Origin of the sequence: Undibacterium sp. Jales W-56 (genome assembly GCF_025548535.1) — a bacterium.
Taxonomy (GTDB): domain Bacteria; phylum Pseudomonadota; class Gammaproteobacteria; order Burkholderiales; family Burkholderiaceae_D; genus Undibacterium.
On record NZ_JAJLQW010000006.1, the window covers coordinates 112,158 to 317,989 of the forward strand.

186 protein-coding genes, 1 tRNA gene and 1 pseudogene (1 of these 188 only partly in view) are annotated in these 205,832 nt (G+C 54.1%); 94 read left to right on the plus strand and 94 right to left on the minus strand.

Annotated features, from left to right (window positions below; genetic code table 11):
• Positions 1–193, plus strand: partial view of a hypothetical protein gene (locus LPB67_RS16035; protein WP_262838297.1) — the 3' portion only. 95 nt of this gene lie to the left of the window's left edge; the window shows 193 of its 288 coding nt (coding positions 96–288); the start codon falls outside the window, past its left edge; the stop codon is at positions 191–193.
• A gap of 100 nt (positions 194–293) precedes the next feature.
• Positions 294–908 (plus strand): SIS domain-containing protein, encoded by a 615-nt coding sequence (locus LPB67_RS16040; RefSeq protein ID WP_262838298.1) that lies wholly within the window; start codon positions 294–296, stop codon positions 906–908.
• Positions 909–1,663: 755 nt separating this feature from the next.
• Here the strand turns inward: LPB67_RS16040 and flgB are convergent.
• The 15 genes from flgB to LPB67_RS16115 form a co-directional block, all read right to left on the minus strand.
• On the minus strand, positions 1,664–2,068 hold the full coding sequence (flgB, locus tag LPB67_RS16045) for a flagellar basal body rod protein FlgB (protein WP_262838299.1): 405 nt from the start codon (positions 2,066–2,068) through the stop codon (positions 1,664–1,666).
• Between the two features lie 874 nt (positions 2,069–2,942).
• On the minus strand, positions 2,943–3,752 hold the full coding sequence (gene istB / locus LPB67_RS16050; protein ID WP_262838300.1) for an IS21-like element helper ATPase IstB: 810 nt from the start codon (positions 3,750–3,752) through the stop codon (positions 2,943–2,945).
• Positions 3,745–5,256 (minus strand): IS21 family transposase, encoded by a 1,512-nt coding sequence (istA, locus tag LPB67_RS16055; RefSeq protein WP_262838474.1) that lies wholly within the window; start codon positions 5,254–5,256, stop codon positions 3,745–3,747. Before istA ends, istB begins: the two co-directional genes overlap by 8 nt.
• A gap of 70 nt (positions 5,257–5,326) precedes the next feature.
• Positions 5,327–6,007: a DUF1345 domain-containing protein gene (locus LPB67_RS16060; RefSeq protein ID WP_262838301.1), complete on the minus strand. Its 681-nt coding sequence runs from the start codon at positions 6,005–6,007 to the stop codon at positions 5,327–5,329.
• A 92-nt stretch (positions 6,008–6,099) separates the two neighbouring features.
• Positions 6,100–7,539, minus strand: coding sequence for a dihydrolipoyl dehydrogenase (lpdA, locus tag LPB67_RS16065; RefSeq protein WP_262838302.1), 1,440 nt, complete (start codon positions 7,537–7,539; stop codon positions 6,100–6,102).
• Positions 7,540–7,644: 105 nt separating this feature from the next.
• Complete coding sequence (locus LPB67_RS16070; protein ID WP_262838303.1) at positions 7,645–7,899, minus strand: hypothetical protein; 255 nt, start codon at positions 7,897–7,899, stop codon at positions 7,645–7,647.
• Between the two features lie 40 nt (positions 7,900–7,939).
• Positions 7,940–9,253: an NRAMP family divalent metal transporter gene (locus tag LPB67_RS16075; protein WP_262838304.1), complete on the minus strand. Its 1,314-nt coding sequence runs from the start codon at positions 9,251–9,253 to the stop codon at positions 7,940–7,942.
• Positions 9,254–9,279: 26 nt separating this feature from the next.
• Positions 9,280–9,975 (minus strand): ZIP family metal transporter, encoded by a 696-nt coding sequence (locus tag LPB67_RS16080; protein WP_262838305.1) that lies wholly within the window; start codon positions 9,973–9,975, stop codon positions 9,280–9,282.
• Positions 9,976–9,995: 20 nt separating this feature from the next.
• Positions 9,996–12,716: a heavy metal translocating P-type ATPase gene (locus LPB67_RS16085; protein WP_262838306.1), complete on the minus strand. Its 2,721-nt coding sequence runs from the start codon at positions 12,714–12,716 to the stop codon at positions 9,996–9,998.
• A 156-nt stretch (positions 12,717–12,872) separates the two neighbouring features.
• Positions 12,873–13,244 (minus strand): hypothetical protein, encoded by a 372-nt coding sequence (locus LPB67_RS16090; protein WP_262838307.1) that lies wholly within the window; start codon positions 13,242–13,244, stop codon positions 12,873–12,875.
• On the minus strand, positions 13,234–13,698 hold the full coding sequence (locus LPB67_RS16095) for an MgtC/SapB family protein (protein ID WP_262838308.1): 465 nt from the start codon (positions 13,696–13,698) through the stop codon (positions 13,234–13,236). The genes LPB67_RS16090 and LPB67_RS16095 overlap by 11 nt, the downstream gene beginning before the upstream one ends.
• Before the next feature lie 10 nt (positions 13,699–13,708).
• A complete protein-coding gene (locus tag LPB67_RS16100) occupies positions 13,709–14,038 on the minus strand; it encodes a P-II family nitrogen regulator (protein ID WP_262838309.1) in 330 nt (109 codons plus the stop codon).
• A gap of 49 nt (positions 14,039–14,087) precedes the next feature.
• Complete coding sequence (locus LPB67_RS16105) at positions 14,088–17,180, minus strand: efflux RND transporter permease subunit (RefSeq protein ID WP_262838310.1); 3,093 nt, start codon at positions 17,178–17,180, stop codon at positions 14,088–14,090.
• Positions 17,181–17,191: 11 nt separating this feature from the next.
• Positions 17,192–18,379, minus strand: coding sequence for an efflux RND transporter periplasmic adaptor subunit (locus LPB67_RS16110; protein ID WP_262838311.1), 1,188 nt, complete (start codon positions 18,377–18,379; stop codon positions 17,192–17,194).
• A 53-nt stretch (positions 18,380–18,432) separates the two neighbouring features.
• Positions 18,433–19,758, minus strand: a complete 1,326-nt coding sequence (locus tag LPB67_RS16115) for a TolC family protein (RefSeq protein ID WP_262838312.1) — start codon at positions 19,756–19,758, stop codon at positions 18,433–18,435.
• 244 nt (positions 19,759–20,002) lie between these two features.
• Here LPB67_RS16115 and LPB67_RS16120 point away from each other — a divergent pair, with 244 nt between their 5' ends.
• On the plus strand, positions 20,003–20,173 hold the full coding sequence (locus LPB67_RS16120; RefSeq protein WP_262838313.1) for a hypothetical protein: 171 nt from the start codon (positions 20,003–20,005) through the stop codon (positions 20,171–20,173).
• A 708-nt stretch (positions 20,174–20,881) separates the two neighbouring features.
• Here the strand turns inward: LPB67_RS16120 and LPB67_RS19205 are convergent.
• Both LPB67_RS19205 and LPB67_RS16130 read right to left on the minus strand, forming a co-directional pair.
• Positions 20,882–21,292, minus strand: a complete 411-nt coding sequence (locus LPB67_RS19205; RefSeq protein WP_410482752.1) for an HAD family hydrolase — start codon at positions 21,290–21,292, stop codon at positions 20,882–20,884.
• Positions 21,293–21,403: 111 nt separating this feature from the next.
• On the minus strand, positions 21,404–21,784 hold the full coding sequence (locus LPB67_RS16130; protein ID WP_262838315.1) for a DUF305 domain-containing protein: 381 nt from the start codon (positions 21,782–21,784) through the stop codon (positions 21,404–21,406).
• 156 nt (positions 21,785–21,940) lie between these two features.
• On the opposite strand from LPB67_RS16130, the gene LPB67_RS16135 reads away from it, so the two are divergent.
• Entirely contained in the window at positions 21,941–22,399 is a 459-nt protein-coding gene (locus LPB67_RS16135; RefSeq protein ID WP_262838316.1) for a transposase, read from the plus strand.
• Between the two features lie 66 nt (positions 22,400–22,465).
• Here LPB67_RS16135 and LPB67_RS16140 read toward each other — a convergent pair whose 3' ends face one another.
• The 9 genes from LPB67_RS16140 to LPB67_RS16180 all read right to left on the minus strand — a co-directional run bounded on the left by LPB67_RS16140 (position 22,466) and on the right by LPB67_RS16180 (position 33,660).
• The gene (locus LPB67_RS16140; RefSeq protein ID WP_262838317.1) at positions 22,466–24,877 is read right to left on the minus strand and encodes a heavy metal translocating P-type ATPase; all 2,412 of its coding nucleotides are present in this window, start codon (positions 24,875–24,877) and stop codon (positions 22,466–22,468) included.
• 84 nt (positions 24,878–24,961) lie between these two features.
• Positions 24,962–26,257, minus strand: coding sequence for a sodium/calcium exchanger protein (locus LPB67_RS16145; RefSeq protein ID WP_262838318.1), 1,296 nt, complete (start codon positions 26,255–26,257; stop codon positions 24,962–24,964).
• Positions 26,254–26,724 carry a DUF6328 family protein gene (locus tag LPB67_RS16150; RefSeq protein ID WP_262838319.1) on the minus strand — a complete coding sequence of 157 codons (471 nt, stop codon included), beginning with the start codon at positions 26,722–26,724 and terminating at the stop codon, positions 26,254–26,256. Before LPB67_RS16150 ends, LPB67_RS16145 begins: the two co-directional genes overlap by 4 nt.
• Before the next feature lie 46 nt (positions 26,725–26,770).
• Positions 26,771–27,130 carry a hypothetical protein gene (locus LPB67_RS16155; protein ID WP_262838320.1) on the minus strand — a complete coding sequence of 120 codons (360 nt, stop codon included), beginning with the start codon at positions 27,128–27,130 and terminating at the stop codon, positions 26,771–26,773.
• A gap of 41 nt (positions 27,131–27,171) precedes the next feature.
• Positions 27,172–27,501 (minus strand): P-II family nitrogen regulator, encoded by a 330-nt coding sequence (locus LPB67_RS16160; protein WP_262838321.1) that lies wholly within the window; start codon positions 27,499–27,501, stop codon positions 27,172–27,174.
• 13 nt (positions 27,502–27,514) lie between these two features.
• A complete protein-coding gene (locus LPB67_RS16165; protein WP_262838322.1) occupies positions 27,515–27,877 on the minus strand; it encodes a hypothetical protein in 363 nt (120 codons plus the stop codon).
• Between the two features lie 86 nt (positions 27,878–27,963).
• Positions 27,964–31,071 carry an efflux RND transporter permease subunit gene (locus LPB67_RS16170; RefSeq protein WP_262838323.1) on the minus strand — a complete coding sequence of 1,036 codons (3,108 nt, stop codon included), beginning with the start codon at positions 31,069–31,071 and terminating at the stop codon, positions 27,964–27,966.
• A 10-nt stretch (positions 31,072–31,081) separates the two neighbouring features.
• Positions 31,082–32,296, minus strand: coding sequence for an efflux RND transporter periplasmic adaptor subunit (locus LPB67_RS16175; protein WP_262838324.1), 1,215 nt, complete (start codon positions 32,294–32,296; stop codon positions 31,082–31,084).
• Positions 32,297–32,346: 50 nt separating this feature from the next.
• On the minus strand, positions 32,347–33,660 hold the full coding sequence (locus LPB67_RS16180) for a TolC family protein (RefSeq protein WP_262838325.1): 1,314 nt from the start codon (positions 33,658–33,660) through the stop codon (positions 32,347–32,349).
• Positions 33,661–34,206: 546 nt separating this feature from the next.
• Between LPB67_RS16180 and LPB67_RS16185 the strand changes: the two genes are divergently transcribed.
• Positions 34,207–36,129 (plus strand): cytochrome c/FTR1 family iron permease, encoded by a 1,923-nt coding sequence (locus tag LPB67_RS16185; protein WP_262838326.1) that lies wholly within the window; start codon positions 34,207–34,209, stop codon positions 36,127–36,129.
• A 211-nt stretch (positions 36,130–36,340) separates the two neighbouring features.
• Here LPB67_RS16185 and LPB67_RS16190 read toward each other — a convergent pair whose 3' ends face one another.
• The gene (locus LPB67_RS16190; RefSeq protein WP_262838327.1) at positions 36,341–37,156 is read right to left on the minus strand and encodes a transporter; all 816 of its coding nucleotides are present in this window, start codon (positions 37,154–37,156) and stop codon (positions 36,341–36,343) included.
• Between the two features lie 219 nt (positions 37,157–37,375).
• Between LPB67_RS16190 and LPB67_RS16195 the strand changes: the two genes are divergently transcribed.
• On the plus strand, positions 37,376–37,684 hold the full coding sequence (locus LPB67_RS16195; RefSeq protein ID WP_262838328.1) for a hypothetical protein: 309 nt from the start codon (positions 37,376–37,378) through the stop codon (positions 37,682–37,684).
• 206 nt (positions 37,685–37,890) lie between these two features.
• Here LPB67_RS16195 and LPB67_RS16200 read toward each other — a convergent pair whose 3' ends face one another.
• The 4 genes from LPB67_RS16200 to LPB67_RS16215 all read right to left on the minus strand — a co-directional run bounded on the left by LPB67_RS16200 (position 37,891) and on the right by LPB67_RS16215 (position 41,824).
• Positions 37,891–39,120: a DUF1173 domain-containing protein gene (locus LPB67_RS16200; RefSeq protein ID WP_262838329.1), complete on the minus strand. Its 1,230-nt coding sequence runs from the start codon at positions 39,118–39,120 to the stop codon at positions 37,891–37,893.
• 8 nt (positions 39,121–39,128) lie between these two features.
• Positions 39,129–40,064, minus strand: a complete 936-nt coding sequence (locus tag LPB67_RS16205) for a site-specific integrase (RefSeq protein WP_262838330.1) — start codon at positions 40,062–40,064, stop codon at positions 39,129–39,131.
• A 109-nt stretch (positions 40,065–40,173) separates the two neighbouring features.
• A complete protein-coding gene (locus tag LPB67_RS16210) occupies positions 40,174–40,422 on the minus strand; it encodes a helix-turn-helix transcriptional regulator (RefSeq protein ID WP_262838331.1) in 249 nt (82 codons plus the stop codon).
• 496 nt (positions 40,423–40,918) lie between these two features.
• Positions 40,919–41,824, minus strand: coding sequence for a site-specific integrase (locus LPB67_RS16215; RefSeq protein WP_262838332.1), 906 nt, complete (start codon positions 41,822–41,824; stop codon positions 40,919–40,921).
• A 90-nt stretch (positions 41,825–41,914) separates the two neighbouring features.
• Here LPB67_RS16215 and LPB67_RS16220 point away from each other — a divergent pair, with 90 nt between their 5' ends.
• Positions 41,915–42,127, plus strand: coding sequence for a hypothetical protein (locus LPB67_RS16220; RefSeq protein ID WP_262838333.1), 213 nt, complete (start codon positions 41,915–41,917; stop codon positions 42,125–42,127).
• Between the two features lie 274 nt (positions 42,128–42,401).
• On the plus strand, positions 42,402–42,647 hold the full coding sequence (locus LPB67_RS16225) for a helix-turn-helix domain-containing protein (protein ID WP_262838334.1): 246 nt from the start codon (positions 42,402–42,404) through the stop codon (positions 42,645–42,647).
• A gap of 104 nt (positions 42,648–42,751) precedes the next feature.
• Here the strand turns inward: LPB67_RS16225 and LPB67_RS16230 are convergent, their stop codons facing one another.
• Together LPB67_RS16230 and LPB67_RS16235 are read right to left on the minus strand one after the other, a co-directional pair.
• On the minus strand, positions 42,752–43,129 hold the full coding sequence (locus LPB67_RS16230; protein ID WP_262838336.1) for a hypothetical protein: 378 nt from the start codon (positions 43,127–43,129) through the stop codon (positions 42,752–42,754).
• A 10-nt stretch (positions 43,130–43,139) separates the two neighbouring features.
• A complete protein-coding gene (locus LPB67_RS16235) occupies positions 43,140–43,808 on the minus strand; it encodes a DUF1845 domain-containing protein (protein WP_262838337.1) in 669 nt (222 codons plus the stop codon).
• Positions 43,809–44,266: 458 nt separating this feature from the next.
• Between LPB67_RS16235 and LPB67_RS16240 the strand changes: the two genes are divergently transcribed.
• From LPB67_RS16240 to LPB67_RS16260, 5 genes are all read left to right on the plus strand, one after another.
• Complete coding sequence (locus tag LPB67_RS16240; RefSeq protein ID WP_262838338.1) at positions 44,267–44,830, plus strand: hypothetical protein; 564 nt, start codon at positions 44,267–44,269, stop codon at positions 44,828–44,830.
• A gap of 96 nt (positions 44,831–44,926) precedes the next feature.
• A complete protein-coding gene (locus LPB67_RS16245) occupies positions 44,927–45,238 on the plus strand; it encodes a hypothetical protein (RefSeq protein ID WP_262838339.1) in 312 nt (103 codons plus the stop codon).
• Between the two features lie 74 nt (positions 45,239–45,312).
• Positions 45,313–46,938, plus strand: a complete 1,626-nt coding sequence (locus LPB67_RS16250) for an ATP-binding protein (protein ID WP_262838340.1) — start codon at positions 45,313–45,315, stop codon at positions 46,936–46,938.
• Positions 46,938–47,954, plus strand: coding sequence for a toprim domain-containing protein (locus LPB67_RS16255; RefSeq protein WP_262838341.1), 1,017 nt, complete (start codon positions 46,938–46,940; stop codon positions 47,952–47,954). Before LPB67_RS16250 ends, LPB67_RS16255 begins: the two co-directional genes overlap by 1 nt.
• 280 nt (positions 47,955–48,234) lie before the next feature.
• Positions 48,235–49,299: a DUF945 domain-containing protein gene (locus tag LPB67_RS16260; RefSeq protein ID WP_262838342.1), complete on the plus strand. Its 1,065-nt coding sequence runs from the start codon at positions 48,235–48,237 to the stop codon at positions 49,297–49,299.
• A gap of 87 nt (positions 49,300–49,386) precedes the next feature.
• On the opposite strand, the gene LPB67_RS16265 is transcribed toward LPB67_RS16260, so the two are convergent.
• The 4 genes from LPB67_RS16265 to LPB67_RS16280 all read right to left on the minus strand — a co-directional run bounded on the left by LPB67_RS16265 (position 49,387) and on the right by LPB67_RS16280 (position 51,936).
• Positions 49,387–50,658: a type II toxin-antitoxin system HipA family toxin gene (locus LPB67_RS16265; protein WP_262838343.1), complete on the minus strand. Its 1,272-nt coding sequence runs from the start codon at positions 50,656–50,658 to the stop codon at positions 49,387–49,389.
• Positions 50,636–51,013, minus strand: a complete 378-nt coding sequence (locus tag LPB67_RS16270) for a helix-turn-helix domain-containing protein (RefSeq protein WP_262838344.1) — start codon at positions 51,011–51,013, stop codon at positions 50,636–50,638. The genes LPB67_RS16265 and LPB67_RS16270 overlap by 23 nt, the downstream gene beginning before the upstream one ends.
• Before the next feature lie 249 nt (positions 51,014–51,262).
• A complete protein-coding gene (locus tag LPB67_RS16275) occupies positions 51,263–51,562 on the minus strand; it encodes a helix-turn-helix transcriptional regulator (protein WP_262838475.1) in 300 nt (99 codons plus the stop codon).
• Positions 51,559–51,936 (minus strand): hypothetical protein, encoded by a 378-nt coding sequence (locus tag LPB67_RS16280; RefSeq protein WP_262838345.1) that lies wholly within the window; start codon positions 51,934–51,936, stop codon positions 51,559–51,561. The genes LPB67_RS16275 and LPB67_RS16280 overlap by 4 nt, the downstream gene beginning before the upstream one ends.
• 343 nt (positions 51,937–52,279) lie before the next feature.
• Between LPB67_RS16280 and LPB67_RS16285 the strand changes: the two genes are divergently transcribed.
• The 28 genes from LPB67_RS16285 (at position 52,280) to LPB67_RS16420 (ending at position 79,007) form a co-directional block, all read left to right on the plus strand.
• Entirely contained in the window at positions 52,280–52,612 is a 333-nt protein-coding gene (locus LPB67_RS16285; protein ID WP_262838346.1) for a hypothetical protein, read from the plus strand.
• A gap of 12 nt (positions 52,613–52,624) precedes the next feature.
• Complete coding sequence (locus LPB67_RS16290; RefSeq protein ID WP_262838347.1) at positions 52,625–53,242, plus strand: flagellar transcriptional regulator FlhC; 618 nt, start codon at positions 52,625–52,627, stop codon at positions 53,240–53,242.
• 99 nt (positions 53,243–53,341) lie between these two features.
• On the plus strand, positions 53,342–55,186 hold the full coding sequence (mobH, locus tag LPB67_RS16295; RefSeq protein WP_262838348.1) for a MobH family relaxase: 1,845 nt from the start codon (positions 53,342–53,344) through the stop codon (positions 55,184–55,186).
• A gap of 1 nt (position 55,187) precedes the next feature.
• On the plus strand, positions 55,188–57,074 hold the full coding sequence (gene traD, locus LPB67_RS16300) for a conjugative transfer system coupling protein TraD (protein ID WP_262838349.1): 1,887 nt from the start codon (positions 55,188–55,190) through the stop codon (positions 57,072–57,074).
• A gap of 9 nt (positions 57,075–57,083) precedes the next feature.
• The gene (locus LPB67_RS16305; RefSeq protein WP_262838350.1) at positions 57,084–57,710 is read left to right on the plus strand and encodes a DUF4400 domain-containing protein; all 627 of its coding nucleotides are present in this window, start codon (positions 57,084–57,086) and stop codon (positions 57,708–57,710) included.
• A gap of 318 nt (positions 57,711–58,028) precedes the next feature.
• A complete protein-coding gene (locus LPB67_RS16310) occupies positions 58,029–58,361 on the plus strand; it encodes an integration host factor subunit alpha (protein ID WP_262838476.1) in 333 nt (110 codons plus the stop codon).
• A gap of 242 nt (positions 58,362–58,603) precedes the next feature.
• Positions 58,604–59,104 (plus strand): hypothetical protein, encoded by a 501-nt coding sequence (locus LPB67_RS16315; protein WP_262838351.1) that lies wholly within the window; start codon positions 58,604–58,606, stop codon positions 59,102–59,104.
• Between the two features lie 166 nt (positions 59,105–59,270).
• Positions 59,271–59,819: a lytic transglycosylase domain-containing protein gene (locus tag LPB67_RS16320; protein ID WP_316685253.1), complete on the plus strand. Its 549-nt coding sequence runs from the start codon at positions 59,271–59,273 to the stop codon at positions 59,817–59,819.
• Positions 59,819–60,532, plus strand: coding sequence for an OmpA family protein (locus LPB67_RS16325; RefSeq protein WP_262838352.1), 714 nt, complete (start codon positions 59,819–59,821; stop codon positions 60,530–60,532). The genes LPB67_RS16320 and LPB67_RS16325 overlap by 1 nt, the downstream gene beginning before the upstream one ends.
• 63 nt (positions 60,533–60,595) lie before the next feature.
• Positions 60,596–60,964: a hypothetical protein gene (locus LPB67_RS16330; protein WP_262838353.1), complete on the plus strand. Its 369-nt coding sequence runs from the start codon at positions 60,596–60,598 to the stop codon at positions 60,962–60,964.
• A gap of 31 nt (positions 60,965–60,995) precedes the next feature.
• A complete protein-coding gene (traL, locus tag LPB67_RS16335) occupies positions 60,996–61,295 on the plus strand; it encodes a type IV conjugative transfer system protein TraL (protein WP_262838354.1) in 300 nt (99 codons plus the stop codon).
• A gap of 18 nt (positions 61,296–61,313) precedes the next feature.
• Positions 61,314–61,874: a type IV conjugative transfer system protein TraE gene (gene traE, locus LPB67_RS16340; RefSeq protein ID WP_262838355.1), complete on the plus strand. Its 561-nt coding sequence runs from the start codon at positions 61,314–61,316 to the stop codon at positions 61,872–61,874.
• Positions 61,867–62,685 (plus strand): type-F conjugative transfer system secretin TraK, encoded by an 819-nt coding sequence (locus tag LPB67_RS16345; protein ID WP_262838356.1) that lies wholly within the window; start codon positions 61,867–61,869, stop codon positions 62,683–62,685. Before traE ends, LPB67_RS16345 begins: the two co-directional genes overlap by 8 nt.
• Before the next feature lie 2 nt (positions 62,686–62,687).
• Positions 62,688–64,079 carry a TraB/VirB10 family protein gene (locus LPB67_RS16350; RefSeq protein ID WP_262838357.1) on the plus strand — a complete coding sequence of 464 codons (1,392 nt, stop codon included), beginning with the start codon at positions 62,688–62,690 and terminating at the stop codon, positions 64,077–64,079.
• On the plus strand, positions 64,066–64,941 hold the full coding sequence (locus tag LPB67_RS16355) for a DsbC family protein (protein ID WP_262838358.1): 876 nt from the start codon (positions 64,066–64,068) through the stop codon (positions 64,939–64,941). The genes LPB67_RS16350 and LPB67_RS16355 overlap by 14 nt, the downstream gene beginning before the upstream one ends.
• Positions 64,938–65,621, plus strand: a complete 684-nt coding sequence (locus LPB67_RS16360) for a TraV family lipoprotein (protein ID WP_262838359.1) — start codon at positions 64,938–64,940, stop codon at positions 65,619–65,621. The genes LPB67_RS16355 and LPB67_RS16360 overlap by 4 nt, the downstream gene beginning before the upstream one ends.
• Before the next feature lie 22 nt (positions 65,622–65,643).
• Positions 65,644–68,205, plus strand: coding sequence for a type IV secretion system protein TraC (traC, locus tag LPB67_RS16365; protein WP_262838360.1), 2,562 nt, complete (start codon positions 65,644–65,646; stop codon positions 68,203–68,205).
• A 5-nt stretch (positions 68,206–68,210) separates the two neighbouring features.
• Positions 68,211–68,582 carry a hypothetical protein gene (locus LPB67_RS16370; RefSeq protein ID WP_262838361.1) on the plus strand — a complete coding sequence of 124 codons (372 nt, stop codon included), beginning with the start codon at positions 68,211–68,213 and terminating at the stop codon, positions 68,580–68,582.
• Entirely contained in the window at positions 68,579–69,184 is a 606-nt protein-coding gene (gene traF / locus LPB67_RS16375) for a conjugative transfer signal peptidase TraF (protein ID WP_262838362.1), read from the plus strand. Before LPB67_RS16370 ends, traF (LPB67_RS16375) begins: the two co-directional genes overlap by 4 nt.
• An 11-nt stretch (positions 69,185–69,195) precedes the next feature.
• Positions 69,196–69,558 (plus strand): hypothetical protein, encoded by a 363-nt coding sequence (locus tag LPB67_RS16380; protein WP_262838363.1) that lies wholly within the window; start codon positions 69,196–69,198, stop codon positions 69,556–69,558.
• A gap of 2 nt (positions 69,559–69,560) precedes the next feature.
• On the plus strand, positions 69,561–70,235 hold the full coding sequence (traW, locus tag LPB67_RS16385) for a type-F conjugative transfer system protein TraW (protein WP_262838364.1): 675 nt from the start codon (positions 69,561–69,563) through the stop codon (positions 70,233–70,235).
• Positions 70,232–71,254 carry a conjugal transfer pilus assembly protein TraU gene (gene traU, locus LPB67_RS16390; protein WP_262838365.1) on the plus strand — a complete coding sequence of 341 codons (1,023 nt, stop codon included), beginning with the start codon at positions 70,232–70,234 and terminating at the stop codon, positions 71,252–71,254. Before traW ends, traU begins: the two co-directional genes overlap by 4 nt.
• Positions 71,241–72,074 (plus strand): type-F conjugative transfer system pilin assembly protein TrbC, encoded by an 834-nt coding sequence (gene trbC, locus LPB67_RS16395; RefSeq protein ID WP_262838366.1) that lies wholly within the window; start codon positions 71,241–71,243, stop codon positions 72,072–72,074. Before traU ends, trbC begins: the two co-directional genes overlap by 14 nt.
• Positions 72,071–73,396, plus strand: coding sequence for a conjugal transfer protein TraN (gene traN, locus LPB67_RS16400; protein ID WP_262838367.1), 1,326 nt, complete (start codon positions 72,071–72,073; stop codon positions 73,394–73,396). Before trbC ends, traN begins: the two co-directional genes overlap by 4 nt.
• Entirely contained in the window at positions 73,393–73,782 is a 390-nt protein-coding gene (locus LPB67_RS16405; RefSeq protein ID WP_262838368.1) for a hypothetical protein, read from the plus strand. The genes traN and LPB67_RS16405 overlap by 4 nt, the downstream gene beginning before the upstream one ends.
• A 25-nt stretch (positions 73,783–73,807) precedes the next feature.
• On the plus strand, positions 73,808–74,698 hold the full coding sequence (gene traF, locus LPB67_RS16410; RefSeq protein ID WP_262838369.1) for a conjugal transfer protein TraF: 891 nt from the start codon (positions 73,808–73,810) through the stop codon (positions 74,696–74,698).
• A 10-nt stretch (positions 74,699–74,708) separates the two neighbouring features.
• The gene (locus tag LPB67_RS16415) at positions 74,709–76,160 is read left to right on the plus strand and encodes a conjugal transfer protein TraH (RefSeq protein ID WP_262838370.1); all 1,452 of its coding nucleotides are present in this window, start codon (positions 74,709–74,711) and stop codon (positions 76,158–76,160) included.
• A gap of 60 nt (positions 76,161–76,220) precedes the next feature.
• Complete coding sequence (locus tag LPB67_RS16420) at positions 76,221–79,007, plus strand: conjugal transfer protein TraG N-terminal domain-containing protein (protein ID WP_262838371.1); 2,787 nt, start codon at positions 76,221–76,223, stop codon at positions 79,005–79,007.
• Positions 79,008–79,036: 29 nt separating this feature from the next.
• Here the strand turns inward: LPB67_RS16420 and LPB67_RS16425 are convergent, their stop codons facing one another.
• The 6 genes from LPB67_RS16425 to LPB67_RS16450 all read right to left on the minus strand — a co-directional run bounded on the left by LPB67_RS16425 (position 79,037) and on the right by LPB67_RS16450 (position 87,941).
• Positions 79,037–79,360: a hypothetical protein gene (locus tag LPB67_RS16425; RefSeq protein ID WP_262838372.1), complete on the minus strand. Its 324-nt coding sequence runs from the start codon at positions 79,358–79,360 to the stop codon at positions 79,037–79,039.
• A gap of 451 nt (positions 79,361–79,811) precedes the next feature.
• Complete coding sequence (locus LPB67_RS16430) at positions 79,812–82,916, minus strand: HsdR family type I site-specific deoxyribonuclease (RefSeq protein ID WP_262838373.1); 3,105 nt, start codon at positions 82,914–82,916, stop codon at positions 79,812–79,814.
• On the minus strand, positions 82,909–84,078 hold the full coding sequence (locus LPB67_RS16435; protein WP_262838374.1) for an anticodon nuclease: 1,170 nt from the start codon (positions 84,076–84,078) through the stop codon (positions 82,909–82,911). Before LPB67_RS16435 ends, LPB67_RS16430 begins: the two co-directional genes overlap by 8 nt.
• A 1-nt stretch (position 84,079) precedes the next feature.
• Entirely contained in the window at positions 84,080–85,330 is a 1,251-nt protein-coding gene (locus tag LPB67_RS16440) for a restriction endonuclease subunit S (RefSeq protein WP_262838375.1), read from the minus strand.
• Positions 85,327–86,883 (minus strand): type I restriction-modification system subunit M, encoded by a 1,557-nt coding sequence (locus LPB67_RS16445; RefSeq protein WP_262838376.1) that lies wholly within the window; start codon positions 86,881–86,883, stop codon positions 85,327–85,329. Before LPB67_RS16445 ends, LPB67_RS16440 begins: the two co-directional genes overlap by 4 nt.
• Positions 86,884–87,053: 170 nt before the next feature.
• Entirely contained in the window at positions 87,054–87,941 is an 888-nt protein-coding gene (locus LPB67_RS16450; RefSeq protein WP_262838377.1) for a WYL domain-containing protein, read from the minus strand.
• A 154-nt stretch (positions 87,942–88,095) separates the two neighbouring features.
• Here LPB67_RS16450 and LPB67_RS16455 point away from each other — a divergent pair, with 154 nt between their 5' ends.
• From LPB67_RS16455 to LPB67_RS19210, 3 genes are read left to right on the plus strand one after another with little or no spacing between them, the layout of a single operon-like run.
• Positions 88,096–88,380, plus strand: coding sequence for a multiubiquitin domain-containing protein (locus LPB67_RS16455; protein WP_262838378.1), 285 nt, complete (start codon positions 88,096–88,098; stop codon positions 88,378–88,380).
• Positions 88,355–89,551 (plus strand): ThiF family adenylyltransferase, encoded by a 1,197-nt coding sequence (locus tag LPB67_RS16460; RefSeq protein ID WP_262838379.1) that lies wholly within the window; start codon positions 88,355–88,357, stop codon positions 89,549–89,551. The genes LPB67_RS16455 and LPB67_RS16460 overlap by 26 nt, the downstream gene beginning before the upstream one ends.
• A gap of 35 nt (positions 89,552–89,586) precedes the next feature.
• A complete protein-coding gene (locus tag LPB67_RS19210) occupies positions 89,587–89,982 on the plus strand; it encodes a DUF6527 family protein (protein WP_410482757.1) in 396 nt (131 codons plus the stop codon).
• Positions 89,983–90,394: 412 nt separating this feature from the next.
• On the opposite strand, the gene LPB67_RS16465 is transcribed toward LPB67_RS19210, so the two are convergent.
• The 10 genes from LPB67_RS16465 to LPB67_RS16510 all read right to left on the minus strand — a co-directional run bounded on the left by LPB67_RS16465 (position 90,395) and on the right by LPB67_RS16510 (position 103,146).
• Entirely contained in the window at positions 90,395–93,238 is a 2,844-nt protein-coding gene (locus tag LPB67_RS16465) for an AAA family ATPase (protein WP_262838380.1), read from the minus strand.
• A gap of 219 nt (positions 93,239–93,457) precedes the next feature.
• Positions 93,458–94,651 (minus strand): tyrosine-type recombinase/integrase, encoded by a 1,194-nt coding sequence (locus LPB67_RS16470; protein WP_262838381.1) that lies wholly within the window; start codon positions 94,649–94,651, stop codon positions 93,458–93,460.
• A gap of 193 nt (positions 94,652–94,844) precedes the next feature.
• Positions 94,845–94,934 (minus strand) — tRNA-Ser (locus LPB67_RS16475).
• Positions 94,935–95,042: 108 nt separating this feature from the next.
• Complete coding sequence (locus LPB67_RS16480; RefSeq protein WP_262838382.1) at positions 95,043–97,058, minus strand: putative bifunctional diguanylate cyclase/phosphodiesterase; 2,016 nt, start codon at positions 97,056–97,058, stop codon at positions 95,043–95,045.
• A complete protein-coding gene (locus tag LPB67_RS16485; RefSeq protein WP_262838383.1) occupies positions 97,059–98,270 on the minus strand; it encodes an EAL and HDOD domain-containing protein in 1,212 nt (403 codons plus the stop codon).
• Positions 98,271–98,417: 147 nt separating this feature from the next.
• Complete coding sequence (gene hemW / locus LPB67_RS16490; protein ID WP_262838384.1) at positions 98,418–99,677, minus strand: radical SAM family heme chaperone HemW; 1,260 nt, start codon at positions 99,675–99,677, stop codon at positions 98,418–98,420.
• Between the two features lie 51 nt (positions 99,678–99,728).
• Positions 99,729–100,340, minus strand: a complete 612-nt coding sequence (gene rdgB, locus LPB67_RS16495; RefSeq protein WP_262838385.1) for an RdgB/HAM1 family non-canonical purine NTP pyrophosphatase — start codon at positions 100,338–100,340, stop codon at positions 99,729–99,731.
• Positions 100,337–101,074, minus strand: coding sequence for a ribonuclease PH (gene rph / locus LPB67_RS16500; RefSeq protein ID WP_316685254.1), 738 nt, complete (start codon positions 101,072–101,074; stop codon positions 100,337–100,339). Before rph ends, rdgB begins: the two co-directional genes overlap by 4 nt.
• A 13-nt stretch (positions 101,075–101,087) precedes the next feature.
• Complete coding sequence (locus LPB67_RS16505) at positions 101,088–102,023, minus strand: PP2C family protein-serine/threonine phosphatase (protein ID WP_262838386.1); 936 nt, start codon at positions 102,021–102,023, stop codon at positions 101,088–101,090.
• Between the two features lie 109 nt (positions 102,024–102,132).
• Positions 102,133–103,146, minus strand: coding sequence for a serine/threonine protein kinase (locus LPB67_RS16510; RefSeq protein WP_262838387.1), 1,014 nt, complete (start codon positions 103,144–103,146; stop codon positions 102,133–102,135).
• Positions 103,147–103,363: 217 nt separating this feature from the next.
• Between LPB67_RS16510 and LPB67_RS16515 the strand changes: the two genes are divergently transcribed.
• The 4 genes from LPB67_RS16515 (at position 103,364) to LPB67_RS16530 (ending at position 107,582) form a co-directional block, all read left to right on the plus strand.
• Positions 103,364–104,260: a YicC/YloC family endoribonuclease gene (locus tag LPB67_RS16515; protein ID WP_262838479.1), complete on the plus strand. Its 897-nt coding sequence runs from the start codon at positions 103,364–103,366 to the stop codon at positions 104,258–104,260.
• 112 nt (positions 104,261–104,372) lie between these two features.
• On the plus strand, positions 104,373–105,014 hold the full coding sequence (gmk, locus tag LPB67_RS16520; protein WP_262838388.1) for a guanylate kinase: 642 nt from the start codon (positions 104,373–104,375) through the stop codon (positions 105,012–105,014).
• A gap of 14 nt (positions 105,015–105,028) precedes the next feature.
• Positions 105,029–105,232 (plus strand): DNA-directed RNA polymerase subunit omega, encoded by a 204-nt coding sequence (gene rpoZ / locus LPB67_RS16525; RefSeq protein WP_262838389.1) that lies wholly within the window; start codon positions 105,029–105,031, stop codon positions 105,230–105,232.
• Between the two features lie 43 nt (positions 105,233–105,275).
• On the plus strand, positions 105,276–107,582 hold the full coding sequence (locus tag LPB67_RS16530) for a RelA/SpoT family protein (RefSeq protein ID WP_262838390.1): 2,307 nt from the start codon (positions 105,276–105,278) through the stop codon (positions 107,580–107,582).
• A gap of 31 nt (positions 107,583–107,613) precedes the next feature.
• On the opposite strand, the gene greB is transcribed toward LPB67_RS16530, so the two are convergent.
• Entirely contained in the window at positions 107,614–108,162 is a 549-nt protein-coding gene (gene greB / locus LPB67_RS16535; protein WP_262838391.1) for a transcription elongation factor GreB, read from the minus strand.
• Between the two features lie 153 nt (positions 108,163–108,315).
• Here greB and LPB67_RS16540 point away from each other — a divergent pair, with 153 nt between their 5' ends.
• The 10 genes from LPB67_RS16540 (at position 108,316) to LPB67_RS16585 (ending at position 118,479) form a co-directional block, all read left to right on the plus strand.
• On the plus strand, positions 108,316–108,963 hold the full coding sequence (locus LPB67_RS16540) for a response regulator transcription factor (RefSeq protein ID WP_262838392.1): 648 nt from the start codon (positions 108,316–108,318) through the stop codon (positions 108,961–108,963).
• A gap of 88 nt (positions 108,964–109,051) precedes the next feature.
• Entirely contained in the window at positions 109,052–110,716 is a 1,665-nt protein-coding gene (locus LPB67_RS16545; protein WP_262838393.1) for a GGDEF domain-containing protein, read from the plus strand.
• 616 nt (positions 110,717–111,332) lie between these two features.
• Positions 111,333–112,766, plus strand: a complete 1,434-nt coding sequence (locus tag LPB67_RS16550; protein WP_262838394.1) for a flagellin — start codon at positions 111,333–111,335, stop codon at positions 112,764–112,766.
• 93 nt (positions 112,767–112,859) lie between these two features.
• Positions 112,860–113,231, plus strand: a complete 372-nt coding sequence (locus LPB67_RS16555; protein ID WP_262838395.1) for a flagellar protein FlaG — start codon at positions 112,860–112,862, stop codon at positions 113,229–113,231.
• Between the two features lie 118 nt (positions 113,232–113,349).
• On the plus strand, positions 113,350–115,356 hold the full coding sequence (gene fliD, locus LPB67_RS16560; protein ID WP_262838396.1) for a flagellar filament capping protein FliD: 2,007 nt from the start codon (positions 113,350–113,352) through the stop codon (positions 115,354–115,356).
• 47 nt (positions 115,357–115,403) lie between these two features.
• The gene (fliS, locus tag LPB67_RS16565) at positions 115,404–115,874 is read left to right on the plus strand and encodes a flagellar export chaperone FliS (RefSeq protein WP_262838397.1); all 471 of its coding nucleotides are present in this window, start codon (positions 115,404–115,406) and stop codon (positions 115,872–115,874) included.
• A gap of 3 nt (positions 115,875–115,877) precedes the next feature.
• Positions 115,878–116,207, plus strand: coding sequence for a flagellar protein FliT (locus LPB67_RS16570; RefSeq protein WP_262838398.1), 330 nt, complete (start codon positions 115,878–115,880; stop codon positions 116,205–116,207).
• A gap of 17 nt (positions 116,208–116,224) precedes the next feature.
• Positions 116,225–117,391: a flagellar hook-length control protein FliK gene (locus LPB67_RS16575; RefSeq protein WP_262838399.1), complete on the plus strand. Its 1,167-nt coding sequence runs from the start codon at positions 116,225–116,227 to the stop codon at positions 117,389–117,391.
• Positions 117,378–117,683: an EscU/YscU/HrcU family type III secretion system export apparatus switch protein gene (locus LPB67_RS16580; protein WP_262838400.1), complete on the plus strand. Its 306-nt coding sequence runs from the start codon at positions 117,378–117,380 to the stop codon at positions 117,681–117,683. Before LPB67_RS16575 ends, LPB67_RS16580 begins: the two co-directional genes overlap by 14 nt.
• Before the next feature lie 34 nt (positions 117,684–117,717).
• The gene (locus tag LPB67_RS16585; protein WP_262838401.1) at positions 117,718–118,479 is read left to right on the plus strand and encodes a flagellar brake protein; all 762 of its coding nucleotides are present in this window, start codon (positions 117,718–117,720) and stop codon (positions 118,477–118,479) included.
• An 11-nt stretch (positions 118,480–118,490) separates the two neighbouring features.
• Here the strand turns inward: LPB67_RS16585 and fliE are convergent, their stop codons facing one another.
• A complete protein-coding gene (gene fliE / locus LPB67_RS16590; RefSeq protein WP_262838402.1) occupies positions 118,491–118,841 on the minus strand; it encodes a flagellar hook-basal body complex protein FliE in 351 nt (116 codons plus the stop codon).
• Positions 118,842–119,047: 206 nt separating this feature from the next.
• Between fliE and fliF the strand changes: the two genes are divergently transcribed.
• The 14 genes from fliF (at position 119,048) to LPB67_RS16660 (ending at position 132,169) form a co-directional block, all read left to right on the plus strand.
• Positions 119,048–120,760: a flagellar basal-body MS-ring/collar protein FliF gene (fliF, locus tag LPB67_RS16595; RefSeq protein WP_262838403.1), complete on the plus strand. Its 1,713-nt coding sequence runs from the start codon at positions 119,048–119,050 to the stop codon at positions 120,758–120,760.
• Positions 120,753–121,748 carry a flagellar motor switch protein FliG gene (fliG, locus tag LPB67_RS16600; protein WP_262838404.1) on the plus strand — a complete coding sequence of 332 codons (996 nt, stop codon included), beginning with the start codon at positions 120,753–120,755 and terminating at the stop codon, positions 121,746–121,748. Before fliF ends, fliG begins: the two co-directional genes overlap by 8 nt.
• Positions 121,741–122,412 carry a flagellar assembly protein FliH gene (locus LPB67_RS16605; RefSeq protein ID WP_262838405.1) on the plus strand — a complete coding sequence of 224 codons (672 nt, stop codon included), beginning with the start codon at positions 121,741–121,743 and terminating at the stop codon, positions 122,410–122,412. The genes fliG and LPB67_RS16605 overlap by 8 nt, the downstream gene beginning before the upstream one ends.
• A 90-nt stretch (positions 122,413–122,502) precedes the next feature.
• Positions 122,503–123,816 carry a flagellar protein export ATPase FliI gene (gene fliI, locus LPB67_RS16610; protein WP_410482758.1) on the plus strand — a complete coding sequence of 438 codons (1,314 nt, stop codon included), beginning with the start codon at positions 122,503–122,505 and terminating at the stop codon, positions 123,814–123,816.
• A gap of 33 nt (positions 123,817–123,849) precedes the next feature.
• The gene (fliJ, locus tag LPB67_RS16615; RefSeq protein ID WP_262838407.1) at positions 123,850–124,290 is read left to right on the plus strand and encodes a flagellar export protein FliJ; all 441 of its coding nucleotides are present in this window, start codon (positions 123,850–123,852) and stop codon (positions 124,288–124,290) included.
• 102 nt (positions 124,291–124,392) lie between these two features.
• On the plus strand, positions 124,393–125,802 hold the full coding sequence (locus LPB67_RS16620; protein ID WP_262838408.1) for a flagellar hook-length control protein FliK: 1,410 nt from the start codon (positions 124,393–124,395) through the stop codon (positions 125,800–125,802).
• Positions 125,803–126,212: 410 nt separating this feature from the next.
• Positions 126,213–126,722 (plus strand): flagellar basal body-associated protein FliL, encoded by a 510-nt coding sequence (gene fliL, locus LPB67_RS16625; RefSeq protein ID WP_262838409.1) that lies wholly within the window; start codon positions 126,213–126,215, stop codon positions 126,720–126,722.
• A gap of 27 nt (positions 126,723–126,749) precedes the next feature.
• A complete protein-coding gene (fliM, locus tag LPB67_RS16630) occupies positions 126,750–127,766 on the plus strand; it encodes a flagellar motor switch protein FliM (RefSeq protein WP_262838410.1) in 1,017 nt (338 codons plus the stop codon).
• On the plus strand, positions 127,756–128,196 hold the full coding sequence (gene fliN, locus LPB67_RS16635; protein ID WP_262838411.1) for a flagellar motor switch protein FliN: 441 nt from the start codon (positions 127,756–127,758) through the stop codon (positions 128,194–128,196). Before fliM ends, fliN begins: the two co-directional genes overlap by 11 nt.
• Positions 128,196–128,648, plus strand: a complete 453-nt coding sequence (gene fliO, locus LPB67_RS16640; RefSeq protein WP_262838412.1) for a flagellar biosynthetic protein FliO — start codon at positions 128,196–128,198, stop codon at positions 128,646–128,648. Before fliN ends, fliO begins: the two co-directional genes overlap by 1 nt.
• A 71-nt stretch (positions 128,649–128,719) precedes the next feature.
• Positions 128,720–129,454: a flagellar type III secretion system pore protein FliP gene (gene fliP, locus LPB67_RS16645; protein ID WP_410482759.1), complete on the plus strand. Its 735-nt coding sequence runs from the start codon at positions 128,720–128,722 to the stop codon at positions 129,452–129,454.
• A 42-nt stretch (positions 129,455–129,496) separates the two neighbouring features.
• Positions 129,497–129,766 (plus strand): flagellar biosynthesis protein FliQ, encoded by a 270-nt coding sequence (gene fliQ, locus LPB67_RS16650; RefSeq protein ID WP_262838413.1) that lies wholly within the window; start codon positions 129,497–129,499, stop codon positions 129,764–129,766.
• Between the two features lie 33 nt (positions 129,767–129,799).
• The gene (fliR, locus tag LPB67_RS16655) at positions 129,800–130,591 is read left to right on the plus strand and encodes a flagellar biosynthetic protein FliR (protein ID WP_262838414.1); all 792 of its coding nucleotides are present in this window, start codon (positions 129,800–129,802) and stop codon (positions 130,589–130,591) included.
• A 12-nt stretch (positions 130,592–130,603) separates the two neighbouring features.
• Positions 130,604–132,169 carry an NAD(P)H-hydrate dehydratase gene (locus LPB67_RS16660; protein ID WP_262838415.1) on the plus strand — a complete coding sequence of 522 codons (1,566 nt, stop codon included), beginning with the start codon at positions 130,604–130,606 and terminating at the stop codon, positions 132,167–132,169.
• A 309-nt stretch (positions 132,170–132,478) separates the two neighbouring features.
• Here LPB67_RS16660 and LPB67_RS16665 read toward each other — a convergent pair whose 3' ends face one another.
• Positions 132,479–133,216, minus strand: a complete 738-nt coding sequence (locus LPB67_RS16665; RefSeq protein WP_262838416.1) for an ABC transporter ATP-binding protein — start codon at positions 133,214–133,216, stop codon at positions 132,479–132,481.
• Here LPB67_RS16665 and LPB67_RS16670 point away from each other — a divergent pair.
• Together LPB67_RS16670 and mnmH are read left to right on the plus strand one after the other, a co-directional pair.
• Complete coding sequence (locus LPB67_RS16670; RefSeq protein ID WP_410482753.1) at positions 133,215–133,907, plus strand: arylesterase; 693 nt, start codon at positions 133,215–133,217, stop codon at positions 133,905–133,907. The genes LPB67_RS16665 and LPB67_RS16670 overlap by 2 nt on opposite strands.
• A gap of 4 nt (positions 133,908–133,911) precedes the next feature.
• Positions 133,912–134,973 (plus strand): tRNA 2-selenouridine(34) synthase MnmH, encoded by a 1,062-nt coding sequence (mnmH, locus tag LPB67_RS16675; protein ID WP_262838417.1) that lies wholly within the window; start codon positions 133,912–133,914, stop codon positions 134,971–134,973.
• 656 nt (positions 134,974–135,629) lie between these two features.
• On the opposite strand, the gene LPB67_RS16680 is transcribed toward mnmH, so the two are convergent.
• The 4 genes from LPB67_RS16680 to LPB67_RS16695 all read right to left on the minus strand — a co-directional run bounded on the left by LPB67_RS16680 (position 135,630) and on the right by LPB67_RS16695 (position 138,764).
• Entirely contained in the window at positions 135,630–136,604 is a 975-nt protein-coding gene (locus tag LPB67_RS16680; protein WP_410482754.1) for a S49 family peptidase, read from the minus strand.
• 12 nt (positions 136,605–136,616) lie between these two features.
• Complete coding sequence (locus LPB67_RS16685) at positions 136,617–136,982, minus strand: Rieske (2Fe-2S) protein (RefSeq protein ID WP_262838419.1); 366 nt, start codon at positions 136,980–136,982, stop codon at positions 136,617–136,619.
• An 11-nt stretch (positions 136,983–136,993) separates the two neighbouring features.
• The gene (locus LPB67_RS16690) at positions 136,994–137,653 is read right to left on the minus strand and encodes an HAD-IIIA family hydrolase (protein ID WP_262838420.1); all 660 of its coding nucleotides are present in this window, start codon (positions 137,651–137,653) and stop codon (positions 136,994–136,996) included.
• A 91-nt stretch (positions 137,654–137,744) separates the two neighbouring features.
• Complete coding sequence (locus tag LPB67_RS16695; RefSeq protein WP_262838421.1) at positions 137,745–138,764, minus strand: RluA family pseudouridine synthase; 1,020 nt, start codon at positions 138,762–138,764, stop codon at positions 137,745–137,747.
• Between the two features lie 670 nt (positions 138,765–139,434).
• On the opposite strand from LPB67_RS16695, the gene LPB67_RS16700 reads away from it, so the two are divergent.
• The 10 genes from LPB67_RS16700 to LPB67_RS16745 all read left to right on the plus strand — a co-directional run bounded on the left by LPB67_RS16700 (position 139,435) and on the right by LPB67_RS16745 (position 151,669).
• Positions 139,435–142,374, plus strand: a complete 2,940-nt coding sequence (locus tag LPB67_RS16700) for an Rne/Rng family ribonuclease (RefSeq protein WP_262838422.1) — start codon at positions 139,435–139,437, stop codon at positions 142,372–142,374.
• 194 nt (positions 142,375–142,568) lie between these two features.
• On the plus strand, positions 142,569–143,696 hold the full coding sequence (moaA, locus tag LPB67_RS16705; RefSeq protein WP_316685255.1) for a GTP 3',8-cyclase MoaA: 1,128 nt from the start codon (positions 142,569–142,571) through the stop codon (positions 143,694–143,696).
• Positions 143,697–143,814: 118 nt separating this feature from the next.
• The gene (gene mobA / locus LPB67_RS16710) at positions 143,815–144,426 is read left to right on the plus strand and encodes a molybdenum cofactor guanylyltransferase MobA (protein WP_262838423.1); all 612 of its coding nucleotides are present in this window, start codon (positions 143,815–143,817) and stop codon (positions 144,424–144,426) included.
• An 8-nt stretch (positions 144,427–144,434) separates the two neighbouring features.
• Positions 144,435–145,733: a gephyrin-like molybdotransferase Glp gene (glp, locus tag LPB67_RS16715; RefSeq protein ID WP_262838424.1), complete on the plus strand. Its 1,299-nt coding sequence runs from the start codon at positions 144,435–144,437 to the stop codon at positions 145,731–145,733.
• A gap of 155 nt (positions 145,734–145,888) precedes the next feature.
• A complete protein-coding gene (locus LPB67_RS16720; RefSeq protein WP_262838425.1) occupies positions 145,889–146,734 on the plus strand; it encodes a peptidylprolyl isomerase in 846 nt (281 codons plus the stop codon).
• A gap of 99 nt (positions 146,735–146,833) precedes the next feature.
• Positions 146,834–147,166, plus strand: a complete 333-nt coding sequence (locus LPB67_RS16725) for a ComEA family DNA-binding protein (protein WP_262838426.1) — start codon at positions 146,834–146,836, stop codon at positions 147,164–147,166.
• A gap of 216 nt (positions 147,167–147,382) precedes the next feature.
• Positions 147,383–148,642: a hypothetical protein gene (locus tag LPB67_RS16730; protein WP_262838427.1), complete on the plus strand. Its 1,260-nt coding sequence runs from the start codon at positions 147,383–147,385 to the stop codon at positions 148,640–148,642.
• Positions 148,643–148,651: 9 nt separating this feature from the next.
• The gene (locus LPB67_RS16735) at positions 148,652–149,092 is read left to right on the plus strand and encodes a substrate-binding domain-containing protein (protein WP_262838428.1); all 441 of its coding nucleotides are present in this window, start codon (positions 148,652–148,654) and stop codon (positions 149,090–149,092) included.
• Between the two features lie 26 nt (positions 149,093–149,118).
• Positions 149,119–150,732 carry a sensor domain-containing diguanylate cyclase gene (locus LPB67_RS16740; RefSeq protein ID WP_262838429.1) on the plus strand — a complete coding sequence of 538 codons (1,614 nt, stop codon included), beginning with the start codon at positions 149,119–149,121 and terminating at the stop codon, positions 150,730–150,732.
• Between the two features lie 277 nt (positions 150,733–151,009).
• A complete protein-coding gene (locus tag LPB67_RS16745; protein ID WP_262838430.1) occupies positions 151,010–151,669 on the plus strand; it encodes a hypothetical protein in 660 nt (219 codons plus the stop codon).
• Positions 151,670–151,699: 30 nt separating this feature from the next.
• Here the strand turns inward: LPB67_RS16745 and LPB67_RS16750 are convergent, their stop codons facing one another.
• The 6 genes from LPB67_RS16750 to LPB67_RS16775 all read right to left on the minus strand — a co-directional run bounded on the left by LPB67_RS16750 (position 151,700) and on the right by LPB67_RS16775 (position 159,542).
• Entirely contained in the window at positions 151,700–152,299 is a 600-nt protein-coding gene (locus LPB67_RS16750) for a DUF924 family protein (RefSeq protein ID WP_262838431.1), read from the minus strand.
• Positions 152,300–152,444: 145 nt separating this feature from the next.
• Positions 152,445–153,947 carry a DNA recombination protein RmuC gene (gene rmuC / locus LPB67_RS16755; RefSeq protein WP_262838432.1) on the minus strand — a complete coding sequence of 501 codons (1,503 nt, stop codon included), beginning with the start codon at positions 153,945–153,947 and terminating at the stop codon, positions 152,445–152,447.
• A 135-nt stretch (positions 153,948–154,082) separates the two neighbouring features.
• Positions 154,083–154,502, minus strand: a complete 420-nt coding sequence (locus LPB67_RS16760; protein WP_262838433.1) for a group II truncated hemoglobin — start codon at positions 154,500–154,502, stop codon at positions 154,083–154,085.
• 95 nt (positions 154,503–154,597) lie between these two features.
• Complete coding sequence (locus LPB67_RS16765; RefSeq protein ID WP_262838434.1) at positions 154,598–157,123, minus strand: ABC transporter permease; 2,526 nt, start codon at positions 157,121–157,123, stop codon at positions 154,598–154,600.
• 155 nt (positions 157,124–157,278) lie between these two features.
• Positions 157,279–158,520: a cystathionine gamma-synthase family protein gene (locus LPB67_RS16770; RefSeq protein WP_262838435.1), complete on the minus strand. Its 1,242-nt coding sequence runs from the start codon at positions 158,518–158,520 to the stop codon at positions 157,279–157,281.
• A 140-nt stretch (positions 158,521–158,660) separates the two neighbouring features.
• A complete protein-coding gene (locus LPB67_RS16775) occupies positions 158,661–159,542 on the minus strand; it encodes an alpha/beta fold hydrolase (RefSeq protein WP_262838436.1) in 882 nt (293 codons plus the stop codon).
• A 126-nt stretch (positions 159,543–159,668) separates the two neighbouring features.
• On the opposite strand from LPB67_RS16775, the gene LPB67_RS16780 reads away from it, so the two are divergent.
• Positions 159,669–161,357 (plus strand): acyl-CoA synthetase, encoded by a 1,689-nt coding sequence (locus LPB67_RS16780; protein WP_262838437.1) that lies wholly within the window; start codon positions 159,669–159,671, stop codon positions 161,355–161,357.
• Positions 161,358–161,528: 171 nt separating this feature from the next.
• On the opposite strand, the gene LPB67_RS16785 is transcribed toward LPB67_RS16780, so the two are convergent.
• The 3 genes from LPB67_RS16785 to LPB67_RS16795 form a co-directional block, all read right to left on the minus strand.
• Complete coding sequence (locus tag LPB67_RS16785; RefSeq protein ID WP_262838438.1) at positions 161,529–161,876, minus strand: GFA family protein; 348 nt, start codon at positions 161,874–161,876, stop codon at positions 161,529–161,531.
• 214 nt (positions 161,877–162,090) lie between these two features.
• Positions 162,091–163,050, minus strand: coding sequence for a flagella assembly protein FlgT middle domain-containing protein (locus LPB67_RS16790; RefSeq protein ID WP_262838439.1), 960 nt, complete (start codon positions 163,048–163,050; stop codon positions 162,091–162,093).
• Between the two features lie 39 nt (positions 163,051–163,089).
• Positions 163,090–163,950, minus strand: coding sequence for a ferritin-like domain-containing protein (locus tag LPB67_RS16795; protein WP_262838440.1), 861 nt, complete (start codon positions 163,948–163,950; stop codon positions 163,090–163,092).
• A gap of 69 nt (positions 163,951–164,019) precedes the next feature.
• Here LPB67_RS16795 and LPB67_RS16800 point away from each other — a divergent pair, with 69 nt between their 5' ends.
• Both LPB67_RS16800 and hslO read left to right on the plus strand, forming a co-directional pair.
• Complete coding sequence (locus LPB67_RS16800) at positions 164,020–164,544, plus strand: gamma carbonic anhydrase family protein (protein ID WP_262838441.1); 525 nt, start codon at positions 164,020–164,022, stop codon at positions 164,542–164,544.
• A 63-nt stretch (positions 164,545–164,607) separates the two neighbouring features.
• On the plus strand, positions 164,608–165,534 hold the full coding sequence (gene hslO / locus LPB67_RS16805) for an Hsp33 family molecular chaperone HslO (RefSeq protein WP_262838442.1): 927 nt from the start codon (positions 164,608–164,610) through the stop codon (positions 165,532–165,534).
• Between the two features lie 51 nt (positions 165,535–165,585).
• Here the strand turns inward: hslO and ftsB are convergent, their stop codons facing one another.
• The 9 genes from ftsB to metE form a co-directional block, all read right to left on the minus strand.
• Positions 165,586–165,921 carry a cell division protein FtsB gene (gene ftsB / locus LPB67_RS16810; RefSeq protein WP_262838443.1) on the minus strand — a complete coding sequence of 112 codons (336 nt, stop codon included), beginning with the start codon at positions 165,919–165,921 and terminating at the stop codon, positions 165,586–165,588.
• 70 nt (positions 165,922–165,991) lie between these two features.
• Entirely contained in the window at positions 165,992–167,275 is a 1,284-nt protein-coding gene (eno, locus tag LPB67_RS16815; RefSeq protein ID WP_262838444.1) for a phosphopyruvate hydratase, read from the minus strand.
• Positions 167,276–167,542: 267 nt separating this feature from the next.
• Positions 167,543–168,397, minus strand: a complete 855-nt coding sequence (kdsA, locus tag LPB67_RS16820) for a 3-deoxy-8-phosphooctulonate synthase (protein ID WP_262838445.1) — start codon at positions 168,395–168,397, stop codon at positions 167,543–167,545.
• Between the two features lie 10 nt (positions 168,398–168,407).
• Positions 168,408–170,057, minus strand: a complete 1,650-nt coding sequence (locus LPB67_RS16825; protein ID WP_262838446.1) for a CTP synthase — start codon at positions 170,055–170,057, stop codon at positions 168,408–168,410.
• Positions 170,058–170,194: 137 nt separating this feature from the next.
• Complete coding sequence (locus tag LPB67_RS16830) at positions 170,195–171,094, minus strand: lipid A deacylase LpxR family protein (RefSeq protein WP_262838447.1); 900 nt, start codon at positions 171,092–171,094, stop codon at positions 170,195–170,197.
• A gap of 55 nt (positions 171,095–171,149) precedes the next feature.
• A complete protein-coding gene (locus tag LPB67_RS16835; protein WP_262838448.1) occupies positions 171,150–171,968 on the minus strand; it encodes an alpha/beta fold hydrolase in 819 nt (272 codons plus the stop codon).
• Positions 171,969–171,995: 27 nt separating this feature from the next.
• Positions 171,996–174,530, minus strand: coding sequence for a DNA internalization-related competence protein ComEC/Rec2 (locus LPB67_RS16840; protein WP_262838449.1), 2,535 nt, complete (start codon positions 174,528–174,530; stop codon positions 171,996–171,998).
• 3 nt (positions 174,531–174,533) lie between these two features.
• Positions 174,534–175,340, minus strand: a complete 807-nt coding sequence (locus LPB67_RS16845; protein ID WP_262838450.1) for a TatD family hydrolase — start codon at positions 175,338–175,340, stop codon at positions 174,534–174,536.
• A gap of 204 nt (positions 175,341–175,544) precedes the next feature.
• Positions 175,545–177,842: a 5-methyltetrahydropteroyltriglutamate--homocysteine S-methyltransferase gene (gene metE, locus LPB67_RS16850; RefSeq protein ID WP_262838451.1), complete on the minus strand. Its 2,298-nt coding sequence runs from the start codon at positions 177,840–177,842 to the stop codon at positions 175,545–175,547.
• Positions 177,843–177,953: 111 nt separating this feature from the next.
• Between metE and LPB67_RS16855 the strand changes: the two genes are divergently transcribed.
• A complete protein-coding gene (locus LPB67_RS16855; RefSeq protein ID WP_262838452.1) occupies positions 177,954–178,874 on the plus strand; it encodes a LysR family transcriptional regulator in 921 nt (306 codons plus the stop codon).
• A gap of 19 nt (positions 178,875–178,893) precedes the next feature.
• Here LPB67_RS16855 and rraA read toward each other — a convergent pair whose 3' ends face one another.
• Both rraA and LPB67_RS16865 read right to left on the minus strand, forming a co-directional pair.
• A complete protein-coding gene (rraA, locus tag LPB67_RS16860) occupies positions 178,894–179,388 on the minus strand; it encodes a ribonuclease E activity regulator RraA (RefSeq protein WP_262838453.1) in 495 nt (164 codons plus the stop codon).
• Positions 179,389–179,618: 230 nt separating this feature from the next.
• Positions 179,619–180,848 (minus strand): MFS transporter, encoded by a 1,230-nt coding sequence (locus LPB67_RS16865; protein ID WP_262838454.1) that lies wholly within the window; start codon positions 180,846–180,848, stop codon positions 179,619–179,621.
• Positions 180,849–181,131: 283 nt separating this feature from the next.
• Between LPB67_RS16865 and LPB67_RS16870 the strand changes: the two genes are divergently transcribed.
• Positions 181,132–181,917 (plus strand): AraC family transcriptional regulator, encoded by a 786-nt coding sequence (locus LPB67_RS16870; protein ID WP_262838455.1) that lies wholly within the window; start codon positions 181,132–181,134, stop codon positions 181,915–181,917.
• A 55-nt stretch (positions 181,918–181,972) separates the two neighbouring features.
• Here LPB67_RS16870 and LPB67_RS16875 read toward each other — a convergent pair whose 3' ends face one another.
• The 4 genes from LPB67_RS16875 to LPB67_RS16890 form a co-directional block, all read right to left on the minus strand.
• Entirely contained in the window at positions 181,973–182,266 is a 294-nt protein-coding gene (locus LPB67_RS16875; RefSeq protein ID WP_262838456.1) for a GYD domain-containing protein, read from the minus strand.
• Between the two features lie 489 nt (positions 182,267–182,755).
• A complete protein-coding gene (locus LPB67_RS16880; RefSeq protein ID WP_410482755.1) occupies positions 182,756–183,286 on the minus strand; it encodes a hypothetical protein in 531 nt (176 codons plus the stop codon).
• A gap of 4 nt (positions 183,287–183,290) precedes the next feature.
• Positions 183,291–184,454, minus strand: coding sequence for an MGDG synthase family glycosyltransferase (locus LPB67_RS16885; protein ID WP_262838457.1), 1,164 nt, complete (start codon positions 184,452–184,454; stop codon positions 183,291–183,293).
• A gap of 427 nt (positions 184,455–184,881) precedes the next feature.
• Complete coding sequence (locus LPB67_RS16890; RefSeq protein WP_262838458.1) at positions 184,882–185,544, minus strand: glutathione S-transferase; 663 nt, start codon at positions 185,542–185,544, stop codon at positions 184,882–184,884.
• Positions 185,545–185,672: 128 nt separating this feature from the next.
• Between LPB67_RS16890 and LPB67_RS16895 the strand changes: the two genes are divergently transcribed.
• The gene (locus LPB67_RS16895; RefSeq protein WP_262838459.1) at positions 185,673–186,245 is read left to right on the plus strand and encodes a hypothetical protein; all 573 of its coding nucleotides are present in this window, start codon (positions 185,673–185,675) and stop codon (positions 186,243–186,245) included.
• Positions 186,246–186,294: 49 nt separating this feature from the next.
• On the opposite strand, the gene ubiD is transcribed toward LPB67_RS16895, so the two are convergent.
• A complete protein-coding gene (gene ubiD / locus LPB67_RS16900; RefSeq protein WP_262838460.1) occupies positions 186,295–187,779 on the minus strand; it encodes a 4-hydroxy-3-polyprenylbenzoate decarboxylase in 1,485 nt (494 codons plus the stop codon).
• A 493-nt stretch (positions 187,780–188,272) separates the two neighbouring features.
• On the opposite strand from ubiD, the gene LPB67_RS16905 reads away from it, so the two are divergent.
• Entirely contained in the window at positions 188,273–189,211 is a 939-nt protein-coding gene (locus LPB67_RS16905; RefSeq protein ID WP_410482756.1) for a transglycosylase SLT domain-containing protein, read from the plus strand.
• Positions 189,212–189,284: 73 nt separating this feature from the next.
• Here LPB67_RS16905 and LPB67_RS16910 read toward each other — a convergent pair whose 3' ends face one another.
• Positions 189,285–190,193: a LysR substrate-binding domain-containing protein gene (locus LPB67_RS16910; RefSeq protein WP_262838461.1), complete on the minus strand. Its 909-nt coding sequence runs from the start codon at positions 190,191–190,193 to the stop codon at positions 189,285–189,287.
• A 603-nt stretch (positions 190,194–190,796) separates the two neighbouring features.
• On the opposite strand from LPB67_RS16910, the gene LPB67_RS16915 reads away from it, so the two are divergent.
• Positions 190,797–191,183 (plus strand): DUF3224 domain-containing protein, encoded by a 387-nt coding sequence (locus tag LPB67_RS16915; RefSeq protein WP_262838462.1) that lies wholly within the window; start codon positions 190,797–190,799, stop codon positions 191,181–191,183.
• Between the two features lie 25 nt (positions 191,184–191,208).
• On the opposite strand, the gene LPB67_RS16920 is transcribed toward LPB67_RS16915, so the two are convergent.
• From LPB67_RS16920 to ribBA, 4 genes are all read right to left on the minus strand, one after another.
• Positions 191,209–192,381 carry a pyridoxal phosphate-dependent aminotransferase gene (locus LPB67_RS16920; RefSeq protein WP_262838463.1) on the minus strand — a complete coding sequence of 391 codons (1,173 nt, stop codon included), beginning with the start codon at positions 192,379–192,381 and terminating at the stop codon, positions 191,209–191,211.
• Between the two features lie 170 nt (positions 192,382–192,551).
• A complete protein-coding gene (gene nusB, locus LPB67_RS16925) occupies positions 192,552–193,016 on the minus strand; it encodes a transcription antitermination factor NusB (RefSeq protein WP_262838464.1) in 465 nt (154 codons plus the stop codon).
• Between the two features lie 29 nt (positions 193,017–193,045).
• On the minus strand, positions 193,046–193,543 hold the full coding sequence (gene ribH / locus LPB67_RS16930) for a 6,7-dimethyl-8-ribityllumazine synthase (RefSeq protein WP_262838465.1): 498 nt from the start codon (positions 193,541–193,543) through the stop codon (positions 193,046–193,048).
• Positions 193,544–193,660: 117 nt separating this feature from the next.
• Complete coding sequence (gene ribBA, locus LPB67_RS16935) at positions 193,661–194,767, minus strand: bifunctional 3,4-dihydroxy-2-butanone-4-phosphate synthase/GTP cyclohydrolase II (RefSeq protein WP_262838466.1); 1,107 nt, start codon at positions 194,765–194,767, stop codon at positions 193,661–193,663.
• A 458-nt stretch (positions 194,768–195,225) separates the two neighbouring features.
• Between ribBA and LPB67_RS16940 the strand changes: the two genes are divergently transcribed.
• Positions 195,226–195,954, plus strand: a complete 729-nt coding sequence (locus LPB67_RS16940) for an energy transducer TonB (RefSeq protein WP_262838467.1) — start codon at positions 195,226–195,228, stop codon at positions 195,952–195,954.
• A 200-nt stretch (positions 195,955–196,154) separates the two neighbouring features.
• Here the strand turns inward: LPB67_RS16940 and LPB67_RS16945 are convergent, their stop codons facing one another.
• Positions 196,155–199,442: an amidohydrolase family protein gene (locus LPB67_RS16945; RefSeq protein ID WP_262838468.1), complete on the minus strand. Its 3,288-nt coding sequence runs from the start codon at positions 199,440–199,442 to the stop codon at positions 196,155–196,157.
• Positions 199,443–199,932: 490 nt separating this feature from the next.
• Here LPB67_RS16945 and LPB67_RS19215 point away from each other — a divergent pair.
• A pseudogene (locus LPB67_RS19215) lies at positions 199,933–201,771 on the plus strand (AMP-dependent synthetase/ligase).
• Positions 201,772–201,916: 145 nt separating this feature from the next.
• On the opposite strand, the gene LPB67_RS16955 reads toward LPB67_RS19215, so the two are convergent.
• The 3 genes from LPB67_RS16955 to LPB67_RS16965 form a co-directional block, all read right to left on the minus strand.
• The gene (locus LPB67_RS16955; protein ID WP_262838469.1) at positions 201,917–203,032 is read right to left on the minus strand and encodes a glycerophosphodiester phosphodiesterase; all 1,116 of its coding nucleotides are present in this window, start codon (positions 203,030–203,032) and stop codon (positions 201,917–201,919) included.
• A gap of 12 nt (positions 203,033–203,044) precedes the next feature.
• The gene (locus LPB67_RS16960; RefSeq protein ID WP_262838470.1) at positions 203,045–205,390 is read right to left on the minus strand and encodes a TonB-dependent receptor; all 2,346 of its coding nucleotides are present in this window, start codon (positions 205,388–205,390) and stop codon (positions 203,045–203,047) included.
• A 217-nt stretch (positions 205,391–205,607) separates the two neighbouring features.
• The coding region (locus tag LPB67_RS16965; protein WP_262838471.1) for a hypothetical protein at positions 205,608–205,832 on the minus strand (225 nt) is incomplete at its 5' end.

Consider the following 205,832-nt stretch of genomic DNA (forward strand, 5'->3'; position numbering starts at 1 on the left):
GCCCGGTACGGAGACTGCCGGACCGCCAGCGAAACACAATTCCGTCGAAGCGGCCGATCGCGCAGGCGGGCACGATGTGGAATCGAATGCCGATGTAAGCCAAGGCGGCAACGTCGAGACCGGATCGTCGGCGCCCCGTGACTCGTTGGAATCCCTGCCAGCCGGCGGTAGCGGTGATGTCGAACGCATGTAGCTGATTTCACTAGGCCTGCGCGTGCCGAAACTGGGGACGCTCGGGCCAATTGAATGTGCCGACTACAATCCATGAAATGCTTCGAGGAGAAACGTTCGTAATGATCGAACATATCAAAGCCAGCTTGACCGAGGCGCAAGCGACGCTCGACGCTTTCCTCAACGATCCGCAATCCCTGCAAGCGGTCGCCCGGGCAGCGCAGTTGCTCATCACGGCCTTCGAAAATTCGGGTCGCGCCTACTCTTGCGGCAACGGAGGGTCCATGTGCGATGCAATGCACTTCGCTGAGGAGTTCACGGGGCGCTTCAGGCTCGACCGCCCCGGCATGGCAGCTGTCGCGATCAGTGATCCGAGCTATATGTCGTGCGTCGCTAACGATTATGGCTACGACCAGATTTTCTCGCGCTTTATCGAAGCGCACGGCCGCCCTGGCGACGTCCTGCTGGCGATCAGCACCAGTGGCAAAAGCCCCTCCGTCCTCAACGCCGCGCGGGCGGCCAGCGCGATCGGCATGCATGTGATCGGGCTGACCGGCCGGCCGGGCAGCGACTTGGTGGCGCTAAGCGAGGTGTGCATCGATGCGCCGGCTGGCCGCTTCGCGGACCGCGTTCAGGAAATGCATATCAAGATCATCCATATTATGATCGAACTCGTCGAACGGGTGCTCAGCCCAAAAAACTACACAACTGAGGCAACAATCACAGCTGTTGACTAGCAAACCACGTGTTATGCCCGACATATTTTTGCGTGAACAGGACGATGAATCCGAGAACCGGTATGGCCGACTTATATGAGAAGTGGCTTTCGCTGAACGATGACATCGGCGGGTAACGAAAAGCTCATATAACCGTTCCTCACGTGTATGCAAAGTCCGCATGACATAAACCACCGGAATCGATCTCATAACGCAGCTCATAGCGGCCGACGAGTAGCGTGCGACCTCGGGTCGGATTCCTCCAGTCGCTCGCCGATGACTCGATAATGCGCGCCGCAGCGGGTCCGTTCGCGCTTGCCTGGAATTCATGCAGGCGCACCACAGCGGGACAATTCCTTGCTGGTCCACTGCAACGGCATCAGCGCACCACCGGCGCGGCAGCGAGTCGTCCGTACCGAGGCTATCGGCCCAAGCCTGCACCGCCTGATGATCGATAGCGCGGCCGGCATCCACGTCAGCCATCGCCTCGCGGGTCACACGGCTGCGCTTCTCCTCCTGACCGACCCAGCGCTAAGCGCCAGTTTGAAAACCCAGCCGTGTGAGCGTTCAAGGCAACCAGCCAACCGGTCGACGTTACTGACCAACTCTACTCTGTAGCGATTGAACCTGCTCCATGAAGCCACGCTTATCGTTATCGCAATAAAGCGCCGGCGGTCATCTTCCGCCTTTTCCACTTGCTCCACGAAAACCTGTTGCCATCGGCGATTTGATGCGGCAAGGATGGCAGGCGGGCATCGAGGGACGATGGAATTAGTTTAATATGGTAGCGACTTGAAAAGTTCACTTATCTCTTTGTATTCACCAGAAACTTTTTGCACTGCGATCTCGTACCGAATTGCCGTGTCCGCAAACGCGGCGCGTTCCACGTCCATGTCAACAGTGTTGTTATCTGCACTCGGCTGGGCGGGGACCCGGTACATTACCGGAAAGAAGTCATTCTGAAGTGCTAATCGAGACTGCTGGCCACTTCTTAAGGGGGCTTCCGGCTGCGCCATTGCTTGATCCAACGCTGCCTTGAAGTCAATGTCGCGCGCCTTGTAATGTGGCGTGTCCGCATTGGCGATGTTCGACGCAATCAGCTCGAGCTTTTTCGCATAAATGCTAAGGGATTTCTCCCAGAATACGTCACTGTCCGCTACTTTTCCCCTGACGATTTCCATGATGTACCCGCAATTTGCCAGGATCCCATGCTAGCGCAATATCAACTGTAATAAAGTACAGAAAAGAGGGGCGTTTACCTTTCATTTATTCATTTAAAAGCAATTCGGTATCGGATGCCGCCCCTGCAAAATACTCCCAAAATTAGACGTGCCGCTCGCGCGCATGCTTTGCGCAGGCTGCAGCGCAGTTCTCGCACGCAGTCTTACATGCCGCACAGTGCGCATGTTTGTCTGCGTGAACGGCGCATGCCTGTGCACACATTGTGCAAATGTGGGCGCAGAGCGCGCAAAAATCGCCATGATGCTCTGATCCTCTTGCCAACGCATTCATGGTAGCAGTGCAAATGTCCGCGCAATCGAGATTGATCAGTGCACAATTCGCACCACCACCCTCCCGAATATCCGCAGCCGCGCAGGCTTGAGATGCATGGATTGCTTCTTCGCAGGCTTCAATGCAGGCTTGAAGATTTTTGTCGTGCGTGCTCGTATTTTGACTTTGCATAGAGGTCTCCCATAGAGTTTCTGTTATGCCAAGTTGATATGGCAGCGTTGATAATAGTCCCTATGGTTCAAATTGCGCGCAGCATTGGTTGTTCCTCGAATGCAAGGAATCGATGCGTAACCACGCGTAACTTTGAATCAGGGCGAGGGAGGGGAAGCCCTGCGCTGCTCCAAGTTCGGCAACCTCACTCGCCAGGACAGGTTTGGGGTCAGGATGTTGGCGCTGGTGGAAATTTGACCCACCCTGCTGATTGAAATTTGACCCAGGGCGGGGTGCCGCGTTGTGATGCTGCGGCTGTGGATAAGTGTACCAAATAAACAGGGGCAATCAGCGGAGGGCGAAGCCCGCAGCGGATTGCCCTTCTTCCCGGGTTCAGAACGGTTCCGGTTCCGATGCCGTCCCAGCCTTGCCGGCCTTGCTCTTCTGTTCTCGTGCCTTGATTTTTCCTTTGGCGACCATACTGCTGTGTTGGAATCGGTAGGAGTCGTTTCCAGTCTCCACGATATGGCAGTGGTGCGTCAGGCGGTCGAGCAGCGCCGTCGTCATCTTGGCATCGCCGAACACGGCCGACCATTCGGCGAAGCTCAGGTTGGTGGTGATGGCAACGCTGGTATGCTCGTAGAGCTTTGATAGCAGGTGGAACAGCAATGCGCCGCCGGTCTGGCTGAACGGCAGATAGCCGAGCTCGTCAAGGATGACCAGGTCCATGCGCATGAGCGATAGCGCGAGCCTGCCAGCCTTGCCTTCGCGTTTTTCCCGTTCCAGCAAGTTGACCAGATCGACCGTCGAGTAGAAGCGCACGCGCTTGCCCATGGCAGCGATACCGGCCACCGCTATGGCGGTAGCCAGGTGCGTCTTGCCCGTCCCTGGCCCACCAATGAGGACGACATTTTGCGCCGTCTCCGTAAACCCGAGCGTGGCCAGTTGTCGTACCAGTGCATGGTCGACCTTCGAGGCCTCGAAGTCGAAGCCGGCCAGGTCGCGATGTACAGGGAATTTTGCGGCGTTCATCTGGTGGCTCACCGAGCGCATGGCGCGATCGGTATGCTCGGCCCGCAACAGGTGCTCGATGAGCCACCTCGAAGAGGCAATTGCGCTCTCACCCTGCGCCTCCAGATCGGTCCACGCGCTGACCATGCCGTGCAAGCGCAGCTCCTTGAGTTCACTAGTGATGTCACGCATGGCCGACCTCCACAGCGTTGTCATCTGCTTTGCGCAGGGTGTCGTAGCGGCTCGTATTTGCGACCGGCGCCTCCTTTAATTCCAGACTGGTTTCAACCCGCTCCGGCGCCGGTGCTGCGGTCAGCCGGGCAAGCACGTTCTCGACATGCTCGGCACTGAGTACGCCGGACTCGATCACCAGCTCCACCGCGACCAGCACGGCGGACAGGCCCGCAATGGGCACCACGGCCAGTACCCGCGCCATGACGCGGTCACCGCCAGCATGGCGCATCAGTCCCTGCCGCAGTCGCTGCAAGGGTGGGGGCAGATCGGTGAACGGGGCACCATTGCGCAGTGCACCCGGCTTGCGCTGGACTAAGGGGATGTAGTGCTGCCAGTCGTAGCAAACCTTATTGCGATCAACGATACGGTCATGGGCAGCGACGAGCATGTCGCCGGCGGCCACACTGACGCGCGTCGGATACAAGCGCGTGCTGACCATCTGCCCAGCCAGCTCGCATGGCACGGAGTAGCGGTTGCGCTGCACGGTGACGAGACAGGTGGACGACACGCGTGCGATCTTCTCGACGTAGCCGTCAAAGGGCGTCGGCATGGGCATCAACTGCATCTGCTCCTGCTCCAGCATGTCTGCCACGGTCAGCGTGTCGTATTCCGGATGGCGCAGCTCGGACCACAGTGCGCGGCAACGCTCACCAAGCCAGGCATTGAGGTCGGCGAAGCAAGCAAATTGGCGGCTCTGAGCTTCGATCCAGATCCGGCGACGGCTGTCCTGCACGTTCTTCTCGACCACGCCTTTCTCCCAGCCCGACGCCACGTTGCAGAAGTCCGGATCGAACAGGTAATGTGCGCACATGACCGTGAAACGTGCATTGACGATGCGGCCCTTGCCCTTCTTGACCTTGTCCACCGCGGTTTTCATGTTGTCGTAGATGCCTCGACGCGGCACCCCGCCCAGGGCTGCAAAGGAGCGCGTGTGGGCGTCGAACAGCATTTCATGGCCCTGGCTCGGGTAGGCCACCAGCCAGAAAGCGCGGCTGGCGCACAGCTTCATGTGCGATACCTGCATCCGTCGATAGATACCGCCAACGACCAGGCCTTCCTCGCTCCAGTCGAACTGGAAAGCTTCGCCGTGCTCGAAGCTGAGCGGCACAAAGGCATGTGGGTTCTTTCCCTCCGCCCCGCGCCAGGCGCGGATGAAAGCGGTCACCTGGCAATAGGCGCCGTCGTATCCGCTAGCTTTGATCTGGGCGAACAAGGCCTTGGCGGTGCGGCGGTTCTGTTTGATCCGGTGGGAGTCGGCCCTGAGTGCCAGTTCCAGGGCCGCGTGAAAGGCTGTCAGCTTGCCCGGTCCCGGTTCACGTCGATATGCCGGCGCTGCCACTTCCTCGGCAGTGCGCAGCCACTTTCTTATCGCGTTGCGCGACAGGCCAGTGCGCTTCGCAATTTCATGCAGCGACAGTTTGTCGCGCAGGTACAGCCTTCGAATCTTTCCAAGCATTTCCATGGTGATCATCCTTTTTGTCTCCCGCCTAAAAATTAGGCAGGACAAGTAGAACACCTGGGTCAATTCTGGATCAGCAGAACGCCTCTAGCTGGGTCAATTTTCGGTCAGCGTCAACACCAACGATTGCTGCATTAAAAACATAGGCCAATATTGATTGCGCGACTACGGTTTTACGGACTGCGGTCGACATGATATTAACGTCCGACGTCTGCGCCGTAGTAGCAATGGTCACCGAGAAATACAAAAAATCCCAATACCCGGGCGTGGAGATTTCGTCTGGAAAAGCAATCGGCTTTTCCTCGCCCTTGCTGCGATAAAATAGGTGCGCATAATGAAAGCTGTACATCACGTCGATGAGCAGCCAAGACCCGACCACCGTTGCCCCTGTTAAAATATAATGAAGAAGCCGTTGAGTTCCGCCATCATTTTTTGCCAATCCAGGTTCAACGATCAATGCTGCCAGACTAAGTGTCGCCCCCAAGGACATGATTGCCAGGGCAAAGATGGCATTTGGGTCTTCCTGGGCGGCCAGTCGGGAAATTTTCGCGGCATCTGCCTCTCTCAGGAGCAAGTTGATCATTAAGCCGAGATAGAGCCAGACGGTAGCGTTCCATCCGGACAATATTTTCAAGACGAGTCCTGACGACGTCGGCAGTACAACACCCAGAACCATCCCGACGATCAACGCGCCCATCAGACGCGGGTGAGAATGGATCAATCGCAGCCGCTTTTGCAAAGAATTTAATGCCATCTGTATGATCTCTCGCCTTTAAGCATTTCCGACTGAGTGAAGCCATTGCAAAATTATGGCGAACCCGGCCGCGAACTGGGTTTGTTGCGCGATCAAATGTTCAGGGCGCGCTTGTCCACGTCAAGAGCTGCTTCCCGCACAGCTTCGTACAACGTTGGATGCGCGTGGCAGATTCGTGCGATGTCTTCCGCCGATGCATGAAATTCCAAGGCCATGACAGCCTCCCCAATCATCTCGGAAGCCGCGGAATTGACGATATGGACGCCTAACACCGTGTCTGACGAAGCATCGGCGAGCACCTTGACGAACCCTTCGGTTTCGCCCTGTCCGAGCGCCCGGCCGTTAGCGGAAAAGGGGAATTGCCCAGACTTAAAAGCCTTTCCTTCGCGTCTGAGTTCTTGTTCCGTCTTCCCGACCCAGGCCGCTTCCGGGCTGGTGTAAATTACCGAGGGGATAAGCTCGTAGTTCAGATGTCCGGACTGCCCTGCTATGATCTCGCTAACCATAACCCCCTCCTCACTCGCCTTGTGCGCAAGCATTGGTCCTCGTATAACGTCACCAATTGCATAAATGTTGGGTATCGCTGTAGCGCAGCGTTCGTCGACAGGAATATATCCGCGTTCGTCCACTTGCAGACCGACGGCGTCCAGGTTGAGCCCATCAGTAAATGGTACACGGCCGATGGCTACAATGACCTTGTCGACCGCCTGGTGGACCGAAGCTCCGGCCCGGTCCCGGTAACTCACCGTCGCTCCCTCTGCCGTACGTTTGATCTCGTCAATTGAAATGCCCAAGTCGAACTTCAAGCCTAGGCTGCTCATCGCCCTAAACATTTCCTTGGCAACGGCCTCATCGGCGCCAGGAAGAAAATCCGTCATCGCATCGATCAACGTCACCTCTGATCCCAGCCGGCGCCATACAGAGCCAAGTTCGAGGCCGATCACGCCGGCACCGACGATACAGAGCCGCTGCGGTATTGCGGTGAAGTCCAGGGCACCGGCGTTGTCGCAGATAACCTCGTTGTCGATCAGGACGCCGGGCAGCTGACGCGGTCTCGACCCGCTTGCGATAACAATATTTTTGGCATAAATGCGACCCGTCGCGCTGCCGCCCGACAATTCCAAGGCATATTGTTCGCCCTGCTTGCCAGTTAACTTTGCGCGGGATTTAAGAAAATCGACTTTATTTTTTTTAAATAAATATTCTATTCCCTTGGTCATCTTCGTGACGACGGCGTTCTTTCGCTCCACCATTTTGCGAAGATCGACCGTTGCCTCGCTTGTCACGATGCCATGCTCCGCACTACGACGCACGATCTGGTCATAAAAGTGACTGGAAGTGAGCAAAGCTTTAGAAGGGATGCAGCCGACATTCAAGCACGTCCCCCCTGGCCGAGGTTCCCCTCGCGGATCGGCATACGGGTTAGCTTCTATACACGCTACCGACAGGCCGAGCTGGCCCGCACGTATGGCCGCAATGTATCCGCCAGAGCCAGCCCCAATGATCGCAACGTCATACATCTTGTCCGCCATTCAACGCTCCATAAGTTGATATCAATTGATCTTGTCTTCGATGCCCGGCGCTATGAGTCCCCAAGCGCGCTAGGAACGGAAAGGGCATTCCTTTGGTAATCCAGATTACGTCAAACGGGGCCAGAGAGCGAGTGACCATAGCAGCTTCGTTGCACCAAGCAGATCTATTTTCGTGCCGCTGGAAAACTTTGCTGGTCCGCCATTGCGCGCGGTTACGAAAAACCCTATGACAAGCCAAGCAACAACACCAGGCCAGAACTGAAAACCAACGACAGTGCCCATATAAATTGAAAAAATGCAGAGTAAATTGAGAATGGCAAAGATAGCCAAAACACGATAGATATATTCTTTTTTTAGCATAAATACCCTTCCAAAGTTCTATATGAGGTGAGCAAATTCGTCATGCCTTACCGTACGTCAAGAACATCGCCACGACAGCGACGCTCATCACAATCGTGCAAGCCCAGCCCAAAATCTTGAGCTTCTGGCCGATGGTGAATCGCCCCATCACTTTTGCATTTGACGCTAACAACATCATCACGGCCATGATAGGAACAGAGATCACTCCGTTAATCACAGCACTCCAGTAGAGCGCTTTGATCGGATTAATCGGGGCAAAACAGAGCGCGATGCCAAGCAAGGTCGAAGCCGATATCACGCCATAGAATCCCTTTGCAGATTCTGGCGGGTACTCGAGACTATTCTTCCACCGTAGGGCACCAGATAGCGCGTACGCTGCTGATCCTGCCAGTACAGGCACCGCGAGAAGCCCTGTTCCAATAATGCCTGCGCTAAATAACGCGAACGCAAAATTACCCGCAATTGGTCGCAGCGCCGCTGCTGCTTGAGCAGACGTCTCTATATTGGTCAGCCCGTGTTCGTTGAGCGTCACGGCCGTAGTCAGCATGATGAAAAAGGCTACCAAATTTGAGAACCCCATTCCGATCAGTGTGTCTATTTTGATCCTGCGAAAACTTGGCGAGGCCTTCGAACCATCCTCGATCAGGGCCAGATCATTGGGGTTCGCTCGCAGCTCCTCGACTTCTTGGGACGCCTGCCAGAAAAAAAGATAGGGACTTATAGTTGTGCCAAAAACTGCCACTATTGTAGTGATATAAGCAGGTGAGAAAGAGAAATGCGGCAGTACCGTACTTGTTGCGACATTACCCCACGAAACCTTGACTGCAAACACTGTCGCTACATAGGCTAACAGTGCTAACGTGAGCCACTTAAGAACTTTGACATAGCGTTGATACGGAACGAAAACCTGCAGCAGCAATGACAATAGGCCGAAGCCTAAGGCATATATGTGAACGCGACCGCCAAAGAGCAGCTTGAGCGCGTCTCCCATTGCGGCAAGATCTGCTGCAATATTGATTGTGTTGGCGATCAACAGCAATCCTACTATCGCGTAGACCAACCATGCAGAGTAATGGCGCCGAATATTGGTCGCGAGCCCTCGGCCGGTAACGCGACCTATCTTTGCGCTGACCATTTGAATGGCAACCATCAGCGGATACGTGAAGAACAATGTCCACAATGTATTGAAGCCAAACTGTGCCCCAGCTTGTGAATACGTTGCGATTCCGCTTGGGTCGTCATCAGCTGCGCCAGTAATTAACCCTGGTCCCAATTTGCTCACCCACGACCCTTCACCCTGGCTTTCTGCGGACTCAGACTCGATGGCAACTACCTTTCTTTCAGAAGACTGCATATGTGGCCTTAATATGATTCGAAAAATCAAATCATCATATCGATGGTGAATAAGACGATGAAGCCAACGAAAAACATCGCAGTCTGGATGGGAGTCTCCGGCTCCTCGTGAGCTTCGACGAGCAGTTCCTCCGTAACCAGATAAAGGAGCGCGGCCACGCCGAACGCGAGCATTCCGTCAACATAGGCTGGCTTCACATGACTGAGCACCATAGCCCCACTTGCCGCCCCGAGGCATAGCCCCGCAGCGAGGGACGCGCACGCAAGCCCGATACTCCGCTTGCTGCGACCGAGGGCCCCGAGCGACGTCGCGCACGATACACCCAAGAAGAAAACTTCCAACACCAGTGCGATAGTCAGCAGCAGTCCCTGCTTTTCGCCTGCTGAGAAAGACAATCCAATGAGCACTCCGTCCAAGACGATATCGACTCCCATGGCCGCCATAAGGCTACTCGTGCTTCTCCCGGACTCAGTCAACGCTTTTTGATCGCCCATCCACTTTACGGCGAGCATCAGGGCGACTCCGGCGGAAAAACCGATAACCGTTACAAGTGGCATCTTCCGGTGGACGAGGTCCGGTAAAAGCTCGGTGGCCAGGACGCAAAAAATCACGCCGGCGGCGAAATGCTGGACAGCGCTTCGTACCGCAGAACTCGGTGTGCGTATAAATGTCACTCCCGCGCCAAGCAAGACAGCAACGGCTGGAAACGCAGCAAAAGTCATGATACTCGTCAGTGACGTTGTCATGTTTTTGACTCGACATCACTTTTGTGGGAGCGAGCGGAATCCGCCCGGTCGGAGTTAGCAACAGCCACCGGCAACTCCGGTGCTGTATCCTGAAAAGCCAAAAGGCGTAAGGCATTAACTACTACTAGAATCGTGGATCCTTCATGGAACAAAACTGCGGTGCCGATATTAAGACCAAAGATCGTCGCAGGTATAAGCACCGCGACGACGCCAAGACTCACCCATAAGTTCTGTTTAATGATTCGAGTGGTTTGCCGCGATAAGCCCACTACAAACGGCAGCTGTCCGAGATCATCACCCATCAGTGCCACATCCGCTGCCTCAAGTGCCACATCCGAGCCGGCCGCGCCCATTGCTATGCCTACAGTGGCGTTTGCCATCGCTGGCGCATCATTGACGCCATCGCCCACCATCGCTACCTTGCCATGTTGCTCACGCAGCTGTTTGATTGCATCGACCTTTTGCTCAGGCATCAGATCTCCCCGAGCTTCGGTAAGACCAACGGTACGAGCGACAGCATCAGCTACTTGTTGATTGTCTCCGGAGATCATAATAAGGCGCTCTATCCCGAGAGCGCGCAGCCGGGCCATAACTGACGCGGCTATTTCACGCGGCGTATCCATGACTCCAATGGTTCCCAGGAACTGCTCACCTTTGCGTACGATCATCGTCGTGCGGCCATCCTTAACCAACTGCTCATTCGCCTTGTTTATCGAAACGGGCATTGCGCCAGCGTTAAGTTCAGTAAAAAAAATGGGTTTCGCGATATATACTGTTTCTCCGTCGATTTTCGCTTGGACCCCTCGCCCGGTAATGCTTTTGACCTCCGTCGCGGTAGGAACTTGTACCTGCTCGCCGAGCTTGGCTTTTGCACCTTCGACCAGGGCGGACGCGAGAGGGTGGTCGCTGTTTGTCTCCACCGCCAGCACTACAGCCAAGAGCTGCTCTTCGCTAATCCCATCCTCCGGGAGAACATCTGTCAATTTTGGCCGGCCCTCGGTCAGTGTTCCCGTCTTGTCGAATGCTATCGAAGTCAATGTCCCCAAATTTTCAAGCGGTCCGCCACCCTTGATCAAAACACCTCCACGCCCTGCACGTGCCACGCCGGACAAAACTGCGCTCGGAACAGAAATCGCCAGCGCGCATGGGCTCGCGGCGACTAACACTGCCATTGCGCGGTAGAAGCTGTCTGCGAAGGGCTCGTCGATAACAAGAAAGGCAAGCATCAGGATGCCAACGAGTGCGAGCACTACCGGCACAAAAATTCGTTCGAATTTGTCAGTAAACTGCTGAGTGGGCGATCGCTGCGCTTCTGCGTCAGCAACCATTTGAACAACACGTGCCATTGTCGACTGCGTTGCCAGGCGGGCGACCATAACTTCCACAGCGCCCGAACCGTTGATGGTTCCGGCGAAGACTCGGCTATTGGCACTAACGCGATCAAAGGCGGCGATTGCTTTTGCACCATCGTCTACGGGTTGTTTGTCGACAGGAACGCTTTCGCCGGTCACGGGAGCTTGGTTCACGCTGGTGTTTCCCTTGACCACCACCCCATCAGCGGCTAGGCGTTCGTTCGGCTTAACAATGATGATATCGCCGGGCTTCAAGGTCTCAACGCGTACTTCTTTGCTAGCTTCCCCCTGCTTAAGCAAAGCGGTGTCCGGAGCAAGCTCAGCCAGTGCTTCAATCGCCCGACGCGCGCGGCCCATAGCAAAATGTTCCAGCGAGTGTCCAAGACTAAACAAGAACAGAAGTAGGCCGCCTTCGGCCCACTTACCTAACGCGGCCGCTCCAATTGCCGCAACGAGCATTAACGTGTCTATTTCGAATCGACGGGCCAGAATATTTTCCAAGGCTTCTTTGGAAGTAAAATACCCACCAAAAAGGTATGCACCACAGAAAAGTGCGGTGGGCATCCAGTCTGGCCCGGCTTCTGCGCGACCCACAAGCCATCCCGCTAAGACAAAGGCACCTGCAAGAAAAGCGAAAATTAATTCTGATTTTTCGCCAAAAATTCCGCCATGGTCATGCCCCGCGTGTCCCTCAGACTTCGGATCATGCTCGTGTCGGTGCTCCGTATTGTCACCGTGGTCATGCTCGTGTTTGTGCTCGTGATCTGCATTGTGCGGCCGTACGGCGGAGTCAGAGGAATCCTCTTGACCGGCCTCGTGTTTGTCGTATTCGCCGCCCCCCTCGCTCAGCGAACCATGACCGCAGGGCGATGGCTCGCGGGAACTGGCTTCGGGCTCATAGATACGCACATCTTCAGCTGTAAATTTCCCGCCAAGAGCGTTGATCTGTTTTGAGAGGTCAAGTTGAGAGAGCACTGCTCGCTCGTACTCAACGCGTATGGCGCCAGAGGGTGAAACATCCGCCTCCAGAACCCCTTGAATGCTACGCAAACGGTTAGCAAACAACCTGGCGCTTCGCGCATGCAATGGGATGGTTATGCGTGTGGAAAAGTGACCGTATTTTTGTGTAAGCTCTGCACCCAACGAAGTGACCAACTCCTTCACGCGCGAAACGGCAATCAGCGCAGGTTGATAATGTAGACACAGAACCGGCGCTTGTGACTCGGTTTCCTTTAAGTGAACGCGGTCGATTCCCGAGCGGCCCGACAATGCCTGAACCAACCGCTGTACACAGCGGTCTTTGGGATCAGCAATTTCCGGAAAGATGAGCGGTAATTCAAGACTTATTGTCTCTGATTGTTTCATGTTTTCCCCTGGGAATAAGCTGCCATTGTCGGTCCTGCTATAGGCACTGTCTGTACTGTACCGTACGGAATTACTGTGGACGAAGATTCGCCCCGAAATTGGCTCGCGACCTTATACAAACAAAAATGCTACCGCAGAGCAATTCCGGTAGTAGCACTAGTCGCCTGAGCGCTCTTGTTCTTTGGACCTGCTGGGCCATAGCATCAGCAAAAGAGCGCCAATCAAAGCGATAGAAAGACCGACCCAGTCAATGAGCGTTAAGACCAGGTTTTTGTCGAAGAACCCCCAGATCACTACCGTTACCAGGCACAAAAAACTGTAGGTGCCGTAGAGGGCGCTGTCTCTGCGACGATGCAGGTTAAGAAGACACCAAAATACAAAAAATCCCAGCGCAACCACGCCCCAGAGCCAAGGGCTGTGTGTACGCGTCAGACATATGAACACTAATGAGATTGACACCAGCTCAGTGATGATCGTAATAAAAACGAGCAAAGCCGCTCTCAACGTAATTTTTTGCTTATTCTGCATTGGCGCCTTCTTCCCGCTCAGCCTTCCGCAAAGCACGCCGACGGGTAAAATTACGCCAACCAGGTATATGTTGCATCACCAATACGCCATATACCAACAACGTAGTTATAAGCGCAAGGATATACATCCCGTAGGCTGTCGCCATACCAATGGAGGCTGTGGCCCACAACGTTGCCGCCGTCGTCAACCCTTCAATTCGCCCCTTATACTGCAGAATGACGCCTGCGCATAAGAAACCAATCCCTGTGACTATTTGCGCGGCGATGCGGCCTGCATCACCGCCGGCAACATGCAACGAGACCAAGGAAAATGCACAAGCCCCGATTGAGATCGCTATGCACGTCCGAACGCCGGCGTCGCTTCCCTGTCGCTCCCTGTCCAGACCGATAACAGCGCCCAGAACCGCCGCCATCAGCATACGCAAAGAGAGGATCAACTCGAACTGCCAGTCCATAACCGAGGCGTCAGAGCATTTGCGTGGCGGTTTCGATGCTGGTCGTAAAAATCCACCCCTTCGATGGTTGCCCCGCTTTCTTGATCAGCTCGACCAATTGAGGGGCTAGGTCGTCCTCACAGATCAGCTCAAGCTTTGCCTCTGCTACCACTGGCTCGGCAAGATCAACCGAATAACGCTGCTGTGACGGTTCTGCCACGGTATAGAGCCGCTGCACTGTGGACACGGTCACGTTGTAGCAGCCTTTACCATTGTTGAGGTCGCAGAGCCCCGAATTTCTTAGTGCTTCCGTGATCGAACTAATTCGATGAGGGTGAATAAACGCTTTGACTTGCTTCATTTTGAACTCCTCGATATATGCGCTGCCCGGTCGGGCAGCGCAGGCCACACTATGCAGTCTTCAATGCCTTACGTTCTCTGCGGTTTTCAACCCACTCATAGAGGAGGGGAAGCAGTAGCAGGGTTAGAGCAGTCGATGTGAACAATCCTCCTACGACGACAGTGGCGAGCGGTCGTTGTGTTTCCGCACCAACGCCGCTCGACAACAGCATTGGTACCAAGCCGAAAATGGCGATCGAGGCGGTCATCAGGACTGGCCGCAGGCGCAGCGCAGCCCCTTGTCGAACCGCTTCACGCACGCTTAACCCCCGTTCTCGCTGTTCATTCAAGAACATAACAAGGACAATCCCGTTGAGCATTGCCACACCAAATACTGCAATAAAGCCAATCGCGGATGGCACTGAAAGATACTGTCCGGTGACGAACAGGCCCACAACTCCGCCAATAGTGGCGAAGGGAACGTTGGCAATAATGAGCGTCGCATACGTTACGGAATTGAAGGCCGTGTAAAGCAGGATGAAGATCAAACCGATCGTCAACGGTACGATCACGGCCAGCTTTGCCATCGCGCGCTGCTGATTCTCGAACGCGCCGCCCCACTCAATAACATACCCTTCCGGAAGTTTTACCTGCGCTCTAATTTTTGCCTCAGCTTCTTTCACGAAGCTATCGACGTCACGACCCTGGACATCCATTTGAATTACAGCGTAGCGCTGCAATTGCTCGCGCCGAATGAAAGAATAGCCTTCATCCAGTTCGACCTTGGCGACGTTTGACAACGGAACCAGAGCTCCGTTCTGCGTGCGGATCGGAATATTATTAATACTCTCTACACTGTTGCGGAACTCGGGGGCCAGCCACACCTGAATCTCGAAACGCTTCGTCCCCTCAATCAGTGTGGAAACGCTCTTTCCACCGATTCCGGCCTGGATAACTTCCAGAATTTCGTCAGCATTGATTCCATATCGAGCTGCAGCATCGCGGTTGACCTGGATGACCATCTGCGGCTTTCCCTTATTCGCCTCCAGTGACAGGTCTGCTACCCCTGGCACTTTGTCGAGAACCCCCTTCATCTGCCCCGACAATCGATCTAACGTATTCAAGTCTTCACCGTAGATCTTCAGCGCCAAAGTTGCACGTACGCCCGATATGAGTTCCTCGATCCGGCTTTGAATAGGCTGTGTTGATGCAATAACCGCGGTGGGCACCACTTTCTCGAGTTTCGCCTGCATTTCCTTGGCAAGCTCAGGAACCTCCACTTTTTTCGGCCACTCCTTCTGCGGTTTGAATTCGACAAGCAGTTCCATGTAGTTCACGTCCGCTGTTTCTCCTCTCTCGGCGCGACCGATCATCGCAACAGAGGATTTGGTTTGTGGGAATTGCTTCAGCACCCCTTCAAGCTGTTGCGAAATGCGGATTGACTCCTCCAGCGACGTGGAAGGTATGCTAGTGACGCGAAACAGAATTCCACCTTCCTGCAGCGATGGCATAAATTCTTTCCCCAAAAACGGGATCAGGGCAAGGGAGGCAACCAGAGTGACGACGGCCCCGATGACAACTTTTTTCTTGCTATCGAGTGCCCAGTCGAGCAAAGGCAAATATAACTTCTTGGCCCAACGCACGACGAAGGTATCCTTCTCCTCTTTGGCCTTCAGGATCAGGGCCGACAACACCGGAACCAATGTCATGGTGAGCACAAGCGAGCCAATCATGGCAAACGTAATGGTAAGAGCCATCGGTTTGAACATTTTCCCTTCCAGACCCGTCAGGGAAAACAACGGGAGGAAAACGACGATGATGATCAGAATTGCGAATGCCACCGGATTCATGACTTCTCGCGCGGCCTCCAAAATGATGTGTGTCTTGTTCATCGGCTTACCGACGTTATGCGCGAGCAATCGGAACCCGTTTTCAACCATCACGACAGCACCGTCGACCATCATGCCGATTCCAACTGCCAATCCTGCGAGCGACATCAAGTTGGCGGAGAGCCCCCATTGCTGCATCAAAATAAAACTAATCAGCATTGCGAGTGGCAAGGCGACAATTACGACGACTGCCGAGCGGATCTCGCCGAGAAACAGGAAAAGAATGATGGCGACAAGTATCGACCCCTCAACCAAAGCACTTTCAGCGGTCTTGACAGCCTTGTCGACCAGTTCGGTGCGATCATAGATCGGCACCAATGAAACCCCCTTGGGCAATGCATCTTGCGCTAGCTTGAGCTTCTGTTTTACTGCTTCGACGACGCCTTTGGCATTTTCCCCGATGCGCTGCAGCGCCATTCCCATCACTACTTCTTTACCGTCTTTTGTCACCGCGCCGGAACGCAAGGACGGACCTTCTTTGATCTCCGCGACGTCCTTCACATAAACAGGAGTCCCCTCGCGGGTCGCCAAAACCACATTGCCGATATCTTTAACGTTCGCCACCAGACCCAGTCCGCGGACCAAATATTGCTCTTGGCCGATATTCATGTACTGGCCACCCACCTGGCGATTATTTGCAGTTAATGTCTCCATGACCGTTTTAAGGCTCAGGCCATATTTGATCAACTGATTCGGGTTAATCAAAACTTGATACTGTTTTTCGTCGCCGCCCCATGAGCTAACGTCATCGACGCCTGGTGCAGTTCGCAGTTTCAGGCGAACGTTCCAGTCCTGTAGCGTTCGCAGATCCATAGTCGACATTTTCTTGTCAGCTGATTCCACCGTGTACCAAAACACCTGACCTAAACCGGAACTGTTGGGGCCCATAACCGGCTCTCCGTAGCCCTGCGGGATCCTCTCCTTGGCTTCCAAGAGCTTTTCGCCAACCAGTCGACGCGCGAAATAGATGTCGACGTCATCTTTGAAATTGACGCTGACATATGAAAGGCCGAACAGCGACACAGAACGGATTGCCTCGACACCAGCCAGTCCCGCCATCGAACTCTCGATCGGCGTCGTCAGCAGTTTCTCTACATCCTCGGCGGCCAAACCGGCCGACTCCGTATAGATGTTGACTTGCACGGGGGTGACGTCCGGGAACGCATCGACGGGCAGTTCGTTCCATGCACGGACACCGAGCAAGATGACAATCAGGAAGGCGACAATAACCAGGACCTTGTAGCGTAACGAGAAGTCCACAATATGATTGAGCATGTTTGTTCCCCTCAATCCGCACTAATTTGCGATTTCAACATCTTGGCCTTAAGGGCATATGCCCCCACACTGACGATGGTTTCACCCGCACGGACCCCTCCCTTGATGATCACTTGGCCGTGGATTTTCTCTCCGACTTGCACGGCGCGCGAGGCAAAGCCGTGCCCATCTTGCACAAACGCGGTGGGCTGACCTTGGATCAGCACAACGGCATCTTCCGGCATCATCAATTCCTTGACGGCGCCAGTCGTTTGAATCGCGGCACTTGCAAACATCCCCAATTTCAACTTCCCGTCAACATTCGGCACTTCCACTCTCGCGCCGACCGTTCGCGTTTCCTTGTCCATCACGCTGCTGATATACGTGACCTTGCCGCGGAAGGATTGCCCGGGGTACGCATTGACGGTGACGGTGGCGGGGACACCGACTTTGACCTTATCAATATCTTTCTCAAAAAGATTCGTTTCGATCCACACGTTTGATAAGTCTGCAATGGCAAAAAGGTGTTTGTCGGGCTGAGCGAGTTCGCCGAGGACTGCTTTTTTCTCGACCACGGTGCCTGCAAACGGCGCGGCTACAGCAAATACTGATGGGTCACCAGATTTTCCAGACAGGCCCAGCGCGTGCCGACGTTCTGTCGCAGCCCGCAGCACGGCCCGTGCTTTGGCCAAGTCAGCTTGCGCCCTCAGCGCATCCTTCTGCGGAATGATCTGGTCAGCACGCAGTTTTTCTGCACGTTCCGCAGCTGCGCTGGCGACTGTCATCTCTGTCACGGCTTGGGCATAGGTCGATTGAGCTTCGCCCGCTTCAATACTGTCGATAAGTGCCAATGGTTGCCCAGCCTTGACGCTGTCACCGAGGCTTGCCATCACTTTTGCAACTTTACCGGAAACCCGGGGAGCAATGCTCGCAAAGCGATCCTGATTAGCACCAATCGTCGCTGTTACGGTAATTTCCGCGCGCAATTCTGTGGATTGAAGTACAGATGTCTTGATGCCGGCAGCGGCGATCTCCTCTGCAGACAGTTTCAGCTCTCCTTCATCTGAAGCTTTGCCGACCGCGTCCGCGCTGGCAGCGCCAACAATTGCCGGTTTCTGCTTGTCGGCCGCTGGTGCTATGTTCTCAGACTTGCCGCAGCCGTACAGTGCGATCATGGTCAGGATTCCAGCGACAATTAACCGCAGGTTTGTAGGTTTCATAGGGAATAGTTCCGTTGATATAGTTGTTCTTGAATAGAGCGGCGCCGGAGACATCAGTGTGCTCCAACCGCACCGGCTTTACCGGCGATGCGCATGAGACCGATTTGGGTCTGGCGCAGCTCTGATTGGGCATCGATCAGATCGCGTCGCCCTTCGAGAAGTTGGCGATTGACCAGCAACAGCTGAACCAGGCTAATTTCGCCAGCTTGAAGTGATTTCGACGACAGACGCTGATTTTCTTCAAGGGCAGGCAGGACTGCACTCTGCAGAGCCTGGACGCGTTCTCTCAAACTCTGCAATTTCTGCCATTGGGCATAGACGTTGCCTTCGCTGTCCCGTAAGGCCGCTTCACGTTCGATACGTACTTGCGCCAACTCGGTAGCTGCACGCCCAATGTTCCCGGCATTGCGCTTAAAAAGCGGCAGTGGGACAGACAAGGTTACCGAGGTAAGGCGCTCTCGCCCGGCTAATGCTCCTTCTCGCCCTGTTGAGATGCCCACAGTGATGTCCGGATAGCGAGATGCTCTCTCGAGCGCGAGGCGACTCCTTGCGGCGTCTTCGCGATTGCGAAGGGCTGAAAATAATGGACGCTCGCGCATGTTGGTTTGAAAGTTGGCTAAGTCCACGTTGTACCCGGGAGCGATCAAATCGCCAACCGCCCGCGGCAACACTTCTGGTGACAGTTGGATCGTGGTTGCAAGATCCGAGCGCGCAGCGATTAACTGCTCGCCCAGAAGTCCGATCTGATTTTTTGCACGGACCGCTTCGACTTTAGCCAGGTTACCGTCAAGCCTGCTATCCTCCCCGGCCGCAACCCGTTTACCAATAGACGCGGCCGTATCCTCGATAATTTTCAGCGAAACCGTCTCTGTAGCTATTCGCTCTTGCAGCGCAAGCACTTGAACGAATCGCTGCTCAACTTCATACCTGATGGCGATGCGTATTTCAGCAATAGTGGCTTGCAGCGCGGCCAGTTCCTTGTCAGCCGCTTGGCGTCTGTAGCCTTGTTGCCCAGCGATCTCAAATGTTTGCTCCAGACCCGCATTCCATTCGCGACGAGTCTCGACTGCTCCTGCGGCGCCGCTGACGTCGCGACGAATGCGCTCACTGCTGAGCTTTGGGTTGTTCCAGAGGATTGCGTGGGCATCCGCAACCTCCCCCCGAACGCTTGACTCTCTTGCGACTTCCCGACGCAAGTCGGGGTTGTTGGTTTCGGCAAGATGCCACGCTTGCTCAAGCGTTAGCGGCCGCGCAGAGTTGTCTGTGCTCACTTCCGCAGACGATGGCACGATCGTAGGAGACGATGCCGTGCCGGCCAGTGCGTAAGTGTGTGATGTCAGAAGGGCAACAGTGCCCAAAGTTAGTAGATGCTTGTACATCGAAATTACTCCAAAAATTCCGGAATCAATTCGACGGGACGCGTCCACGAACGCCTACACGCTCGTGAACGGTAAAAATTTTAAATGTCGTCCCGTCGGCCTAGGCGACGGGTTTACGGTCAGGCCGCCTGGGGGCCTCGGGAACGTGGGAAGTGAAAAGCGTCGCAATGGGGTGTGAGTAGAACCGGGCGATCAGTACCGGAGAGGCCACAAATTCGCTTGTGAAGAGCGCTGGCGCAGAACCATGGCAAGAATTGCAGTCGAGATGGACAGTGCCAAACGAGGTCTTCTTGTCGGTCGACTCACTTTTGCCCTGATGGCGGTGGGCGTGATGACCAAAATGGTTCGAGCCCGTTCCTTTTTCATGCATGCAGTAAGCACCCGCAGCAGCCCAAGCGGACTGAAACGCGAGTAACACGAGCAAGAGGATGAGGAACAATTTTTTCACTGTTAAATGATAGCATAGATGAAATTAGAATGTCGCCCCATACGGACTGCGGGAGGCGACGCGTGTGCGCTCTTGGAAACCCGAATTAGGGGTAGCATGCGATCTTGACGTGCGTCAGCGATAAATGTGTGATAGTTCATAAGGGGCAAAAAAAATTTATGCAATCTCACACCGAAGAGGTACATGACGAGCTTAACGCAATGGTTTTATACACGTCTCTCGGTTCGTCTCTCGTCATATTATTCATCGGGTGGCTTTGGTACCGAGATCGCAAGAATAAAAAGCGCCCCCCACCGGACCGAAAGACCCACTCTCGGCGAAAAAAGAAAGTTAGATAATTCCCTGTCTCATCTGGCCCCTCGCAGCATCCGCAACCCGTAACAACAACCAGCATGCCTGTGCCCATGTCCGCAAAGAACGCCATCCACAAGATTGCATGCCCAGCCAGGGCCAGTGCCAGAAACAGGGCCTTGAGCGGCAATGCGAGGGCAATGTTCTGCACTGCACCGCACGCGTGCGTGCGTGCGTGCGCTTAGCTGCATGAACGCGAACAGCTTGTGCAGGTCGTCGTGGTCCACCGCGACGTCGGCAGTCTCCAGCCCGGTATCAGCGCCGGCCGCTACCGTGGCAAAGCTGATATAGGCGCTGACCCGCGCCGGGGCATCATTGATGCCGTCACCGACCATGCCAACCGGTCCATACTGCGCGCAGCGTCTGGATAGCGGCCAGCTTATCCTCCGGCAACAGATTGCCGCGCACGCCCGTGACGCCCGCTTGCGCCGCGATCGCCGCCGCCGTGTGCTCATTGTCCCCGGAGAGCATGATCACATGAACGCCAAGCGCGCGAATGGCGCCGATTTCACTCGCGCTATTGGTCCGCTTCATGTCCGCCGTCGACAGGATGTTCAGCGGGGCCGACGCCAGTATCACGGCGCTTTTACCGTCACGTTCAAAGCACTCAACGCTCGCCTCAAGGTCTGCCCCGTGCACCCCAGTTCGCGCATCCAGCGCAGGTTGCCTAAGCTGTGTTAAGAGTTCAGGTATTCTGTATAGCTCGAAGCCGAGGATAGCATCCTTTGGTCCCACTAACCGGCGCGAACCACAATGCCTTACGCCGATGGCTACGCAGCGCCGGACAACGCCATTGCGCCGCGCAATCAGCCTTCGGCAGACTTATTATTTCTTCATATTGGTGTGCTATGCCATCCACTTGTCGAGCTTGGCAATCTCCTTGGTCTGCTCGGTCACCATCTTTTGCGCCATCTGTTTCAGCTGCTTGTCTTTGCCCCGCGCAAGTTCCATTTTTGCCATGTCGATGGCGCTCTGGTGGTGGCTGCACATCATCATGGCAAAATCGTGGTCGGTCTCGCCTGACATCTTCATCGCCTGCATCTCGGCCTGCATTGTCGGCATCGCGGCCATAAAATCCGGCGCGGTCGCGGTTTCGCCGCCGGGCGTTGTCGCATGGGCATGGGATGCCGGGGCCGCTGCCTGGGCAGACACCGCGACGGGGGATATCAGTACGGCGCTGCAGACCAGGCCGACAGCGGCTTTTTTCCAGATTAATGGCATTTTCATTGCGTCTCCAAGTTGAGTAATATTCTATTGGCTGTGCAGGGCAAAGCATTCAATGCTAGTGCGCCGCATGGGTAGCAGTGCTGGCGCCCTCGCAGGTCTTGCCACGCCCCCCATGGCTGCACAGGACGCGGCGTAGCACCAGCAGATCTCGGTACAGTGCTCCATGCCTCCCATACGCTCACAAGCCGCGGCGCACGCACCGCAAAAGGCGGCGTCCAACGGACAATTGCTCAGCATAAAATTGGCCGACGTCTGGCACAGCTCGGCGCAATTGATCATCAAACGCATGCTCCGGCTCAAGATGCGCGCCCCCGATTTCGAGGTAGTGGATCATCGCGGTTTGAAGACAAGTTGCGTGGCATTCTGCACAAGCATCAATGCAGATCTACATTTCACTTTGAGGGGGAAGGCATCGAGAGCGCCCGCTCAGATATGTGGAAGCCGTATTTGCGCGGCATCCGCGAGCGCTGCACCAGTGCCTTCAATATCCTCGACCGCTTCCACTTCGTCGCTAAGATTAACCATGCCGTCAAGGACGTGAGGGCTGCTATATGGACACGGCTGCCACGAAAAAAAGCCACGCCACTTTTTTGGCGGTCGATGGAGGGATTCTAAGCAAGCACAGCCATTCTTAGCGTTTTCTTGGTGAGCCTCGAGGTGCCATATGCTTCAACGATCTGATCATTGTTGCCTGTTTCCTTGGCGCAGCAAGCGAAGCCCATTAAATACCACCAGCAGGCTGGCACCCATATCGGCGAATACCGCCATCCACATCGTTGAGTAGCCCATCAATGTGAGCACAAGAAACACTGCCTTGATGCCCAGTGCTAGGACAATGTTTTGTGTAAGGATGCTCGCCGTCATTTGTGAGAGCCGAATGAATGCGGGTATTTTGCGCAAATCGTCATCCATCAGCGCGACGTCAGCGGTTTCGATGGCAGTGTCTGTGCCGGCCGCCCCCATTGCGAAACCGATATCGGCACGCGCCAATGCGGGTGAATCGTTTATACCGTCGCCCACCATACCGACCTGTTCGTTGGCGGTCGAGAGAGATTCAATCATTTTGAGCTTGTCTTCGGGAAGCTGGTCGCCGCGCGCGTCGTCGATTCCGACCTGCCGAGCGATCGCCGCAGCGGTATGCGGGTTGTCACCCGTCAGCATCAGTGTGCGCACCCCAAGCGAATGCAGCTCCGCGATTGCTTGCCGGCTGGTTTCCTTGACTGTATCAGCAACAGCGAACAGTCCCAGCACTTGGTCAGGAGTGGCCAGCATGACGACCGTCTTCCCCTGCAGTTCAAGCTCGTCGAACATCGTCTCCAGTTTCGATGAGCCGAGGCCAAGCTCGGCAAGTAGGCGATGATTGCCAAGGTGGAGCGTCTCACCGTTTGCCTCTCCACGAACACCTCGGCCAGGGAGCGCAGCAAAACCCGCGATTTCGCGCGGCGCGACTTTGGCCTGGCTGGCCGCCCGGGCAATTGCCCGGGAAACCGGATGATCCGAGCGAGCGGCGAGGCTCGCGGCCAGTGACAGAACCGTCGCTTCATCCCTGTTTAACAGTATGAAATCGGTTTGCGCCGGCTTGCCATGGGTAATAGTGCCAGTCTTGTCTAGCGCGAGCACTGTCAGCTTGCGCCCGCCTTCCAAGTAAACGCCACCTTTGATCAGGATACCTTTGCGTGCAGCGGCAGCCAAGCCGCTGACAATAGTAACCGGTGTCGAAATGACCAACGCGCACGGGCATGCGATGACCAGCAGCACGAGCGCTTTATAAATCCAGTCCATCCAGGCCGCGCCCACGACCAACGGAGGCACAATTGCCACCAATACAGCAACGGCGAACACTCCCGGGGTATAAATGCGTGCGAACTGGTCGACAAAGCGCTGGGTTGGCGCCCGGCTTCCTTGTGCGGACTCGACTGCGTGGATGATGCGTGCAAGCGTGGAGTCGCTCGCGCGGGCGGTCACCCTGAATTCAAAGGAACCGGATTCGTTGATCGTGCCCGCAAATACCGTGTCATCGACGGTTTTGTCCACTGGCAGACTCTCACCGGTGATTGGGGCCTGATTGATTGCAGACTGGCCACTGGTGATAACTCCGTCAAGAGCGAGACGTTCACCCGGTTTCACTCGCACCACCATACCTAGCGGCACATCCTTGGCTTGCATCCCCCCCCAGCTGCCGTCCAGCTGGCGGACCGTTGCACTCTGCGGCGTTAGATCCAGCAGGCCACGAATTGCGTTCCGCGCGCGGTCCAGCGATTTTGATTCGATGATCTCCGCCAGCGCAAACAGGAACATGACCATTGCCGCCTCGGGCCAATGTCCAATCAGGATGGCGCCCGTGACTGCGATAGACATGAGGGCATTCATATTAAGATTGCGATTTTTCAGCGCAATCCAGCCCTTTTTATAGGTTGGAAGCCCTCCTGTAGCGATCGATAAGAGCGCTAGAAAAATAACGCCCCAGTGAGCATCGTTGTAAAAGGAATAGACTAATTCCGACAGCATCGCAGCTACGCCAGAGCCGCTGACAAGCCACCAGTTAACCTTCCCGTGCGCCACGTCGGCCGAACTTGTTTCAGGTCGCTTGTCCTCAACAACCTCGGCCCGCAGGCCGATCGATTGCAGCGCTGCGAGAACGGCCAGACGCGAATCTTGTGTGTGACGCACCGTCAGCCGGCGCTGCATCAAGTTAAACTGCAGGTCCGAGACACCGACTAGTTGGACTAGCTTCTGGCGTATCAATCCTTCCTCTGTCGGGCAATCCATCTTCGCAATGTGCAGCACGCTGGTGCACAGGCCAGGGACATCCTCCAGTTTCGCCCGCATGCCAATGCTAGCGAAGGCTGCTTCCACCGGGTCTAGCGATGGCAGGGTATGGATCACTTTGAGAGTGCGCAGCATCAGATTGAAATCTAGGCTTTGGACGCCTTCAATCCTTCCCAGCTTGTCGCGGATCAGCGCCTCTTCGTTCGGGCAGTCCATGTTTTCAATTCGGTAAGTGACTTGTTGTTCGGTTGCGTTGGACGCTGTAGTAATGCTGTCCGGTGATGGAGCTGCGCAATCGCACCCATTTGATATTTTGTTGTCCATGCAATTTTTCTCCTGTCGTTCAATTTCGTTATCCGGGCTCAGCATCCTAAATCTCAGGTCTCGTACTGGAATCAGAGAAGGCGTTCAGAGCTCATTGTTGCTATCGCCGATACGAGTCGCCCCTGTGGAATCGATTCGCGCAACATGGACACGTGTATGCGCATCATCCCAGAAAGCGGCCCGTATTGCTTCAGCAAGGCGGCGCGGATGAGTCATGAATATGTACGCGGCAAGGATCAGGTACACCCATCCCAGCCAAGTTAACGATGTGATGGCGCGGATCTGATCATGCTGAAAAAGTAATGCCAATATCACTTGTGCGCTAAACAGGCTCGCCAGCATGAATCCTGCAACAACACCAAACTGCAACCGGATCAGGAGCGAGACGCCAAACACGGATTGGGCAGCGGTCAGGAAAAATTCTTCGTGCTGGCGCGCGTCGAGTGGCAACACCACCAGGGATGCAGCGCCCAGGGACATTGCTAAGGGCAACATTCCAACCAGGAGGGTCCATTGATTGATCTTGTCGCTGATCATTGCCGTCATGCCGCCTGCAGCGCGGCCCGATAGTACGAACAGTACCGCGATCACGATAGCTGGTGCCTCGCTGGCTAGCGGGGCAACCCACTGGATCAGCAGGAATTCATCGATTCCGACAATCCGGCCCGACGCGACGATCGATTCGGCAAACGGCTCAGCTGATATAAAGATGACGGCCGCTGCCACCGTACTCAATGCCGCCATCCACGTCCACTGCGCCTTCGTACCCAATGTCGACAACGCTGCCGCAGGTCCGGGTTCCTCTTCCTCCTCGTCCTTTTTTTCGCCCTTCGGCAGTTGACCGACCTGCCACAGATAGGCACCGAAAATTCCAAACAAGGCAATTGCATCTAACGCATCGATACGATTTTTCATCAGAATTACAAATGCATACGCGCTTGCCAAAAGCAGGAATCCGACTTCGATGGCATTGGTACGAGCGAGCGTGATGGCTTTCTCACGAGTACGACGCCAATGCAGGAAAACGAGCAATGGCCAACCTAAACCGATCAAGAGGCGATTTGCTCCGGTCATGTTCGCCGCCGCGTAATGGATGTATGGCGATTGCGGATGCTTACCCGCCTGGAAGGCGTAATACATGTCAACCGCGTATTCGGGAAGAACAGTAATCAAGGCCACCACGGCAAGGATCAAGCCTTGGGAAATCCGACCCTCAGCCGCCTCTGCACCCCATGACAGCATAAATCCAGCGGCAAGTACCGCAATACCGAAAACGGCTGTACCGGCCACCGGGTCGAGATGCCAATGCATGAAGCGTGTGACGACTGCTGGCGCCATGGCCATCAATGCCACCATCAAGAAAATCATAAAGCGTTTCATTGGGTCTCCCGGGCTGTGGGCGGCCTGGCCGAACTGGATAAGCGCCTATTAACCAAATGCGGCAAGAGCCACCACAGGGCGATAATCAACGTTGCGACCGTTGCCGCTACGACGCCCCCGAGAACATGGCCGAAGACCTCAGAAATGATTAAGTCCACGCCCAACACGACGGCTGCGGACAATGCTGACGCGCCCATGAGCATTTGGCCGCTTGCGAGATGCTTGAACGTGACCCGGTCTAACAGTGGCCGCATCATCCGATGTTGCACGGCTGGTGCGGTGAACAGAACCAGGCTGACGACCGAGCAGATAAACGTCGCTAGGAAAACCCACTTTTCGGACAGCACAATTTGCCTGAAGCCGGCGCTGAAAGGTAAGGTCATCAAAAACGCCGTGAACAGCTGGGCGCTCAGCAGCAGCACGCGCAACTCTGTCAGCATGTCGCTTAAATCGTCGTCACTTGACACTTTTGTGTCCTTACCGTTCTCACTAATCACGTGATTCAGTCCTTCCTCATTTATAACTTGACAGGACCTGCTTGACTTCAGGCACGACGCCTGCTTCGCAAAGCTTCGGAGAAAATTCCACCCAATCGTGCAAATGTACCTGAACGGACGGCGGCACAATGGCGGGCAGGTACTCCCCACGTCGACCATGCGGAACTTTGATCTCCACATATTGTCCGGAGTCGATTTGTGCCGGCGTGAGTGACCCCAAGCAGGCCGGCGGGTTGGTTCGCAATTTTTCGGCGGTATATACCGACGAAATCCAACCCGCGCGGCTATTTACCCCGACTCGGGGATCTGTCATGGCGCACCCAGTCAACAGCACAAGGCAGGCAACTGCAGTTTGTTTAAAAGTTTGATTTTTCATAGTAATTTTTCCGTGTGAATTATCAATTTCAAGAAAGCGTGCTATCCGAGCTTTGTGGCGCTCAAGATATCGCTGACGAATACCCATCCAGCGCTCGGCTTCGCCGCTTGAACGATCAAATGTTGCAGCTGATCTGCCAGATGGTCTTCACAAATCAATTCCAATTTCGTTTCGGCCACAACTGGTTCGGCCAACACCATGGAGTAGTGCTGCTGCGCCGGATCAGAACTCGTGAAGAGCCGCTGAACGGTAGATACTGTCAGGTTGTAACAACCGGACGCTGCGCTGATGTCGCATAAGCCTGAGTTGCGCAATGCTTCGACGACCGCGGTAATGCGGTGTGGGTGCATGAATGCCTTAATCTGTTTCATATCAATCTCCAATCTACTTAGTAGCGCGCAAAACTCGGGTGACTTGAGGGATCGCATTGCGCTCGCACTGGGCAGACGTGACCACGACCTGATCGCCTGTTTGCACCGTCATGGCGGGGGGAACTAACGCCTCGAAATATTTATAGCCAATTTCCCGAGCTACACGGATCCTTACGTAGGTTCCGGCCGCCATCTGCTCGGGCGTAAGGGTGTACAGGCACCACGGCGCCTTGTAGCGCAGGTCCTGACGGGAATAAATCTGATAAACAACACCGGTCTTACCATCCCCCCCAGCGGGAAGTTGGGCGGTTGAACATCCTGCAAGAATGGTGAAACCTGCGATGGAAGCGGCGAACATTGACAGACGAATTTTCATTTCTTTCTTCCTTGGCTGAAGTGCAGTTGGTAACGGGGTATCGTGAAATATTCCGATCGCTACATCTTTTTGAATCGACGGCAAACTTACGGTCGGCTCGACGAAAGCGCTGCTAAACTCCTGCGCTCCTTGCGGTTCTCGACCCATTCATATAGCAGCGGCAGCAGCAACAACGTCAATGCGGTCGACGTAAACAGACCGCCCACAACGACAGTCGCGAGTGGGCGCTGTGTTTCGGCACCGACGCCTGAGGAGAGCAGCATTGGCACCAGGCCAAAGATGGCGATCGATGCCGTCATCAAAACAGGTCGCAGCCGCAACGCCGCGCCCTGACGCACGGCATCGCGCACGCTCAGGCCCTTTTCGCGCTGTTCGTTCAGAAATGTCACCAAAACAATTCCGTTCAGCATCGCAACGCCAAATACAGCGATGAAGCCGATCGCCGACGGCACCGACAGATACTGCCCAGTGATGAAGAGTCCGACGACACCGCCAATAGTGGCAAACGGCACATTCGCGATAATGAGAGTTGCGTAAGTGAGCGAATTGAATGCGGTATAGAGCAGGATAAAGATCAATCCAATGGTCAGGGGGACGATGATCGCCAGCTTGGTCATGGCCCGTTGCTGATTTTCAAAAGCGCCGCCCCATTCGATCACGTAGCCTTCCGGCAGCTTGATCTTCGCGGCGATTTTTGCGGCAGCTTCCTTCACGAAGCTGTCCACATCTCGTCCTTTTACATCCATTTGAATCACTGCATAGCGCTGCAGTTGCTCACGGCGCACGAACGAATAGCCTTCGTCCAGTTCGATCGTGGCCACCTCCGACAGTGGCACCAACGCGCCGTTCTCGGTGCGGATCGGGATCGCGCTGACGCTTTGCACGCTGCTACGAAATTCCGGCGCCAGCCATACCTGGATGTCGAACCGCTTGGTACCGTCGATCACAGTGGAAACGGCCTTGCCGCCGATGCCGGCCTGCACGACGTCAAGGATGTCGTTGGCATTAATGCCATAGCGCGCTGCCGCATCGCGGTTGACATTGATAAGCAACTGGGGCTTGCCTTTGTTCGCTTCAAGCGACAAATCCGCCACTCCAGGAACCGTGTCGAGAACGGTCTTGATCTGTCCTGACAACCGGTCCAGTGTCGTCAGATCTTCACCGTACAATTTCAGTGCCAGAGTCGCGCGGACACCGGAGATGAGCTCCTCCACGCGCATCTGGATCGGCTGGGTCGCTGAGATCACCGAGGCCGGCGCTGTCTGCTCGAGCTTCTCCTTCATCGCTTTCGTCAGATCTTTTACGTCCGTCTTGGCTGGCCATGTGCTCTGGGCTTTGAGGTTGACCAGTATCTCCATGTAGTTGACATCAGCGGTATCGCCTTTCTCGGCACGGCCGATCATCGCGATGGCCGACTCTGTCTGCGGGAACGTCTTTAGCGTCTTTTCAAGTTCTTGTGAGATCCGGATCGATTCGTCCAGGGAGGTCGACGGGATGCTACTCACCCGGAACATAATCGTTCCTTCCTGAAGTGACGGCATGAATTCCTTGCCCAGAAAGGGAATGAGCGCAAACGAAGCAAGCAGGGCGATGACGGCGCCGGCGACGACGACTTTTTTACGTTCCAGCGCCCACTCGAGCAGAGGAAGGTAGAACCGCTTAGCATGCCGAACAACAAAGGTATCTTTTTCCTCTTTGGGTTTCAAGATCAACGCCGATAAAACAGGCACCAGCGTCAAAGTCAACACCAGGGATCCGACCATGGCAAACGTGATGGACAAGGCCATGGGCTTGAACATTTTCCCCTCCAGGCCGGTGAGGGAAAATAACGGGAGAAACACGACAATAATAATTAAGATCGCGAAAGCAACAGGATTCATCACTTCGCGCGCCGCTTCCAGGATCACATGGGTACGGTTTGTGGGCTTACCGTTCTGATGCGACAACAAACGAAAACCATTTTCCACCAACACCACGGCGCCATCGACCATCATGCCAATGCCGACAGCCAGTCCGGCAAGCGACATCAAATTCGCCGAAAGCCCCCACTGTTTCATGAGCATGAAGCTAATGAGCATCGCAAGAGGCAAGGTAACGATGACCACCAGAGCCGAACGAACTTCCCCCAGAAAGAGGAAGAGAATGAGTGCAACCAACACGGAACCTTCGACCAGCGCCCGTTCGGCGGTTGCGACTGCTTTATCGACCAGATCGGTTCGGTCGTACACAGGCTTGATCGTGACCCCTTTAGGCAATGCCTGCTGAACGACCTTGAGTTTTTCCTTGACGCCTTCAACTACCGCTTTGGCGTTTTCTCCGATTCGCTGCAGCGCCGTGCCCATCACCACTTCCTTTCCGTCTTTCGTGACGGCGCCCGTGCGCAAGGACGGACCTTCCTTCACCTGCGCAACATCGCGAATGTAGATGGGTGTACCGTTACGGGTAGCAAGGACTACGTTGCCGATGTCTTTGACGTTCCCAACCAAGCCAAGTCCACGCACCAGGTACTGTTCCTGCCCAATGTTGAGGTATTGGCCACCTACTTGACGATTGTTTGCTGTCAGCGTCTCCATGACAGTCTTGAGGCTAATCCCGTATTTAATTAGCTGGTTCGGGTTGATCAGCACCTGAAATTGTTTTTCGTCGCCGCCCCACGACGAAACGTCGTCGACGCCCGCCGCTGTGCGTAATTTGAGCCGCACGTTCCAGTCCTGCAGCGTGCGCAGATCCATGGTTGACATCCGCTGATCAGTCGATTCCACGGTATACCAAAATACTTGTCCCAATCCCGAACTGTTCGCCCCCAACGTCGGTTCCCCATATCCCTCCGGGATCCGTTGTTTGGCTTCCAGTAGCTTTTCACTGACGAGCCGGCGAGCGAAATAGGTATCGATATCGTCTTTGAAATTAACGCTTACATAGGACAGCCCAAACAACGACACGGATCGGATGGCCTCTACACCGGCCAGTCCTGCCATACTTGTTTCGATCGGTGTCGTGAGCAGCTTTTCAACATCCTCCGCCGCCAAGCCCGGCGACTCCGTGTAGATATTGACCTGAACGGGAGTGACGTCTGGAAACGCGTCGACAGGCAAATCGCGCCAGGTCTTCACGCCGAGAATAATCACGATTACAAACGCCACAATTACCAGAACCTTGTAGCGCAAGGAGACATCAACGATGGTATTTAGCATGATGCTCCCCTTAATCCGCGTCGCCAATTTGCGACTTAAGCATCTTTGCTTTTAGCGCGTATGCGCCAGCAGTAACAACGTTCTCGCCAGCCGCAACTCCGGACTTCACGACCACCTTGCCCCGTAATTTTTCCCCGACTTCTATCGCGCGTGCCTCAAAGCCGCCTTTCTCTTGGACGAACACAGTTGGTTGTCCCTGAATTAGCACGACTGCCTGCTCCGGGAGCAACAGTCGCTTGCTCGTGCCCATAGTTGAGATCGCTGCGGTGGCAAACATGTCCAGCTTGAGTTTTCCATCTGGATTAGGGACTTCCACTCTCGCCTTGATCGTGTGAGATTCCTTGTCCATACCGCTACTGATATAGGCGACCTTGCCGGCGAATGTCTCGCCGGGATAGGCTGCAAGGGTAATTAGCGCCTGCGCGCCGACGTGCACTTTTGCGATGTCTTTTTCGTATAGGTTGCCCTCGATCCAGACGTTCGATAAGTCGGCAACGGCAAAGAGCATTTTGTCCGGCTGCGCAAGCTCACCTAGCACCGCTTTTTTCTCAACGAGCGTGCCCGAGAATGGCGATGCGACCGCAAAAGTGGAGACGTTGGCGCTTGGGGATGACTTTCCAGCGATGCCTAGCGCTTGGCGTTTATCGGCGGCCGCACGCAGTATCGCTTTCGCTTTTTCAAAATCGCCTTTCGCCCGAAGATAGTCTTTTTGCGGAATGATTTGGTCTGCAAAAAGTTTTTCTGCGCGTTCGGCTCCCGCTTTTGCCAATTCATGCTCACTGGAAGCTTGGACGTAGCTGGACTGCGCCTCGCCGACTTCAATGCTGTCAATCACCGCAAGCATTTGCCCGGCACGCACCTTGTCGCCAAGATTGCCGGAGACTTTGACGATGCGACCTGCCACCCTTGGAGCGATATGCGCGAATCGGTCCTGATTTGCGCCAATCGACGCCGTCACGACAATTTGTTCGGCGGAATCTTGCTCCTGCAGCGGTGCGACCGAGATGCCGGCGGTGCGTGCGATGTCTGCCGACAGGACCAATTTGCCTTTTTCGTTCTCCTCCGTGGCGGGCGCCTCTTTTTTGGCCGCACTCGCCTCTTTGGTCCGAGCACTTGGCTCAGACTGTACTTTTTGTTCTGCGGCAGGAGCGTGACCTTTGCCGCAACCGCTCAGGGCGCATACCAGTAGCAACGCGCCGGCACCTTGCCAAATAAGTAATTTCATGGATATTGTTCCGTATTGATTTTTGGGAGGGGTGGCATGCAGCAATTGCCTCAGCGCTGCGCGTCCGCAGACCAGCCGGCCGCCTGTTGTAGGGCGATGCGCGTGATGCGCAATTCAGCTTGGGCATCAATCAGGTCGCGCCTGCCATCCAGGACCTGTCTGTTCACCAGTAGGAGTTGTGTCAGCCCGATTTCGCCAGCGTGGAGGCTCTTGACCGATAGGCGTTGGTTTTCTTCCAGCGCGGGAAGGGCAGTGTCACGCAACGCGCCAACACGCGCCGTCTGGCTCTGCATCTTCTGCCACAGCGAGTGGATGTCAGCGGCCGCATCGCGGCTCGTACTGCGGCGTTCGATCTGCGCCTGCGCCAGTTCGGTACGGGCACGGCCGATGCCCCCGGCATTATTCCGGTAAAGGGGCAGCGGCACTGAGAGCGTCATTCGGACGAGACGTTCGCGTGAAGCATCGGCGCCCTCGCGCGACGCTGCGACGCCCACGGTAACGTCCGGATAGCGCGCAGAACGTTCTAGCGCAAGGCGCGCTGCAGCAGCCTGTTCCCGATGGTCCAGTGCGCGTAGTAGTGGACGGGTGGCGGCGTGTGTCAGCAGGCTTTCCAGCGAATAAGCTGGCAAAGGCGTTTCCAGTGTGCCAAGAGCCTCAATGCTGGTACCGGGCGGCATTTGGAGGAGCGTCGCCAATTCGGCGCGGGCCTGCATCAGTTGCTCCTGAAGTAAGCCAATCTGATTGCGTGCCCGAACTGCTTCCACCGACGCCAGGTTGCCGTCAAGGCGGCTATCCTCCCCGGCAACAACACGTTTCGTGATGGCCCGGGCTGTCTCTTCGATCGCAACCAATGAGCGCTGCTCGGTAGTGATCCGTGCCTGGAGTGCTATGACGCCTACGAACTGGCGTTCAACGCCGCCCCGAAGTTGCAGACGTGCTTCCATGATCGACGCTGCAAGGGCTTCAAGTTCCTGCTGCGTGGCTTGGCGACGGTGTCCCTGCTGCCCAGCGATTTCAATCGTTTGTGTTATGCCAGCTTGCCACTCGTGTAACGATTCGGACGGCAGCCCAACCTGGGGTACGACGCGGCGAGTGCGCTCCATTGCCAGCTCGGGATTGTTCCAAAAAAGTGCACGCGCATCGACCGCCTCGCCCTCGACGGCCATACGCCGAGCAAGTGAGCGTTGCAACTCAGGGTTTTGTGCTTCAGCCCGCTCAATCGCCTGTTCGAGCGACAAGGCGATTGGCGGTACTGGCGCCGTCGCCAACTGTTCCGTTAAGGGCGCTAACCCGGGATTTGCAGCGGACGCAAACAAGGGGACGGCAAAAAGTGCCGCGGCAAGCGGCAGCAATGAGACCTGCATCGAATTCTCCAATAAAACGGGGGATATTCGGCGAAAGGTCGGACTAGCGCCTAAAGATGGCGCTCAAAGCCAGGACGCTCCCGCCAGCTCAGCTGGCGGTGGTCCAATTGGGCCGCGTCGGGCCGTCTGGGATGTGAGATTGGTAAGCGGTAGTCAGGCTGAGTATGCTGGCCAGGAATGGAACAGACTGGGTGGGTGCAACGAGCAAATACGACGGTGCGACCGCCGCAAAATGACAGAACACGTGGCACCCAGGGCAGCAACTCTTGTCGTATCGTACTGAAGAGGAAGCGGATAACGACTTGTTCAAATCTTGCTTGATCCCCGTGAAAACAGGCGCTGATTTAGGTACCTCAACCGAATTGTTCATGTACGACACCGCAGCCCATGTGGTATGGAGCGGGATCAAGAACATTAACAATATGAGCAGGGCGCGTTTCATCGTTCCAAATTATACATAAGTATTTCTAAGGTTGGGGCATGAAACCGGCATATAATGAGAATTATTCGCATTCTCACTCAGCACTCCCCTTTTCGCGAGATTCTATGTTACCGCTCCGCACTATCCTGATTGCATTGCTGTGCTTTGCTTCTGCTTCGCTTCCAGCCCGCGCCAATGACCTGCCCACCCAAACCAAGACGAAGCAGATCTGGCAAATGCTGGACTACCTGGCTGTCGACTATGGCCGGTCAGTGAAAGACGGAGCCGTGCGCAACCAGAGCGAATACGCGGAGATGGAGGAGTTCGCTCGTACTGCGGAACGCCAATTGGCAGAATTGCCAGACAGTCCTGCGATGCCAGAGCTCAAATCAGAAGCTGCGAAGCTGCGCACGTCTATCGGGAACAAGTCCTCGCCACAAGAAGTTGCCGATCAGGCTCATGCATTGGCAGGCCATCTACTTGCCACGTATCCAATTCCCATGGCGCCGGTCAAGCTACCCGAACTCCAACTCGGCGCAAAGCTGTACCAGAGCCAATGCGCCTCCTGCCATGGCGTGTCCGGCCACGCCGATGGCCCGCTTTCTGCAACGCTAAATCCACCTCCGATCGCTTTGGCCGATCACGGCCGCGCGCAGGAGCGCAGCGTGTTCTCCCTGCAGCAAATTATCACACAGGGTGTGGCCGGTACTTCTATGCGCGGTTTTACTGAACTGACTGACGAAGAGCGTTGGGCAATCGCATATTTTGCTTCAACAATGTCCTATAGCGATGCGGACCGCCAGACGGGCGCTAAAATATGGGCCACCCGCCCGAATATACAGGCGGCCGTTCCGACGCTGGCTGCATTGACTCAGACATCCGAGGCGACCCTTGCCAAAAACATTGGTCCAGAGGTGGCGCGACCATTGATTGCTTACCTGCGTAGCACGCCTGCCGTACTGGCGGCATCCGGCGCCGACAGCGTCTTGATAGCCAAATCCAAGTTGAAGGATAGCGTTGCAGCCCTCGAAGCCGGCGACACGTCGCAGGCTTCCCGTTTGGCCCTGTCGGCCTATCTCGATGGATTCGAACCTGTGGAGCCTGCACTGGCCGCGAAAAACAAGGGTTTGTTTGAAGACATTGAAAAAACGATGGGCATGTATCGCAATGCTGTCAGCCAGAACAATATCGGGCAGGCACAGGCGATCGAGCAGCGTTTGCAAAAATTGCTCGCGGAAGCAAGTGCGGCCCTCGATACATCCAACGATCCGTTATCTACCTTCCTTGGGGCACTGACCATCCTTTTGCGTGAGGGTCTGGAGGCGCTGCTGATCGTAGTTGCGATGATCGCCTTCCTTCGCAAGGCCGAACGTACCGATGTGCTCAAATATGTGCACGGCGGCTGGATCGCGGCGCTGGGGAGCGGCGGCCTCACTTGGGTGGTTGCTACTTACCTGGTCAATGTTAGTGGAGCAAGCCGTGAGATGACAGAGGGTTTTTCGGCCATTTTTGCTGCTGTCGTCCTTCTTGCCGTCGGTATCTGGATGCACCAAAAAAGCTTGGCCGGTCGATGGCAAGCGTACGTCAAGCAAAAACTGTCGGCCGCTCTCAGCAAAAAATCGGCGATGATGCTGTTCTTGCTGTCGTTCGTTACTGTGTATCGCGAGGTGTTTGAAACTGTCCTGTTTTATGCCGCGCTGTGGACGCCGAACAATGGCATATATTTGATCTCCGGCTTAGCCTTGGGAATAATCCTTCTCGCGGCGATCGGCTTTCTCTTGCTGCGCTCTTCGGCCCGCCTGCCGATCAGTAAATTCTTCGCGTGGAGCTCCGCGCTGGTTGCGGTGCTGGCCGTCGTACTCATGGGCAAAGGTGTCGCGGCGCTGCAAAAGGTTGGCTACCTGGGACTTACACCGATCTCGATGCCGCGCATCGATGTACTCGGCCTATATCCGTCCGTGCAGACTGTGCTTGCGCAGGTAGTGATCCTATTGATAATTGTGGCAAGCATTGCTTTCAATATCAAATCGCAGAAAAAATTAGCTTAGCGTGAACGGTCCGCACCCAGGATGCTGTTTTTTCGCTAAGGGATGCGGAATTTTGATTCGCCATATCAATGCGATACCTCGCCAATGGAGCGGAGCCTTCGACGTTGCACAGCGCCGAGACCCAGAGGACAGCGGCCGGGCCACGCTCAAGTCGCCCCAACACCGACGGCAGTACGTCAGTTGAAATTTCATAATCTTCGATTTTGAAGTGTCAGAACATTTTGCTGACTCCCAATGACACGAAGACGCGCGGCGGCGTGGCACCATGTGTACGCCCGCCGACGCTGAAATCTAGCTGAACGTCACGCATGGGCAAATATGCAACGCCTGCATCGAAAACCGCAGCCGACTTGCCATTTTTTTCCTCGCGGGATTGCATCCCAGTATCAACGAACAGACTTAGCGCCTTACTGGGGTTATAGCTGAGCGTCACGGCTAGCAACTCCGTATTAAATCGCCGGTTCTGGCCATCTTCATAAGCAGCCACGCCCACGTTTGGATTGAACGACCACTGTTCGGCGAAATCCCAGTCCGCTGCGAGTCGGACATCCCCCGTGGCATGCTGGGAGCGGAAGTCCCGCGAACCTGAAGCTGGAAAGACTCGGACAATAACCCCTAAAGAAGGTTGACTTGCTTTATTCGCTTCAAGGAACTGGTATTTCGTGCCGATCGATACCGGGGCAATTCCTTGGCTTCGGGTTACACCATTTTCCGGATCTGCTGTTCTTTGCATAGTGTAAGTATTGCTCTCAACACGCACTTCCCACCGATTGTTTATGCCGACGCGAAATAACGTCGGAACAAATGCTGTTTGGTCGGAAGCTAATCCGCCCCGCCGAAACTCCTTCTGAACGCCTGTCTCAATTTGAACTCGACCTGCGCCTATGACTTTGCTGCCATCGGCGATGCCGGGACGGTCTGGATTAATGTACTCATCGTCTTGCGCAAGCGCGGTGGATGTCAACTGCAGCGACATCACTAACATTAAGGCCTGCGTTGGTCTCAACGAAAAACGACCAATATTCATAGCGCGGTTAGCAAACATTTTGGGCGAGTTCTTTCATTCATATTTCGACATTGTGATAATACGCCGTTGTGTGTGTTTGCGTGGGTCGCTCGCACTGCCTTGGTCTCGGCTATGTAACAAGCGGCCGCGCTTCACGTTTATGCAAAGCTTCACATAAACGCGAATCCCGGCCGCCCCTCAACGCGCGGGGTAGTTGTGCCGCGCTGTGGACGCCCGACAATGGCATGTATCTACTTGCTGGCCTTGGGGCTGGGCGCGGCAATCCTCGGCGCAATCGGCTTCATGTTGTTGCGCTCCTCTGCGCGCCTGCCGATTGGCCAGTTCGTTGCGTTCAGCTCCGCGCTGGTTGGCGTGCTGGCCGTCGTGCTTATGGGCAAAGGCGTCGCAGCGCACCAAAAGGTGGGCTATTTGAAGATGACGCCGATTTCGATACCACCCATCGAATGTGCTCGGCCTTTACCCGTCCATGCAAACTGTCTTGGCGCAGGCCCTCATTCTCACGATCATTGTCGCGAGCATTGCATATAATATTGAGTCGCAACAAAAATCAAGCGTGGCGCTGGAACGGCGCCAATCCGATCAATATCGGCATACCTACTCAGCGTTCCCGCCGGCCTACTTGCAAGCTATGCCGGGGGCTAGTCCGTTGATTCGTTTGTTGTCACCAATCACATGTGCGGAACATTTGGCAAATTTGGGCATGGTCGGATTCAAATGCCGATCGCGCCGCGGCGTTATTGCCCCGTAGCTGCTCTTTTCCTAATCACAACGGGCAATGCCGGCATCGGCATGTCGGTGATCCAGACCCATTCCTCGGCACCTCTCACCTTGAGCGTTTTCTCCTTCAGCCCGCGTTCCTTGGGTTCCATGAAGGCACTCACTACATGCAAGGCCAACGGCGTGTCACCGGCGTCCAGCAATAACGCGTTCGGAAACGGCGCCGCGCTGTTGGCGTCGTAGCGCAGCGGCTTGATGAAGCGGCGCTGCTGTGCCACCAGTGCATCGATCAAGCCGATTTCATGGATGCCATCGACAGGAACCCATTGATCCGTGGTGAGCATGAAGCTGGCCTTGTCAATCTGGTAGATATGCTCCCGTTTCGCGTAGATCAGGGCGCACATGACGACGCGGGGCTTGCGCGGCGTGTCCGCATCGCGCGCCTCGAACAGACTGCCGTAGACCCGCTCAATGCGCTCCCAAGCCTTGGTGTTGATGAACAACGGTGCATCGGGCATGTGCTTGACCCAGACTTTGCGCCCGAGTGGCGTCGCTTCGCTGCATTTGAACTCGCCCAATACCAGCGCCATCCGAAATTGCGACTCGCCGTCCGGCGCCTGGAGCAGCGCGAGCTTGCTGCGTCTGCGCTCCGCAGCCCGCGACTTCGTCGCTTCGCTGAACGGTTCTGGCACATAGAGACGCTCCGACAGGCGCACGCCTTTTGTCGTCACATCCTCGGCCGCTTCCATCAGGTACCTGTGCAGCACTCCCTGATTGCGCTTGCCCTCCATCTTTGGCGTCCAGCGGTTCATTCCGGCGCGTTCGAACAGGAAGTGCATGACGGCGCGCAGGCTCATCCTGCGCCTGGGAACACTGACCTCGGAAGGCTCCGACGGTTCGCCCCGCGGAACGGTCCGGCCGGGCATGCGGACCAAGGGAAAATCGACGCGCAACTCCACGGATTCCGCAGAGTGCTCGATGATCGACTCACCCATCAGTTCACCCAGTCCCGACTGGTGCAACTCCGACTCGTACGACGGACAGGACGCATGGTGCCTTGTGCCCGTCTCGGGCATGCGCTTGACCACGTACAGCCGGTGCCTAGCGACGTACATTTCGATACCACCCGGCACGCACATGCAGCGCGGACGCTCGGGTGTGTCGTAGACGCGCGCGAGCGCATCCTGCAAACGCTCGTCGTCCGCCGCGAAGGTAACTCCCTTGATGAAGAAGCGCTGCTCTTCCATGGACGCGCTCACACCAGTTCGCGCACGACCATGTGCAAGGGTTGGCGCGTGTGCGGCAGGAGCTCCCTCACCGACTTCAGTTCGCTGATCCCCAGCACTACGCCAATCTGGTCCTCGGCGGCGCCCCGTTCGAGCAGACGGGCTGCGACCGTGCGACGCGCGTTCAGCGCCGACATGCCCTCGAGGCCGATGCGGCGGAATATCTTGCGATAGGTTTCGAGGATGCCCCGACAAAGGAACCGGGTTTGCCCCACCTCGCCATAGCTCACGATTTCGAAGGGCGCGCCTGCCTCCGTCAGAAACAGCCGGCTGTGGGGATCAAGGCCACGATAGCTGGCAGGCGCTGGCCCCGTCCCTGCGGCGGTAGTGCCAAGGCCGTGGCGCAGTCTTTCCGCCAGGTAGTCGTCGATCGCGGCATTGGCGCGCTGGCTGGCAAAAAAGAGCGGTCTGGCACTACGGTTGATCGCAACGTCCGCACGCAACACCGACTCTTCCCTGACGCTGCCGTCAATGCACAGGTAGTCGCGCACTTCCACTCGCGCGATTTCGAGCGGCCGCGCGCCGGTCGACAACAGCATGTAGAACAGTGCCGTATCCCTGCGCGGACAGGCGCTGCGCGAGCGCGTCCTGCGAACCGCCATGTCGATCTCCTGATCGGTAAGTATCCGCCCGGGAGGGGCATCTTGCGACGCGGCCGGCGTGTATCGCTCCAGGGCGGACAGGACCGATGCGCTGCATGTGCGCAGTCGCTGCACGAATGCCAGGCCATCCTGATTGAGCCCGTCGATGCCGACCTCCCGGCTCAACTTCAACGCCAAGCCCTTGATCCGCCGCTCGACCGCAGTGCGGGTAACGCCGTGTTCCGCGGCGACGGCATCGTAAGTCTTTCCGGCGACGACATCCTTGAGCATCGCAATCGATTTAAGTGCTGAGTCGGATTCCATGGTGGCGGTGTCACCTGTAGTCGAGGTAGTTCATGGTGATCCGGCAGCCACTGGCCGGCGAGCCAAAATCACGCTGGAAAGCCGGGGCTTTCGGCATTAGTGATACCGTTCACGGACCTTCCGCGTCCGGGCGTTTGGTGCCGGCGCCCGAATCACCTGTTTCGACGATCCAGCTACGAATGTCTTCGGCCCGCCAGGCGGTCACTCGCGCGGACAGTTTGACGGGAGCCGGAAACGTTCCGGCAAGCACCCGGCGCCAGAGTGTCGATTTGGAGATCGGGACGAAATTCAATACCTGCGCTTGCCGCAGAAAACCAGTTTCAGGAAAGATTGGATGAATCGGATTGCTTGTTGACATGATCGGCCCTAACACCGGCGGCGCGCGCCGGACAGAAGTAGCTGACCTGCTCTGTCGCGATCATGCGAGGCCAGAAATGCATAATCGTTAGGGAATCGATACTTACGATATACCGGGGACTCCCGACCGGACGGTATGGATCAATAAGTGCATATTGACTGAATGCGCAGGACTACTGCGCAAACGAAATGGACAACTTGTGGGCATCGGCGAGAGCCGGCGGGTAGTGGGGCAGGTATCGACTGCGACGCCGCCAGCGCTGACATGACGGATTGGGTGAGTTGGGCGCAACGTCTTTTTATCGGGATGTCGTGCGACCTGGTGAAAGCGTAAGGCAGAGGGGAACCATTTTCAAGCCCGGCTTGCGCTTCGCCACGGCGAATACCGAAAGCCATTCGCCCACTGGGACGCTTCGGTTGGCGTCCGGTTTCCATGAACGGCTTCGGCAACTCGAATTGCCATGCCGACGGGTGTTATAACGCTTGCGGCGCTCTGCTCACATCCGGCTGACAACGCTCCAAAGCGATTGGCGATGTTGGGATAGCAGTTCGCGCACGGACTTTTTCTCGCTGATCCCCAGGATCTCGCCGATCTGCTCCTCCGTGGCACCGCGCTCGCTCATTCTGACGGCGACCAGTCGCCGCACGCTGATTGGCGACACGCCCGGCAACCCGATGCGCTGGAACATTTTTTGATACACGTCCAGGATCCCACGGCACAGGAAGCGCGTCTGCCCGCGCTGGCCATAGCTGACGATGTCGAACGGTGCGCCCTGCTCCGTCAAGAACAGCCGGCTGTGGGGATCGAGGCCGCGAAAGGTCGCTGCCTCTTGGGTGCCGAAACCCCGCAGCAATCGATCGGCCAGGTAACTGTCGATCGATTGCTGCGACTTCGGACTGGCGAAGCATAGCGTCCTGGCCTTTCTATTGACCGCCACCTCGCTGCGCATGACCGACGCAATGCGTACGCTGCCGTCAGCGTTCAAATAGTCGCGCACTTCGAGCCGCGCGACCTCCAGCGGACGGGCTCCGGTCGTCAGCAACATGATGAGCAGGGCGACGTCGCGATCCGGGCAGGCGCTGCGCATTCGCGTTTTCTGTAGCGCCAACGCGATGTCCTCATCGGTGAGCCGTCGCCCGACAGGTTTCTCTTGTGGTGCCTGCGCTGTCCGCGGTTTGTACCGCCGGATCGCATCGGCAATTTCCAGTTTGCGCGCTCGAAGTCGCTGGACGAAGACGGGGCCGTCCTGATTGACGCCATCGATCCCGACCTCGCGTGAGAGCATGAGCACCGCCGCCTTGATGCGGCGCTCCACGACGGTACGTGTTACGCCATATGCAAATGCCACGGCATGATAGGGTTTTCCGTCGATCACGTCCTGGAGCATTGCAATCGACTGCATGATTGAATCCGTTTCCATTTCGAAAGCACGCTTTGCTAATGTTGCACCCGAAGTTCCCATCTATGAATGCGATAAGCCGAACAAGATGCCATGCGTCAACCTGCTTTCGAAGACGACTGGACTCGGATTGGTTTTCTTGGCGCGGCAACGCCACGCGATGTCGCTCGCACAACTGCATCAAAAAATTTTTCGATTTCCCTCGTGTCCCCCCTCAAGCCGTCGATTGCATTTTCTATTGCCAGCAGTCTTCGCGGTTGCCTATATTTGGCAGAAAATCCGTACCAAATAGACATCATTGCTTAACCAATTGTAGTTATTAAATAGATATTTTTCCACTGGAACAACTATAAAATCACCAATGCCGCTGGAAAAAATCCTCTATAAAATGGTATTCGTTGCTCTTGACTAAATATTGTTAAGAGTCGTATTTACAGATTCTGAAATTGCGCCAAGTGCCAAGTACGATGAACGCCCTACCGCCCGGAAGTCTCTGGACGAGAAGTTCCACGGTCGTCACTTTCGCAATAGGGTATCCAATCACGTGGTGTTAGAAGCAGCATGACACCACCATGGGCGCATGCCCAGGCTCTCTTCCAAACTCGACAGCGATAAAAAATTAGTGCGGCTAGGCGCCGCGATTCGCGCGCGACGGAAAGAGTTGGGCGTCTCGCAGGAAGAGTTAGCGATCGACTGTGGCGTCGAGCGCAGCAATATGGGGAAGATCGAACGCGGCGAAAATAATCTCTCGATTTTGAATCTCGTACGCATTGCGGAAGCGCTCAACGCGAATGCCGCAGACATCTTGGCGGATGCGAGTCTTTGAGCAGTTTGCAAGCACGCCTCCTCCGTTCAAATGGGCGCTCCCATCGCTGATGATGGCTTCGAGCGATGCGGCATTGGATGGCTGGGTTGGCATCCAGCGCAGCCTCACTCATCGGCGCTATTTCTTACAACGTGCACAGGCGAGAAGCTGACATGGCTGAGTTGCTGCCCCTGGCTACAGCCGACAATTGGAACGGCATATCCACTGGACATCGAGGAACCGTTGGGCTCAATAGCGAGATCCCAATATCCTTCGCCCATGCCGAAGTTGTTCTCTTCCAGGAATGCAACTGCGAAGTATCTGCCATGCGTCGCGTGCAATTCAATGGCGACGGCGATCATTCGGATATGCATATCGTCTTGCGTTACCCCTGTCAAGAAAGCCTGCTGACCAGATTTGCCCATGTCACCCTCTTTGTGAGCAAATTGATTTTCATCAATTCTGCCCATGCAATATGAATACGCCTTGATTAAAATCAACAATTCTTTCGGCTTAGTCCAACGCGTTATCCTGACGCGCAGGACCTTTCGCCGGGTTTTCCGATCGATGCTCTGGTGCCGGATCCTGCGTTCCCATCGCGTTCATGCGACGGCGCAGTCCCGTTGCCAGATTGCGGGCGGCAACCGCCACGCCACGGATCGCACGTTTGAAGCCGGCACGCTGAATATCGGCCTCGCGCGCCGTGATCACTTCATGGATCTCCAAGGTCTGCAGCAAGGGCATCACCTGATCGAACTTGTTCAACAATTCCAGGTAACGCCGGCCGGTCGAAGAAATGACGCCGACCTCGATCTCCAGGGCTTTCGTGTCGTAGGTGGCAAGGCTTGTAATTCCGTTGACCTTGAACAGGGCTTCCGCGCCGTCGATCGCCTTGTTCAATTCCTCGGTGGCGGTGCCAAGCTTGCCCCGCAAGAGCGCTTCGACGCGCTCGACATCCTCATGCTTTAGCTTGGTGCGTGCGATGACCGACACGAAATGGCTATTGAGCTGCAAGGTACTGAAGAAGCGTACGAACAAGCGCTTGGCCTCGGCGCTCGTGAAATGGGTCATCAGTTTCACGCTGGCCTGCTCGACGCGGCGAAAATCCGCCTTCACCTCTTTCGCCAATATGCGTGCGTTCGCCTCGCCCAGGTCCGTCACCACCATTTTCGTGTCTGTCATGTCGCGCTCCTCGTGTGCTTCCACCGCCCCCATGGTCGCGGCTCGCGTCGATACCCGCCACCAAAAATGGCGAACGGACGTTGGGGATTTCGGCACCAGCCTCGGCTCTGAATCGAAACCATATTGACATCGGCGCACCGCCGAACTAACTTGGCGCTATGCAGCAGCTAGCCCTGCAAGCGATTGGCCAGCCCCTCATCTCATATGCGCACCCGCGGCACGCTCTCGATTGTGCCTGTCGCCCATCGTCAGAAAGAATGCTTTCGACGCTAGATTTTCTTCTGGCGTCGAAAGCTTTCTCGCATCGGTAGCTGGCACACCGATCACGCGGCTCTTGCCGTCACGTACCCAAGCCAGTCCAAGCAGTGCCGGTCTCCATGCCGGCCGTTCATCACCCCGTGGGGGCAATCGCTCCCGCCTGCGGCGCGCATTGCCCTCATTTTCTTTTGGAGGCAATGATGCAGAATTCATTTTCAGCACCCTCGGCAGGGCGACTCCCCGATCCGGCTGCCGGACGCAGTCCGCCAGTTGCGGGGCAGTCCGTTCTATCGATGATGATCGATCCCGTTGACGAGGATACGACGCCATTTAATGACGCGCCAACCGGCGAATGGGACGAAGAAGACATCGTATTTCTACACTGGCGTCTTCTCAAGGAAGTGGGTGGACTGCGCGACCCGGCAACGCCCCTTGAAGAAAAGCTCGACACCTTGCGCTGGATTTTCACCGAGCGCGAGAAAGAGAGCCGGCCATTCTCGTTCGTCAATTGCCTCAATGTGGTCGGCTGCAGCCCGCTGTCGCCACTGCCCTATTTCGGGCGATTGGACGCCGACGAGATTCGCGATGCAATTCAATGTCAGGTCAAGTTCTGGCTCAATGCGACGCTGATGCGATACCCGTCATGGGTACGTGAGGCGGTCCTCAGAAATCCAACGTGGATCGAAAGTCGATTGTCGAAAAATCCACAGTGGATCAATGAGCAGGTAAAGAAGCACAGCGTGCAAGGCGACTTGTTCGCCTGATCGCGCCATGTCCCAGTGTGCGTCGCCAGCGGACCGATTCAATGGTTCGGCCGACTGCGCCACCATTTCAACGATTTATCATTCAGGAGAATTGCCATGTTCACCGCAACCCATAGCAAACGCCGGCGTGGCCCGATGGTCAATGTCCACGCCTCCGAAGATATTGAATTTCTGGTCAAAGAAAGCGAGATCGTCACCGGACAGCTCGGACGCAAGTTCGTCATTTCCGGCGCCGACCAGCTCGTATACATGATCCAGTGGTATCCGGACGGTTATAAGGTGCAACGTCTTGACGACGAGGGCAATGCCACGAGCACGCTCTACGTCCAGCCCGAGGAACTCGGGTCGCACAGTCTCGGCGAAGCCCTGCGCGCCGGGCAGTTGTATACGCCACAAGTGCGTCACTAAATCTGTTCTTCCCCCAACGCGGGCCATTGCCCCGCTTGGGGCAGTGTTCCGCCCATCATTCCAGGAGCACTCACATGAACATTCATATCCGCATCAATGAGGAAGGCGCACTGCGCAACCAGCGCTATGCATTCACCGACAAGTTCACGCTCGTCTCCGAGCTGATGCAAAATGCCCGGCGCGCAGGCGCCAGGCGCATCGAGATCGCCTACGACGACGCGACGGGCATCCTGCGCGTGGTCGACGACGGACGGGGAATCGCGGACTTTCAGAAACTGCTGACTTTTAACGAGTCCGGCTGGGACAATGAAACCTGCGACCACGAACGGCCGTTCGGCATCGGCTTTTCGAAATGCCTGTATGCCGCATCGCGCTGCATCGTTTCGTCGCGCGACCAGAAGATCGATTTTGTAACAAGCGAAGCGCTGGCCAGGCAACCGGTCGAGGTACACGATATCGCGCCGCTGTCGCATACGGCGGTGGAACTGCATGGGGTGCAGCTACCCGACTTGAAGTTTCGCCTGCACGCGATCTGTAGCGGTTTTCCAGTCCGGGTCTGGTTCAACGGCGCCGAGCTGCCGCGCATTCACGCGGTCGACCAGCTGCCGTTTATGAACACGCACATCGGGCAGGTGTACCTGCGAGGCACTGGCGATGGGAAGTACACGCGCAATACCCTGATGTTCCTGCAAGGGCTTTGCGTGGCCCGTCCATCGTTTTTTGAAGGCTTCCAGGTCAATGTCGTGCACCTCGATGCGAGGCAGTTTGTCGCCCGCCTTCCCGACCGCGACAAGCTCATCGATGAAGACGATCAGACAAAACGGGTCTATGCCTGCATGAAGTGGCTGTGGCGCCAAATGCTGCACGACGCGAAAAGCAGCTTGGGCGCGGAGGAATTCGTCGAAGCGTTTTTCGACGTCATGCGCTACTGGCAGCATGTTGATCTCATCAACGACGTGCCGGCATTGCCCACCTGCCTGACCCATCGAATCTCGGGTTATCCGATTCAGGAGGGCTACGAAGGGCGCTGCTACCTTGCCGCCCCCGACAAATGTGTGACGCGCGCGGAAGTGGTGGATGGCAGCGTGCACCTGGTCGATCTCGATGCCGTAAGCAGCGAGAACGCCGCCGGCTGGATGTTTGCCAAGGCAAGGGATTACACCGTCCTGTCGACGTTGGAACTGCATCCGGAACACTGGGTACACCCTTACGTCGACGCCATCAAGGAAGAGTCCATCCGGGCCAAGGCGATCAACGAGCAATGCAGGATGACGCTCGACGGCCGCTGGGTTACGCCGCAAGTCATTCTGTGCGACGCCGTCGAGATATCGATCGGCGCCGATTGCGTGACTGTCACCGACGTCGGCGTCTATTGCGACGGCGTGATATTCATCCCGCCCGGAGAATGGACCGGCGAAGCGGTAAGGCAGGCGTCGGATTTCATCGATTCCGACAACCGTTTCCTTGAGGAAGACCGCGACGCCGATCGCTCCGCGCTTGCGGATCTGATAGACAGGCTGCGCTCGGTCGATCCCCAGTCGACACTTGGGTCGCTATTGCAGGAATTGAGGCTGGAGAATTACCCGCTATTGCGCGGTAAGACCTTTCAGCTCCAGATCGGGCATGCGCACGGCAAGCACGTGATCGACGTCCTCCCCGCGCCGGTGGCGCATGCGGCACTTGCGCAAGGGAGGTCATGATGGAAAGCGAAGCCTTCGAAGCACGCGTCGCCGACATCAAGGGACGCGCCCATGGCCGCTGGAGTGAGCTGCTGCCCATGCTCGGCGTCGACAAGAAAATTCTCAACAAGCGCAATCAGCCTTGTCCCCTTTGCGCCGGACGTGACCGGTTTCAGTATACCGACAAGTTTGGCGAAGGGAATTACCATTGTCGCGGCTGCGGCCCCGGCGGCGGACTCAAACTGCTGCAGGGCGCACTGGGCTGGGACTTCGGCACGGTGTTGACCAAGCTTGAGGAGCATGTCGGCCGCGGCGCCCCCGTCAGCCATCATTCGCATCCGAGAACGGTCGAACCGTCCGCGGACTGGATGAAGAAGCTGGCCAAGCGGATATGGGGCGAAGCGCAGCCAATTGCACAGGGCGACGAAGTCGATCGCTACCTGCGCAACCGCGGCATTACGCTGAGCGCCTATCCGAAAGTGCTGCGATATCACCCCGCCCTTGGCTTCTATGAAAAGGATGCGTCGGGAAAGTCATGCCAGGTGGCAGAGTACCCTGCCATGCTCGCCTGTATCCAGGGAGCCGATGGGCATGCTGTCACCTTGCATCGCACCTACCTCACCGATGGCCGCAAGGCATTGCAGCACGAGGCGAAGAAGGTGCTATCGGCCGGATTTGGAGGCTCTGCCATCAGGTTGTACGCCGCAGATGAGGAATTGGCGATTGCGGAGGGCATCGAGACCGCACTGGCCGTGCACTTAAGTACCGGCAAGCCCGTCTGGGCGACGATCAATGCGGGCAATATGGAAAAGCTGTGGTTGCCGGAATCGGTGCGCCGCATCCGCATCTATGCCGACAATGATGGCGACGCCCAGTTCGAGGGCCAGGCCTGCGCGTTTTCCCTGGCGCGGCGCTTGACGAGGGACGTCAATAGAACAGACTCCCGGCAGGTCGAGGTCTTCGTACCCCGGCACGCCGGAACCGACTGGGCCGATGTCTGGTGCTCGCGTATTGGGCACGTCGAACAGATGGCGTAGGTTTAAGGCGCGGCAGCAATGCCGCGTCCGTTTTTCCGAAGGCCGAACGGATGAAAGGTCTTTCCTGCGCGATCTTGACGAGATCACGTCGAAAAGATTTTTCGCTGGTTGCTGTCATACCAGGATGCACGCTTTGCGCGCATCGAAGACAGCCCTGCCATCACGCGCGCGGTTGACCGCGCATAGCCGACTCGGAATATTGAGTCAATCATTGACCCCTGCGGGAACGTACATCCCGCCATGGGTCATGTCGTTTCCGCTTTTTCTTTGGAGTATTGCCATGAAAAACGGACGTTCTCTCATCAACCTCGCTCACGAACTCGAACGCCAGCTCGCGAGCAAGCGAGACATGATCGTGCCCTCCTCCATGATGCTCTGCCATACCGATGACGGAGGCAAGTGCAAGATGATGATCGAAGAACCTGGCGGCGTCGGAAAGTATGACATCACCAACCTCGCCCGCCGTCAACTGGCGGAAAAACTGAAGATTCCCTTCGCATACTTCGAACGCATGCGCGCGGAGCAACCTGGCCTACTCGACCGGAACGTGAACACATGGCTGCAGACCGATAGCGAAAGGCGCATGATCCGTACGCTTGACGGCAACGTGCGCGCGGTCCTGTCGGATCGCTACCGCCGGCTGGACAATTTTGACCTGGCCGAGAATGTGCTGCCGATTCTGCAGAAGCTGCCGGAAGTGCGCTTTGAATCGGTCGAACTGACCGAAACAAAGATGTACATCAAGGTCATCACGCCAAGCACCCAGTTTGAAATGGCGCCAGGCGATATAGTGCAAGCTGGAATCGTGATCACGAATTCCGAAGTTGGCCACGGTACGCTGTCGGTGCAGCCACTGATCTATCGGCTAATTTGCAGAAACGGCTTGATCGCCGCCGATCACGGCCTGCGCAAGACCCACGTCGGGCGCATCTCGCAATCGGACGAGGAAGTGATCACCGTGTTCCGCGACGATACGCTCGCCGCCGACGACACGGCATTCTTTCTCAAGGTACGCGACGTGGTCGAAGCGGCCGTGTCCGAGGCAAGCTTCGTTCAGGTCGCGCAGAAGATGCAACGAACGCTGGGCATCAAGCTGACCGGCGATCCGGTGAAGACCGTCGAAGTGCTGGCCAATCGCTACACGCTCAACGAGGCTGAGCGCGCTGGTGTCCTGCGCCACTTGATTGTCGATGGTGACCTGTCGGCGTATGGATTGGTCAACGCGGTCACGCACTACTCGCAGGACGTCGAGGACTACGACCGGGCGACCGAATTCGAGGCGCTCGGCGGGAAATTGATCGACCTGGCAGCGAGCGAGTGGAAGGGGCTGGCCGAGGCGGTATGAGTTTCGAAGTGAAATAGGCATCCCGATCGGGATGCCTATTTTCTAGCATCTGTTCCGTCCAAGATGAAGGACCTGGAGACAGTCCGGTTACGCTTGAATCACCGCCTCCATGCGTTGTATCTCGAGACGTGACAGTCCTTGACGTTGAGCCTCGTCGCGCCAGCCGGCAAGTGCGCCACGCACCTCGTCCACGAGGACGTTGGCGCGCGCCGCGCTCAATCGGTACATGTCGGCACAGCTGACAGCCGCCGGCAAGCTTGGCTGCGCATTGTGTCCATCCAGGGTCAAGGCGTGGCTCGCCTTGTCCGGACTGGGGTTCATGTCGTAGGCGGGAGAGAGGCGCCAGCCGGTGGCTTCCCGGATAAACCCGTGGTTGCGCATGTGATCGTCCCGGTTGCCGATCAGCACGTTAAACACCACGCGCCGGAACAACTGCTCCAGATCCGCAGCGATATGGTTCCGTGCCCCTTGATCCTCGATGAACTCGACAAGGTCTAGATAGCTGCCGCCTGGCTGGCCATCCCTTCGTTCGAGCAGCGTCATCGCGGAAGCGAACATTCTGCGGCTGTCGCCGCTGCGGTCGAAACGCTGGATGCAAAACGTGCGGTAGCGCTCGTTCAATAGTTCGATGCGCGCTTCTGGCACGACAATGCCTGCCCTGGCAGCGAGTGAATGGGCCACGAACTCCCATGCCCCGACGTCATAGCGATCGTCGCTGGCCGGAAATTTCGCGAACCACAGCAGACCATCGCCATCGGTGAAGTTCGCCTTCGGCCGCGCGCCGCCCAAGGAACTGCCGGGCGTGATCAGCATGGCCAACCATTTTTCGTACTCCGGCAATTTCTCGACGCCAGGCTCCTCGATACGGCGGCTGATGTGGGCCAGTTCGCCAAGACTGGTGACCGGAGGCGCCGCATGCGGATGGTCGTCCAGAAACGGGCCGTCGGCGCCTTTCCGGAAGCGCAGCGCCCCCATACGGGTCAAGTCATGCACGCCCAACAGGAAGTCCACTTCGTGGAGCTGACGCATCTTGCGCCCTTCCCGCTCAGCCATTGCGGCTTCGCGCCGCTCAAGCAAGACCCGACCCCAGCGATCCGGGGCGGAATCCATGAACACACCGAAGGCCGGCATGTCGACCTCGGGGTGCTGCTCGCCCGCCCACAGCTCCAGGCGCGGATCGAGCATGAAACTATTTCCGCTCTTGATCCAGTCGCTGTCGTAGGCAAAGCTGGCAGGCAACTCCAAACGCAAGGTGTCGCGGTACATGGTGCCGACGCGAGCCTCCACCCCCAGGTCGGCTGCCCAGAGATAGACGTCGTACGCGTCGCGCGTACCGTTATTCGGCTTCTTGGTGACCATTGTCTTCTGTACCGTTTTCACTGCCCGCTGGTTTGGACGGCGCCAGGCGTCCTCTCGGCTTTCTCGCGACCGGCATCTTCAGGTCCTGCAATTTGCGGCCGAGCTCGTCATCCTTCGCCACTTTGTCGATATCCTTTTCGACACCGAGGACACGCAGGGCCCGGACATAGGTGCCCATGGCGATACTGGGATCGCCTTTCTCGAGGCGATTGAGCGTATCGCGTGATACGTTCATCCGTTCAGCGAACAGGAGCGTGCTAATGCCGCGGCGCAGACGGGCTTCCCGCAGCCGCTGGCCGAGCGCGGCCATCTGCTTTTCGATTGCCGGGAAGGGGCGGGATGGCGATGTCTTCATGTCAGATATATTGGACAAAGATTCTCGCGTTGTCAATTTTATCGGACAATTAATTCATCACGCCATGGAAATGTCCGATAACACCGACAAACTTCCGTTGTTTGTCTATTTTATCGGACAAACATGAGAGCAACACAACTTTGGGACGAAGCGAATGTTTGATGTATATAGTTCAACAAATTCGCAATCCAGTGACACCTTTTCACTAGCCAATCCCCATCTATCGATCTGGCAACGAGACCGATCCGGTCAATTCATCCGGCAAAAGTTCAGAATACTGATGCAACCACGCGCCTTCCCCAGCACCTTCAAACCCAGGCGCTGAGCTGCCGCCGTGTTCTTCACAACAAGCGATGGCTGGTAATTTTGGTTCGCGCAACTTAGCACCAGTCCTTCGCCGATGCGACTCTCGACATTGCGGACCATGACACGACCGTCGCATTCGACGACATAGATACCATTTCCGACGATGTCCCGCGTTTCGAAATCGACAAACACCATGTCGCCATCGTGGATGATCGGCTCCATATCGTCGCCCGGCATCTTCATCGGCAAGCAACGATCACGGCATCGGACAAGTCTTGGACCACGGGGGCAATCCACGTCGCGGCAGAGGGACCATCGCCCATCCGGGTATCCTGGCACTGTCCAATCGCGCCATCATCCAGACTGGCAGAATTTGCAGGGCTCAATCCGAGAAACCAGTTCGCATCAACCTTGAATCCCTTGCACAACAGCGCGAACGATTCCAAGTCTGGCAGGCCCGGCTTGACGGGGTCGATCCACCGTCGCGACGTCTGTGGAACGCGGCCGGTCAAGGCCGACAAGTGGGCCAGTCGCGCGCCTTTCGGCACCATCGCGGCATCGAGCTTCGCGATCAAGCGCTCACGAAATTCAGCGCCTACGCCACACTTCCCGGCCACATCACGCTTCAATCCCGCTTTGTAGCTACAACCTTGGCCCTGCTGGCATTCACCGGTGTCCATGTTCCCTACTCCCTCTCATTTTCTTGTCGGATTCTGCACGGTCCGCTTTTGATTTTTTTCACCGCCCAGCAAAGCACGCCGAAATCGGAGCATTTGCTTGTGGCAATTGAAGAGTTCAGAGCATTTGCTCTTGACGACAACATTACCCAAAATATAAATTAAAGCACATGTGCAATCAAGCCTGCATCTTGAAGCACCTCCCTATTTATCTACATCAATCGCCCGCCTATGTTTGTTGCAAGACGATTGTGTTGATAGTACTGCCGAAAGGAAATGAGTCATGGGTGATGTGCAATTTTCCGATGTGCAACTTCTGAATTTGTCCATGCTGATCACGATGAGGGACAGTATCAAGCAAGACCTGGTTTCCGGATGCTGCAAGTTCGGCTTGCATGTCGACCAGGCGCGCTTCCTGGGCGACCTCACGTTCGATCAGATCCTGGTCATGGTGGCCAATATCGGACACGAGTGCCTGTTCCCGCCGCGCCAGGATCTCGTCTCGCTATTGAAACTGCCCGTCCCTCTCGCCGGGCCGATCACGTCGGTCCATCCTCCTTACCAGACCCCGCCGATGCCGGGCACACTATTTCCCCGATGCTGCCGCGCCTCGTGAGCGGAGGCCATCGTGACGAAAAATACGACTTGCGCCGAGCGCCATATTCGCGCGCTCGGCTTGGCGAAGGACTGCGCCGCGCTCGGTGCGCGCATCCGCACCATCGGCTATGTGACCGGCATGCCACACGGGCAGTTGGGCGATCTGTTTTTTCCCGACCGCCAGTTGGCGCCCCGAGGACGCCCGCCCGATTCCCCCGACTGGTATCACAACGCAAATTTGCTCAATCGGGCCGAAGCGTCGATCCTCGTTTCGGTTTATCGACGCGTTCGGGACCTTGGCTTCGGCCCGGCCGAGGCGCTTGTGGCGGCGTACAAACACTATCTCGCCGCTTGCCACATGGCTCCGCGTATTCATTTCGACCGCGCCTTCGACCTGGCCTCCCATATGGACGGCATTTGGCTCGTCAGGGCAGCGAGCTTCTCGCTAGTGACCTGTCCGGCCTGCACCAGCCAATATGTCACCTCGATCGGTGCCCATCCTATCGGCAATCACTTGTGCCCGTTTTGCAAACTGGTCAAGCGTTACGCAAGCGATCCGCGCATCCAATCGTCGTTTCCGGTCAACGCGCTTCCTGACCTGAAGGCGCTTCAATTCAGCGTGCTCGCCCTGCCGAGACAGCGAAGGTAGACCCTGATGTCAAAACCCCCATCGTAAGTCGGCCATTTCGATTGGTGGCGGACAGCGACCTGCGCGAACATCAATCGTCCATCATCTTCCAGACCAAGCATGCGCACCGTAGATCGTCTTCTGGGTAGTTTCGGTCTGCGGCGTGCAAACATATCCGCCCCCGAAAACATCGCCCCGCCAGCATCGGCGACCAGCGGCGCGCAAGCGGCGCCCTATCCGCCGGTCGACCCGGGCATTCCGGCCCTGTCCATCGACGAGATACTGGCCCCACACTCGGACCTGATCGAGCGTATCAAGGTCTGCTACGGCATGGACCGCCCTACCTTCGAACAGGAGTTGCTGTCGCTGATACGCCGCTACGCCGAATTCGTACATCTGCTGCCTGCGACACCGGACAATTATTTCAACGCACCGGGCGGGCTTCTGCGCATGGGGCTGGAAACCGCCTTCTTCAGCCTGCAGGGAACGGACGGCCACATCTTTTCGGGACGCGCGACGATCACGACACGTCGTCATCTGGAACCGAGGTGGCGGCACGCGACCTTCATCGCGGGCCTGTGCAGCGAGATCCATCGCACCCTGTGCCATGTCATTGTCACCAACGAACATGGCGACGAGTGGCAGCCATACCTGTCGCCGCTGGCAAGCTGGCTGTCCGCCCACAGCGTGACGCGTTTCTATTTGAAATGGCTCCCCAACGTGCACGAGAGCCGCACGCTGGGCGTATTCGCATTGCCCCATGTCGTGTCGGGGGAGATGCTGCAGCACCTCGCCACCGGCAATACGGTCATCGTGCCGCATATGATGGCGAGCATCTCAGGCATGCCGATCTACCGTGACCGCAATATTCTGGACGACCTGGTACGTCGTTCGGTCGCGCTCGTCGTCGACCGGTATCTGCAGGCGAGCGCAGATCGCTACGGGCAGCCGCAACTTGGATCACACCTGGAGCGCTATCTGGTTGACGCATTGCGCCGGATTGTCAGTTCCAATTCGGCCTGGACCCCAAATGGCGAGAAATCGCGCGTCTGGTACGGCAGCGATGGCCTGTTCATCGTCTGGCCGAACGCGGCGACGGAAATGCGCGTCCTGCTCGAATCCGATCAATTGCCCGGGATACCCAAGGCGCCGGAAACGATGCTCGAGATTCTGATAGCGGCCGGCGTCTTCGAGCCACAGCATTCCGGCCAGGCCACATGGCATATTGCTCCACCCGATCTCAAGACCGTGATCGAAGCTGTCAGGTTGTCGTCCCCGGCGATTCTATTCGCCGGCCTCGACCCCGAGCCCAAGCCGCTTGCTGTTCCACTGATTCACTCTGCCGCAAGCGCCAACGCCGGCGCCAGCGCCGCACCGAATTCTGCGGCGCATGGTGGCCCCACGCTGGTCAATACAGCTCATAAACCTTCACCGGCCCGCCAACTCCCGCTGCCAATCGAGACGGAGCCAGCCCCGCATGACCGATCCCGCGCCACGGCAACGGTAGGCATCATCGGCGACATCGCAGCGTCAGCAAATCCGGCCCACGCGGGACAAGCGCGGTCAAAGCACGCTGAATCGACCGTAAGCAAACACGCGTCAGTTCTGCCGACATTCAAGCTCGAAGCGCCGATGCGCTTGAATCCCGCTGTACGCGACGCGCTAGCACAAATCGTCGACACCTTGAATCGTGACGGTGCCGTGGCGGCCGCTCGAACCGTCTCGGCGGGCCTCTTCATTCCGCTTGCAGAATTCGAAGGCCGCAGGATCGAGCCATCGTTGGCATTGCGCGCGTTGGCCGATGTAGGAATGCTCGTGCATAGCCACGGGACCAATGGTTCATCATCACAGACCGATGTTCTCGACTTCGGTGACGATAAGAAGTTGGGCCTGGTCCTCCACCCTCGTTTCATAGCCGGACTTGACCCTGCCGATTTCGACGCTGGAAATGCCGGGGAAGGCTAACATGCTGATCCGAAAATATGAGATGCCGTGGCGCCGTGCCTACGAGGCCTATGCAGCGCTGGCCTGGTTCATTTCCCTGGTATTCTTTGTCACCATCTCGGTTCGAGCGGAACTGCCCAGTCAATTCACTGGGCCGCTCGCCATCGCATGCATGTGGATGACAATACGCCGCATGCATCAGGCACTGCGAATCCTGGTTGTCCGCGCGTCGCTATCGGGGCGGGCCATGCAGGTGCTAACCACCAAGGAGCTCAAGACGCTGTGCAGGCAGCCAGACCAGGTCTTCCTGGGCTTCGGCTTCGAATGGCTGCCGGTGCATTCCCAGCGTCTGTATGAACTGTCAAAAGTGAATTTCCGCGACTATTCCGTGTCGCCTGTCTTGCTGCATTGCCTAGGCTACGAGGCGAATCCACAACCGGACAGCGAGATCGGTCTTCCCTACATTCACGGCGTCGAATCGAGGGAGCACGCGCTCTATCGTCCGCTGCAGAACTTTGAAGGCGGCACGCTGCTGGTCGGCACGACGCAGTCAGGCAAGGGGGTGGCGCTCGCCAATCTGGTCACGCAGGCGGTGCGGCGCGGCGATGTCGTCGTCGTCATCGATCCAAAAAATAGCCGCCGCCTGAAAAGGGCCGTGATGCGGGCCTGCGCGGACTACCGCGACGCCGACACCTTCCTTGAATTTCATCCGGCATTTCCCGAAAACGGCGTACGGCTCGACTTCACGTTCAACTGGCAGAAACCGACCGAAATCGCCTCGCGGATTCAATCGGTCATGCCTCCGGATACCGCCGGCGCCTTCAGCGCGTTCGGATGGGACGCCGTCAATGTCGTGGTCCAGGGCTTGGTTGATCTCGAGGAGCGGCCGAACCTAATGAAATTGACCAAGTACATCGAGGGCGGCATCGAACCGGTGCTGGAAGCGTCCTTGCGCCGCTTCTTCAATGGCGTCTATGGCTCGACCTGGCGCGATCAGCCGGAGATGAGAAAATTGCTGGGTGATGCACAACGCGGCAACCTGAAAAGGCCGTCGGAAGCGGCCAGCAACGACCTGCTCGCCTTCGTCGCCTTCTACGAGCATCACGTGCCGCAGAACCAGCACAACAAGGTCGTCGACTCGCAGGTACGCACCTTCCGCCACAACCGGGAGCACTACCAGAAGATCACCGCGAACCTGCTGCCGATCCTGTCCATGCTCACCTCCGGCGACCTGGGGCTGAGCCTGTCGCCCGACCCATTCGACGCCGTCGACGTGCGGCCGATCATGAATTTCGAAAAAATCGAGCGCGGCGGCCACGTCCTTTACATGTGCCTTGACTCATTGCCCGACCCGTCGGTGGCGTCGGCCATCGGCGCGCTCTCGCTGGCCGACCTGGCCGCGCGCGCGGGCATGCGCTACAACCTGGGCGGCTACCGGCGCATCTCGCTCTTCGTCGACGAGGTCTCGAACGTGATCAACCAGCCGCTGATCGAGATCCTCAACAAGGGAGCGGAAGGCGGCATCTTCACCACCTGCGCGATGCAGACGCTGGCCGATCTCGCCAAACGGCTCGGCAGCGAAGACGCCGCGCGCATGGCGCTTGGCAACCTCAACAACCTGATCGCCCTGAGGTCCAAGGATCGTCCCACGCAGGACTTCATCGTCGAGACGTTCGGCAAGACGGCCATTCACACGGTGCGCGTCGGCTTGAGCGAGGCGTCCGATGCCCACCTTGGCGACTTCACCTCGGTGTCCTCGGCCCAGTTGAGCGAAAGCATGGAAGAGTTGATCCCGGCCGACATTCTCGGCAAGCTGCCGAACCTGCAGTATTTTGCGTCGGTGTCGGGTGGCAGGATCATCAAGGGACGCTTCCCAATCCTCAATCCAGATTTCGACCGTCCAACTTAGAGGCAAGCCATGATCCGCTTCGTATCGACCGCGTCACTTCTGGCGCTCCTCGTGCTGGTGCTGTATTTGCCATCCGCCTGTCCGCCGCAACGCTTCTTCGATCAATTGCGGATCGAAGCGAAGTTGAACAGCAAGTTTTTTGGCACGGGCCATGCGACGCGCATTCTGGCGCGCATGCTCGATTTTCAGACCGCAACGAGCAAAGTTAGCCCGGTGCCTTCGATGAACCAGGCGCCATCCCCGTCGGGCGTCGACGCGGCGGTCGCCAGCGAGATGGTCCAGGTCAATCACCGCCTGTTCAACAACCCCTACTTTCGTTCGATCGACGCCCTGCTGGTATTGGCAAGCTACCGGCTGTCCGCGCTGCTCGAATGGGTTCCCGTCCTGCTGGTGCTCGTATTGGCCATCCTGATTGACGGATTTCTGGTGCGTCTTGTCAGATCCAAGGAATTTATCCAGCACAAGCCGGAAATGTTCGCTTTGAGCGCTTGCGCGGCGATCATGACGGCTTGCGCTACGGTGCTCGCGTTTGTCCTGCCCATCACGATCCATCCACTGACGCTTCCCTTTGTGCCAGTGGCGATAAGCCTATTTGTCAGCCGAGCGGTCGCCAACTTCCACCGCCGTGGCAAGTAAGCGCGCACCGCCAAGAATGCCGATTTCATTGATCACCCTGTCTATTCAGCAAGGGAATGTTGCATTTCGCAATGCTTTACTGGATACTCATCCGCCTTGCCACGGGCGGCACTTTCCTCGGCGATCCAAATTTGGTCGCTGCAGTAAGAACAAACGCCTCTGCGCAGTATGAAAATGATTCAGGAGCAAGTCGTGGCATTTCCAGCGTCTACACACGAATACGTCCAAGCTCCGGCGGACACGAAGAACAATGCCGGGTCGATCGACCCGCCATCAGAATGGCACGCACGCCTGTCGCCCGAATCGGTTGCGGCCGATATGCTTGCTCAGACCGAAAGTGATTTGCCTTCACTGACCAAGGCGGAACTGGCCGAACTCCTGTTCGAGCATGTCGGTTTGAACAAGCGGGAAGCGAAAGACATGATCGATACGTTTTTCGACGAAGTCTGCAGCGCGCTTGAGCGTGGGGAGTCGGTAAAGCTCTCTGGCTTCGGCAATTTCCAACTGCGTGACAAATCCGCACGACCGGGCCGCAATCCGAAGACTGGCGAAACGGTACCCATCCCGGCCCGCCGCGTTGTCACCTTCCATCCCAGCCAAAAGCTCAAGGACATGGTCGATCAATGCGGCTCCTCTGACCCAGGCTCTTAAATTTGGCGATGGTCACATACGAAAACATGGCGGGCCGGCCGTAGGTGCGTCAATTGCAGATGTGCGCAGCGCCGTGTAACTGGTTTCTATCATTCGCAATGGAATTTCGTTGGACTAATCGCGAAAGCCCGTCCTGGAGCGTCCCATTCTTTACCGACATCGCTACCAGTTGTCTTTAATCTGTTTCCTATCCGCCGTGCTCGCCACGGTTCGCAGCGATCAAATGGAAAGGGACAGGCAATATGGACACCACGATCCCAGGCAAGCAAAGAGAGCCATCGCCAGCCGCCAAAGTCCACGGCCAGGCAAACGACACGATCGAAATCCGGCTGTGGGTCGAGGAGCACGAATGGCTCTACGGCGTGCACACGAATGTGAAGAACACCTCGCCGACATTCCGTTGCCCCGACCTGATCAGCGCATGCGTCGAAATTGTCCTAGCCGATACTGATGCGGCTGAACGTGTCTTCGCCTATCTGAGCACCGAACTTGTACTGCGCCCCATTCATACACCGCGCCGCGTCGGCTCCCTATGGAAACCTCAGCGCGACCTGTTGCAGGACCTTCAGCGCTCGCCATTGAATCGCCATCCGCATCCAAAATTCCAGCTCGACGAATTGACGACCACTTGCGTGGCCTTGAGCCGCAGGAGCGATCCGTCGGGCGAACTTGTTTTGCAGCAGTGCCGCATCAACTTGGCGGATCGCCTGGCCAGGAGCAAGGGAATTCATCGTAGCAACTGAACACGCGTACCGCGGACGCATCCGGTCCGCCGACCATTCCATCACCGACCCCGCCAAGGCTCCTACGGCCAAGGCTTGACCCGAACACGACTGTGGCCGGTCGCACCGGTCCCGATATGACGCCCGCAAACCCTGTGCGGCGCATCGGTCCTCGTTGGGGTGAGCCATGCGACATCTTCAAAACACGGGATTACTGATTCTGCTGATCCTTCCCATGCATGCCTGGGCATGCTGGGAAGCGGCTGCCGAGCGCTATCAGGTTCCAGCGCGGCTGCTTTATGCAATCGCCAAGGTGGAATCGAACCTCAATCCCCAAGCCCTCAACCGCTCCCACCTGCACCGGACGGGCACCTACGACATCGGGCTAATGCAAATCAACAGCTCGAACCTGCCCGCGCTCGCGCCCTACGGTATCCGGGAGAGCGACCTTGCCGACGCGTGCACGAACATCCACGTCGGGGCTTGGCTGCTCTCGCGCAGTTTCGAGCGCCACGGCACCACCTGGGACGGCGTCGGCGCCTATAACGCCGCGTGCACTCAACTCAAGGGCGCGGCGTGCCAACAAGCTCGCGCCAAGTATGCATGGCTGGTCTATCGCCAACTGCCGTCGCCGCAACTGGCGCAATCGACCTTGACTGCAGCGGCCGGGCACGGAGGTCGCCGGGTCGCATCGACCAGCGCCGCTGCCGTTCGCGCCGCAAAGTTGGTGCAATGATGAAGCACACTGTCCAGGCAATTTCACTTGCATGCCTCATCGCAGGTAGCACACTGCTGCTTGCCTCATGCGCGCTGCTCGTGCCGCAACGACTCGACGTCGCCGCCAAGCGGATTCCTTCTGACGGTTCAAGCCGTCATATTGTCCAAACGGGCTTCGGCAACATGGCCATGTATGGTGTGTGCGCCGACCCGGCCTGTCCCGCAATTAGCCAGAAGACGCTGGCCATCGTCGCCGACGACAGGACAGCGCCACCGCAGGACACTGGCGGTTTCGCTGCACCAGCGCTGCCGCCGAAAATTCCAACCCAATCATCGGCGGCGATAGAAGCCAGCAGCAAACCCGCCGCACATGCCGCTACCCGCGACCATCACGTGATTGTGCGGTTCATGTCGGGCAGCGACTTGCTTGCTCAGTCGGGCAAGAACACGCTCGACCAGGCGCTGCACCTCGCGCTCAAGGCCAGTCGCATTGTCATCCATGGCCGCACCGACAGCGTCGGCCCCAACGCCCCCAATCAAGCACTCGCCCTGGCACGCGCCCTCAGTGTGCGCGACTACCTGCGCGAGCGCGAACCAACGATTCCCGCAGACATGATCCTCGACGCCAAGGGGCACTGCTGCTTCGTCGCATCCAACGACACGCCGAAAGGCCGTCAGCAAAACCGGCGTGTCGAGATCGTCTTCAGCGTTCCCGAGCGGGTGGCGCCATGACGTTTTTCCATACACCCGCTCACCTGTTCGACCTTTCCTAACTTACTTTTACTGGAGGCATTCATGAGTATCGCTTTAATCAAGGCATCGCCCACCCCATCGGCTCCGCGCTCGCATGCGGGGCGCAAGCCGATGACCGTCGTCGCGCTGCTGTTGACGCTCGTCGTCGGTCTGTGCGCCGCTTTCCCGGGCTATGCGCTGGACCTGGTCGCCTTTTCCGGCATTACCGGTCCGATGACGTCCGCATTGACGCAGATCTCGGCACTGGGGCCCGCCATCAAGGCCTTGGTCGGCTTCGTCGGCTTCGTCGTCGCGCTCATTTCCCTGTCGGCGCTGCGCAACTTCGGACCGGTCCTGTTCTACGTCGGCCTGGCGATCTTCGCCGCGGTCGGCCTCGTGATCGCGGGCGCGATCATGGGAGCGGTGCTCTGACCATCTGCGCCTCGGCCAGCGGGAGAATCGCATGCAGACAGATACCTACATTCCACGCCGTCTCGACGACCAGTGGAAACTCGGATTCTGGGATGCCGACGTGGCTGCCCCGATCCTGTTCTGTTTCATCCTTGGCTATCTGTCCGGATCGAAGATGTCGTTTGCCTTCTGCATGGCGATCGGCATCTTCGTCTCTCGCTGGCTGTCCCGCATCAAGGCCGATAAACATCCCGCCTTCGCGATGCACTGGATCTATTGGGCACTGCCGCCCACGCCTCTGACCGCGATGCGCGCCACTCCTCCGTCCCACCTGCGCCGCATGGTCGGCTAATCCGGATTGGAATTCGACATGGACTTTGCCAAACTCGACAACGACATCAAGGAGATGCGGCGCCGCAATCGCGGCCTCGGCCTGTCCGTCGGCGGCCTGATCACGGCCCTGCTCGCCTGCCTCGTCATCATCCTCAACCTGATCGGCACGGAGCGCACGATCGTGGTGCCGCCCTCGATCGACAAGACGTTCTGGGTCACCAAGGATCGCGCCAGCCATGAGTACCTGGAGCAAATGGGCAGCTTCATCGCCTGGCTGATCCTCGACGTCACTCCCACGTCGATCGACTGGAAGAAGGACGTTCTGCTCAACTACGTCGCCCCCGACCAGCATGGCGCCATGAAGTCGCGGCAGGAGGTCGAAGCCGAACGCCTGAAGCACATCAACGCCAGCACATCGTTCCTTCCGCAACAACTCGTGGCCAATGAGACGAACCAGTCGGTGGTCGTCCGGGGGCGGCTGCGTACCCAGGTCAACGGTCAGGAAACCGCGCTGGAAACGAAAGCCTACCTCGCCGAATTCCAGTACATGGGCGGGCGCATTCACCTGAAATCCTTCAAGGAATATCACAATGAATAACAAGCCATGGATTCCACCGCTGCTCGCCGCGCAGCTTGCACTCGCAGTGCTATCGGCATCATCCGCGCATGCCAGTCAAGTCATCGACGCGCGCGATGGCGTGACGATTGAAGCCGTCATCGCGAGCCGCGAGTCGACCCGCATCCGGATCGACAATGCACCGATCACAGATGTCTTCGGCAATCTCTATTCGAGCAACTGCGCGCCGTCGGCATCGACGGTCGCGGGAGCGCCAATGCCAAACGCGCCCGCCATCAACCCGGCCGGCGAGATTGTGCTCGAGTGCGACCGGGACAAGGGCGAGATCTATGTGCGTCCGGTCGGCAATTCGAACAAGCCGATCAATCTATTCGTGGCGTCGGCGAATGCCACTTACACCCTGCTGCTGCGCCGCTCCGACACGCCTTCCGACACGATCGTCATACGCGACAAGACGGCGCGCCGACTGGACGGCGATCCTACCAAAGCAGGGCAAGGCCCCCTGGGCACGTCCGCCAACCATGTGCGCGCAATGAAGGCGCTCCTGGTTGGCATGGCAACGGAGCGCCCCGCGCCGGAAGTGCGCGTGGAGGACATCAACCGGCCCATCCAGCTTTGGAGCGAAGTCAGGTTGCTGCTTACGCGCAGCTACGCCGCGCGCGGCCTGGTGGGCGAAAAGTACCTGCTGACCAATGTGAGCGGACAGACGATGGTCCTGAGCGAGCAGGAGTTCGACCGGCCCGAGGGACAAGTCGTCGGCGTCGCCATCGACAACCTCAATCTGCGCCCGGGCGACAGCACCGTCGTTTATGTGATCCGGATCGGGAGCTGAGCATGGGCACATTCGACAAACTCAGGAGTGCGATCGATAAGCTCACGCCGAAGCAGCGCCAGTACGCCGCACTCGCTGCCATCATGGGCTGCGGCATCGGGGCACTGTGGGCGGTGTTCTCGTTTAATGGCGGCGACGGCAAACCGGCCAACTCGCGGCCATCGAACTCGACCGGGGCGGCAGCCCCGACCAATATCGGCGTGATGGCCCCGGGCCAGCAGGTCAATCCGGTGGACCAGTGGGTCGGTACCGCCGGGCGCAAGCTCGCGCAATACGAGAACGAGCGCGACGAGCAGTCCCGCTTCAACCGGGATCGCAAGGATTTCGAAGACAGGACGATGCAGCGCTTTGGCGACCTGGAACAGCGCCTGACCAGTGCATCCCAGGCCAAGACCGCCATGCCGGCGCCAATGACGTCCCCAGCAGCGCCGGTTGTGCCGATTGCGCCGCCATCGTTTCCGCCGCCCGGCGCATTGCAAACCAAGCTGCCCCCGCCGCCCGGAACTGGTATCCCCGCCGGCACCATGCCGCCCGGGACGCCAGCCGACGGCGCTGACCCGCTGGTGCCGGGCTTGGTACCGGGACTCGTGCACGCGTCAATGTTCGAGCCCGGCAAGGCGCCAGCATCCCGTGCCCAGGCTGTGGCAGGCGCGAGCGGCGATGGCGCCAATGCCGATTCGATCGAGACCTTCCTGCCGGTCAGTTTCACGCGCGGCACGCTGCTCGGCGGGCTCGATGCGCCCACCGGCGGACAGTCGCAATCGAACCCGCATCCGGTATTGATCCGGCTATCCGACAACTCCGTCCTGCCCAACGGCTACAGAGCCGAGTACCGAGAATGCTTCGTGATCGCCGCCGGCTATGGCGACATCAGTTCCGAACGCGCCTATCTGCGCACCGAAAGCATGTCGTGCGTGCGCGATGACGGCGCCACATTGGAGGTAAGGATTCAGGGCAGCGTCTACGGCGAAGACGGCAAGGTCGGCATGCGCGGAAGGCTCGTCACCAAGCAGGGACAGATGCTGGCCAACGCGCTGCTGGCGGGCGTCGCCAGCGGCATCGGCCAGGGCCTCGCGACATCCGCCACGACCACCAGCACGTCGCCGCTCGGCACCATCGCCAGCGCTTCCGGCATGGATGCCTACCGCGCCGGAGTGGGCACCGGCGTCGGACACGCGCTCGACCGACTGGCCCAGTACTACATCAAGCTCGCCGAGCAGACCTTCCCTGTCATCGAGATCGACGCGGGCCGGGAGATCGACGTCGTCATCACCAAGGGCGTTCGCATCGATGCGCCGCAACGGCCGCGAACGGGCCGCGCTTCAAATCTCGCCGCCACCCGCCCCATCCTTGACAACAGCACTCTGAAGGAGTCCCGCGATGAAAACTACTGATGCCGGCATGAAAAGCATGGCAATCGCCCTGCCTTGCCTGCTCGCCCTTTGCGTTGGCGCCAGCGCGGCGCCGCCAAGCGCGGACGAGACACGCCTGCTCGCCGCTTTGCGCCAGGCCCATCCCGACACCACGTTCACCAGCATCGCGCGCACGCCGATTCCCGGCCTTTACGAGGTATGGATGGGGCCCAACGTGGCCTTCGTATCGGACAAGAATCCGCGCTACCTGGTCTTCGGGCGCGTATTTGACACGAAGAACATGACCGACCTGACCGGGCCGAAGCTGGCGAAGGCCGAGCAGGCGCACGCGGGAACCGACACCCATGCCACGGGACCGACCTTGCCGATCGAACAGTTCCCGCTGTCTGACGCCATCAAGACCGTACATGGCGATGGCGGCAGCGCAAACCGCGCCATTGTCGTTTTCAGCGACCCGGCCTGCCCGTACTGCAAGCGGCTGGAATCTGAATTGGCCAGGCTCGACAACGTTACCGTCTATACCTTTCTCGTGCCGTTCCAGGGCTACCCGCTGCCGACCTCGATCTGGTGCGCCGCCGACAGACAGAAGGCCTGGCGTGACACGATGCTGGGCAGCGATATATCCGCAGCGAGCGCGCCGCTCGCTGCTCCCGCCCAATCGGCGTCATTGGATTCGATGGCGCCCCCACCGACATGCGCGCATCCGCTCGACACCAATCTTGCCCTGGCCAAGCGCCTGGCGGTTCACGGCACGCCCACGCTCTTTCTCGCGAACGGCCGCCGAATCGACGGCTACGTCGAGGCGAAGGAGATCGAATCCCGTATCGCGGACCGGGCGCAACCCAACACAACCGCGTCACAGAAAGAGGAAGCCGCTCAATGAAATTCACTCTCCATACTGCGGGAATGGCGCGCGCGCTGCCCATGCTCTCCGTCTTGCTGGTGTCGGCCTGCGCCAACATGAGCGGCGTGGGCGGCGCGACCGAATACAGCTGCAAAGCTCCCAAAGGCGTGCAGTGCGATTCGGTGTCGGGCAACTACTTCAACGCAATCCAGAACAATCTGCCCGCCCAACGGCGGCAGCGGGGCGCGACTGCCACCGCACGCGATGGCGTTGCCCTCGTTGTGCGAGGCCCTGACGGCGCGCCGACACCTTCAGCTACGCAAGGTGCAACAGGACGGCCCTTGGCCGGGGTGACGGCAATGAACGCGGGCGGCGAGTCTCTGCGATCCCAGGCTCGCGTGCTGCGTCTCTGGTTCAAGCCTTGGGAAGACCTCGACCATGACCTCTATGACCAGGGCTACGTCTATGTGCAGATCGACGGCGGCAACTGGCTGATCGACCATGCGCAGCAACGCATCCGCGACGCCTACGCGCCGATTCGGCCTCCCCGTCCGTCGGGAACCCGCGCCAGCGCACCCGACAAGACGCGCTACCCGGGTGCTGGCGGGCCCAATGGGACCGGCTCCACAGACGGCAACGCCAATCCTGTGGCGGCCCCCTTCCCGTCCCCCGCTCAGGCAATGCCTGGCCCCAGCGGCCCCGGCGAAGAACGCCAATAACCCGACCAACAAGGAGACCAATATGTTTGAATCCATGCGCGCCGGCTTGCTCGGCGGCGGCAACGGCAGTGGCGGCTTTTTCGGCCTGGGTGGACGCGACGATTCGCCTGCGGAGCAATTCGCAAGCTGGCTGCCCTACTCCGCCTATATCGGCAGCGATGACATCTTCGTCAACCGCGACGGTCTCGGTTTCATGCTCGAGGTGATGCCGCAATCGGGCGCCGACGAGCGGATGGTCGAAGTGCTCGTCTCGCTGTATTCGACATGTCCGAAAGGCGCGGGCATCCAGTTCCACCTGTTCGCGTCCCCGCATATCGGCGCCTTGCTGCGCCGCTACGCCAATCTGCGAATGGAGGACGACGACCAGGCAGAGAAGGCCATGCATTGGGGACGGCCGGCCCGCAACGACAACCTGTTTCGCCGTCTCGCCCGTCAACGCGTCGGCCACCTGCTTAAGGGCGCGCAGAAGTCGATGACGACGGGCTTTCACTACACGATCAGGGACTTTCGGCTGATGATGAGCGTCGCCCTGCCGGGTGGCCCCGATGACCTGAACCGGATCGAGGAGTTGACCGCGCTGCGTGACGCCATGTCGACGACGCTGCGCGCGGCCTCGCTTCCAAACCGGGTCTGCAACGCGGCCGACCTGATCAACTGGTGCTCGCTATTCACCAACCCGAACCGCATCTCGCGCACGGATACGCCAGATCTGCACTACGACGACGGGCGCGAGATCCGCGACCAGATCGTCGACTTCGACACGATCCAGGATGCGCATGCGAACGGGTTGCTCCTATGGAAGGAAGGCGACGCCACCGCGCTGGAGGCGCGTTTCTACTCGATCAAGTCGTTTCCGGAGCGTTTTGCCCTGTGGCAGATGGGCTCGTTGATCGGCGACCTGATGCAGCCGGCGCTGCAATACAACGCGCCGTTCCTGCTGACCATGGGCGTCCACGTGCTCGATCCGAACGCAACCAAGGCCACCGTCACGGCAAACCATGTGCGCGCGACGCAAAACGCCCAGAGCAAGATGGCGGCTGTCATGCCCGATGTGGGCAAGAAGCTCAAGGACTGGAATGCGGCGGCCGACGCGATCGACGTCGGCGGCGCGCTCGTTTCCATGTACCACCAACTTGCGATCTTCACCCTGGCCGACAAGGCGGCTTCCGTCGAAGAGACGGCGAAAGCGATCTGGCGTGCCCGTGGGTTCGAACTCAATGCCGACGTCTACATGCACCGCCAGGCCCTCATCGCCAGCCTGCCGATGACATTGTCCGAGCGCTTTCATGGCGACCTCAGGAAAATGCGTCGGGTCACGCGCAAGACCATGGCCAACGCGATCCACCTCGCGCCATTGATCGCGGAGTGGCGCGGGACGCGCACGCCGACACTCGTCTTCGGCGGCCGGCGCGGACAGTTGACCATGCTCGACCTGTACGACAACGACCTCGGCAACTACAACTTCGCCATCATCGGCGCGCCGGGATCAGGCAAGTCAGTGCTGATGAACGAGATGGCCTGGTCGTACCGGGCGATTGGCGCCAAGGTCTGGATGCTTGACCTTGGAAGGTCCTTCGAGAAGCTGTGCCGCAAGGCGCGCGGTACCTACATCGAATTCCGTCCCGATGTCGACATCTGCCTCAATCCGTTCTCCAGCGTGCAGGACATCAACGAGGACATCGACATGCTGGTGCCGGCCATCGCGAAGATGGCGTCGATGCAGCACACGCTGGAAGAAGTGCAATACAAGGCCATTTCGGCGATGACCTTGAAGCTGTACCGGAAATATGGGCGGGACCTGACCGTGACGGGCCTGCGCGACGCGTTCAAGACCGGCACAATCGAGGAGCTCGGCGTCGTGAACGATCCGCGCATCCGCGACCTGGCGATCATGCTCAACCCCTACGCCAAGGGCGGCCAGTATGAGCGCTTCTTCGAGGGACGCAGCAACATCGACTTTTCGAACGACTTCATCGTCATCGAAAACGAGGAACTGAAGCGCAAACCCGATCTGCACGCCGTCGTCAACATCCTGCTCCTGTACCGGATCACGGGCGAGATGTACCTGACACGCAACAGCAAGAAGGTGCTGTTCATCGACGAACTCAAGCAGCAACTGGGCGACATAGGGGCCGACGACCCGGTCAAGGCCGCCGTTGTCGAGGAAGCGGCGCGCCGCGCCCGCAAATATGGCGGCGCGCTCGGCACCGCCACCCAGAGCGCGGACGACTACTACGGTTCGGCGCAAATGGAGGCGGCATTCAATTGCTCCGACTGGGTTTTCCTGCTGCGCCAGAAAAAGGAATCGATCGAGATGCTCGACCGGAAGGGACGGCTGACGATGGACGAGCCGAAGAAGCGCCTGCTCAATTCGCTGCGCACTGAGCCGGGCGTGTTTTCCGAACTCTACATCTCGTCGCCGGTGGGCGAAGGCGTCGCACGCAACATCCTCGATCCGGCCACGCATCTTCTGTTCTCGAACAAGCTGGAAGACAACGCACCGATCGACGAGTTGCGCGCCCGGGGTTACAGCATCGACGACGCCATCACAGAACTATTACGCCAGAGGGGACACATCGTATGAGACCCATGTTCAAGTCCTTGCTCGTGAATTTACTCACGAGCGCCCTTGTTGTCGCGATCGCCCTTCCGATCGCCTTCAACTTCTACGACCGGACGGTGGCGCGTCCGGCGCGCCTGATCGGCGTGGTCGATGTCGGCGAAGTCTACCGCCTCAAAGAATCTGAATTCACGCAGATCGTTACCAGGACGTCTTCAGAAGACGAGCGCCAGAAGGCGCTGCTCATGGCGCGCCGGTTTGCGCAGCGCCTGCCACTGGCGCTGGAGGAATTGCCCCGGGATTGCCATTGCCTGGTCGTGGTTCGCTCGGCAGTCGCCGGCGTCCCGCCGAACGCCGTCGATCTGACCGCGTCGCTCAAACACAAGGTGGAATTGCCATGAACGATAGAACATTCACTCTCGGCCCGCGAGATCCCGCCGGCAGTCTGCCGCGCCGGTTCGCCCTGGGTCTGGTCCGACTTCCCGCCCGCTTGACGCGGCACGTGCGCGCGCACTGGATCGCCTATGTGCCCGTTTTCACGATCTGGGGCCTTGCGTTCACGCGTGTCTTCATCGATCCGACACCGCACCTGCCGATCCTGTTCAACTGGACACCCAGTCTCGCCTACAAGGTCGCGTTTGTTCGCTACGGGAACCTGCAGCCGTTCAAACAGGGCGACTACATCATTTTCGCCTTCGACGGCGAAGCACAGCGCATCTATCCGGGCCTGCGCGCACAACCGTTCTTCAAGAAGATCGGCGGCGTGCCGGGAGACCGGATCACCGTCGTCGACCGCCAGGTATTCGTCAACGGCCATGGCGTAGGACTGGCCAAGGCGCACACATTCGACGGCCATCCGCTCGCCCCGATCGCTGAAATGGTGATCCCCGCTGGCCAATTCTATGTTCAGGGAAGCAGTCCGGACAGCTTTGACTCGCGCTACCGCGCCAGTGGCCTGGTCCGCATGGACCAGGTGCTCGGCAAGGTCATCCCCCTGTTTTGATGGAGCCAGACATGCGCATAACCATTCTGATGACAATCGCCCTCCTCAGCGCCGGCACGGCGCTGGCGCAGGACACGTCCCCCTCCTCGGGGCCGCGACAGGAGACGCGTGCCCTCGCGGACGATGTCGCACTGGACGTCTACCTGGACGCGCTGGCACAGATCTCTCCGGCCGCGCGCGAAGGGGCTGATGTCTATCTGGAGGCGTTCAAACGCCGCTGCGGCCGAGCGCTCGGCACCATCGAATTGCGAAGGGCCATCGCCGAAGGCAGCGGCGACCCGGTATTGATGGCGATGATGCGCGCGGCCGCGCAGCGCGACACGGCGATGCTCCAGCGCTTATCCGGCACAGTCGCTTGCAAGGGCAGGAGGTAGACATGTGGCGCCCACCGTTCCCGGCTTTGCTTGCCCGAATGGGGCTTGCGCGAATGGGGCTTGCGCGACTTGCGCTTGCCCCAGCGCTCCTCGCCCCCTGCCTCGCCGCGGCGATCGACCTTGGTACCATCGGGCCGGTCTACCCGATCGCCGAGCCAAACCTGCTCGATTTCATCCGGCAGCGCCTGCTGGCGAAGGAGCGCAGCGGCGAACTGGAGACTCTTCAGGAAAGCACCCGGCGACGGGGCATCGAGTCAATGACCCACCCGCAGCCTGTTCCCGGCCTGCGCACGGCCGAGACGGCACGCACCTTCTATTTCGATCCGACGTTCACGCTCGACCGAAACGTTCAGGACGACAAGGGCCGCTTGCTGTTTCCCGCTGGAACCCGAAAGAACCCGCTGGAGATCGTGTCGCTGTCGAAGCACCTGCTGTTTTTCGACGCGCGCGACCAGCGCCAGGTAGCGCGCGCCCGCGACCTGATCGCGCTTTACCACGGCCACGTCAAGCCGATCCTCGTCGGCGGCTCCTACCTCGACCTGATGAAGTCATGGCGCTCGCCCGTGTACTACGACCAGCAAGGCTTGCTGACGCGCCGGTTCGGCATCACGCAGGTGCCGGCGATCGTCTCCCAGGAAGGCCTGCGCCTTCGTATCGATGAATTGGTGCTCCCATGAAGATCTTCATTCAGCTTGTTCTGCTGCTCGCCTTGCTTGTCCGTCTCGGTACCGCCAATGAGGCCCATGCCGCCGGCGCGGCGACCTGCACCGGGAAATTTCCCAATCCGATCACGGATATCTGCTGGAGCTGCATCTTCCCGATCAGCATAGGCGGTGTGCAAATCGCCAACTTCGGCGCACAGGAGGACATTCCCAACCCGTCCAGCCCCATCTGCAGTTGCGGCACCAATCCCACGGTGGGGCTTTCGATAGGATTTTGGGAGCCCGCGCGCCACGTCGAGGTCGTGCGCAAGCCGTTCTGTCTGGTCTCGCTCGGCGGTGTCGACATGGATCCGGGCATCGCCGCGCCGGAGGCGGCGCGTTACACGCGTGCCGAAGGCGACGGCGACGGTGGAGCCTTCTACCAGGCCCACTTCTACGTCAATCCCGTCATGTACTGGCTCGATGTCGTCTCCGACTTCCCGTGCCTGGAGCACGGCTCCTTCGACCTGGCCTACCTGACCGAAGTCGATCCCTTGTGGAAGGACGACGAGCTGACCTTGATCCTCAATCCCGAGGCCGTGCTGTTCGCCAATCCGGTCGCGATCGCCGCCTGCGCCGCCGATTGCGTGGCGGCCTCCACCGGCTTCGGAATTCGGGAAATGTTCTGGTGCGCGGGCTGCCAGGGCGCCATCTATCCGCTCGACGGCCTGGTGCCGTATCACCTCGGCGGTGTGCGCACGGCGGCGCTGCTCGCGCAACGCCTGACCGCAAAGATGCACCGTGAACTGCTTGCATGGGGCTGGCATGGGCAATCAGGCCTGTGCGGCCCCTACTTCCTGCCGGTCATGGACAAGACGGCATACAAGACCCAACTGACCTACCCGATTCCCAACACGGACCAGGAAGCCGGAAAGTGCTGCCAACCATTCGGGCGCACGACCGTGACTTGGGGCGCGGGCAAGGAATATCCGGTGCGAGGGGAAGACTTCGCTTTCATGCTCTTCAGAAAAAGGAACTGCTGTGTTGGCTATTGAAACCATTTTCGCCTCCGAGGAGGCCCTGGTCCGCACCGATTGCCGAAACCATCGGCGCGGCCGGCGTGGACGTGCCATGCTCGCTACTCTTGCGTTGGCTGTGTCGCCGTTGACGCAATCGGTGTTCGCCCAGTCCCCAAGCACTGCGAACGTGACGGTGACGGAGGCCGACGTCGCGCGGGCAAAGCGCTCCCAGCCCGTGATCACCGAGCAGGACATCGAGCGCGCACGCAAGAAATACGCGATGCCGTCCGATGCGCAGTTGCGGCGTGTGCCCTTGCCCTCCACGCCGAACATCGGCGCGCTGCCGCAGCCGAAGACAACGGCGCCGCTCGACCTGGAAGCGATCGCCAAGGGCTTCGAGGCCAACGTCGGGTTCGAACAAGCCCAGGGCTTGGCGGCCGGTCCAAAATTGCTGGTGTTCGTCAGTTTCGCCATGCCGGAGCCGACGCTCAAGCGCTTGGCCGAACAAGCCGGCCGCGCCAACGCCACGCTCGTGCTGCGCGGCTTCGTCAACGGCTCCTTGCGCGACACGGTAGCGCGGGTGCAAGGGCTCATCGGCGCGGGCCGTGTCCCATTCCAGATCGACCCGCAGGGGTTTGACCGCTTCGCCATCGACAAGTCGCCGAGCTTTGTCCTGGTGCGTGACGGCGCGTCGACACGCTCGTGCGCCAGTGGACAGTGCTTCGCCAACGATGCCTTTGTGAAAGTGGCCGGCGACGTCAGCCTGGATTATGCGCTGGAAAGCATGGGGCGCGCCGGCCCCCGGTTCGCGGGCAGCGCCGCACGCTATCTCGACAAGATCCGGAGCACGCGATGAAAAAATTCACGACATGGCTCACCTTGATTTCGTTCGTGTCGATGGTGACGTCCCCAAATGCCATCGCCCAATCGAACAATGAAGGCGCCGCCGCCGGCTTTGCCGCCAATGCCTTTGCCCGCGGCAACGTCAATGCGCCACAGGCCGCCGCGAACGTGCCGGGCTACACCAACGCACCGCCGGAATCCGCCTACTATGGGCAGGGCAACCTGAGCACCCAGGCCAACGCGCGCGTGCTGTATTGCCAGACGTTGCCAAACGATCCCGTATGCCAGGCGCAGACCGGCGCGATCGCGTCGGCCGGCACGGTGCGCCCGCCCATCACCGCCACCGATCCGGCCGTCGCCGGCGCGAGCGCGGTCGTTCAAAACCCCGCGTCCCAGCTCGGCGCCCTGTCAAGCTACTACGCGGGCTGCACCAGCGCGCCGGGAAGCCCATGCCCGTCCAATGTGTTCTGCCTGGGCCCCAGTTGCTTCAACACCAGCTACACGTCCGACGCCGACTTTGCCCGTTCCATGTCCATGATGGAGGCCGCGCGCGAAGCCGGCGTCTACCTCGACAAGAACATGCAGGTGTTCGCGGGCGAGGCGAACCGGTGCCGCGACCGCTTGCTGAAGAATTGCTGCTATGCCGACGCGGGTGGCGCCGGCATGACGAACCAGAGTCTGTTCGGGGTTGGCTCGCGGCTGGTCTACGACATCCTGATGAATTCGGATAATCGCAACTTTGTCAGCCAAGGCATCACCGCTTTGCTGACCAGCGGCGGCTTTTCCGGCAGCTTCACTTCCTATGGCGTCACGCTCGCCGTGAACGGCACCGCCCTGCCTGCTGGCTCGGTCACGCTGGCGGCAAGCGACAGTCTCGTCATAGCGTTCGATCCCTGGTCGCTGGCCATTGCCGTCATCATCTACATCATCATGTCGATGACCTCTTGCAACGACAACGAGGGCAAGCTGGCGATGCAGGAAGGCGCCGGCCTGTGCCACAGCATCGGCACCTACTGCTCGTCCTGTCTTCGCATCCTGGGCCATTGCGTGTCATGCATCGAACACACCACTGGCAAGTGCTGCTTCAACAGCCGCCTGGCACGCATCATCAACGAACAAGGGCGCAACCAGGTCGGCAAGGGTTGGGGTAGCGGGGAAAATCCCAGCTGTTCCGGCTTTTCCATCGCCCAGTTGCAGGCGCTCGACTTCGCGGCGATGGACCTGACCGAATTCTATGCGTCGATCGTTCCGACTCTTCCCAACGTCGGCGCGATCCAGGCCATCAACGCCGCACGCATTTCGAACTGCTACTACGGACAAGGACGCTGCCAATGAACGCCATTCAAGCTACCGTCGCGCCCATCGCCATCATGCTGTTCGCATGGGTAGGAGCCGCCAGCGCGCAAACGCCTGAACGCATGCCTGTCACCGATGCCCGTCCGCTGCTGGTCGCGGCGCTCGACTCGCCCGGCGGCGAGGTCCACGGCGTACTCGTTGGCAGCCTGGCCGACGCGATCACGCTGCGCTTCAAGGCCACGTCACCGATCTATATCGATGTCTCGACCACGAAGCGTTATCGCCAGGCCGGATGCGGCCGGTTCAAGGTCATGTTCTGGCAGGAAGGCGTGTCGCTTCCCTCCTCCCCCGCCCCCAGAAAACAGACGATCGAGTTGGGCATCAACTACTGCCGCGATGGCCTGCCGCCCCGCTCCTTGTCCTGACGCCACAGTCCCACAGGAGATAGACATGAATCCGAATAACCGGCACTGGTTGCCAGCGATGGCGGCGCTTGCATTCACGCTTGCGTTGCCATCGGCCATGTCGCTTGCCCAGGACCAGGACACGAGCACCGCCACTGCCCGATCCAGCTCCGGCCCCGGCTACTGGACCGACAACTGGCGTGGCTGGCACTTCTATGAGGAACCCGAGCCAAACGACGAAGCCGAGCCGCCCCTCAAGAGACCGCCATCGCCCCTGCCGGCAGCGCCCGTGCAGCGGCGCGCTCCTGAACTCGTCCAGTTCGAGGCCTTGCAGAAGACGCTGGAGCAGTACCGCAACATCGCGATCATCAAGCCGACCGAGGCCAATGTCCGCCGCTACATGGAGCTCGAATCGAAGGTCGTCGCGCAGGCCTCGTATTTTGCCGATGTCGCGCAGCGCGTCGCCTGGGCGACGCCGGAACTCGATCCGACGCTGCAGGGGCGCCCCGTCAATGCGAAGGCGATCGAGGTGTTCGAGCAGGATCAGCTGACAACGCGCTCGCAGGCGATGGCCACGCTCGGCAAGGATCATGTGCTGTTCTTCTTCTTTCGCGGCGACTGCCCGTTCTGCCATGCGTTCGCCCCGACGCTGGAGGCGTTCCAGGCGCGCTATGGCATCAACGTCGTGGCGATCAGTGTCGACGGCGGCCCGATACCGGTCTTTCCGAATGCCCGGACCGACAACGGGATCGCGCGCACGCTCAAGGTGACGCAAGTGCCGGCCGTCTTCCTGGCACAGCCTTACTCGGGAAAGATTTCGCCGATCGGCTTTGGCGTCCTTTCGGAATCCCAATTGCTCGAACGCATTTCCACCGTGGCCGCTCCCGCTACGCAGGAAATGGCGCCGGGCAAGAACAAGCACATCGTTCTTCGTTAGGAGAGTCACCATGGCAAACCAATCGATCAAACGCCGTTCCTGCGCCATATTGGCCGTGGCGCTGTCTCTCGGCCCCGTCGTCTGCACGCAGACGGCGAGCGCAGGGGACCTGAACAGTGAGGTGAACACCATGTTCAACAACCTCGGCACCATAGGCAACTACACGGCGCCCGGAGCCTTCCGCGGCCAGACATTCAATACCTATACCGGCGGCAGTCTGTTCATGCGCGCGCCAAACAAGGTCTACCAGCTCACCGCCATCCAGTTCCCCAGCGCGAAGGCCGGATGCGGGGGCATCGATGTCTTCGGCGGTTCGTTTTCGCATATCTCGGCAACCGAATTCAAGAACATGCTGAGAAACATCACGGCTGCCCTGCCCGGCATCGCGTTCCAGCTAGCGCTGGAAGCCGTGTCGCCTTTGCTGGGCGGCTTGACGAAATGGGCAAAGGGACTGGAAACCTGGATCAACAACGCGCGCATCAATTCCTGCGAGACGGCCAAGGCCATCGTCAGCACGGCCGCGGAATCGGTCGGCTACAGTTCGCAGGAAACCTGCGCCGACCTGGCCATCGACATGGGACTGGAGACGGACCGCGACGCGGCTCGGCGCCGCTGCGCCACCGACCGCCCAAGCGTCCTCGCTTCCGCCCGCGCCTCGAGCGACCCCAATGTGCGCAACAAGGCCCCGTTCGTCGGCAACCTGACCTGGAAGGCGCTGCAATACACGGGATCGTACCTCGACGATCAGGAACGTGAGCTCATCATGAGCATGGTCGGCACGATCATCTACTACCCGGACGAAGCGAATCGCGACCCGGAACCAATCGCGCCGACGATCACCTCGATCAGCCAGTTACTGTATGGCCAGGCGGCGGGGGCAGGCACCGACGTCGTGCAGCATGTCCTTCAATGTAACAACTACACGAACTGCGACACCGTCACGCTCAACACGAGCTACACCCACACGCCTTTCACAGCCAAGGTCGAGAACATGATGCGCTCGATCGCCTCGAAAATTGCGACCCGCACGGCGATCCCGAACAACTCGGCGGAAGTGGGCTTCGTCAACCAGACCACCGAGCCGGTCTACAAGATGCTGTCGATCGGCTCGACGATTCCAGGCTCTGGCCTCGCCGACAGCCTCATCGCGCAATACCGCGACGTGATCGCGGCCGACTATGCCTATGTCTTCCTCGATACCAATCTGCGCACAGGAATGGGGGCGCTGGACAAGGATTACAACCTCCAGCAGACACAGCGCGATCGCGCAAACGAAATACGCAGGCGTGCGCAGGCCATCCTGCTGCAACTGGCGCAGGAGAAGAACCTGCTTTACCAGAAGGTGGGATCGTTCCAGGCGGTCGCCAGCAATCTCGAGCAACTCGAACGGCAACTGCGTTCCAGCATGCCGCAGCACGTGATGGACATGCTGGGGCAGCAGGCGGCTGGACTGGCCAATTAGCGAACTGACGGACAAGCCGGACCGGACTTTTGACTGAAAGCGATACAGAGGGGCGCGACCATGTGGGAGATCTACGCATACCAGAACTCGGACAGCCTGTTCGGCATTTTCAATGCGATCGCGGCCATCCTCGGCTCCGGCGACTACATGAGTACCGTGGCGGCAGTCGCCTTCTGCGGCTTTGCCGCCGCGCTAATCGCCTATGCCTTCGCCCCCGAAAAGCTGCAAGGGTGGAAATGGCTGGGCTCGGTAGTCCTGGTATTTTCCATCCTGATCGTCCCGAAGGTCACCGTCGGCATCGTCGACCGGACTGGCGGCGCCCCGGTCCAGGTAGTTGCAAATGTCCCCTTCGGCCTTGCCCTCTTCGGCGGCCTGACGAATACCATTGGCCATACCTTGACCACGCTGTTCGAAACTGCCTTTCAGGTGATTCCCGGCCGCGGCGCCCTGCCCAGCGAATTGACCTACCAGAAGAGCGGTCTGATGTTTGGCAACCGGTTGATCCGCGAAACGCGCAACATCATTTTCCAGGATCCGAATTTCCGAACCGATCTGATCAACTTCATTCACAACTGCACCATGTACGATCTGATCGATGGCACGATCGATCCGGGCACCTTCTCGCGCTCGGATGACGTTTGGACCTTGATGGCCTCGCCAAATCCGGCCCGTTTCAGCACCCTCAGCGTGATTGGAGGGTCGGTCACGATCGATACCTGTCCAAACGTTTACAACAGCCTGAATACCCGCATTCCCGCCCAGATCACGCAGATCCAGGACCGATTGGCCTTCCAGCTCAATCCGACGCTGCCAGGCTCCGCAGCCTCGGCCGTCATCGCCAGCCAGGTTCAGCAGGCCTATCTCAAGGACAATATCGCGAACGCGGCCGCCACTGCCGCCGACTTGATCCGCCAGAACGCGGTGATCAACGCGATCAATGACACCAGCAAGATCATCGGCCAGAAGATCAATGATCCGGCGTCCATGATCCTCGCTGTCGGGCGGGCGCAGGCCGTGGCACAAACCAATGCGTCGTGGCTGAACTACGGCAAGGTCGCCGAGCAGGCGCTGCCTGTATTCAGGAATGTGGTGGAGGCGCTCACATACGCCCTGTTTCCATTGTTCGTCTTGCTCCTGTTGCTTACCAGCGGACGCGACACCATGCTTGCCCTTAAAGCGTATATCGCGATCCTGATCTGGATTCAGCTTTGGCCCCCGCTGTACGCGGTTCTCAACTACATGGCCTCTATCTATGCATCCTACGACCTGGCCGCCGCAGCCGACGTTGGCGGTGGACTCAAGGCGCTGTCATTGCAGACGGCATCGACGATCTATTCCACCGCGATCTCCGGAGAAGCTGTGGTCGGCTACCTGGTGATCAGCGTCCCGCTCATTGCGTGGGCCGCCGTCAAGCGCATGGAAAATTTCGGCACAGCCCTGGTCGGCGGGCTGTCGGGCCTGCAGACAAGCCTGAGCAACGCAACTGGCGGTGCCGCCGCCGGCAACGTCAGCATGGGAAACGTATCGATGGACCAGATGCAACTGGCGCCCAACCGCACCTCGGCATTCATGAAGTCTTGGCAGGACAATGTGACAGGCAATACCACGACTTCGAACGTGTTGAATGGCCGCGCGGCCGTCAGTCTGCTGCGCAACCAGGGCTTCGCGTCCCATGTGGCGTCCATGCGCGTGTCCGAAAACGATGTGACCGAAGCCAACAAAATGGCCGATGTGGCCCGCAGCGAAGCGGTTTCCGCAAATACGGAACGTTCGGCGGTGCTGGTCGATACATTCACCAAGGGCCTTGCCAAGTACCGATCGTCTCGTAGCAGCGGCGGGACCACGTCCAGCAGTTTCGAACAAATCGGCGAAAACCTGAACCGCCTGGACCAGATCAGCAAGAGCGTATCCGACAAGACGGGGCTGTCCCAGTCGCAAGTGGCACAGATCGCTTTCGTCGCATCCGCCTATCTTGGCGTTTCCACGCCTGTTGCCGGAGCAAAAGCGGAAGCGCGCGCGGGCAAGACCTATCAGTCCGGCCTGTCTGCGGAAGAACAAAAGGTGCTCAGCGCAATGACCAATGAGCAGATCTCCGAATTCAAGCAATTCGGCGATCGAGTCTCCCAAGACACAAGCATCACCAATGCAATCGCCGACGACTCCAAGGAGGCTTCCGACATGTCTTCGCGTCTCGCCTCGACCACATCAAGGGCATTGAGGACCGGTGCCGCATTCACCGAACGCGTAACATTTGCCGAACGCATCTCCGCCGCACGCGAGCATGGAGAATCGATTTCTGTCGACATGGCACAGGATCCGCACAATCTAGCGATGTTCCTGCGCTATGCGGAGCAATACGGCGGTGACAGTGCGGCTGCTTTCGCGATGTTCGACGCGGAGCTGGCACGGCAGGGCCTACGTCCGAACCGCGTGCTTTCAGACGGCACGGCACTGCCGGTTTCATTCAACGATGTCCACGACAGGTTCGATCGAGAATCGAACGACTCGCGCTTGAATCCCGATATCGATACAATCAATCGACAGCATCACGCCAAAGCCTCGCGCGTCAGTGCGCCGGCACCGGCGTCGGATGTTCCGGCGACTCCTTCGACCATTCGCAGTGACATTCAGGCACAAGGCGAGAAAATACGCGGCCGCACAGGATCCGCCGATTCAACCTTCGACGCGAAAGCGCAGGTCGTGAAGACGCCAGACGGAACACTAGCATCAAAAAAATCATTATTGGTCGAGGCGGGGAAACAGATCGTCAACGATGGTGGCGCTACCATCGACAACGCGAAGGATATTACGAAGGACCTGCTAAAGAAACGACCCAGGGGAAAATAATCCGCAAGAGCAACTTCTTGATCATGATGTCAGTGATCAGGATCGAATATGTGGTCGTCCTGCTCTGGCTCCGGTGGTTCGGTTAGCGGGAGCCGGCCCTTGTCCCTCCAGTAGTTATGCAGTAGGTCAGCCGGAGTGACCCCAAGTCCCACAAAGGCGTCATCGTCGTCATCATGTTTGATACGGTGGCCCTTATGTTCACCGATTTGTCCAACTGCACCTCCAATAGCCGTTCCCGCAATTGCGCCGATCAACATCATTACGATCTTTACGCCAATACCTTCAGGAATTGTCGCAAACAAACCTATACCAGCGCCAACTGCTATTCCCAAAAAAAGTGGTGTCTTCTTCACTTTTCATCTCCAGAGTCACGTCAATCGCTGAAGTGAATTTTACGTTTATGAGTATGAAAATCAAGACTCGCCCATCGCACCACCTCCTGACTTGTGCGCGCTCAACACTGGACTGTTCCTTGTGCACCGAACGGCATGAACGGCACCCAGAACCAAGAAGAGGCAAACTCCGCAAGGGATGCCTTGGCCCGCAGCCACATTCTCTCGCTCATTGCAGCGGGGAACTCCCGCTCCCTCAATCCCATTTCCTCTTGGTATTCAAGACTGCTTAACGCCTCGATTGCCTCAGAAATGAATCCGGATAGATTGAGCCGTTGGTCGGCAAACCGAAGCATCGCTGGAGGGGTAGGCGGCTTGATAGGTGACTTGAAAATCCTTGTGTCGGTGGTTCGATTCCGCCCCGGAACCACCAAGAATATGCCTTTCGCAACGCAACAAGATGAACGCCACATTAGACCTTCCCCCCCACACCTTTGTACTTCTCAACGAAAACAGCGATTTTCTGGAAAACGCTTTGCTTTTTGGTCAGGTATTGGGGATTAAGCGGGCTCATCTTGGGCAGGATGGCATTGAGCTCAGTGCCATTGTCACTGGCAAACTCCCGCTTTAGTGAGTTAGTGATATAGCGTCTGGCCGCCTCGGCATTCAGATTCTCGATTCTGATCAGCTCTTGCGCCTCTTGCTGTTGTTCCGCTTGGGCAAAGGTGAAGAAGGCGTCAATCACACTTGCCTTGTCGCCAATCTGGCCCAGGTCGGTTTGGTTAATAAAATCGACCAGCAGGCCTTCTTTGGCGCGGTTGCCCAGGCTTGCGCGAATCACCCGGCGTACGTCTTCAACCAGTGAGACTTTGTCCTTGATCTTCTTACTATTCTCAAAAATCAATTCCAGAATGTAGTCCAGGTTGATCTCTTGTGACTTCAGCAGATCTACCTCAAAGACCACGTCATCCCAATCGATAGTGGTTTTTTCCTTTTCAGTGGAGGATTTTTCCCGACGCAGCCAATCGCGAACATCGTTGTAGGTTGAACGGTAGTCCTGAATTTTTCGTTCAGCCGGTATCTTGATCGCTTGCAACGCTGCCAGTCCCTCGTCGCTTAAATAATGCTTGGCCTTGAACTCCTCAACCACGACAAGGTCATACATGTCGACGTTTTGCAAGGCCTTTAGGCTGGCAAATTCATCGTAGTTTTGCAGCACGTTTTCAACGCGCAAATACTCGCCAAACAGTTTCGCGAAGGCCTTTTTGTCGGACTCCTTTTCAATGGCAGCAGGATCAGGAAAGCGCTGTTCCAACTCCCTCACCACCTCCACAAAGCCACGCCGCGCTTCACCGGTCATCGCATCGGTAAAGCCTTCCATGTATTCCTTGTAGCTCTTTTCCAGCACCACGTTCTTGGTGTTTTTGTCGCCAAACAAGGTGATGGCGTCGATCGTCGCCTGCTCCAAATCGCGGAAGGTAACGATATTACCGAAGGTCTTGGTGGCATCATAAATACGGTTGGTGCGCGAGTAGGCTTGCATCAATCCGTGGTAGCGCAGGTTTTTATCGACAAACAAGGTATTCAGCGTGGGGGCGTCAAAGCCGGTCAGGAACATGCCCACCACAATCAGCAAGTCGACTTCCTTGGATTTGACCTGCTTTGCCAGATCGCGGTAATAGTTCTGGAAACTATTGCTATCCACGCTGAAGTTGGTTTTGAACAGCGCGTTGTAATCAGCGATGGCCGCATCTAAAAACTCCTTGGCGCTGGTATTCATTGCTGAAACATCAAAGCTTTCATCCAAAATGTCGCCTACGGCATCCTGCTCTTCGTTCGCTGCGAACGAGAAGATGGTGGCCACTTTCAGCGGCTTGTCGCTATTCTTCTGCAACGCCTTGAAAGACTCGTAATACAGCTTGGCGGCATCGACACTGCTCACGGCAAACATGGCATTGAAGCCTTTCGCACCAGTATGCAGGCGATGCGTTTTTTGCCGGAAGCTGTTCAGGATGTACTGAGTAATTTCCCTGATACGGTCAGGGTGCAACAAGGCCTGCTTGTTTTCTGCCGCGCTGAGTTTTTTCTCGTCCTGCTCGGATTCGATGGCTTTGAAGTGCGGACGTACATCGTTGTAATCCACCTTGAACTTGAGCACCTTTTCATCACGAATCGCATCGGTGATGACATAAGAATGCAACTCGCGGCCAAAAACACTTGCCGTATCGTCTGCGCCTAGTGCGTTTTTCCCTGCAAAAATGGGCGTTCCGGTAAAACCAAACTGATAGAACTTTTTGAATTTCTTCTTCAGGTTCTTCTGTGCTTCACCGAATTGACTGCGGTGGCACTCATCAAAAATGAATACAACTTGCTTGCCGTAGATAGGCAGGTCGCCTTCGCTCTTCATCAGGTTGTTGAGCTTCTGGATGGTGGTGACGATGATCTTGTTGTCGTCTTTATCCAGGTTGCGCTTGAGCCCGGCGGTACTGTCAGAGCCATTTACGCTATCCGGTGAAAAACGCTGGTATTCCTTCATTGTCTGGTAGTCCAGATCCTTGCGGTCCACCACGAAGAAAACCTTGTCGATAAACTCAAGTTCGGTGGCCACGCGTGCAGCCTTGAAACTGGTCAGAGTCTTCCCGGAACCGGTGGTGTGCCAGATATAGCCACCACTTTCCGTATTGCTCCAGTTCTTGGCTTGATAAGCGCTATTGATTTTCCACAAGATGCGCTCGGTGGCAGCAATCTGGTAGGGGCGCATCACCAGCAGCGTGTCACTTACATCAAACACTGAATAATGCAGCAACACGTTGAGCAGAGTGTTCTTCTGGAAGAAGGTGGCGGTAAAGTCTTTCAGGTCCTTGATCAAACTGTTATCCGACTTCGCCCAATTCATGGTGAAGTCAAAGCTGTTCTTGTTGCGCTGCGTGGTATTGGCAAAATAGCGGCTATCTGTGCCGTTGGAAATCACAAACAGCTGCACATACTTGAACAAGGACCGCTCACTGTTAAAGCTCTCTTTGCTGTAGCGATGCACTTGGTTGAAGGCTTCCCGAATCGCGACACCGCGTTTCTTCAGCTCCACCTGCACCAACGGCAGGCCGTTGACCAGAATCGTCACATCGTAGCGGTTAGCGTGGCTTCCGCTTTGCTCAAACTGCTTGATGACTTGCACCTTGTTGCGAGCAACGTTTTTTTTATCCAACAAGTAGACATTCTGAATGCGGCCGTCGTCAAACACGAAGTCATGGATATAGTCATCATGAATCTTGCGGGTTTTATCGACGATGCTATCGCTGGGCTTATCTAAAAACATTTCAACAAAACGCAACCACTCACCTTCGGCAAATAGCACGTTGTTCAGGGTCTGTAATTGCAAACGCACATTAACCAGTAAGGCTTGTGGTGTGTTCAGCGTAGGCTGGAATTCATAGCCCTGATTCTGCAAATCCTGAATGAACTCTCGCTCCAGCGCATCTTCGCTCTGATAGCTGTCATTGACCTGCCATTCCTTGGTGTACTTATCGAGAACAATGAAGCTGTTCGATTCGGCGATGGGTTTCGTGTAATCAACCATGTTGTTCTTCCTGTTGCCAAAAGCCGTAATTGTTCACCAAGTGATTCAGCAACGATGCAACGGTATTTTTTTCTGGGCCGCTGGGTTCGGCAGCGACCTCATTCGACAATGTTGAATGACTGGTAAATTGAATAATGCGGTTCAAATATGCCTGCTTATCATCAGGCAAGAGTTCAGACCACTTGGGATAGCCCAGAAAGCTGGCCGTCTTCTCGTAGAGATTACGAAGTAGTGTGAAGTGATACTTTTCGATCTTGTTTTCCGCAATCGCCTGCTCAATGGTTCGCTTTAAATGCAGGTGATAGGAAAAGCTTTTGTTGGAATCACCGTGTTTTTCGGTGAGGGCAAAGCTGCCATCTTCAAAACGCTCCATAAGGTAGCAGGTTTTGCCGTTCAGCTCATTGAAGAGAACGTTATAGAACAGGGGGCTGTGCGTCGTAACGATAAAATTCAGAGTAGATTGACTAAATTTGATCAAGCTCGCCAAATTGACTGCCAACTCAATCAAATGGTTTTCATCTAGCGAACTGACCGGATCGTCAATAAACACATATTCAAGCTGATCAAACTGGTTGGTTTCTCGCTCGCCGGGATCGGCGACATTGAGGATCGTAACCACCTGATCCATTACCGTGTAAAAAATGCTCCAGATGAAATTGCTTTCTTCGCTCTTGGAGATTTTCAAATTTCCAGAATGTTCGTTGTCACCGCGCTCTAGCGAGAAAGTCACCTCCGAGAAGGCTTCGACCGTGATCTCTTTATCGCCCTTGCCCTTGACTTTATATTCTTCGTTGAATCGTGGCGTCAGCTTCTCGCTGGCGTAACGCTGGAAGGTGGTGATGATATTTCGATCTTGTCCCTGATCTTTCAGAATCCAGTCGGTAAACGAATTGGGCTGAATCTTCAGCTTGTATTCGGCATCTAACTCCAAATCGTTATCCCAGTAAAACAAGTCTTCGGTAAAAGCGTTGTAATACAGGATTTTATTGCGCGACAACTCGGGTTGATCGGCTTCTTCATCGCCATCGGCTTTGGGTGCAATCAGCAGCTTGAATTCCCGCGACAGGCGCGTCTTACCAGTGCCATTGAAGGCATAGATCAGTTGCACCTTTTTGTTGGCATTTTTGAGCTGCTGGGCGATTTCAGTCAGTGTCTTGTCCATGTTACGTCGCTACCTCTTCCGGATTCGGAAAGCTCAACAGTAAATCGCGATAATAGGCGTACTGCTTCTCGCGCAATGCAATTTCGCGCGGCAAGCCTTCGCTGATGGAATTGGTTAGCTCGTCGAATTTGTCCAAGATGGCGGCGATGCGGACTTGTTCCTCTGGCGAAGGAACAGGGATGCGTATCTTTGCGAACCCCTTCATCAACAGGGTGTTGACCTTGGTGCGGGCCACATACTTCGCCTTCTCTGCGATGAACGAAGTTGTTTGCATGCAATAAGAAACAAACGTTGGATTCATTGAATGGCGAAAGGCGTAGCAATGGTCGTGGATCGCAACATCATCGATTCCAAGCCATGCCACTGGCTTGCCAACGTCCTCAACCGTTTCACCGACGTCGGTTATGACCACATCACCGTGCTTTGCGTAGCGCAAGGTGCCGCTCATGTCAGATCGAACATGCGTTTTCACCTCCTTCGCTGTGGTTCCGTACTGTGTATAGATATCACCGTAATGGATACAGCCGATGCCATCCTCAACGTAGTCGGCTTTAGTGAATCGCCGCCCACGATTAAATTCTCCAATCTCCCCCAACGCCTTCCACTCCACTTCCCCTTCTTCAAAACTCAACAACTGGTCGCGATAGTAGTTGTATTGTTTTTTGCGGGCGGTAAGCTCGGCGGTAAGCTCGGCGGTAAGCTCGGCGGTAAGCTCGGTAAATGCGTCCAAAATTCGGACGATTTCGGTTTGGATCTCAAGCGATTTTTCTGGATTTTCTGGGCACGGGATGGGGATGCTGTAATCCAATATTTTTGTTCTATCTCCACGAGGCATTTTTGCCCCTTTGGCATGCTGCATGTTGTACGAGAAGAACTCATCCGATGACAACAGATAGTAGAGAAAATCTGAGTCAACTGTTTTTTTGAACTTACTTAGTATGCGCACGGCAAGCACATCACCACTACAGCCACCTGAGTTGGTCGCATGCCACACTTTCTTGAGGTATGGGCGAATATTGCCAAGAAGGATGTCTCCTTGCTCATATGCCGTCAAACGGTCAGTGTTCGGCAAATAGTTGGCGTCAACACGTCCACCTTTGGCGGCAACAAGATTGTCAACTCCCACGAACGAGGTAGCATCAAGTTCAGCAGCATCGATTCGAGTCGGTGAGTATTCCGCCACATCCCCCAGCCTCTTCCACTCCACCGCAACTCCATCCAGCAGCTTTTCCATAAAGTTCACACTGTTCATGCCTCCAGCTCCTCGCCTTCAATCTCCGCCATAATGGCATCAATCTCCGTGCGCAGTTTGTCGATCTTGGCGACAGTGGTTTTCAGCTCGGCATTCAGTTTAACTATATCTACCACTTCGCGGTTGTCCTTGGCTTCGATATAACTGCTGACCGACAGGTTGTAATCGTTGGCGGCGATGGCGCCAAGGCTCACCGACTTGGCAAAGTGTTCAACATCGGCTTTGCTATCAAACGCCTGCATGATCTCTTCAATGTGCTTGCCGGTCAGCGTGTTGTTGTTGGTTTCTTTTTTAAACAGGCCGCTGGCATCAATGAACTGGGTTTTGGTGTCGTTTTTGTGTTTGGACAGCACAAGAATGTTCACCGCAATGGTGGTGCCGAAAAACAAATTGGGTGCGAGCGAAATCACGGTTTCGACGTAGTTGTTATCCATTAAATATTGGCGGATTTTTTGCTCGGCCCCGCTGCGGTAAAAAATGCCGGGGAAGCAGACAATGGCCGCGCGGCCTTTGCTGGAGAGGTAGCTCAGCGCATGCAGCACAAAGGCAAAATCGGCCTTGGACTTGGGCGCGAGCACACCCGCCGGAGCAAAGCGTTCGTCGTTGATCAGTGTGGGGTCGTCGCTGCCTATCCATTTCACCGAATAAGGCGGATTGGAGACAATGGCATCGAAGGGTTTGTCATCGCCAAAATGCGGATTACGGAGCGTGTCGCCCAGTTGGATGTTGAACTTGTCGTAGTTGATGTTGTGCAAGAACATGTTCATCCGCGCCAGGTTGTAGGTGGTGTGGTTGAGTTCCTGACCAAAAAAACCTTCTTCAATGATGTGGGCGTCAAAATGCTTTTTGGCTTGCAGCAGCAGAGAGCCGGAACCACATGCTGGGTCATAAATCTTGTTGACGCTGGTTTGTTTGTGCATGGCCAACTGGGCAATCAGCTTGGAGACATGCTGCGGCGTGAAAAATTCGCCACCAGATTTACCGGCATTGGCGGCGTAGTTGGAGATGAGGAACTCGTAGGCGTCGCCAAACAGATCGATGTGGCTGCCTTCAAAATCACCAAATTCCAGCTTGGCTACGCCTTTGAGCACGTCGGCCAAACGCGCATTTTTATCTTTCACCGTATTTCCAAGGCGATTACTGGTGGTATCGAAGTCGGCAAACAGACCTTTGATGTCGCGCTCAGAGGGGTAGCCATTGGCGGAGCCTTCAATGGCGGCAAAGATAGCAGCCAGTTCGGTATTTAGGTTTTCGTTGGTATTGGCGCTGGCGGCTACCGTCGCGAACAGCTGGCTGGGATAGATGAAATAACCCTTGGTCTTGACGGCATCATCTTTGATGTCGGGGGTGATCACGCTGTCGGACAGCTCGGCGTAGTGGATGCTGTCGTCACCGCCTTCGATGTAGCTGGCAAAGTTTTCGCTGATAAAGCGATAGAACAGGGTGCCGAGCACGTATTGCTTGAAGTCCCAGCCATCTACTGCACCACGAACATCGTTGGCGATTGCCCAGATTTGGCGTTGCAGTGCGGCGCGTTGTTGGGCGCTGGTCATAGTTTGGTTCCTGTTTCAATTCGTTGATTGTTATTTCTTCAAAGCGCGGAGCGGTGACTGGTACCCCGGCGCGATCTTTACGTTTTCGACGCCATACAAGGCCAGCGGCTCGCGGAGACAAAGGCGGTACTGTTCTTCTTTAATACTGTGGTCGAGCGACGCATCTTCGCTTATTCAAGGGGAGAGGTGAGCGACGCTTCTTTAGCTACGTCAGCGTCGAATACCCAACCCGCGATTTCTTGATCAATTAGCTCCTGTCGATTCAGAAGGAATAGTTGATGTTCTTTCGGGTTCTTCGTGCCAGTCGGTGTCGTGTCTATATGCCAATGTCGTAAGAAGTACGACACCAGACAGAATCTCATGGCAACGATTTTGGTGTTGCCTTCCATGTCATAGTCGAAGCGAATAGTTTCTGGATGTTCTGCTTTTGGATGCGGCCCAAGGATAACTGCTACTTCCTTGGTCCACTCGGGATCTTGGTCTATCGTCTTTTCTGAAGGGCCACTCTCGGCGACCGCGTGGAAACGTGCGAGGTTGAAATCCGTGAATCTTCCCTTCGCGTGGTTGAAACAACGGATGTGCCAACGCAGACCGTCATGAACCAACGCTGCTGGCGACAGGGTGCGTTCACCCGCACCGCTTTCAAGTGACGCGTAAGTTGCTGAAATTTGCTTGTGTTGGTACATCGCACGGGTGAGCGCAGCGACAAGGGTCACCGGCACTTTCCTCTTTATTGAAGCCTGCACGCTGCTCGACAGCCGCTTGGCATGCTCCGGGTTGAGCGCAATTGCGCGTTCCCCTGACAGGGAATACAGCGATTGGTCAACATCATGCGTGAAGTGCGGAGTTCCGCCGCAATAGACATAGCAGCGCTGCCGTAGGTCATATTCCAACATGGTGGGGGCCATCTCCGCATAAAGGGACAAGTCCTTTGTCGCGGCGGGCTCACTGATGCCGAATCGGGTCACCAAGTCCTTGCGTGCAACTTGGCCAACAAAAAATGCCAAAAAATCAATGTAAAACAGACGCTCCCGCTGCGTATCGCGCTGTAATTCCATAAACAACTCCCCCAAGTTAGCTCGCGATTATACATTAGTTGAGTCTTACACAAATAAAATACGACGTGATAAAAATTATTGCCACATAATGAATATCCTGATACAGTTCACTCATCGGCCAGTTCTGGCCTCCATCTGTAGATGAAAGACGACAATGAATCAACCAGCTCCTCCCAATGAACACACTGCGGCACGCGCGGATCACGGCCAGCCCTTTGAGATTGTTATCAACGCGGAACCCTTCGAAATTAGGCAGAAAGAGCTGACGTTTCGTGAGTTGTGCTTACTCGCGTTTCCAGACGGCCAGTTCGGTGAGAACGTCGCCTGGACTGTGACCTACTCCGATCCGCATGGCCCTGAAGGCTCCATGGTGGACGGCGACGCTATCAAAGTGAAGAAAGGAATGGTGTTCAATGTTGGCCGATCTGATAAGTCGTAATTCCGACCTCCTGCGATTGCAGGATGACGGATTTTCCGTGGAAATTGTGCACAAGACAGGGCTGCATCTGTTGGTGCACGATGTTCCTTACCTCAATGCTCAACGAACAGTTTTGCGTGGCACCTTGGTCTGTCCGATTTTCCTCAAGGAGGACGGTCTGACAAATGCTCCGGCAAATCATCAGGCATGGTTCATCGGTGAGCATCCCTGCACGGTGGACGGATTGCCGATTTCAGGCATTGTGCATTCGAGTGGCCGTAACGATATGGGTGACGGTATTGTTACTGACCACGGCTTTTCGACGAAGCCACCGATAACGGGTATCTACCCAGACTATCACGCGAAAATGTCGCATTACGTCAATGTTATTTCGGCGCCAGCACAGCATGTCGATCCGCAAGCTACAGCGAAGCTGCATAAGCCGATCTTGACAACGGACGACTCCGTATTCCTTTTTGCGGATACGGCGTCAACCCGTGCAGGTATCGGCGCGCTCGCTGGCAAACTTTCTCATTTGCGAATCGCTATTGTTGGCCTCGGAGGCACGGGGTCGTTCATCTTGGATCAGGTTGTCAAAACGCACGTACGCGAAATCCATCTGTTTGATGGCGATGCCTATTACTCGCACAACGCATACCGGGCACCTGGCGCCACTTCGATTGCAGAGCTGCAGTCGCCTGAGTCTAAATCACTACGCTATTCGCGCATTTACAGCAGCATGCGTCGTGGGGTTGTGCCTCATGCCGAATACATCACGGAAGAAAATGTCGAGCAATTGGCAGAATTCGACTTCGTCTTCATCTGCGTTGACAAGGGGGCGGTCCGAGAACTCATCGCGAATGTCCTGATTCCGCGTGGCGTGGCATTTATTGATGTCGGCATGCACATCCAGATGACCAAAGACGCCTCGACATTGGTTGGTCAAGTCAGGACTACTCTGTGCTCGCCGAAGAAGCATGATCACTTCGCGCGCCGCGTGCCAACAGACGATTCCATGGTTGATAACGACTACGGCATGAACATTCAGGTGACTGAACTGAATGCCCTAAATGCCATCATGGCCGTCATTCGCTGGAAGAAATACTTCGGAATTTATGATGACCGGATGCAGGAACACGAATCGGTGTACGCCATTAACACGCATATGATTACGAAGGATGAGAAAGCATGAAGGCCAGTGAACTGAGGCCTGAATATGTGAATCTGATGCCGAAGGTAATCGAGGAAGGAGTCCTGTACATCTCGAAGAAATACGGCACGGCGGTTCACAAATGTTGCTGCGGCTGTGGTCAAAAGGTGGTCACGCCGCTGAAGCCCACAGAGTGGTCCCTATCCGTTTCGACTGGAGGCGTCTCGCTACGCCCTTCAATTGGCAACTGGAGTTTTCCGTGTAGGTCGCACTATTGGATTCGAGATAATCGAGTGGTATGGGCGGGAGACATGAGTGCAGCCGAGATAGAGCATGGCCGTCGACTGGATCGAGCTGCAAAACAAGAATACTTCGCACGGGCTGGCGAGAAACAGGTGACGCCAATAAATTCTCCGCCGGTGCGGAAACCAGGGTTTTTGGAGCGCCTTACACAGTGGTTCACGTCCAGTTAGCGAGATCCGGGGCCGGGCGAATGTAACATTCGGCGGCATGTCTTCCCATGTAGACCCGGCTCACTGCCGTCAACACCGCCGGCCACCGTGCGCATGGGGACAGCACCGAGCCTGAGTGGGCTTATATGCCCAAAGAGTTCGCTGCACGAAAGTGTGGTGTCGAGATCGCCTTCCTAACCGTCGACCTATCTCAAGTAATATTCAAGTAGCATCGCAATTCCCGTCCAGCCGTAATTTAGCCGCAACGAACAAAAGGTTGGAAGCCGATGCATTTGCGATGGCGTCGACTATGAAGGTGTCTTTCGAGAAAAATACGCGATCACTGCGCACGCTGATAACAAAACCCGTTCGTTACGACGTCGCCAGCGACCTGCATAGTCTGTCGCCGAAAGGCGCGGCCACGTTGCAGGGGTCAGGCAATGCCGCCCTGTGCGGCTTGCGCGGCCAGGCAATCCCTGACATAAGCCAGTTCCTGGTTGACCTCCTCCTCACGCTTTTGAAGTACTGCCAAGCGTTGCTCCTGGGACTGCTGGACCGCGACTGGCGCTTTATCCAATTGCGCGATCTTGGCCGCGCAGGCCGCAATTTTCTGAGCTAAATCCACGAGCAAGTTATTGCAGGAGAGTTGCTTCTTTTGCGTGAAGAGCTGGCATTCAAAAAGGCGAATCGCATCGTAAATCCTGACGACTTCCTTGCTCGTTTTAGAATGAACAAAATTCAGGCTTCCTTCGTCAAAAGCATGGTGCTCCTGGTTTTGGCCACCCCAGTTCACCAAATCTTGTTTGATGAAGTCAAAGTGCTCGCGGTCATAGGCAATATGTGGCTCCACCAACGCGAAGGTTTTTTCAAGACTTAGCTGAAGGTAAATGCTTTTTTTCAGCGCAGATTTCTTGAACTGCGCAGTAACAGAAACCGCGTTGTCCAAGCAATACTCCAAGACCATTGACTCGAACCAGATGCGGCAATACATCAAGGCCTGTCGAATGTCATACACGCCCAGGGCGCGATGGACTTTTTCTTGGAACCCACCCGCATGGTCAACCATGACGATGCCTTGGTTCGTGTAACTGAGAACGCAGCTGCTGTGCTGGTCAGACTGCGGATGTCGATCGGCGATGATGCAGAATCGCTCCCAGAATAAGCGATCATGCGTCGTGACAATCATCTGCGTCCGACGCAAGTACGGATCAGCAAAAAACAGGTCGATGATATTGGAGCGGTGGTCGCTGTCGATCGCATTGACGACATCGTCAAATACGATCAGCGGAAATTTGTTCTTCTCTGCCATCGCCAACAGCAAGGAAAGCCCCAGTGCCCGCAAGTGTCCCTCACTCAGGACTGAGAAGGCGTCCAGTGAACTGCCATCAGCATTCAAAATCGTGATGCGATAGGTTTCACCCGTTTTCTCGAAACTTAGCACATCGATGCGTTCATGGTCATCGTCATGATGATTGATCGCCTTATAGTATTCGGCCGCCTTGCCTTCGATGCCGGCGATACGCGCTTTTTCCAGGGAAAACTTATACCCCAACAAATCGCGATAGAGATTTCCATACTCCACCTGCAACTGGTCAATGAGCGCATTGAGCCGCGTATTGTCGGCATCGTTACCTTGCAGGCCGGCGCGCTGGCGCGTTAGCTCGGCGAGCTGTCTACCAATTTCTTTTAATGCGGCCAGTAGTGCCTTCTTTTCGTCGAAGAGCCCTCTGAGGACCTCGGCCGCTTGCTTGAGTTGTTCGGCTTCTTGCTCGAGGCGCTTCACCTGGACATCCACCTGCGCTATCTCGTTTTGCTTCTTTTTGCAGACGTCGAAGTAAGCCACGACCCCTGCCTCATCATCAGCCAGCAGTTCGGTCAACGTGGTGAGAACCTGCGTCGCTGCCCCCGCCCTGTCTGTCGCGGAATGGAAATTCGTCAGGCTGGCTCGAAGGGACTCCAACGTCAGTGCACACGGTATGCCAAGGCGCGCATTGCTGTCGACCGCCGTGATGGTAGTGCCGATGGCCAAGGCCAACTGAGAAATGCGCTCCTCGACGCGCTGCTGTGATGTCTTGAGTTGGTCGAGCACGCCCAATGTTGCGAGCTCGCGCCGAGCCTTATAAAACGGATTTTCGACCACACGAGCCAATGGCGTCGAACAGGCCGGACAGTGTTCGCTTGCCCCCGCGTTCTCGATCGCCTGCAGGGCCTCATAGACGGCGCGATAATTGACGGCCATCACGTTCTTCAAGAAGGCTGCGTCGATCTTGGATTTTCGCGCAAGCAAGCGACACGCAATCCGCGCGCCACCGAGGATGTGCTTCATCGTCGCAGCAAACGGCACTTCCGCGACCTTCAGTCTTTCTGCCTTGCGGAGTTTGAATTCCGCCAGGCTTGGCAAACGCGCGTGCCTGGCGCGCACGGCAAATTGTTGGTCAACCCGCAGGCCCAGGCGAGTACACACGTCCTCGTTGAGGACAGAAATCTTATGGTGGTGGCGGCGCCGATGTTCGTGGAGCTCCGCTCTGGTGGCCTCTAGGGTGCGCAGTGCCTCGCCTTGGCTTGGCCGCCGATGCGATGTGAGGTTGAAGTTCTCGGGCTTCACGAACCGTGAAATCACCTCCTGAAATTCTTCCAACCCAAACAAGGTAGCGATCACATCGCTCTCGGCGCTACCGGTGTCCTTTGAACCGAGCAAAGAAAATTCCTGCAGACGGTTTCGATCGATGAAGCAACTTGACCAGGTCAGGCTGGCAGGTACACGGTTGCGGTCCGTGCCCATCAAGTTCAGCTCGACCTTGCCTGCGCCCCTCACGATGTATTGCTTGACCTTGGTCTTACGCCGGCCGGCCTCCTTGATGTGGCCGGTGGTGGCGTACTCCAACGCTTCGCATAAAGACGACTTGCCACCGCCGTTGGGTGCGTAAAAGATGTTCTTGATCTTACTAAACCGCAGCAGCGTCCCTTTGTCTTCGGGGCCAAATGCGCCGGAGCCACGGAAATTTTTCACCTGCAGCGTGGCCAAAGGCCTGAGTCCAGAAGGGGTGACCCAGTCAAGCTCTTGCCGGGCATCCAGAATTTTTTTGAAGCGCTCGGCGATGCGCTGATAGTTGGTCGTTAACAGCTCGTTGTCGGCGGAGGTCAGGTGAAGTTTGATGTGATCAGAATACCGGCCTTTGTCCTGCCTCCCCTTGTACATACACCAAAGTAGTGCGAGATAGGCGTCCGACTTTCCGACCAAGTTCTCCTTGGCAAAGCTCAACAGGTACTGACTCATCTGCACTCCCTATCGTGGCCGGGGCGAAATGCACGCGGGCCGAGGTGATTGCATTATAGCAATGTCGCTTGCTTATCTCCCCAAAGATTTCTTCAGGCGCCAATGCGCGCGTTTCGAGAGAAGTCCCGCTGCCTGCGAGCAAGGTTGGCTGCTGGCTAAATGGCGTTGTGGGACAACGATCACCCGCAGCACGCATTCAGGTCCAGAACCCGGTTATCCTTACAACTGACCTGATGTTGCGATAGCATCAATGTAATCCGACCAATCCTGCATCATGCGTGTGCGCTCTTTCAACCACTTCGCACGATCGTAGGCTTGGTCCACCTTGTCTTTCTTGACATGCGCGAGTTGCAGATCGACGATCTTCTCGTCATAGCCGAGTTGCTGGGTTATTGCAGACATGGCCAGGGATCGGAATCCATGGCCAGTCATCCTCCCCTTGTAACCCATGCGCCCGAGCGCGCGGAGGATCGTGTTGTTATCCATGTGCTGCCGTCCTTTCGAGCGGTGCGGGAAGATGAATGGCCGGCCGCCGGTAATCGGTGCCATCAAGCGGAACAACGCCACTACCTGGCGCGACAAGGGCACGATGTGATCGCGTCTCATCTTCATGCGTGCCGCCGGAATGATCCATACCGCCTTGTCCAGGTCGATTTCGCTCCATGGTGCGCCAACAATTTCCTCCGTTCGGACAAATGTGTGCATCGCCAGTCGCGTCGCCACGCGAGTCTTGATTTCCATTTCAGGCTCGGCCACCGCCAAGTCGGCCAGAAACTGGGGAAACTCTTCGACTTCAATAGCCGCAAAGTGTCCGGCCGTATGTCCCTTGAGTGCTTCCTTGACAGGCGCCGCGGGGTTGTCCATGCGCAGACCAGAGGCGACTGCATAGTTGAATATTCTGACAACCAGTCGCTGAACACGCTTGGTCATGTCCAACGATCCGCGCGCCTCGATCCGGCGCAACGATGCCAGCACCATCGGAGGATTGATCGATGCAACGGGCAGCCCGCCCAGATCCGGAAAAATGTTCATCGCAACCCGGTGCAATGCATCGTCGCCGGTCTTGGATGCGCTCGGATATTTCGTCGCTCGCCACTCGATCGCAATCTGCTCAAACGTCCTGCCATTGGCCGATGCCGCCAGCAACTTACCAATGCGTCGTTCGACAGTCGGATCCTTGCCCGCTTCAAGCTGCGCTTTGGCTTTGCGCCACACTTCTCTGGCATCCTGCAGGCTCACGCCAGGATAGGCCCCGATGGAAAAGGTCTTGGGTTTCCCGTCAAAGCGATAGGCGCCGCGCCACAGTTTGGACCCCTTTGGGGAAATATGGAGCTGCAAGCCAACGCCGTCGGAAAGCTTGATGAGCTTTTCCCCCGGCCTGGCCTGGCGGCATTTGATGTCGGTCAGCGGCATGTTGGTATGTGTTCGCGCCGCCCCGGTCTGTTGGTATACGGCGAAGTAGGCACAAATTCAGTACCAACATTTATACCAACAATTTCGTGGGATGGCAACGGACCACAAGCAACAGTGTGGGCCCGAATATCAGAGGGAGGATCTGTGATTCAGACCAAAATGGGACGTTATGAAATGGCAAGAAACGATCCATTGGCGGAAGCGGTGAGATTCGAACTCACGAAGGGCTCACACCCTCGCCAGTTTTCAAGACTGGTGCCTTCAACCACTCGGCCACACTTCCGTACTTACTATCAATTTTCAGGCTAGCGCGCTTACGAACGGCACTAACCTTCCAAGCCCGTTATTATAGCAATACTCTCCAGGTTTGCGGCATTTATTTTAAATCCCCTCAAACAGAAAAATGAAAATCCCTGGCAAACATCTCGGTGATCTGATCCGAACTCACGGGCCGGGAAAATAAATAACCCTGTATTTCATCACAGCCTGCGTCTTTTAAAAACGCAAACTGCTCCCAATTTTCCACCCCTTCCGCGATGACCTTATGACGTAATTTCTTCGCCATGCTGATAATCGCTCCGGCGATCGAGCAATCGTCGGTATCGCTGGGTACGCCCTGGATAAACGAGCGGTCGATTTTGAGTGTTTTGATAGGGAAGCGTTTCAGGTAGGACAAACTGGAGTAACCGGTACCGAAATCATCCAGAGACAAGGTCACGCCCAGAGCGGCGATTTCATCCATGATCGTGATGACGCTTTCTGCACTGTGCATCAGCATGCTCTCGGTAATTTCTAACTCTATCCATGCCGGAGATATTTGATATTGCGCCAGCGCCTCGTAAACTCTGCTTGGCAGGGTCGAAGTGAATTCTTTGGCGGATACATTAACGGCGATCCTGAACGGCGCAATTCCCATCTCTTGCCATTGCCTGGCCTGCTCGCACGCCGTCTCAAGAACCCAGGCATCGATCTGCAGGATCAACCCCGTCTCTTCCGCAACAGGAATAAATTCTGCCGGCGAAATCATGCCCTTTTTAGGATGATTCCAGCGCAATAATGCTTCCACACCGATCATCTGACCCGTGACTATATTCACTTTAGGCTGATATAGCAGGGAGAACTCGGCATGCTGCAAGGCGCGCCGCAAACCCGACTCCAGATACAAACGACCAGCGATGGTGCGGTTCATCTCATTATCGTAAAACGCATAACTGCCGCTGGCACGTTCGACATTGCGCTTGGCCTTGAACATCGCGATATCCGATTTTTGCAAAAGCTGATCCGCCTCCATGCCATCTTGCGGATAGATGCTGATACCGATACTCGCGCCTATGCGCAATTCATGTCCCTCAACCCAGAACGCTTGATCCAGGGTCGTCAATAATTTCTGCGCAACCAGTCCGGCATGAATATCCTGGGGAATATCGAGCAAGCCAATGGCGAACTCATCACTGCCCAAACGCGCAATCACATCGTTTTCACGCAACGCCAGACGAAAACGCTCAGCCACCTGCTTAAGCAAGAGATCGCCAATCGCGTGACCCAGCGTATCGTTAATCGGTTTAAAGCGATTCAAGTCAATAAATAACAGCGATCCTATCGAATTATTCCGCTGCGATTGCAGCAGCGCTTTATCGACTAATTTTTTAAATAAAGTACGGTTAGGCAGGTCCGTCAGCAGATCGTAATAAGCGAGATGATTGATCTGTTCTTCGGCACGCTTGCGTTCGGTAATATCGCTGAGGTAACCGATCATACCTATCGGCTGCGCATGGGAGTCGCATAAAGGCGACAGACTCAGGCTCGCCCAAAATACTTCACCCGATTTTTTGCGGCGGCGCACTTCCATCTCACGTCCGCCGTTTTCCAAAAACGAGTCAAATAGGCGCAAACCGTCGGCCTCTTCCTCATCGTAAAGAAACAGAATATTTCGGCCAATCGCCTCGTTTGCGCTATAACCAAAAAGATTTTCCGCTCCACGATTCCAGCTGATGATGAAGCCCGCCAAATCCATAGTAATTACGGATTCATGGATCTGATCGAGAATTTGCGATTGCTGCAACTGCGCCTCGGCTGATGCTTTGAAGCGCTGATCCAACTGCGTCCTGGCTGCTAATAGTTTGCCCGTAAGTTGCGCCAGCATCCTCAGTTTCGCCAGATCCGTTTCCGAATACATGCCTTGCTTACCGGACAGGACATAAAAAGCTTCAGCCGATACATGGCACCGCTCATGCTCCGCGCTGACCGCAGCCGTAAGCTGCGGGACAAACCTGACATCAGGAGAATTGACTACCGTCTGGGCGATACGAGTCAACTCCTGGTCGAGGCGACTGCCCTGCATGCACAAGACCGCCTCGCCGAGCGATGCACCCAGATTGAATTCTGTCAGCGCCTTGGTCTGGTTCATCTATATGTCCTGACAAACCTGATTGACCCACACATAAGCCTTGATCAAGGCCTCGTAATATGCAACCTCATCTATGCCAATTGCATTCAGGCGATCACTGTTAATCATCCCATCACCGTAATGATCGCGGTCAGCACAAGAAACCAGCGCCAATTGCCGCCCAAGCTGCCCCTCATGGCGCAATAAAGCCGCCAGCACCTCATCATGCAAACTCAAAGGCTGCAATATTTCGCTGAGCGGACTGCCAAACAAGGTATCCAGCAAAGAGAACATGCCGACCATGAAGGCACAATCCTGCGCATCCCGATTACCGCCGTTTTTTTGGCAGAAGGCCTCCATCAGGCTGGCACGGAATGCGGCTCTTAACATGAGAGGATTCAACGCACCGCCGCTGTCTTGCGGGCGGGTGTACAAAAGCAGTTGCAACCAGCGCTGTAGTTGTCGACGCCCGAGCAAATTAATCGCTTGCCCGAAGCTCGTTACTTTGACTGTTTGTGCAAACGCGGCTGAACTGACCAGTTTAAACAGCATGAAGGATAAATTGCCGTCCTGTTTGAACAACTCCTCCAGCTCACGCGACTCCGCATCGCGCGACACCAGTCCCAATAATTTCAGCAAGCGCGCTCTGGCGCCGGCATCACTAGATTTACCATTGGGCGTCGGATTGAATGCATAATCGCCAGAAAACAAGTTGAAACCTGCGTCAAGCGCTTCGTGCAACTGCACTGGTGTCGCAATCTTTTTTGCGAGGTGCAGGCCGTTTGGCAAACTCGATAAGCATGGCTTGACATCAACAGGAACGCCATTACGGCAATCGACTGCTACCGCCCTGGCGCCTTCCCAGACCGGCGCAGACTTTGAGGTGAAATCGTCCACGACCAGAGGTATGCCTTTGCTCGCCAGATGCTGGAGTTTGCTTTGGACTTCCTGATCTGCATACGCAATATCAGGAACCAACAGAGTTACCTGGGATGATTCGATACGCTCAGCAACATCCGCAGGCAAGGCGACTGGATTGTCGACAGAGATAAATAAGGAAAGGCCGGGCAACTTATCGAAAAACTCAAGTTGCTTCAATTGCTGTAATAACTGCAGGGATTGTGCGACAGAGTCCGTCTCAAAATGCATGCTCAACGCGGCAAGCTGCTGCTTATGATTGACGATGGGAAGAAGTGCGGTAAGCGGTAATTTAAAACCATTCGCGTTTGTCATGGGCGGGTTTTTACTCTTCGAGTTATTTTAAGTCATCACGAAATACTAAGTTGAAACTTGTAAAGTTGCAACATCAATTAAAGTTTTACTTTAAGTATTGTGTTAAGTGACTTAAAAAATATATCGCCGCCCCTGACCATCTTCTGTTTACAAATTTTCCTTTAAAAACAAACTTTGCAGGTCGTTCAAAAACCGTCGCCCTAATTCGGTCGGACGAATTGTCTGATGATCTCTGGCAAGCAAGCCCTTTTGCTCTGCTATTGCCAGTTCTTTTTCCAACTCATTGAGCAACATACCAGTGCGTTCATGAAATAAATTGACGGCAAAACCCTGATTCAAACGCAGTGCATTCAGCATGAATTCAAAACCCATTTCATGTCGCTGAATTTCCACAGTCTCTTGGACTGCCGCGCCGCGCAAACTCTCTTCCATATAAGTTTTCGGCTGTTTGTAGCGCATTTGCCGCACCACTTTATGCGGGAACGTCAATTTAGAATGCGCTCCGGCACCGATTCCGAGATAGTCGCCAAAATTCCAATAATTCAAATTATGGCGCGACTCGCGACCCGGTTTAGCATAAGCGGACACTTCGTAATTACCATAGCCGGCAGCGAGCATATTGGACTGGATCAAATCCTGCATCTCCGCACTCAGGTCATCATCGGGAATCGCCGGCGGAAACTTGGCAAAGTAGGTATTCGGCTCCAGTGTCAGGTGATACAAGGACAAATGCGGTGGCGCGTAAGCGATCGCTGTCTCCACATCGATCCTGGCTTGCTCTAAAGTTTGCCCCGGCAATGCAAACATCAGATCAAGATTGAAATTTTCAAAATATTGCTGTGCGATGTCAATCGCGCGCTTGGCCTCGTCGCTGTTATGGATGCGCCCGAGTGCTTGCAGATGTTGCGAATTAAAACTCTGTATGCCTACCGACAAACGATTGATCCCGCTATCCCTGAATGAGCGGAATTTTTCAGTCTCGAAGGTACCGGGATTCGCTTCCAGCGTAATTTCAGCCGCGCCGTCAATCGGCAGCAAGGTCCGCACATCCGACATCAGGCGGTCCAGCCCGGCTGCCGACATCAGGCTAGGCGTGCCGCCGCCGATGAAGACGGTGTAAATCTTACGCCCCCAGATCAGGGGCAAAGCGGCTTCCAGATCGGCGCGTACCGCATCCAGATACAAAGTCTCATCAAAGCTGGTTTTTACTTCGTGCGAATTGAAATCGCAATAAGGACATTTCTTGACGCACCAGGGAAAATGGATGTATAGCGACAGCGGTGGCAGGCTACTGAAGTTAAACTGCCCGGCACCCAAGAAATGACTGGCAACGTCTTGCGGCACGGCGGATAACTCCGCCTTTTTCTGCGATACAGGTACCGAAGAAATCGGCTTGATTGGAATCATTTTAGTTTCTTAATTACTTTTCTAAGCTGAGTTTTGATTGCTCTCGATTGCTCACGCCAGTTTTTCAAGCAAGGCGCGCAAGGCTTGTCCGCGATGCGACAGCTGGCTTTTTTGTACGGGCGTCAATTCAGCGACGCTCTTACCCAAAGACGGAATCCAGAAATGCGGGTCATAGCCAAAACCGTTGTCACCTTTAGGCTGATCAATAATCTGGCCATGCCATAGTCCATCCGCAATGACCGGCTGCGGATCATGCTCTGAACGCACATACACCAACACGCAGTAGTAATAGGCGGACTTATCCGCAGATCCGGCCAACTGTTGAATCAAATGCTGATTATTGCGCGCATCGGATTTCGGTTCGCCGGCAAAGCGCGCGGACAATACCCCTGGAGCGCCTTGCAAGGCATTCACGCAAATCCCCGAGTCATCGGCCAGGGCAGGTAAACCTGTCAATTTCGCCGCATGCCTGGCTTTAGTCAGCGCGTTTTCCACGAAGGTAAAGTAAGGTTCGTCTGCTTCTGGCACGGCAAATTCAGATTGCGCATGGAGTGAAATACCGAGCGGAGAAAGTGCATGAAAAAACTCTTTCAGCTTGCCTTGATTGTTCGAGGCAAGCACGATTTTTTGTCCGCTGATGGCCGATGCAATTACGGAAGTCATGATTGCATCAATCCCAATACCTGTTTCTGCAAATCGATCAGATCGGCAATACCTTCCTGGGCCAGGTCCAGCAAGCGGTTCATCGTGGCGCGATCAAAAGCGACGCCTTCGGCAGTCCCCTGGACCTCAACAAATTGCCCCTGCTCTGTCATGACGACATTCATATCGGTATCGCAGGCAGAATCTTCAGGATAATCCAGGTCCAATACGGGTAGGCCTTGAAACACGCCTACCGAGATTGCCGCCACAAAATGTTTAACTGGTACGGCAGTAATGACGCCACGCTCGACAAGTTTGGAAAAAGCATCATGGGCCGCTACCATGGCGCCGGTAATCGCCGCAGTACGCGTGCCGCCGTCAGCCTGAATCACATCGCAGTCGATATGCAAAGTACGCTCACCGAAGGCTTCCAGATCAAATGCTGCACGCAGGGAGCGGCCAATCAGGCGCTGTATCTCCTGGGTGCGCCCGGATTGCTTGCCTTTCGCCGCTTCCCTGTCCATACGGCTATGGGTAGAACGCGGCAACATACCGTATTCAGCAGTCAGCCACCCCTGCCCTTTGCCTTTCAAAAAACCGGGGACTTTATCTTCGATGCTGGCAGTACAAATCACACGGGTGTCGCCAAACTCGATCAATACCGAACCCTCGGCATGCTTGGTGAAATGGCGACTGATCACGACGGGACGCAAAGCATCCGGCGCACGTCCGCTTGGACGAATAGAATGAGGCATATAAGTGGATTAATTAAGGTTTGGTCGTAATGCGGGATGACTTATGAATGGCATTGCGAATCTCCGCAATGGCTTTTTCAATTTCAGCTTCGTTGAACGCATCTGCTTCAACATTGTCTTGCTCGCCCGGCGCAGGCGCTTGTATCGTGGTGGTAATCGAGCCTATCGGCAAGGTGTTGGTAGAGATGATCGAAGGATCCTCAAGTCTATCATCGCCCTCCCACATCATCGCCAATGCAGTGACATTATCGCTCTGCTTGCCAGCGATATCGACTGCCGAGCGGATCAGTTCGGGAACTGCGCGGACTATCGTATGATCGTTCAATCGCTGCGCCAGCATATGGTCCGGCAACACCGACCACAGGCCATCGGAGCACAAAAATAATAAATCGCCCGCCTGCAATGTGGCGCGGCGCGACAATTCCACAATCGGCGCATTTGGCGCACCCAGACAATTAAATAATTTATTCCGGTCCGGGTGCGTGTGCCGCTCCGATGGATCAACCTTGCCTTGTGCAATCAAGGTCTCCAGACGCGAATGATCCTTGGTGCGCAACAAGATCTGTCCTTGACGCATCCAGTACAAACGGGAGTCGCCGCAATGCGCCCAGTATGCATGGCCGTTCTGGATCAGGCATGCCACGACCGTGGTGCGCGGCGTCTCCGGCAAATTATGCAATTCGCGATAACGATGAATTTCCTGATGAGCGGCAAAAAAACTGTCCTCCAGAAAACGTTCAGGACGGCCTATCATCGGATGCGCCTGTTGCTGAAACAGGTTGCCTATCGTTTGCATCGCAATGGTGGCGGCCATTTCACCCATGATATGGCCGCCCATGCCATCGGCCAGCAGCAGCAGTATCACATCGCGGGTAAAGCTGTAGCCCATGCGATCTTGGTTGACCTTGCGGCCACCGATATGACTTTCTTGATAAACGGAAAAACGCATGGATTAAGTTCTAAAAACGAATAAGGTCATTGGCAATATACCGTCATATCTACGTGTCGCTCAGTTGCATGCAGGCCAGCGAGTGAACACGGCAGATCAATGTGCATGATTAGTGTACGGTATGGTCTTGTATGGTCGTGTGATCACTTTCGACTGACTTTTTACGGCCAGGCGCAAATAAAGCCGTCAGCTTTTGTGTTGCTTTCTCAAATACCGTAAGTTCTTTTTGCGGCTGCTTTTGCATCTGCAGGGCTTTTTGCAAGGCGAACACACTTTGCGGCCGCTCCAGCGGATCCATTTTCAGGCACCAGCGCACCACGTCGATCAATTCAGGTGAATACAAACCGTCGAGCTTGCGATAATGGTTTTCCATCTTATCGCCGTTTTTACGCTGATCAGAGGGCTGGGGCGGCGCGCCCACCATACAGGCAAATATCGATGCGCCGATACTATAGATATCGGTCCATGGTCCCAGGCTGCCATTTTTCAAATACAGTTCCGGCGCAGCAAAGCCCGGGGTATACATCGGGTAGAGCTTAGGCAAGTCGGTCTTTAAAGTCTGTCTTGCAGCGCCAAAATCCAGCAGGATAGGGGTGCCGTCCAGACGCAGATAGATATTCGCGGGTTTTAAATCCAGATGCAGTAATTTATTGGTATGGACTTCGCGCAAGCCATTCATCACGTGATTAAACATGCGACGGATAAAACGTTCGGAGACTAAAGGTTTTTCGCCTTTATCGCGGCGACGCAAGATGTGCTCTTGCAGCGAACGCCCCGATTCGTAGGCCATCACCATATATACCGTCTCGTTAGCGCGGAAAAAATTGATAACGCTGACCACATTCGGATGCGCTATACGCGCCAGCGCACGGCCTTCCTCAAAAAAACATTTGAGGCCGATGCGATAAATCGGTAAATTTTCCGGTGAAATGGCAGGCACCAGTTCGCCCTGCTGGCGCAGCGCCAGCGAGCTGGGCAAATACTCCTTGATGGCAACAGCATTGCCGTCCTCGTCCGACGCCAGATAAACAATACTGAACCCGCCGGATGCAATTTTCTTTACAATGCGGTATCCAGCAATCTCCAGCCCGTCTGGCAAGGGTGCGTTATTTTGTGCGGCCATATCGTCCTAAATCCGTTGATAGTGAGGATTGTGTTGATGTTTGGTGAATTTGTAAAGGATAACAAGAAAGCAAACCGCTTCCCTACTGCAATATTGTCGCCAAATGTAACCTCCTTGGCGTCAAGCAAGACATCTGACCGGGCAAATTCTGCGCCAAACTTGGCAGCATTACTTTTAACACATCGCATTACAAGGAAATTACGTGAGTATTTACAGCATGACCGGCTATGCCGCCCAGACCCAGGAAACCGATGCCGGCACCATCACGCTGGAAATAAAAAGTGTGAATTCGCGCTTTCTGGATCTGCAGTTCCGGATTAATGATGATTTCAGATCGGTCGAACCGCTATTCCGTGAAGCGATCTCGCGCAAACTCACACGCGGCAAAGTGGAATGCCGCTTCAGCTTCGGCAAAAAAACCGGCAATGGCAATTCCAAGGCACTGAATGCCGATGTACTGACCCAGATCGCTGCGTTTCAAACACAAGTACGTCAGCAATTCCCCGACGCCGCGCCTCTAACCTGCAACGAATTGCTGCGCTGGCCCGGCGTCATCGAGGAAGCGGAAATCAATGCCGACGCGCTGCAATCAGCGATCGTTGCCGGGATCGACGCCACTTTGACGGCCTTTATCAGCAGCCGCGAACGCGAAGGCGCTGCACTGGCGCAGGTATTAACTGACCGTATCGACGCCATGGAAACCATCGTCATCAGAATCACCCCGCTGGTACCGCAAGTCGTACAGCAATTCCAGCAAAAAGCCATCGCCCGCATGGAAGACGCGTTAGGGCTATCCCAAGTGAATGCCGCCACAGCGCAAACCATTTCACGCGAAGAGGCGCTGGACAGAGTGCGCCAGGAAGTCACGCTGTACGGGATTCGCATCGACATCGCCGAAGAACTCGCGCGCTTATCTGCCCATTTGACCGAAACCCGTCATATATTGAAAAAAGGCGGTCAAGTCGGCAAGCGCCTGGATTTTATGATGCAAGAATTGAATCGCGAAGCCAATACGCTCGGCTCCAAAGCGGCACTCAAAGAACTGGCCGATGCCTCAATGGAGCTAAAATTGTTGATTGAACAAATGCGCGAACAGGTACAAAATCTTGAATAGCCTGGGACTTTTCCTTATACTACTGCCAGTATATTTTAACTACTAGGAAAAGCTTGCGCAAATTGCCTGTTTTTAAAGCATACTCCCCAAAAAACCATAATTGAGAACCATTATGTCCGCATCCACCGCCACCGCAGGTAGTCTGTTCATGGTTGCCGCCCCATCGGGTGCGGGCAAATCGACGCTGGTGAACGCCTTATTGGCACAAGAACCTGCCATCAAGCTATCGATTTCCTACACCACTCGCCCACCCCGTCCGGGCGAGCAGGACGGGCGCGAATATCACTTCACGACGGTCGAAGATTTTTTGGCGCGCAAGGCGCAGGGTGAATTTCTCGAATCTGCCGAAGTCCATGGCAATTACTATGGAACTTCCCGTGTTCTGATCGAACGGCAGATGCAGGCCGGTACCGATATCTTGCTGGAAATCGACTGGCAAGGCACCCAGCAAGTCAAAAAACAATTCCCGGACGCCGTCAGGATTTTTATCCTGCCGCCATCCATTCCGGCGCTTGAAGAACGCTTGAAAAAGCGCGGTCAAGATGAACCGCACATCATTACCCGTCGAATTCTGGCTGCCGGCGGTGAAATGGCGCACGCTCCAGAGTTCGAATATGTTATTATTAATCAAGAGTTTGCAATCGCCTTGGCAGAACTGAATGCCGTCGTTAAGGCAACCCGCTGCCGCTTCCCGCAGCAAGCAAGCCGCAATGCAGCGCTGTTTGCCCAACTGGGCATTCATGCCAATCCCTGATAGAAAGAAAGAAAATGGCACGTATTACTATTGAAGATTCACTGAAAAACATCCCTAATCGCTTTCAATTGACTCTGTGCGCAACCTATCGCGCACGTCAGTTATTGCAAGGCCACACACCAAAAGTGGACTCCAAAGACAAACCAACCGTTGTTGCTTTGCGCGAAATCGCCGAAGGCAAAATCGGCATTGAGATGTTGAAAAAAGTCCCTCTTTAATTCTGTAGCGCTACTACCATGAAACGGCTGGGAACTAAACGGAATGAATATTTTAGACAACAATTCTTCTGTTCCAGCCGCGGTCTCCCCTGAGAAGGCTCCGTCACGACGATCCTCGCCCAAATCTCCCGCGTCTCGATTATCGCCTTCTGTATCGCCCTCCCTGCCAGAAAATACCGCGTCACACGCATCAGCGATTGGTGTCGCCTCAACCACCGCACTGACCGCCCGCTTATCCGAATACCTGTCTCCTGCCGACTTAAAGTTAGTCAAGGAAGCTTATCGTTTTTCCGATGAGATGCATCTGGGCCAGGTCAGGCGTTCGGGCGAGCCGTATATCTCGCACCCTATCGCGGTAGCCGAAATCTGCGCCGAATGGAAGCTGGACGTACAAGCCATCATGGCAGCACTGCTGCACGATGTGATGGAAGATCAGGACGTCAAAAAAGAAGAGTTGATCGAACGTTTCGGGGCGCCGGTAGCGGCCTTGGTTGATGGCCTCTCCAAGCTGGAAAAAATCGAATTCCAAAGCCAGATCGAAGCGCAAGCCGAAAATTTCCGCAAGATGTTACTGGCGATGGCACGCGATGTGCGGGTCATTCTCGTCAAGCTAGCGGATCGCTTGCACAATATGCGTACCCTGGGCGCGATGAAACCGGAAAAACAGCGCCGCATCTCCCGCGAAACGATGGAAGTCTATGTGCCGATTGCACACCGGCTCGGCTTGAATAACATCTATCGCGAATTACAGGATCTCGCGTTCGCGCATTTGTATCCGCTGCGCTATCGCACCTTATCAAAAGCGGTCAAGGCCGCGCGCGGTAATCGTCGCGAGGTCGTCAATAAGATCATGGAAACGGTGAAATCAGCCTTGCAGGAAGCGGGACTCGCGGCCCAGGTCTACGGCCGTGAAAAAACCCTGTATGGCATTTACCGCAAGATGCACGACAAGCACCTGAGTTTTTCGCAAGTGCTGGACGTGTATGGCTTCCGCATCGTGGTCGATAATTTTCCGAATAGCTATTACGCTCTCGGCACTTTGCATGCTCTATACAAACCGATGCCGGGCAAATTTAAAGATTACATCGCCATTCCCAAAACCAATGGCTATCAATCCCTGCACACGACCCTGATCGGCCCTTATGGCACTCCGGTTGAGTTTCAGATCCGCACCCAGGAAATGAATCAGGTCGCCGAATCCGGCGTGGCCGCCCATTGGCTCTACAAAAATGAAGATGGCAGCCTGACCGATCTGCAGCAACGCACCCACGCCTGGCTGCAATCCCTGCTGGACATCCAAAAGCAGACCGGCGATTCCGCAGAATTTTTAGAACACGTCAAAGTCGATCTGTTTCCCGATTCGGTTTACGTATTCACGCCAAAGTCAAAAATCATTGCCCTGCCGCGCGGCGCGACGGCCCTCGATTTTGCCTACAATATCCATACCGACATCGGCGACCAGGCGATTGCAACACGCATTAATCATGAGCCGGTTCCGCTGCGCTCTGAGTTAAAAAATGGCGACATCGTTGAAATTATTACGTCACCGAATTCACGCCCTACACCGAACTGGTTGACTTATGTCCGCACAGGCAAGGCACGCTCGGCAATCCGCCATTATCTGCGCACCATCAACCTGAATGAATCGACCGAACTGGGCAGGCAATTGCTGGCGCAAGCCCTGGTGGCAGTGCATTTAAATCCTGATTTGCCCGAAAGCCTGATCGATAAATTATTGAACGAATCGACCGCCAAATCACTGGAAGAAATTCACACCGATATTGGCATCGGCAAGCGCATGGCGGCGCTAGTCGCACGGCATATCCTGGATCTGGTGGAAGACGATTCTCCGTCCATCCCTTTCCAGCAGCTTGCCGGCGATAAAATCAATAACAAACGCGATCCCGTCATCATTTACGGCAGTGAAGGCGTCTCGGTCCAATTGGCGCCATGCTGTCTGCCCATTCCTGGCGATGGCATCGTGGGCCAGCTCAAGCGCGATCAGGGACTGGTGGTGCATACCGATGATTGCGATAACGCCAAGCGTATGCAGGTAAAGGAGCCCGACCGCTGGATCGACGTCAGCTGGGGTGAGGATTTAAACCGCCGCTTTGATAGTCGTGTCGTCGTCATGGTAAATAATGAGCGAGGCGCACTGGCAAGGATTGCAGCAGAAATTGGTGAGTCGGATGCAAATATCAGCCATGTCAGCATGGAAGATGGACAAGCCAATGATATGACGAATATTCATTTCACTATACAGATTGAAGACCGCATTCACCTCGCCAGGTTGATGCGTAATGTCAAACATCTCAATGGGGTTGCCAAGATCTGGCGCGAACACGGCTGACGCGCCTGCCCTACTTCAGTTCCCGCATCGGTTATTCAGGATACTGCACATCAATAATCGTCAATTCATCCATACCCGCCGGTGTTCTCAATACTATCGTGTCCCCTGTTCTGGCTTTGGTCAAAGCGCGCGCCACCGGCGAGACCCAACTGATTTTTCCGGCCAGAGGATCGAATTCATCGACCCCCACAATGGTGATCGTGACTTCTTCGCCCTGCTGATTTTCATAGGTGACGGTGGCCCCAAAAAATACCTGATCATTGCCGTGGTGAATCCGTGGATCTACCACTTCCGCGATATCGAGCCGCTTCGTCAAAAAACGGATGCGCCTGTCGATTTCGCGCAGGCGCCGCTTGCCGTAAATATAGTCGCCATTTTCAGAGCGGTCCCCATTCGAGGCGGCCCAATGCACAATGTTGACGATCTCAGGACGCTCCACATCCATCAGATGCAAGAACTCATCCTTCATCCTTTGATGGCCTTGCGGCGTCATGTAGTTTTTTACGCCAGCAGGGATCTCGGGAACGCCGAATTCCAGATCATCGTCCTGCTCGTTTTCTTTGACAAATGCTTTACTCATTACCGCATTGTAGCGGAGAAGCACAAAAATATTATCTGACGCAACCACGACGCCAGCAAGCCTTATAGAATAGACCCCCAAGTCCTGCCGCGGAGCAAAAACATCCGGCAGGCCTCTATTCGTAACAGACTTATTTTCGATCAAGGTATATGCATGACAGCGAGCGCAGCCATCAAACTGATCATCGTCGACGATCATGCCGTCGTACGTGAGGGGTTAAAACAAATTATCAGCAGCACAGCAGACATCTGCATTGTCGGAGAAGCTGAAAATGGGCTGGATGCAATCAGGCTCTCGCGCCAGCTCGAGTATCAAATCATGATATTGGATATTTCCCTGCCAGATAAAAACGGCATCGAAATACTCAAGCAAATTAAAAAAGAATCGCCTCAGGTTTCCGTCCTGATGTTTTCTATCCACAGAGAAGATCAATATGCGATACGCGCTCATAAATCCGGCGCATCCGGTTACCTGAACAAACAGGCCAGCGCGAGCGACATCTTGCAAGCCATACGGCAAATCGCATCTGGCTTGAAATACATCAGCCCGGAGCTCGCGCAAGAACTGGCGAATAATCTCAATCAGGAGCACGAAGGTGAACTGCACAAAACCTTATCCGACCGTGAATATCAAACGCTGACCATGATTGCATCAGGTAAAACTGTCGGCGACATTGCCAAAGAGCTATCCCTATCGGTGAAGACAATCAGTGAATACAGAGCGCGACTATTATTAAAAATGAAACTGCGCCACAATGCCGAACTCACCCACTACGCCATTAAAAATCAGCTTGTCGATTAAGTCCGCAAAGCCCTGAAAAAACACTAGAATTCTTATACCGTTAGCAGCGGCCCTTTCTGATACTCGATACCTCAAGTGCGGAAGCAATATGTCAAACAATCCTAATAGTTCGCAGTTCAAAACACCGACGGATATTGCCAGAGAAACCTTCAGGCGACTGGCGATTCAAAGAATTGCGCCGACGCCCGACGCCTATCGAAAGTTATATCAAGAGATCTCAGGGGTAAGTGAAGAACTGCCCGAAACCAAAGCAGCCAAGCCCGCAGAAGCCGCACAAGAGACACAGCCATCCGCTGCAGAGAAGCTGCTGCTCGGCTTTGCAGAAAATCTCAAGCAGTCTCCCGGCGAACTCGCCAATTTTGGCAACCGGTTCAGCCGCGCGATCAAATCGGGCAACTGGGACGACTACAGCAAGGGCTTAACCCAATTAGCCGAGAAAACCATTGCCAAGCCAGGCAACGCCATCAGCCTGGCCGATCCCGTTCCGGCAGCGCCGACAAGTATGGGGAGCAATTCGATTTCCTTAGTTGATGATGTGTCGGGCGAGGACAGCCGTCCAAAAATATTACAAGATTTGCTGTATCGCACCCTCACCTTGGCCCTGGCATCGGTATTAAAGCCCAATCCCGCACTTGCCACCGAATCGGAATCGCTGGGGCTTGCAGTAAGGGACGCAGACAGTGAAGCCGCATTAAATCAAGTCGCCTCACGACTAAAACATTTATGCTTTCAAATCGAATTAAGCAGTGGCGATACGGCGGAACAGCAAGAATTGCTGCTCCGATTGTTTGGCTTGCTGTTAGATAATGTTCATGAATTGCTGGATGAAGACAATTGGCTGCGCGGCCAGATTGAGATGGTTCAGAGCCTGATCGCAGGCCCCATAGATCATCGTACTTTACAGGAGGCCACCCGCAGTCTCAAAGATGTGATCTATAAACAAGGCGTCCTGAAGCACAGCATCGACGAATCCAAAACCTCCGTCAAAAACATGATGGCGACATTCATAGATCGTCTCAGCGTCATGACAGTCAGCACAGAAACCTACCATAGCAAGATGGGAGGCTATGCCGAACAGATCCGTCACAGCAAAGACGTGATCGAAGTCGATCAGTTGATTGCTGCCATTCTCGATGAAACCCATGTAGTGCGTTCGGAAACGATGCGCTCGCATGAGATGATGATCGTCGCCCAAAAAGAGGTCAAAGAAGCAGAAGTGCGCATCAAAGAGCTAGAAGACAAACTCGCGCACATGAGCGAATTGGTGCGTGAAGATCAGCTTACCGGCAGCCTGAACCGTCGCGGCCTCGACGATGTATTCGAGCGCGAAGCCGATCGTGCAGATCGCCGCGGCTCACCGCTGTGTGCCGCCATGCTCGATCTCGACAATTTCAAAAAACTCAACGACACACACGGTCACGCCGCCGGTGACGAGGCATTGGTACACCTGGTGCGTATCGTCAAAAAGACCTTGCGCTCTATCGATGTCATTGCACGCTACGGCGGCGAAGAATTTTTGATCGTCATGCCGGAAACGAACCTGGACGAGGCTGCGTTAGCCATGACCAGAGTGCAGCGCGAATTGACTACCCATTTTTTTACCATGAATGAGCAAAGGCTGTTTATCACGTTTAGTGCCGGGGTAGCCTTAAGAGCGCCGAACGAATCTCAGGAAGCCGTTGTACAGCGCGCGGACAAAGCAATGTATGAGGCGAAGAAGACCGGTAAAAATCGGGTGATAAAGGCCACCTGATAGTGCCTGGTACAGATATCCAGACGCGTCGATCAAAGTCTAATAGGGTTCGATAAGCGAATGATTAAATCAAGGCTTACCCAAAAACCAAGACCTCTCACCACGGAGACACCCGGACACAGAGAACAGCTGACTTCATGGCATCTCGATATTCAAATGCACCCGCAAGCCGGGTGCGCCTGCTGGCACGAAATGCCCCTGAAAGCCGCATCCAGCCTGCGGACTCAATCTGAATTACGGCAAACAGTTCGTCGTTTTGCGTAAATCCTATAACTTAAAAGCATTATATTTTTTCAACTCGCCCGCTCAGGTCCCCATCATTAACGTCCGAAGAAGTTATCCCATCATGTCTTTCCGATAATTTTAATCACTGACATTAGGTAAATATCTCCTGAAAATAATAAAAATTTAGCCCTAAAGTATTTTCCAACAGCGCCGTTGAGCGGAATGAAAGATAAAACTTTAGGGCAAAAAAAAGTATTTATTTACAGAAACTAGTTAAACATTTCAAATGTGCGTCCGTTACCAGTTTCAACGGCGGTCCTGTAGTCTTAGCAAGACAGACCAAAGTTTAAGGCACACGCCAATTTAAATAACTTAGGTAAGGAGAATCACCATGGCTTCATTCATCAATACCAATATTGCCTCGCTCAATGCACAGCGCAACCTGACTACATCCCAATCCTCATTAAGTACCTCACTGCAACGCCTGTCTTCAGGTCTGCGTATTAACAGCGCGAAAGACGATGCTGCAGGTTTGGCGATTTCTGAAAGATTGTCATCTCAGATCGGTGGTCTCAATCAAGCGGTGCGTAATGCCAACGATGGTATCTCCTTAGCGCAAACCGCTGAGGGCGATTTAACCCAGATCGGTAACAACTTGCAACGTATCCGCGATCTTGCAGTGCAGGCAGCCAACGGTTCCAATAGCGCATCAGATCGTGCCGCGCTGAATAATGAAGCAAGTCAGTTAATTTCGGAAATTGATCGTGTTGCAAGCTCATCCAACTTCAACGGCGTCAATCTGCTCAATGGTAGTTTCAGCTCGCAAGCCTTCCAGGTAGGCGCCAACGGCACTGCGAATGATCAGATTTCAATTGCCTCGATTGCAAGTGCAAAAAGTAATGCACTCGGCGTCGGATCGAGCTCATCGTATAGCACCAGCCTGGTAGGTGCAGTAATTACCAGTGGTGCTGCTCTAACTGCCGGTGGCGTCAGTATTAACGGCACTAACGTTGGCGCATCCTCTACTGATGGCGTTTCCACAGTCAATGCAACAGGTAGTGCGCTGGCAAAGGCGAATGCAATTAACGCCGTTACCGGTCAAACGGGCGTATCGGCTACCGTAGTAGGTAGCACACTGACTAATACCGCAACTGCTGCCGGTGGTGCGTTTAACTTATCCGTCAACGGTGTAACTGTTTCCGGTACCGCGACTGCCAATGCGACTGTTGGTGCGAGTGAAATTGCAGCGGCCTTCAATGCCGTCAGCGCTCAAACCGGCGTCAAGGCGACCGCTACTGGCACGACCTACACATTGACTGCTGCTGATGGTCGTAATATTGACATCACGGCCACGGTAGCAGGTTCTACCGGTGCTGCGACAGCAACTACTTATGGCGCGATCAATCTGTCCTCCAGTTCGTCTTCTGGCATTACAATAGGCGGCACACAAGCGACTGCGGCAATCATCGGTACTGCAGCCGGTACAACAGCGGCTACTGCGACTGCCGGTGCTGGCGTATCGTCTCTCAACCTGACCACTGCAGCCGGTGCAACCGCTGCGCTGGCTACGATTGATGCGGCGCTGTCCTCTGTGAACAGTTCACGTGCTTCTCTGGGTGCTTATCAAAATCGTTTCTCTTCCGCCGTGAACAGCTTGAACACGACTGCAGAGAACTTGACAGCCTCACGTAGCCGTATTCGCGATGCGGATTTTGCGCAAGAGACAGCCAACTTGACTCGCGGTCAGGTATTGCAACAGGCTGGTACAGCGATCTTGGCTCAGGCGAATGCCTTGCCACAGGGTGTATTAGCCTTGCTTCGTTAAGCTTTAATGGAAATACATTAACTTTTCATTAATTTGGACTAATCCCCTGGTCATTATATTGATCAGGGGATATTTTACTTACAGGGAACGATCATGGACATCACGTCAATTGGCAATTCCAACCAAACAACTTCATTGCTTACTGGAAAACCGGCGAGTAGCGATTCGTCCGTACCTGTAAAGCAAACAGCTTCACCCGCAACCATAGACAGTTTGCCTGCCCAAGTAGATAAAAATCCAGGTATTGCGCAACTGACCAAAGCAATACAGGATATCAACAAAACTGTTCAGGCTATTTCCCAAGGCGTGGAGTTTACTTTAGACGACGACAACAAGCGCATTGTCGTCAAGGTCGTCGATCAACAAACCAAGCAGGTATTGCGTCAAATTCCGACTGAAGAAGCGCTAGAAATTTCAAAGTCATTAGATAAATTACAAGGCTTACTGATACATCAACAGGCTTAAACTAAAACTGACGGTTTGGGAATGCAAGTTTAAAAATTGATAGGTAAATCCCCCTCTAAAGTATGCTTTGCTTTTGCCGTTAAGTAAGTACACTGTTAGTCAGTAAAAGGGGAAAAAAGTGGGTATCCAATCAACAGGTATAGGCTCCGGTCTCGACGTCAATTCGCTGATTGCGAAACTGATGCAGGTGGAAAGCCAGCCACTCACCACTCTCGCGAAAAAAGAAGCCAGCTTTCAGGCAAAATTATCTGGCTATGGCCTGCTGCAAGGCGCCTTAAGCGGATTTCAAACATCTCTGTCGAGTTTAAGCAGCCCAACGGTTTTTCAGACACTGGCTGCGTCATCCAGCGATGCCACCATTGCTACTGCAACTGCGACAAGTGCAGCCACCGCAGGGCTATACAATGTGACTGTTAATAGTCTTGCACAAGGCCAAAGCCTGTCAAGCGCCGGTCGAGCAAGCTCTACCGCCGCAATTGGCGGCGGTGCCGCAACCACAGTAACGTTTACCTTCGGAACGATCACTGGCACGCCTACCGGCGGCACCTATCCTGCCGGCACCACCTTTGCTCAGGATACCACTCGTACGATTGGCACGGTAACGATTGACAGCACCAATAATTCACTGCAAGGCATCCGGGACGCGATCAACAAAGGCAACTTCGGGGTAACAGCATCGATTGTAGGAGATGGCAGCGCAAACCCCTATCATCTGGTTCTCAACTCCACGACAACCGGGGCTTCTTCCAGTCTCAAAATTACCACCTCTGGCGACGCAACGATCGGTAGTTTATTAAATTATGATCCCACCGGAGTACAAAATTTTACTGAGGTTGTCACTGCGCAAAATGCCAGTCTCAAAGTAAATGGCATCAATATCACCAGTGCCTCCAATAACGTGGCAACTGCGATCCAGGGTTTAACTATCAGCCTCGCTAAGGTGGGCACCACTGCCATTACTGTCGCCAACAATACCACGGCGGTACAAACGAATATTACAAGTTTTGTTAAAGCATTTAATGATCTGAATTCCACCATCGCTAATTTGACTTCCTTTGATCCTGCGACAAAAAAAGGCGGCATATTGCTCGGCGACGCGACGACGCAAAGTATTCAAAATCAACTACGCAGGACACTGGCTACCGCAGTGAATGGTTTAGGCGGTGGAATCACATCGTTGGCGCAGATCGGTATTACTTTTCAAAAAGACGGGTCACTCGCTGTTGATTCAACTAAATTAAGTGCCGCTTTAACGGCTAACTATAGCGACATCGGCGGACTTTTTGCCTCCATAGGTAAAGCGACGGACAGCCTGGTGAGCGTTACCGGCTCGACATCGGCGACCAAAGGCGGAACTTACGCTTTAAACGTCACCCAATTGGCAACGCAAGGTTTGTTGACTGGTAATGTGGTCTTGCCTGGCTCAACAACGATTGCCGCGAATACCACGCTGAGCGTTACGCTGGATGGCATCAACGCCTCTGTTGCGATCGCTGCGGGGAGTTACACACCGACTCAATTGGCCGCAATAGTGCAGTCGTCAATCAACGGCACAGCGGCATTTACTGCAGTCGGATCAGCTATTTCCGCCAGCGTCAATGGTGCCGGACAACTGGCGTTACAATCAAATAAATACGGAACCGTTTCTAACGTGAGCCTCGCAAACGGGACTGGCACCACGGTGGCTAGCTTTACAGGAACGGCATTAAATGGCACTGCGGGTGTCGATATCGCCGGGACACTTAACGGTCTGGCGACAACAGGATCCGGGCAAACCTTATCCGGCATTGTAGGAACCGCCACTGAAGGATTAAAGATTTTAGTTTCCGGTGGCTCCCTCGGTGCCAGAGGTACTGTTAATTTTTCCGTTGGTTATGCCGCCACCTTAACAACAACCTTAAGCGGTTTTTTAGGAAGCGCCGGAACAATTGCCAGTACCACCGATGGTGTAAACCGTAGCATAAAAGACATTGGCAAGCAGCGCGATAACCTGAATCTGCGACTTTACAATGTTGAGGCACGCTACCGGGCGCAATTTACGTCCCTGGATAGAGTAATTAGTGGTCTGAACAATACGAGTACTTTCCTGACCCAGCAATTGGCAGCTTTAACGGGAAGCAAATAGCCATCGTTGGCTGAGATATTGAAATAAAAAATTACAGGAGAAATTACATGTTCGGCTCATCTCAAATGAAAGGTGCCAATGCCTACGCCAAAGTTGGCATTGAGACTGGAGTCATTGCTGCCAGTCCGCACAAATTAATTGTGATGCTGTTCGACGGAGCGATCGTATCTATTGGCAATGCAATTCAGCACCTTAGCGCAAATGAAATTGCCGCCAAAGGTAAGTCGATCTCAAAAGCTATTTCCATCATCGATAACGGCTTACGGGCCAGTCTGGATAAAAAAGCCGGCGGCGATATCGCAGTAAGCCTGGATGCCTTATACGAATACATGAGTACGCGTCTCATACTGGCTAATCTGAATAATGATGAAAACCTGCTCATTGAAGTACAAAATTTACTAAAGGATTTACGCAGTTCGTGGGAGGCGATCGCACCAGACGCCTCATCAGCGACAGAAGTACCCGTCATAAATACCGATGCATTAGCACCACGCTCCAACAAATTTCTTGAGGCTTAATTGATGATGGACAGCATGGAAATGATCTCGATATACGAGAATGTTGCAACAATTACTGATCAAATGCTAAGTGCCGCGCGAAGCGGCGACTGGGATCTTTTGTCGAAGTTAGAGTTCGACTGTTCCTCTCAGGTGCAAACCCTCAGAGTTCAAGAAGTCGAACTGGAACTTTCGCCTGACTTGAAAAACAAGAAAATTCAAATTATCAAGAAAATTCTCGCTGACGATAAAGAAATTCGCAATTTAACTGAGTCCTGGATGGCGCAGTTGGCAAATATAATGCGGAGTTCTGAATCGAATCGTAAATTATCGCGAACCTATGGTTCAAGTTAAATCCTAAGGTAAAGTCCATGCTGCCAAGGGTCGATAACTTGTTAAGGCCCGTTGCCGCTATTGAAGCGCCTTCTGCCGTTGCGTCTCTAACTGAGACGAAACAAGAAGTTGTCAGTAAGCTGGAGCAACTGGTTATCGGCAGGCAACTGCAGGGTGAGGTGTTATCCCGTTTAAATGACGGTACCTTCCTGGTGAAAATTGCAGGCACCACCGCGAGAATGAACTTGCCTGCTGACAGCAAAACTGGCGACGTTCTTAATCTAAAATTACTCACAACCGATCCTCGCCCAACTTTTATACTGGGTAGCGGAAATGAAATCGCTACAGAGACTGCGATCTTTCCCAAACAAACTCTGCTTGAACAGGCGCTCCAGGACGTAACTACGGAGCATGCCGAAACAATCTCGACAGATTTATCCAAGGCGGCCAAGACATCCCCTAAAGCAACTCCAGACCAGGCTATAACGACAAGTACCCCTACGACAATCAGTAACACGGGAAAATTAATCGATAGCATCCTGCATGTAGTTCAGGAAAAAGGCACATCCAATGCATTGGCAGGCACAACTCCCATTGCGGAACATACCGATATACTGAAGTCGCCGGCAGATTTATCGACGCAATTACAAAAAACCATTTCCTCCAGCGGATTGTTTTATGAATCCCATCTGGCGGATCTCGCTGACGGCAAACGCAGTATTGCTGACATTAGGAGCGAACCGCAAGCACAGCAATCAATTCAAATCGAAGAAGCTGAGGTAAGCAAACAGCCAGACAATCAACTCACCGCACCTACTAACAAGCCCCTTGCGAATACGGAATTAACGCAACTGATTCATTTGCAGCTAGACACATTAGAGCAACAAAAAATAGTCTGGCAAGGCAATCTGTTGCCGAATTTGCCTATGCAGTGGGAGATTGTGCGGGATAATCGAGGGCAAGCGAAACCGTCATCAGAAAGCGATGATGCGTGGCAAAGCACCGTACGTTTTGAGTTACCCAATTTAGGGACGATCTCGGCAACCATCAATTTGCGAGGCGAGCATGTTCAGCTGTTTGTCAGGACCAATAAATCTGCAACGGCAGATGTTTTAAAAACTCGTGTTTCTGAGTTGGCGAATTCATTAAAAAACGCCGGCTCTTCGCTGGACGGCATCTCGGTCAAACAAGATGACAACGCCTAAACCTAATTTACAAAATGCGGTTGCCCTCGCTTATCAAAATGGCGACGCCGCTCCGCGAGTCGTGGCAAAAGGTAAAGGACTTATCGCTGAACAAATTATCGCCAGAGCAAAAGAGCACGGTGTTTTTGTGCATCAGTCAAAAGAGCTGGTTTCGCTTTTAATGCAAGTCGATTTAGATAAGGATATTCCCCCGGCACTTTACCGCGCGGTTGCAGAACTACTCGCTTGGCTTTACCATATAGAATCTGAGAAGTCGGAGACACAGACGATATTTCTCAATCCTAAAAAATAAACGTCGCTTCCACCCTAAAAATCACACTCATAACATGCAATCTTCTCCTCCAACTCTAGGTACCGAGAATCAAAGTCCTTATCAAGTGGATTCACGTCGGGAGATTATTGCCTTGTTGCGCGGATTAAAAGACAGCAATCAGCTAGTCAGCATGATGATTAACGGAGGCTCTGAAATGTTCATCACTTCGATTCTGGAAGTGGACGACGTTAATAATAGTTTGATTATCGACAGCGCTCAGGGGCAGGACGCTAACCAACGTATCGTCGAAGCCCCGCGAGTCTCGTTCGAAGGTTTATTGGACAGGATTAGCATTCAATTTTCCTCCTCTGGCATACAACGCACCACATTCGATAATCGTCCGGCTTTGCAGCTGAACATTCCAACCAATGTGATCCGCTTGCAGCGGCGAGAATACTATAGGATCAACACGCCTTTATCCAATCCGATCCGCTGCATGATTGGTGTAGAAGATGAAGGAATACTCCAGACTGTAAAATTCTCACTAGTCGATATCAGTTGCGGCGGTATTGCCATCCTGGATGAAAAAAAGCTACTCAGCAGTACGATCGGCACTCTCTATGACCACTGTAAAATTGACTTTCCCGGCATAGGTTTAATTGACGTAGATCTGCAAATTAGAAATGCGCAAGATTTGATTCTTTTAAATGGCAAGAGCAACAGACGGCTTGGGTGTCAATTCATTAATTTATCAAGCTCTGTATTGGCAAGCATTCAACGCTATATCATGAAATTGGAAAGAGAACGTAATTCAAAATTAACTGGCATACGTTAATTTGCGCCTGGCTATATCTGCATATTCATAATGTCGTGATATGCGGACACCAGTTTATTTCTCACTTGAACTGTCGTCTGGAAGGTGATGTTGGCTTTTTGCATCGATATCATGACGTCTGACAAACTCACCTTATCGTCACCCAGAGCAAACTTCTTCCCTAATTCCTGGGACGTCATCTGCACACTGTTCACCTGATCCAATGAGGCTTTTAAGGCATCGGCAAAATCCAGTTTTGCAGGTGCTGCAGTCCCAATGCCAGCCGTTGCAGTTGGTACCGATGACTCCATTCTTGCAGCGGCAGCCTTTAGCTGCGCCACCATCGCATTGATCTGACTGTTGTCAATTCCGCCTAATTTCATATTTTGCTCCGATCCAGTCGCAATAAGCCATTGCGCTACATTAGCAGTCGCCGGCAAGAACTTGGCTCTGATAAGAGGGAGAAAATAGGTCTTTTTCCTTGAATTGAATTTTAAAAACCCTAGCACAATCGGTATCAAGGAAAAAACCCAACATGGATTTAATATGCAACACGATGACTTGACAATATTCCGCTACGAGGTCAACCATGGCAACTGCTAATGAAGCGGTTCTGGGGACGCCAGGCCCGGCTTTGCCGACGTTTTTGGGTTTTCCACAAACACCGGGCTTGAGAAATATCGTGCTTGGTGTCGGAGCCGCCATCACGCTTGCCATCATGGTCGGTATATGGCTATGGAGCCAGGTGCCTGACTATAAAGTCTTATTTTCAAATTTTAACGACAGGGACGGCGGCGCCATTGTTGCGTCATTGCAGCAGATGAATATTCCCTATAAGTATTCTGAAGGCGGCAGTGCAATTTTAGTACCCGCCAACCAAGTGCATGATGCAAGATTGAAGTTAGCCTCGCAAGGATTGCCCAAAGGCGGCAATGTCGGCTTTGAATTAATGGAAAACCAAAAATTAGGAATATCCCAATTTTTGGAACAGGTTAATTTCCAGCGTGCGCTTGAAGGCGAACTGGCACGCTCTATCCAGGCGGTATCGTCGGTGCAGGCAGCCAGAGTACATTTAGCGATTCCCAAATCTTCCGTATTCATCCGCGATCAACAAAAACCTACCGCATCCGTATTACTCAACCTCTACCCGGGCCGCAATCTGGATCCGCAACAAGTGGGCGCCATAGTACATCTGGTCGCCAGCAGCGTGCCTGAACTGGATGTAAAAAACGTCACCATTGTTGACCAAAACGGCAATTTACTATCCGACCCGACGAAGCAGATGGGCAGCAACACGCTGGATCCGACGCAACTCAAATACGTACAAGACTTCCAGCAAAATATCGTCAAGCGCATTGAATCCATCGTGTCCCCTATCGTCGGCGTCAATAATGTCAGGGCGGAGGCCACGGCAGATATTGATTTTTCACGCAGCGAGCAGGCCGCGGAAAGCTATCGCCCCAACTCGCCGCCGGAAGCATCAACGATACGCAGCCAGCAATCGAGCGAAAGCTATAACAAAACCAACAATGCATCGGGCATCCCCGGCGCGCTCAGCAACCAGCCGCCCGTACCGGCCATCGCCCCCATCGTCGCCAGCGGTGCGGCAGCTCAAAGTACGTCAACATCAGGCGCCGGTCTGATGCAAAAAGATTCGACCATCAACTACGAAGTAGATAAAACCATACGTTATACGCAACAACCCATGGGGGGAGTCAAACGCCTGTCCGTTGCAGTCGTGATTAATTACAAGTCGGAAACCGACAAAAACGGCAAAGTCACGACCAGGGCTTTAAGCGATATAGAAAAGACCCAGTTGACCGATCTCATCAGAGAAGCAATGGGCTTCAATAAGGAACGCGGCGATACGCTAAATGTTGTCAACAGCCCATTTGCCGGCTCAGAAAAAGAATCTATAGTGGATATACCCATATGGAAGCAGCCAGACAACATCCAGATGGCAAAAGAAGCGCTTAAATACCTGCTTACTGCGATTGTCCTGGCTTATCTGTTCTTTGGCTACCTGCGCCCCATGTTGTACAAAATGATGGGCAAAGATGAGAAAAGCAAAAAACGGGAAGAAGCTGAAGAGTTGGCACGTGAAAAAGAGCTGGCCTTAGCCAAGCAAAAAGAAGAGGAAGAACAAGAAGCTGCTATAGTCAACTTATCGAAAGATGCTGACGGCAACATCATCAAACCGACGACTGGCTACGAATTTAACCTCGACCTGGCAAAACAATTAGCAAGCAGTGACCCCAAAATTGTAGCTAACGTAATTAAAACATGGGTAAGCAATGAGTGATGAAGGCGTACAAAAAGCGGCAACCCTGATGCTGGCTCTTGGCGAAGACGGTGCAGCCGAGGTCATGAAATATCTCGGTCCGCGGGAAGTACAAAAAATCGGTGCGGCAATGGCCACCATCGGCGCCATTCCGCATGAGAATATTGCCAAAGTTCTTGATGAATTCAGGGCCGCTGCGGATCTCAGCTCGTCGGTTGGACTGGACTCAGACGAGTATATTCGCAATGTACTGACCAAGGCCCTGGGCGACGATAAAGCATCATCACTACTCAATCGCATTTTGGGCGGCAAAGACGCCAGCGGCATCGAAAGTCTGAAATGGATGGACTCTCCGTCAGTCGCCGACCTGATTAAAAACGAACACCCGCAAATCATTGCCACCATCCTCGTACATCTGGAAAGTGATCAGGCTTGTGAAATTTTGAATCAGTTCACTGAGCGTCTGCGCAACGATGTCGTTTTGCGTATCGCCACCTTGGACGGCATCCAGCCGACTGCCTTGCGCGAGTTAAATGACGTACTCACAAAATTACTTACGGGCAACGAAAGCTTGAAGAAAAAGTCCATCGGAGGCGTTCGCGCTGCAGCCGAAATTCTCAACTTTATGAGTGGCGACAATGAAGCCTCCGTCATGGAGAATTTGCGCAAATATGACGGCGACATGGCTGAAAAAATCATGGATGAAATGTTCGTCTTCGATAATATCCTCGAAATCGACGATAAAGGCATACAGTTGCTGTTACGCGAAGTGCAGTCGGATTCGCTCATCATCGCCTTGAAAGGCGCAAATCCTGATATGCGTGAAAAAATCTTTAAAAATATGTCGCAACGTGCTGCTGAAATGATGCGGGAAGACCTCGAGTCCAAAGGCCCTGTGCGTCTATCTGAAGTAGAGGCGCAACAGAAACAAATCCTGCTGATCGTACGTCGCCTGGCAGACGAAGGCCAAATCATGCTGGGAGCCAAGGGCGAGGACTCCTATGTCTAATGCCATTTCCAAGGGGAATTTATCGCCTTTCCAGCGCTGGGAAATGGCCTCTTTTGGCGACGAACGCCCTTCTCAGCAAGCCGAAAAAAAAATCACTGCGTCTCTTGCTGAAAAAATCAGCCTCGAAGAAATTTCCAAATTAAAAGAAACCTCGCACAGAGAAGGCTATGCAAACGGATATAAAGAAGGCTATCTCGCTGGATTGGGAGAAGGCAAAGAAACCGCCTATGCAGAAACTAAAGCAACTATTGATACTGAAGTCGGCCAACTAAAATCCTTGATAGAAAGCCTATCAGAGCAAATCCACTTGACCGGCAAGGTCGTAGGTTCCGACTTGCTGGGACTGGCGCTCGATCTGGCAGAGCGTATGCTCAAGACGCGTATAGAAGTTGATCCAGAAATTATTCTGCCCATCGTCAGAGAAGCAATCGACTCACTGCCATCAGTACAATTACCGGCACAAATTTTTGTACATCCGGTTGACGCAGAAATTTTGCGGACGCATGCTGGCGACGAACTCAGCAATGCCGGCTGGCGTATCCACGCTGACAGCCATATAGAACGCGGTGGATGCAAGCTGGAAACCGCGCAGAATATGGTCGATGCGACCATCGCAACACGCTGGCACCGCTTGGCTGAAGCCGTCAAAAAATCAAACTCGTAATCGCCCTACCCAATCATGCGTCCACCACTCTCCGAATCCTGGCAAAAGCTGATCGCCGACGGCAAAGACCAAGTTGCCCATGTGCAGCCTATGCTGACCTCGGGCAGGGTGACCAAGGTCACTGGTCTGGTGATGGAAGCGGTAGGTTTAAAACTACCCGTGGGCAGCGCCTGCAGTGTGCATTTGCAAAATGGCTCGACGATTGATGCAGAAGTAGTCGGGTTTGACGGTGATCGCCTGTTTTTGATGCCGCATAGCGACTTGGGTGGGGTTACGCCGGGTACTCCGGTGTATCCGGAAGAAGCGCTGTTCCTGGGCAGTACCAAACACCCCAGACGACGCCCCAGCGACCGCACCCGCCATTTGCCTGTAGGCGATGAATTGCTCGGACGCGTTCTGGATGGCAACGGCAAGCCGCTGGATTCGCTGGGTCCATTAATGGCAACACAATCTGCGCCCCTGGGTTCACGCATCTACAACCCTTTATTGCGGGCACCTATCGTTGATACCCTGGATGTCGGCGTGCGAGCCATCAATAGCATGCTCAGCGTAGGACGCGGTCAGCGCCTGGGACTGTTTGCCGGTTCCGGCGTCGGTAAAAGCGTCTTGCTGGGGATGATGGCGCGCTACACTACCGCCGACGTTATTGTGGTTGGACTGATCGGTGAACGCGGTCGCGAGGTCAAAGAGTTTATCGAGCAAATTCTGGGCGAAGAAGGTCTGGCCAGAGCGGTCGTGGTCGCCGCTCCCGCTGATGCGCCACCCCTGCTCCGCCTGCAAGGCGCAGCCTATGCGACCACCATTGCTGAATATTTCCGCGATCAGGGCAAAAGCGTGCTACTGATTATGGATTCGCTGACTCGCTATGCCATGGCACAACGCGAAATCGCCCTGGCCATCGGTGAACCTCCGGCGACCAAAGGCTATCCCCCGTCGGTATTCGCCAAGTTACCGATACTGGTGGAACGGGCTGGCAACGGTATTGAGGGCGGTGGCTCTATCACGGCGTTTTATACCGTGCTAACCGAAGGCGATGATCAACAAGATCCGATTGCCGACGCAGCACGGGCGATCCTGGACGGCCATATCGTGCTCAATCGCAATCTGGCGGAAGGCGGTCACTATCCCGCCATCGATATCGAGCAATCGATCAGTCGTGCCATGCATAGCATTACTTCACCCGAACATCAAAAACTCGCCCGTAAACTGAAACAACTGTACTCTCGCTACGAACGCAGCCGGGATCTGATCAGTGTTGGCGCGTATTCGGCCGGATCAGACCCTTTATTGGATGAGGCGATACGGCTTCATCCTCATATCACGGCGTTTTTGCAGCAAGATATTCTTGAAAAATCAACCATAACCGAGAGCTTGCAGGGACTTTCAGCTCTATTCGACGCTTAGATTGCATTGCATCTTCACTATACTTAGCTTGAAATGACGAAAAAATCTCCCATCAGCACTTTAATTGCGTTGGCTGAAAAAGACACCGACGACGCCGCCAAGAACCTAGGCAAGGCGATCCGTGCCCATGAGGAGACGGAAAAACAATTAGCCTTGCTGCTGCAATACCGCGACGACTATGTGATACGGTTTCAGGATGGAGCGGCAGGCGGGCTCAGTGCCGGGCAGTATATGAATTTTCAGTCATTCATTTACAAACTCGATAGCGCGGTAGACGGCCAGAAAAAAATTGTCAAAGATGCTGAATTTCGCGTCACCAAAGCAAGAAATCAATGGCAAGAGAATGAAAAAAAACGACTTTCTTACGGCATTTTGCAAAATCGGGCGAAAACCGAAGTCCTGAAAAAAGAAAGTAAGCAGGACCAGAAACAAACCGATGAACATGCAACGAGAAGTTATTTTTATAAATCGTAAAACACACTCTATGTGAATCAAAAAATACACGTAGCTGGCTAGATAACTGACTTATTCAGCCTGATTGACGAGTTTTCTTTTAGCGACAATGTTGGTGACCCTATGCAAACCGCACTCATTTTGAATTCGACTGACAATTCGTCAGCTCCCGCTAAACAGAGCAATGCCGCCAGCAATGGGAGTTCCGGCGCCTCGTTCAATGAAATTCTCAACAAAGAAATAACCCAGCAAAAACCCAGGGAAGCATCGAGTGCCCCACCCTCGCCTCCAGCCAACGCTGCGCCAGCGACCAATGAAAATAAACCTGCCTCCAATCAAGCCACTGCACCGGCAGTAAAATCAGATCAGGCAAGTAATGGCAAGATTGATAAAAGCAAAACGCAAGCCAGCGACAATACAGCCAAAGACCAGACGGCAACTGACGCTGACAGTGCGGACAAAGCGGAACAAATGAATAATGCCCAGCTCATTGCCCTGGTGGGTACTATAGGGCAGCTTTCGACCAATGCAGTGAAAGTAGATGACCGTCCCAAAGAAAAAGAGACTGTCCTGGTCGATGCCACGGCAGGCAAAACAAACGACCCCAATACAGCTGTCATCGACACGTCGAACTTATTAGCGGCACAACTCCGCTCTAATACACAAGACAAGCCAGATACCAGTGCCGGCAAAAACCGCGTTGATCCGGCATTGACAGGGATCGATGCCAAATTGGCCACAGCGACCAAACTGGACACGGCGACCGTTGCAAAATCTGCTGGCAACAATCAAACCGAATTGAAGCAAGGCATTTTGCCTGAAGACAAAACCCGTTTGACTCTGTCAGATGATCCTCTGACACAAGGCAAAGCAAAAGATAAGACTTCGACAGAGGCAGGGCTATCTGCCAGTGAACAAAATTCACAAAAGACTACCACTCTGCTCGCTGCTGAATCGGCCAAAAACAGCCTAGGTACAAAAAATCCGGCGCTAGAAAAATTGCAGGACGCCATCCCAGCCACTCCCCAGGCAGTGAATAACTTCGCCCAACAATTTGCCATTAGCACCAATCAAATGGCAGGTGCCGCAGCGGCTGAACATCTCGCTCCGCGCGTTGGCAGTTCGGCCTGGGATCAGGCAGTCGGTCAAAAAGTCGTCTGGATGGTAGCGGGCGGTGAACAAACCGCCGAATTGACGCTCAACCCACCGGATCTGGGTCCATTGCAAATCGTACTCAGTGTCAGCAACGATCAGGCTAGCGCCACATTCAGTTCAGCCCAGCCGGAGGTCAGGGAAGCGCTGGAATCCGCGCTGCCTAAATTGCGGCAAATGATGAGTGAAGCCGGCGTGCAATTATCCGGATTTTCGGTCAACTCCCAGGCTTCGCAACAAAGCAATCCACAATCAAACGGCAGGTCGAGCTTTTCCTCCTCACGCCAGGCAGGCAACAGTTCAGAGACTGACACTGGCAGCACAATAACAACCATTAAAAGAAGCATGACAAAAATCGGCGGGGTCGATACTTTTGCTTAGACTAGGGTCTGTTAACAACTGCTTGTGGATGCAGTCCGTGTATTTTTTTACCGCGATCGGCGCGCCGCTCAAAAGACACTCATCCAGGATAAGCGTCAATTCTGTCGCAAATACGCTGAGATCAATCGGCGCGCTCATCTTTCACATGTAAAATAGCTTAAAAATGGTTTTTCAATATCCCCGGCATGACAAAGCCTCTGCCTCGTTGAAAGCACCGTTCTCAACAATTAGCTTGAAACCAATTCAAACCAGCTATTTTTAAATAACCAGGCTGCAATACCGGCGATCATGAGAAATGAAAAGATGAGCGGGAATATGCCCTCTATTTCTCGGATGTCAATGATCGACTATTGCAGATAATGTGAAACATGAAAGATGCATGAAGTACCGGCATCGTTTGAGAGGAAAAAATGTCCAAGGCACCAGCGAAAGCAGCAGAAGCGGATGTCGTACCCGCCCCCGCAGGCAGATCCAAGAAAAAGCTGATCATCATGATCGCAGCAGGTATCTTAGTGCTCTCGGGTGTAGGCGGAGGCGCTGCTATTTTCTTGTCTAAAAAAAATGCGGCGTCAAAAGACAAAGAACATAAAACAGAACCGGTCAAGGCGCCGGTATTTTTGCCACTAGAACCATTCACTGTCAACTTACAGTCGGAGAATGGCGACAAATATCTGCAAGTGGCCATGACCTTACAAGTTCAGGACGAAGAACAGGTAAATTTAATCAAGCTCAATAATGCCCAAGTGCGCAGCCGCTTGTTAATACTTTTATCGAGCAAACAAGCGAGTGAAATCTTGACCTCCGAAGGTAAAGAAAAATTGGCGGAAGAAATTATTGAGCAAGTCAAATTACCGTTCTCCCCCAAAGGCGAACCGCAAAAATTGAATGGCGTTTTCTTCACCTCTTTCGTGATTCAATAGTTTCAATACTAAGGATTCCCCTACACCATGTCTGATAATTTTCTCTCCCAGGAAGAAGTCGATGCCCTGCTTAAGGGCGTCACGGGAGATCAGGACGATTCGCAATCGCAAGAGGATACCTCTGGCGTTCGCCCCTACAATCTTGCCACGCAAGAGCGTATCGTCCGCGGCCGCATGCCGACTCTGGAAATTATCAATGAACGTTTCGCTCGTTTATTGCGCATCGGGCTGTTTAATTTTTTGCGCCGTAGCGCCGAGGTTTCGGTTGGTACGGTCAGGGTATCCAAGTACAGCGAATTTATCCGGAATCTGGTGGTGCCAACGAATCTGAATCTCGCGCACATGAAGCCCCTGCGCGGGACTTCTTTGTTCGTGATGGATCCCGGCCTGGTTTTTTTATTGGTCGACAACCTGTTCGGTGGCGATGGACGCTTCCATACCCGGGTTGAGGGACGTGATTTTACACAGACGGAACAAAGGATTATTCAACGTATTCTTGAAATCATTTTCGAGACCTACGCCAAATCCTGGGAACCTGTCTACCCGGTCGAGTTTGAATATATCCGTTCTGAGATGAACACCCAGTTCGCCAATATTGCTACGCCGAATGAAGTCGTCATCTCCACCACGTTCACGATCGAATTAGGCCCTGTCAGCGGTGAATTGCATATGTGCATGCCCTACTCGATGATAGAACCTATCCGCGATATCCTGACCAGCAGCCTGCAAGGTGAAACGCTGGAGGTGGATAAGCGCTGGGTACGCCTGATGACGCAACAAATCCAGATCGCAGAAGTAGAAATTGTGGCCGATCTGGGCACAACGAAAATTACGCTGGGCGATATTTTGAATATGAAGGAAGGTGATGTCATCCCTATCTCGGTTCCCGATATTATCTCGGCAAAAGTGGATGGCACACCCGTCATGGAATGCAAATATGGCGTGTTCAACGGTCAATACGCATTGCGTGTAGAAAAATTGCTGAGTTCCAGTGTCAGCGAAGTCGCACACGAAGCCGTGCAAGGAGAAAGTCATGGACGATAATAACGATACGCCGATCAGCGAAGATGATTGGGGTGCGGCGATTGCCGAACAAGAGAAGGCCGATGCCGCGGCGGCAGCTGCTGCTGCAACGGCAGCAACTAGCGCACCGCCAGCGGGACCGGCTATCTTTAAAGAATTTGCAGGTAAAGGCGCTCAGTCCGGGACCCACAATGATATCGACTTCATTCTGGATATCCCGGTACAACTTACCGTTGAATTAGGCCGGACCAAAATCGCGATCAAAAACTTGCTGCAATTGGCGCAAGGCTCCGTGGTCGAATTAGATGGCTTGGCGGGTGAACCGATGGACGTGCTGGTAAACGGCTGCCTGATCGCCCAGGGTGAAGTTGTTGTCGTCAATGATAAATTCGGTATTCGCCTGACCGATATCGTCACACCGGCCGAACGTATTCGTAAGCTGAATAAATAATGCGTAAATCGGTTGGCAAACAAAAAATTGCAGCGCTCAATATAGCGCTGCTGATGACCTACAGTGATCTCGTTGTTGCCGCCGACAACACCGCTATTTCACCGACCACGGGTTTGTTGCAAATTTTCCTTGGTTTGGTGGCGGTACTTGTATTGATGACCTTTGCCGCATGGTTTTTTAAACGGATCGGTCCTGCCGTTACGGGCAATAAAGTCCCGGTTACCGTCATCGGCGGCGTGAATGTCGGTCACCGTGAACGGATCATGGTGGTCGAAGTGGCGGATCAATGGATAGTCGTCGGCGTCACTGCACAACAAATCACAACGCTGTCCACCATGCCAAAACAAGCGCAGCTTGAAGCGTCCGGCACGAGCAATGCCACGGCGAATCCATTTGCGTCCTGGCTGGCTCGTACCATGGAAAAACGTTCCGCAGATAAAGCAGCCGAATAATGCGCTGCATAGAAACGAATAGCATGAACAACTGGCGCCTCACCTCCTCACTGTCAATACCGGCGATCATCATGATCGCGATGCTTTTGCTGGCCTATGTTTTTCCTGAACAGGCACATGCACAGGCAACGGGCGGCTTACCAGCAATTAGCTCAACGCCGGCAGCAGGCGGCGGGCAAAATTATTCGCTGAGCATACAGACGCTGCTGTTCCTGACTGCACTGTCCTTCATTCCCGCGATCTTGTTAATGATGACCAGCTTTACGCGCATCATTATCGTCTTGTCTTTGTTGCGTCAGGCATTGGGAACACAATCGGCGCCGCCGAACCAGGTGATGGTGGGCTTGGCCCTGTTTCTGACCTTGTTTGTGATGGGGCCGGTGTTCGACAAAATTTATGCCGAGGCTTATCAACCGTTTGCAGAAAACAAAATATCGATGTCCGAAGCGATGGACAAAGGTGCGGCTCCACTGAAAACCTTCATGATGAAACAGACGCGCCAAAGCGATCTGGCGCTGTACGTCAAATTATCGAACACGCCAGCCTTGCGCGGACCGGAAGATGTGTCCTTGCGTATTTTGATCCCGGCATTCATTACCAGCGAATTGAAGACCGCCTTTCAGATCAGTTTTGCGATTTTCATTCCCTTCCTGATCATCGACATGGTGGTCGCCAGCGTGTTGATGGCGATGGGAATGATGATGGTATCGCCGTCGATTGTCTCGTTGCCGTTTAAATTGATGCTGTTTGTGCTGGTCGATGGCTGGCAGTTGCTGATCGGTTCTTTGGCTCAAAGTTTTTATTAGTGAAGTTCTTTGGATTAATGTAGTTAAGTAAGGGAGCACAGTATGTCACCGGATAATGTCATGACACTCGGCCGTCAGGCAATGGAAGTCACTTTAATGGTGTCGGCTCCGCTCCTGCTGGTCGCCCTGGGTGTAGGCTTGATCGTCAGTATTTTTCAGGCGGCGACCCAGATTAACGAAACCACCTTATCGTTCATCCCCAAGTTAATCGGCATCTTTGTCACCCTGATCGTGGCCGGACCGTGGATGCTGTCGGTACTGACGGATTATATGCGCCAGATGTTTACCAGTATTGCCACTATGGCGAGCTGACGCCCGGTCTTTGCGCTAACCGCACTCCGCAAGATGATCTCCTTTTCGGGCAATGAACTGATCGCCCTGATCGCCTCTTTTATCTGGCCGCTGACCAGAATATTAGGCTTGATCGCAATTGCCCCTCCTTTTGGCAATAACAGTGTTCCTGTCCAGGTCAAATTGGCCTTGGGTGTGATGCTGGCATTGATCGTCGCGCCAACCATGCCGCCATTAACTGGCGCTGATCCGGTCTCGCTGACTGGCGTCATGATCCTGATGCAGCAATTCGTCATCGGACTGGCCATGGGCTTTATGATGCGGGTGGTCTTTGCCGGCGTCGAGATGGCGGGCGAAGTGGTTGGCCTGACCATGGGCTTGGGGTTTGCCACCTTTTTTGATCCGCAAAGTCAGGGACGGTCTTCTGCGATCAGCCAGTTTCTGGTGCTATTAGCGACTCTGCTGTTCCTGACGCTGAATGTGCATTTATCGCTGCTGGCGACGCTGGTAGAGAGTTTCAATACCATTCCGATTTCGACTTCATTAACGGCAGGCTTCAGCTTCCAACGCCTGGCGATCTGGGGGCAGGAAATATTCAGTACCGGAATGCACCTGTCTTTGCCGATTGTGACGGCGCTGCTGATCACCAATATTGCCCTCGGCATTTTAACGCGGGCAGCGCCGCAATTGAATCTTTTTGGCATAGGTTTCCCGGTCACGATAGGCGTAGGCTTTCTGATGCTGGGAATGATTTTGCCTTATTTGATGCTGCCGATTGAAAATCTGTTTCAACATACGCTGGAAGCGATATTATCATTGGGAATCACCCCGCCTCCTCACCGCTAGCTGAGAATTCCCATGACTTTACCCTTGCCATTTTCGACGAATGCCCTGTATTCCGTCGCAGACATCCGTAACGTCGAACAGGAAGCACTCGCCACCCTGACAACGGGTTCATTGATGCGTGCGGCAGGACAGGCTGCGGCGGTGTTTGCCCGCAGCCTGATTCCCTCCGGTAGCGCCGAAATACTGGTACTCGCCGGTCCCGGCAACAATGGCGGGGATGCGCTGGAGATTGCCTATTTATTCGCCGCCGCGGGAGATCGCGTTTCTGTCATTATTGCCGAGGGAATACAAGCATATTCGGCTGAGGCGAAAGAAAGCCTGCTGAAAGCGCAATCGAGTCAAGTCCATTTTTTTGGCCTCGACTATCTGCAAAAAAACTCAGGCAAGCAATGGACACTGATCATCGACGGACTGTTTGGCATAGGCTTAACCCGCCCGATTAAAGGCAAAGTGGCGCAACTGATTGAGCACATCAATCAATATGCGGCACAATCCGGCATCCCTGTGGTCGCCCTCGATGTGCCCAGTGGATTGAATGCCGACACCGGCCAGGTCGTCGGTACCGACGGTATTGCGATACGCGCCAGCCACACCATCACCTTCATTGCCAACAAACCGGGATTGCATACCGCCGCTGGCAAAGATTACGCGGGACAAGTCAAAGTTGCCGATCTGGCGATTGCGTCGCAGTTATTTCCCGAACCGGTCGCCATCCTCAGCAATGCGGCCGCTGTATTGGCATCCGGCAGCCCCCGTCCGCACAATAGCCACAAGGGCAGCTACGGCGACGTGTTCGTCATTGGCGGCGAAGAAGGCATGGCCGGAGCGCCGATACTGGCGGCGCGCGCGGCCTTGCATGGCGGCGCCGGCCGGGTGTTTGCAGGATTTTTAAGCAGGCCGCCGTCGTTTGATAGCCGCAATCCGGAACTGATGTGTCGCCGGGCGCAAGATGTGCATTTTACCGATACGACGATCGTGATCGGGCCGGGCTTGGGTAATTCCGAACTGGCGAAAAATGTATTGATGAGCAGCCTGACGCAAGCTGCATCGCTGGTCATCGATGCCGACGCCTTAAACCTGATCGCCAGCGATCCGGCACTGCAAAAACTGGTGAACCAACGCGCCCACATCAACGATCAGACCGGCAATCCGGTGCGCACTCTCATGACGCCGCACCCCTTGGAAGCCGCACGCTTGTTAGAAACCACGAGCGGCACCATACAGGCGGACAGGTTGCGCAGTGCGCGCGCGCTGGCAGATAAATTCAATGCGACTATCGTACTCAAAGGTTCCGGCAGCATTATCGCCACCACAGGCGAGACGCTGATCATCAACACCAGCGGCAATCCCGCTTTGGCAACGGCAGGCACTGGCGACGTGCTGGCGGGGCTGTGCGGCGCTTTGCTGGCGCAAGGGATGCCCGTATCGGAAGCTGCCAGCATCGCCGTCTGGCTGCACGGTAAAGCGGCAGATCAATGGGTGGCACGCGGCAGAGGCCCGATCGGCATGACCGCCAGCGAATTGATACCGGCGATACGCGACTGCATCAACCACTATTCAAGACGTCCAGAGCGCTAGCCATTCACACACCCGGTATGCGCATGATGAAAAATAGTATTTAATCCGCAGTATTTATCTATAGGATTTACGCAAAACGACCCGCTGCTTATAACGTTGCAGATCGAAACCGCATGCTGGATGCGGCTTTCAAAGGCATTTCGCGCCAGCAGGCGCACCCGGCATGCGGATTCGTCTGAATATCGAAACGCCGTGTAATCAGTTTCTCTCTTGCCTTTTCTTTGTGTCTTTGTGTCTCTGTGATGAGAGGTCTTGGTTGTTGCGCAAGTCCTAATCTAGAGGTTTAAAAATACTCCCCTATTTCTTAAATCACCTATCCGATTCGAGACGCCCGGCAGTAATCCGTAACGTACGCCCGCAGCGCGCCGCAATCGGCAAATCATGGGTCACCAGGATCAAGGTCGAGCCCCGCTCACGGTTTAAAGCAAACATCAATTGAATCACCGACTCGCCGGTCGCCGCATCCAGGCTGCCGGTTGGCTCATCGGCAAACAGTAACGGCGGTTCCGTCACAAAGGCCCGCGCCAGCGCGACCCGTTGCTGCTCGCCGCCAGACAGATATTTAGGATAGTGGCGCAAGCGGCTGCCCAGACCGACATGCGCCAACATGTCTGTCGCCTTACTCTTGGCCTGGGTATCGCCACGCAACTCCAGGGGCAGCATCACGTTTTCCAAGGCATTCAGGTGCGTCAATAATTGAAACGACTGGAACACAAAACCCAGCCGCTCTTTCCTGAATTGCGCCCTGCCATCTTCATCCAGAGCAAAGATATCGACACCGTCGAGCACCACCTTGCCTTCGCTCGGGGTATCCAATCCGGCCAGAATACCCAGCAAAGTCGACTTGCCCGAACCAGAGGCGCCAACGATGGCAAGCGTCTCCCCCTCTTGCGCGGTAAAATTGATGTCGCGCAAAATACTCAGCGTCCCGGTAGCGTCCGTGACCTGCTTGGATAATTGCTTGACCTCGATTGCCTGACGGCCAGTGGCGCCGATTGGGCTCGCTGCCCCTGTCAATTCACTGCTTAATTCTCTAGGAAGATTCATGCTTTTTTTGGATAAAAAAAATCGGCTGAAATTAATTCATCAGATGTATCGCGACGCATGCTTGAGCATAGCGTTGGCTCTCATGTGCAGCCTTGCACCGGCAATCGCACATGCAGCCAGTCATTCTGCATCAAAAACCGTGCTCGTGCTTGGCGATAGCTTGTCTGCCGAATACGGATTGGCTCGCGGCACCGGCTGGGTCGCCTTGATGGAGCACCGTTTACAGGAAAAGAAGATTATCGCCAGGGTGATTAATGCCAGTATCAGCGGCGAGACCACCAGCGGCGGCAAAGCGCGTTTAGACAAGCTTTTGACGCAATATCAACCGGATGTGGTCATCATAGAACTGGGTGGCAACGATGCGCTGCGCGGCCTGGCGCTGGGCGCTTCGGAAACCAATTTTCGCGATATGGTCGCCATGAGCAATAAGGCCAAGGCCAAAGTGCTGCTGGTCGGCATGCAAATTCCACCGAATTATGGGCGCGATTATACCGAACGGTTTTTTTCACTCTACGGCAAAATTGCCAAAGAAAGTAAAAGCGCGCTGGTCCCCTTTCTGCTGCAAGGGGTAGCCGACCAACCGCAATTATTTCAGCCCGACCGTATCCACCTGATTGCCGACGCACACCCGGCGATGCTGGACAATGTCTGGCCGCATTTACTGCCTTTACTGACATCCAACACGAAATGATTCAATGAAATATCCCGAGCTGCTGAATTTTTCCGACCTGCTGCCGCGTCTGGCGGAATTCGATGCAATTATCGATGTGCGCAGTCCCAGCGAATTCGCCGAGGATCGCATCCCCAATGCCATCAATTGTCCGGTATTAGATGACCAGGAACGCATCCGTATCGGCAGCATGTACAAACAGGTCAATGCGTTCGAGGCAAAAAAAATCGGTGCAGCCCTGGTCGCCAAAAATATCGCGCGCCATATCGAAACGCATTTTCTGGACAAACCAAAAGACTGGAAACCGCTGATCTATTGCTGGCGCGGCGGTAATCGCAGCGGCTCCATGGCACATATTCTGGCGAGGATAGGCTGGCCGGTGGTCCAGCTTGACGGCGGCTATAAAAACTATCGCCAGCATGTCAATCAGCATTTACCGGAAATCGCCGATACCATGTCGTGGCGCGTAATTTGCGGCACCACGGGCAGCGGCAAGAGTCGCCTGCTACAAAGTTTGCAGCGACAAGGTGCGCAAGTGCTGGATCTGGAGCACATCGCATTGCATAAAGGCTCGGTGCTGGGCAGCCTGCCCGATGTACCTCAACCCTCACAAAAATATTTTGAAAGTCAGATCTGGCAAACTCTGCGTCAATTTGACACCCGACGTCCGGTTTATGTTGAGTCAGAGAGCAAGAAAGTTGGTAACCTGCGCGTCCCGGATCGGGTCATCCAGACCATGCGCAACGCACCGTGTATCGCACTGAATTTGGCGATGCCGGACCGGGTCCGATTGCTGATGCAAGAGTATGCGCATTTCGTACAAAACCCGGAGGACTTAAATCGTCAACTTGACTGCCTGGTCAGCCTGCATGGCAAAGAAAAAATCCAGCAATGGAAGCGTTATGCAAACGAGGGGCAGATGACCGAGTTGGTGACGCAATTACTGGCGCAGCATTACGATCCGGTTTACGTCAGATCGATCGATAAAAATTTTGCGCAGTATCCAGCTGCACAATCCATCGACCTGAATGGTATCAGTGATGACGATTTTGAGAGCGTCGCCAAAGCCATGTTAGCCGCAGATTGAAGTAGCTGATTTTTGACTTGTGGCCCGCTTGCCGTGATTCGGCAAGAAAATTATTTCATTCAATCTATTTCAGGACGGCAAAATAATCAGATGGCCAAGCAGCCAGGTTTCGCCATCAAATATTACTCAACTACATGTAGGGATACGATATTCCCATGTAATGGATTGGCGAGAAAGATGCTTGATATAAAACAAGATTTGTCAGTAAAAATCCAGTCTTTTTATAGCTGTGCTTTTTAAAGTTTGTTATACATAAATGCTGCCTGTAAACGTAAAAAACGGTGGCATTGCACCACCGTTTTTTTGCCCTTGTGCTAGCGACATTGTGAGGAATCGGAGAGACCTCGGATCCGTTTTACTCCACGGAGAGATACTACACAAATTGTAAGTGAAACTGCTTCAAATGATACTAGGTGCTACCTGTTTTCACTTCGCACATAACCGGAACGCTAAAGAGAACCGGAACTCAAATTCCATCCGTCTTGGATACAAATTAGTCCTTGTATATCGACCTCCTTCTTTGAACCAGTTACACCCCTAATATAGATCAATGTGAGGTGCAGAAGAAGAAAAATATAACTATCGTTTTTGGATCAGGATTAAAAAAATTAACTAAACAGTTTGTATCTGCCAGTGTTATGCGCGACGGCATTTCATCAATGCACGCCTGGTGCATTGACCTTCGTCATAGCAGAGATTGCACCGTTTCCAATCGATGCACCGAATTTCTTCAGCACACGTTCTGGCAAGCCTTCTTTCTCGGTGTAATCGACAATATCCTCTGCCTCGAGTACATCACGCGCGACGCTGGCAGTGGTACCGAAATCATCGGCCAGTCCCATTTCCACCGCCTTGCTACCGATCCAGAACAAACCAGAGAATGTCTCAGGCGCCTCCTTCAAACGCTTGCCCCGACCTTGACGTACGACATCAATAAATTGCTGGTGAATTTCATTCAGCATCTCTTGTGAAAATGCTTTTTGTTTGGCGGTTTGCGGTGAAAACGGGTCCATGAAACCCTTATTCTCACCCGCCGTCATCAGCCGGCGCTCAACACCCACCTTATCCATCAATCCAGTGAAACCAAAACCATCCATCAGGACGCCGATAGAGCCGACAATGCTGGCTTTATTCACGAAAATCTTGTCTGCCGCCGCCGCGATGTAATAACCGCCGGAGGCACACATTTCATCGACCACGACATACAATTTTTTCTGCGGATATTGTTTGCGCAAGCGCAGAATTTCATCATTAATCATGCCTGCCTGCACCGGACTTCCGCCAGGACTATTAATACGCAGAATCACTCCGACTGAACCAGAATCTGCGAAGGCCCGATTCAATGCAGGAATAATAGAGTGTGCGCTGGCATTCCCATCAGATTCAATCGTGCCATTGATGTCAATCAGCGCAGTATGACGCCCCGGATTTTCCATTTCGCTAGCACGATAATCACTGAAAAGATAAAAACTGAAAAGAATCAGGACCAGAAACAGCAGTTTAAAAAAGATGCCCCAACGACGCCGCAAGCGCTGCTCTTTGAGCGATTCAGTCGCGAGTTTTTCGAGTAATTCGCGCTCCCAGCCTGGAGTGGAGGCGGTAGCATCTGGAGTCATTGGATTATTCATCATACGATTTAAATATTAAGCGACGACAGGCGTGACGTAGTCATCAGGGTGCCAGACAATCTGGCCATCTTTTTCAGTAATTTCGATTTTGCGCAACCGTGCACCACGGCAAGGTCCGCCCGTGCAATAACCATTTTCCGGTTTGTAAATAGCACCATGGGTTGAACACATGATGTACAAGCCGCTGGATTCAAAAAATTCGCCGGGATTCCAGTCCAGCTCAATCGGCACATGAGCGCAACGATTCAAGTAGGCGTGTGCGGTGCCGTCAAAACGTACGACAAAACCTGTCGCATCCTCATGACCGGCGGTGACCGGAAAACGAATTCCTTTGCCACCTTCAATCAATTCAGAGGAGTCGCAAATTTTGATGTCAGACATGCGACATCTCCTCAGGCATGCTGATTCAGCCAGGCGTGCAATTCTGCGACTGTCCTGGCTGAATAAAGTGGCTGATGCGATTGCAAGGTAGCAGCATCGTGCGCGCCGTATTCAACGGCAATTGCCGCGGCGCCGGCATTGCTCGCCATTTGCAGATCGTGCGTCGTATCGCCTATCATCAAGGTCCGTTCCATATCCTGACCCAATTCCCTGACCAGTTCTTGCAACATCGCTGGATGGGGCTTCGAGAAGGTTTCGTCTGAACAACGGGTCGCGTCGAATACCGACAACAATTTAGCCGTATGCAGAGCCCGGCTTAATCCAACCCGGCTTTTGCCGGTTGCCACCGCTAAAAAATAACCCTCTTGCGATAACTCAGCCAGCATTTCTCTTACGCCCGGGAATAAGGGCAACTCATGATCCCGCGCCAGATAATGATGACGATATCGCTCCACCATACGCGGATAATATTTCGGATCGATATCTGGCAATGCTGCCTGCATTGCATCCGCCAGCGATAAACCGATGACATAGGCAGCCGCTTTTTCATCCGGAACCGGTAAACCAAGATCTTTTGCCGCCGCCTGTATACATTGCACGATGGTCGCCGTGCTATCCATCAATGTGCCGTCCCAATCAAACACAATAAAATCAAATTGCTTTTTTGCCATATTCTTTCTTCACCGCAAACTTCACGCCGCCAGCATCTCAAATAATCGAAGTTACTATTTTACCCTTAATAAAGCATTAAGTTTTTACCTGCTAGGCCAGGCTTTTTAAGAATGCCAGACAATCAGCAGGCAATTCCGCATTGAGTGTCATCTCCTGACCAGTTTCGGGATGAGTAAAGGTAATTTGATGTGCATGCAAAAACATTCTCTTCAGAACACCGCGTCGCTCTGTCGGCTTGAGCAAAGCACGATTCAGCGCAAAATCCCCGTATTTATCATCCCCCGCGATCGCAAATCCGCTGGACGACAAATGCACCCGAATCTGGTGCGTACGACCGGTTTTCAGTTCCGCTTCAAGCAAGGCGAATTCCTGGAATGTCTTCTTCAATGAGAAAACCGTATGGGATGCCATGCCATCGGCCTGCACCCGTACGCGCCGCTCGCCATCGGCTGTAGTGTATTTATGCAATGGCAACTTCACGTGTTGACGGGCATTCTTCCAATCCCCATGAACCAAGGTGAGGTAACGCTTGTCGGTCAGGCCGTCACGCATCTGTTCATGCAGATTGGTTAAGGCAGTTCGTTTCTTCGCCAGCAACAGAACACCGGAGGTCTCTCTATCCAAGCGGTGCACAAGCTCCAGAAATTTTGCATCCGGCCTAGAAGCGCGTAGCTGCTCAATGACACCGTAGCTCACCCCAGACCCACCATGGACGGCGACTCCAGCAGGTTTATCGATAACCAACAGGTATTTGTCTTCAAATAAAATGTCGAATTCAGCTCCGGGCACGACCTGGGCCGAGGTTTCCGCGATGCGAATCGGCGGTATACGAACTACATCACCCTCTTTCAGACGATACAGTTGATCAATGCGGCCTTTGTTTACCCGCACTTCACCAGAGCGTAAAATCCGGTAAACATGACTTTTTGGCACGCCTTTACATATACGTATCAAGTAGTTATCAATGCGCTGGCCGGCATCCTCTTCTGCAATGGTAACGAGCTGAACCTGGGGCTGCACTTGTGATGAAGCGTGAGAAGGATGGCTGGAAGCGCTGTTTTGCCCCTGTTTTTCAGGTGGCTTCCTATTATTTATCGCTAAGTCCTTCATTTTGAATATATAATCGTTTTCGCTCAGGCTTTAGGCTTAAGCAGGTGTATGAATAAACGCGTATTCTACACAGGGGCATGTTCATCGGCCTCGCCAATTTGCAAATTCGATGGAAAAGATGTGTATGCACATCATTATGCTGGTCAGGGTTGCAACCAATTGTGGCAATCGGACCTGGCCTGATGATTTGGATCAGAAAGTTTGAATAGTAAGGATCAGTCCGGCAAGAGACGCCTGTATATTTATTACATACGTGCTTGCAGGTTGATGGTTTTGACCAGTGTGATCGATTTCGCCAAATACAATTAATCAAAGATGGTTTGGCACTCATCAAGTTGCTCATCGCCTGGCGTTGTATTCGTGTTTTGCACAAAAACACGAATCAGGCAACGCGGGGGACATGTGCACTCGATCCACAGTTAAAATCATCCGCGCCTGGTGCGCAACAGAGGTAAGCCAGCGACGATGCTCAGAGGGCGGCAATCATTTCTGCCACCCACTTGCAGATGTATTTGTTGAATATGTCGCGATGATTTTTATTCTGTTATGCCAGAGGCATTCCCGCCCCATCAAACTCTCCGTTCTCGCATACATCCCAATGTACGCAAGTTGTTACCTCACCCAGTTGAAGTAACAACACAAGATGACCAAAAGGTCACGGAGTAGAACCATGAAACGCATGCTGTTTAATGCGACGCAGCAAGAAGAATTGCGCGTTGCCATTGTCAATGGGCAAAAACTCATCGACATCGATATCGAAACCGCCGGACGTGAATTACGCAAGTCCAATATCTACAAAGGCGTCATCACCCGCATCGAACCTTCCCTAGAAGCCTGTTTCGTCAATTACGGCGAAGAACGCCATGGCTTTTTACCTTTTAAAGAAGTCGCCCGCGGTTACTTTAAAGAAGGTATCGACGTCCGCAGCGCCTCCATCAAAGATGCCCTGCGCGAAGGCCAGGAAATCATGGTGCAGGTCGAAAAAGAAGAGCGCGGCAATAAAGGTGCAGCCCTGACCTCGTTCATTTCTCTGGCAGGACGCTACCTGGTCCTGATGCCGAACAATCCGCGTGGCGGCGGCGTCTCTCGCCGGGTTGAAGGCGAAGATCGTCAGGAACTGCGCGAAACCATGGATAAGCTGGATCTGCCAGGCGGCATGTCCGTGATTGCCCGTACCGCGGGTATTGGCCGCAACGTCGATGAATTGCAATGGGATTTAAATTACCTGATGCAACTCTGGCGTGCGATTGAAGGTGCAGGCAAGTCTTCTGTCGGCGCTTTCCTGATCTATCAAGAATCTTCCCTGGTGATCCGTGCGATCCGCGATTATTTCCAACCGGATATCGGCGAAATCCTGATCGACACCGACGAAATCTACGAACAAGCTCAGCAATTCATGAGCCATGTGATGCCGGACATGGTGCACCGCGTGAAACGTTATAGCGACGACGTGCCATTGTTCTCGCGTTTCCAGATCGAACACCAGATCGAAACGGCATATAGCCGGACTGTGCCATTGCCATCCGGCGGCGCGATCGTGATCGATCACACCGAAGCCTTGGTCTCTGTCGACGTCAACTCGGCGCGTTCAACGCGCGGTGGCGATATCGAAACCACTGCTTTCAATACCAACTGCGAAGCGGCAGAAGAAGTAGCGCGTCAATTGCGCCTGCGCGATCTGGGTGGTTTGATCGTGATCGATTTTATCGACATGGAAAATGCCAAGAACCAGCGTGAAGTCGAAACTCGTCTGAAGGACGCCCTGCGTTATGACCGCGCCCGCGTCCAGATGGGCAAGATCTCGCGCTTCGGCCTGATGGAATTATCCCGCCAGCGCCTGCGCCCTTCCTTGTCCGAAGGCAGCCATGTCACCTGCCCGCGCTGTAACGGCACCGGTCACATCCGCGACACCGAATCCTCTGCATTGCAAGTCCTGCGTATCATCCAGGAAGAAGCAATGAAAGAAAACTCAGCCGCGATCCACGTGCAGGTACCGGTCGATGTTGCCGCCTTCCTGCTGAATGAAAAACGCGGCGAAATCCTGAAGATAGAAACACGTCATCGTGTAACCGTCATCCTGATTCCGAATACGCATCTGGAAACCCCGCATTACAAGCTTGAGCGCCTGAAACATGACGATCCCCGTCTGGAAGATCATCACGCCAGTTACGCAATGGCGGAACAGGCAGACACTGACATTGGCTATAGCAAGCGTCAGAAGGAAGATGTCAAGCCGCGCCAGGAAGCCATGGTGAAAAGTATCACGCCGGATACCGCACCTATCGTGGAGCGCAAGGAAGTACCGGCGGCAGCGCCCGTCTTGATTGCTCCGACCAAGCCAGCCTCAGAAGGTTTCTTCAGCAAATTGTTCAATCTGTTCCGTTCAAAACCGGCAGAGGCAATCACTGAAGTCCCGGTAGTTGCTGAAAAACCGCAGAGCCGTGAACGCTCAGAGCGTGACCGGAGCGGTCGCAATCAGCGCAATCGCAACCGCAGTGGCCGTGCACGCGAGGAACGTGAAGATCGTCCGGTTACTAATCGTGCCGACAAGGACGAATCTGTAAAACCGGTGAATCAGGAACCAGCTCCACGCCCGCCGAAACAAGTGCGCCCACCTCGTGAAGAGCGTGATCCGCAAGAGCCTAAACCAGAGACTCGCCGCGATCGTCAACAGCGTCAGCGCGAAGAACGCAAAGACACTAGTCAGGGCGAGGCAAAATCCGTTGATGCCAATCTGAACCAGGTCAATCTGGCGGCAAACGCGTCATCGGTCGACTTGACAAGCGAGACCACCGAGAATGTAAAAACCTTCGCGCCAAATGCAGTCGATGGCGAGAATGCAGAGCAAGGTGAAGCTCGCCGCCGCCGCCGCCGTGGCGGTCGCAATCGCAATCGTCGCGATCGTGAAGCCGGTGACAACACGGAGAACGCTGAAACAGCGGTCGGCAATGATTTCGTTTCACACGAAGAAGCGCCAATCATGCCAGTCAGTGCAGTAGCAGAAACAGTCGCTGACAGTTTTGCACCGGCTCATACTGCAACAATCGAGGCAGCACCATTGCCAGTCAGCGCATTGCCTGCAACTCCGCTTGAAGCACCTGTGACGCCAGCTGTTTTTGCTGAGCCGGTAGTTAGCGCTCCAGCGCAAAATGCTATCGCAGAGCAGGCGACGCCAGCACCGGCAACTGCACCAGTTCAGGCACACCTTGATCTGACTCCAGCACCAGCTGCAATCAATGTTGTAAACGAAGTAGTGGCTCCGGCTATTGCTCCAGTAAGCGCTACAGCAACTGCACCGGCAATCGAGATAACTGCAGTAACTGCGACACCAGCAGTTGAACCAGTCGCTGCAGTTATCGCTCCAGTGGCAGCACCAGCAGCACCGATAGTTACATCGAAACCAGTAGAAACTGTTGTGATGCCGGTAGAAAATTTGAATGTCATGCTGCAACAAGCAGGTTTGGTATTAGCCAGTACCGACCCTGAAAAACTGCGCGCAGCGCAAGCATCGGCTGCAACTACGGCAATAGCGCCGCGCGTACCACGTGAACGCAAGCCTGTGGCACCCGTTGCCAGCGAACCACTGGTGTTGATTGAAACCAAGAAATAAGCAAAAATAAGCGAGTAAGCTGATCCACAAACAGGTTGGTGCATCAGCAGCGACCAGCAGCATAATGCGACCCGGCGACAGCAATGTTGCCGGGTTATTTTTTTGCACCACCTTTTGTGTAAACCATTAATTGCGTCTCGTGGTATCTTTTCAGTCTATGCACTACTTTGCGACACTTACTTTGTCTGAATTTCATGTCTGAAAAATTTATTCCCCTGACGGATTATCGGCAACGCGAGCAACAGTTGATGGTTCCCAGCCGCTTAGTGGAACCTGACGGGCAACTGTTGGATAGCTTGCAACGACCGTTGCACGATCTGCGCATCTCGGTGACGGATCGCTGCAACTTCCGCTGCGTCTACTGCATGCCCAAAGAAGTATTCGATAAAGACTACCGTTTTCTGCCGCAAACCTCCCTGCTCAGCTTTGAAGAAATTACCCGGATAGCACGAATTTTCATTGCCCACGGCGTGGGCAAAATTCGACTGACCGGAGGCGAACCGCTATTACGCAAAAACATTGAAAAACTGATCGAGATGCTGAGCAATCTCAGAACTGCAAATGGCGACAATATCGATCTGACCCTGACGACCAATGGCTCCTTGCTGGCGCGTAAAGCGCAAAGCCTGAAAGATGCCGGACTGTCGCGAGTCACGGTGTCGCTTGACTCCATGAACGATGCCACATTCAAGCAAATGAATGATGTCGATTTTCCCGTGTCGGACGTACTGGACGGTATTGATGCTGCGCATCGCGCCGGGCTGGGTCCGATCAAGGTCAACATGGTGGTCAAGGCTGGCTTGAACGATGGCGAAATCATCCCGATGGCGCGCTATTTTAAAGGCACGCCCCACATCCTGAGATACATTGAATATATGGATGTCGGCGCCTCAAATGGCTGGCAACTGAATGAAGTGATTCCGTCGGCAGAACTTATAAAAAAATTGAACCAAGCCGGATTGTCGCTATTGCCGGTACAAGCGAACTACGCTGGCGAGACAGCGGAACGCTGGCGTTATGCGGATGGCAGCGGAGAAATAGGCGTGATCTCCAGCGTGACCCAGACCTTTTGTCATGAATGCAGCCGCGCCCGCTTATCTACCGAAGGAAAACTATACACTTGCCTGTTCGCCACTCATGGACACGACTTAAGATCTTTGTTGCGAGATGAACACAATGCCTATTCCGATCTGGCTATTGCGAATGTGCTTGCGCAATTATGGCGGCAACGATCGGATCGTTACTCAGAATTACGCAGTCAACAAACCGAAGAACTGATGAGCAGCAGAAAGAAAATTGAGATGTCGTATATCGGCGGCTAATGAATGAATCGAAGGCTTCGCAGCACAACAAATAGACTGCGACCAATAACATAACAATTGATCGACATCCGGGTTGCTTCAGGCATCCCATTTTACGAACTCGGGTACTTAAGAAAAAATGACTGGCATAGACAAACAACTCATTACCGGATTACTGCTCGCAGGAGGTCGCGGTACCCGCATGGGAACCGTAGACAAAGGCCTGCAGGTATTTCGTGGCGCGCCGATGGCGATGCATGCGCTGTTACGATTGTCACCGCAAGTTGGGGAAATCATCGTTAATGCGAACCAGCATCTGGCCGCCTATGAAGCCTTTGGCGCACCGGTCTGGCCGGATGAAATTGACGGCTTTGCCGGTCCGCTCGCAGGCTTGCAAACCGGTTTAAATCATTGTGAAACACCGTATCTAGTCAGCGTCCCCTGCGACTCTCCATTTTTGCCAATCGACCTGGTCGAACGCCTGTCAAACGCCTTATTGGCGGAAGACGCCGATCTGGCCGTTGCCGTCACGATAGAATCGAATGGGGAGACCATGGCAAAACAATCGCATCCGGTATTTTCACTGATGAAGTCCTCACTGCTGCCCCACCTGAGCGATTTCCTGCATCTGGGCGGACGTAAAGTCGACGCCTGGTATGCCTCATTAAAAGTAGTGGAAGTCGTATTTGACGACGTCGCCGCCTTCCGCAACATCAATACCCTGCAAGATTTACGACAATTCGAAATTTAAAATCCAACATGGCTTCCACTACCGCTCCAGCCAGCCTGCATGATGTCGTCAGTTGCCTGTCCGACTATGATCCCAACGCCGTGCCGGTGGCTCAAGCACAGCACATCATCCGGCAATTTATCACGCCCATCTCATCCATTGAAAAAGTGGCGATACGTCAGGCCTTAGGGCGTGTTCTGGCAACAGATATCGTCTCCGGCATCAATGTACCGGCGCATGACAATTCGGCGATGGATGGTTACGCATTGCGTGGCAGCGACTTATCGCCGGATCAAGCTATCACCTTAAAAATCAAAGGCACGGCTTATGCCGGACGAGCCTTCGAGGGAGAGGTCCATCCCGGCGAATGCGTCCGCATCATGACCGGCGCCGTCATGCCAGTCTCCTGCGACACCGTGATTCCGCAGGAATTCACGCTGAATACAGATACAGAACAAGTAACCATCCCCGCCGGAAAAGTAAAGACCGGCGACAACCGCCGCTTCAAGGGGGAAGACCTGGCGATCGGTAAAACCGCTCTGACTAAAGGGAAAATGTTACGACCTGCCGATCTGGGGTTACTCGCCTCACTGGGCGTCGCAGAAGTGCCGGTGCAAAGACGGCTGCGTGTCGCATTTTTTTCTACCGGCGACGAATTGCGTTCGCTCGGCGAGACGCTCGACGAGGGGTGCGTGTACGACAGCAATCGCTATACCTTGCACGGCATGTTGACTCGTCTCGGTTGCGATATCGTTGATATGGGGGTGATAAAAGATGATCCCGTCTCGCTCGCAGCGGCGTTTCGTTCGGCCGCTGAAAATACCGATGCCGTCATTACCTCGGGCGGCGTTTCTGTCGGTGCGGCCGACTACACCAAGCAGATGATGGCGCAGTTAGGTGACGTGGCATTCTGGACTATTGGCATGCGGCCAGGTCGTCCTATGGCATTCGGCAAAATCCAATCAGCGGGAAAAAGCGCGTATCTTTTTGGATTGCCTGGCAATCCCGTCGCCGTCATGGTGACTTTTTATTTTTTTGCTCGCAATGCCTTACTGCACATGATGGGTGCAAACATTCCTGAACTTCCCTTGGTCCCGGCGGTCTCACTAGCCAGTTTGCGCAAGCGGCCCGGCAGAACCGAATATCAGCGCGGCATCGCGTCGGTATCGCCGAGCGGGCAACTTCAGGTCGCGATTACTGGTTCGCAAGGTTCCGGTATTTTGCGTTCGATGTCGGAAGCTAATTGCATGGTCGTGCTGCATCACGATCAAGGCAATGTGGACGCCGGCGGCAAAGTCGATATCCTGTTATTTGAGGGATTGCTGTAGCGGGTACAGCAAGGATAATTTGTCCCTCAAACAGATAACAAAACATTACAGCAACAACCTGATCGGCAGACCGAGTGAGTCACAGCTGATTTATCAGTGCCGTTTTTTTTGCAAAATCAATTACGTATACCTCATTATTTTTTTAGGAGAACACATTGAAATTACTACACTGGATCGCCGTTAGCTGCGCGAGTCTTACTTTGCTGACTGCCTGCGGCGGCGGTAGCGGCTCTACCAGCACCGCCTCAACCGTATCCGTCACCGCAGTCACCACGGATCAATTGCTCTATCGCAAGGTCACCAATATGACCATCGTCGGTAAAAACCTCGATCTTGGCATCAACATCTCCAATCCTGGCTGCCTCAAAATCACAGAAGTCGCTGGCGGCAGCTCCACACAACGCGTCTTTGCTTGCAAAATGATCGCCACAGGTACTATTGCCGTCTCGATTACCGCCGGCGACAACTCAAAACTATATTCCGGTTCATTGACCATTCCACTGGCGGCACAACCTCAAGTCACGATGAAAACCACTTTGGGCGATATCGTGATTGAACTCAATCCCGCCAAAGCGCCAATTTCTGTCGATAATTTCTTAAATTATGTAGAAAATGGCTTTTACGTGAACAAGATCTTCCATCGCGTGGTCAATAGCACTTCCTACTCGATTGCTCAGGGCGGCGGCTATACCAGCGATTTGCAACAACCGACCCCGCCCTTCGCTGCGATCAAACTGGAGTCGAATAACGGCCTCAGCAATCTGCGCGGCACAATCGGCATGGCGCGTACCAGCGCAGTCGATTCTGCGACATCCCAGTTTTATTTCAACGTCGCAGATAACACCGGCTTCGACTACACCGCCAGCAATCCTGGTTATGCGGTCTTTGGCAAAATTGTGACTGGCCTGGATATCATGGACAAGTTTAAAACTGTCGCCACGAATTCAAATGATGTGCCAAGCACAGCAATCTTCATCAACGCAGTGATACAAACACAATAATATGGTAGGCTAGTCCGGGTAATTTTTAGTGTCGTTAATTTACCTGTCTCTTCAATGTCCATCACCGTCTCCGGGCGGGCAACACATAAAGGAATCATGATGAATAAACTGTTGAAATCGATTCTGTTCGCAAGTATGACTATGCTGGCAATCAGTGCGGCACAAGCGAAAGACGAACCAAAAAAAGCTCCGGCGTCTGTTTCTGCTTCAGCCTCCGCTAAAGTTGAGCTGCTGGATTTGAACAGCGCGACAAAAAAAGAATTATCCGAACTTCCTAAAATCGGCGATGTGCGCTCAGACGCGATTATCAAAGGCCGCCCTTACAAAGGCAAAGACGATTTACTGAATAAAAAAATCATCCCTGAAGATGCCTATAACAGCATTAAAGATCTGGTGATTGCGAAACAAAAAACAGACGCTAAAAAGAAATAAGATTTTTACGCGTATGTCTATGCGACTGCGCTATGACATCAGTACGACCCAAAACAGAAAGCTGGTCTAAAACCAGCTTTCTGTTTTTCCGCGATACCACAAAATTTTACTCAATTTTGCCACATGGAATGACAAGGTTGTCAGCCTATTTTCAAATGTGTAAGATAAAGCCGGGCACATTTGCATCAAAACCTGTTCGATAGAAATCTGGATCCCATGCTGGACTTAACCACCCGACGATGTTTTCCGGTTTTTTGTTTGCTGTTATGCGTCCAGCAGGCTGTCGCAGCCGATGGCGACAAGCCCTCATATTCCATTAGCGGCTTCGGTACTGTAGGTGCCGTCTATAACTCGAATCAGCACGCCGACTTCGTCCGGGATTTGCTGCAATCGGAGGGTGTCGGCCATACCCGCAAGCTCGATTTGGGTGTCGACTCCCTGCTCGGACTGCAAGTCACCGGGGCGTCGCGGGATAATCTTGATGCAACGCTGCAAGTCGTCAGCCGCCGCGCGCAAACTGGCTTTGATCCCCAAATCACCTGGGCATTCGCTCGCTACAGCCCGAATGACAATCTACAATTCCGCGCTGGCAGATTAGGCTTTGACGTCTATCTGCTGGCGGATTCACGCAATGTCGCCTACTCCTACCTGTGGGTACGCCCTCCCGTCGATTATTTCGGCAGCATTATCGTGTCGTATATTGACGGCGCGGACGTCGTGATCAAATATCCGCTGGGCTCTGGTATTGCACGCATGAAGGCATATGCCGGTAAAGCACGTGAAAAAAGTTCGACCGGAGTACCCGACGGCTATTTCTCGCTAAACGGCTCCGATGTGGCCGGCGGCCACTTGGAGTACCAGACGACTTCCTGGGCATATCGACTCGGCTACAGCCAATTAAGATTTAAAAATGAATTTCCAGGTTTGTCTGAACTGATCGATGGCCTACGTTCGCCGGTAATTGCCACGCTGAGTCCGATGGCAAAAACGGTAGCGGACTCGGTCGGTTTTCAGGATAAAACCATCGGCTACCTATCGGCGGGAATTGCTTATGACGAGGGACCGCTGCAAGCCCAGTTGATGCTCAGCAGGACAAAAGCCGGCATATTAGGATTTCCTGGCTTTGCAGCGGGCTACGTTACCGTCGGTTACCGGACCGGCAGATGGACGCCTTTTGCGACGTATTCCGCGGTACGCCCCCTGCATAGAACGAATGACGGCAATACGGGGCTGCCGTCGGGCGTAAATCCTTTTGTTGATGCGCTGATTGCGGGTAGCTACAACGTGGCGCACAGCACACTCAACGAACAGGCAACAATGTCATTTGGCATGCGTTATAGCTTAAGTGACAAGGCAGACTTAAAACTGCAGCTCGATCACATCGATAATACGCAAGGGCTTTTAATACGCAAACAACAACCTGGCTGGAATGGCAAAGCAAATCTGCTGAGCATCTCAGTCAATTTTATATTTTAGGCGAGCGCAATGACCACGCTCACCGCTCTGGTTCGGCTAATTTCGCTAAGCTTTGTTTGCCTGCTAAGCTGGGATACAATGGCCGCCGATTTTGTTGTCATCGCCAACCTGAACAGCGGCATCGACAAAATGACTAAAGATGAAGTCATCAATGTTTATATGGGTCGCTATCGCAAACTGGCATCCGGTATCAGTGCACAACCTCTTGACCTCATTAATCCCCTGTCTGAGAAGAGTAAATTTTACGCGGTCATGGTCAACAAAGAACTACCGGAAATCAATTCTTATTGGGCGCGTCTGATGTTCTCAGGGCAAGGTTCGCCGCCACTCCAGGTCGATAACATTGAAGAGGTTCTGGAGATTGTCAGCAGTAATAAAGGCGCAATTGCGTATATCGATAGAAAAAAAATCGACAAGCGCGTTAAAGTTGTATTTGATTCTTCACAGTAAAGATAAAACTACCCTCAACTAAAAACATGCTTCAACGACTCCGCACCAGCATTGTCTATCGCAGCGCATTTATTGTGCTGAGTATTTCCTTGCTGGTCGGCAGTTTTTTTGCTGTCTTCACCTATTACTGGACTTCCCACGTAGAACAAGAGCGGGCGAATAGCCGGATGGGAGAACTGCTCAGCACCGTCGAGAGTACGACAAGTATTGCCTGCTACCTGGCGGACATGAACCTCGCCTCCGAAGTCAGTCGCGGCCTGCTCAAGAACGAAGATGTCGAGAGCATCCGGATTTTTTCCGGCTCAGGCATATTGGCGCATATGAGCAAACACGTCGGCGCTAAAGAAGTTAAATCGGGTAACACGATCGTGATTCCTGACAAAGCGGCACCGACTATGCGCGATGTATTTTCTCCATTCAATGCAAAAGAGAAGGTATGCCAGATTGAACTGGAGCCGAATCTGCTTTTTATCCGCCAGCAAGTCGACGACAAGGCGCGCTTTATCGGTTATCTCCTGATGTTGCAAGCCTTACTCATGGCATGCGCGGTCGTCTATATCGTCCTCACCACCATTACCCGCCCTATCAAAACCATTTCAGACCAGCTACACGGCCTCACTCCGGAAGCCGGAGTTAAATTAGCACTTCCCACCGGGAATGAAAAAGACGAAATTGGTCAACTGGTGCGCGATGTTAATCATATCGTCGGAAAATTCGTTCACATTCTTGATGAGGAACGTCAGTTAAGAATCAAACATGAAATCGGCGAGAAAAAATTCCAGACGATCTTCAATAATGCAGAGACAGGTATTTTTTTATTAAAGACATCGGGTGAAGTCATCTCATACAACCATGCCTTTTTGCGCTTGCTGGCGATAGATGAAAATACCTCGGCAGACAGGGTGAATACCGCCTTAACCAATGCGCTGGAAGGCCAGGAATTACGCTTGCACCTAATGATAGATAAGGCAACCACTCAGGACCAAGTCTTGTCCGAGGATTTTTCTATCGAAGTCGGCCAGCCGCCGCAAAGAAAATGGCTGCATGTCGTCATGAGCCCTGTCGAAGAAGGCGTCTTGCAAGGCCTGCTGAACGATATCACCGACCGCAAGAGCGGCGAAGAAGAGGCCAATCAACTCGCCGTCACCGATCATTTGACAGGTACCTTTAACCGTCTCGGTTTTGACAAAGAAATCACGCGCTTAAAACACGAAATGCAACGCGGTAATGTGACAGGATTTTTCTTATTGCTGATTGACCTGGATAAATTTAAAGAGGTTAACGATCGGTATGGCCACGATATCGGCGATCAGGTGCTGTGTCACTTTACGCAGATCGTCAGCAGGGTACTCAGGAAATCCGATTTCATCGCCCGTCTCGGCGGTGACGAATTCATTCTGCTCCTCCAAGATCTGCAGCAGCTCGACAAAGCCAAAGAAATCGCGCAAAAAATTATCGATCAGACCAGCGCCCCCTTGTTGCTTAACAACGCCATACAAGTACAAATTGGCGCCAGCATTGGAGCCACCTATGTAGCGCATGCCGGTTTTGATAAAAATGAGATCATCCGTGAGGCCGATGAAGCGATGTATGCGGTAAAAAAATCGGGTAAAAACAATTTCCGGATGCACCAATCCTGATGCTCTCTCAGCAGACTCAGGCTCTGCTTTTGTCATCAAAATTTCTGATTCAGTGATGGACTTTGAGTGGCAAATGAGTATAAAACAAAATCCACACATAGCATTGATGCGCCTCCCAGCATGATTCTGGCCTGAGAGGCGCATCCATACAGCGGCATTCAATCAAATTTTCTTATTCAGAGCGTTCTGAACTTATTGCACATATTGCCGTCAAAAATACGCGTTTATCTTTGATCAACAGTATCAACAACCGTCGGATCGTCAATAAGGATGTTTCATGCGCGGTTCCAGGCACTCTAATCGTCAGCAGCCAGAATGGCAAACCGCAGGCTCTGGCCAGCGCCTGGCATCCGCTGCGCTCGCTGGCTTGATCAGTATTTTTATGCTGGTGCAACTCAATCAGCGACCTGGCCTTCAGGTTGCCCGCCCAAGCGCAGAGATTCAAGTCAACTTGCTGAGAATGGAATTACGTCCCTGGCAAACGACGCAACAGCCAGTTGAAAAGCAACATATTTCAGCACCGCCTCCAAAAAACCGGAAACGCATCACAGCTGCCGCTGCGGTGAAATCGAACTCAGCAACAAGTATGCGCAGCACACCGGCGACCAATACGCCAGCCAGCTCTCCTGAACCAATCGCCATCACGGGCAACGCCACTCCGCTGTTCAGCAAGGATGCGCTGGCCATGCCGGGCCTGGAGATCGACAGTCAGGCCATCGGCAGAGCCTACAAAAATAGCCGGAGCGAGATACAGCAAATGGCGGACAGCAGTGCGAAAGAAATGAATACGCCGGTCGCCACCAGATATGAGCAATTCCAGGCCAAGGCAGATAAGGCAAAAATTCAAGACTGCATTAAGCCGATGAATATACCAAGCGTCAATTTACTTTTAATCCCCGTCATCGCTTATGCAGCCGCGACCGGCAAGTGCAAATAAGCAGGCAAACGTCGCTGACGGAGCCTGATCTCAAAACGACGAACCTGGCTCAGATAGAAAAAGAATTTCTTCCGGTGTAGATGCACGGCCGAGTATCTGATTGCGATGAGGAAAACGTCCAAACCGCGCAATCACCTCGCGGTGTCTGATTGCATACTTCAGATAGCCATCGAACAGCGACTGTTGCTGCTCTGTCGCAACCGCTGACAAGGACGTGAACAAAGCAACTGCCCGATCTTGATCCTCCATTGATTCGGAATGCTCTAAAGGTAAATAGAAAAATACTCGCTCTATCAATCTGAGTTGCCGGTCATAGCCGCTCGCCAGGCCATCTCGGCAAAGACTGCGGGCAAGCGCATCATAAGCAAATGCCCGCGGCGTCCCGCGATACATATTGCGGGGAAATTGATCGCATAACAGGATCAAAGACAGGCAGCCATCCGGCGTCGATTTCCAGCTATCGAGCGCGCCACTGGCGACTTGCTCTGTCACTCCGGCAAAGCGTTGCGTAATCAACTGATCCAGATCAGCATTTTTTGACCACCAGAGTTTCGCCTGGGTCGCGGCAGTGATGGCATCATCGGCCTGATCGCCGAACCAGAATGCCTTGATACTGACAGAAGTTTCCATCGTGGCTTCCCTATTTATTCAGCAAGGTGCGCCATGCATGCCGCTTGGCGACTTGATCCTTGTTCCAAGTCGATTGGTGCGCATGGCGCAGCCGATGACAGTTCCGGCTGTTCCATTTGCGGAACAGTCGGAACACGCCAACATATCAACCGACAGTGTCTGCATCCCCCGGATCATCCAGACCTAAATCTCCGTCCACGCCTAACAGACTTTGAGCAGAATCGGATGGCAAGGCTTCGACTGACTTCAATTTTTTGCTCATTTGACGCGTACGCACTTCTGCCTTATCGATGTTGTCTGCGGCTCTGACCAAGGCGGCTTTGGTGGACGCAAGTACATCGCCAAACTTGCCAAATTCGGTCTTGACCGCACCCAGCACTTGCCAGACTTCGGACGAACGTTTTTCCAGCACCAGGGTACGGAAACCCATCTGCAAACTATTCAGCAGCGCCGACAAGGTCGATGGACCAGAAATCGATACGCGGCAAGTACGCTGCAATTCGTCCGCCAATCCGGGACGGCGCATCACCTCGGCATACAGACCTTCGGTCGGTAAAAACAGGATCGCAAAATCGGTCGTCAACGGTGGCGACAAATATTTTTCTGCAATGGTTTTTGCTTCTGAACGAATCGCGCGCTCCAGCTCCTTGCCGGCCTGTGCCACGCCGTCGGCATCGGCACGCTCGGCAGCGTCGAGCAAACGCTCATACTGTTCTTTAGGAAATTTTGCATCAATCGGCATCCAGACAGGCGCCCGGTCGTCTTCCTTGCCCGGCAATTTGATCGCAAACTCGACGCGCTCACCTGAGCCGGGTACCGTCTCGACATTTTTTGCATATTGTTCCGGCGTGAGCATTTGTTCCAGCACCATTTCCAACTGCACCTCGCCCCAGGTACCGCGCGTCTTGACGTTGGTCAGCACGCGTTTCAGATCACCGACACCGATCGCCAGTTGCTGCATCTCGCCCAGGCCCTGATGCACTTTTTCCAGACGATCAGAGACTTGCTTAAACGACTCACCCAAACGCTGCTCCAGTGTGGCATGCAGTTTTTCATCAACGGTCTTGCGCATCTCTTCCAGCTTGGCGGCATTATCGTCTTGCAGATGTTTGATTTTTTCTTCCAGGGTCGCGCGCACTTCCGCCATCCGCAAGGCATTCGATTCGGTCAGGGTTGCCAGGCTTTGATTCAGGGTATCGCCGAAGCGTTTCAGGCTCAAGGCTTGCTCGTCGCGCGAGTTTTGGCTTTGCTGTATCAAGGCTAAACGCACTTGCTCCAACTGCTGCGCATTCGTCTCGGTCAGCTTGATCAATTGCTGAGAAAACGCATCAATCTGATTGTTTTGCAGTGTCGCTACGCTGGTCAGTTGCGCCGCCAGAGTTTGCTGAAGCTGCGAAAAATTCCCCCCTAATTCCTGTCGTGTGGCCTGCGCTGTAGTTTGCACTTGTTCGCGCAGGGAGCGCTCGGAACGCTCCTGGGATTGGTGCAATTGTTCTTGCTGTTGTTGAGCTTGTTGCAGCGATTGCTGTAATGCGGTTAGCTGAGAGTCGACCTCGCCGCTACTGCTTCGGCTGCGAAGCAAGACGAGTAAATTCACCACCAACAGGATAACGAGTGTGATCAGAACCAGGATTTCTATCAAATTCATATAAGTGATTTTTATGTATTATTGAATTGCGCGTTGAAGTTTGGAATTTTAAATTTCATTTCCCTCGCCCGCTTGCGGGCGAGGGAAATATATTCGTCTCTATTTTCGTTAGCCAACCTACCAATTCATCCTTGCTCATCCCTGCTTATTCCGCATCCAATCCGCCGTCTGGTAAAACGACTGCATCAAGTGCTGCTGCAAGTCTTCCACAATACCCACATCCTGCATTGCCCACGCCATGCAACGCAGCCATTGATCGCGCTCACTGCTCGCAATGGCATACGGCAAATGACGGGCGCGCAAGCGCGGATGACCGAATTGCTCTATGTAGAGATTCGGACCGCCCATCCAGCCGGACAAAAACCAGAACAGCTTATCGCGTGAGCCATCCATCGGTGTCGGATGCAATGCGCGTATGCCGGCAAATTCCGGTTCCAGCTCCATCAGGTCGTAAAAACGATCGACCATCTCACGCAGCTTATCGGCGCCGCCGATGAGTTCGTAGAGATTCGATTGATCTTCTCCATTGCTTTCTGTCTTTGTTTCTGTATTCATTACTCTCAACAATTCACTATTCACAGGACCTATCCATATACGCTGATACGCACCGGATCCACACATCAATGGTGCGCATGGCGCACCCCACTTTTCTACCCTTCGCGCAGACTCACCAAAGGCGGTTGGTTCAATACATTGCGCAATCCGATCCAGCCGCCGATCAGCGCACAGGTCGCGCCGACGCTTAATCCGGCCAGCCAGACCAGCGGCGAGAAGTTCCATTCAAATTCAAAACTGAATCGCGCCAATGCCCAGCCGATAGCCGAGGCGCCGCTGGCAGCGAGCAAGCCAGCCAGGCCGCCGACCAGTAAAAATTCTATCCACTGCGCCTGCGATAATTGCCTGCGGGTTGCACCCAGGGCGCGCAGCAAGGCGGCTTCGCGCATGCGCAGGTCTTGCGAGCCGGCCAGTGCGGCGTATAAGACCAGCACGCCAGACGCGAGCGTAAACAGGAATAAAAATTCGACGGCGCTGACCACCTGATCGAGCACGCTCTGGAGTTGCTTGATCATGCTACCGACATCGACCACGGTCAAGTTGGGGAAGTCCAGCGTCAGTTGATTCACGAAATGTTGATCGCTCTCCGGCAAATGGAAGGCGGTGATCCAGGTTTGCGGCAAGTCGGCAACCGCGCTGGGATTCAGAATCACAAAAAAGTTGACGCGCATCGATCCCCAATCGAGTTTGCGCAAACTCGTCACCGTCGCCGTCACTGGCTGGCCCGCGACATCGAAGCCCAGTTTGTCACCCAGTTTCAGGCCCAGGGTTTTAGCGATCCCCTCTTCTACCGATGCTTCGGCTTGCGGATGCGCGCCGCTCTCCTGGTACCATTTTCCGGCGATGAGTTTATTCGCTGCGGGCAGGTCGCGCATGGTTGAGAGATTGAACTCTCTATCGACCAGGCGCTTGGCTCTGTCGTCGGGATAGGTCTCGCCTGTGATCGCCTTGTCGTTCACTTGTATCAGGCGGCCGCGTATCATTGGATACAAGGGAGTTTGATTGCGTATCTTGTCGCCCGCGATGGATTGCAGACGTCTGCCGATGTCTTCTTTTTGATCGGGCTGGATATTGATCACGAATTGATTTGGCGCATCGGCCGGAGTCGCGCTTTTCCATGCGCTGATCAGATCGGCACGGATCACCGTCAACAACAGCAAGGCCATCAAACCCAGCGCCAGCGAGACCACTTGTATCACGGTCGCGCCGGGGCGGCGTTGCAGTGCGGTGATCGCAAAACGCCATGCCGTGTGACTGTTCAGATTGCGCACGCGCTTTAATGAAGCCACTGCAAGCCAGGCAATCAGGGCGAAGGCCAGCAGGCCGAGCAAAAAACCGGATGCCGTCAACAGGCCTAATTTTACATCGCCAGCCTGCCACAGCAACAAGCCAACGAACATCCCCAAGCCAAGCGCATAAGTCGCCAGCGTCATCGCTTGCGGCGCATCTTGCTCGCGGCGAATCACGCGGTTGTGCGGGACGTTGCGCAATTGCAGTATCGGCGGCAAGGCAAAGCCCATCAGCAACAGCAAACCTGTCGCAATCCCTTGCAAGGCCGGCTGCAGGCGGGCGGGCGGCAGATCGCCGGAGACCAACTTACCCAGCCATTCAAGCAAGACATAATGCCCGGCAAAACCTACAATGACGCCAGCTGCGCTGCCCAGCAATCCGACCATCAAAAACTCCATCAGATACATGCCCGTGACCTGGTTCTGGGTCTGACCGAGGCAGCGCAACATCGCGCAGGCATCCAGATGGCGCAGCATGAAGCGACGGGCCGCCATGGCGACCGCCACCGCTGCCAGCATGGCCGACAATAATCCGACCAGCGACAAGAATTGCTCTGCCCGGTCCAGCGTGGCGCGCATTTCAGGACGACCTGATTCCAGGGATTCCAGGCGCACACCTTTGGCCTGCTGGCGCTCTATGCTGTCTTGCAGCCATTTCTGGAACTGGCTGATGGTGTCCGCCTTGCCTGCCAATAGCAGCCGATAAGTGACGCGGGAGCCGTTTTGTATCAGCCGGGTATCGGCCAGATCGCTGATGTTCAACATCACACGCGGCGCGAAATTCATAAATGCAGCGCCACGATCCGGTTCATTGGCAATCAATTGCGTGACCGTGAGTGTTTTATCGCCGAGCTTCAGCGCGTCGCCGATTTTGAGCTTCATACCGGATAACAGCGTCGGGTCGATCCAGACGGTGCCGGATGCCGGGATCAGCTTGGTGATGAACTCAGGCCCCTGTTGGGTCTGGCTGAGCTTGAGGTTGCCGCGCAAAGGATAGCCGGGCGTCACGGCCTTCAGCGCCACCAGTTTGGTGCTGATGGCAGCGCCCTCACCGGCAATCGCCATGCTGGGAAACACCACGGTTTCTGCCATGGTCAGGCCACGCTTTTGCGCCTCGGCACGCCAGGCCGGATTGATCGCCTGATCGGCACTGACCAGCAAATCCGCACCCAGCAATTGATGCGCATCGCGGTTCAACCCGTTACGCATCCGGTCGACGAAGAAGCCGACCGAGGACAAAGACGCAACCGCGATCATCAATGCCACCAGCAAGAAGCGCAATTCACCCGCCCGCCAGTCACGCATGGTCATACTGAATGAGAGTCGTAACATGGCGATCTTTCTGCTGAAGAAAATGATTAGGAAATACTACAAGGATTCGGGGGAAATAAGATATACGTGGGAGTATCCAACTTTAAACCTTAATTCCGCATATCCAATAAGCGGTGCAGGTCTTTATATGTCGATACCCTATCCCAGTATAGCAATCAGGCAGTCAAGGCTTGCTTGAAATCGCCCAGCAAATCCTGCGTATCTTCAATACCGACGGAGACCCGAATCAGCGAATCGGCAATCCCCATCGCCGCCCGGCGTTCCGCCCCCATCTCAAAGAAGATGGTGTGCGCAACCGGAATCACAAGAGTCCGCGTATCGCCCAGATGGGTCGCCGAGATCGGCAGGCGCAAGCGATTCAGGTAATCGAAGCAATCAATGTCCGGCTTCAATTCAAAACTGAACAGAGCGCCGTAACAACGGAACAAGTCGCTGGCGATCGCATGCTGGGGATGCGAGCTCAAGCCCGGGTAATGAACGACCTCGACCCGCGGATCATGTGCCAGCATCTGCGCCAGCGCCAAGGCATTCGCGCATTCACGCTCCAGGCGCAAGGCGATGGTCTCGGCACCGACCGCGATCTGATGCGCCGCTTCCGGCGACAGCGATGCGCCAAAGTCACGCAAGGCCTTGGCACGCACCTGCGCCATGCCCCACTGCGGCGACGGTGTTTTTTTGAAATTGGCGGCGATATGCGGATACGCAGACCAGTCAAACTCGCCCGTATCGGTCAAGGCACCGCCGAGGACGTTGCCGTGCCCGGCAATCGATTTGGTCAGCGAATTCACCACCAGTCCGGCACCGACGCTCTTGGGACGGAACAGATACGGCGAGGTCATAGTGTTATCCACCACATACAGAATCCCGCGCTCACGGCATAAGTCGCCAATCCGCTTTAAATCCGCAATCTGGGTACGCGGATTGGCAATCGTCTCGACAAACACCATGCGCGTATTCGACGTGATCGCGGCAGCCACATTCGCAACATCGGTCGCATCGACAAAACTCACGTCCACGCCCTGCGCCGCCACGGTTTGCCACAAGCTATTCGTGTTACCGAATAAAAACGAGGATGAAATCACCCGGTCGCCCTGACGCAACAAGGCCTGAAACACCGCGCCTATCGCCGCCATGCCGGTCGCGAAGCAAATACTCGACAGGCCATTCTCCATCCTGGTGATCTTGTCTTCGAGCGCTGACACGGTAGGATTGCCTTGCCGGCCATACCGGTAACCCGATTGCTTGCCCTGAAATACTGCCGCCAGATCGCGCGCATCGTCATAGCCGTAGAACACTGAAGTATGCACAGGTTTATGCGCCGAACCGTGTTCTATCGCTTTTTGGCGGTCGCTATGAAGAATAGTCGTGGTGAAGCCGTAAGATGCTTTTTCGCTCATGATGGAATCGGGTCGTAGAGATAGAGAACAATCCCGTCAGTTTAACCGAGATTGCCTGTCAGAACGCGCAGCGGGCGAGGCGAGGTTTAAAACCGGAATAAGTCTGTTTTTCGAATCATGGCGTAATGTGCCCAGGGAAACTAGTCGAGCAAAAACGCTTCGATCAGCTTCGCCAAAATCTCGGGCTGATCATGATGCAGCATGTGTCCGGCATCCCGTATCATTTCTTTGCGCAGATGCGGGATATGTGCGAGCCGGCGGTCGATTTCAATGCGCGCTTCCGGCTTCGGCCCCATCCAATGCCAGACATTGGTATCGTCCGCCTCGAACCATAAGGTCGGCGCAGTATTTTTTTGCCAGCAGGCCATGACTTCTTCGACATGGTAAAGCAAAGGGCTGGTCAGCTTGTGGGCCGGATCGCCCAGAATTTCCCAGCGGCCTTCATCGTTTTGCCTGGCCCAATGCTGCGATAAGAATGCCGCCCGCTCATCGGACAAGCGCGGATTGGTTTTTTGCAAGCGCCCGGCAACGTCGGCCTGAGTGGCATAAGTGCGCAATACCGGTGCCTCGCGCAATTCATCCAGCCACTTCAGGTAGCGACCCGGTGCCTGATCCGGCCTGGTGGTCGGCATGCCAAAACCTTCAAGATTGATCAGCTTCCTGATCCGCTCTGGCCGCACGCCGGCATAGATACCCGCCACATTGCCGCCCATGCTATGTCCCAGTAGATTAACGGCGCCATCAGGCGAATAATGCTGCAAAATCGCATCCAGATCGCCCATGTAGTCGGGGAACCAATAACAGTCTGCATGCGGCGTATCGGTCAGGCCGAATCCGCGCCAATCCGGCGCAATCACATGCCAATCCTGTTGCAGGCAATCGACTACAAACTGGAATGAGGCCGACACATCCATCCAGCCATGCAGCATCACGATCCTGGGTGCAGTATCACGTCCCCAATGGCGTACGTGATACTGCAGGCCGCGGATGGCAATGAATTCTGAGCGAGATGATTTGTTCATGAGATTAATAATTTTCGTGAATAAACAGAGAGCTTGCGACATCGGCAAGCGCGTTTTTCGTTTAGGATTAGCTGTAGTTTACAACAAACAATAGCACGACCGTTCGATAATTATACCGGAGTCAGGATGAGTCAGAAAAAAACGTATTCGCATACCCCCGCCATCGGCGCTGTTGATCGCTACCAGGAGCTATACCAAAACTTCCACTGGGACGTCCCGGCACAATTCAATATCGCGGAAGTATGCAGCCAGCGCTGGAGCAAGGACAGCGGGCGGATCGCGATTCATTTTGAAGATGCCGAAGGCAACACCAGCAGCTTGAGTTATGCCGAACTGCAAGCGCAGGCCAACCAGTTATCGAATCTGCTGCGCGAGCAAGGTGTGCAGCCCGGCGACATCGTCGCCTACATCCTGCCGCAACGCCCCGAGACCGCGATCAGCGTGATTGCCTGTCTGCAGATGGGCGCAATTGCAATGCCGCTGTCATTTTTATTCGGCCCTGAAGCCCTGGAATATCGCCTGCAAAATAGCGAAGCCGTAGCCCTGATCGTGGATCAAAGCGGTATCGAAGCGTATTGGCAAATCCGCGACACCTGCCCTGCGCTGAAGACCCTGATCACCCTGCAATGCAAAGCCGAAGATGCCCTGATCTGGTCGCAAACCGTTCCGCTCAGGTCGGATCGCTTTGATCCCGTCAGCACTAAAGCGACTGATCCCGCGATTTTGATCTACACCAGCGGCACCACGGGTGCGCCCAAGGGCGCGCTGCTCCCGCATTCGGCGATCATCGGCAACCTGACTGGCTTTGTCGCTTCGCAAAACTGGTTTCCCCAACCCGGCGACGTATTCTGGTCGCCCGCGGATTGGGCATGGACCGGCGGCTTGATGGATGCGCTGTTACCGACACTGTATTTTGGCCAGCCTATCGTTGGCTACCAGGGACGTTTTAGCTCAGAGACGGCTTTTTATCTGATGGAAAAATATCAGGTAACCAACACCTTCCTGTTCCCGACCGCACTCAAAATGATGATGAAAGCCTGCCCCGAACCCAAGTCGCAATACCGGCTCAAGCTGCGCAGCATCATGAGCGCCGGTGAAGCGGTCGGTGATGCCGTGTTCAACTGGTGCAATAGCGCTCTGGGCATCATCCCGAATGAAATGTTTGGACAAACCGAGATGAACTACATCGTCGGCAACAGCATCCAGCAATGGCCGGCCAAACCGGGCAGCATGGGACGCCCGTATCCCGGTCATAGAGTGGCGATTATCGATGACGACGGCAATGAAGTCGGCGCTCATCAGGTCGGCGAAGTCGCGATGCATCGCCTGGATATTCACGGACAAGCCGATCCAGTGTTCTTTCTCAATTATTGGAAAAACCCAGAAGCGACACGCAACAAATTCACCGGCAACTGGTGCCGCACAGGCGATCTGGCCTTGCGTGATGAAGATGGCTACCTCTGGTACCAAGGCCGTGCCGACGACATGTTCAAGGCCGCAGGCTATCGGATCGGCCCGTCAGAAATTGAGAACTGCCTGGTCAAGCATCCGGCCGTCGCTAACGCCGCCGTCATACCCAAGCCGGATAAGGAACGCGGCAACGTCGTCAAAGCCTATGTGGTCCTGAGCAGCGGCTATGAAGGGAATGCAGAGCTGGTCGCAGAACTGCAAACGCATGTACGCGGCAAGCTCGCCCCTTACGAATATCCGCGAGAAATCGAATTCATCGCAGCATTGCCGATGACCACGACGGGCAAGGTGCAACGTCGGGTTTTGCGCTTATTGGAAGAAGAAAGAGCTGCGGCGAAAATTTAATTGTCACTCATAACGTCCCAACTCGCGAGTTCTAGCCGATCACTTTGGCTGGAACCTAGGTTGGGTTATCAGCCCAACACTTACTACCCGAAGAATACGTTGGGCTGATAAAACGTGGCGTGGCCTAGCCTACGAACTGTCGGCCGCCCAATACCTGTGCCGTACGCTTTCTCAGAGTTCACGCCCATTGAAGTGCTGAACCTTCAATGCCGGCAAATCTACGCCGTCAAGGCAACGCACATTGATTGCCGCCATCTCCTGACCGGACGGCGAAATACCTTCACCAAACGGATGAATTCCACATGAGGGGCAAAAATGATGCTTTATGACGTGCTTGTTGAACGTATAAGTGCTCATCTTTTCCGGTGGCGTGAGCAATGTCATTGCCTGCCTCGGAACGAACCACATCAAAGTGCCTTTGCGTTGGCACATAGAGCAATTACACGACATGACTTCTGGAATTTCCCCCTCAACCTCGAAGGCAATCTGGCCGCAATGGCAACTTCCCTGGTATTTCATTGGTTTTACTCCGTTCGAATCGCCCAGTGATCGAGAGACACCGTTAGCGCATTGAAAGACTGCCTCTCGCAAACTTCGGACGACGTGCGAAAAAACTCGATGGCATTTTATGAAATCTAATTTTTTTTACCGTGTAAAAACAAAAATTTAGCAGGAATGTGGATTACGACCGTTGCGCAAAGCAATCAATCAGACTTTCCTTACAGACCCCAGACTACCGCCCGACAAGGCTCTCTACCCTCACGATATCGCCGACTTTTACTTCGCTCACTTTAGTGTCCGCCGACAGTTCGGCTACCGATAAAGTCTTTTGACTTCTAATCACGGCCAGCGTACCGAGGCGGCGCTCCTGATGTTCGATGGAAGTATGCGCCATCCCTTGCGCCGACAAATTGATTTGCCGGCCGAAGACGGCGAACATATCGCCTGGCAGGACAGTGGAATTAGCTCCCGCATCGAGCATCACTTCGCCATCCGGATTGACCTGGATAATTTTTGCGTAAAAGCGGATTGGCTCTAAATCCTTGACTATCATGTGCGTCGCCTGTTCCAGCAACTGGTCAAATGCCTTGCCGTAAGGCGTTGCAAAGAAGGCGTTGCTGGCAAACGGTTTATCCTTGCCTACTAAGATTTCTTGATCGACGATCTGACTGAGTCTATGTTGACCCAACAGACTGCCGCTGGCCACATCATGCAATTCGACTTGCAATATTAAGTGGCGTTTTTTGTTTTCTACCAGGCCCCAGAATTTTTTTTCAGTGACGACGTTGGCATCGATTAGGGTGCCGGATAGTACGAATTGACTGTCGTATTGGGTTCCCAATTGATGTAATAACTGGATCGAGGGAGCTTCAGTCTCGTAATTAAATGACAGCACATTGGGTGACAGCCGGATCAGGAATCCTTGCGTCAGATAGAGCCGGTGTAATAACTCTTTGGGAAAATTCTGACCAACTGCGTCGAGATCATCGACCTGGACATTTTTATTCACAGCGAATGCCGTCGCCAGAATTTTCTTTTTAAACTTCCGCTCGGGCGCTCGATAGTCGCTGGCTGGCGCTGGCATTTCTGTGGCTTGCTGCGGCGGTGCAAGGGACATCGATGTTGTCGTTGTCTGGCCGAGGGTAAGCTGCGCAAGCAGCAGGCCCATGAGCAGCGCGATGAGGTTTTTCATGATGTTGACCTCTGCAATTCAATCGTGTTGGATAAAAATTTAAGCCTGCAATGCCGTCAATTCAGCTTCGCTAAAACCGGCTGCGCGTCGTGCTTCAAGATTAAACGGCCCGCGCATTTGCGGCGCTCTGTATTGCTGCGCCAGGGCCGCATAGGTGGCCACCGGCTCCAGTTTCCTTAATTCACATAAGTAGGCAAACCAGCGATTGCCTATCATCACATGACCGATCTCATCGCGCAAGATAATGTCCAGTATCTCCGCCGCCGCGATATCTTTGGCTTGCGCCAGTTTGGCTCGCACCGCGGGCGTCGCATCCAGTCCGCGCGCCTCCATGGTACGCGGCACCAGCGCCATCCTCGCCAGCACGTCCTGCTGGGTTTTCTCGGCCAGCTCCCACAGGCTGTGGTGTGCGGGGAAGTCGCCGTATTGATAACCGAGTACGCGCAAATGATCTGCCAGCAAACTGAAATGGTAAGCCTCTTCTTGCGCCACTTGTAACCAATCGACGTAATAGTCGGGCGGCATATCGGCAAAGCGCCAGATCGCATCGAGCGCAAGATTGATCGCATTGAATTCGATGTGCGCAAGCGCGTGAATCAACACCGCACGCCCCTCCACCGTATTCATGGCTCTGCGCTTGACTTGCAGCGGCGGCACCAGTTCCGGTTTCTCGGGGCGACCCGGAATGGGCTGATCTGCCGCGATAGTCGCAGAGACATCCAGGTTCAGGCGCCCTTCCAGCCAGGCTTGACGTAACTTCAATACGCCATCGACTTTGGCCGTGATATGCGATTCCGCCAGCAAGTTCAGTGCAGCCTGGCGCACATCATCCGTTTTAGCGTGAATAAGCTCGGTGTTTGCACGATCTGGGGCAATTGCGGAAGGATTTGCGGTGGACATCGGTGAGTTCATACAAGGAGCGTTAAAATAGAGGGATTTACAGCAGCTTCTCTATTTTACGGAAAAATCATGGCGATATACCAGTTAGGCGACGTTGCACCAGAAATAGATCCGAGTGCCTATATAACGGACACGGCCAATATCATTGGCAAAGTGAAAATTGAAGCTTTCGCCAGTGTCTGGTTCGACGTCACGATACGCGGCGATAACGAATTGATCACCATCAGCGAGAACAGCAATGTACAGGAAGGTTCGATTTTGCATACCGATCCGGGCTTCCCTCTGCTCGTCGGCAAAAACGTGACCATCGGCCATCAGGCGATGCTGCACGGCTGCACGATAGGCGAAGGCTCGCTGGTCGGCATCCAGGCCGTCATCCTGAATGGCGCCAGGATCGGTAAAAACTGCCTGGTCGGTGCGGGCGCCCTGGTCACCGAAGGTAAAGAATTTCCCGATAATTCATTAATCATAGGTTCGCCGGCAAAAGCGGTCCGTACCCTGAATGAAGAAGATGTCGCTCGCATGCACGGCAACACCGAGAACTATGTGCGGCGCGGACAATCGTTTAAAACCGAACTGAAACGCATCGCCTGAAGCGTCAAGAATTCAAAAAGATAGCAGCCACATCAAGAAGCAAGGTCAAGTAAAAACACATCTATGCAAGATTCATTACAAAAATTCATGTTTGAACATGCCGGCGTTCGCGGCGAGCTCGTCGAAATATCGAACACCTGGCAACAAATTTTGTCGCGCCAGAATTATCCGCAAGCCGTCAAAACCATACTCGGCGAACTCACTGCTGCATCAGCTTTGCTATCTGCGAATCTAAAATTCGACGGCACCATGATCATGCAGATTCATGGCGACGGCCCGTTGAAATTATTAGTCGTCGAATGCAATGACCAACTGCATATCCGTGCCACGGCCAAGCTGGCACCGAATGCCGTCATACCTGACGATGCCAGCCTGACGGACTTGATTCATGCGCACGGTGAAGGTCGCTTTGTGATCACGCTGGATCCGAATGACAAACTGCCGGGACAGCAAGCGTATCAGGGCATCGTGCCTATCGATGGCGAAAGCGTCGCCGTCATCATTGAAAACTACATGATGCGTTCCGAGCAGCTCGATACCAAATTATGGCTGGCAGCCGATGACCAGGTCGCCCGCGGCATGCTGCTGCAAAAACTGCCGAAACATGGCGGCATCGAAGCCACCGTTGAAGATGAAACTGAAGCCTGGAACCGTGCGGTCGTATTAGGCAGCACCCTGAAGCAAGATGAGTTATTGAGCACCGATATAGAAACCTTGCTGCATCGCCTGTTTTGGGAAGAAACTATCCGGGTTTTCGAACCACAACATCCGGAATTCCGTTGTAATTGCACACGCGAAAAAGTCGGCGACATGTTGCGCATGTTGGGTGAGACAGAAATTAAAACCGCGATAGAAGAGCTCGATAAATTGGATATTCATTGCGACTTTTGCGGCAAACACTATGGCTTTGACAAAGTCGATTGCGCACAATTATTCACGGCGAATACCCTGGTCGAAGCAACCAGCACAATCAGCCAGAGCAAGCACTGAAATAGCGCAAGACGAAAAAATAACGGCAATCAAATAAAAAACGCTGCGGACTTATCTCGCAGCGTTTTCTTTTTGAGGGTTTGGCGAGGCCGTTTCTGTTTTTTGTAGCGCACTGCCCGGAGCGAGGATCTGCACAAAAATCTCGTCTTTCTTGATCATCCCCAACTCAAAGCGGGCGCGTTCTTCGACGGCGCCGGTTCCGGTTTTTAAATCCTGTACCTCGGATTCGAGTTTGCTATTGCGTTCTTTTAATTCGTCATTGTGCTTTTGTACTTGCGCGACTTGTTTATCCAGCTCCCAGACACGCAGCCAGCCGCCCTTACCCAGCCAGAGCGGGAATTGGATGAGCAAGAGTAATGCAGCAAGTGATAACGCGATCAGACGCATCGGATAAAAGCAGCCAGAAAAATAAAAAGTCAGCAAAAAGGGGAACGCCGTTCCCCTTTTTTATTGACGCTTACTTCAGATTATAGAATGCATCGCGACCAGGATAGCTGGCGATATCACCCAGATCTTCTTCAATCCGCAGCAATTGATTGTACTTTGCCATACGATCTGAACGGGACATAGAGCCAGTCTTGATTTGCAGGGCATTGGTACCGACGGCGATGTCGGCAATCGTGCTGTCTTCGGTCTCGCCCGAGCGATGCGAGATCACGGCGGTGTAACCGGCGCGCTTGGCCATTTCAATCGCAGCAAACGTCTCGGTCAAGGTACCGATCTGGTTGATCTTGATCAGGATGGAATTGGCGATCCCTTTTTGTATGCCTTCTTTGAGGATCTTGGTATTGGTCACGAACAAGTCATCGCCCACGATCTGGACTTTCTTGCCGAGTTTTTCAGTCAGGATCGCCCAACCGTCCCAATCGCCTTCTGCCATACCGTCTTCGATCGAGATGATAGGATATTTGTCGACCCAGGTTGCCAGCAGATTGGTGAAATCGGTAGAAGATAAAGTCAGACCTTCGCCTTCGAGGTGATATTTGCCGTCTTTGTAGAATTCACTTGCTGCGCAATCCAGGCCCAGGGCGATTTGCGTGCCTGGCTCATAGCCCGCCGCTTCAATCGCCTGGATGATCATCTTGATTGCAGATTCATGGTTCTCTACGGAAGGTGCAAAACCGCCTTCATCACCTACGGCGGTCGTCAGGCCTTTGTCATGCAGGATTTTTTTCAATGCATGAAACACTTCTGCGCCGTAACGGATCGCTTCACGGAAAGAAGGCGCGCCGACCGGAATAATCATGAATTCTTGAATATCCAGATTGTTGTCTGCATGTGCGCCGCCGTTGATGACGTTCATCATCGGCACCGGCAATTGCATCGCGCCTGAACCGCCGAAATAACGATATAGCGGCAAACCGGCTTCTTCTGCGGCGGCTTTGGCCACCGCCATCGAAACGGCCAGGATCGCATTGGCACCGAGGCGCGCTTTGTTTTCTGTGCCGTCCAGATCGATCAGGGTACGGTCCAGGAAGGCTTGTTCATTGGCATCCAGACCCATGATCGCTTCGGCGATTTCGGTATTGATGTGTTCGCAGGCCTTTAATACGCCCTTGCCCAGGTAGCGAGATTTGTCACCGTCACGCAATTCAATCGCTTCGCGGGAACCTGTGGATGCGCCCGATGGTACGGCGGCACGACCCATGACGCCGGATTCCAGCAAGACATCACATTCAACTGTTGGATTGCCGCGTGAATCAATAATTTCACGACCGATAATGTCAACGATGGCACTCATTCATTTCTCCTAAACAATCAATATAGCGAACAAAATTTCAACAAGATGCAAAGTCAGTTCTGAAAACATGCACTCAAAGTCGGCCGTCCGGATCGGTACAGGCTGCCAGATAAAAATCATGATCTTGTTTGTCACGATCAAAGCTTTGTTTGAAAAATGCAAAGCTCACATCATCGACAATTTTTATCTTCACCATCCCTGTATCAGGTTGAAACAAGGGCGGGACTACGCAATACAACGCTTCAGACAACTCAAGACGACTGACAATTACGCAAAACTGGATTCCAGGAACCCATTCTTTTTCACCACGCGATCAAGTTCGATCAGGGTAGATAACAATTCTTTCATGCGACCGAGCGGCACGGCATTCGGGCCGTCTGACATCGCTTTAGCCGGATCCGGATGGGTTTCCATAAACAGACCGGAGATACCGACAGCCACCGCCGCACGCGCCAATACCGGCACGAACTCACGCTGGCCGCCGGAGGTCGTGCCCTGCCCGCCTGGCAATTGTACGGAATGGGTGGCATCGAATACCACCGGACAATTGGTCTCGCGCATGATGGCCAAAGAACGCATATCGGACACCAGATTGTTGTAGCCAAAAGAAGCACCGCGCTCGCACGCCATGAAATTATCTTCCGGCAAGCCAGCCGCTTTCGCCGCAGCACGCGCTTTGGCGATCACATTGACCATGTCATGCGGTGCCAGGAACTGGCCTTTTTTGATGTTCACCGGCTTGCCGGAACGTCCGCAGGCTTCGATGAAATCGGTTTGACGGCACAGGAAGGCCGGTGTCTGCAAGACATCGACCACCGCTGCGACCGGCGCGATCTCATCAATTTCGTGGATATCGGTCAGTACAGGCACCTGCAATTGCTTCTTCACATCGGCCAGAATCTCCAGGCCTTTTTCCATGCCTAAACCGCGGAAAGAAGAGCCGGAAGAACGATTGGCTTTATCGAAAGATGATTTGTAAATGAAAGGAATGCCGAGTGCGGCTGTCATTTCTTTCAAGGCACCTGCGGTGTCGAGCGCCATCTGATGCGACTCGATCACGCAAGGGCCGGCAATCAGGAAAAATGGATGGTCCAGGCCGACGTCAAATCCACAAAGTTTCATGTTGTATTCCTTAAGCTTTTTTGTTCGCTAACTTATGCGCAAGCGCTGCCTTGGCAAAAGAGATGAACAAAGGATGACCGTCACGCGGGGTCGACTTGAATTCCGGATGATATTGCACACCCAGGTACCAAGGATGCGAATTCGCGCCTTCGCGTGGCAATTCCATGATTTCGCACAAATCTTCGGTCGGCGTACGGGCGGAAACGATCAGGCCAGCCTGTTCGACACGGCCAAGATAATGGTTATTTGCTTCATAACGATGACGATGACGCTCAGTCACGACATTGCCGTAGATCTCGGCAGCCAGAGTGCCTGGCTTAATCGCACAGGTCTGTGCGCCCAGGCGCATAGTACCGCCCAGATCTGAATTTTCATCACGGGTTTCGACTTTGCCGTCATGGTTTTGCCATTCATTGATCAGCGCAACCACGGGTTGTTCCGTTTCCGGATCAAACTCGGTTGAGTTGGCGGCAGTCAAACCGGCTTTGTTGCGCGCATATTCAATCAGGGCGACCTGCATACCGAGGCAGATGCCGAGGTAAGGGATTTTGTTCTCGCGGGCGAAGCGCGCCGCAATGATCTTGCCTTCGACGCCTCGTTTGCCGAAACCGCCCGGCACCAGAATCGCATCATATTTTTCCAGTGACTTGGTACCGTGCGCTTCGATCTCTTCGGAATCGACATACTCGATATTCATGCGGCTCTCCGTATGAATACCGGCGTGACGCAAAGCTTCGGTCAGGGATTTATACGACTCGGTCAGGTCGACATATTTGCCGACCATACCTATGGTGACTTCTTCTTTTGGATTTTCCAGTGCGTAGATCAGCTTGTCCCACATGGTCAAATCGGCTGGCTTCGGCTCCAAGCCCAGCTTGTCGCAGACGATGCGATCCAGGCCCTGGTCATGCAACATTTGCGGGATCTTATAGATTGTGTCGGCGTCCCAGACAGAGATCACGGCCTCTTCAGGCACGTTGGCAAACAAAGAAATCTTGGCGCGTTCATCATCAGGAATCGGGCGATCGGCGCGGCACAACAAGGCATCCGGGAAAATACCGATTTCGCGTAATTTTTGTACGCTGTGTTGTGTTGGCTTAGTTTTTAACTCACCCGCTGCGGCGACGTAAGGCACCAGCGTCAGATGCACGAATGCCGCCGCATTGCGACCGGCACGCAGACTTAATTGACGTGCCGCTTCGAGGAAAGGCAATGACTCGATATCGCCGACAGTACCGCCGATTTCTACCAGTGCGACATCGTAACCAGTCGCACCGCGATGGATGAAGTCCTGAATCTCATTGGTGATATGGGGGATGACCTGGACGGTTTTGCCGAGGTATTCGCCGCGACGTTCTTTGCGAATCACGGATTCGTAAATTTGACCGGTGGTGAAGTTATTCACTTTCTTCATTTTTGAAGAAATGAAACGCTCGTAATGACCCAGATCCAGATCAGTTTCAGCGCCGTCATCGGTCACGAAAACTTCGCCGTGTTGAAATGGGCTCATGGTACCCGGATCAACGTTGATGTACGGATCGAGTTTGAGCATGGTGACTTTGAGACCGCGCGATTCAAGGATCGCAGCGAGGGAGGCGGCAGCTATGCCTTTGCCTAAGGAGGAAACGACGCCCCCGGTAACGAATACAAACTTAGTCATTGCAGAAGGTGCCAGACGGCACGAGCGGGAAATTCGAATTATACCTCAAACAGCGCCACGCTCCCAAGCATTAGATAAAATCATGCCTGATTTCTCTGCGGCTTGCTGCGATTGATTACGCCCTATCGCCAACTGACTTACATCGCATAGACAAATTGCAATCTGGCAAAATTTTGCGCGCCCGATCCATTTGACAGTTCTTTAATTTCATTGCTGCGACGGAGTATCGATGCACTTGCGCCGTAGCTGCCAGCGCGCCAGATATAACCGAGTTCCAGCTCGCCCACGCTGCGTTTGGCTGTAACGCCGGTTGGCTGATGATTGAAGTAACCGCCCTGCAAGGTCGCATTGTAGCCAACCAGTTTTGCTTCGCCGCGCAAAAACGCATAACTGGCGGCCTGCTGCGGCAAGGCATTCAAGCTGCCCAAGCGCAAGCTGACGTCAGTCGCGGCATCGGTAAAGATATTCCCGAATCGCCCTTTCAGGCGCGGAGCGAAATCCATGCCCGGCATCAGCGTCCAGCGTGCCGGCGTCCACTCACCCGAAGCGACCATACCCCACTCATTGCGCAACTGGGTACTCCAGCCTTGCGGCAAGGGTTGCCTGATCAGTCTATGCAAGTGGGTTTGCGCCCATTCCCCGCCGGCACACGGGCCAAGACAGCCGACATCAAGACCGATCCGGCTAGCCGCACCACCGGCATCATTGACTTCACGATAGGCACCCGCAAACAGCCATCCGGCATACGGGTGATCATTTTTTGCGATTTGATTTGGCAATAAATTGATGTCGGAAGACGTATATAAATCCTGGCCCAGCTGCCAGCCGTAACTGATGGCCTGCTTCGCGCTACTGAGCACATAGCTCGTTGCGATACGGTTGCCGCTGGTATAAAAACCATCGTCTTTTTTCAGCAGCAGGCTATCGTTATCGATGGTCAACTGCAGTACCGTCGCGCCCTTGGCATGCACTTCCTGCCACTCATTCCAGGACAATCCTTCTGCGTATGAAAGTGAGGTCGCCAACAATAGACTCATCGAAAGTACCGCATGCAACTTCTGTTTTGAAAAAGTCCGTGTCATATTTATTCGCTTATTTCGTATTGATCAAAGATTGAATCATCGCATGCGTCGCAGCCGCCGCCTGCTCAGGCACTTCCATCGGCAGTAAATGCCCCGCCACGATTTGCACAAAATTTTCGCCGACTAATTTGCGGGTGGCCGCCAAGCCTGCCTGCCGGCATTCTACGGATTCGGTACCGCCGACAAAACCGATAGGCACCTTCAAGCCCTTACGCGCCAGATAACCCAGACCGTCCGGCAAGGTCGAATAAATCGCAGTCTCGATCTCGCGGGTGAAGCGCAAGGTCACTCCCTCACCGCTCTCGTTCGCTTTAATGCCTGCCTGTATATAGTCACGCAACACTTCCGGCGGCCAGATCGCGAACATCTCCTTGCTTGCAAAATGCCGGTAAGCCTCTTCAGCATCGTTCCATTGATTGCGGCGTTTTTCTGAAAAGCGGGCGGGTGAGAACTTCTTGTCCAGACCGATGAATTTAAACCATCTCAACATCATGGCACGCCAGCCGCCGACTAAAGGCGAATCCAGCGTCACCACACAACGCACCAGATCCGGCCTGGCCTTGGCGACCATCATGGACAATATGCCGCCGAGGGAATGTCCAAGCAAGATCACCGGTTCCTGGTACCGTGCGGTTAAGGTATCAATCAACTCCTGCACCAGATGCGGCCAGCCATCCGTCACTGGATACGCCGGATTATGTCCATGCAGCGGCAAAGCCTGTATATCGTAATGAGGACGCAAAAAATCAAAAAATACGCGGTAGGTCCCGGCAGGAAAACTATTTGCATGGGCAAAATGTACGACAGGTTTAGCAGAGTCAATGGGCATGGTCAGGAAAAGCGTAGTCAGCGATGTTCAGCGGTGATACCAATAGCGGGCATGTTCGCTACGATAGGCGGAAAAACCTAATTCAGCCCCGAATTGTAATGTGATTGCGCCTGATTCGTCTGTCCTTAGACGGTTTATTCCAAATTCGCCATAGCGATCAAACACGTCCTGTTTAGGATGGTGATAACGATTCAGGTAGCCGACCTGAAAAATGGCGAGGCCGGGATGGACCGCTTTCAAAAATGCTGGTGTCGATGACGTACCGCTGCCGTGATGCGGCGCCAATAATACATCGGCAGCCAATTTCGCCGGGATGGTATGGATCAGCTCATCCTCCTGTATCGCCTCTATATCACCGGGCAATAACATCGAATGGGATTTGGTAGAAATCTTCAAGGTGCAGCTACGCGCATTCGGCTTCCATTTTTGGCTGGCATAACTCGCCTCCCCCGGCTGAAGCATTTCAAAATCGACGCCATCCCAGGACCAGCGCTGGCCTGCAATACAAGGCCGATGGTGATGGGCGGCCTGCACAATCGCACTGTCTTTTGCCAATGAACTGCTGACCCAGGCAATTGGCATTTCCTTAAAAATACTCAGGGCGCCGCCGGAATGATCATTGTCGTTATGCGAGATAACTACGCCATCCAGACGACTGATCCCGCGTGCGCGCAGGTACGGCAATATCACCCGGCTGCCGCCGTCGGATTCCGGCGAATATGCAGGTCCGGTGTCGTACAACAAACGATGATCGGAAGTCTCAATCAACAGCGCCATACCCTGCCCCACATCAAGCGCAGTAACGGTCATCTGCTGTCCCTCAGGATGACTGGCCTGGTGCAAGACCAAAGGTAAGCAGCAAAATGCGCCAAACCATCGCAGGGGCCAACCGCGCGGCGCCAGCATCCAGCATGCGCCCAGCATCGCAATCGCTGCCATCCACCAGGGCGGCACCGGCGTCGCCCACACCGCGAATGCCTGCCCGCTCAGATACGTCAAGACCGAAGCCAGCAGCGACACGCAAGCGTGCGCGAGCGCCAGCACCCAGCCAGCGATTGGCAAAGGCAAGATGCTGCCGATCAAGGCCAGCGGCGTCGCAATAAAACTCACCACGGGAATCGCCACCGCATTGGCGATCGGACCGATCAGCGAAATCTGACCGAATAACAGTAAAGTCAGAGGGATCAAACCTATCGTCACCACATATTGGGTATGCGTCGCCGCATGCCATAGTTGCTTGAGCTGCGTACGGCGATTATCCGGTTTGGCTGGCTGAGCGCGCCCCACCGACGCAAATAAAATCATTGCCACTGCGCCAAACGACAACCAGAAACCCGGCCACAATACCGCCCAGGGATCGAGCACAACCACCAGCCCCAGCGCCACACACAATACATGCGAGATGCTGGTCAAGCGTCCAGACCACAAGGCGAACGCAACCACGCTGAGCATATACAGGGTGCGCTGGGCCGGCACACCAAAACCGGTCAGCGCAACATACAACAAGGCCATCAATGCACCGGCAATCGCAGCGGCTTTTTGCGCGGGCAAACGCAGCGGCAAAGGGACATTCAAATAATCGACCAGGAAAAACGAATGCCGCCACAACCAATACAGCAGACTCGCAAACAACCCGGCCACCATCGTGATATGTAAACCTGAAATGGAAAAAAGATGACCCACGCCGGTACGGTTAAAGATTTTCCAGTCGGATTGCCCTACTTCACGCTGGTCGCCCATCACCAGAGCGACGATCACACCGGCATACGGCGCCTGCGGCAAGGCCGCATGTATCCGGTCGCGCAGCAGTCCTCTGGCGCGCTCCACCAGATTGCCGACACGCCAGACAAAGCCATCCAATCTTTGATTCGACAGGGCAGACGAATCTGCGCTGGGTGAGCGTATTTCACTTACCGGGCGTACTGTTCCGGTAGCACGCAAACCCTGCTCCAGCAGCCACACCTCATAGTCAAAACCCTCGGGATTCATGTTGCCGTGCGGTCGCTTCAGGCGCACAGTCAAGCGCCAGCGCTCGCCCGGCTGAACATCGGCGACCTGATCATTCAAGTCGTCATGACGATCGACATCGTGATTGCCGCGAAGCGGCGCATACCAGGACAGGGCTAGCTTCGGCGGCAATGGCGCTGTGTCAGCGCCCTCCGGCAAAACCTGCTCAACCAAAAAATTAAAGCGCACTCCGCGTTCGAAGCGAAAAGGCAAGCTATCGATCGTGCCGATCACGGTGACATCGCGCCCTTCCCATGCGCTGGGCAGCTCTTGCGCCAGATACCAGTGCGCAAACAAACTCGCCCAGACAAAACCCAGACCGGTAAAAGACAGTCCGGTAAAAAAAGACCGTAAAAGAGAGATGAAGGACGAGGCCGTTTCTTGCGCACTTTGTTGCTTGAGGAAACGTTGAAGAAAACGCTGAAGGAAGCGCATCAGAGCCAATAACAACGCACTGCACAACATCAGCGCAAACAGAGGCAAGTAATCCAGCAAACGGGCTTGCTGCTGCAAACCAACGACACCAATCACAAAACTGATGATCGCCAGCCGCATGCCTTAGCCGATCCGCATCCGCGGCAACACCTCGCAGGCATTGGCACTGGTTTGGGTAGCGACCTGCTCGAGTGTCAGTCCGCGCAATTCAGCCAGCACCGCACCGATCTGCGGCAACTCCGCCGGACTATTGATGGTCGGATGCAGCCAGCTTGGTGAAAGGTCCGGCGCATCGGTTTCTAAAACGAGGGCAGTCAAAGGAAGCTGCGTCGCCAGCCGGCGGATTTGCAAGGCACGGGTATAAGTCATCGCGCCGCCAAAACCGAGTTTGAATCCCAGATCGATAAAGGTCTGCGCCTGTTGCTGACTGCCATTAAACGCATGGGCAATACCGCCCGGCACTTTGATGCGGCGCAGGTATTTGAGTATCGCATCCTGCGAACGACGGACATGCAGCAAGACCGGCAAGCCGAAATCGCGCGCCAGCTTCAGTTGTTCGCTGTAAAAAAATTCCTGCTTTTCACGTAAAGGCGATTGCGTCAGTTCAGGCACAAAAAAATCCAGGCCGATTTCGCCAATCGCCACGAAGCGGCCTGGATTATCAGGCGCGGACATCAATTGCCCGACTCTTGAGCGCAAGGCGAGCAAATCGTTTTCGTGAGCGTCAGGAACATACATGGGATGGATGCCCAGCGCGTAGAAGCAGTCGCTGCGCTGTCTTGCCAGGCCGGCGACGGTGTCGAAATTACTGGGGTGCACCGCTGGAATCACGATGCCGGACACGCCTTTTTCCGACGCAGTTTGTGCGACCGCTAATGATGCGCCCTGAAATTCGCACGCATCCAGATGGCAATGAGTATCCAGCCACATTACGCTGATACCGGCAATAGGCGGGACAAGATGTTGGAATGGATATGCATGCAGGGATTATGCCCGGATGCGTTTTACCCAGTCAACCAGGGTTTAATTTTTACAAGGACCCGTCTGCAACCGCAATGTCCATGCGGGTTACCAGCCTGGCAGGCCCGCAACCCGCATCCCTGCTGCGGTTTGCGCCTGCCCTGTTTATTTATCTCAACAGCAATCGAGATGTTCCTCATGATCCGCAACCGATGCGCGCAAGAGTCTGGCGGCTTGCACCATGTTCTCCAAAGCGGCCATCGTCTCCGGCCAGTCGCGGGTTTTCAGGCCGCAATCGGGGTTGACCCAGAGTCGCCGGTCCGGCAATACGCTGCGGGCTTTTTGCAGTAGCCTTTGCATCTCGGTGACTTTGGCCACGCGTGGCGAGTGGATGTCATACACGCCGGGGCCGATGTCGTTCGGATAGGCGAAATCACCAAAACCCTCCAGCAATTCCATATCCGAGCGCGAAGTTTCTATCGTGATGACATCGGCGTCCATCGCCGCGATCCACGGCAGGATATCGTTGAACTCCGAATAGCACATGTGGGTATGGATCTGCGTATCGTCGGCGACGCCGGATGCGCTGATCTTGAAGGCGCGCACGGCCCAGTCGAGATAGGCAGGCCAGTCCGCACTGCGCAAAGGCAGTCCCTCGCGGAACGCCGGTTCGTCTATCTGTATCATGCCGATGCCGGTTTTTTCCAGATCGGTGACTTCGTCGCGCAAGGCCAGGGCGATCTGCAAAGCGGTGGTGGCACGCGGCTGATCGTCGCGCACAAACGACCATTGCAACATCGTGACCGGCCCCGTCAGCATGCCCTTCATCGGCTTGTCGGTCAGACTTTGGGCGTAGATGCTCCATGCCACCGTCATGGCTTCGGGGCGATACACGTCGCCGTAAATAAATGGCGGCTTGACGCAGCGCGAACCATAACTTTGCACCCAGCCGTTTTGCGTAAAACCGTAGCCCCAAAGCTGTTCGCCAAAATACTCGACCATGTCATTGCGTTCCGGTTCGCCGTGTACCAGCACATCGATGCCGAGTTGCTCCTGCTTCTCCACCACCAGGCGAATCTCGGCACGCATCGCCTCCAGATAATCGAGATGCGTCAAATCGCCGCGCTTGTAGCTGGCACGCGCCTGGCGGATCGCCTTGGTTTGCGGGAAGGAGCCGATGGTCGTGGTCGGGAACAAAGGCAATTGAAACCGCGCTTGCTGCTTGCCGATGCGCTCATTAAAGGCGCTGTTGCGCTCGGCATCGGCAGCGCTGATGGTCGCCAGCCTTTGCTGCACCAGAGGATTATGAATCCGGGTCGACGTCGCTCGCGTATGACGGGCGATTTGCGCCGCATTGAAGTGTGCCGACACCGATGCTGTCCGGCCGTTCAAGGCTTGTTTCAGCGCATGAATTTCATCTAGCTTTTGTGCGGCAAACGCCAGCCAGCTTTTCAGTTCGGCATCCAGTCCGGTCTCGGTCGCCAGATCGACCGGCACATGCAATAAAGAACAGCTGGAGGCAATCCACAATTGATCGCCCAATACTTGCTGCACGGGTTGGAGTTGTTTCAGCAAGGCCGACAAATCGGCCCGCCAGATATTGCGGCCGTCAATCACACCGGCAGACAGCACGCGGCCCTGCGGCCAGTTTGCCAGTAAAGCATCGAGTTGTTGCGGCGCCCTGACCAAATCGAGATGGACGCCCGCGACGGGTAAGCGATGCAGCAAGTCCGCATGATCGCCGACCGATTCAAAATAACTGGTCAGCAGCAATTTCGGCGCATGTTTTTCCAGCGCGACATAGGCGACTTGCAAGGCATTTTGCCATTGCTGATCGAGATCCAGGGACAGGATGGGTTCGTCAATCTGTACCCATTCGACACCCGCCGCCTTCACCCTGGCCAGTAATTGCTGATACGCGGGAACGATCTTGTGCAGGAGATCGAGTTTGTGGGACAGGCCGTTTTTGATCTTGCCGAGATACAGCAAAGTGACCGGACCGATCAGCGTGACTTTGGCGCTGTGACCCAGGGCCTGCGCTTGCGCCAGCTCATCGAATAAACAATCGACGCCGCCATCGAAACACGTATCGGCAGTCCATTCCGGCACGAGATAGTGGTAATTGGTGTCAAACCATTTGGTCATCTCCATCGCGACCTGGGCGCTATTGCCGCGCGCCGCGCAGAAATAATCGGCCAGACTGACTGCACGCGCCTCAAAGCCGAAACGGGTCGGCAACGCTCCCAGCAAGGCTAATGTGCTGAGCACCTGGTCGTACCAGGCGAAGTCGCCGACACTGACCAGGTCCAGCCCCGCCTGCTGTTGCAGCGCCCAATGACGGGCGCGCAGCTCGCCGCCGATATCGCGTAAGGCCTCCTCGGACAATTCATTGCGCCAGAAAGCCTCTTGGGCAAATTTCAATTCACGCTGCGCGCCTATGCGCGGGAAACCCAAAATATGTGCAGATACCATGACAACTCCTTTTAATCTTTTAAGTGTTGCCATGATGGTTGAGTGTCGATTATGATTCAAACGATAAATTTTAAGAATTAACTTGAATTTTACTAATAATCATTCATCCCTATGCAATCCATCCTCGAAGTTCGTCACCTGAAAACCCTGCATGCCTTGCGCGAAGCCGGCAACTTGCTGCGTGCCGCAACCCTGCTGAATGTCACGCAATCGGCGCTTTCGCATCAGATCAAATTACTCGAGGAGCACCACGGCAGCGCCTTGTTTGAGCGCAAATCGACACCGATACGCTTTACCGCTGCGGGCGAAAGGCTGCTGCAGCTCGCCGACGCCGTGTTGCCGCAGATCGCCAATACCGAACGCGATCTGGCGCGGCTGGCGCAAGGCGTCGCCGGACAATTACGGATCGCCGTCGAATGTCATACCTGCTTTGATTGGCTGATGCCGGCGATGGATGTGTTCCGCCAGCGCTGGCCCGAAGTCGAGCTGGATATTGTGTCCGGCTTCCAGGCCGATCCGGTCGGCCTGCTGTACAACAGCCGCGCCGATGTGGCGATCGTGTCCGAGATTGATCATGACGAGAGCATCAGCTATCAACCGCTGTTCCGCTTCGAGATTGTCGCGCTGCTCGCCAAGGATCATGCGCTGGCCGGCCGCGATTATCTGGTGGCACAGGATTTTGCGACCGACACCTTGATCACCTACCCGGTGCCGGATGAGATGCTGGATATCGTGCGGCAAGTGTTGAAACCCGCCGGCATCGACACCACCCGCCGCACCACCGAACTGACGGTCGCCATGCTGCAGCTGGTGGCCAGCAAACGCGGCATCGCGACGCTGCCGGTATGGGCTGCGCAAAATTACGTGAACCGCGATTATGTCCTGCCGAAACGGATTACCGCCGGTGGCTTAACCGGCAAGCTCTACGCTGCCTGCCTGCCTGAGCTGGCAGACAAGGCGTATCTGACGGATTTTGTGAAAACCATACGGGAGAGCAGTTATTTGAATTTGCAGAGTGTGGAATTGATTTAGGGCGCGACATCACGTCAAGTCAACTCAAGGCCAGCGGCGACACAATCACCCCATCGGCATCGGCATAAATCCAGTCGCCGGGATTGACCGTGATACCGGCAAAATGTAGTCGCACATTCTCTTGGCCGGTATTCCGTTTGGCACTTTTTACAGGAAACGCAGCCAGCGCCCTGACCCCGATGTCGCAGGCATTGATCTCAGCGACATCGCGGATACAGCCATTCACGACGATGCCTGCCCAGCCGTTTTGCTCAGCGAGCTTGGCGAGATTGCCGCCGACCAGCGCACAACGAAAACTGCCGCCGCCGTCGATCACCAGCACATTGCCATGACCCGGCGTTTCCAGCTGATTGCGCACCAGCACGTTTTCTTCAAATAATTTCAGCGTGACGGCACGACCGGCGAACTGCGTATGGCGACCAAATTGCATAAAAATCGGCGGAAACACTTGCAGCTCACCGCTGGCAATCTTGTCTTCGTGGGCATCGCAGATATCACAGGTCAACAGGCTCATGGCGTTCTTTCAGGATGTTATTCAAAGCGATGGAATACATATACTCCCCTATTATTTTCATAAAACAAGCTTTATCCGCAATATTTATATGCGAGTCAAAAATATACTGATAAGGAGTATATGAATAAAGCGGATTAACGCGCTTACACCGACTATTCTAACCAGCTCACACTTTTTATCCAAGCCTCGCTGCCGGCGAAGCGACATTACGCGGGCAAGAAGTCCCGAATTTACGCCGCCAGCGCCCTGGCCTTGGTATTCGCCCCCACATTCACCGCCGTCAAAATCGCCATCACCTGGAACACCCCGATGCAGACAAAAATCCAACTGGGATGATGCGCATCCATGACAGCGCCGAACAACAGGGGCGAACACGCCAGCCCGGTATCGAGGCCCGAATACACCACGCCATACACGCGGCCGGTGGCGTTCTTCGGTGCCGCAGCACGGATCAGCAGATCGCGCGACGGTCCTGCAATACCCGAACCAAAACCGATTGCCGCCATCAGCACCACCGCCAAGGCCGGACCGACCCACCCGGTCGCCAGCAACAGCGCAAAACAGCCGGCGACCGAAAATGCCATGGTAATCGTGCGGTCATGCTGGGTCGTTTTAGCAGCGATAAAACCGCCCCACAACATGCCCGCAGCCGACGCCAGCATATATCCGGTGTAGGCCGCGGTCGCCCAGCCCAGCGACATGCCATACACTTCGCGCAAACTGACCGAGGCAAAACTCTGTATCCCGCCCAGCGCCATCGCCGTCATGAAGAAGAAGGCAAAGCACATCCAGACCGCCGGCAAACGCATGAAAGCCATCGTGCCTTCGATAGCTTTAACGGATAGCGCAGCGCCGCCAGTTACCGGATGCGGCATTTCTTCAGCTTGCAACACGTCGCGATACACAAACAGAATCGCCAACACAATGAATGGCAACAATGCCGCCGCCAGCAAAGCCGTACGCCATCCGGCAAAACCCGCAATACCGATCAAAAACACCGGTGCCGCCGCCCATCCCAGATTGCCGGTAATGCCATGCACCGAAAACGCGTAACCCAGTCGCGCTGCCGATACGCGCTTGTTCAGCAAGGTGTAATCGGAGGGATGGAATACGCTGTTGCCCAAGCCAGCCAGCATCGATCCGGCCAGCAGCATAGGATAATTTTGCGCAACGGATAAAGCCAGGGCCGACACGCCAAGACAGCTCACGCCAAAGAACAGTACCGCCCTCGCACCGAGTTTATCCACCACAAAACCCGACAAGGCCTGGCCTATGCCAGAGACGATAAAAAACACCGTCATCAGCAAACCCAGCTCGGCATACGACAGACTGAAAGCCTCTTTAATCCACGGAAATAGCGGTGCCAGGATCAGGTGAAAGAAATGCGAAATGCCGTGCGCCAGGCCGACCAGACCGATCACCAGGGCGTCTTGTTTTACATTGTTTGTTTGGGTAGTCATTGTCATTTTGTGTGTTGAATGATTGATGCAAATCGCCAATTATCGATACCAAAACGGCTCACCACACAGACACTGAAGCGCAGAGAACAAGCAAGAGGCAGGACACTATCCTGGGTCGCGACCTTGCTCTACTGCTGATCTTTCTGCGCCTCGGCGTCCGTGTAGTGGGAACAGTGTCGCTTTTGCGTCCATCCTGCCGAATTATTGAACACACAAAGTGTAAGCAAAATTACGTCGTCTGATTTAAGATAAATAGACAATTTTTATCTCAAAATAGACAAATATGCGCACGCCACCCCTGACCCATACTAACGCCCCGCCTGCCCGGCTATTCCCCAGCATCGAACGGCCAGTGCGGGTAGTCGCCCGGGATTTAGCCGCCGACGAACTGCTGCGGGCGCATCGGCATTCCTGGGGGCAGGTCACTTATGCCATCGACGGCGTGATGCAGGTATTTGCCAGAGACAGTACCTGGTTTGTGCCGCCGTTGCGGGCGATCTGGATACCGGCGAATGTGGAACATGAAGTCCGCACTTTAGAAAAAGCCCGTTTGCGGGCGATCTATATCCATCAGGATATGGTGCCTATCGCTGGCGATCAGTGCGTTGTGCTGGAGGTCTCGGCATTGATGCGCGAACTGGTAGTTGTGCTAGCCGAACACGATCAGGCAGGCGCGCGCGAAGATCATCTGGCGGCAGTATTGCTCGATGAATTGCGACTCGCAGAGAGCTTGCCAATGAATGTCGTGATGCCGCGCGATAAGCGTTTAAAAACTTTGTGCGCGGCATTGATCGAGGATCCGGCATCGAGCCTGACGCTGGCGGATTTTGCGCGGCAAGTCGGCGCATCGGCGCGCACCCTGGCGCGCCTGTTTGAACAGGATCTGGGGATGAGCTTCGGTAGCTGGCGTCAGCAAATGCGGCTGGCGCGCGCAGCGCCGCTGATTTCCAGCGGCCTGCCCTTATCACGTGTTGCTGCGGAATTGGGTTACACGAGTCAATCGGCTTTTTCGGCGATGTTCAAAAAAACCTTCGGCAAATCGCCGTCCGCTTTCTTTAAAACAAGCTAACGGGTTTAACCGGTCGATTCAATCAGCCCGGCAAAGTTGCCGTGGTATGCAACCCTTATCCTAATTTACTGAGAATGCCATTCATTTCATCTTTGGCAAAAGCTTTCAATGTCTGGCCTCGCACATTACCGGCTGCAGAGATTGCAAATCCGAATGCCGCCATGGAAGCGTCGTCTTCCGCCTCGCATACCGTGACCAGATCGTATTGCCCCATAGTCCAGTAAATAGTCTTCATGTTTACACCGAATTTCGCACCCAATTCTTTTGCGGCGTCGGCTCGCCTGGTTGTATCCTTAACAGTGCGCAGACCCTGATCGGTGAAATTGGCAAGCATGAGAAATGTCACCATGATAATCCTCCTTAAAATGATTAAGGGCATGTAGCCCAACTAGAAAAATTTCTAACGATCAAATCAAGGGCAAGAAAACCACCTGTGCATGCATCACTAAATAACAACTGCCCCGAACTTTAAGCGATAAAAAAATGAACTTGTGCGCGTAAATTCTTTTGCACAAATGTCAATTTAATAAGCGGCAATCGTTATTGGAAATTAAATTAATAAATCAATTTTGAAAATCAATCGACAAAATCTTTGCTTACTTATGCGTTAAATAAGTAAGTTCCAAGGCGGAATGAAATACACATAAATCTTGTTTATTTCGTGCTAGATAAGCGAAATCAAATGCTTTAATCGAAAGTAAACGATAAATTATTTTTTTATCGCTATGGAGTCATCCGCATTCATAGAAATATATTTCGCGTCCATATCTTTATGCCCCGGGATGAAGGATGTGACTGTATCCAGTCTGGAATATGCTCAGGAGCGGCAGTTTGATCGTCAGGCGCTTGAATTCTCCTGATTTTCTCTATAGGAAAACCAGAACAAGATGCATGCCAGCATCAAAAAAATCCAGTAGTCGACCGGTGCCAGCCACAGCCAATGCTTGTGCCATGCGATATGCGCGGGATCAAAGCGTGCCAGGCCAAACGCAGGATTCAGCGCAAACCACAAAAAATCTTCAACAATCCAAAACATCATGATGCTGGCAAGCGCACGCGCTTCCAGTCTGATGGTCCAGGTTTGAAAAAAGAAAAAAGGAAAATGAAAAACCAGCGAGATAAATGGAAATACCCAGGCGTGATAGCCGGTCATGGCACGACCGCCCCAAAAAATATCGAGCAACCAATGTTTCTCTATACGCCAGGTCGGCAGGTTCTCGCCCCAGCCCGCACTTCCCTCTATCTGTATCTCGGTCTGGGCAAAAAACAGTGCCAGCAAAGCGACCCAGGCCATCAGCATACCCCACCGCCGCCAGGGCTGCGATCGTTGCTGCGGGCGCCTCGTATCATGATTCCATGCTTCATTCATGCTTCTACTCGACTCCTGTTTCATCTGTTTTCTGTTGCGACAAATCTGCATGACAAACCTGTTCCAGCACCTGACGCGCCGCATCGGCACGGCCAAGCAAACTGGCCCTGGCGCGCATGTCGCTGAGTTTTTCTGGATGGGACAATAAATAACGCACCCGATATTCGAGCGTGACATCGTCGAAAGCTTTGAGAGCGACGCCTTGCTCCAGCAAATAATCGGCATTGCGTTCTTCCTGTCCGCGGATAGGTGCATTGACGATCATAGGCAAACCCATGGCCAGGCATTCGGAGGTCGTCAATCCGCCCGGTTTGGTCACCACCAGATCGGCGCAGGCCATCCACTGTTCGATATGATCGGTATATCCCTGCGCGACCAGGCGTCCCGGAAATTGGCCTGCCAATGCCGTCAGCGCTGCCAGCGTGCGGATATTTTTTCCCGCCATCGCGATCAATTGAAAATCTCCGTCTATCTTCAGCAGGCGTGCCGCAATCTGCTCCAGACTGCCCAGTCCTGCGCCGCCGCCCATCAGCAAAATAGTCGTGCGCAAAGGATCAAGCCCGAGCTGTCTTGCAGCCTCTGCGCGCTGCGGGCGCACCGCAAAGCCGGGCATGATCGGAATGCCCGACACGTGAATAGTCGCGGCGGCGATACCTTGGGCGCGCATACGAAAAGCCACCTCCTCGTTGGAGGCGAAATAACCCGTCATCCCCTCATGCACCCACATCCGGTGCAGATCAAAATCGGTGACCTGTACCCAGACCGGGCAATGCAGACGCTGCTTGCGCAGCAAGCGGGCCAGCATTTCCGCCGGCAAAAAATGCGTGCAGATAATCGCATCCGGATTGACCTTGGCAATTTCTTTTAACAGCGCACGTGCATTTAAGCGTTCCAGCGCGCGCCGCAATTGTTCTATCGTGCCATCGGCCTGCGCCTCATGCGAGACCTGATACAGATAGCCCCACAGCGTCGGCGCTTTATTGACCAGTTTGATATAAAAATCGGTATAGATTTTACGAAAACCGGCGGTCACATAATTCATCACATCGAGATGGGTCGCGACCACCTGGTAACGGGGATCGAGCGAATAAGCACGGATCGCCTCGGCCGCACGCATATGCCCGGCCCCCGCAGAAACGCTCAGTAACAGTATCTTTTTTTGTGTCATGGCGGCAGACAGAAGAAGATAGAATAAATCGGAAAATCCTTGTCCCATCGATGAGATCGCCGGATTGTAGTCGCCACATATGTCAAGCGTGTGATACAAGGCGCATCTGTACTTTATTGACAACAAACTATGCATCAGCCTGCGTTAAACCGTAAGATCCGGCAAATCGCTGGCCGCAGATTGTTCTATCAAGGCTGACGCAACACGCCAAGCCGTTTACCACCGTTCATATTGAACCCGCAGTCTGGATGCGGCTTTCAGAGCCATTTCGCGCCAGCAGGCGCATCTGGCTTGCGGCTTTGCTTTGATATCCACATGTGATGGAAGCAGTTCCTCTGGCTTTTCTCTGTGCCTCTGTGTCTCGGTGGTGAGAGATTTCAGGTTGTGCGTAAGCCCTTTTATATTGTTTACTTTTATCGCTCCGGTACTATCTCAAATTAGTTACTTGAGATTTCTCCATCACAGAAATAAACCATGCCGACTGCAGCAAGCCATCCAGCCAGGCAATCAAATGCCGGTACCGGCTCGCATAAAACCACTCGGCATCAACCAGCGCACATTGCCGCACAAACGGCACTATCGCCAGGTCAGCGACACTCAAGCATTCCCCCGTTAAATAAGCGTGTTGTTGCAGGCGCTGATCCAGCAGATCCAGGAACACCTCTGCCCGGTCGCGATAAGTCGTCGCCGGATATTCGGGGAAGCGCTCCGCATATTTATAGCGATCCAGCGCTTGTTTAAACGCACTGTCGTTTTGCTGTATCAATGCCTGCACTTCGGCTGACAATGCCCCGTCAGGCATGAACCATTGCGAGGCTTGATGCTGTGCCAGCGCCCAGCACATGATGTCGAGACTTTGATCGATCACGCGGCCATCGGGCAAAAGCAGGACGGGCACCGTACCTTTGGGGGAATGATCGAGCATCGCCTGCGGCTTATTGCGCAAGCTGACTTCGTGTATCCGCACCTCGACACCGCTCAGCTTGATGGCGAGTCGCGCCCGGATCGCATACGGACAGCGACGGAAGCTATACAGCAAAGCTGTTGCGGGATTGCTTGAAGCATCTTGGCGGTTCGGCGGCATTTTCATGCTTGGTTTCTAAAAACGGATTGCGGGTTTGCATTTAAGTGCAGGCTGCGTACAATGAAACTATAGCTAGCATCTTGATCGTGCGTATTATCGCTGAATATTGAAGCCCCAATCATCAGGACAAATCGATGAAATCTCGCTCATATCGACTCTGTTGCGCTGCGCTATTCATGCTGACACTCAGCGCCTGCGAATCTTTGCTGCCGAACGCCAAGCAAACCTCGGATCTGCCCTGGATTACTTACCAGATCGGCGAGCAGGAGTTTGCGAACATCATTCCTGAAAAAACCACGCTAGCCGATTTACACCGGCGCGGCATCAACCCCAAAGAATCGCCGAATATCGCCCAACTGAATCATGCCGACATCAATCGCCGCCTGGTCGCCAGCGAATCGTCAAATACCAGCCTGATCCCACCCAAAGTCCGCGCCTGCCTGGCCGCGCACACCGCCTGCTATGCGTACGAGATCGAGGAAAAGCATCTGGATAAAAAACGTTATGGAAATTTTTTTAAAGACTTTCTGAATTTTGAACGTAAGGTACAGATCAGCGGCTGGCAGTTCACCGCACTGATCATTATCCAGAACGACGTGGTGGTCTATAAACTCTGGACCGGCAAATCGAATATCCAGCAATTAGAAGATGAAAAAAATCCTTTAGGTCCTCTGCAAGGATTGGGAAACTCATTAATTCATCGCTAGCTGGATACTCCCCCGAGAACGTCAATCCGGTTTGGCTGATTTTGACGTCTTACAAACCCAGCTCCTGCCAGATCGTATCGACGCGCGCCTTGACTGCGGGTGTCATCTGGATGGTCGTACCCCATTCACGGCTGGTTTCACCCGGCCATTTATTCGTCGCATCCAGTCCCATCTTGCTGCCCAGGCCGCTGACCGGCGACGCAAAATCGAGGTAATCGATCGGTGTGTTATCGACCAAAGTCGTATCGCGCAGCGGATCGACGCGGGTGGTAATCGCCCAGATCACTTCTTTCCAGTCGCGGATATTCACATCCTCATCGACTACGATGATGAACTTGGTATACATGAACTGGCGCAAAAAACTCCAGACCCCGAACATCACGCGCTTGGCATGACCGGCATAGGCTTTTTTGATCTGGACTACCGCCATGCGGTAACTACAGCCCTCAGGCGGCAGATAGAAATCGGTGATCTCGCTGAATTGTTTTTGCAGCAAAGGAATGAACACTTCATTGAGTGCGACGCCGAGCACCGCGGGTTCGTCCGGCGGTTTGCCGGTGTATGTGGAGTGATAGATAGGATCGCGACGCATGGTAATGCGGTCTATCGTAAATACAGGGAAGCTGTCCTGCTCATTATAGTAACCGGTGTGATCACCATATGGCCCTTCGAGTGCATGCTCGTAACCGGTCGGATGCGATTCGTCCGGATAGATATGCCCTTCCAGCACGATCTCGGCACTGGCGGGTACGCGCAATTCGCTGCCGATGGCTTTGACCAGTTCGGTACGGCTGCCACGCAATAGCCCTGCGAATTGATATTCCGATAAGCTATCCGGCACTGGCGTAACCGCACCGAGGATGGTGGCGGGATCGGCGCCGAGCGCAACGGCAATCGGATAAGGCTGCCCCTTATTGACAATGCCATGTTCACGAAAATCGAGTGCGCCGCCGCGATGGGCGAGCCAGCGCATGATGACTTTATTGCGCCCCAACACCTGCTGTCTATATATACCCAGATTTTGCCGCTTCTTATAAGGACCCTTGGTAATCACCAGACCCCAGGTAATTAAAGGAGCAACATCACCTGGCCAGCAATGCTGGATCGGCAATTTGGCCAGATCGACATCATTGCCTTCCCAGACGATTTCCTGGCACTTCGCAGCGCGCACCTCTTTCGGCGCCATATCCCAGACGGCTTTGACGAGCGAGCCGAGACCGAGGATATCTTTAAAGTCTTTCGGCGGTTCCGGCTCTTTTAAAGATGAAAGCACCTGCCCAATCTTGCGCAGCTCGCTGATATTGTCGGCTCCCATGCCCATCGCAACCCGGTGCGGCGTGCCGAATAAATTGCCGAGTACCGGGATCGTATGGCCAGTTGGCTGGGTAAATAACAGCGCCGGACCTTCTGCCCGCAAAGTGCGATCGCAGATCTCGGTCATCTCCAGATAAGGTGAAACAGGCATAACTATTTGTTTTAATTCATTTTTTTGTTGAAGCTGAGAAATAAAATCTCTTAAATCTGCATATTTCATGTTTTTTAACTTTTGATGAATTTGAACTTAATAAAGCAAATAACGCTGGCAAGTACTTGATTTCATTATACTTTGCTGCGATGCAGCAGTCATTTATCAGACTTAAAAGTAATGACAATTGATTTCTATAGTATTGACTTGATATAAAACCGACCCTACAATTCGCCCAACTTGATGAAGAGGCTAGAACTCCGGCGCACTCGAACAAAGATTGCAACGCCAAACGGTAACATCATTCACGGGGATCGGGCCCCACATAACATTGTAAGGATTGTTTTCAAAAGGCGACTGCCTTGACCCGAAAATAGTTGTTTGTCACAAGCGAGATTGCGAATCTCCCACCTAAGTTGAGTTACATAAAGCTCAACAGACAAATAACTCCGGCGTCTTTTTGATCGCGCCAGCGACGGAGACGATGTTTCTGATTCGTAGTTTTTTAGTTTGCTGTCGTTGCTACTGAAGCGACAAGCGCTACGAAAGTTCAGGAGGTTAAATGTTTCAAGGTTTTATTTTAGCAGTACAACAAGGCAGCACTCGGCTCGCCGGCAAGACCACCGCACTGACCGTCGCAGCACGCGACACCCGCAGTGGCTTCATGACTACCATGCATCATCTGCTGATGTTGCTGGGTATCTCGTCCATATTCGTTCTTGGCCTGATGTTTATCAAACCGGATCTGGTCGAAAAATTTAAAAAACTCTCTCCGTTTACCGCTGCTGAAGAAAACGTGGCGGAACAGGCAACACCACCAAATCTAGCCATGTTAATGGCAACCCCGGAGCAAGTCGCTCAATCGGATGCCGCCAAAGGCCAGGAACCGACTGAAGAAGACCGCAAAATGCTGGGCAACCAGCGCCAGCAACAATGGGTCACTAACTGGCTGGCAAAACGCTATCGCATCGCTAGCGATGCAACCAATATGCTGGTGTCGGCAAGCTATCTGACAGCACAAGAGATCAAACTTGATCCATTGCTGATCTTGTCCGTGATGGCGATTGAATCGGGCTTGAATCCTTTTGCCGAGAGCCCGGTCGGCGCACAAGGCCTGATGCAAGTCATGTCCAAAGTGCATCACGATAAATTCCAGGAACTGGGCGGCGTCAAGGCGGCCTTGAATCCGGTCGCCAACATCAAGGTCGGAGCATTGATTTTGAAAGACTACGTTTCACGCGGCGGTTCTGTCGAAGCGGGTTTAAAACTATATGTCGGCGCAGCAGCATTTGAGAACGACTCCGGTTATGGTTCACGCGTAATGGCAGAATATCGCCGCCTGAAGGATGTCGCCATGGGTAAAAATGTGCCGACATTCACTTCAGCACCGCCAGCAGCACCTGCACCGCAGAGCCTGCCTGCACCTAAAAGCGAGCCGGTGACCGAGGCGAAGGCAGCAGAGCCGAAACCCGCACCTCCGGAACAAATCGCTAAACTGTAATCAGGGAAGCCAGCGATTTACATCGTCAAGTTTGAAGCCATGGATAGCCGCCTGCATAAGCCTGGCGGCTATTTTATTGTTGAACCCCGAAATCATAATCCTTGGCCACCGTCAATACGGCCTCCCGAAAATCATGCATCAGCGCAGAGCGCTTGCCGCCGCTAGGGCAAGCCAGTACATATTGATGACGGATATCGCTGGAGAACGGACGCACCACCACGCCATTGTTGAGCCACAGCCTGGCACCAAACGGCTCTACAATCGAAACGCCCAGACCATGCGCGACCATGGCATAACGTGTGTGCGAGGTTTGCGTCTTTACCCTGTGAATCGGGCGACTGCCGGCTTCACTCAGCCTGAGTGTCTCTAACTCATAACTCTGCGAGATGATGGGGAAAAAACCGATGATATCTTCGCCATCGAGATCCATCGGCTCTATCACGTCCTTGCTGGTTAAATGGTGGCCGACCGGCATCGCGCACATCACACTCGCCTCCTTGAATATCTCTTGCTCTATCCCCGCCAACGGAGGGAATGCCATGCAAATCGCCATGTCGACTTTTTGATCTTGCAGGCGCACCAGGATCTCGGGCGCGTTTGAACTATCTACCGTAACCGGTACATCTTGATGATATTTAAAGAACTCGCGCAAGATCAGCGGCAAGATCGATGACGACAAGATCGGCAGACAGGCGATCGTGATGCCTTGCGGTGCCTCATTGCGGATATTGCTGGCGACCTGCGACAAACGCTCCAGCCCAAGGAAATTCTCTTCCACCGCGCTATAAAACCGCACCCCCGCCAGCGTCGGCTCGAGCCGCCCTTTGTCGCGATTAAACAACCTGAAGCCGAGCGTTTCTTCTAAATCGGCGATCAAACGGCTAATCGCCGGTTGTGTGATATTCATTTTCCGTGCGGCACCAACGCTGGTGCCTGCAATCATCAGGCAACGAAAGGCCTCGATTTGTCTGAACTGGATCATCGCTTATTCCTTGTTTATCCGGCATTTAAATAGCGCAATATCAACATACTCACCCATGTATTTTTCATATCCGCCCTACAATAAAGCGGAATCAGTACATTAAATATTAAGTTCTAGGGGAGTATGCAAACAATACGGCAAAATATTGCGCTATAAAGTCTCTGCATTTGCACCGTAAATTCGCTTATTAAAAAAATCGGCAAATTTAATTTAAACCCAACGTATAACAAAAATACATGAAGTATGCGAATTTGTTAGTGGACATGATATGACATTTTTGAAATACTTCGTTACCTGATTGTTACAGGATGACAACATTAGGTAAAAGGGTCCAATTTCCCTGCGCCGTTTCGCGTTTATTTTCCGTAATAATTAGCCCACTGACCCACCAATCACGACCTATTGCCCAATCAGGCAATTGTTCACTTTGGCAAGTTCAGTGATACCCACAAGGTGAAAAATCAGCGTGTCTTCGTCTTCCAAAAGCGGATTGACTCACGCTGGCTTGGCTATCCATCAACGCAGCAAGAACGCCAAATGCTGACCGTTGATGAATCAAGTCTGCACACTATTTGTCTGTTGTTTAACAGTATGAGGGAGAATATGCTTGCTTTAGGAACTGTCAAATTAAAAGGGATAGACGAAAAATTCAACCTGCTCACGGGGCTTACCCAGTCCAAAGTGAAGCATCGCTATGCAGGCGATATCGAGGCTGAATCTTGTTTTGAATGCCTGACCTTCTCTGCCACCGCGCAATCTGCGAATTTTGTCGGGCTAGAATATCTGACCGGCAAAATCGGCAATCGCCGTGGCGGGTTTATCTTGCAGCATGTAGGCTGTATTAAATCCGGCAAATCAGAAAGCACACTGAATGTGCTGAGCGGCTCAGGCACAGGCGAACTGGCAGGCATCAAAGGGCATGGCCGCAGCACCTGGAGCGGCATCAATGGCCAGCTCTCTCAGGTGTTACTGGAATATACATTTGATTAAACAAGCGCTAAAAATAAAAATCCCGTCAAGCGGCAGGCCGTGACAAAAATTGCGCGATTCGCCGCACGGCTTCCTGCAGATTTTCCATCGATGTCGCATACGAAATGCGCACATAGCGCCGTGCGCCTGCCGCGCCGAAATCCAATCCAGGTACGATGACCACACCGGCTTGTTGCAATAAATCACGCGTGAACTGATCCGCATCATCAGAAAACCGCGAGCAATCGGCATACACGTAAAACGCGCCGTCCGGCATCACAGGGACAGCAAATCCCAGGGCAGTCAGCGCGGGCACGATGTAGTCACGCCGGCGTTTAAACTCCGCTTTACGCTCCTCATAGACAGCCAGAGCCTCTGGCGAAAAGCAGGCCAGCGCCGCATGCTGGGCAACCGACGAGGCGCAAATAAACAAGTTCTGCGCAAGCTTCTCGATATGCGGAACGATGCGCTCCGGCACCACCAGCCAGCCCAAACGCCAACCCGTCATATTGAAATATTTACTGAAGCTGTTGATCACCACCACATCGTCGTCCAGCGATAATGCAGAAAACGGTGCGCCCTCATACGACAACCCCTGGTAAATTTCATCGACGATGGTGAAGCCGCCGCGCGCTTTGACGGTAGCGATGATTTTCGCCAACTCGTCATGGGCGATTGAAGTGCCGGTCGGATTCGAAGGCGATGCCAGCAAAACGCCTTTAGTTGCCACACCCCAGTGCGCCGCCACCATCGCATCGGATAATTGAAAACGCTGCGCAGGGCCGCTTTCGATCAGGCTCGCCTTACCTTCAAACGCCGCAACGAAATGGCGATTACATGGATAACAAGGATCCGGCATCAAGACCTCGGCACCGGGCTCGACTAAAGCCGCACAAGCCAATAGCAAAGCGGCGGAAGCGCCAGCAGTGACAATGATGCGACTGGCAGGAACCGTCAAGCCGAACGCGTCCAGATAATGCCGGGCAATCGCTTCGCGCAAGGCCGGTACGCCGAGTGCCGAGGTATATTGCAAACGGCCTTCTGCCATCGCTTTGCCGGCGGCATCGATCACCATTTGCGGCGCGGTAAAATCCGGCTCGCCTATCCCCATGTGGATAATATGGCGCCCTTGCGCTTCCAGATCAGCCGCCATTTTGGCTAGCTCCATCACATGAAAAGGAGCTATGTTATCTAAACGGGAGGCGAGATTTTTTTCCATGATGATATTTTTCCGTATTTATCGTTCGACTGGCCTTATCAGGCTCAATCATTATTCAGATCAACGCAAGGCACAAAAAAAACCGCCTTATTCCAGTCAGAAATAAGACGGCTATCTGTGATTCATTGCATCAGGATATGACATCCATCAGAGCTTCATTAAAACGCACATTATTTTCCAGCGTTGATTTCTGCGCTACGTAATTTTGCAGCTAATTTATCCAGCACGCCGTTGACGTACTTATGCCCATCCAAACCGCCGAAGGACTTGGTCAATTCAACCGCTTCATTGATGACGACGCGATAAGGGATCTCGATGTGATGCTTTAATTCGTAAGCACCGATCAATAAGGCAGCGTGTTCGATCGGCGATAATTCTGCAATCGTACGATCAATCAGCGGCGTGATTTCTTCACGTAACTGCACCGACTGGTTGATCGCGCCATGCAACAAGGCGTCAAAATGTTCGCGATCCGCTTTATCGAAACCATGCGCTTCACGGATATGGGCATCGATCACGCCGGAGTCTTCATTATTCAGCAACCACTGATACAAACCTTGCAAGGCGAACTCGCGCGCGCGATGTCTGGGCGAGCGACTTTTGCTCGGATTAGCGTGGGGGGATTTGTTCGTCATCATCATCTCTACTTAATTGTGTGACGCAATCAAGCGTCGTAGCCGGTATCTTCACTGGCTTCCGCCAGCTCTTCCAACGCCAGTGTCAGGTTTGCCATTTCGACGGCAACACGCGCGGCATCGGCGCCCTTCTCTGCCATGCGCACTGCGGCCTGTTCGTCGTTCTCGGTAGTCAGGATCGCATTCGCAATAGGGATGCCGCTGTCTAGGCCAACGCGTGTGATGCCTGCGCCAGATTCATTGGACACCAATTCAAAGTGATAAGTCTCGCCACGAATCACGGCCCCCAATGCGATCAGCGCATCAAATTGATTGGTCTCTGCCAATTTTTGCAAAGCCAGAGGCACTTCGAGTGCGCCGGGAACCGTAACATGCAAAATGTCTTCGTTCAGCACGCCCAGGCGTGTCAGCTCGGCCAGGCAGGCGGACAGCAAGCCATTACCCACCGTCTCGTTGAAACGAGCTTGTACGATACCCACGCGCACACCGGCGCCGTCCAGATTTGATTCGTAATGTCCTACCGTCATGATCTTCCCTTTTTGCGCTGATGCGCTGCTATGTCATTATTCAATTATGAGTGGCAACTACCACTCGGGTATTTTTTGTGCTGGCTTACTGGTTTTAATTGAGCTTGATTGGCTTTATCAAGGTTTATCCATATAGCCAACCACCTCAAGGTCAAAGCCTGTCATGGATGGCATTTTTCTCGGATTCGCCAACAATTTCATACGGCCGACGCCGACATCTTTCAAAATCTGCGCACCGATGCCGTAGTTACGCAAATCCATACGCGCTGCCCTGCCTTGCGGGCGGGCATCCGGCGTATTCAATGCCTTAAATTGATCGAACATCTGCTCGGCAGTTTCTTCGCAATTCAATAATACGATGACGCCGCAGTTGGATGCCTGCACTGCCGCCATTGCCGTCGCCACATTCCATGAGTGGGTCGTGATTTTACTTTCCAGCAGATCGAGAATCGAGACCGGCTGATGGACCCGTACCAAGGCTTCTTTATCCCGCGTAATATCGCCGTGCACCAGGGCCAGATGCGCAGCGCCGCTAGGCTTATCACGATACACGACGGCATTAAAACTGCCATGAACGGTTTGCATTTCGCGCTCGGCGACACGCTCGACAATACACTCGGTCTGGCTGCGATAGTGAATCAGATCAGCGATGGTGCCAATTTTCAAACCATGTTCTCTGGCGAATTCCATCAAATCCGGCAAGCGCGCCATGGTGCCATCGTCCTTCATGATCTCGCAGATGACCGCCGCTGGCGTCAGTCCTGCCAGATCAGCCAGATCGCAACCGGCCTCGGTATGCCCGGCGCGCATCAGTACACCGCCCTTTTGCGCCTTCAGCGGGAAAATATGACCGGGCTGAACGATGTCATTCGCCGTCATTTTCTTATCGACTGCCACCTGAATGGTGCGGGCACGATCTGCCGCAGAAATACCGGTAGTCACCCCCTCGGCAGCTTCGATTGAGACGGTGAAATTAGTGCCATAGGCGGTACCGTTACGACTCGACATCATCGCCAAATTCAGCTCATCGCAACGCTCTTCAGTCAAAGTCAGACAAATCAGGCCACGACCGAATTTCGCCATGAAGTTAATCGCTTCCGGCGTCACAAATTCGGCGGCCAACACCAGATCCCCTTCGTTTTCTCGATCTTCTTCATCGACCAGTATCACCATGCGGCCAGCGCGCAATTCTTCGACGATTTCTTGGGTATTTGACATGCTCATGAGAATTTCCTAGACGGTGTACTGCTCGCCGCATCCGACTTGCGCGACTGAATGTATTAACCCTCTATTGTAATGGATTTAGCCTGCTATACAGAATGGCAATTGACAATACCGGACTAACTTTGCGCTATATTAGGTTAATCAAGTCAAAAAGATCTGTTAAATGAATATAAAATTTATATTTATACCATCAATATTTTGCAGGAAATTCAAATACCCAAATTTGGCACAATTCCTGCTCAACAATGTGAACCAGCGTTGTTTTAATTTAGATATTGCTCAAGCTGCTGACTCATGTCAGCATTGATATTTACATTTTGAATGTAATCTTAGCCTTTGTAGCAATATTACAGTGCATTTGCATAAACAAAAAAACAGGAAATCGCATTACTTCAGTGCAAAAAAAATAATCATGCTTGAAGACTTGGCGACATTAGCTGTTTTTAATGAGGAGCATCATGAATAAGGTAGTACAAAACGAGATGAAAAGATTTTGTGTTCTGCTGTTCAATGTATGTTGTACAAGCATGCTAGTCACCGCATGCCAGAAAAGCCCACCCCCGGAACAGGTTGCAAGCGCGCCCGTAGCTGAACCAGTTTCATCGCAGCCTACAGGGCTGGTTAAAAATGCGATACGGCATACCGAAGAAACTGCCGACGTCACCAGATGGATGGATCAGGCATCGACTAAAACTGCCGCCCAGATGGCATTAGAAGAAAAACAGGCAAAAGAAGCGAAGGAGGTCAAACTCGCAGCAGAAGCCAAAGCACTAGCAGCAAAAACGGCACTCAACTCCCCACGCGACTCCGTCAAAGCTGTCGCAGCATCGATTGCACAAACTCCGGCGGCCGTGCCAAAAGCCGTTGAAATACCGGTAGCGCCGGTCGTCGCCGTGGCACCGTCTAAGCCAGTTCCGATCGCAGAGCCGGTCGCACTGAAACTGATTTCCAGTGTCCAGCCGCGCTTTCCTAAAAGTGCTGAGAAACTGGGCGTCACCGAAGGCACGGTCACCGCTCGTATTCATATCGAAACCGATGGCAAAGTATCGGGTGTCGACATTATTCAGGCAAAGCCAGCAAAACACTTTGCGCCAGAAGTGATTGCCGCCGCTTCACAATGGAAATATGCACCGATCGCCAGTCCGCAAACCAAGATTTTGGAATTCAACTTCAAGCTGGATAATTGATCGGCTAGCGTCACTTTTAGTCAGGGCCAAAATCTAAAAAAGCTGCAAGTTGCTAATGCCGTACAGTTAAGCCGTAAACGTAAAATCGTCATCCCTGCGCAGGCCGGAATGACGAAGCGAAGTGTACGGCTTTACCGCACTTGCGGCTATTTTCCTTTGAGTCTCTGGTTAAGACGATACCTGCGCTATTTCAGCACTCATCAATGCCCGTGTCCGTCGCCATGTCCGATCGCATCGACCGGCATTCCAGCACCGTCCTTCCCTTCAAAAAAGAAAGGTTTGCGCGCTTTCGGAGTGGCGCCGACTTCATTCATCGTCGCAGATTCATACAAACGTCCATTCAACATGACATGCGATATCTTGTCGGATTGGCGGATATCTTTCAAAACATCGCCATCAATCATGACCAGGTCGGCCAGCTTGCCCGATTCCAGTGAACCGATATCTTTGTCCATACCCAGATATTTTGCGCCATTCAAGGTAGCAACCCGGATTGCCTCGAGTGAACTCATGCCGCCGCGTCCCAGAGTCCACATTTCCCAGTGCGCACCCAGGCCTTCACGCTGACCATGTGCACCGAGATTGACCGGCACGCCAGCGCGCTGCAATTCAGTCGCAGTACGCGCGATATTAAAAACATTGAAATCTTCTTCGGGTGCAGTTTCACGCCTGACGCTGCGCGACTCCAATACGCTGCGCGGCACATAGCGCGACAACAGCGGATGCTTCCAGACATCGGTATGGGCATACCAATAATGCTCGCCATCCAGACCGCCATAACCGACAATCAGGGTTGGCGTATATCCGACCTTGGTCTGCGACCACAACTGCTTGACGTCGTCATAGGCATTGGCGACCGGAATCGCATGCTCGATACCGGTATGGCCGTCGATCACCATACTCATATTATGTTGAAACAACGAGCCGCCTTCCGGCACCACCATCATGCCTGTCTGACGTGCCGCCTCCAAAACCTGCTGCCTTTGTTCGCGACGCGGCTGGTTATAACTTTTAACCGAGATCGCACCAGCCGCTTTCAAGCGCTTCAGGTGAGTTAAGGCATCATCAAGATTATTCACCAGCGCACTGACATTCGCCTTGGCGCCGTACAAAATAGTTCCTGTTGAAAAAATACGCGGTCCCACGATTTTGCCTGCGCGTTGCAATTCACTCTGGCTGAAAATCTCCGCGGTATCATTCGACGGATCATGTAAAGTCGTGACGCCGAATGCCAGTGACGCGTAGTTGATCCAGCTCTGCTGAGGAATAATTTCACTCTCACCCATACCGCCATGCCAGTGCACATCGACAATGCCCGGGATAATCGTTTTACCCGTAGCGTCGATCTGCGTGGCACCTGCCGGCACCGCGATGTCAGCGACTTTACCGACGGAGACGATACGATTTTCCTTGATGACGATGCGACCGTTTTCGATCACCTCATCGCCCTTCATCGTGACAATCCTGGCACCTGAAATCACCGTAGTTGCCGTCGGCTTGTTGGCTTTTTCCTGGAAACCGATTTTCAGACCAGCCTCGACCGGTTTGCTTGCCTCTTTAGGAGAATCAGGCAAGAACGTGAAGGCATTCTTCAACTCAGAGCTGAATAACTCGTCACCCAGCGCAAAATGAATCTTGCTGCTATCGCCAGACCAGTGTACGTAGTCACCCGCATTCACATCCAATTGCTTGACCGGCAAACCATCCATTTTCTGACCGATAGTAATCGGCTTACCCGCCATCGGCAGCGGCGTGACAAAGGTGTGAAAACGCTCGCCAAACGCCAGCCAGTTGCCATCTGGCGAGATGCTGAAATCACTCGTGAATTCGCCTTTGGCAACCGCCTGCTCTTCGTTTTTATTGAGATCAATTCTGATTAAAGACGTGCTCCAGTCCACCTCGCCGGAACGCTGCATTCTCGACACATAGATATAGTCGTTATCTTTGCCGTATTGCGGCGCAGAGCCATCGTCGGTGAGGAGTCGCGGTGTTGATTTACCATCCGCATTCACAACAAAGACTCCCGTTTCAAGCCCATACCAAGGCGAAGTCAGGTAACCGCCGCGCGACTTCTCATACGTCACCTGCTTGCCATCGGGCGAGAACTGCGGAGACAGGTATTTACCCGGTTTCTTCGTCAGGATAGTTTCCTGACCATTACGAATATCGATGCTGCGGACTGAACCAAGTTGTTCGTCACTCCAGGTTGTGAAGACAACGCTCCGACCGTCACGAGAAAAACGTGGGAAAAATTCAAAATGATCCTGCTGCCTGGTCAGTCGCTGCGACGTGCCGTTTGGCAGGTCGCGGATATACAATTGTCCCAGTGCCGAATACACGACTTTGTCGCCCTGCGGCGAAACATTCACCCAACGCAATTGATGCACATCAAACTTGTCCGGCGCCACCGCCGTATCGAAGCGCAATGCGGGACGAATTTCTCTGGTGTCTTTAACGTGAAATGCAATTTCTTTCGAGGTTTTCGCAAACGGGTCAACCTGCCAGAGCCTGCCCTTCGCCCACACCACCAACTGCTTACTCCCCGGTAGCCAGCTAATCGATGGATACACGCCATGCACGGCCCAGGTCTCTTGCATATCACGCTCTAATTCGCTCCATGCAAGCTTCTCTTCCCCGGTTTCCAGATTTTTCAAAAACAAAGTACTTTGATTGCGCACCCGGCGTACAAACGCCAGATATTTACCATCGGGCGACGGGCTAGGACGCACGGCGCCGCCGGGTCCGCTGACGAAGGCCTTGGTCTTACCGTCTTTTAAATCCTTACGAAAAATCTGATAAATCTGCGTATTTGAATTCTTGTTATATTCAAATACATTGCCAGGCGTCGTATCCTGAGAATAATAGACATAGCGCCCATCCGGTGAAAATGCCGGTTCGCCCAGATCCTTTTGCCAGTTCGGCTTTTCATTCAGCTGCACACCAGCACCGCCGCCAACGTGATACAACCAGATTTCGCCAGAACCCAGTGAACGTGTCCCTGTGAAGTGCTTACGCGCTGCAATGTACTGACCATTCGGATGCCAGACCGGATTATTCAATAAACGAAAATCTTCCTTCGTCAACGCATGGGCGTTAGTCCCGTCCACGTTCATGATCCAGATATTGTCACCACCTCCTGCATCGGACATATAGGTCAATTGTTTTCCATCTGGCGAAAAGCGCGCCTGCATTTCCCAGGCGATGCTGTGGGTCAAAGCCTTCGCTTCGCCACCTTCGATCGGCAACAGATATAAATCTCCCAGCAGATCAAACACAATTTGTTTGCCATCGGGACTGACATCGACACTCATCCAGGTACCGGTCCTGGTATCGATATCGACGGTTGAAGCCGTGCCGGCAGGTGCATTCACATCCCATTTTTTCTTGGCATCCGCAGCGTCTTTATTCACCTCCGCAGCGATACTGAGGGCACTGCATAAAATGAAAAATAAGGCGCTGCCTATCTGTATTTTTTTAAGCGTTTGCATCTGGTCTCCGTCGGATCTGGAATGGTGAGTAGTTAGTGGGTTAGTGGTAAACAGGCTTTGGTAAATAGACTTAGCGACAAAATGACAGGTTACGTGTCCAGCTTGACAAGGACAACCGTGCAACACAAATCGACTCCAGATTGTTGCCTCAAGACAGGCGAAAGTCTAGTCAGAAATGACTAAAATGAAGCGCATTTAAATAAAAACCATAATGTTCTGTTTTAAACAGTTTCGACCAACGATAATTTTACAAATCAAGATAAATCTTTTTAATCTATTGCCATTGAGCTTTTGCAAAAGATATTCCCTGCTTTAACGACATCGGGTTTATCTATCTGCCATACTGACCAACGGCTAACTGTTAAAGTAGCGGGTAGTAGCTGGTCTAATATAAATTATTTGCGTAAAGGAGAGTAATCGATGTTCCTCTCAGCACCAATACGGCAGGTCATTCATCACAGCTCAACCCTATTATTTTTCTCGTATGACTATGTCCAATTCAAGCTCGTCAATTCAAACCACGCCGTTGTCTGAACTCCAAACTCTGCCGGCACTTTTTTCCTGGCGGGTGCAGCAAACACCAGCCGCTGAGGCATACCGGCAATACGACGAAGCCACCGCGCAATGACAAAGCTATTCCTGGCAACAAACTAACGAGCGCGTAGCCGGCTTTATCCAAGCGCTTTCCGGACTGGGATTGGCGTCCGGGTCACGCATTGCGATCTTGCTGCCAAACGGCTTGCACGCCGTCTGCATAGATCAGGCAAGCCTGGCACTTGCCTATGTACCGGTGCCTATGCATGCGCTGGATAACCCGGCCAGCATCGCCTATATCCTGAACGATAGCGATGCGTCTTTGTTGATCGCCGCTAGTGATCAACAGTGGAAAGCAATTGCCGGAGCAGGTCTGGATTTACCCGCATTGCGTCAAGTCGTTGTACTGGAAAAATCCCTACCCGCATCTACCCAGTCTTCATCGATTCCGATATTGACTTTAGAAGAATGGCTGGCTGCCGGTCGCAATAATCAACCAACTCAACACGCGCCCGCGGCGACTGATCTTGCCGCGCTGGTCTACACATCGGGCACAACGGGCAAACCAAAAGGCGTCATGCTGACGCACACCAATGTGATGTCGAATGTCAAAGCCGTGGTGCAGCGCGTCGCACCAGTGATCAGCGATGTCTTTCTCTCTTTCCTGCCGCTCTCTCATACATTCGAGCGCACTGCTGGTTATTACCTGCCTATCGCGGCAGGAGCTTGTGTTGCATTTTCGCGCTCAGCGAAACAATTGCCGCAAGATTTGATTGAGGTGCGGCCGACAATTTTGATTTCAGTGCCGAGAATCTATGAACGTGTCTTCAGTGCGATACAAAATAAACTCGCGACGTCTCAACTGCAGTCCTAGCTGTTTAACACTGCAATTACAATCGGCTGGCGCAGATTCTGCCGTGCGCAAGGCAGTTTATCGGATGGCGCATTGAAAGCGGCGATCGATGCATCAAGCTGGTTGATTTTCGATCAGTTGGTTGCCAAAAAATTGATGGCTCAGTTCGGCGGTCGCCTGCGAGTTGCTGTCAGCGGCGGTGCTGCGCTGTCATCGGCAATCTCGCATTGCTTTCTGGGATTGGGCATCCCTATCGTCCAGGGTTACGGCATGACCGAAACCGCACCGGTAGTCGCGTTTAACGCACCCGATGACAACAACCCCGCAACTGTCGGACGCCCTGTCGCTGAAGTAGAAGTCAAAATTGGAGAAAACGCTGAACTGCTGGTGCGTGGTCCGAACGTCATGCGCGGCTACTGGAAACGTGACGAGGACACAGCAAAAGCATTCATCGATGGCTGGCTACGCACTGGCGATCAGGCCGCAATAGAATCCGGTCGGATCCGCATTCTGGGTCGCGTCAAAGAAATCATCGTGACATCAACTGGGGAAAAGATCGCCCCGGTCGATTTGGAATTGGCAATCACCAATGACTCGGTATTCGAGCAGGCCTATGCTTTTGGAGAAAATCATCCGTTTATTGCCTGCGCCGTGGTGCTCAATCAAGGTTATTGGAACGAATTGGCCAACTCATTGGATCTGAATCCAAATGATGCCAGCAGCCTGCAATCTGCCAGTGCAGTTGAAGCCGTGGTCAGACGCATACGAGGATTGACAGCGACGTTCCCTTATTACGCACAACCAAAAGCTGCAATCCTCAGTCTGGAACCATGGACGATAGAAAATACGCTGATCACGCCAACGCTTAAACTAAAGCGCAATAATCTGGCGAACTATTTTGCACAAAGTATGCAAGAAATTTATTCACGCAAAACAAATTAATCTTTGTCCGAATCTACTGCGATTTCCTTGCGCTGTTTCGCGTCATTGAAATTCAGACTGCGCACCATCTCGCATCGGGCAGATAGTGCACAGTCTATTCAGGAGCACTACTTCGATCGCTGGAGTAAGCCCTTCACAACTTGATTCAGCCAATAATCGCTTTACGTCCGACCGCAGAATCATCTGAGAAAAACCCATCGATACCTGCTTCAATATAATGTCGGATCTCAGCAATTGCTCCTATCTCATTGCGTGCGTTATCGCCATTACCATCTCTGAAATTGGCCGCCAGAAAGCAATTCTCAGGGCGGAAAGTCCAGGTATGGACTAGCAAGCCGGCATCATGTGCATCACTGATGATAGCGCTTGGCTTACCCAACTTGCCATCGCTGAGTAAGGGGATCAAGGCACGCGTTGGTGGTGCAACGACATCAGCATAACGGGCAATCTCACGCAATCCTGTCTTGGATGACATTTTTCCGAAACTTAAATCACCACCTGCAGCAACCACATCGGCCGGCCGGATATCACCTTCGGCAACCAATTGCATCAATCGGATATTGTTTTTTTTGCCGATGACGCCACGGATATACTTCAGGTTCGTCACCTCAAACGACTGAATTTCAAGCGGACAGCGTTGCGTATATTCGTGCTCGGTCAGGCTTTTCAAGAAACGATCTTCAAGCGGCAATCCCGCCTTGGCAAAATAAGTCGAGTGCTTCAACTCAGGTATGAGTCCAATCAATCTGCCGGCTGTAGCTGATTCTGCTGCGGCGAAATCGATGATCTCATCCCAGGTCAAGACCTGAAACATACCATCATAAAAAGTATTTTGCGGACGGATTTTAGGCAAGCGCTCAATAGCTCGTAAAGACTTCAGTTCGCTCAACGTGAAATCATCACAAAACCAGCCGGTATGCGTACGCCCATCGATAGTTTTGGTCGTACGTTTGGAAGCGAATTCCGCACGTTGCGAGACGTCAGTTGTCTCGTCCAGAATGGCCTCATGTCGCGCGACCAGGATGCCGTCTTTGGTGCTGACCAGATCAGGTTCGATATAATCAGCACCGTCGGCGATCGCCTTGGAATACGACGCTAAAGTATGCTCAGGCCGCAGTGCCGACGCACCGCGATGAGCAAATAATTCCACTTTACGCGCAGGGCTGGCGAAGACCTGGGAAGCAACACCGGCGGTATTCAAGGACAAAATACTGCCGCTCAGCGCCGCTGTTTTTAAAAAAGAACGACGATCAAAGTTCATTGCTTCTTTCTATTAAAAATCTGCGCCGACGGTCACGAAGAACTGACGCGGTGCGATCGGAAATGTATTGTAAGTACCGTTAGCGGCACCTACTACAACCACGGAATCGCCTTTTACCTGATTCAGATTTGTGACATTGAGGCGTACCCTGGCATTTTTTATGAAATTATTTGGGGCTACTGGAATTTTTGCATTTACACCAAGGTTCAACATGAAGTAACTGTCAACCGACAAATCATTGGTATAGGTTGCATAACGCTTGCCCACGTAATCACCAATCAATTGCATCTCGATATCGCCAAATGTCGCAGATGCCACAAACTTATTCATCCATTCTGGGCTGCCAGGAACTTTTTTACCGGATGTCGCAACCAGCGCTTTTCCGTTATTATAGTCATCTGCATAGACGGAGCGATTGTATGACAGCGCATTATAGAAACTAAAGTTTCGCCCGAAATGCAAAGTGCCAGCCAGATCAATACCATCCGTCGTCACACTACCTACGTTGGCAAGAATGGGGTTACCGCCGATGATGGAAGAGATCACTGGCGTAGGACTGATTTGCAATAAACGATTACTAAAGTCAACGTGATAAATCGTGACTTGACCATCAATTTTATTCAATGGGCCGAGATCCAGATTACGTTTACCGCGCAGACCTGCCTCATACGTCAATGAAGTTTCTGGCTGCGCAGTATTTTTAAATAGGTCAAAAGCCGATTGGCTCGCCAGGCTCCATGGGGATGCTCCGCCAGCGCCATAGGTTACGAATTGACGCATATTTTTTTGGACGTTCACAAACAACTGATCACGCGCACTGAGATCCCACAACATACCGACTTGTGGCAAGAACCATTTTTTGGTATCAATCTCACCGACAGGCAAAGCTAAGGAACCACCCGAGATCGCACCTGCGCGAGGTTGTACCGGAAAGTCGCCTTTAGCATATTGCAGACTCGATTTAAAACCGGCCTGCAATACCATGTCTGGGCGGACGCGCCACTCATCTTGCAAATGCAATTGAATGACATTGTTGCGGATTTCACTGCCATATTGCGTAATCAAAGGATTGCTTGGGCGATCATAAGGAGAACTAGGCTTATTCACATCCAGCGGATACCAGCGACGATAGGCCGATGATTGATTATGCTCCCACCAGCCGCCAAACTCGATTTGATGATGACCGAACTCCGTACGTAAATTAGAGATCAATCCTGAGCGATGAATATCATATTCTGTTGTGCGAGTCGCATAGCCGGAATTGCCAAAGACACTCTTCAAATTCTGATTCGGAAAATAAACACTGAACAAAGCCGGCAAACCAGCTGCGCCAATCGGACCGGCGACCACCCCTACGCCGTCATCACGATGGAAATACGCCTGGTTTGACCAAACGGTCGATTCATTGATATTCAAATCGTATTTGGCATACGTCAAAATATCCTTACGTTGCGCATCGCTATAGTAGTTACGATAGTTCGCGCCATCTGCTGCCGGTGTTGCACCGGTTGGCGATAAATACGCTAATGCAGCAGGAAAATCCGGATACAAAAATGGACGTGTATAAGGGGCACTGGTCTCGCCAGCAACATGCACAGTACTATCTTCGTTCGGTTCTATCTTGTCGTTGTAGTTGAAATAGAACGTCAGTTTACCGGAAGGTTTATTGCTGACGAATTTAGCATTCAGTTGTTTACCGCCTTGCTTGCCATCGAAATCCCAAGCACGGGCATCCTGACGCATGACCGAAATATATGCGGCATTCCCTTCGCCAAAGTTACCAGTATCAAACCTGGCATACGTACGCGAGGTACTATAACTACCAAAAGTTTGCTCTATGCTGGTCTTTTGTTTGGCCAAAGGATCGCTGCTGAATACTTCAATAGTGCCGCCAAGATTGCTGGTAGAAGGTGTCGCCAGATTACCGGCACCGGAAGACAGAATCACATTCCTGACGTTTTCACTGATCACGGCACGTTGTGGCGACAAACCATTGTAATTACCGTAATTCTGGTCGCCGAGAGGTACGCCATCCATGGTGTAACCGAGCTGTTGTCCGTTAAATCCATGCACAAACAATGAAAGATTTTGCTCGTTATTACCCCATGGATCCGCTGTCGCAAACGTCACACCGGGCAAGGTCTGCAAGGACTTTACCGGATTAATACCCGGCAGAATTTTTTGTATTTCGCTACCTCTGAGAGATACCGCTGAACGGGTAGTCTGTGATGAAATTTCGACGGTCGCAATCGCACCATCTGTCTTGTCATTTTTATTGTTGTCAACATTGGCGTTAATTGATTGTGCACCGACGGGCTGCGCAAAAACAAATAAGCAAGCCGTTGAAACAACCATCATTGTTGGCGACGGCTGTGTAATAAATTTTTTCTTAAAGTTAATAGATCTCATTGGGTTCTCGTGATGAGCTTGAAAATTAGAATAGACAGACAAACTGTCAACGCCGTCGCAGCATAGTTAACTTTTGTGACGATGGAATGACGATATCCAGAGATGTCGAAAATAAGTAATTAAGAAAAATAGAATTGATTCAGTTTGGAGCAGAATGCACAGCCGCTCAACGGCGGTGTGAAGCATCCGAATCCTGGCGTGAATTACGCGGTCTTGAAGGCGGGGTATGCGTTTTAGCCCGGTCGGTGAGCGAACGAGAATCAAACAGGGAGAAGAAGGAGAAGAAGGCAAAAAAAGAAGGCGCTGCGGCTCCTTTTTTTACGTTCTGGATGGACAGTATAGAAGTCCGGAGATTGCCGTTCTGTAAAAGCAAAAGCCCCCAACTCGTTGG

What these genes read in the sequence shown, in the direction of transcription:
- LPB67_RS16695 (WP_262838421.1), bottom strand. Translation starts at nt 138,764, where the DNA reads ATGAAGGACTTAGCGATAAATAATAGGAAGCCACCTGAAAAACAGGGG.
- LPB67_RS16130 (WP_262838315.1), bottom strand. Translation starts at nt 21,784, where the DNA reads ATGAAAATGCCATTAATCTGGAAAAAAGCCGCTGTCGGCCTGGTCTGC.
- LPB67_RS16830 (WP_262838447.1), bottom strand. Translation starts at nt 171,094, where the DNA reads ATGAGTCTATTGTTGGCGACCTCACTTTCATACGCAGAAGGATTGTCC.
- eno (WP_262838444.1), bottom strand. Translation starts at nt 167,275, where the DNA reads ATGAGTGCCATCGTTGACATTATCGGTCGTGAAATTATTGATTCACGC.
- LPB67_RS16270 (WP_262838344.1), bottom strand. Translation starts at nt 51,013, where the DNA reads ATGAAGACATCGCCATCCCGCCCCTTCCCGGCAATCGAAAAGCAGATG.
- LPB67_RS16255 (WP_262838341.1), top strand. Translation starts at nt 46,938, where the DNA reads ATGGAAAGCGAAGCCTTCGAAGCACGCGTCGCCGACATCAAGGGACGC.
- LPB67_RS16115 (WP_262838312.1), bottom strand. Translation starts at nt 19,758, where the DNA reads ATGTACAAGCATCTACTAACTTTGGGCACTGTTGCCCTTCTGACATCA.
- LPB67_RS16750 (WP_262838431.1), bottom strand. Translation starts at nt 152,299, where the DNA reads ATGGAAACTTCTGTCAGTATCAAGGCATTCTGGTTCGGCGATCAGGCC.
- LPB67_RS16660 (WP_262838415.1), top strand. Translation starts at nt 130,604, where the DNA reads ATGACTTTACCCTTGCCATTTTCGACGAATGCCCTGTATTCCGTCGCA.
- metE (WP_262838451.1), bottom strand. Translation starts at nt 177,842, where the DNA reads ATGGTATCTGCACATATTTTGGGTTTCCCGCGCATAGGCGCGCAGCGT.
- LPB67_RS16180 (WP_262838325.1), bottom strand. Translation starts at nt 33,660, where the DNA reads ATGCAGGTCTCATTGCTGCCGCTTGCCGCGGCACTTTTTGCCGTCCCC.
- LPB67_RS16145 (WP_262838318.1), bottom strand. Translation starts at nt 26,257, where the DNA reads ATGAAACGCTTTATGATTTTCTTGATGGTGGCATTGATGGCCATGGCG.
- LPB67_RS16725 (WP_262838426.1), top strand. Translation starts at nt 146,834, where the DNA reads ATGAATAAACTGTTGAAATCGATTCTGTTCGCAAGTATGACTATGCTG.
- LPB67_RS16470 (WP_262838381.1), bottom strand. Translation starts at nt 94,651, where the DNA reads ATGCCGCTGACCGACATCAAATGCCGCCAGGCCAGGCCGGGGGAAAAG.
- LPB67_RS16435 (WP_262838374.1), bottom strand. Translation starts at nt 84,078, where the DNA reads ATGGACAAGACACTGACTGAAATCGCCCAGCAGCTCAAAAATGCCAAC.
- LPB67_RS16090 (WP_262838307.1), bottom strand. Translation starts at nt 13,244, where the DNA reads ATGCAGAATAAGCAAAAAATTACGTTGAGAGCGGCTTTGCTCGTTTTT.
- LPB67_RS16825 (WP_262838446.1), bottom strand. Translation starts at nt 170,057, where the DNA reads ATGACTAAGTTTGTATTCGTTACCGGGGGCGTCGTTTCCTCCTTAGGC.
- LPB67_RS16760 (WP_262838433.1), bottom strand. Translation starts at nt 154,502, where the DNA reads ATGAATACAGAAACAAAGACAGAAAGCAATGGAGAAGATCAATCGAAT.
- fliI (WP_410482758.1), top strand. Translation starts at nt 122,503, where the DNA reads ATGCTGACCTCGGGCAGGGTGACCAAGGTCACTGGTCTGGTGATGGAA.
- LPB67_RS16315 (WP_262838351.1), top strand. Translation starts at nt 58,604, where the DNA reads ATGGACACCACGATCCCAGGCAAGCAAAGAGAGCCATCGCCAGCCGCC.
- LPB67_RS16415 (WP_262838370.1), top strand. Translation starts at nt 74,709, where the DNA reads ATGGCAAACCAATCGATCAAACGCCGTTCCTGCGCCATATTGGCCGTG.
- LPB67_RS16920 (WP_262838463.1), bottom strand. Translation starts at nt 192,381, where the DNA reads ATGGAAAAAAATCTCGCCTCCCGTTTAGATAACATAGCTCCTTTTCAT.
- kdsA (WP_262838445.1), bottom strand. Translation starts at nt 168,397, where the DNA reads ATGAAACTTTGTGGATTTGACGTCGGCCTGGACCATCCATTTTTCCTG.
- LPB67_RS16875 (WP_262838456.1), bottom strand. Translation starts at nt 182,266, where the DNA reads ATGGTGACATTTCTCATGCTTGCCAATTTCACCGATCAGGGTCTGCGC.
- ribBA (WP_262838466.1), bottom strand. Translation starts at nt 194,767, where the DNA reads ATGAGCATGTCAAATACCCAAGAAATCGTCGAAGAATTGCGCGCTGGC.
- LPB67_RS16070 (WP_262838303.1), bottom strand. Translation starts at nt 7,899, where the DNA reads ATGCTAAAAAAAGAATATATCTATCGTGTTTTGGCTATCTTTGCCATT.
- LPB67_RS16160 (WP_262838321.1), bottom strand. Translation starts at nt 27,501, where the DNA reads ATGAAACAGATTAAGGCATTCATGCACCCACACCGCATTACCGCGGTC.
- istA (WP_262838474.1), bottom strand. Translation starts at nt 5,256, where the DNA reads ATGGAAATGCTTGGAAAGATTCGAAGGCTGTACCTGCGCGACAAACTG.
- LPB67_RS16735 (WP_262838428.1), top strand. Translation starts at nt 148,652, where the DNA reads ATGACCACGCTCACCGCTCTGGTTCGGCTAATTTCGCTAAGCTTTGTT.
- LPB67_RS16740 (WP_262838429.1), top strand. Translation starts at nt 149,119, where the DNA reads ATGCTTCAACGACTCCGCACCAGCATTGTCTATCGCAGCGCATTTATT.
- ribH (WP_262838465.1), bottom strand. Translation starts at nt 193,543, where the DNA reads ATGACGGTAGGACATTACGAATCAAATCTGGACGGCGCCGGTGTGCGC.
- fliR (WP_262838414.1), top strand. Translation starts at nt 129,800, where the DNA reads ATGATCTCCTTTTCGGGCAATGAACTGATCGCCCTGATCGCCTCTTTT.
- LPB67_RS16260 (WP_262838342.1), top strand. Translation starts at nt 48,235, where the DNA reads ATGAAAAACGGACGTTCTCTCATCAACCTCGCTCACGAACTCGAACGC.
- LPB67_RS16480 (WP_262838382.1), bottom strand. Translation starts at nt 97,058, where the DNA reads ATGAACCAGACCAAGGCGCTGACAGAATTCAATCTGGGTGCATCGCTC.
- LPB67_RS16430 (WP_262838373.1), bottom strand. Translation starts at nt 82,916, where the DNA reads ATGGTTGATTACACGAAACCCATCGCCGAATCGAACAGCTTCATTGTT.
- LPB67_RS16195 (WP_262838328.1), top strand. Translation starts at nt 37,376, where the DNA reads ATGGCATGTATCTACTTGCTGGCCTTGGGGCTGGGCGCGGCAATCCTC.
- rph (WP_316685254.1), bottom strand. Translation starts at nt 101,074, where the DNA reads ATGCCTCATTCTATTCGTCCAAGCGGACGTGCGCCGGATGCTTTGCGT.
- traC (WP_262838360.1), top strand. Translation starts at nt 65,644, where the DNA reads ATGTTTGAATCCATGCGCGCCGGCTTGCTCGGCGGCGGCAACGGCAGT.
- LPB67_RS16960 (WP_262838470.1), bottom strand. Translation starts at nt 205,390, where the DNA reads ATGATGGTTGTTTCAACGGCTTGCTTATTTGTTTTTGCGCAGCCCGTC.
- LPB67_RS16790 (WP_262838439.1), bottom strand. Translation starts at nt 163,050, where the DNA reads ATGAAAAACCTCATCGCGCTGCTCATGGGCCTGCTGCTTGCGCAGCTT.
- LPB67_RS16285 (WP_262838346.1), top strand. Translation starts at nt 52,280, where the DNA reads ATGGGTGATGTGCAATTTTCCGATGTGCAACTTCTGAATTTGTCCATG.
- LPB67_RS16775 (WP_262838436.1), bottom strand. Translation starts at nt 159,542, where the DNA reads ATGAACAAATCATCTCGCTCAGAATTCATTGCCATCCGCGGCCTGCAG.
- LPB67_RS16320 (WP_316685253.1), top strand. Translation starts at nt 59,271, where the DNA reads ATGCGACATCTTCAAAACACGGGATTACTGATTCTGCTGATCCTTCCC.
- LPB67_RS16665 (WP_262838416.1), bottom strand. Translation starts at nt 133,216, where the DNA reads ATGAATCTTCCTAGAGAATTAAGCAGTGAATTGACAGGGGCAGCGAGC.
- LPB67_RS16940 (WP_262838467.1), top strand. Translation starts at nt 195,226, where the DNA reads ATGAATAAGGTAGTACAAAACGAGATGAAAAGATTTTGTGTTCTGCTG.
- LPB67_RS16865 (WP_262838454.1), bottom strand. Translation starts at nt 180,848, where the DNA reads ATGACTACCCAAACAAACAATGTAAAACAAGACGCCCTGGTGATCGGT.
- flgB (WP_262838299.1), bottom strand. Translation starts at nt 2,068, where the DNA reads ATGGAAATCGTCAGGGGAAAAGTAGCGGACAGTGACGTATTCTGGGAG.
- LPB67_RS16185 (WP_262838326.1), top strand. Translation starts at nt 34,207, where the DNA reads ATGTTACCGCTCCGCACTATCCTGATTGCATTGCTGTGCTTTGCTTCT.
- LPB67_RS16450 (WP_262838377.1), bottom strand. Translation starts at nt 87,941, where the DNA reads ATGGAATTACAGCGCGATACGCAGCGGGAGCGTCTGTTTTACATTGAT.
- traE (WP_262838355.1), top strand. Translation starts at nt 61,314, where the DNA reads ATGGACTTTGCCAAACTCGACAACGACATCAAGGAGATGCGGCGCCGC.
- LPB67_RS16855 (WP_262838452.1), top strand. Translation starts at nt 177,954, where the DNA reads ATGCAATCCATCCTCGAAGTTCGTCACCTGAAAACCCTGCATGCCTTG.
- rraA (WP_262838453.1), bottom strand. Translation starts at nt 179,388, where the DNA reads ATGAGCCTGTTGACCTGTGATATCTGCGATGCCCACGAAGACAAGATT.
- traD (WP_262838349.1), top strand. Translation starts at nt 55,188, where the DNA reads ATGCTGATCCGAAAATATGAGATGCCGTGGCGCCGTGCCTACGAGGCC.
- LPB67_RS16680 (WP_410482754.1), bottom strand. Translation starts at nt 136,604, where the DNA reads ATGATGAATAATCCAATGACTCCAGATGCTACCGCCTCCACTCCAGGC.
- LPB67_RS16380 (WP_262838363.1), top strand. Translation starts at nt 69,196, where the DNA reads ATGCGCATAACCATTCTGATGACAATCGCCCTCCTCAGCGCCGGCACG.
- ftsB (WP_262838443.1), bottom strand. Translation starts at nt 165,921, where the DNA reads ATGCGTCTGATCGCGTTATCACTTGCTGCATTACTCTTGCTCATCCAA.
- LPB67_RS16095 (WP_262838308.1), bottom strand. Translation starts at nt 13,698, where the DNA reads ATGGACTGGCAGTTCGAGTTGATCCTCTCTTTGCGTATGCTGATGGCG.
- LPB67_RS16355 (WP_262838358.1), top strand. Translation starts at nt 64,066, where the DNA reads ATGAAAACTACTGATGCCGGCATGAAAAGCATGGCAATCGCCCTGCCT.
- LPB67_RS16080 (WP_262838305.1), bottom strand. Translation starts at nt 9,975, where the DNA reads ATGACTTTTGCTGCGTTTCCAGCCGTTGCTGTCTTGCTTGGCGCGGGA.
- LPB67_RS16460 (WP_262838379.1), top strand. Translation starts at nt 88,355, where the DNA reads ATGTTGGCCGATCTGATAAGTCGTAATTCCGACCTCCTGCGATTGCAG.
- LPB67_RS16325 (WP_262838352.1), top strand. Translation starts at nt 59,819, where the DNA reads ATGAAGCACACTGTCCAGGCAATTTCACTTGCATGCCTCATCGCAGGT.
- LPB67_RS16945 (WP_262838468.1), bottom strand. Translation starts at nt 199,442, where the DNA reads ATGCAAACGCTTAAAAAAATACAGATAGGCAGCGCCTTATTTTTCATT.
- LPB67_RS16530 (WP_262838390.1), top strand. Translation starts at nt 105,276, where the DNA reads ATGAATATTTTAGACAACAATTCTTCTGTTCCAGCCGCGGTCTCCCCT.
- LPB67_RS16370 (WP_262838361.1), top strand. Translation starts at nt 68,211, where the DNA reads ATGTTCAAGTCCTTGCTCGTGAATTTACTCACGAGCGCCCTTGTTGTC.
- traW (WP_262838364.1), top strand. Translation starts at nt 69,561, where the DNA reads ATGTGGCGCCCACCGTTCCCGGCTTTGCTTGCCCGAATGGGGCTTGCG.
- moaA (WP_316685255.1), top strand. Translation starts at nt 142,569, where the DNA reads ATGTCTGAAAAATTTATTCCCCTGACGGATTATCGGCAACGCGAGCAA.
- LPB67_RS16215 (WP_262838332.1), bottom strand. Translation starts at nt 41,824, where the DNA reads ATGCAGTCGATTGCAATGCTCCAGGACGTGATCGACGGAAAACCCTAT.
- LPB67_RS16580 (WP_262838400.1), top strand. Translation starts at nt 117,378, where the DNA reads ATGACAACGCCTAAACCTAATTTACAAAATGCGGTTGCCCTCGCTTAT.
- LPB67_RS16275 (WP_262838475.1), bottom strand. Translation starts at nt 51,562, where the DNA reads ATGAAGATGCCGGGCGACGATATGGAGCCGATCATCCACGATGGCGAC.
- traF (WP_262838362.1), top strand. Translation starts at nt 68,579, where the DNA reads ATGAACGATAGAACATTCACTCTCGGCCCGCGAGATCCCGCCGGCAGT.
- rmuC (WP_262838432.1), bottom strand. Translation starts at nt 153,947, where the DNA reads ATGAATTTGATAGAAATCCTGGTTCTGATCACACTCGTTATCCTGTTG.
- LPB67_RS16555 (WP_262838395.1), top strand. Translation starts at nt 112,860, where the DNA reads ATGGACATCACGTCAATTGGCAATTCCAACCAAACAACTTCATTGCTT.
- hslO (WP_262838442.1), top strand. Translation starts at nt 164,608, where the DNA reads ATGCAAGATTCATTACAAAAATTCATGTTTGAACATGCCGGCGTTCGC.
- traF (WP_262838369.1), top strand. Translation starts at nt 73,808, where the DNA reads ATGAATCCGAATAACCGGCACTGGTTGCCAGCGATGGCGGCGCTTGCA.
- fliG (WP_262838404.1), top strand. Translation starts at nt 120,753, where the DNA reads ATGAGTGATGAAGGCGTACAAAAAGCGGCAACCCTGATGCTGGCTCTT.
- LPB67_RS16510 (WP_262838387.1), bottom strand. Translation starts at nt 103,146, where the DNA reads ATGGCCGCACAAAATAACGCACCCTTGCCAGACGGGCTGGAGATTGCT.
- LPB67_RS16880 (WP_410482755.1), bottom strand. Translation starts at nt 183,286, where the DNA reads ATGAATGAAGCATGGAATCATGATACGAGGCGCCCGCAGCAACGATCG.
- LPB67_RS16240 (WP_262838338.1), top strand. Translation starts at nt 44,267, where the DNA reads ATGCAGAATTCATTTTCAGCACCCTCGGCAGGGCGACTCCCCGATCCG.
- fliM (WP_262838410.1), top strand. Translation starts at nt 126,750, where the DNA reads ATGTCTGATAATTTTCTCTCCCAGGAAGAAGTCGATGCCCTGCTTAAG.
- LPB67_RS16870 (WP_262838455.1), top strand. Translation starts at nt 181,132, where the DNA reads ATGCGCACGCCACCCCTGACCCATACTAACGCCCCGCCTGCCCGGCTA.
- LPB67_RS16100 (WP_262838309.1), bottom strand. Translation starts at nt 14,038, where the DNA reads ATGAAGCAAGTCAAAGCGTTTATTCACCCTCATCGAATTAGTTCGATC.
- greB (WP_262838391.1), bottom strand. Translation starts at nt 108,162, where the DNA reads ATGAGTAAAGCATTTGTCAAAGAAAACGAGCAGGACGATGATCTGGAA.
- LPB67_RS16515 (WP_262838479.1), top strand. Translation starts at nt 103,364, where the DNA reads ATGACCGGCTATGCCGCCCAGACCCAGGAAACCGATGCCGGCACCATC.
- LPB67_RS16200 (WP_262838329.1), bottom strand. Translation starts at nt 39,120, where the DNA reads ATGGAAGAGCAGCGCTTCTTCATCAAGGGAGTTACCTTCGCGGCGGAC.
- fliL (WP_262838409.1), top strand. Translation starts at nt 126,213, where the DNA reads ATGTCCAAGGCACCAGCGAAAGCAGCAGAAGCGGATGTCGTACCCGCC.
- LPB67_RS16765 (WP_262838434.1), bottom strand. Translation starts at nt 157,123, where the DNA reads ATGTTACGACTCTCATTCAGTATGACCATGCGTGACTGGCGGGCGGGT.
- LPB67_RS16780 (WP_262838437.1), top strand. Translation starts at nt 159,669, where the DNA reads ATGAGTCAGAAAAAAACGTATTCGCATACCCCCGCCATCGGCGCTGTT.
- fliN (WP_262838411.1), top strand. Translation starts at nt 127,756, where the DNA reads ATGGACGATAATAACGATACGCCGATCAGCGAAGATGATTGGGGTGCG.
- LPB67_RS16245 (WP_262838339.1), top strand. Translation starts at nt 44,927, where the DNA reads ATGTTCACCGCAACCCATAGCAAACGCCGGCGTGGCCCGATGGTCAAT.
- LPB67_RS16440 (WP_262838375.1), bottom strand. Translation starts at nt 85,330, where the DNA reads ATGAACAGTGTGAACTTTATGGAAAAGCTGCTGGATGGAGTTGCGGTG.
- fliF (WP_262838403.1), top strand. Translation starts at nt 119,048, where the DNA reads ATGGCAACTGCTAATGAAGCGGTTCTGGGGACGCCAGGCCCGGCTTTG.
- fliS (WP_262838397.1), top strand. Translation starts at nt 115,404, where the DNA reads ATGTTCGGCTCATCTCAAATGAAAGGTGCCAATGCCTACGCCAAAGTT.
- traL (WP_262838354.1), top strand. Translation starts at nt 60,996, where the DNA reads ATGCAGACAGATACCTACATTCCACGCCGTCTCGACGACCAGTGGAAA.
- lpdA (WP_262838302.1), bottom strand. Translation starts at nt 7,539, where the DNA reads ATGGCGGACAAGATGTATGACGTTGCGATCATTGGGGCTGGCTCTGGC.
- fliQ (WP_262838413.1), top strand. Translation starts at nt 129,497, where the DNA reads ATGTCACCGGATAATGTCATGACACTCGGCCGTCAGGCAATGGAAGTC.
- LPB67_RS16955 (WP_262838469.1), bottom strand. Translation starts at nt 203,032, where the DNA reads ATGAACTTTGATCGTCGTTCTTTTTTAAAAACAGCGGCGCTGAGCGGC.
- LPB67_RS19210 (WP_410482757.1), top strand. Translation starts at nt 89,587, where the DNA reads ATGCCGAAGGTAATCGAGGAAGGAGTCCTGTACATCTCGAAGAAATAC.
- LPB67_RS16345 (WP_262838356.1), top strand. Translation starts at nt 61,867, where the DNA reads ATGAATAACAAGCCATGGATTCCACCGCTGCTCGCCGCGCAGCTTGCA.
- LPB67_RS16785 (WP_262838438.1), bottom strand. Translation starts at nt 161,876, where the DNA reads ATGAAATACCAGGGAAGTTGCCATTGCGGCCAGATTGCCTTCGAGGTT.
- LPB67_RS16770 (WP_262838435.1), bottom strand. Translation starts at nt 158,520, where the DNA reads ATGAGCGAAAAAGCATCTTACGGCTTCACCACGACTATTCTTCATAGC.
- mobH (WP_262838348.1), top strand. Translation starts at nt 53,342, where the DNA reads ATGCGCACCGTAGATCGTCTTCTGGGTAGTTTCGGTCTGCGGCGTGCA.
- LPB67_RS16685 (WP_262838419.1), bottom strand. Translation starts at nt 136,982, where the DNA reads ATGTCTGACATCAAAATTTGCGACTCCTCTGAATTGATTGAAGGTGGC.
- LPB67_RS16795 (WP_262838440.1), bottom strand. Translation starts at nt 163,950, where the DNA reads ATGTCCACCGCAAATCCTTCCGCAATTGCCCCAGATCGTGCAAACACC.
- fliJ (WP_262838407.1), top strand. Translation starts at nt 123,850, where the DNA reads ATGACGAAAAAATCTCCCATCAGCACTTTAATTGCGTTGGCTGAAAAA.
- mobA (WP_262838423.1), top strand. Translation starts at nt 143,815, where the DNA reads ATGACTGGCATAGACAAACAACTCATTACCGGATTACTGCTCGCAGGA.
- LPB67_RS16350 (WP_262838357.1), top strand. Translation starts at nt 62,688, where the DNA reads ATGGGCACATTCGACAAACTCAGGAGTGCGATCGATAAGCTCACGCCG.
- LPB67_RS16605 (WP_262838405.1), top strand. Translation starts at nt 121,741, where the DNA reads ATGTCTAATGCCATTTCCAAGGGGAATTTATCGCCTTTCCAGCGCTGG.
- LPB67_RS16225 (WP_262838334.1), top strand. Translation starts at nt 42,402, where the DNA reads ATGCCCAGGCTCTCTTCCAAACTCGACAGCGATAAAAAATTAGTGCGG.
- LPB67_RS16915 (WP_262838462.1), top strand. Translation starts at nt 190,797, where the DNA reads ATGCTTGCTTTAGGAACTGTCAAATTAAAAGGGATAGACGAAAAATTC.
- LPB67_RS16170 (WP_262838323.1), bottom strand. Translation starts at nt 31,071, where the DNA reads ATGCTAAATACCATCGTTGATGTCTCCTTGCGCTACAAGGTTCTGGTA.
- mnmH (WP_262838417.1), top strand. Translation starts at nt 133,912, where the DNA reads ATGAAATATCCCGAGCTGCTGAATTTTTCCGACCTGCTGCCGCGTCTG.
- LPB67_RS16485 (WP_262838383.1), bottom strand. Translation starts at nt 98,270, where the DNA reads ATGACAAACGCGAATGGTTTTAAATTACCGCTTACCGCACTTCTTCCC.
- rpoZ (WP_262838389.1), top strand. Translation starts at nt 105,029, where the DNA reads ATGGCACGTATTACTATTGAAGATTCACTGAAAAACATCCCTAATCGC.
- LPB67_RS16545 (WP_262838393.1), top strand. Translation starts at nt 109,052, where the DNA reads ATGTCAAACAATCCTAATAGTTCGCAGTTCAAAACACCGACGGATATT.
- LPB67_RS16505 (WP_262838386.1), bottom strand. Translation starts at nt 102,023, where the DNA reads ATGCGTTTTTCCGTTTATCAAGAAAGTCATATCGGTGGCCGCAAGGTC.
- fliO (WP_262838412.1), top strand. Translation starts at nt 128,196, where the DNA reads ATGCGTAAATCGGTTGGCAAACAAAAAATTGCAGCGCTCAATATAGCG.
- LPB67_RS16585 (WP_262838401.1), top strand. Translation starts at nt 117,718, where the DNA reads ATGCAATCTTCTCCTCCAACTCTAGGTACCGAGAATCAAAGTCCTTAT.
- LPB67_RS16465 (WP_262838380.1), bottom strand. Translation starts at nt 93,238, where the DNA reads ATGAGTCAGTACCTGTTGAGCTTTGCCAAGGAGAACTTGGTCGGAAAG.
- LPB67_RS16895 (WP_262838459.1), top strand. Translation starts at nt 185,673, where the DNA reads ATGAAATCTCGCTCATATCGACTCTGTTGCGCTGCGCTATTCATGCTG.
- LPB67_RS16885 (WP_262838457.1), bottom strand. Translation starts at nt 184,454, where the DNA reads ATGACACAAAAAAAGATACTGTTACTGAGCGTTTCTGCGGGGGCCGGG.
- LPB67_RS16140 (WP_262838317.1), bottom strand. Translation starts at nt 24,877, where the DNA reads ATGGACAACAAAATATCAAATGGGTGCGATTGCGCAGCTCCATCACCG.
- LPB67_RS16250 (WP_262838340.1), top strand. Translation starts at nt 45,313, where the DNA reads ATGAACATTCATATCCGCATCAATGAGGAAGGCGCACTGCGCAACCAG.
- LPB67_RS16210 (WP_262838331.1), bottom strand. Translation starts at nt 40,422, where the DNA reads ATGTCAACAAGCAATCCGATTCATCCAATCTTTCCTGAAACTGGTTTT.
- LPB67_RS16730 (WP_262838427.1), top strand. Translation starts at nt 147,383, where the DNA reads ATGCTGGACTTAACCACCCGACGATGTTTTCCGGTTTTTTGTTTGCTG.
- LPB67_RS16105 (WP_262838310.1), bottom strand. Translation starts at nt 17,180, where the DNA reads ATGCTCAATCATATTGTGGACTTCTCGTTACGCTACAAGGTCCTGGTT.
- LPB67_RS16405 (WP_262838368.1), top strand. Translation starts at nt 73,393, where the DNA reads ATGAACGCCATTCAAGCTACCGTCGCGCCCATCGCCATCATGCTGTTC.
- LPB67_RS16835 (WP_262838448.1), bottom strand. Translation starts at nt 171,968, where the DNA reads ATGCCCATTGACTCTGCTAAACCTGTCGTACATTTTGCCCATGCAAAT.
- LPB67_RS16155 (WP_262838320.1), bottom strand. Translation starts at nt 27,130, where the DNA reads ATGAAAAATCAAACTTTTAAACAAACTGCAGTTGCCTGCCTTGTGCTG.
- LPB67_RS16700 (WP_262838422.1), top strand. Translation starts at nt 139,435, where the DNA reads ATGAAACGCATGCTGTTTAATGCGACGCAGCAAGAAGAATTGCGCGTT.
- LPB67_RS16040 (WP_262838298.1), top strand. Translation starts at nt 294, where the DNA reads ATGATCGAACATATCAAAGCCAGCTTGACCGAGGCGCAAGCGACGCTC.
- LPB67_RS16190 (WP_262838327.1), bottom strand. Translation starts at nt 37,156, where the DNA reads ATGAATATTGGTCGTTTTTCGTTGAGACCAACGCAGGCCTTAATGTTA.
- LPB67_RS16110 (WP_262838311.1), bottom strand. Translation starts at nt 18,379, where the DNA reads ATGAAACCTACAAACCTGCGGTTAATTGTCGCTGGAATCCTGACCATG.
- fliP (WP_410482759.1), top strand. Translation starts at nt 128,720, where the DNA reads ATGATCGCGATGCTTTTGCTGGCCTATGTTTTTCCTGAACAGGCACAT.
- LPB67_RS16540 (WP_262838392.1), top strand. Translation starts at nt 108,316, where the DNA reads ATGACAGCGAGCGCAGCCATCAAACTGATCATCGTCGACGATCATGCC.
- LPB67_RS16845 (WP_262838450.1), bottom strand. Translation starts at nt 175,340, where the DNA reads ATGTGGCTGGATACTCATTGCCATCTGGATGCGTGCGAATTTCAGGGC.
- LPB67_RS16570 (WP_262838398.1), top strand. Translation starts at nt 115,878, where the DNA reads ATGATGGACAGCATGGAAATGATCTCGATATACGAGAATGTTGCAACA.
- fliE (WP_262838402.1), bottom strand. Translation starts at nt 118,841, where the DNA reads ATGAAATTAGGCGGAATTGACAACAGTCAGATCAATGCGATGGTGGCG.
- LPB67_RS16330 (WP_262838353.1), top strand. Translation starts at nt 60,596, where the DNA reads ATGAGTATCGCTTTAATCAAGGCATCGCCCACCCCATCGGCTCCGCGC.
- LPB67_RS16840 (WP_262838449.1), bottom strand. Translation starts at nt 174,530, where the DNA reads ATGCGGCTGGCGATCATCAGTTTTGTGATTGGTGTCGTTGGTTTGCAG.
- rdgB (WP_262838385.1), bottom strand. Translation starts at nt 100,340, where the DNA reads ATGACTTCCGTAATTGCATCGGCCATCAGCGGACAAAAAATCGTGCTT.
- LPB67_RS16165 (WP_262838322.1), bottom strand. Translation starts at nt 27,877, where the DNA reads ATGAAAATTCGTCTGTCAATGTTCGCCGCTTCCATCGCAGGTTTCACC.
- LPB67_RS16265 (WP_262838343.1), bottom strand. Translation starts at nt 50,658, where the DNA reads ATGGTCACCAAGAAGCCGAATAACGGTACGCGCGACGCGTACGACGTC.
- gmk (WP_262838388.1), top strand. Translation starts at nt 104,373, where the DNA reads ATGTCCGCATCCACCGCCACCGCAGGTAGTCTGTTCATGGTTGCCGCC.
- LPB67_RS16175 (WP_262838324.1), bottom strand. Translation starts at nt 32,296, where the DNA reads ATGAAATTACTTATTTGGCAAGGTGCCGGCGCGTTGCTACTGGTATGC.
- LPB67_RS16905 (WP_410482756.1), top strand. Translation starts at nt 188,273, where the DNA reads ATGTTTCAAGGTTTTATTTTAGCAGTACAACAAGGCAGCACTCGGCTC.
- LPB67_RS16360 (WP_262838359.1), top strand. Translation starts at nt 64,938, where the DNA reads ATGAAATTCACTCTCCATACTGCGGGAATGGCGCGCGCGCTGCCCATG.
- LPB67_RS16310 (WP_262838476.1), top strand. Translation starts at nt 58,029, where the DNA reads ATGCTTGCTCAGACCGAAAGTGATTTGCCTTCACTGACCAAGGCGGAA.
- LPB67_RS16445 (WP_262838376.1), bottom strand. Translation starts at nt 86,883, where the DNA reads ATGACCAGCGCCCAACAACGCGCCGCACTGCAACGCCAAATCTGGGCA.
- LPB67_RS16800 (WP_262838441.1), top strand. Translation starts at nt 164,020, where the DNA reads ATGGCGATATACCAGTTAGGCGACGTTGCACCAGAAATAGATCCGAGT.
- traN (WP_262838367.1), top strand. Translation starts at nt 72,071, where the DNA reads ATGAAAAAATTCACGACATGGCTCACCTTGATTTCGTTCGTGTCGATG.
- LPB67_RS16235 (WP_262838337.1), bottom strand. Translation starts at nt 43,808, where the DNA reads ATGACAGACACGAAAATGGTGGTGACGGACCTGGGCGAGGCGAACGCA.
- LPB67_RS16205 (WP_262838330.1), bottom strand. Translation starts at nt 40,064, where the DNA reads ATGGAATCCGACTCAGCACTTAAATCGATTGCGATGCTCAAGGATGTC.
- LPB67_RS16670 (WP_410482753.1), top strand. Translation starts at nt 133,215, where the DNA reads ATGCTTTTTTTGGATAAAAAAAATCGGCTGAAATTAATTCATCAGATG.
- LPB67_RS16620 (WP_262838408.1), top strand. Translation starts at nt 124,393, where the DNA reads ATGCAAACCGCACTCATTTTGAATTCGACTGACAATTCGTCAGCTCCC.
- istB (WP_262838300.1), bottom strand. Translation starts at nt 3,752, where the DNA reads ATGCGTGACATCACTAGTGAACTCAAGGAGCTGCGCTTGCACGGCATG.
- LPB67_RS16060 (WP_262838301.1), bottom strand. Translation starts at nt 6,007, where the DNA reads ATGGCATTAAATTCTTTGCAAAAGCGGCTGCGATTGATCCATTCTCAC.
- nusB (WP_262838464.1), bottom strand. Translation starts at nt 193,016, where the DNA reads ATGACGAACAAATCCCCCCACGCTAATCCGAGCAAAAGTCGCTCGCCC.
- ubiD (WP_262838460.1), bottom strand. Translation starts at nt 187,779, where the DNA reads ATGAAATATGCAGATTTAAGAGATTTTATTTCTCAGCTTCAACAAAAA.
- LPB67_RS16075 (WP_262838304.1), bottom strand. Translation starts at nt 9,253, where the DNA reads ATGCAGTCTTCTGAAAGAAAGGTAGTTGCCATCGAGTCTGAGTCCGCA.
- LPB67_RS16305 (WP_262838350.1), top strand. Translation starts at nt 57,084, where the DNA reads ATGATCCGCTTCGTATCGACCGCGTCACTTCTGGCGCTCCTCGTGCTG.
- LPB67_RS16220 (WP_262838333.1), top strand. Translation starts at nt 41,915, where the DNA reads ATGCGTCAACCTGCTTTCGAAGACGACTGGACTCGGATTGGTTTTCTT.
- LPB67_RS16575 (WP_262838399.1), top strand. Translation starts at nt 116,225, where the DNA reads ATGCTGCCAAGGGTCGATAACTTGTTAAGGCCCGTTGCCGCTATTGAA.
- LPB67_RS16550 (WP_262838394.1), top strand. Translation starts at nt 111,333, where the DNA reads ATGGCTTCATTCATCAATACCAATATTGCCTCGCTCAATGCACAGCGC.
- hemW (WP_262838384.1), bottom strand. Translation starts at nt 99,677, where the DNA reads ATGATTCCAATCAAGCCGATTTCTTCGGTACCTGTATCGCAGAAAAAG.
- LPB67_RS16910 (WP_262838461.1), bottom strand. Translation starts at nt 190,193, where the DNA reads ATGATCCAGTTCAGACAAATCGAGGCCTTTCGTTGCCTGATGATTGCA.
- LPB67_RS16420 (WP_262838371.1), top strand. Translation starts at nt 76,221, where the DNA reads ATGTGGGAGATCTACGCATACCAGAACTCGGACAGCCTGTTCGGCATT.
- LPB67_RS16745 (WP_262838430.1), top strand. Translation starts at nt 151,010, where the DNA reads ATGCGCGGTTCCAGGCACTCTAATCGTCAGCAGCCAGAATGGCAAACC.
- LPB67_RS16890 (WP_262838458.1), bottom strand. Translation starts at nt 185,544, where the DNA reads ATGAAAATGCCGCCGAACCGCCAAGATGCTTCAAGCAATCCCGCAACA.
- LPB67_RS16085 (WP_262838306.1), bottom strand. Translation starts at nt 12,716, where the DNA reads ATGAAACAATCAGAGACAATAAGTCTTGAATTACCGCTCATCTTTCCG.
- glp (WP_262838424.1), top strand. Translation starts at nt 144,435, where the DNA reads ATGGCTTCCACTACCGCTCCAGCCAGCCTGCATGATGTCGTCAGTTGC.
- LPB67_RS16120 (WP_262838313.1), top strand. Translation starts at nt 20,003, where the DNA reads ATGGCAAGAATTGCAGTCGAGATGGACAGTGCCAAACGAGGTCTTCTT.
- LPB67_RS16690 (WP_262838420.1), bottom strand. Translation starts at nt 137,653, where the DNA reads ATGGCAAAAAAGCAATTTGATTTTATTGTGTTTGATTGGGACGGCACA.
- LPB67_RS16455 (WP_262838378.1), top strand. Translation starts at nt 88,096, where the DNA reads ATGAATCAACCAGCTCCTCCCAATGAACACACTGCGGCACGCGCGGAT.
- traU (WP_262838365.1), top strand. Translation starts at nt 70,232, where the DNA reads ATGAAGATCTTCATTCAGCTTGTTCTGCTGCTCGCCTTGCTTGTCCGT.